Origin of the sequence: Micromonospora sp. NPDC053740 (genome assembly GCF_040677775.1) — a bacterium.
Taxonomy (GTDB): Bacteria; Actinomycetota; Actinomycetes; order Mycobacteriales; family Micromonosporaceae; genus Micromonospora; species Micromonospora alfalfae.
In genome coordinates this window covers 744,024-974,709 of record NZ_JBFASO010000001.1, presented here as the reverse complement: position 1 = coordinate 974,709, position 230,686 = coordinate 744,024, and the positions used below count along the sequence as shown (strand labels likewise).

The 230,686-nt window shown below is 69.5% G+C and carries 188 protein-coding genes, 3 pseudogenes and 1 riboswitch; of the genes and pseudogenes, 96 read left to right on the top strand and 95 right to left on the bottom strand.

Annotation, left to right across the window (positions count from 1 at the left end):
- Window positions 1-36: 36 nt before the first annotated feature.
- The gene (locus tag AB0K35_RS04280) at window positions 37-675 is read right to left on the bottom strand and encodes a class I SAM-dependent methyltransferase family protein (protein ID WP_238668123.1); all 639 of its coding nucleotides are present in this window, start codon (window positions 673-675) and stop codon (window positions 37-39) included.
- Between the two features lie 159 nt (window positions 676-834).
- On the opposite strand from AB0K35_RS04280, the gene AB0K35_RS04275 reads away from it, so the two are divergent.
- Entirely contained in the window at window positions 835-1,158 is a 324-nt protein-coding gene (locus AB0K35_RS04275; RefSeq protein ID WP_363883666.1) for a PadR family transcriptional regulator, read from the top strand.
- 3 nt (window positions 1,159-1,161) lie between these two features.
- Complete coding sequence (locus AB0K35_RS04270; protein ID WP_363883664.1) at window positions 1,162-1,689, top strand: PspC domain-containing protein; 528 nt, start codon at window positions 1,162-1,164, stop codon at window positions 1,687-1,689.
- A 308-nt stretch (window positions 1,690-1,997) separates the two neighbouring features.
- Here the strand turns inward: AB0K35_RS04270 and bluB are convergent, their stop codons facing one another.
- Window positions 1,998-2,627, bottom strand: coding sequence for a 5,6-dimethylbenzimidazole synthase (gene bluB / locus AB0K35_RS04265; protein ID WP_238668120.1), 630 nt, complete (start codon window positions 2,625-2,627; stop codon window positions 1,998-2,000).
- Between the two features lie 28 nt (window positions 2,628-2,655).
- A riboswitch (cobalamin riboswitch) is annotated at window positions 2,656-2,856 on the bottom strand.
- A gap of 264 nt (window positions 2,857-3,120) precedes the next feature.
- Between bluB and metH the strand changes: the two genes are divergently transcribed.
- Complete coding sequence (metH, locus tag AB0K35_RS04260) at window positions 3,121-6,735, top strand: methionine synthase (RefSeq protein WP_363883778.1); 3,615 nt, start codon at window positions 3,121-3,123, stop codon at window positions 6,733-6,735.
- 465 nt (window positions 6,736-7,200) lie between these two features.
- Window positions 7,201-7,374, top strand: a complete 174-nt coding sequence (locus AB0K35_RS04255) for a hypothetical protein (protein ID WP_238668119.1) — start codon at window positions 7,201-7,203, stop codon at window positions 7,372-7,374.
- A 510-nt stretch (window positions 7,375-7,884) separates the two neighbouring features.
- On the opposite strand, the gene AB0K35_RS04250 is transcribed toward AB0K35_RS04255, so the two are convergent.
- Together AB0K35_RS04250 and AB0K35_RS04245 are read right to left on the bottom strand one after the other, a co-directional pair.
- A complete protein-coding gene (locus AB0K35_RS04250) occupies window positions 7,885-10,875 on the bottom strand; it encodes a ricin-type beta-trefoil lectin domain protein (protein ID WP_238668118.1) in 2,991 nt (996 codons plus the stop codon).
- A gap of 271 nt (window positions 10,876-11,146) precedes the next feature.
- A complete protein-coding gene (locus AB0K35_RS04245) occupies window positions 11,147-12,079 on the bottom strand; it encodes an AEC family transporter (protein WP_363883661.1) in 933 nt (310 codons plus the stop codon).
- Between the two features lie 336 nt (window positions 12,080-12,415).
- On the opposite strand from AB0K35_RS04245, the gene AB0K35_RS04240 reads away from it, so the two are divergent.
- A complete protein-coding gene (locus tag AB0K35_RS04240) occupies window positions 12,416-12,808 on the top strand; it encodes a nuclear transport factor 2 family protein (protein WP_238668116.1) in 393 nt (130 codons plus the stop codon).
- Window positions 12,809-12,987: 179 nt separating this feature from the next.
- Here the strand turns inward: AB0K35_RS04240 and AB0K35_RS04235 are convergent, their stop codons facing one another.
- Window positions 12,988-13,635 (bottom strand): response regulator transcription factor, encoded by a 648-nt coding sequence (locus tag AB0K35_RS04235; RefSeq protein WP_363883659.1) that lies wholly within the window; start codon window positions 13,633-13,635, stop codon window positions 12,988-12,990.
- A complete protein-coding gene (locus AB0K35_RS04230; protein WP_363883657.1) occupies window positions 13,632-15,059 on the bottom strand; it encodes a sensor domain-containing protein in 1,428 nt (475 codons plus the stop codon). The genes AB0K35_RS04235 and AB0K35_RS04230 overlap by 4 nt, the downstream gene beginning before the upstream one ends.
- A gap of 281 nt (window positions 15,060-15,340) precedes the next feature.
- On the opposite strand from AB0K35_RS04230, the gene AB0K35_RS04225 reads away from it, so the two are divergent.
- From AB0K35_RS04225 to AB0K35_RS04205, 5 genes are all read left to right on the top strand, one after another.
- The gene (locus tag AB0K35_RS04225; RefSeq protein WP_363883655.1) at window positions 15,341-16,465 is read left to right on the top strand and encodes a serine hydrolase domain-containing protein; all 1,125 of its coding nucleotides are present in this window, start codon (window positions 15,341-15,343) and stop codon (window positions 16,463-16,465) included.
- Window positions 16,466-16,618: 153 nt separating this feature from the next.
- On the top strand, window positions 16,619-17,914 hold the full coding sequence (locus tag AB0K35_RS04220) for a low temperature requirement protein A (protein ID WP_363883653.1): 1,296 nt from the start codon (window positions 16,619-16,621) through the stop codon (window positions 17,912-17,914).
- Between the two features lie 203 nt (window positions 17,915-18,117).
- Window positions 18,118-18,282 (top strand): hypothetical protein, encoded by a 165-nt coding sequence (locus tag AB0K35_RS04215; RefSeq protein WP_357361568.1) that lies wholly within the window; start codon window positions 18,118-18,120, stop codon window positions 18,280-18,282.
- Entirely contained in the window at window positions 18,279-18,842 is a 564-nt protein-coding gene (locus AB0K35_RS04210; protein ID WP_363883651.1) for a hypothetical protein, read from the top strand. Before AB0K35_RS04215 ends, AB0K35_RS04210 begins: the two co-directional genes overlap by 4 nt.
- Before the next feature lie 122 nt (window positions 18,843-18,964).
- Window positions 18,965-21,814: a M48 family metalloprotease gene (locus tag AB0K35_RS04205; protein WP_363883649.1), complete on the top strand. Its 2,850-nt coding sequence runs from the start codon at window positions 18,965-18,967 to the stop codon at window positions 21,812-21,814.
- 89 nt (window positions 21,815-21,903) lie between these two features.
- On the opposite strand, the gene AB0K35_RS04200 is transcribed toward AB0K35_RS04205, so the two are convergent.
- The 3 genes from AB0K35_RS04200 to AB0K35_RS04190 all read right to left on the bottom strand — a co-directional run bounded on the left by AB0K35_RS04200 (window position 21,904) and on the right by AB0K35_RS04190 (window position 23,980).
- The gene (locus AB0K35_RS04200) at window positions 21,904-22,440 is read right to left on the bottom strand and encodes an ATP-binding protein (RefSeq protein ID WP_363883647.1); all 537 of its coding nucleotides are present in this window, start codon (window positions 22,438-22,440) and stop codon (window positions 21,904-21,906) included.
- A gap of 184 nt (window positions 22,441-22,624) precedes the next feature.
- On the bottom strand, window positions 22,625-23,107 hold the full coding sequence (coaD, locus tag AB0K35_RS04195) for a pantetheine-phosphate adenylyltransferase (RefSeq protein WP_363883645.1): 483 nt from the start codon (window positions 23,105-23,107) through the stop codon (window positions 22,625-22,627).
- A gap of 153 nt (window positions 23,108-23,260) precedes the next feature.
- A complete protein-coding gene (locus AB0K35_RS04190; RefSeq protein WP_238668106.1) occupies window positions 23,261-23,980 on the bottom strand; it encodes a VOC family protein in 720 nt (239 codons plus the stop codon).
- A gap of 401 nt (window positions 23,981-24,381) precedes the next feature.
- Here AB0K35_RS04190 and AB0K35_RS04185 point away from each other — a divergent pair, with 401 nt between their 5' ends.
- From AB0K35_RS04185 to AB0K35_RS04165, 5 genes are read left to right on the top strand one after another with little or no spacing between them, the layout of a single operon-like run.
- Window positions 24,382-24,780, top strand: coding sequence for a YbaB/EbfC family nucleoid-associated protein (locus AB0K35_RS04185; protein WP_363883642.1), 399 nt, complete (start codon window positions 24,382-24,384; stop codon window positions 24,778-24,780).
- Complete coding sequence (locus AB0K35_RS04180) at window positions 24,777-25,103, top strand: hypothetical protein (RefSeq protein ID WP_238668104.1); 327 nt, start codon at window positions 24,777-24,779, stop codon at window positions 25,101-25,103. Before AB0K35_RS04185 ends, AB0K35_RS04180 begins: the two co-directional genes overlap by 4 nt.
- Entirely contained in the window at window positions 25,100-25,801 is a 702-nt protein-coding gene (locus AB0K35_RS04175; protein ID WP_238668103.1) for a hypothetical protein, read from the top strand. Before AB0K35_RS04180 ends, AB0K35_RS04175 begins: the two co-directional genes overlap by 4 nt.
- 10 nt (window positions 25,802-25,811) lie before the next feature.
- Window positions 25,812-26,621, top strand: coding sequence for a hypothetical protein (locus AB0K35_RS04170; RefSeq protein WP_238668102.1), 810 nt, complete (start codon window positions 25,812-25,814; stop codon window positions 26,619-26,621).
- Window positions 26,622-26,654: 33 nt separating this feature from the next.
- Entirely contained in the window at window positions 26,655-27,344 is a 690-nt protein-coding gene (locus tag AB0K35_RS04165; protein WP_238668101.1) for a hypothetical protein, read from the top strand.
- A 61-nt stretch (window positions 27,345-27,405) separates the two neighbouring features.
- Here the strand turns inward: AB0K35_RS04165 and AB0K35_RS04160 are convergent, their stop codons facing one another.
- Window positions 27,406-28,296: a hypothetical protein gene (locus tag AB0K35_RS04160; protein ID WP_238668100.1), complete on the bottom strand. Its 891-nt coding sequence runs from the start codon at window positions 28,294-28,296 to the stop codon at window positions 27,406-27,408.
- 431 nt (window positions 28,297-28,727) lie between these two features.
- Between AB0K35_RS04160 and AB0K35_RS04155 the strand changes: the two genes are divergently transcribed.
- The 4 genes from AB0K35_RS04155 (at window position 28,728) to AB0K35_RS04140 (ending at window position 33,484) form a co-directional block, all read left to right on the top strand.
- A complete protein-coding gene (locus tag AB0K35_RS04155; protein WP_238668099.1) occupies window positions 28,728-29,519 on the top strand; it encodes an SCO2525 family SAM-dependent methyltransferase in 792 nt (263 codons plus the stop codon).
- A gap of 231 nt (window positions 29,520-29,750) precedes the next feature.
- Entirely contained in the window at window positions 29,751-31,592 is a 1,842-nt protein-coding gene (locus AB0K35_RS04150) for an SCO2524 family protein (protein ID WP_363883638.1), read from the top strand.
- On the top strand, window positions 31,593-32,522 hold the full coding sequence (locus tag AB0K35_RS04145) for an SCO2523 family variant P-loop protein (RefSeq protein ID WP_203120842.1): 930 nt from the start codon (window positions 31,593-31,595) through the stop codon (window positions 32,520-32,522).
- A complete protein-coding gene (locus AB0K35_RS04140; protein WP_274525405.1) occupies window positions 32,507-33,484 on the top strand; it encodes an SCO2522 family protein in 978 nt (325 codons plus the stop codon). The genes AB0K35_RS04145 and AB0K35_RS04140 overlap by 16 nt, the downstream gene beginning before the upstream one ends.
- A gap of 6 nt (window positions 33,485-33,490) precedes the next feature.
- Here AB0K35_RS04140 and AB0K35_RS04135 read toward each other — a convergent pair whose 3' ends face one another.
- Window positions 33,491-34,447, bottom strand: coding sequence for an SCO2521 family protein (locus tag AB0K35_RS04135; RefSeq protein ID WP_238668096.1), 957 nt, complete (start codon window positions 34,445-34,447; stop codon window positions 33,491-33,493).
- A 299-nt stretch (window positions 34,448-34,746) separates the two neighbouring features.
- Between AB0K35_RS04135 and AB0K35_RS04130 the strand changes: the two genes are divergently transcribed.
- The 6 genes from AB0K35_RS04130 (at window position 34,747) to AB0K35_RS04105 (ending at window position 49,139) form a co-directional block, all read left to right on the top strand.
- On the top strand, window positions 34,747-38,958 hold the full coding sequence (locus tag AB0K35_RS04130) for a HEAT repeat domain-containing protein (RefSeq protein ID WP_363883636.1): 4,212 nt from the start codon (window positions 34,747-34,749) through the stop codon (window positions 38,956-38,958).
- A gap of 66 nt (window positions 38,959-39,024) precedes the next feature.
- Window positions 39,025-40,824, top strand: coding sequence for a RyR domain-containing protein (locus AB0K35_RS04125; RefSeq protein ID WP_363883634.1), 1,800 nt, complete (start codon window positions 39,025-39,027; stop codon window positions 40,822-40,824).
- Complete coding sequence (locus AB0K35_RS04120) at window positions 40,814-41,326, top strand: hypothetical protein (protein ID WP_363883632.1); 513 nt, start codon at window positions 40,814-40,816, stop codon at window positions 41,324-41,326. Before AB0K35_RS04125 ends, AB0K35_RS04120 begins: the two co-directional genes overlap by 11 nt.
- A 217-nt stretch (window positions 41,327-41,543) precedes the next feature.
- Window positions 41,544-41,903, top strand: coding sequence for a hypothetical protein (locus AB0K35_RS04115; RefSeq protein ID WP_238668092.1), 360 nt, complete (start codon window positions 41,544-41,546; stop codon window positions 41,901-41,903).
- A gap of 106 nt (window positions 41,904-42,009) precedes the next feature.
- Complete coding sequence (locus tag AB0K35_RS04110) at window positions 42,010-45,558, top strand: hypothetical protein (RefSeq protein ID WP_363883629.1); 3,549 nt, start codon at window positions 42,010-42,012, stop codon at window positions 45,556-45,558.
- Between the two features lie 71 nt (window positions 45,559-45,629).
- Window positions 45,630-49,139 (top strand): hypothetical protein, encoded by a 3,510-nt coding sequence (locus AB0K35_RS04105; RefSeq protein WP_363883627.1) that lies wholly within the window; start codon window positions 45,630-45,632, stop codon window positions 49,137-49,139.
- Between the two features lie 179 nt (window positions 49,140-49,318).
- Here the strand turns inward: AB0K35_RS04105 and AB0K35_RS04100 are convergent, their stop codons facing one another.
- From AB0K35_RS04100 to AB0K35_RS04090, 3 genes are all read right to left on the bottom strand, one after another.
- Entirely contained in the window at window positions 49,319-49,522 is a 204-nt protein-coding gene (locus AB0K35_RS04100) for a cold-shock protein (RefSeq protein WP_043326981.1), read from the bottom strand.
- 357 nt (window positions 49,523-49,879) lie between these two features.
- A complete protein-coding gene (locus tag AB0K35_RS04095; protein ID WP_363883625.1) occupies window positions 49,880-50,428 on the bottom strand; it encodes a hypothetical protein in 549 nt (182 codons plus the stop codon).
- Window positions 50,421-51,788: a molybdopterin-dependent oxidoreductase gene (locus AB0K35_RS04090; RefSeq protein WP_363883623.1), complete on the bottom strand. Its 1,368-nt coding sequence runs from the start codon at window positions 51,786-51,788 to the stop codon at window positions 50,421-50,423. The genes AB0K35_RS04095 and AB0K35_RS04090 overlap by 8 nt, the downstream gene beginning before the upstream one ends.
- A 115-nt stretch (window positions 51,789-51,903) precedes the next feature.
- Here AB0K35_RS04090 and AB0K35_RS04085 point away from each other — a divergent pair, with 115 nt between their 5' ends.
- On the top strand, window positions 51,904-52,965 hold the full coding sequence (locus tag AB0K35_RS04085) for an NAD-dependent epimerase/dehydratase family protein (RefSeq protein WP_363883621.1): 1,062 nt from the start codon (window positions 51,904-51,906) through the stop codon (window positions 52,963-52,965).
- A 24-nt stretch (window positions 52,966-52,989) separates the two neighbouring features.
- Here AB0K35_RS04085 and AB0K35_RS04080 read toward each other — a convergent pair whose 3' ends face one another.
- Window positions 52,990-54,402 (bottom strand): hypothetical protein, encoded by a 1,413-nt coding sequence (locus tag AB0K35_RS04080; RefSeq protein WP_363883619.1) that lies wholly within the window; start codon window positions 54,400-54,402, stop codon window positions 52,990-52,992.
- Between the two features lie 145 nt (window positions 54,403-54,547).
- Between AB0K35_RS04080 and AB0K35_RS04075 the strand changes: the two genes are divergently transcribed.
- The 3 genes and pseudogenes from AB0K35_RS04075 to AB0K35_RS04065 all read left to right on the top strand — a co-directional run bounded on the left by AB0K35_RS04075 (window position 54,548) and on the right by AB0K35_RS04065 (window position 56,735).
- The gene (locus AB0K35_RS04075) at window positions 54,548-55,222 is read left to right on the top strand and encodes a glycosyltransferase family 2 protein (RefSeq protein ID WP_363883617.1); all 675 of its coding nucleotides are present in this window, start codon (window positions 54,548-54,550) and stop codon (window positions 55,220-55,222) included.
- A pseudogene (locus AB0K35_RS04070) lies at window positions 55,219-55,821 on the top strand (TIGR04282 family arsenosugar biosynthesis glycosyltransferase); the annotation flags it as partial. The gene AB0K35_RS04075 and the pseudogene AB0K35_RS04070, both read left to right, overlap by 4 nt.
- A gap of 275 nt (window positions 55,822-56,096) precedes the next feature.
- Entirely contained in the window at window positions 56,097-56,735 is a 639-nt protein-coding gene (locus tag AB0K35_RS04065; protein ID WP_363883776.1) for a class I SAM-dependent methyltransferase, read from the top strand.
- A gap of 176 nt (window positions 56,736-56,911) precedes the next feature.
- Here AB0K35_RS04065 and AB0K35_RS04060 read toward each other — a convergent pair.
- Window positions 56,912-57,058 (bottom strand): annotated as a pseudogene (locus AB0K35_RS04060) (IS630 family transposase); the annotation flags it as partial.
- Window positions 57,059-57,722: 664 nt separating this feature from the next.
- Between AB0K35_RS04060 and AB0K35_RS04055 the strand changes: the two are divergent.
- The 5 genes from AB0K35_RS04055 (at window position 57,723) to AB0K35_RS04035 (ending at window position 61,799) form a co-directional block, all read left to right on the top strand.
- Complete coding sequence (locus tag AB0K35_RS04055; RefSeq protein WP_363883615.1) at window positions 57,723-58,970, top strand: glycine betaine/L-proline ABC transporter ATP-binding protein; 1,248 nt, start codon at window positions 57,723-57,725, stop codon at window positions 58,968-58,970.
- Window positions 58,967-59,860, top strand: coding sequence for an ABC transporter permease subunit (locus AB0K35_RS04050; RefSeq protein WP_238668082.1), 894 nt, complete (start codon window positions 58,967-58,969; stop codon window positions 59,858-59,860). The genes AB0K35_RS04055 and AB0K35_RS04050 overlap by 4 nt, the downstream gene beginning before the upstream one ends.
- Before the next feature lie 80 nt (window positions 59,861-59,940).
- Window positions 59,941-60,825, top strand: coding sequence for a glycine betaine ABC transporter substrate-binding protein (locus AB0K35_RS04045; protein WP_238668081.1), 885 nt, complete (start codon window positions 59,941-59,943; stop codon window positions 60,823-60,825).
- 186 nt (window positions 60,826-61,011) lie between these two features.
- Complete coding sequence (locus tag AB0K35_RS04040; RefSeq protein WP_363883612.1) at window positions 61,012-61,440, top strand: PRC-barrel domain-containing protein; 429 nt, start codon at window positions 61,012-61,014, stop codon at window positions 61,438-61,440.
- Window positions 61,441-61,520: 80 nt separating this feature from the next.
- Window positions 61,521-61,799, top strand: a complete 279-nt coding sequence (locus tag AB0K35_RS04035; protein WP_363883610.1) for a BON domain-containing protein — start codon at window positions 61,521-61,523, stop codon at window positions 61,797-61,799.
- 176 nt (window positions 61,800-61,975) lie between these two features.
- Here the strand turns inward: AB0K35_RS04035 and AB0K35_RS04030 are convergent.
- The 5 genes and pseudogenes from AB0K35_RS04030 to AB0K35_RS04010 all read right to left on the bottom strand — a co-directional run.
- Window positions 61,976-62,416, bottom strand: a pseudogene (locus AB0K35_RS04030) (MarR family transcriptional regulator); the annotation flags it as partial.
- Between the two features lie 78 nt (window positions 62,417-62,494).
- Window positions 62,495-62,656 (bottom strand): hypothetical protein, encoded by a 162-nt coding sequence (locus AB0K35_RS04025; RefSeq protein WP_363883608.1) that lies wholly within the window; start codon window positions 62,654-62,656, stop codon window positions 62,495-62,497.
- Window positions 62,657-62,742: 86 nt separating this feature from the next.
- Complete coding sequence (locus AB0K35_RS04020) at window positions 62,743-64,722, bottom strand: acyl-CoA dehydrogenase (RefSeq protein ID WP_363883606.1); 1,980 nt, start codon at window positions 64,720-64,722, stop codon at window positions 62,743-62,745.
- Between the two features lie 172 nt (window positions 64,723-64,894).
- Window positions 64,895-66,484 (bottom strand): hypothetical protein, encoded by a 1,590-nt coding sequence (locus tag AB0K35_RS04015; protein ID WP_363883604.1) that lies wholly within the window; start codon window positions 66,482-66,484, stop codon window positions 64,895-64,897.
- Between the two features lie 8 nt (window positions 66,485-66,492).
- Window positions 66,493-67,383 carry an ABC transporter ATP-binding protein gene (locus AB0K35_RS04010; RefSeq protein WP_363883602.1) on the bottom strand — a complete coding sequence of 297 codons (891 nt, stop codon included), beginning with the start codon at window positions 67,381-67,383 and terminating at the stop codon, window positions 66,493-66,495.
- 208 nt (window positions 67,384-67,591) lie between these two features.
- Here AB0K35_RS04010 and AB0K35_RS04005 point away from each other — a divergent pair, with 208 nt between their 5' ends.
- Genes AB0K35_RS04005 through AB0K35_RS03995 form a run of 3 tightly spaced genes read left to right on the top strand, consistent with a single transcriptional unit; the run spans window position 67,592 to window position 70,394 of the window.
- Window positions 67,592-68,518: an ABC transporter ATP-binding protein gene (locus AB0K35_RS04005; RefSeq protein ID WP_363883600.1), complete on the top strand. Its 927-nt coding sequence runs from the start codon at window positions 67,592-67,594 to the stop codon at window positions 68,516-68,518.
- On the top strand, window positions 68,496-69,284 hold the full coding sequence (locus tag AB0K35_RS04000) for an ABC transporter permease subunit (protein WP_363883598.1): 789 nt from the start codon (window positions 68,496-68,498) through the stop codon (window positions 69,282-69,284). The genes AB0K35_RS04005 and AB0K35_RS04000 overlap by 23 nt, the downstream gene beginning before the upstream one ends.
- Window positions 69,285-69,344: 60 nt before the next feature.
- Window positions 69,345-70,394: a helix-turn-helix domain-containing protein gene (locus AB0K35_RS03995; RefSeq protein ID WP_238668073.1), complete on the top strand. Its 1,050-nt coding sequence runs from the start codon at window positions 69,345-69,347 to the stop codon at window positions 70,392-70,394.
- Window positions 70,395-70,409: 15 nt separating this feature from the next.
- Here AB0K35_RS03995 and AB0K35_RS03990 read toward each other — a convergent pair whose 3' ends face one another.
- The 5 genes from AB0K35_RS03990 to AB0K35_RS03970 all read right to left on the bottom strand — a co-directional run bounded on the left by AB0K35_RS03990 (window position 70,410) and on the right by AB0K35_RS03970 (window position 73,688).
- Entirely contained in the window at window positions 70,410-71,432 is a 1,023-nt protein-coding gene (locus tag AB0K35_RS03990; protein WP_363883596.1) for a Na+/H+ antiporter NhaA, read from the bottom strand.
- 126 nt (window positions 71,433-71,558) lie between these two features.
- Window positions 71,559-71,858: a BON domain-containing protein gene (locus AB0K35_RS03985; protein WP_238668071.1), complete on the bottom strand. Its 300-nt coding sequence runs from the start codon at window positions 71,856-71,858 to the stop codon at window positions 71,559-71,561.
- Between the two features lie 192 nt (window positions 71,859-72,050).
- Complete coding sequence (locus AB0K35_RS03980; protein WP_238668070.1) at window positions 72,051-72,326, bottom strand: GlsB/YeaQ/YmgE family stress response membrane protein; 276 nt, start codon at window positions 72,324-72,326, stop codon at window positions 72,051-72,053.
- A gap of 180 nt (window positions 72,327-72,506) precedes the next feature.
- Entirely contained in the window at window positions 72,507-73,124 is a 618-nt protein-coding gene (locus tag AB0K35_RS03975) for an STAS domain-containing protein (protein WP_238668069.1), read from the bottom strand.
- Window positions 73,125-73,274: 150 nt separating this feature from the next.
- Window positions 73,275-73,688: an STAS domain-containing protein gene (locus tag AB0K35_RS03970; RefSeq protein ID WP_238668068.1), complete on the bottom strand. Its 414-nt coding sequence runs from the start codon at window positions 73,686-73,688 to the stop codon at window positions 73,275-73,277.
- 154 nt (window positions 73,689-73,842) lie between these two features.
- Between AB0K35_RS03970 and AB0K35_RS03965 the strand changes: the two genes are divergently transcribed.
- The 3 genes from AB0K35_RS03965 to AB0K35_RS03955 are packed head-to-tail and all read left to right on the top strand — an operon-like array spanning window position 73,843 to window position 76,444.
- On the top strand, window positions 73,843-74,532 hold the full coding sequence (locus AB0K35_RS03965) for a response regulator transcription factor (protein ID WP_238668067.1): 690 nt from the start codon (window positions 73,843-73,845) through the stop codon (window positions 74,530-74,532).
- Window positions 74,529-75,884 (top strand): HAMP domain-containing sensor histidine kinase, encoded by a 1,356-nt coding sequence (locus AB0K35_RS03960; RefSeq protein WP_363883592.1) that lies wholly within the window; start codon window positions 74,529-74,531, stop codon window positions 75,882-75,884. Before AB0K35_RS03965 ends, AB0K35_RS03960 begins: the two co-directional genes overlap by 4 nt.
- Window positions 75,881-76,444, top strand: a complete 564-nt coding sequence (locus tag AB0K35_RS03955; protein WP_363883590.1) for a GerMN domain-containing protein — start codon at window positions 75,881-75,883, stop codon at window positions 76,442-76,444. Before AB0K35_RS03960 ends, AB0K35_RS03955 begins: the two co-directional genes overlap by 4 nt.
- Window positions 76,445-77,411: 967 nt before the next feature.
- On the opposite strand, the gene AB0K35_RS03950 is transcribed toward AB0K35_RS03955, so the two are convergent.
- A complete protein-coding gene (locus AB0K35_RS03950; protein WP_363883774.1) occupies window positions 77,412-77,498 on the bottom strand; it encodes a DUF2610 domain-containing protein in 87 nt (28 codons plus the stop codon).
- Window positions 77,499-77,920: 422 nt separating this feature from the next.
- Entirely contained in the window at window positions 77,921-78,382 is a 462-nt protein-coding gene (locus AB0K35_RS03945) for a nitroreductase/quinone reductase family protein (RefSeq protein ID WP_238668064.1), read from the bottom strand.
- Between the two features lie 319 nt (window positions 78,383-78,701).
- Here AB0K35_RS03945 and AB0K35_RS03940 point away from each other — a divergent pair, with 319 nt between their 5' ends.
- The 3 genes from AB0K35_RS03940 (at window position 78,702) to AB0K35_RS03930 (ending at window position 81,841) form a co-directional block, all read left to right on the top strand.
- Window positions 78,702-79,460, top strand: a complete 759-nt coding sequence (locus AB0K35_RS03940; protein ID WP_363883588.1) for an SDR family oxidoreductase — start codon at window positions 78,702-78,704, stop codon at window positions 79,458-79,460.
- Window positions 79,461-79,612: 152 nt separating this feature from the next.
- Window positions 79,613-80,512 (top strand): AraC family transcriptional regulator, encoded by a 900-nt coding sequence (locus tag AB0K35_RS03935; RefSeq protein WP_238668062.1) that lies wholly within the window; start codon window positions 79,613-79,615, stop codon window positions 80,510-80,512.
- A 291-nt stretch (window positions 80,513-80,803) separates the two neighbouring features.
- Window positions 80,804-81,841, top strand: a complete 1,038-nt coding sequence (locus tag AB0K35_RS03930; protein ID WP_238668061.1) for an acyl-CoA desaturase — start codon at window positions 80,804-80,806, stop codon at window positions 81,839-81,841.
- A gap of 49 nt (window positions 81,842-81,890) precedes the next feature.
- Here AB0K35_RS03930 and AB0K35_RS03925 read toward each other — a convergent pair whose 3' ends face one another.
- The 4 genes from AB0K35_RS03925 to AB0K35_RS03910 all read right to left on the bottom strand — a co-directional run bounded on the left by AB0K35_RS03925 (window position 81,891) and on the right by AB0K35_RS03910 (window position 87,918).
- On the bottom strand, window positions 81,891-83,390 hold the full coding sequence (locus AB0K35_RS03925) for a serine/threonine-protein kinase (RefSeq protein WP_238668150.1): 1,500 nt from the start codon (window positions 83,388-83,390) through the stop codon (window positions 81,891-81,893).
- A 238-nt stretch (window positions 83,391-83,628) separates the two neighbouring features.
- Window positions 83,629-84,246 carry an OmpA family protein gene (locus AB0K35_RS03920; RefSeq protein ID WP_238668060.1) on the bottom strand — a complete coding sequence of 206 codons (618 nt, stop codon included), beginning with the start codon at window positions 84,244-84,246 and terminating at the stop codon, window positions 83,629-83,631.
- Window positions 84,230-84,832 (bottom strand): hypothetical protein, encoded by a 603-nt coding sequence (locus tag AB0K35_RS03915; RefSeq protein ID WP_363883585.1) that lies wholly within the window; start codon window positions 84,830-84,832, stop codon window positions 84,230-84,232. Before AB0K35_RS03915 ends, AB0K35_RS03920 begins: the two co-directional genes overlap by 17 nt.
- A gap of 260 nt (window positions 84,833-85,092) precedes the next feature.
- Window positions 85,093-87,918 carry a tetratricopeptide repeat protein gene (locus AB0K35_RS03910; RefSeq protein WP_363883583.1) on the bottom strand — a complete coding sequence of 942 codons (2,826 nt, stop codon included), beginning with the start codon at window positions 87,916-87,918 and terminating at the stop codon, window positions 85,093-85,095.
- 270 nt (window positions 87,919-88,188) lie between these two features.
- Here AB0K35_RS03910 and AB0K35_RS03905 point away from each other — a divergent pair, with 270 nt between their 5' ends.
- Window positions 88,189-88,686 carry an LURP-one-related family protein gene (locus AB0K35_RS03905; RefSeq protein ID WP_363883581.1) on the top strand — a complete coding sequence of 166 codons (498 nt, stop codon included), beginning with the start codon at window positions 88,189-88,191 and terminating at the stop codon, window positions 88,684-88,686.
- 87 nt (window positions 88,687-88,773) lie between these two features.
- Here the strand turns inward: AB0K35_RS03905 and AB0K35_RS03900 are convergent, their stop codons facing one another.
- Window positions 88,774-90,126, bottom strand: coding sequence for an FAD-dependent oxidoreductase (locus AB0K35_RS03900; RefSeq protein ID WP_363883579.1), 1,353 nt, complete (start codon window positions 90,124-90,126; stop codon window positions 88,774-88,776).
- Between the two features lie 47 nt (window positions 90,127-90,173).
- Between AB0K35_RS03900 and AB0K35_RS03895 the strand changes: the two genes are divergently transcribed.
- On the top strand, window positions 90,174-91,598 hold the full coding sequence (locus tag AB0K35_RS03895; protein WP_363883577.1) for a PLP-dependent aminotransferase family protein: 1,425 nt from the start codon (window positions 90,174-90,176) through the stop codon (window positions 91,596-91,598).
- A 495-nt stretch (window positions 91,599-92,093) separates the two neighbouring features.
- Here AB0K35_RS03895 and AB0K35_RS03890 read toward each other — a convergent pair whose 3' ends face one another.
- From AB0K35_RS03890 to AB0K35_RS03865, 6 genes are all read right to left on the bottom strand, one after another.
- Window positions 92,094-93,479, bottom strand: coding sequence for an alpha/beta fold hydrolase (locus tag AB0K35_RS03890; RefSeq protein ID WP_363883575.1), 1,386 nt, complete (start codon window positions 93,477-93,479; stop codon window positions 92,094-92,096).
- 14 nt (window positions 93,480-93,493) lie between these two features.
- A complete protein-coding gene (locus AB0K35_RS03885) occupies window positions 93,494-93,847 on the bottom strand; it encodes a hypothetical protein (RefSeq protein ID WP_238668053.1) in 354 nt (117 codons plus the stop codon).
- Window positions 93,848-93,947: 100 nt separating this feature from the next.
- A complete protein-coding gene (locus tag AB0K35_RS03880; protein ID WP_357361615.1) occupies window positions 93,948-94,412 on the bottom strand; it encodes a helix-turn-helix domain-containing protein in 465 nt (154 codons plus the stop codon).
- A 134-nt stretch (window positions 94,413-94,546) separates the two neighbouring features.
- Entirely contained in the window at window positions 94,547-95,107 is a 561-nt protein-coding gene (locus tag AB0K35_RS03875; RefSeq protein WP_357285409.1) for a hypothetical protein, read from the bottom strand.
- A 28-nt stretch (window positions 95,108-95,135) separates the two neighbouring features.
- Window positions 95,136-96,383, bottom strand: coding sequence for a S1 family peptidase (locus tag AB0K35_RS03870; RefSeq protein WP_363883572.1), 1,248 nt, complete (start codon window positions 96,381-96,383; stop codon window positions 95,136-95,138).
- A 264-nt stretch (window positions 96,384-96,647) separates the two neighbouring features.
- Window positions 96,648-98,924: a glycoside hydrolase family 44 protein gene (locus AB0K35_RS03865; RefSeq protein WP_363883570.1), complete on the bottom strand. Its 2,277-nt coding sequence runs from the start codon at window positions 98,922-98,924 to the stop codon at window positions 96,648-96,650.
- A gap of 308 nt (window positions 98,925-99,232) precedes the next feature.
- On the opposite strand from AB0K35_RS03865, the gene AB0K35_RS03860 reads away from it, so the two are divergent.
- From AB0K35_RS03860 to AB0K35_RS03850, 3 genes are all read left to right on the top strand, one after another.
- The gene (locus AB0K35_RS03860; RefSeq protein WP_238668048.1) at window positions 99,233-100,006 is read left to right on the top strand and encodes a hypothetical protein; all 774 of its coding nucleotides are present in this window, start codon (window positions 99,233-99,235) and stop codon (window positions 100,004-100,006) included.
- A gap of 330 nt (window positions 100,007-100,336) precedes the next feature.
- Entirely contained in the window at window positions 100,337-101,566 is a 1,230-nt protein-coding gene (locus tag AB0K35_RS03855) for a cytochrome P450 (RefSeq protein ID WP_363883568.1), read from the top strand.
- The gene (locus AB0K35_RS03850; RefSeq protein WP_238668046.1) at window positions 101,563-101,790 is read left to right on the top strand and encodes a ferredoxin; all 228 of its coding nucleotides are present in this window, start codon (window positions 101,563-101,565) and stop codon (window positions 101,788-101,790) included. The genes AB0K35_RS03855 and AB0K35_RS03850 overlap by 4 nt, the downstream gene beginning before the upstream one ends.
- Window positions 101,791-102,027: 237 nt before the next feature.
- Here AB0K35_RS03850 and AB0K35_RS03845 read toward each other — a convergent pair whose 3' ends face one another.
- A complete protein-coding gene (locus AB0K35_RS03845) occupies window positions 102,028-103,203 on the bottom strand; it encodes a SpoIIE family protein phosphatase (protein ID WP_238668045.1) in 1,176 nt (391 codons plus the stop codon).
- Between the two features lie 62 nt (window positions 103,204-103,265).
- Window positions 103,266-104,069: an alpha/beta hydrolase gene (locus AB0K35_RS03840; RefSeq protein WP_363883565.1), complete on the bottom strand. Its 804-nt coding sequence runs from the start codon at window positions 104,067-104,069 to the stop codon at window positions 103,266-103,268.
- A 330-nt stretch (window positions 104,070-104,399) separates the two neighbouring features.
- Between AB0K35_RS03840 and AB0K35_RS03835 the strand changes: the two genes are divergently transcribed.
- From AB0K35_RS03835 to AB0K35_RS03820, 4 genes are all read left to right on the top strand, one after another.
- The gene (locus AB0K35_RS03835) at window positions 104,400-113,780 is read left to right on the top strand and encodes a neuraminidase-like domain-containing protein (RefSeq protein WP_363883563.1); all 9,381 of its coding nucleotides are present in this window, start codon (window positions 104,400-104,402) and stop codon (window positions 113,778-113,780) included.
- A 9-nt stretch (window positions 113,781-113,789) separates the two neighbouring features.
- A complete protein-coding gene (locus AB0K35_RS03830) occupies window positions 113,790-121,427 on the top strand; it encodes a SpvB/TcaC N-terminal domain-containing protein (protein ID WP_363883561.1) in 7,638 nt (2,545 codons plus the stop codon).
- Window positions 121,428-121,465: 38 nt separating this feature from the next.
- A complete protein-coding gene (locus tag AB0K35_RS03825; protein ID WP_363883559.1) occupies window positions 121,466-122,305 on the top strand; it encodes a helix-turn-helix domain-containing protein in 840 nt (279 codons plus the stop codon).
- A 66-nt stretch (window positions 122,306-122,371) separates the two neighbouring features.
- Window positions 122,372-122,953 (top strand): dihydrofolate reductase family protein, encoded by a 582-nt coding sequence (locus tag AB0K35_RS03820; RefSeq protein ID WP_363883557.1) that lies wholly within the window; start codon window positions 122,372-122,374, stop codon window positions 122,951-122,953.
- Window positions 122,954-122,969: 16 nt separating this feature from the next.
- Here the strand turns inward: AB0K35_RS03820 and AB0K35_RS03815 are convergent, their stop codons facing one another.
- The 8 genes from AB0K35_RS03815 to AB0K35_RS03780 all read right to left on the bottom strand — a co-directional run bounded on the left by AB0K35_RS03815 (window position 122,970) and on the right by AB0K35_RS03780 (window position 130,480).
- Window positions 122,970-124,202, bottom strand: coding sequence for an MFS transporter (locus tag AB0K35_RS03815; protein WP_238668039.1), 1,233 nt, complete (start codon window positions 124,200-124,202; stop codon window positions 122,970-122,972).
- A gap of 142 nt (window positions 124,203-124,344) precedes the next feature.
- Window positions 124,345-124,926 carry an NAD-dependent epimerase/dehydratase family protein gene (locus AB0K35_RS03810; protein ID WP_363883555.1) on the bottom strand — a complete coding sequence of 194 codons (582 nt, stop codon included), beginning with the start codon at window positions 124,924-124,926 and terminating at the stop codon, window positions 124,345-124,347.
- A 391-nt stretch (window positions 124,927-125,317) separates the two neighbouring features.
- Window positions 125,318-126,760 (bottom strand): PLP-dependent aminotransferase family protein, encoded by a 1,443-nt coding sequence (locus AB0K35_RS03805; protein WP_363883553.1) that lies wholly within the window; start codon window positions 126,758-126,760, stop codon window positions 125,318-125,320.
- A gap of 122 nt (window positions 126,761-126,882) precedes the next feature.
- Window positions 126,883-127,455, bottom strand: coding sequence for a CbrC family protein (locus tag AB0K35_RS03800; RefSeq protein ID WP_363883551.1), 573 nt, complete (start codon window positions 127,453-127,455; stop codon window positions 126,883-126,885).
- Window positions 127,456-127,629: 174 nt separating this feature from the next.
- A complete protein-coding gene (locus AB0K35_RS03795; protein ID WP_363883549.1) occupies window positions 127,630-128,271 on the bottom strand; it encodes a hypothetical protein in 642 nt (213 codons plus the stop codon).
- Window positions 128,272-128,335: 64 nt separating this feature from the next.
- On the bottom strand, window positions 128,336-129,631 hold the full coding sequence (locus tag AB0K35_RS03790) for a serpin family protein (RefSeq protein ID WP_363883547.1): 1,296 nt from the start codon (window positions 129,629-129,631) through the stop codon (window positions 128,336-128,338).
- A gap of 71 nt (window positions 129,632-129,702) precedes the next feature.
- A complete protein-coding gene (locus AB0K35_RS03785; protein ID WP_363883545.1) occupies window positions 129,703-129,918 on the bottom strand; it encodes a hypothetical protein in 216 nt (71 codons plus the stop codon).
- 175 nt (window positions 129,919-130,093) lie between these two features.
- Complete coding sequence (locus AB0K35_RS03780; protein ID WP_363883543.1) at window positions 130,094-130,480, bottom strand: DUF302 domain-containing protein; 387 nt, start codon at window positions 130,478-130,480, stop codon at window positions 130,094-130,096.
- A gap of 231 nt (window positions 130,481-130,711) precedes the next feature.
- On the opposite strand from AB0K35_RS03780, the gene AB0K35_RS03775 reads away from it, so the two are divergent.
- The 3 genes from AB0K35_RS03775 to AB0K35_RS03765 all read left to right on the top strand — a co-directional run bounded on the left by AB0K35_RS03775 (window position 130,712) and on the right by AB0K35_RS03765 (window position 135,930).
- Entirely contained in the window at window positions 130,712-131,959 is a 1,248-nt protein-coding gene (locus AB0K35_RS03775; RefSeq protein WP_363883541.1) for an NAD(P)/FAD-dependent oxidoreductase, read from the top strand.
- Window positions 131,960-131,967: 8 nt separating this feature from the next.
- On the top strand, window positions 131,968-132,456 hold the full coding sequence (locus tag AB0K35_RS03770) for a MarR family transcriptional regulator (protein WP_238668030.1): 489 nt from the start codon (window positions 131,968-131,970) through the stop codon (window positions 132,454-132,456).
- Window positions 132,457-132,744: 288 nt separating this feature from the next.
- Window positions 132,745-135,930 carry a penicillin acylase family protein gene (locus AB0K35_RS03765; protein ID WP_363883539.1) on the top strand — a complete coding sequence of 1,062 codons (3,186 nt, stop codon included), beginning with the start codon at window positions 132,745-132,747 and terminating at the stop codon, window positions 135,928-135,930.
- Window positions 135,931-136,013: 83 nt separating this feature from the next.
- Here the strand turns inward: AB0K35_RS03765 and AB0K35_RS03760 are convergent, their stop codons facing one another.
- The 6 genes from AB0K35_RS03760 to msrB all read right to left on the bottom strand — a co-directional run bounded on the left by AB0K35_RS03760 (window position 136,014) and on the right by msrB (window position 141,450).
- A complete protein-coding gene (locus tag AB0K35_RS03760) occupies window positions 136,014-136,526 on the bottom strand; it encodes a carboxymuconolactone decarboxylase family protein (protein WP_363883537.1) in 513 nt (170 codons plus the stop codon).
- Between the two features lie 96 nt (window positions 136,527-136,622).
- Window positions 136,623-138,446, bottom strand: coding sequence for a Na+/H+ antiporter NhaA (gene nhaA / locus AB0K35_RS03755; protein ID WP_238668027.1), 1,824 nt, complete (start codon window positions 138,444-138,446; stop codon window positions 136,623-136,625).
- A 150-nt stretch (window positions 138,447-138,596) separates the two neighbouring features.
- Entirely contained in the window at window positions 138,597-139,124 is a 528-nt protein-coding gene (locus AB0K35_RS03750) for an OsmC family protein (protein ID WP_363883534.1), read from the bottom strand.
- A 360-nt stretch (window positions 139,125-139,484) separates the two neighbouring features.
- On the bottom strand, window positions 139,485-140,141 hold the full coding sequence (locus AB0K35_RS03745; RefSeq protein ID WP_363883532.1) for a TetR/AcrR family transcriptional regulator: 657 nt from the start codon (window positions 140,139-140,141) through the stop codon (window positions 139,485-139,487).
- Between the two features lie 314 nt (window positions 140,142-140,455).
- Window positions 140,456-140,962, bottom strand: a complete 507-nt coding sequence (gene msrA / locus AB0K35_RS03740; RefSeq protein ID WP_238668024.1) for a peptide-methionine (S)-S-oxide reductase MsrA — start codon at window positions 140,960-140,962, stop codon at window positions 140,456-140,458.
- Window positions 140,959-141,450, bottom strand: a complete 492-nt coding sequence (msrB, locus tag AB0K35_RS03735) for a peptide-methionine (R)-S-oxide reductase MsrB (protein ID WP_363883530.1) — start codon at window positions 141,448-141,450, stop codon at window positions 140,959-140,961. Before msrB ends, msrA begins: the two co-directional genes overlap by 4 nt.
- Before the next feature lie 484 nt (window positions 141,451-141,934).
- On the opposite strand from msrB, the gene AB0K35_RS03730 reads away from it, so the two are divergent.
- Window positions 141,935-142,852 (top strand): NADP-dependent oxidoreductase, encoded by a 918-nt coding sequence (locus tag AB0K35_RS03730; protein ID WP_363883528.1) that lies wholly within the window; start codon window positions 141,935-141,937, stop codon window positions 142,850-142,852.
- Window positions 142,853-142,947: 95 nt separating this feature from the next.
- Here the strand turns inward: AB0K35_RS03730 and AB0K35_RS03725 are convergent, their stop codons facing one another.
- Genes AB0K35_RS03725 through AB0K35_RS03715 form a run of 3 tightly spaced genes read right to left on the bottom strand, consistent with a single transcriptional unit; the run spans window position 142,948 to window position 144,725 of the window.
- On the bottom strand, window positions 142,948-143,358 hold the full coding sequence (locus AB0K35_RS03725; RefSeq protein WP_363883526.1) for a GNAT family N-acetyltransferase: 411 nt from the start codon (window positions 143,356-143,358) through the stop codon (window positions 142,948-142,950).
- 60 nt (window positions 143,359-143,418) lie between these two features.
- Window positions 143,419-144,159: an FAD-binding oxidoreductase gene (locus tag AB0K35_RS03720; protein ID WP_238668020.1), complete on the bottom strand. Its 741-nt coding sequence runs from the start codon at window positions 144,157-144,159 to the stop codon at window positions 143,419-143,421.
- Complete coding sequence (locus AB0K35_RS03715) at window positions 144,129-144,725, bottom strand: sulfite oxidase-like oxidoreductase (RefSeq protein ID WP_238668019.1); 597 nt, start codon at window positions 144,723-144,725, stop codon at window positions 144,129-144,131. Before AB0K35_RS03715 ends, AB0K35_RS03720 begins: the two co-directional genes overlap by 31 nt.
- 293 nt (window positions 144,726-145,018) lie before the next feature.
- Between AB0K35_RS03715 and AB0K35_RS03710 the strand changes: the two genes are divergently transcribed.
- A complete protein-coding gene (locus AB0K35_RS03710; protein WP_363883523.1) occupies window positions 145,019-146,029 on the top strand; it encodes a mechanosensitive ion channel domain-containing protein in 1,011 nt (336 codons plus the stop codon).
- An 81-nt stretch (window positions 146,030-146,110) separates the two neighbouring features.
- Here the strand turns inward: AB0K35_RS03710 and AB0K35_RS03705 are convergent, their stop codons facing one another.
- Window positions 146,111-147,232, bottom strand: a complete 1,122-nt coding sequence (locus AB0K35_RS03705) for a hypothetical protein (RefSeq protein ID WP_363883521.1) — start codon at window positions 147,230-147,232, stop codon at window positions 146,111-146,113.
- Window positions 147,233-147,574: 342 nt separating this feature from the next.
- Between AB0K35_RS03705 and AB0K35_RS03700 the strand changes: the two genes are divergently transcribed.
- A complete protein-coding gene (locus AB0K35_RS03700; protein ID WP_238668016.1) occupies window positions 147,575-147,844 on the top strand; it encodes a hypothetical protein in 270 nt (89 codons plus the stop codon).
- 135 nt (window positions 147,845-147,979) lie between these two features.
- Here the strand turns inward: AB0K35_RS03700 and AB0K35_RS03695 are convergent, their stop codons facing one another.
- Window positions 147,980-149,320: a glycosyl hydrolase family 18 protein gene (locus AB0K35_RS03695; RefSeq protein WP_363883519.1), complete on the bottom strand. Its 1,341-nt coding sequence runs from the start codon at window positions 149,318-149,320 to the stop codon at window positions 147,980-147,982.
- Window positions 149,321-149,624: 304 nt separating this feature from the next.
- On the opposite strand from AB0K35_RS03695, the gene AB0K35_RS03690 reads away from it, so the two are divergent.
- Window positions 149,625-150,710: a branched-chain amino acid aminotransferase gene (locus AB0K35_RS03690; RefSeq protein WP_357361645.1), complete on the top strand. Its 1,086-nt coding sequence runs from the start codon at window positions 149,625-149,627 to the stop codon at window positions 150,708-150,710.
- Between the two features lie 79 nt (window positions 150,711-150,789).
- Here the strand turns inward: AB0K35_RS03690 and AB0K35_RS03685 are convergent, their stop codons facing one another.
- Complete coding sequence (locus AB0K35_RS03685; protein ID WP_357269856.1) at window positions 150,790-152,019, bottom strand: helix-turn-helix domain-containing protein; 1,230 nt, start codon at window positions 152,017-152,019, stop codon at window positions 150,790-150,792.
- 254 nt (window positions 152,020-152,273) lie between these two features.
- Between AB0K35_RS03685 and AB0K35_RS03680 the strand changes: the two genes are divergently transcribed.
- From AB0K35_RS03680 to AB0K35_RS03660, 5 genes are all read left to right on the top strand, one after another.
- Window positions 152,274-153,191, top strand: a complete 918-nt coding sequence (locus tag AB0K35_RS03680) for a dihydrodipicolinate synthase family protein (RefSeq protein WP_238668012.1) — start codon at window positions 152,274-152,276, stop codon at window positions 153,189-153,191.
- 178 nt (window positions 153,192-153,369) lie between these two features.
- Entirely contained in the window at window positions 153,370-155,415 is a 2,046-nt protein-coding gene (locus tag AB0K35_RS03675) for a M6 family metalloprotease domain-containing protein (RefSeq protein ID WP_363883516.1), read from the top strand.
- Between the two features lie 85 nt (window positions 155,416-155,500).
- Window positions 155,501-155,935 (top strand): hypothetical protein, encoded by a 435-nt coding sequence (locus AB0K35_RS03670; protein WP_112604180.1) that lies wholly within the window; start codon window positions 155,501-155,503, stop codon window positions 155,933-155,935.
- A complete protein-coding gene (locus AB0K35_RS03665; protein ID WP_238668010.1) occupies window positions 155,932-156,510 on the top strand; it encodes a TlpA disulfide reductase family protein in 579 nt (192 codons plus the stop codon). Before AB0K35_RS03670 ends, AB0K35_RS03665 begins: the two co-directional genes overlap by 4 nt.
- A gap of 206 nt (window positions 156,511-156,716) precedes the next feature.
- Window positions 156,717-158,612 (top strand): CocE/NonD family hydrolase, encoded by a 1,896-nt coding sequence (locus tag AB0K35_RS03660; protein WP_238668009.1) that lies wholly within the window; start codon window positions 156,717-156,719, stop codon window positions 158,610-158,612.
- A gap of 240 nt (window positions 158,613-158,852) precedes the next feature.
- Here AB0K35_RS03660 and AB0K35_RS03655 read toward each other — a convergent pair whose 3' ends face one another.
- Entirely contained in the window at window positions 158,853-160,046 is a 1,194-nt protein-coding gene (locus AB0K35_RS03655) for a DUF418 domain-containing protein (protein WP_363883513.1), read from the bottom strand.
- Window positions 160,043-160,246 carry a hypothetical protein gene (locus tag AB0K35_RS03650; RefSeq protein ID WP_363883511.1) on the bottom strand — a complete coding sequence of 68 codons (204 nt, stop codon included), beginning with the start codon at window positions 160,244-160,246 and terminating at the stop codon, window positions 160,043-160,045. Before AB0K35_RS03650 ends, AB0K35_RS03655 begins: the two co-directional genes overlap by 4 nt.
- Window positions 160,247-160,347: 101 nt before the next feature.
- Here AB0K35_RS03650 and AB0K35_RS03645 point away from each other — a divergent pair, with 101 nt between their 5' ends.
- The gene (locus AB0K35_RS03645; protein WP_363883509.1) at window positions 160,348-161,235 is read left to right on the top strand and encodes a TetR/AcrR family transcriptional regulator C-terminal domain-containing protein; all 888 of its coding nucleotides are present in this window, start codon (window positions 160,348-160,350) and stop codon (window positions 161,233-161,235) included.
- Between the two features lie 61 nt (window positions 161,236-161,296).
- On the opposite strand, the gene AB0K35_RS03640 is transcribed toward AB0K35_RS03645, so the two are convergent.
- Complete coding sequence (locus tag AB0K35_RS03640) at window positions 161,297-162,382, bottom strand: hypothetical protein (protein ID WP_357361654.1); 1,086 nt, start codon at window positions 162,380-162,382, stop codon at window positions 161,297-161,299.
- A gap of 247 nt (window positions 162,383-162,629) precedes the next feature.
- Window positions 162,630-164,792 carry a hypothetical protein gene (locus AB0K35_RS03635; protein ID WP_363883507.1) on the bottom strand — a complete coding sequence of 721 codons (2,163 nt, stop codon included), beginning with the start codon at window positions 164,790-164,792 and terminating at the stop codon, window positions 162,630-162,632.
- 311 nt (window positions 164,793-165,103) lie between these two features.
- Between AB0K35_RS03635 and AB0K35_RS03630 the strand changes: the two genes are divergently transcribed.
- A complete protein-coding gene (locus AB0K35_RS03630) occupies window positions 165,104-166,306 on the top strand; it encodes a low temperature requirement protein A (protein ID WP_363883505.1) in 1,203 nt (400 codons plus the stop codon).
- Between the two features lie 15 nt (window positions 166,307-166,321).
- Here AB0K35_RS03630 and AB0K35_RS03625 read toward each other — a convergent pair whose 3' ends face one another.
- Genes AB0K35_RS03625 through AB0K35_RS03615 form a run of 3 tightly spaced genes read right to left on the bottom strand, consistent with a single transcriptional unit; the run spans window position 166,322 to window position 168,626 of the window.
- Complete coding sequence (locus AB0K35_RS03625) at window positions 166,322-167,002, bottom strand: GPP34 family phosphoprotein (protein WP_363883503.1); 681 nt, start codon at window positions 167,000-167,002, stop codon at window positions 166,322-166,324.
- Window positions 166,999-167,718, bottom strand: a complete 720-nt coding sequence (locus AB0K35_RS03620; RefSeq protein WP_238668000.1) for a hypothetical protein — start codon at window positions 167,716-167,718, stop codon at window positions 166,999-167,001. Before AB0K35_RS03620 ends, AB0K35_RS03625 begins: the two co-directional genes overlap by 4 nt.
- Before the next feature lie 26 nt (window positions 167,719-167,744).
- Window positions 167,745-168,626 carry an ABC transporter ATP-binding protein gene (locus AB0K35_RS03615; RefSeq protein ID WP_238667999.1) on the bottom strand — a complete coding sequence of 294 codons (882 nt, stop codon included), beginning with the start codon at window positions 168,624-168,626 and terminating at the stop codon, window positions 167,745-167,747.
- 107 nt (window positions 168,627-168,733) lie between these two features.
- Between AB0K35_RS03615 and AB0K35_RS03610 the strand changes: the two genes are divergently transcribed.
- The gene (locus AB0K35_RS03610; RefSeq protein WP_238667998.1) at window positions 168,734-169,888 is read left to right on the top strand and encodes a histidine kinase; all 1,155 of its coding nucleotides are present in this window, start codon (window positions 168,734-168,736) and stop codon (window positions 169,886-169,888) included.
- On the top strand, window positions 169,885-170,487 hold the full coding sequence (locus tag AB0K35_RS03605) for a response regulator transcription factor (RefSeq protein WP_238667997.1): 603 nt from the start codon (window positions 169,885-169,887) through the stop codon (window positions 170,485-170,487). Before AB0K35_RS03610 ends, AB0K35_RS03605 begins: the two co-directional genes overlap by 4 nt.
- A gap of 199 nt (window positions 170,488-170,686) precedes the next feature.
- Here AB0K35_RS03605 and AB0K35_RS03600 read toward each other — a convergent pair whose 3' ends face one another.
- Complete coding sequence (locus AB0K35_RS03600; protein ID WP_363883499.1) at window positions 170,687-171,148, bottom strand: barstar family protein; 462 nt, start codon at window positions 171,146-171,148, stop codon at window positions 170,687-170,689.
- On the bottom strand, window positions 171,148-172,056 hold the full coding sequence (locus tag AB0K35_RS03595) for a GNAT family N-acetyltransferase (RefSeq protein ID WP_363883497.1): 909 nt from the start codon (window positions 172,054-172,056) through the stop codon (window positions 171,148-171,150). Before AB0K35_RS03595 ends, AB0K35_RS03600 begins: the two co-directional genes overlap by 1 nt.
- Window positions 172,057-172,279: 223 nt before the next feature.
- Here AB0K35_RS03595 and AB0K35_RS03590 point away from each other — a divergent pair, with 223 nt between their 5' ends.
- Together AB0K35_RS03590 and AB0K35_RS03585 are read left to right on the top strand one after the other, a co-directional pair.
- On the top strand, window positions 172,280-173,638 hold the full coding sequence (locus AB0K35_RS03590; protein WP_363883495.1) for a hypothetical protein: 1,359 nt from the start codon (window positions 172,280-172,282) through the stop codon (window positions 173,636-173,638).
- On the top strand, window positions 173,623-174,507 hold the full coding sequence (locus AB0K35_RS03585; protein WP_363883493.1) for a hypothetical protein: 885 nt from the start codon (window positions 173,623-173,625) through the stop codon (window positions 174,505-174,507). The genes AB0K35_RS03590 and AB0K35_RS03585 overlap by 16 nt, the downstream gene beginning before the upstream one ends.
- Here the strand turns inward: AB0K35_RS03585 and AB0K35_RS03580 are convergent.
- Genes AB0K35_RS03580 through AB0K35_RS03565 form a run of 4 tightly spaced genes read right to left on the bottom strand, consistent with a single transcriptional unit; the run spans window position 174,472 to window position 178,323 of the window.
- A complete protein-coding gene (locus AB0K35_RS03580; protein ID WP_363883491.1) occupies window positions 174,472-175,602 on the bottom strand; it encodes a hypothetical protein in 1,131 nt (376 codons plus the stop codon). The two genes, AB0K35_RS03585 and AB0K35_RS03580, sit on opposite strands and share 36 nt — an antisense overlap.
- Window positions 175,603-175,649: 47 nt before the next feature.
- Complete coding sequence (locus AB0K35_RS03575; protein WP_363883489.1) at window positions 175,650-176,465, bottom strand: NAD(P)-dependent oxidoreductase; 816 nt, start codon at window positions 176,463-176,465, stop codon at window positions 175,650-175,652.
- A 14-nt stretch (window positions 176,466-176,479) separates the two neighbouring features.
- Window positions 176,480-176,884, bottom strand: a complete 405-nt coding sequence (locus AB0K35_RS03570) for a cupin domain-containing protein (RefSeq protein WP_238667991.1) — start codon at window positions 176,882-176,884, stop codon at window positions 176,480-176,482.
- A complete protein-coding gene (locus AB0K35_RS03565; protein ID WP_238667990.1) occupies window positions 176,872-178,323 on the bottom strand; it encodes a PLP-dependent aminotransferase family protein in 1,452 nt (483 codons plus the stop codon). The genes AB0K35_RS03570 and AB0K35_RS03565 overlap by 13 nt, the downstream gene beginning before the upstream one ends.
- Window positions 178,324-178,582: 259 nt before the next feature.
- Between AB0K35_RS03565 and AB0K35_RS03560 the strand changes: the two genes are divergently transcribed.
- A complete protein-coding gene (locus AB0K35_RS03560; protein WP_363883486.1) occupies window positions 178,583-178,897 on the top strand; it encodes a hypothetical protein in 315 nt (104 codons plus the stop codon).
- On the top strand, window positions 178,894-179,379 hold the full coding sequence (locus AB0K35_RS03555) for a hypothetical protein (protein ID WP_363883484.1): 486 nt from the start codon (window positions 178,894-178,896) through the stop codon (window positions 179,377-179,379). Before AB0K35_RS03560 ends, AB0K35_RS03555 begins: the two co-directional genes overlap by 4 nt.
- A 114-nt stretch (window positions 179,380-179,493) precedes the next feature.
- Here the strand turns inward: AB0K35_RS03555 and AB0K35_RS03550 are convergent, their stop codons facing one another.
- The 3 genes from AB0K35_RS03550 to AB0K35_RS03540 form a co-directional block, all read right to left on the bottom strand.
- Window positions 179,494-180,897 carry a ricin-type beta-trefoil lectin domain protein gene (locus AB0K35_RS03550; RefSeq protein ID WP_238667987.1) on the bottom strand — a complete coding sequence of 468 codons (1,404 nt, stop codon included), beginning with the start codon at window positions 180,895-180,897 and terminating at the stop codon, window positions 179,494-179,496.
- A gap of 83 nt (window positions 180,898-180,980) precedes the next feature.
- Window positions 180,981-183,359 carry a non-reducing end alpha-L-arabinofuranosidase family hydrolase gene (locus tag AB0K35_RS03545; RefSeq protein ID WP_363883482.1) on the bottom strand — a complete coding sequence of 793 codons (2,379 nt, stop codon included), beginning with the start codon at window positions 183,357-183,359 and terminating at the stop codon, window positions 180,981-180,983.
- A gap of 695 nt (window positions 183,360-184,054) precedes the next feature.
- Window positions 184,055-185,038, bottom strand: a complete 984-nt coding sequence (locus AB0K35_RS03540) for a GNAT family N-acetyltransferase (RefSeq protein WP_238667985.1) — start codon at window positions 185,036-185,038, stop codon at window positions 184,055-184,057.
- A 314-nt stretch (window positions 185,039-185,352) separates the two neighbouring features.
- Here AB0K35_RS03540 and AB0K35_RS03535 point away from each other — a divergent pair, with 314 nt between their 5' ends.
- The 5 genes from AB0K35_RS03535 to AB0K35_RS03515 all read left to right on the top strand — a co-directional run bounded on the left by AB0K35_RS03535 (window position 185,353) and on the right by AB0K35_RS03515 (window position 189,023).
- The gene (locus tag AB0K35_RS03535) at window positions 185,353-186,231 is read left to right on the top strand and encodes a hypothetical protein (protein ID WP_363883480.1); all 879 of its coding nucleotides are present in this window, start codon (window positions 185,353-185,355) and stop codon (window positions 186,229-186,231) included.
- Window positions 186,224-186,724 (top strand): SigE family RNA polymerase sigma factor, encoded by a 501-nt coding sequence (locus AB0K35_RS03530; protein WP_363883478.1) that lies wholly within the window; start codon window positions 186,224-186,226, stop codon window positions 186,722-186,724. Before AB0K35_RS03535 ends, AB0K35_RS03530 begins: the two co-directional genes overlap by 8 nt.
- Window positions 186,725-186,955: 231 nt before the next feature.
- Complete coding sequence (locus AB0K35_RS03525) at window positions 186,956-187,570, top strand: hypothetical protein (protein WP_238667982.1); 615 nt, start codon at window positions 186,956-186,958, stop codon at window positions 187,568-187,570.
- Window positions 187,563-188,486, top strand: a complete 924-nt coding sequence (locus AB0K35_RS03520) for a serine hydrolase (protein ID WP_363883476.1) — start codon at window positions 187,563-187,565, stop codon at window positions 188,484-188,486. Before AB0K35_RS03525 ends, AB0K35_RS03520 begins: the two co-directional genes overlap by 8 nt.
- Window positions 188,487-188,822: 336 nt before the next feature.
- A complete protein-coding gene (locus AB0K35_RS03515; RefSeq protein WP_238667980.1) occupies window positions 188,823-189,023 on the top strand; it encodes a hypothetical protein in 201 nt (66 codons plus the stop codon).
- Between the two features lie 157 nt (window positions 189,024-189,180).
- On the opposite strand, the gene AB0K35_RS03510 is transcribed toward AB0K35_RS03515, so the two are convergent.
- The 3 genes from AB0K35_RS03510 to AB0K35_RS03500 form a co-directional block, all read right to left on the bottom strand.
- Entirely contained in the window at window positions 189,181-189,786 is a 606-nt protein-coding gene (locus AB0K35_RS03510; RefSeq protein ID WP_238667979.1) for a lytic polysaccharide monooxygenase, read from the bottom strand.
- Between the two features lie 268 nt (window positions 189,787-190,054).
- The gene (locus AB0K35_RS03505) at window positions 190,055-190,633 is read right to left on the bottom strand and encodes a hypothetical protein (RefSeq protein ID WP_363883473.1); all 579 of its coding nucleotides are present in this window, start codon (window positions 190,631-190,633) and stop codon (window positions 190,055-190,057) included.
- Between the two features lie 360 nt (window positions 190,634-190,993).
- A complete protein-coding gene (locus AB0K35_RS03500) occupies window positions 190,994-191,749 on the bottom strand; it encodes an alpha/beta fold hydrolase (RefSeq protein WP_357360511.1) in 756 nt (251 codons plus the stop codon).
- Window positions 191,750-191,811: 62 nt separating this feature from the next.
- On the opposite strand from AB0K35_RS03500, the gene AB0K35_RS03495 reads away from it, so the two are divergent.
- The 5 genes from AB0K35_RS03495 to AB0K35_RS03475 all read left to right on the top strand — a co-directional run bounded on the left by AB0K35_RS03495 (window position 191,812) and on the right by AB0K35_RS03475 (window position 198,964).
- Window positions 191,812-192,339: a PadR family transcriptional regulator gene (locus AB0K35_RS03495; RefSeq protein ID WP_357360509.1), complete on the top strand. Its 528-nt coding sequence runs from the start codon at window positions 191,812-191,814 to the stop codon at window positions 192,337-192,339.
- 327 nt (window positions 192,340-192,666) lie between these two features.
- A complete protein-coding gene (gene lanKC, locus AB0K35_RS03490; RefSeq protein WP_363883470.1) occupies window positions 192,667-195,264 on the top strand; it encodes a class III lanthionine synthetase LanKC in 2,598 nt (865 codons plus the stop codon).
- 5 nt (window positions 195,265-195,269) lie between these two features.
- Entirely contained in the window at window positions 195,270-195,389 is a 120-nt protein-coding gene (locus AB0K35_RS03485) for a SapB/AmfS family lanthipeptide (RefSeq protein ID WP_013734295.1), read from the top strand.
- A gap of 72 nt (window positions 195,390-195,461) precedes the next feature.
- Window positions 195,462-197,189 carry an ABC transporter ATP-binding protein gene (locus tag AB0K35_RS03480; protein WP_363883468.1) on the top strand — a complete coding sequence of 576 codons (1,728 nt, stop codon included), beginning with the start codon at window positions 195,462-195,464 and terminating at the stop codon, window positions 197,187-197,189.
- Window positions 197,186-198,964 carry an ATP-binding cassette domain-containing protein gene (locus AB0K35_RS03475; protein ID WP_363883466.1) on the top strand — a complete coding sequence of 593 codons (1,779 nt, stop codon included), beginning with the start codon at window positions 197,186-197,188 and terminating at the stop codon, window positions 198,962-198,964. Before AB0K35_RS03480 ends, AB0K35_RS03475 begins: the two co-directional genes overlap by 4 nt.
- Before the next feature lie 26 nt (window positions 198,965-198,990).
- Here AB0K35_RS03475 and AB0K35_RS03470 read toward each other — a convergent pair whose 3' ends face one another.
- The 4 genes from AB0K35_RS03470 to AB0K35_RS03455 form a co-directional block, all read right to left on the bottom strand.
- Window positions 198,991-199,575, bottom strand: coding sequence for a response regulator transcription factor (locus AB0K35_RS03470; RefSeq protein WP_238667972.1), 585 nt, complete (start codon window positions 199,573-199,575; stop codon window positions 198,991-198,993).
- Window positions 199,576-199,694: 119 nt separating this feature from the next.
- On the bottom strand, window positions 199,695-200,303 hold the full coding sequence (locus AB0K35_RS03465) for a response regulator transcription factor (protein WP_238667971.1): 609 nt from the start codon (window positions 200,301-200,303) through the stop codon (window positions 199,695-199,697).
- A gap of 197 nt (window positions 200,304-200,500) precedes the next feature.
- Window positions 200,501-200,926, bottom strand: a complete 426-nt coding sequence (locus AB0K35_RS03460) for a hypothetical protein (RefSeq protein ID WP_363883463.1) — start codon at window positions 200,924-200,926, stop codon at window positions 200,501-200,503.
- 1,045 nt (window positions 200,927-201,971) lie between these two features.
- A complete protein-coding gene (locus tag AB0K35_RS03455) occupies window positions 201,972-203,111 on the bottom strand; it encodes a substrate-binding domain-containing protein (RefSeq protein ID WP_363883461.1) in 1,140 nt (379 codons plus the stop codon).
- A gap of 467 nt (window positions 203,112-203,578) precedes the next feature.
- Here AB0K35_RS03455 and AB0K35_RS03450 point away from each other — a divergent pair, with 467 nt between their 5' ends.
- From AB0K35_RS03450 to iolB, 7 genes are all read left to right on the top strand, one after another.
- Window positions 203,579-205,624 (top strand): DUF2264 domain-containing protein, encoded by a 2,046-nt coding sequence (locus AB0K35_RS03450; protein ID WP_363883459.1) that lies wholly within the window; start codon window positions 203,579-203,581, stop codon window positions 205,622-205,624.
- Window positions 205,624-206,928 carry an extracellular solute-binding protein gene (locus tag AB0K35_RS03445; protein ID WP_363883457.1) on the top strand — a complete coding sequence of 435 codons (1,305 nt, stop codon included), beginning with the start codon at window positions 205,624-205,626 and terminating at the stop codon, window positions 206,926-206,928. Before AB0K35_RS03450 ends, AB0K35_RS03445 begins: the two co-directional genes overlap by 1 nt.
- 116 nt (window positions 206,929-207,044) lie before the next feature.
- Window positions 207,045-207,908, top strand: coding sequence for a sugar ABC transporter permease (locus AB0K35_RS03440; RefSeq protein ID WP_238667967.1), 864 nt, complete (start codon window positions 207,045-207,047; stop codon window positions 207,906-207,908).
- Entirely contained in the window at window positions 207,908-208,804 is an 897-nt protein-coding gene (locus AB0K35_RS03435; protein ID WP_363883455.1) for a carbohydrate ABC transporter permease, read from the top strand. Before AB0K35_RS03440 ends, AB0K35_RS03435 begins: the two co-directional genes overlap by 1 nt.
- A gap of 5 nt (window positions 208,805-208,809) precedes the next feature.
- Window positions 208,810-209,487, top strand: a complete 678-nt coding sequence (locus AB0K35_RS03430; RefSeq protein ID WP_238667965.1) for a hypothetical protein — start codon at window positions 208,810-208,812, stop codon at window positions 209,485-209,487.
- Between the two features lie 84 nt (window positions 209,488-209,571).
- Window positions 209,572-210,756: a glycoside hydrolase family 88 protein gene (locus tag AB0K35_RS03425; protein ID WP_363883453.1), complete on the top strand. Its 1,185-nt coding sequence runs from the start codon at window positions 209,572-209,574 to the stop codon at window positions 210,754-210,756.
- 45 nt (window positions 210,757-210,801) lie between these two features.
- Window positions 210,802-211,626, top strand: a complete 825-nt coding sequence (iolB, locus tag AB0K35_RS03420) for a 5-deoxy-glucuronate isomerase (RefSeq protein ID WP_363883451.1) — start codon at window positions 210,802-210,804, stop codon at window positions 211,624-211,626.
- 132 nt (window positions 211,627-211,758) lie between these two features.
- On the opposite strand, the gene AB0K35_RS03415 is transcribed toward iolB, so the two are convergent.
- The 4 genes from AB0K35_RS03415 to AB0K35_RS03400 all read right to left on the bottom strand — a co-directional run bounded on the left by AB0K35_RS03415 (window position 211,759) and on the right by AB0K35_RS03400 (window position 216,830).
- Window positions 211,759-213,534 carry an extracellular solute-binding protein gene (locus AB0K35_RS03415; RefSeq protein WP_363883449.1) on the bottom strand — a complete coding sequence of 592 codons (1,776 nt, stop codon included), beginning with the start codon at window positions 213,532-213,534 and terminating at the stop codon, window positions 211,759-211,761.
- 84 nt (window positions 213,535-213,618) lie between these two features.
- Window positions 213,619-214,866, bottom strand: a complete 1,248-nt coding sequence (locus tag AB0K35_RS03410; RefSeq protein ID WP_363883447.1) for a serine/threonine-protein kinase — start codon at window positions 214,864-214,866, stop codon at window positions 213,619-213,621.
- 257 nt (window positions 214,867-215,123) lie between these two features.
- Window positions 215,124-215,702, bottom strand: coding sequence for a hypothetical protein (locus AB0K35_RS03405; protein WP_238667960.1), 579 nt, complete (start codon window positions 215,700-215,702; stop codon window positions 215,124-215,126).
- 18 nt (window positions 215,703-215,720) lie between these two features.
- Window positions 215,721-216,830: a zinc-dependent alcohol dehydrogenase gene (locus AB0K35_RS03400; protein WP_363883444.1), complete on the bottom strand. Its 1,110-nt coding sequence runs from the start codon at window positions 216,828-216,830 to the stop codon at window positions 215,721-215,723.
- A gap of 504 nt (window positions 216,831-217,334) precedes the next feature.
- On the opposite strand from AB0K35_RS03400, the gene AB0K35_RS03395 reads away from it, so the two are divergent.
- Complete coding sequence (locus tag AB0K35_RS03395; RefSeq protein WP_238667958.1) at window positions 217,335-218,150, top strand: SigB/SigF/SigG family RNA polymerase sigma factor; 816 nt, start codon at window positions 217,335-217,337, stop codon at window positions 218,148-218,150.
- Between the two features lie 127 nt (window positions 218,151-218,277).
- Here AB0K35_RS03395 and AB0K35_RS03390 read toward each other — a convergent pair whose 3' ends face one another.
- Window positions 218,278-219,027: a GAF and ANTAR domain-containing protein gene (locus AB0K35_RS03390; RefSeq protein ID WP_363883442.1), complete on the bottom strand. Its 750-nt coding sequence runs from the start codon at window positions 219,025-219,027 to the stop codon at window positions 218,278-218,280.
- 228 nt (window positions 219,028-219,255) lie between these two features.
- A complete protein-coding gene (locus AB0K35_RS03385) occupies window positions 219,256-220,476 on the bottom strand; it encodes a GAF domain-containing SpoIIE family protein phosphatase (protein ID WP_363883440.1) in 1,221 nt (406 codons plus the stop codon).
- Between the two features lie 194 nt (window positions 220,477-220,670).
- Here AB0K35_RS03385 and AB0K35_RS03380 point away from each other — a divergent pair, with 194 nt between their 5' ends.
- From AB0K35_RS03380 to AB0K35_RS03355, 6 genes are all read left to right on the top strand, one after another.
- Complete coding sequence (locus AB0K35_RS03380) at window positions 220,671-221,108, top strand: ATP-binding protein (protein WP_363883438.1); 438 nt, start codon at window positions 220,671-220,673, stop codon at window positions 221,106-221,108.
- Between the two features lie 118 nt (window positions 221,109-221,226).
- Complete coding sequence (locus AB0K35_RS03375) at window positions 221,227-221,988, top strand: cyclase family protein (RefSeq protein WP_363883436.1); 762 nt, start codon at window positions 221,227-221,229, stop codon at window positions 221,986-221,988.
- A 12-nt stretch (window positions 221,989-222,000) separates the two neighbouring features.
- Window positions 222,001-223,659, top strand: coding sequence for a thiamine pyrophosphate-binding protein (locus tag AB0K35_RS03370; RefSeq protein WP_363883434.1), 1,659 nt, complete (start codon window positions 222,001-222,003; stop codon window positions 223,657-223,659).
- A gap of 108 nt (window positions 223,660-223,767) precedes the next feature.
- Window positions 223,768-224,151: a VOC family protein gene (locus AB0K35_RS03365; RefSeq protein ID WP_238667952.1), complete on the top strand. Its 384-nt coding sequence runs from the start codon at window positions 223,768-223,770 to the stop codon at window positions 224,149-224,151.
- 94 nt (window positions 224,152-224,245) lie between these two features.
- Entirely contained in the window at window positions 224,246-224,428 is a 183-nt protein-coding gene (locus tag AB0K35_RS03360) for a ribonuclease (RefSeq protein WP_112588640.1), read from the top strand.
- 71 nt (window positions 224,429-224,499) lie between these two features.
- Window positions 224,500-224,736, top strand: a complete 237-nt coding sequence (locus tag AB0K35_RS03355; RefSeq protein WP_238667951.1) for a hypothetical protein — start codon at window positions 224,500-224,502, stop codon at window positions 224,734-224,736.
- A 131-nt stretch (window positions 224,737-224,867) separates the two neighbouring features.
- On the opposite strand, the gene AB0K35_RS03350 is transcribed toward AB0K35_RS03355, so the two are convergent.
- The 5 genes from AB0K35_RS03350 to AB0K35_RS03330 all read right to left on the bottom strand — a co-directional run bounded on the left by AB0K35_RS03350 (window position 224,868) and on the right by AB0K35_RS03330 (window position 230,665).
- Complete coding sequence (locus AB0K35_RS03350) at window positions 224,868-226,166, bottom strand: NAD(P)/FAD-dependent oxidoreductase (RefSeq protein ID WP_363883431.1); 1,299 nt, start codon at window positions 226,164-226,166, stop codon at window positions 224,868-224,870.
- A gap of 182 nt (window positions 226,167-226,348) precedes the next feature.
- A complete protein-coding gene (locus tag AB0K35_RS03345) occupies window positions 226,349-226,753 on the bottom strand; it encodes a four-helix bundle copper-binding protein (RefSeq protein WP_238667949.1) in 405 nt (134 codons plus the stop codon).
- A 99-nt stretch (window positions 226,754-226,852) separates the two neighbouring features.
- A complete protein-coding gene (locus AB0K35_RS03340) occupies window positions 226,853-227,566 on the bottom strand; it encodes a GAF and ANTAR domain-containing protein (protein ID WP_238667948.1) in 714 nt (237 codons plus the stop codon).
- Between the two features lie 201 nt (window positions 227,567-227,767).
- Window positions 227,768-228,226 carry a hypothetical protein gene (locus AB0K35_RS03335; RefSeq protein ID WP_363883429.1) on the bottom strand — a complete coding sequence of 153 codons (459 nt, stop codon included), beginning with the start codon at window positions 228,224-228,226 and terminating at the stop codon, window positions 227,768-227,770.
- Between the two features lie 3 nt (window positions 228,227-228,229).
- On the bottom strand, window positions 228,230-230,665 hold the full coding sequence (locus AB0K35_RS03330) for a nitrate reductase (protein ID WP_363883427.1): 2,436 nt from the start codon (window positions 230,663-230,665) through the stop codon (window positions 228,230-228,232).
- Window positions 230,666-230,686 lie beyond the last annotated feature (21 nt).

Genomic DNA, 230,686 nt, shown 5'->3' with positions numbered 1-230,686 from the left:
ACCTCGCGGCGACATATAGCCATCGCGATCGGCCACTCACGCGGTGAAGGTGAAGATTCTGCCGGTGGGTCGCGCCTGCTGAGGTTGTCCGTGGAACCGATGAGCGCCGACAGAGAACAGCACGTCAGGTGGTGCGTGGAATGCCTCCTCGGCGAAGCCGGCGTCGGTGAACCAGCCGCGTATCGCCGGGGTGAGGTCGGGACTGCGGCGCGTCCTGGTCCAGATCACGGTTGCGTCGGCTGCGCACAGCCGCGGCAAGGCGTTGATCGTTGCTCGCACGTCGCCGTCGCTGATATTGCCCAGCACCCCGGCGAGAACGACCAAATCGGCAGGGGCGGCCCTGCGGTACGCGGCGAAGTCGCCAGCATCGGCTTGGGTGGCGGTGATCCCGTTGAGACCAGCGGCGGCGATGCCCATCCGGGCGGCGGCCACGTTGCGAGGGTCGTACTCGATCAGCTCTGCGCATACCCGGTCGGCGTCCGACCGCGACGCAAGGGCGCCGATGAGGTCATGCCCTTGTCCCGCGCACACGCTGACGATCCGGAGCGAGGAGTCCGGCCGGTGGTCAAGCCATTCGCTGATGTGCTGCTGAACGAGCCGAAGCCTCCGCGACAACGGCGATGTGTCGTCGTCGTAGGGCAGGTGCCAGTCGTGCCAGTCGATAGCGGCAGTCACCGAAGCCATGCTGCCACGACCGGCGGAGGCGGTAGGGCGGCGTCGGCTCCTGCCGAAGAGCCCCTGCCGATCCCGGCCAGAACTCACCCGCACAGCGCGGACCGGAGCCCGCAGGTGCTCCATCTTGCAACAGGTACCTTGCTCTGGCAAGGTAGCATCATGCAGACCGATCCAAAGCTCGTAGCCTTGCGGCGCGGCCTGCTCGAACCACTCGTACTGGCTGCGGTCGAGTCCCAGCAGCGGTACGCGGCGGAAATCCTCGCCGCGCTGCAGGAGGCAGGCTTCCCCGCGCAGGAAGGCACGCTGTACCCGCTGCTGAGCAAACTCCGGCGAGACGGGCTTGTGCACCACGAGTGGCGTGAGTCGCCGTCAGGACCGCCCCGGAAGTACTTCTCCTTGACGGATGCCGGCAGAGGCCAGCTTGCCGCGTTCCGCGAGTACTGGAACGAGCTGACCCACGTCATTGACTCGATTGGACGATGACCCATGACTGAGCCGATATCCATTCGCCTCACCGGGCATGTCGCGGCCTTCCCGGCCACCAGCGAAGCACGCGACGCCCTGCGGCGGTACCTCGACGATGCGCGGAGCGCGCTGCGCTCCGACCCAGACGCTGACGAGATCGTCCGAGATCTCGAGTGCGCGATCGGCGACCGGTTGAGCGCTTTCACAGGCTTGGGCGACGCTTCGGTGACCGGTGCCCAGATGACAGTGATCCTGGCTGAGCTCGGGCCGGTGAGCCCCGCACGCCCCTCGCCGCCTTCACCCGAGGGGAGGTCGCGTGGCCGGTTCTGGCGCCGGATCGATGAAGGCAAATGGTTTGGCGGCCTCTGCCTCGGGATCGCGGCGTACGGCGGGTTCCGCGTCGACTGGGTACGAACCGTCGTGCTGCTGTTGACCGTGCTCACCGGTGGACTACTGGCAGTGCCGTACCTGGTCCTGCTGCTCGTCCTGCCCGCCGTCCCGACGGTCGCCGACTATGAGCGTCAACGTGACGCACCGCGATACGCCTGAACCGAGCGAACGGAAAAGAGGGAGTCCGAAGCGCGCTGTTGTCGCTCAGCAATCCACCGTGCCACAGCCCGACCAGGCCCCCGCCGGATCCCACCACCTTCCGAACATGCGCGATCAACTGAGCTCTTCTGCCGCCGCTGACAAGGCGCGGCGATCGGGGGCGTGCTCCCCGATCGACCGCTGCCGGTGCCGCGTGGCGAGATGGTGCCGTGCCCCGGGTTATGGCTCACGGGTTGACTGGTGGCGTGGGTCCGCCTCGAACATGCACGCCGGTTGCCTGGCGCGGGAGCGCCGCCACAACCACTCGGTCACTCCGTCGTCCAACGATCGTGGTGGATCACCGATGACACCGGGCTTCGCTGGCGCCAGCCGTGCCGCTCCAGGTCCGGCGTCTGCTCCAGATGGGTGACCGGGCCGAGGCAGAGCCACGCCACCGGGCGGACGGTGGCCGGGATGCCGAGCAGGTCGCGTAGGAACGGCTCCCGGTAGAACGAGACCCAGCCGACCCCGAGTTGCTCGGCGGTTGCGGCCAGCCACAGGTTCTGGATCGCCAGACAGACCGAGTAGAGGCCGGCGTCGGCGATCGCGTGACGGCCGAGCACGGCCGGCCCGCCCCGCTCGGGGTCGTACGTGACGACGACTGACATCGTCGACTCCCGTACGCCATCGATCTTGATCCGGTTGAAGCGTTCCGCCGCCGCACCCTCGAGAGTGGCCGCGAAGGTGTCCCGTTCCCGCTCCACGTGCCGGTGGAACTCCTGCCGCAGCTCGGGATCGCGGACCAGGATGAAGTCCCAGGGCTGGGAGAGGCCGACGCTCGGCGCGGCGTGCGCCGCCGTGAGGACCCGGTTCAACGTCTCGTCGGGGATCGGCGCCCCGGTGAACTGGGCACGTACGTCCCGGCGGCGGTGGATGGTCTCGTAGAGGCCGGTGTCCAAGGCAGGCTCCCGCTGCGCTCGTGCCCCTGAGGGGGCGATGACGCGAGGCCGGTCTTCGGACTCCCGGATCTACGCTGGTCACCCGCCTTCCCAACCCCGCAGGGTCAGTGGCTGCGTCTGGTACGCGTGGGTGGCAGCTCCCCGGTCACCGCGGCGGGCCCGTGCCGGACTCACACCGGCTTCCCGATTCTCCCCACTCGCGCAGGGCACCTCGCAACGTTTGTGCCACCGCACACGATAACGGTCCCGACGAACATGGGAGGCCCCGGCGCCGCATCGCCAGTGATGGGCGTGGGCTCGTCACGATCGGGCATGGCGCGTGACCGTGGCGGCCAGACGCCGACGCCGTACGGGGACCTCCAGGCGGACGGGTCGGGTAGCATCTGCCTGTCGGGTCGAGAGGCGCTGCGACGGGCGGAGCCCGCCACGCTCGGCCCCCATCTCTTCGACAAGGGCGCCTCCGAGCTTCGGAGGCGACCGCTTGAGCGCGTTATTGAGCCAGAAAGACACCGCATCGTCGCTGCGGCAGCTGATGTCCCAGCGCGTTCTGGTGTTGGACGGCGCCTGGGGAACGATGTTGCAGGGCGCGCAGCTCACCGCCGCGGACTATCGGGGCGACCTGATTGTCGACCATCCGCAGGACGTCAGCGGTGATCCCGACCTGCTCAACCTCACCCGACCGGACGTCATTCTGGACGTACACCGGCGGTATCTGGCCGCCGGCGCCGACATCACCACCACCAATACGTTCACGGCGACGAGCATCGGCCAGGCCGACTACGGGCTCCAGTCACTGGTTCGTGAGATGAACGTTCAGGGCGCGCGGCTGGCCCGGCAGGCGGCGGACGAGTTCGGTGGCCGGTTCGTGGCCGGCTCGGTCGGGCCGCTGAACGTGACGCTGTCGCTGTCGCCGCGGGTGGAGGACCCGGCGTATCGTGCCGTCGACTTCGACGCAGTGCGCGCGGCGTACGCGGAGCAGATCTCGGCCCTGGCCGAGGGCGGTGTCGACCTGCTTCTGATCGAGACGATCTTCGACACGTTGAACGCGAAAGCCGCAATCGCCGCGGCCCGTGAGGTCGCGCCGCAGCTGCCGCTGTGGATCTCCGTGACCATCGTCGACCTGAGCGGCCGGACCCTGTCGGGGCAGACCGTGGAGGCTTTCTGGCGCTCGATAGAGCGGGCCGATCCGCTGGTCGTCGGCGTGAACTGCTCGCTGGGCGCGGCCGAGATGCGCCCGCACGTCGAGGAGCTTTCCAAGATCGCCGGCACCTACGTGGCGTGTCACCCCAACGCCGGTCTGCCGAACGCTTTTGGCGGCTACGACCAGACGCCGGAGGAGACCGCCGGCCTGCTCGGCGAGTTTGCCGCGTCCGGCTTGCTCAACATCGCCGGCGGTTGCTGCGGCACCTCACCGGAGCACATCGCCCGGATCGTCGCCGCCGTGGCCGGCACACCGCCACGGACGGTCGCCGCCCTGCCGCAGACCACCCGGTTCAGTGGGTTGGAACCGTTCGCGATCGGACCCGACACCGGGTTCGTGATGATCGGTGAGCGCACCAACGTCACCGGCTCGGCCAAGTTCCGCCGGCTCGTCGAGTCGGACAACTATCAGGGCGCGGTCGACGTGGCCCTGGAGCAGGTCCGCGGTGGCGCCAACCTGCTCGACGTCAACATGGACGCGGACCTGCTCGACAGCGAGCGCGCCATGACGACCTTCCTCAACCTCATCGCCACCGAGCCTGAGGTCGCCCGGATCCCAGTGATGATCGATAGTTCGAAGTGGTCGGTCCTCGAGGCCGGCCTCAAGTGCGTGCAGGGCAAGGGCGTGGTCAACTCGATCAGCCTCAAGGAGGGCACTGAGGCATTCCTGGCTCAGGCCCGCCGAATTCACGACTACGGCGCCGGCGTGGTGGTGATGGCCTTCGACGAACAGGGCCAGGCCGACACCACCGAACGCAAGGTGTCCATCTGCGGCCGGGCCTACGATCTGCTCGTCGAGCAGGTCGGGTTCGCGCCGGAGGACATCATCTTCGACCCGAACGTCCTCGCGGTCGCCACCGGGATCGCCGAGCACAACGGATACGCGAAGGCCTTCATCGACGCCCTCCCGCTGATCAAGGCGCGCTGCCCGGGTGCCCGCACCAGCGGAGGCATCTCCAACCTGTCATTCTCCTTCCGCGGCAACGACGTGGTTCGCGAGGCCATGCATTCCGCGTTCCTGTTGCACGCTGTCCGCGCCGGGTTGGACATGGGCATCGTCAACGCCGGCCAGCTCGCCGTGTACGCCGATATCCCCGCCGACCTCGTCGAACTCGTCGAGGACGTGATCTTCGACCGGCGCCCGGACGCCACCGACCGCCTGGTCGCCTTCGCGTCGACCGTTACCGGTTCCGGCACGAAGCGTGCGGTCGACCTGTCCTGGCGCGAGGCGCCGGTGCACGAGCGGCTGTCGTACGCGCTGGTCCACGGCATCGTCGACTTCATCGAACAGGACACGGAGGAGGCCCGACAGGGCCTCGCCCGACCCCTCGATGTCATCGAGGGTCCGCTGATGAACGGAATGAAGATCGTCGGCGACCTGTTCGGCGCCGGCAAGATGTTCCTGCCGCAGGTCGTCAAGAGCGCCCGGGTGATGAAGCGCTCAGTGGCCTACCTCGAACCGTTCATGGAAGCCGAGAAGGAGCAGGCCCGCCTCGAGGGCCGGATCGACCCGGGCCGCGGGCAGGGCAAGGTCGTGCTGGCGACCGTGAAGGGCGATGTGCACGACATCGGCAAGAACATCGTCGGCGTGGTCCTGGGCTGCAACAGCTACGAGGTCATCGACCTGGGCGTGATGGTTCCGGCCGGCCGGATTCTGGACACGGCCGTCGCCGAGGGAGCTGACGCCATCGGCCTGTCCGGCCTGATCACGCCATCGCTCGACGAGATGGTCGCAGTCGGCGCCGAGATGCAGCGCCGCGGCCTCAAGATGCCCCTGCTGATCGGCGGGGCCACGACATCGCGTCAACACACCGCCGTGCGCATCGCCCCCGCGTACGACGGCACAACAGTGCACGTGCTCGACGCGTCCCGGGTCGTCGGCGTGGTGTCCGACCTGCTCGACGATGGCCGGGCCCGCGAACTGGACCGCGCCAACCGCGTCGAGCAGGAGCAGTTGCGCGAGGCGCATGCCAACCGGCGCTCCCAGCCGATGCTCGCCCTGACTGAGGCTCGCGCCAACCGCGAGGAGGTCGACTTCACCGACCTGCCGACCCCGGACTTCACCGGCCGGCGGACGGTCCAGCCCACCCTTCCCGAGCTGCGCGAGATGATCGACTGGCAGTTCCTCTTTCTGGCCTGGGAACTCAAGGGCAAGTTCCCGGCGATCCTGGACCAGCCGGTCGCCCGCGAGCTCTACGACGACGCCAACACACTGTTGGACAAGATCACGAAGGACGACTCCTTCCAGGCCCGAGGCGTCTACGGCTTCTGGCCCGCGCGCTCCGAGGGCGACGACATCGTCCTCGGCAACGGGGTGCGCCTGCCGATGCTACGCCAGCAGACGGTCAAACCGGCCGGCCGCGACAACCGCTGCCTGGCCGACTACGTGGCCCCCGACGGCGACCACCTGGGCGGCTTCGCCGTGACCATCCACGGCGCCGACTCCCTGGCCGCCTACTACGAGGCCCAGCACGACGACTACCGCGCAATCATGGTCAAGGCGCTGGCCGACAGGCTCGCCGAAGCCTTCGCCGAGTACATCCACCTGAAGGCCCGCCGCGACTGGTTCGAACCAGACGCCATGCCGGACCTCGCCGACCTGCACGCCGAACGCTTCCGGGGCATCCGACCGGCGCTCGGCTATCCCGCAAGCCCAGACCACAGCGAGAAGCGGGAACTGTTCGACCTGCTGAAGGCCGACGAGCTCGGGATCAGCCTGACGGAGTCCTTCGCGATGACGCCGGCAGCCAGCGTCAGTGGGCTGATCTTCGCCAACCCGGCGGCGAAATACTTCACTGTGGGCCGCATCGGCAAGGACCAGATCGAAGACTACGCCGCCCGCCGCGCCACCAGCGTCGCCGACGTCGAACGATGGCTGCGACCCAATCTGGCCTATGAACCGTCCTGACTGGTGTGCCGGCTGGGAGGGAGCGCCCTGCCGTGCTGCGTGGCGGCGCCGCCGCGGCCTTACCCCGGCTCCCTCCCGCCGCCGCACACCGGCGGCCCGGACATCGTTCAGGCGGCCAGGCGATGAGGTTGCTACCACGAGACCGGCCGCCACTGTCGACTACCGCGCATTCGAGCAATGCGCAGGTCACCGGAGCCGGGTGCGGCTGGAAGCGTTCAGGTGACGAGTCGGCTGGTAGGTCTCAAGCGCGAGAGCAAGGCATTCATCTCGAATGGCAACCCACTGGGCCCGAAGCTCGGCAGGAAGGGGAACTGCCGCTGGTCCACGAACATGGGCAACCATGATGCACCAACGTCCGATGGTGTGGACCACCAGACGCCGCGCGGTCATGCTCGCCGCCCGGCCAGCGACCGGGTGACGCGGGCCCGACGAGCGGCAGACCCGAAGACGACGGATACTCGCCTGATGACTGGACCGGATCTCGACCCCGAACAGTATCCGCCCATCGACCCGCGTGAGCCGGTGCCCGACGACGCGAGCGTCCTCCTGCCCGGCACGCCGGACGAACTGCCAGAAGCCCCGGCCGAACCAATGCCGGACGATGGAGGCAACGCCGGCGGCGTACGCGAGCCGGCGTAGGCCCTCGACGGACGAGCGCGACCCCCCCGCCGCCGTGCTGACGGCGGCGCCGATGTCCACCGCACTGACCGGGACGGCCCTGCGCGAGCGGGGCCTGCGCGTCGAATCCCTACCCCTGCCTCAGGACGTCGATGAGTGGGCCGACCCGCTGGCGGTAGCCGCGTCGACGCCCGACGATGCATCGGGATGCTCGTCCCGAGGGATTGCCACCGGTTGTTCCGGGGTGGGCCGCGCCGGGCTTGCCCGGCCAGCCCGAGGGCCAGGAACCCGCCCATCTGGAGGCCCGCCCACCCGGGCAGGAGGTGTCCGCCGGGGCCTCCGGGTTCGGATCTTCACCGACCAGAGGATCCGCCGCGGTACCCACAAGTCCGTGCAGTCCCTCGCAGCCGACATCCGGTCGTGGATCGCTGACTGGAACAGCGACCCACGACCGTTCATCTGGACCAGGACCGCCGAAGAGATCCTCAAGTCACTCGCACAATTTTGTGGGCGAGCTTCCCGCACGAGGCACTAGCTCCGCTGACTCCACTGCTGGTTGCTGCCACCATGGCAGGTCCACAGGTGGATGAGGGTGCCGTTGACGGTGCCGGAGGCACTAGCGTCCAGGCACAGCCCCGACTGCACCCCGGTGATGGTGCCGTTGGAGTTCAGGTTCCACTGCTGGTTGGCCTGACCATTGCAGTCCCAGATGATTGCCTTCACGCCGTTGCTGGTACCTCCGCCACTGGCGTCCAGGCACTTGTTGCCGTAGACCATCAACTGCTTGCCCGAGGTGTAGGTCCAGCGCTGGTTGCCGCCCCCGTTGCAGTCCCACAGTCGTACCTGCGTGCCGTTGGTCGTGCTCGTACCAGGCGCGTCGACACATCGACCCGACGGACCGCCGACGATCTGGACGGTCGGCACATTCTGCGATCCGGAGATGCGCAGGTCGCTGACGACGTTGATGGCCCGCTGCGTGCGGTCGTGCGACGTGGTGAAAGTGCCGCCGTCCTGCGTGGCGCTGGCACCGGTCAGCGTTACGGATGAACCGATCTGGATGAAGTTGGCACCGTCGTAGGAGTAGTAGGCAGTGGCCTGGTTCCCACTTCGGGTGAGCTTGACCCAGACCGGGCGGTACGTGTCGACGCTCGCCTTGGATTCGCTGTCGACGTACCCATCGCCGTTGGAATCCCACTCGAAGAGGACCCCGTTCGTCCTCGTGACCGCGACCAGCGCATAGCCGTTGGAGGATCCCGGCCTCGTCATGTCGTTGCGGATCATCACGCCGGTCTTGGCGTAGGCATGGGAATCGTTCAGCGAGTCGACCTTGGCGCTCACGCTCGTGCCCGAGGTGACGGAGTTGTCCTGATAGATCGCCCCGAACTCGTCACCCGCGCCGCTCCAGACATCAGCGCCGGCGGCAGAGAGGGCGAAACGCGAACCTGACTGGGCGAAGAACGAACTGGCAGCGGATGTCGCAGTAGTGAGATAGGGGGCAGCAACGGGCGAACCAGTCTGACCGCAGGTGCCGTTGGGCGCGAACAGGTTCGCGTTGAGCTCCGTTCGGCGCTGCGCCGCGACGCCCGCCTCACAGATCACGGCCTGCGCGCCGGTCGGCCACGCCGTGCCGGAGACCTGAATGTTGCCGGTGACCTGATTGTTGTGCATGGCCGCGTCCGGAATCTGGGCACCACCGGAGTTGTACCAGTTACCGGTAATCATGTTGTCGCTTGTGTTGTGCGCCGTCCCGTAGGAGTTTGTGAACACCCATGGGCTGGAGCCCTGGAGGACGTTGTTCCGATAGTTTGTGTAACGCGTGCCCTCGTCGAGGTAGAGCCCGACGCCGGACACGTTGTAGAGGTAGTTCTCCTCAAGGACCGTGCCGGGACTGGCGGACAGGTTGTACACCGAGCCGCCGTCGTGGAACCTGGCCTTCGTGTTGTGCACCAGGTTGTTCGCTACGTAGTTGTCGCGCAACGTCGTTGGAGTCGTGTAACGCGTGCTGTAGTTGTAGTAACCGCGGTTGGCATACTCGTTCGAGCCACCGGGGTCATGGCTGCCCCATCCATACCCGGTGTCGATCGCGTCGTAGGCAACGTTCGCGACCTCGTTACGGACGATGCGCGCGTTGGTGACGTAGGTACTCAAGATGCCCGAGTTGTCCTTGTAATCGACGGCCACCCGATTGACGGTGTTGTCCTCGATGCGGACGTTCTTGTTGACCATGCGCTGATCGCTGGGGTGGTGAGCGTCGGGCTGGATTCCGCCGACGGCGATACCGTGACCGGAGACCTCCGTGAACTTGTTACCGATCACGTCGATGTCGCTCGCGCCCAGGCCGACCCCCGACACCATCGCGTTCGCGTCCTGACCGATACCGAGCGCCGACTGACCGAGGTTGGCAAAGGTGTTGTCGGTGAAGGCGATGTGGTTGGCCGCCGACACCTGAACGGCGGCGGGCTCCTGAAGCCACGTGTTCCTTGCCCGCTCGAACATCGTGCAGCCGCGTGCGCAGCTGGTGAAGGCGTCGCTCGGCCGATAGCTGTACGTACCCTTGAGGAAGGTGCCGTTCTGCTGGTTGGCGTAACCTTCTACTGAGGAGGGCCCCAGCCAGGACGTCCCCGAGAACTTGATACCCCGGAACGCGAGGTTCGAGACCGGATTGCTGTAGGTGCCGCCGATGCTCAGCAGGCTCTGCAGGCGGGGCAACTCGATGTCAAGTTGGTCGGGATGGACCCCCGGCGCAGGCTTGTAGTACAGCCTCCCCGCAGCGGGATCGATGTACCACTGCCCGACAGTGGTCAGGAAGCGCAGAGAATTCCCGAGGAAGTAGGTTGGCCCTCCGATCAGGGAACTCTGCACGGTGTCGTAGCCCCAGGTGTTGTTGTTCCATCCCGGCTGGGCCATCGTGATCACGTTTCCGCTGATGCTGGCGACCTGGGCATAGCGATTCGTGAATGCGGCGATGCTCTCGAACTCGATGCGGTTCTGCTGAGGCAGGGTGCTCAGGTAGTTCAGAGCTGAGTTGTTGACCCTCATCCCGGTCGCCGTCAGCGTGATGTCGGAGTTGTTGAGCTTGATTGCCGCGCGGGATGCGTTGACGCCGTTCACGTACAGCTGCCGCGTTTCGAGACCCACCGGGACGTTCGCGACGTAGATGTTCGACGCGGCGTCATGCAGCGACCATCCGGAGACGTCGAGCGCGCCGGTGATCAGCGGGTTGGCGCCGGGGGCTGCGGTCCACAGGACCGTTCCGCCGCGACCGCCATCCTCTGCGCGGAACTGGAGTGGGCTGGAGATCCGGTACGTCCCCGCGGCGAGCTGCACCGTGACGTCGCCAGCCGGCGCCGATCGAACCTGGGCCTGCGCTTGCCCGATGCTGCACGGCGCCGACGCCGAGCAGGCCGTTCCGGAGCCCGCTGGCGCCGCGTAGATAGCTGTCGCTGCGTACGCCGGCTGCGCCACGACGACTGCTGCAGTAGTCGCGACCGCTGTCGCAATCACGCCGGTCACGATCTTCACAATCTTGGGAGACGGTGTAGATCTTCGCGAAGTGCGGTTGAAAGCTGGAGCCACCGTGGTTCCTTCCATCCGAGATGGACGACGGGCAGGGGTGCAGCGGCGTTGGACCGTCATGCGGCGGAAACGCACGCGAAACTCATGACCAGGATCACATCACACGTATGACGTCCTAGCAATACTGGTCGTCTGGGCACCCGGCGGTACCCGACCTCAAGCCGCACATCGGCCAGCTCGCACTGACGTCGCTTGGGGTGCGTTACAGCTGACGGACCTACCCGAGCAGCGCCGCCGCCGCGGCCACTGTGGCCAGCGACAGCGTCGTGGTCACCAGCACCGCCCGGTTGGCCACCGTCTCGCCGACGCCGTACTCCTGGCCGTAGATGAACGTGTTCTGCGCTGTCGGCAGGCCCGCGCACACCACCACGGCGAGCAACTGCGGCGCGGACAGGTGCAGGGCCAGCCCGGCCGCGTACGCGATGACCGGCTGTGCGACGAGCTTCAGCGCGCTGATCACGGCCAGCTCGGCCAGCCTGGGCCGCTCTGCCGGCTCTGCCCGTGACGGCGCGGTGGGGTGCAGCGACGCACCGAGCGCGACCAGGGCGGTCGGAACCGCGGCGCCCGACAGCAGGGTGAGCGACGCGGCGGCCGCCGACGGCAACTGCAGGCCGGCAGCCGAGCACGCGACACCGAGCAGCGACGCCAGGATCACAGGGTTGCGGACCGGCAGAGAGGCGATACGGCGGACCCGTACCCGCCCGGCCGGGTCGCTGTGCCGGTCCAGGGCGACCAGGATCACGGGCGTCACCACCAGCACCTGCAGCAGCACCACCTCCGCCAGGAACGACACGTTGCCGAGAACCTGCGTTGCGATCGGGATGCCGAGGTTCGCCGAGTTCACGTACCCGGCGGCCATGCCCCAGATCGGCCGTTCGCCGGGCCCGCGACCGAACAGCCGGCTCGCGGCGACCCACCCGAACCCGACGACCGCGGCGGTGCTCACTCCAAAGGCGAGCAGCGAGCGGCCGGCGAACCCGGAGAGCGGCATTCGGGACAGCGTCAGGAACAGGGCGGACGGCATCGCAAGATGGAAGACGAACCGGCCGAGCACCGACGCCACCGCCTCGCCCAGCAGACCCCAACGACAGGCCGCGTAGCCGACCGCGGTAAGGAACCAGATCGGTACGAACGCCGACACCAGGCTCATCCGGGCGTCACCGGCGGGCGTCGCGTCGGCTCAGGGACTGGCGGGCGCCAGTGACGTACGAGTCTCGAAACCCAGCGACAATCTCCACCTGGGCGAGGATGCCGCCGGTCTGCCGCACTGGGAGCTCGGTTCCGTGACCCTCCACAGCGCTTTCGCCGGACTTCAGATACACCGACGCGTCCACGGTGGGTACCAAGCCGTCGGGCAGCCGAGACCTGTCCACGTGCACGTCGATCGGGAAGCCACGCGTTCAGCCTCCCATCCCGTTCGGAACGACCCACAGGACGGCCAAGCGCCGATCGACCGGCGGCCAGGAAAACCCCGTACGCTGACACAATGATCGACTTTCGCGCGGCGGTTGAAGCACGCGATGCGGACGCCATGGCGGCGGCCCTGGCCGACGATGTGGTCTTCCGCAGCCCGGTGGCGTTCAAGCCGTATCCGGGCAAGGCAATCACCGCGGCGATCCTGCGCGGTGTGCTGCGGGTGTTCGAGGACTTCCGGTACGTCAGCGAGCTGAGCGGTGACGGCGATCGCGATCACGCGCTGGTATTCGAGGCGCGGATAGGCGACGTCGCCGTCGAAGGTTGCGACTTCCTTCACCTGGACGAGAGCGGCCTGATCGATGAGCTCACGGTCATGATTCGCCCGCTGTCCGCCGCGCAGGCCCTGGCCGCCGCGATGGCCGCCCAGTTCGAGCAGATCCAGCGCGAGGCCATCGCCGGCTAGCACGTCCACAGCGCAGCTGGACCTGCGTGAGCCTGAGCGTTGCGCCACGCCTCATCGGTCGTGAGGCACCGGGTCGCGTCGCCTCGCGGACACCGACGATCCCCCCAGGGTGCGCGCTGAGATCGACCCTGTTGCGCCCCGTTCGCGTACCGGGCCGGTGATTTCCCCGGAGTGCCTGGTCAATTGAGGTAGCGCAGGACCGCGAGGACGCGACGGTTGTCGGCGTCCCCGGCGGCGAGGCCCAGCTTGCCAAAGATGCTGGTGACGTGTTTCTCCACGGTTCCGTCGCTCACCAGGAGCGTGCCGGCGATGCCTGCGTTCGACCGCCCCTCCGCCATGAGCGCGAGCACGTGGCGTTCGCGTGCGGTAAGTGTCGCTACGCCGTCGGCGCGGCGGCTGGCCCGCAGCAGTCGGCCGACGATCTCAGGGTCCAGCGCCGTGCCGCCCGTGGCGACCCGCTCCAGCGCGTCGGCGAACTCGGCGACGTCGGCCACCCGTTCCTTCAGCAGGTAGCCGGCACCTGCCGCATTGCCCTCCAACAGCCGGGAGGTGTACTTGGTCTCGATGTACTGCGACAGCATCAGCACACCGGTGCGGGGATGCTGGTGGCGGATCTCGAGCGCGGCGCGAACTCCCTCGTCGGTGTGCGTTGGTGGCATCCGGATGTCGACCACCACCACGTCGGGCTGATGCTCGGCCACGGCGGCCAGCAGCGCGTCGCCGTCGCCCACGGCAGCGCACACCTGGTGGCCGCGGTCCTCGATCAGCCGAGTGAGCCCCGCCCGGAACAAAGCCGCATCCTCGGCGATGACGACCCGCGCATTCATGCGCGGAACGGTAGCTCGACGGCGATCCTCGTTGGGCCGCCAGGTGGGCTCGTGATGGTGAGCCGGCCATCCACCACGGCGACCCGAGATGTCAGCCCGCGCAGGCCACTGCCCCGGCCCGAGTCGACACCACCCGTGCCGTCGTCGGTCACGCTGAGCAGCAGCACGTCCCGATGTTCGACGACCCGGACGTCGATCGCGTTGGCGAGGCTGTGTTTCGCCGCGTTGGCCAGCAGTTCGGCAGCGCAGAAATACGCGATGGTCTCGATCGCAGGAGCGGGCCGGACCGGGAGGTCGACCTGCAGCTCGACAGGAATCGCGCTGTCGGCGGCCAACGACGCGAGGGCGTCCGCCAGCCCGTTGTCGAGCACCGGCGGGTGGATCCCGCGGACCAGGCCGCGCAGCTCGCCGAGCGCGTCCTTGGCGCCCCGGATGGCGGCGTCGACCAGTTCGCGGGCAGCTGCGGCGTCGGGAACCTCGCCGCCGTCGCCGAGCTTCTCCCGGGCCATACCGAGGTTCATGGCCAAGGTGGCCAGCCTGATCTGCGCGCCGTCGTGCAGGTCCCGCTCGAGCCGCCGCAGCATCGCGGCGGAGTCGTCCACGGCCAGCGCCCGGGTCAGCTCCAGGTCGTGGACCCGCTGCGCCAGCCGCCCAGGCCCGAGCAAGCCTCGGATCAGCCAGTCGTCGACGGACGTGACGGCCCTGGTAACCCACGGGGCGACCAGCAGCATCGCCGCTCCCGCCGCGGCGGCGGCGAACGTGCCGCGGAAGGTCGCGACGCGGAACGTGCCGTCGCCGAACAACCCGAACGGCGTGAACACCGGCACCGGACTCAGCTGGACTCCCGGCGGATGGTTACGGAACGCCCCCCACAAGAGCGGGTAACTCAGGTTGACCAGCCCGCCGACCCAGAAGAACACGGCGTACAGCTCGACCAGGCCGACCGGCAGCTTGGCCAGCTGATAGGCCATGACCCGCCAGCCTGCCACGTCCCCGGGGCCCGGCCCGGACCAGGCCCGACCGCCGGGGCGCCGCCGCACCGGCGGCGGCTCCCCGACTCGCGTCCCGAGCAGCCGGGTCGCGAGCAGGCGCTGCAGTGAGCCGAGCCTCCGGGCCGCCGGTGTCGACACGAGCAGCACGAGCAGCAGTACCTGGCAGGCACAGGCGATGGCCATCTCGCCCGCCGACGGGTTACCCCGCCCGCCGTCGACCACGAACCAGATGATGTCCACGGTGAGAACGAAGAGCACCAGTGGATTGATGAGCGTGAACGGCAGCCCGGCCAGGCAGAATGACAGCTCGCGAAGCTGTCGTTGGGTGAACGGCGCTCCGACCGCCGCGCGGGCCACCGCCCACGGCCTCCTGCCCCGACCCTGGCCGCCGGACGATGCGTCCGCTGTCGGTGGCGTCACCGGAGGGTCCATGCCGCCATTGTCCTACCCTGCCCGGCCCTCATTCTGCTCACGAATCCCACCTGCCAGGCCCGGCTGGTCGCGCCCAGACCCAGACCGAACAGCCCGACCAGGCGGTGACCATCCCCGGTCACCACGACCGCGCGCAGCACGCCGGGCCGGCTGCGCGAGGGCCGGAGTGGGGGAAACCCCCCAGTAAAAAGACGGCTGTCAGCCGGGTCCCGCCCGGGCGGTCGCCTGCCTAGCGTGATCTTCGGTAAAAACCGACGAGCGGAATTGCTCAAGGAGGCCGAATGAAGCGTGTGCTCCGGTCCATGACGATCGCGACGACAGTGCTGGCGGTGATTGCCGTCCCGGCCGCTGCCACTGCTGTGCCAGCGGAGAGGGATCGCGTCGAACTGCAGCGTCGGCTGAACGACGTCGTAGCCGCTGGCACTGTGGGCGCGCTGGCGGAGGTGCGTGACCAGCACGGCATCTGGCAGGGCGCCAGCGGTGTGGCCGAACTGGGTACCACGAGGGCGGTCCCGGTTGACGGTCGAGTCCGGGTGGGCAGCATCACGAAGACGTTCATCGCCACCGTCGTCCTCCAGCTTGTCGGTGAGGGTCGGCTGCGGCTTGACGACACTGTCGAATCGCGGCTGCCCGGAGTCGTTCCCGACGGTCACCGCATTACCGTGCGCCATCTGCTCAACCACAGCAGCGGGTTGTTCGACTACGTCCAGACACTGCCGATGCCGCCCGAGCCTGAGTTCCTGAGCAACCGATGGCGGACCTGGACCCCGGCCGAACTCATTGGGCGGGCGGTGTCCAACCCTCCGACGTCTGACCAGCCGGGTGCGGCCTACGCGTACTCGAACACCAACTATCTTCTGCTCGGCCAGATCATCGAGAAGGTGACCGGCCGGCCATACCGCGAAGAGGTCGAACACCGGATCATCCAGCCGTTGCGGTTGCGCGACACCGCAGTGCCAGGGACGTCGCCGCAGATCCGCGGACCGCATCCACACGGCTACCTGCCGACACAGCAGGACGGCGAAATAGAGCTTCTCGACTACACCCGGATGAATCCCTCGGTGTTCGGCGCAGCTGGCGAGATGATCTCCACAACCACTGATCTGAACCGATTCTTCGCCGCACTGCTGGGCGGGCGTCTTCTGCCGCGTCGCCTCCTCGCCGAGATGAAGGCACCCGCTGTCAAGGGCGGTAGTTACGGGCTTGGACTGTCGTGGCGAGACACCACGTGCGGAATCCGGGTGTACGGCAACGACGGCGGCACCCTGACGTACCAATCCTGGTCATTTTCTAATGAGGACGGGCGCCACCAGGTGACCGTCGCGCTGACGCCCAACTTCCGCGGTGAGTACGCCGACGTCTTCGCCGCGGTCGACGCGCTCCTGAATGAGGCTCTCTGCGCCTGACCAGTCAGCATCTCTCGGCGAGACGACTCCCCGGGTCGATACGGTCGGCGGCCAGCCGCTGCCCGACGACCCGGGGAATCGAGCCGGCACGGCCCCCACCACGCCGCTATCCGCAAAGATGAAGCAATTTTCCGAGTTGGAGCCTCCTGGTCGTTGAGTGGGCATCTCATCCGTGAGCGGCGCGGTGACGTGGTACGACTGCTTCAGAAACAAGCCGACGAAGCGGGCGGACGGGTGACGACGAATAGAGTGGCCAGTCTGCTGCGCAGACGTGAGAGTCCGCAGCGGCCGACCTTTTTGGAACTGTTCTTCGACCTCGTGTTCGTCTTCGCCCTCACCCGGATCGTGCACGAGTTGGTGCTGGACTACACCAGGGGCCACGTCGCGGAGAGGCTGACCACGTCCCTCGCGGAGAACGGCGAGACGCTGCTGCTGTTCCTGGCGGTGTGGTGGATCTGGACCCAGACGGCATGGGTGACGAGCAGATTCGATCCGTTCCAGCCGGCAATCCAGTTCGTCGTCCTCGCGACGATGTACGGGAGCCTGCTCCTGGCGGTCGCGATTTCAGGGGCTCTCGCCGATACCGGCCTGCTCTTCGCGAGCACCTACGTCGCGATCCAGGTGGGCCGCACCCTCTTCTTCGCGCTCATTGTGCGGGGTCACAACCTTCGCCGCGTCAACACGCTGGCGCTCGTCTGGTTCGGCACGTCGGCCGTGCCGTGGCTCACCGGAGCTTTCGCGCCGGAGGCGACGCGCAATTCGCTGTGGACGCTGGCTTTGGCGATCGACTACCTCGGGGCCAGAATCGGCTGGCCGGTCCCGAGGCTTGGTCGCTCACGGGTGTCCCCGTGGTCCGGCGCAGGCGAGCACCTGGCCGAACGATACTGGCAGCTCGTCATCGTCGCGCTCGGGGAGACGATCCTGACCTCCGGATCGAGCCTTCTACGCGGCCCGATCGTGCCCGAACGGACAATGGCCCTCACCGTGTCGTTCCTCATCACGGTGTTGCTGTGGCGGATCTACTTCTACCGAGCCGGTCAGATCCTGGGCGAGGCCATCGCGGCATCCGCCGACCCCGGCCGGGTCGGCCGGTTGGCCGAGCTCGCCCACCTGCTCATGGTGGCGGGCATCCTCGCTGCCTCAGCCGGCTCCGAACTCACCCTCATAGATCCCACCGGAGACGCCAAGCCCGCCTGGGTCGGGGCCATCCTCGGCGGTCCCGCGCTCTTCCTCGCCGGGCGCTCACTGTTCGAGTACGTGGCCTTCGCCCGGGTGTCCCGGCCACGGCCGATCGGGATCTTCGTCCTCGTGGCCATGGCACCGGTGATGGTCGGCCGGCCGCCCCTCGTCGTCGCGCTGGCAGCTGTCGCCGTCCTGCTCGGCGTCGCCGTCTCGGACACGATCCGCGCTCACGGACGCCCCCTGGAGCAGCCCTCGCCGCCACGCTGACCTGTTCCCGTTGCCTCACCAATCAGAGTCGACGTAGACGAACAAATACCTCTGACGGCTCTGTTGCACTGCCGGCCCCATCGGATTGTTCGCAGATGCCCCCCCAGGTCATCGAAATGGGGATTGTCGGTGGGGTTGGCCACCGCGGGTTGATGATCACCGGCTGCCGTGCAGCCACGTCAATAAGACGACAGTGACTTTGAGTGACGATCGCGCGTCTCACCGTGCATCATCGTGGCGTGATGCAGCAGGACAGGCAGGTTCTGGTTATACGCCGGGCGATCGATCGGCCGGCGATCCGAGTACGTTACGTGTTCACCACGGGAGCCGGTGTCCAATTCGACGGCATCGCCGGTGATGCCGCGTGAGGACCACCCCAGCCGTTGACGAACAGATGGTGGCCGAGCTGGCTCGGATCATGCTGCAACGCGCCGCATCGGTCCGACCTGCTCAGGTCGCTGCGGAGCGGCGGGTCTTCGACCTGCTGCGTGACGCGTACATCGCTGATCCGAAACGCGCTCTTGCTGGTGGTGACCCGCGCAGCGGGCAACTCAAGTTGGGCCTGCCGGAAGTCGAGTACCTCCTCACCCCGGTGCTGCTGGACGCGTCGGCGCAGGTGCTGTCGTACGTCGTCAGCCTGGGTGTGGTGACTGCGGCCGTGTCGTGGACAAGGAGCGTCCGCCGGTTGCTGGGCCTGACACCGGTGACACACCAGGATGCCGACGGAGCCGATCACGGCGAGCCGGTGGCGGATGGGCCAGGAGTCGGCATGCCGGTGCTGACCTCGCACCAGTGGGCCGAGGTACGGGCACTCGTCGCCCGGTCCCTGATCCAGCACGGCCGGATGCCGACCCAGGAGGCCGACCTGCTGGCCGCCGCGATCGTGGGCGACTGGATCAGCCAGCCACGAACGGAACCACCGCAGTGACGGCTCGGGACGAGGGGGCCGAGCCGTTCCGACCCGTACCCGATCAACATGCTCTGCCACCCCCGGCGCACTCGTTGAGAGCGGCGCTGCGGGCCAGTACCGATATCCGTTTCGTGATGCTGGTGGCCGCCGTCCTGGCATCCAGCGTCGTCGCGTTCGGCTCGGTGTATAGCGCATCGCCCGGGGCCGGGCCGGTCAGCACCGCGCTGGACCAGTGCCTGGTCGACGTTCAGGAGGCGATCGCCTACACGCCACCGGATGACGCGGCCATCCACGGGGCCGCCCTGATGCGGCTCTGCATGCGTCCGTTCCTTCGGGAGCAGGCACTGTGGGTTGGGGCGGGAATCCTGGGAGAGCTGCTTGTCGCCGTACTGCTGTATCTGCTGCATCCGTGGTGGCTGTACCGGCGTCGGCGGATGCGTCCGATAGCAAGCGGCGCGGACGCCGAACTGCTGGATGAACTAGCCGATATGTCCCGGCAGGCGGGGCTGCGTCGGCCGCCGACGTGGCTCGTCGCGCCCTACTCGACCACGCACGGCGGCCAGGCGTTCGGGCTGCCGGGTAGGCGGCGGATCTGCCTCGACGTCGGTCTGCTGGTGCGTTACGACCTCGACCGGGCCGGCTTCCGTGCCGTGTTGCGGCACGAGTTGGCGCATCTGCACAACGGTGACGTCGACCGCACCTACCTCAGCATCGCGACCTGGTGGGCGTTTGTCGCCGTTGCCGTCGTCCCGTTCGTAGCCGTGTCACTGAAGCCCGATCTCTTTCGGGCCCGTGAGGCCTCGGACAGCGCGCACCCGGTAGCCGAAGTGTTGTTCCCGATCGTCGCGCTCGGGGTGCTGACCGCGGTCGTGTACCTCGCGCGCAACGCGATCCTCCGGGCCCGCGAGCTGCACGCGGATATCACCGCCGCTGGCTGGGACACGCCGGGCGGCGCACTCGGCAGGGTGGTGAACGCATTGCCCTGGCCGCCCGTGCGGACCGGACGGATCGGCCTGGGCGGCAGGTCGAGAGAGCTTCTGGCCCGGCTCGGTAGCCATCCGTCGCCGACACGTCGGGCACTGGCTGTTGCCGATCCAGGCGCGACGTTGCAGCCCGGTCTCGCCGAGACCGCCGGCTACGGCATCGTCCTCGGATTGGTGCTCTACAACGTCAGCCTCACCGTGGGCGGTCTGCTGGAGGAGTATCTCGTCGTCGGTTTGGCACTGATGTCACTCGGTGTCGGAGCGCTCCTGCTCCGCCTGCTCGCCCGCGCGGTGTTCCGAACCGGCACCGCCGACGTAGCCGGGGCACGACGCCGGCAGTTGCTGCTGCCCGTCGTCGCGGCGCTGGGATTCGCGCTCAGCGGTCCGTTGTCTCTGACGTACGCGGAGAACTTTGACCTGGGCGGAGCCGGACTCCTGCGCGTGACCGAGTTGCCCGTGGCGGCGGTGATCCTCGTCGCGGGTCTTTTCCTCTTCACCGTCTGGGTGCGATCCGTGGACACCGTGCTCGTCGAGTCCACCGGCCGGTCCGACAGGCGGCGGCGCCTCTGCGCCGCGACCGCGATCACGGTCGGGGCCCCGTTGTTCGCGATCTGGTACGCCACCGCCTTCGGCGGCAGCATCCTGCAGGGCGTCCAGTGGCACTCCACCCAGTCGGGGTGGGGGATCGGCTGGTACGTCCAGATGGCCGGCTGGACCAGCCTCGTCCACAGCTACTATCCGCGAGTCCTCGTCCAGTTCACTCCGCTCGCCACCGCCGGGCTCGTGCTGCTGTGGGCGGTGCCGGCGCTGCTGTTGGGCTGGTTCCGGCGCACTGGGCACCGCCCACCGGGGGTACGACGGGCGCTCCGCATCGGTGCCGTGGCCGGGCTCGGCGTGATCGCCGTCGGGCTGGCCCTGCCGTTCGCGGCCGACGCGGCGCTGCCCGCCGACGTCCGTCACCTTCCGGCGGACTTCAACGTGCAGGAGCTCACCGGCGGCGAGCCACTCTACTTCTACCTGGTGTACGGCAATACCTACGTGGCCGTAGCTGCCCTGCTGCAAGCCGCGGGTGCCGCTGTCGTCGCGGCCCGCTCGACGCGGCTGCGACCGGTACTGGTACCGCTTGCGGTGACCACCACCGTGGCGGTGGCCACGCTCGGCTTCTACCTGAGCCGGGGTATCTCAGACTGCCTGCGGCTCACCGGCCCCGGAGGACGCGGCTGTGAACTGCCGAGCTTCCTGCCCGACAGCTACATCACCTTCCACTTGGCGTTGATCGCGACAACTGGGGTACTGATTGCGGTGCCGGTCGCGCTGCTCGCGGCGGCGGCCGGAGGACTCTGGCGCCGCCGCACCCATATCTCCCGAACGCACGCGGGGGTCATCCCGACCGCCGTATCTACCGGCAGAGCGGACGCCACGCGGGGATCAGCCCGTCCAGTCCTGGCTGGCGGGCTCGCCGGACTGGCGCTGTTGGTACTGGCCGGTGCGGCCGTGGAGGTGCCGGGGAACTACGCATTCTTGAAACCGGATCCCGTGCCCATCGGCACACATCCCGTGCCACCGCCCGAGAGGGTCGAAGCGGTGGGGGATCCCTGCCTCGTGGGCACCTGGCGCGAGGTGTCACGGGAGTTCGACCTGGAACTGGCCGGCCGGACTCACCGGATCATCACCACCGGCACCACCCAGACCTTCCGGCCCGACGGCGTCGTCGTCGTGGACTACGGCAACGAAACCCGCTTCACGACCACAATCGAGCGCCAGCGCATCGACATCATCTGGTCCGGGCAGGCCGACGCCCGCTACGAGGTGCAAGACGGCGTGATCCGCTACGACGCCGAACGTTCCCAGGAGTCGTCGACCACCGTGCTCATCGACGGCAAGGTGCGGGCGAGGCTCCTCAGCGCCTCCTGGACGCCCGACCGATACAACTGCACCACCGACACCCTGATCGAGACCCCCACAGACGCGGGAGCCTGGTACCGGATCGAACTACGCCGAAGCTGACCTCGCTGATCCGTCGGTCGATGTCTACGGGACGTGCCGGGCGACAGCGACAACGCGACCTCGTCGACCTCCGACACGGGGGGCCGGCGTCAGGAGACCGACGGTGGCCAGCGGTGTGTGCGCCACTCGTTCCAGGTCGCGAAACCAGCCGGTGGGTCATCGATGGGTTCGGTGCCGTCGAGTTCGCCTGGGGTCGGGACGCTGATGGTGGCAGCCCAGTCGGCGAGTTCCTCGTCGGACATCGGCCACGTCGTGTGCGGCGCTTCGGCCTGGCGCCGATCGAGTCGCCGGCGCTGTTCGGCCGGGGTGAGCTCGAAGTAGCGGATCTCCACCAGCGCGCCGAGGTCTGCTGCTGCCTGTCGCAGAGCGGAGCGCTCGTCTCGACTCCAGAGGCCGTAGTCGATCACAACATTGTTGCCGAGTTCCAGGGCGCGCAGCCCGATCTCGATGAGCCGCCCTTCGATGACGTCCTGAGCCGATGGCGGATTCTCGTGCCCGTAGAGGGCCTTCACCCATTCGTCCTTCGTCAGACGAAGCGCTCTCCACTCGATTTCGATACGCCGAGCAGCAGTGGTCTTCCCGGTGCACGGGAGGCCGACCGTCAGGAACAGTGTTGGTCGCGTCATCAACATCCGCTTCCGATCGAACGCCCATCATGTGCCGGCCTTCGCGGCCAATCGGGCCCACGCTCCGGCTTCCTGCGGCGCTGTTGGGCACCCGGCCACCCGCACGCCGCCCTGGCGCTGGCCGAGGCCGCCCACCTGGCCGTGCCACATCGTCGTGTTGCCACCGTTTCGGTTGCCCCGCGCGTCACTCTCGGCCTCCCGGGAGCGGCGGGGCGGACTTCGCCATGCGGTATGCGCGTGTGGCAGTGGACGAGGTGGCCGCCAGGTGCGGACGGGGCGGCAACCAGACGGTCTGCATGCCGAGTTGCTCGTTCATCGCAGCGAGTTGGTACTCGTGGCGAAAGTCCGCTGCCGTGCGCACGCCGCGGACGATGACCGTGGCCCCCCGGCGCGCGCAGTAGGCAGTGGTCAGGCCGGTCCAGGTGTCCACCTCGACATTGCTCCAGGCGGCCGGCATGGCCTCGCGCACGCGTACGGCCCTGGCTGTGGCCTCGGCTGATGGTTGCTTGTCGGCGCTCACCGCCAGCAACACGATGACCCGGTCGAACATCACCCGAGCACGGGACACCAGGTCGCGGTGCCCGAGGGTGAACGGATCGAACGTACCCGGATAGACCGCCAGCGAACCGTGTGCCGGCAGCACTCCGCGATCCGACGTGTCCGTCACCGCCACTCCAACCGCATGGCCACGATCATCCCAGCCGGACAGGTGCCGAACCAACTGGTCAGTGTCGTCGCCACCTGCCACCGCCGACATCCGGGTCTGCCGCTGACAGGCGCGGCTATCGCCCGGTTGCCAGTCAGGCGTTGGTACGGTGATTCACCGTAGTGCTGCTGCGAGTTCGGCGGCGTTGTCGAACGCGGTTGCCGCCCTTTCGGATTCGTCTTCCGTGAGCGTGACGGTCTGGGCGCGGGCCAGCATCTCGGCTGCGGTCTTTGGGTCGTGCAGCACCATCGCGAGTTCGGCGCGGTATACCAGGACCTCCACCTGCTCGACCGGGTCGTCGTCGGCTTGCGGGCGGGCCAACGCGCTGTCGAGGATCCGAACGGCCTGTTCGACGTTTCCCCTGGAATCGGCCTGCACGACGGCATTCGCCAGGGCCTTGGCCAGCCGCCCGGCAGGTGTGACGGCCGGCGTGGGCGCGGTGGCGGCGTGCCGAAAGACGCGGATCCAGTTGCCGCCCGGGTCGATGACGCTGAATCCGCCCAACCCGTCGGCGTTCTTCCGCGCCCTGGGCCGGGTCATCCGCGGCGTTCCGGACACCAGTACCTTGCCGTACGCGGCGCGCATGCCGGCTGCGAATGCCCGATGGAGTCCCTCGATGTCCGCGGTGAGTACGAGGCAGGAGCCGTAGGACTGTTCCGGGTCGAATCCGGGGATCTCGAAGAACTGCAGCTGCAGGTCTTCACGCTGCACCCCTACACACGCGTTGGGCTTGCGCTGCTTGTACGTGGTGCGGAAACCGAGAACTCCGTAGAAGGTTTCGATGTCGTCGATGGATGCGCACGGCAGCAGTGGAACGGTCACCTCGTTGGTCATGCCTCCTTCCTAAGCGGCGCGCGGTGTCCATCGCACATGGAAATAGCCGATCATCGCCTCTGATCATCCGATCGGCTGATGACCCAGGACGCAACGCGGCCTAGTCGAGCCTGCGGATGCCGTGCCTGGGCGACGCTGCCGCGAACAGACCCATCGCCTCGTGCGGTCTCCTCGGCGACGCACCGATCAGTATCGACGTGGGACAGCGAATCCATTGACACCGTCACGCCAGTCACGGCCCGGACAGCGGGTCAGTCAGATCGTGAAAATGCTCTACAATCGACCCTGGCCTTAAGGGCGTGGGACGTTCGGCAATATCCCGCCGGATCCCGGGCTATTCGGGGAGGCGCATGGAAATCGGGGCTGTGGGCGGGGGCGGTGTCCTTGACCCGGATGGCGCGATGGATCAGCTACGGGCCTGGCACGGCCGCATCGACAAGCTCGCCACCGACACGAAGGTGATGAGTGATCGGCTGCGGGAGCTGCAGGTCACGGTCGCGGACGACAACGGCTTGGCTGAGGTCACTGTGGACTCCACGGGCGCACTGTTGGGCTTGCGCCTGGGTCGGCAGACTCAGCGGGTCTCGCCCGAGGTGGTGGCCCAGGCGGTCATGAACGCGCTCCGGCGGGCGAAGGAGCAGCTGGCCGAGCGGTCGCAGCAGATCATCGCGGAGACCGTCGGTACCGAGTCGACTGCCGCGCGGGCGATCGCCGATCGGGTGGGCAGGCAACTGCGACCCGATCCGGAACCCGGGTGGGGCGAGCCGGGCTCCCACGACGGCCAGGGCTGGCGACGATGAACAGCGCAGCAGGGTGGACGGCCGACACCGCGCAGATCCGCGCGCACAGCGCGTCGATCGAGGCGTTGCGCTCCCGGTTGGAGGCAGTCCGCGGCGCGAGCGCCCACATCGCGCAGAACGACCAGGCGTACGGGCTGCTCTGCGGCTGGATCTCGGCCATCCTGGAGGGCCGGCACACCCGCCAGGACGAGCTGGTCGCGTCCCTCGACGAGAACCTACGGTTGGTCGCGGACGGCCTGCGTCGCACCGCCGGCAGCTACGACGGCGTAGACAGCGACGGGGCGGCCTCGATGAGTGCGATCAGCAGACGGCTGAGCGCATGACCGACGTGTCGCTGGTTGCGGGCGTCCAGTCGACCCGTGAGGTGTGGACCGGCTCGTCGCTGGCCGACGGGGTCGAAGGCCTGGTGGACGCGATCCGCAGTGAGGGCTGGGTGGATGACCTGCTCGCCGGGGTGTCCCTCGGGCTGGACGTGGCCGCGACGGTGCTGGACCCGTTCAGCGCGTTGCTGGCCAACGGCCTCGGTTGGGCAATGGAGTACTTCGAACCGTTGCGGGAGGTGCTCGACTGGTTGACCGGCATGCCCGACGTGGTCGCGTCGCACGCGGCGACCTGGGACAACATGGCTGGCCATCTGCAGCAGATGGCAGTCGATCTACAGGCGCACCTGTCCGGGGACCTGCCGGACTGGCAGGGCCACGCCGCCGACGCGTACCAGTCGCTGATGAAGAACAACCTCGACGCTGTCGCGGGTCTGGGGGGTGCTGCCGCGGCGATGGCGGCCGCCACCCAGGCTGCGGGAGACCTGGTCTCCATGACCCGAGACATCGTCCGCGACCTCATCACGGACCTGGTCGCTCGCGTGATCGTCTGGGCAGTCGAGGCGATCTTCGTGGTCACCATCCCAGTGATCGCCGTGCAGATCACCGCCGCGGTGCTCAAGTGGGCGGGGCGGATCGTGGGCTACACCACCGCGCTCGTCAGCAGCCTTACCAACCTGTCAAAGCTCATCAACGGCTGACGGGGGGATCGTGGCGAAACCCAAAGGACCACACGGCCGCCCCGGTGATGGCAGCGAAGGCGGGGAGGACGGCGGCGACAACGGTGTGCCGCGGCAGCGCGGCGACGCCCCACATGGCAGACCCACCACCGTCGCCGAGACCCACCAGGCAGTCGCCGCAGCAATCGACCGTGGCCGCCCGGGCGGACCGGCCTCCGAGAACGGCAAGCCCGCCGGATCGAAGAGCGACGACCCGAAGAACAACCCGGAGCTGGACAAGCACGACCCGGAGACCCTAAAGGAAATCGCCAAGGCCCGTGATGCGGTCGCCGACAAACTCCAGAAAATGGCCGACGACGCGTGGGACCACGTCGACCAGAACCGGGATGAGATTCTTCAGCGGGAGGGATACCAGCGGCAGCGAGAGAAGCTCGTGGAGAGCGGCAAGCACGAGGACGTAGCGGACCTGATCGTGGAACGCACGGCGCTGGGCATTGAATCCCACCGCCACCTGACCGACGCGATCAACGCCGGAGACGGCACCATCATCGACCCTGCGACGGGCTTCCGGCTACGCCCCGAGATCGGCTACGACGCCCAGGGCATCGAGAGACGGAAGATAACGGACCAGGCATTCCGTCCGGATGTCATCCTCGAGCGGCAGCATAGGGACTCCGGCACCGGCAAGCTCGACTGGGAAGCCGTGCACGCCTACGACCTCAAGACCGGCCTGAAGACCGGCATCGCGCCGGGCTGGGCCGACACGGTGAAACAAGTGCTCGACCTGCCCGCCAAACCCGAGGAGCTACGGCCGACGCAGCGACCGCTGAGCGTAGACTGACCGGGCCCTGGCAACGATCTGCGGAAGGTGCGTATGTCCTCTGCTGACAAGGCCCGGCGGTGGCGGCAGATCCTGTCCGAGCTGCGCCCCGCACTGCCGGGAGAGTGGCGCCTGCGCGGCGTCGGCGTCGGTAGTGTGCTGGCACGCGAGCCGCTGGGCTGGTCCCTGGCCTGGATCGGATACTCCGGTTCGCCCACCCGGCCCGTGGGCTGGGTCGCCGCTGGCGTGCAGCCGCTCGTAACGCCCTACGCGAGTTGGATTATGACCTATGGCGTGCGGATGGACGAGGTGCAATCAGCGCCGCCGACGGTGGACCTGATGTCCGATGCGGCAGCCGGCCAGACCCGGCAGTTCGTGCTTGATACCGGCCTGAAGGAAATCGACAACTGGCCTCCTGCGCGCCTCGCCGACGTGGCCGAGCGGGACTTCGCCCACGACCCGCGCCAGCGCCGCACACACTGGCACCAGCTACCGGGTTGGCGGGTGGTCAACGGCACCGCTTCGCCAGTCGAGCCCGCGACACAACTCGCTCAGCTGTGCCGCGACCGGGCCGCCGGGATGTCCGGCAAGGCCGCCCGGCAACTGGCGGAGCAGGCCACGTTCTACGAACGGCTCATCCAGGCATGGCACGACGGAGAACGCGAGCAGGCTCTCCAGTTCCTGACCTCGCAACGGGACCAGGCGCTGGCCGCCCAGAAACTGGACAAGACGCTCACCCCGTAAGTCTCGCCTACCACCCGGTTCGCCCAGGGACACGATTGCGTTCTGGTCGGACCTGGCCCCCTCAGTGACCGCGGTCCAGCCTCTCCACCACCGGGGCCAACACTTCGGGCAACCGAACCTGCACGGTCCCTGCGGACTGCTCCACCACGATACGCACCGGGTGGAATTCCCCGCCGTGCCACCAGAAGATCTGGTCGGTGCAGGGATCAGTGGCCGCCACGAACATCGAGTTGGCCAAGCGGTGCAGCGCCACCGCGCTGTCGTGCAGGCGGCCCGACACGCTATGCAGCATCACCGCGCTGTACTGCGGCGCCGCGACCAGCGCGCCGTTGTCAGCGCCTTCGGGCAGGAACCGCTTGACGGACATGAGGGCGGTCGTGACGAACGGATTGCCGTCCGAGGCGAGCAGACGAACCGAACCACCGGTGGGCAGCTCATGATCCCGCACGTCGAGAGAGACCAGTTCACGCTCCACGGTCTGCCGCACGGCAGTGCGAACCAGCCCTTCGGGATCGGGGCCCAGTCGCGCCGCCTGAGCGAGGGTCAGCAGGTCCAGACGGCCGGGCCGGTTCACCACCACCACCGCAGTGAAATGCTCACCAAACGGCATGGCCAGATAGTTGTCCGACTCGGGGGTCTCGGCCGCCGGGATGAGCCGCAGCCGCAGTTGCTCGAGGTCGGCCGGCCCAAGGTCGGCGGAGACCTGGTCCGGCATCTCCCGGCGTATCGCTGCGACCCAGTCGGCCACCAGCTCGGGCCACGCCTGGTGGGGCTGATCCAGGCAGAGACGGAGCAACGGACCCAGGGACACCCGGGCCCGACCACCCGGCATGGCGATGATGACCTCATCGCTTTCCGCCGCGACGCGTGCGCCCGGCAGGGAGGCCGGTAACGCGTCTTCGACCAAGGCTCGGACGGTGCCCATCAGGTCTGGGTTCTGCGACGACGACACGCTGCATTCATACCATTGACCACCCGCGACAGCGAATCTTATCGGCGGGGTAACAGCAGCAGCGAAGTCTCAACCCCGTGCTGCGTCGACGCCTGGTGTGAGATCGACCGAATGGACGTGGTCCTCAAGGTGGAAGTGGCCTCCGCCCTGGTCAGGGTGAGCGGGATGATCGGGGCGATGCTCATGACGGAGAACCCACCGTCCGAGGGGCCCGGCGCGGCCAGGACCGGGGTGAGCGTGGACTGGGCCGGTCACCGGATGCGAACTGGTCGGGTTGTCGGCATCCGGCCGGCGTCCTGTCGTTGTCATTCCCGGCGCGTGGTGAAGTTCCTGCACTTGTGAGCGAACACCACCGTCGATACATAATGGGCAGTGCACTGAGCGCAGCTTCAGCGACCAATGTGATCCGCCGACCCGATGGAGGCCCGTCCATGGCGTTGACCCCGGCGACTGGGGGCGGTTGCGGCGAGTCGACGCCACGCTCGCCGATTCAGTCGCCGAGGCCCGTCAATTCCGACGTCGAGTGGGACAGCTTCGACCCGCAGGCATATGTCCGGCACAACTACGCGGATCTGCGGTCCGACGATCGGGAGATCCTCTGCCGCATCCGAGACTTCTTCGCCGAGGCGAAGCTCTCCGACGCGCGGTGCGTCGACGTGGGGTCGGGAGCGAACCTGTACCCGGCGCTGTCGCTTCTGCCGTTCGCAAAGGCCGTCGACCTGTGTGAATGGTCGACGGCGAACGTCAACTGGCTGCGCACGCAGGTCGACAGCTACGACGAGCTCTGGGACCCGTACTGGCAGGTGTGCGTGGAGCACCCCGCGTACGCCGCACTGGCGGACCCGCGCCGGCGCCTGGCGCAGGTGGGCCGGGTGGTGAGGGCCAGCGTCTTCACCCTTCCGAGGCACACCTGGAGCGCCGGCACGATGTTCTTCGTGGCCTGCTCCATCTCGGCCGACCGGGCCGAGGCCGAGCACGCGATCGGTCGGTTTCTGGACGCGCTGCGGCCCGGGTCGCCCTTCGCCGTGACGGTCATGCTCGGGTCCCTCGGCTACAGCGTCGGTCGGCGGATGTTCCCGGCTGTGGCACTGCAGCGCGCCGACGTGGTGGCCACTATCGCGGCGGGCGCGTACGACCTGGACGTCCACGAGGTGCGGCCCAAGCCGCCGCTGCGCGACGGGTATTTGAGCATGCTGCTGGCCACCGGCCGTACCCGCGGATAGCGCCGATGCGTGCCTGCGGGATGCGTCGACGCCATGCCTGTCGACGCAGCGTGGGGGCGTGGCATTGCATAGCGCGCCCGATTGGCCGGAGTGCCGACACGCGGCCATCGAAGCCTTTCAGGTGGCACTCGACTGGCCCGCTACCATGATGCTGAACGGCATAGTGGACCATCGTGGGCACGGCAATACCAGAGGTTTCGAGTCGACGACTACAACAGACGGCGGTGGGTCATGCGGATGCAGCCGCGCCAGGAGATCCTCGACATCTGGCGGGCTACGGTTCGCAGTTGCTGGGCGAACGGTGAATGGCACTGGGGTAGCCGAAGTGGTAGCAACTCGATCAGCGACGCCGAGCAACTGCTGACCCTGTTGCTCCCCGCGGCCAAGGTCCCCGTGTTGTCACTGGACGACCCGGACCGCGCCGACGAAGAGGTGATCGAGGCGCTCGGCCCGATCGGCGGCGCGATCGAGATTCCCCGCCGCCTGGTCAGCGTGATGATCGACTATTTCCGGCGGTACACCGACGACGCCGGCGCGCCGATCTTCGGCGGGGGCAGTTACCTCACCCCGCTGGAGGGCGGTCCGGAGCTCACCGACGAGCAGCGTTCCCTGGACATCGTCGACTCGTTCGCGGTGTCGGTCACACTCACACTGGCGACGATCGGTTTCGTCAAGGTCTACCGAGGCTCCACCCAGCGGCGCGACCTGTTGGCGCAACTGGACGAACTGGACGCGATGGCGGGCGCGCGCCTCACGGCGGCGATGGTCGGCCTGCTCCGCAGCTTCAGCACCTTCGTCTTCACCTCCACCGACGAGTACGGCATTCGTCTGTGCGACATGGTCAACCAGGACGAGCTGCCGCGCCGTGAGTTGGTGGCGGCGCTGCGCGAGCAGTTGCGGGACACGATGGCGAGCCTGCGTAGCGTGATCATCGGGTCGGGTCGGGTGACCGAGGACCTGGACAACAGCGAGATGCTGTTCGAGTGCGGCTGGTCGTGGGGGATCATCTCCGGTGCCGAGGAGGTCCCGACCACCGAGCCGATCGGCGCGCAACGTGAGGGCTCGGCGGAGAACGCCCCCTACCTGTACTTCACGGTTATCGCGATGGACGCCATCGAGGACCTGAACTCCGAACGCACCCGGCTGCTCGGGTTGCTCAACGAGGAGCAGCAGCGGCTGTCCCGGGCGCTGCAACTGCGCTGGGAGCTCACCCGGACGTACTGGGCGACGGTGGCGACCTTCGGCAACCGACGGCGGTGGCCCATCGAGGACATCCCCTGGCGGACGACCGACGGTGACCGGACCGACTACTACACCCTCCAGGCCACGTCGCTGGCGGTGAAGGGCCTGATCGCCGTCGGGCGCGGCGGTGACGAGGAGCTCGGGCGGATCGCCTCGGTGCTGGTGGAGCTGGCGCAGCGGGCGCGGATCACCCGGCGGGCGTCGCCCGGCGAGCCGGCGCTGTTCGTGCACGCGCCAGGCAAGCGGGTGACGCTGAACGACGACACGTCAAAGCCGATCATGACGTGGAACGTCAACGAGTTCTCCACGGTGCTGTTACAGCGGGCGACCACCGTCGCCGGTCTGCTGAGCAACGCCCGACGGCGCAGTGAACTGCTCGAGCTGGCCGACGAGGTGTGGGACCACCTGCTGCTGCGGCGCATCCCGGACGGCCGGCACCAGGGGCTGTGGGACCACGCCGGTGGTGCCTTTCCCGGCCTGGCGCCGAAGCCTGACGCACCCTCCTGGTATCTGACCGAGCGGGTGGTGCAGGCCCTGGTCACCTCCGGTCAACTGCTGTGGGAGCGGCCGTTCCCACGAGCCGGCCGGCTGGCCGACTACGCGCAGGATCTCATCGACGAGGCCGAATACCTGTTCGACCGTGAGTTGATGCGCGGCACCTTCGACGGTGAGGCGATGCAGCGCAGCATGCGCAGCATCCGAGCCAGCCTGGGCCGGGCGCAGCTGCTGGTCGACGAGCGTCCCGGCACGGCGGCCGCTCTGGTGAACACTCTCCTGTTGCTGCTCAACGACGTCGCCACCGGGCAGCAGAAGGCCAGCGAGGGGATCTGAATGCTGGTCTTCGTCACGTCGCACAAGGGCGGCACCGGGCGGTCGGTGACCGCGGCGAACATCGCCTACCGCAGCGCGTTGTCCGGTCGCCCCACCTGCTACCTGGATTACGACTTCGGCTCGCCGACCGCCGGCATCACGTTCCAGATTCCGCAGGCCGTCAATGGCGTGGAGGGCGCCGGGCCCAACGGTGGTGGCCTGCACCGATATTTGCGCGGGGAGATCCCGTCCCCGGAGCAGTTGGACGTGTGGGGCACCTCCGAACGTGCCAGCCTGCGGCAGAGGCCCATCGGGTCCGGTCCGCTGGTGCTCCTGCCGGGGCAACGCAACGGCAGCGAGTTCGGTTTCACAAACGACATCGCCAAGCGCTGCGCCGAACTCTTCCTCAGGCTGGAGGAGGAGTTCGACCTGACCCTTGTGGACCTCAGTGCCGGCCGGTCGTACGCCAGTCAGATCGCGCTGGCCGCCACCGCGACCTCGACCCTGCGCAAGGTCGCCGTGCGCTGGCTGGTCTTCCACCGGTGGACTCCCCAGCACGTCACCGCAGCGGCAGACCTGGCCTTCGAGGCGGGTGGGATCGTGGCCATGGGCAAGGAGTACGGCCACGAGCCGGACCGGCTACGGGAGTCGCTGCGCTTCATCCGTACGGCGGTGATCGACTCACGTGGCCCGGAGGTCGGCCACCTCGGCCTCGCCCAGCAGGCCTTCCTGCGCAAGTGCGACGCGGAGCTGTCGGAGCTGGCTCGACGACGCGGTGTCGGGCGGACGACGCTGCTCGGCGTGGTGCCGCTGGATCCTCTGCTGCAGTGGCGGGAGCAGCTGATCTCCGATCACGACGTGCAATCCAAAATTGCCAACGTCAAGACGGTGGACGCCTTCGTTGACCTGACCGAGAAGCTTTTCGACGAGACGGCATGGGACACCGCGTGATCGGCATGGATGTCAGGTTCCAGGAGGCAGCTGCGGTGCGTCGTACAGAGAGCGTGGCGTACTCGCATCTGTCGGTGGAGCTGGGGCACTTCTACGCGGAGGACTTCGGCGACGGGTGTGAGGAGCTGAGGCGCAAGTTCGAGCGGATCGCGGACTGGTCGGCCGCTATCCCGGCTCTGGCCCGACGAGGGCTGCCTGCACACCGGGAGCCGCGGATCAGCACCTGCTTCATGTTGGACGACTACTTCCACCGCTTCGGCACCCCCCGCGAGGTGATCCCGCAGGTGCAGAGCGCCGCGGCGGAGCACGGACTGGTCTTGGACTACGTGGCCCGGGAGTCCAGCTTCGCCCGGCACGACGGTGCCGAGCTGGCCCGGTTGGTGGTCGACACACTGGTGGTGGAACCCCCTCGGCACACCACCGGGAGTCGTCCACCGTTGAGCGAGTCGGGCTGGCTGTCCAACGGTAAGCGGTCACCCGGGCACGTCGACGCGCCGGCCATGACCCTGCCACGTCCGTGGTCTCCGCCGTTGCAGTCCGGCGATCCCCGGCACTCCATCTTCGTCGACATCGAGCTGTGGTCCGACGAGCCGGACGCCCGGGTATGGGCCTGCGCCCTGCTCGCCTCGGTCTGGCAGATGACCCGACTCGGCGTGCTACGGCATCGGGGCGAGACGATGACGCAGCCGTGCCGGCTCGCCGGCGAGCTGCCGACGGACTGGGACGAACTCCCGGCGATCGTGCAGCTGAACCCGGCGGCCGCGCCGTTCTGCGCGTATCGCACGCTGACTCTGATGGGCACCCAGTACCTGCCGGTGGAGCTGGCCGTACGGACCATCCTCGGCCAGGTGGCGGTGCCGCCGGCGGTCGCGCAGCAGGTCGCCAAGCGGGCCGGCGGCGAGGGCCTGCACCTGCCCAGCGAGCTGGTCGACCGGCTGAGCTACGTGTTCATCAGCGACTGAGCGTGCTCAGCGCCCGCACGGCTCGTCGATGGTCACCCGGCCGGCCAGGTCGCGCAGCAGGGCCATGTTGCTCACGCTGATCTGATCCCGGATCCAGTTGACCGACGAGTTCCACTGACGGCTGAACCCGGGTACCTGCTCCAACTGGTCCCAGATCGGCCGCAGCCGGGGGTGCACCCGCGCGCCGGGCAGCCACAGGTGCAGCAGGTGCTCCAGCACCGGCCGCAGCCGCTCGACGTGCTCCTGCCCGGAGGCCGATCGGGTGACAGCGGACTCCACCAGCGAGGACAGCACTGTCAGCAGCCAGTCGTGCAACGCGAGATCTTCGCAGAGCCCGGCCATGGCGGCCGGCACGTCCTGCGGGTCGAGCACGAGTTCGACCGTACGCAGGGTGGGCGAGTCCACGGTGACCACTGCCGAGACCCCCCGGTTCGGGCGCTTGTCGGTCTGCGCGGTCCAGCGCAGCCGTGTGCGGGCGGTGCGCAGTGGTGGGCGCCGGTCCAGCAGGTCGGACATCTGCACACCGTCGAGCACCCGGCCGGTGATCGCCTCCAGGTTCAGCACGTCGGCGTCGTTGCCGTGCAGGAAGCCCGCACTCAGGTCGGCGACGTCCAGCTTGCCGACCGTCTCCAGGACGCCGGGGTTGGCCAGATAGTGCGACCACGGCTGGCGGCGCTCGCCGGCGACGACGTGGATGACCGAGGATGCCTGCACGATCCGGCCGCCGGTGATGATGGCCCGGGTGACGACGGCTCCCACCCCACGTAACTGGCGCTTTCTGGCGCTCGGGAGCCAGCAGTCGACACCGGTGCGGACATCGGGTGACACCGCGTACAGCGATGGACGCCGGGAGGTCAGCACGGCCTCGCCCTCGATCAGGCTGAGCACTTCGGCGCTCTGCTCCTGGGCCAACGCCGTGCGGTGCTGCAGAAGGCTGGTGTGCACCTCACCGACAGTGAGCATGGCTTCCTCCGCAACGCTGCCACCGACCACCGCGCTCGTCGTGCGGTATGCGGCTCATGCTGATTGACGTACACCCCTCGCGACCGGCACTGACACGCATCCGCGTCGGACAACCGAAACTCCACGAGTACGAGATTCGACCGCCCGGATGCGTATCTGTTGATGGCCATCATAGGCCCGGGGTGGACGGGAATCCCATGTACGGCGGGCGTTCGGAGTGTTCGCGGGTCGGACGGACGTGACAGCGACTGATATTTTCAATGGTGCGGTCGCCAGCCACCCCCTGGAGTTTGCCGTTCATGAAGGTCTACATTTCGGCCACACAAAAGGACCTGCTGGAATACCGCGCTGCCGTGCACGCAGTGGCTCGCCGCCTGGAGATCGACGACGTGGCCATGGAGGCGTACGGCGCCGACATCCGGCCGCCGCTGGAACGCTGCCTCGCCGACGTGCGCCGGTGCGACCTCTACGTGGGGCTGTTCGCCTGGCGGTACGGGTTCCGGCCGCCCGGCCAGGAGTCCTCCATCACCGAGTTGGAATACCGGGAGGCGCTCGCGGCGGGAAAGCCCTGTCTGGTCTTCCTGCTCGCGGAGGACACGCCCTGGCCGGTCGACATGATCGACCGGGATGCCGACTGGCAGCAGATCGTCGCATTGCGCCGCGAGCTCAAGGAACGCCACCTCTGCGCCTTCTTCTCCGGCGTGGACGACCTCACCGCCAAGGTGACCGCCGCGCTGGCCGACGTGCGCAGTGGCAGGTCCCCGGCCCGCGAGCCCGCCGACCCGGACACCCACCTGCCGGCGGCCGTCCGCAACCAGTACTACAAGCAGTTGTCGCTGAGATACCAGGCCGTCTCGGTGGACGCGGTCTCACCGCGTCCCACCATCGGCTATCTCACCGTCGGGCTGCCCAAGGTGTTCGTGGAGCCCCGCGTCCACGAGGACGCGCGACCGGAGATGCCGCTGGCGTGGTGGCGTTGGGCCGGGTCCACGCCGGGTGACGACGTCGGCGGGCTGCCCGGGGTGGTCAACCCGGAGGAGGTGGAGCGGCTCTGGGAGGAGTACGCGGCCAAGGACGAGCTGTCGTTGTTCGACGTGGTGTCCGACCCGGGCCGGCGCACGATGGTGCTGCTCGGCGACCCCGGCTCGGGCAAGTCCGCGGCCGCGCGGTACCTGGCGCTGACGCTGGCCGAGGTCTGCGTCGAGCCTCGACTGAGTGCGCTGGACCGGTACCTGCCCGTCCTGATCGAGCTGCGCTCCTACGCCACCCATCACGGGGATGGCCGGTGCGACGGCCTGCTCGACTACGTCGGCCACCGCCACCAGCAGGGGCTGGCCGGTGTCGACCAGGAGGTGCTGGAGGCGTACCTGCGCCAGGGCGGCCAGGCGCTGTTCCTGTTCGACGGCCTGGACGAGGTGTTCGACCCGGCGCAGCGGGAAGAGGTGGCCGCGCAGATCGCCACGTTCGCCAACGAGTACCCGGGGGTGTTGACAGTGGTCACCTCGCGGGCGGCCGGCTATCAACGGCACACCTTTGCCAACGCAGGCTTCGACCACTTCACACTGGAGGATCTCGACGACGAGCAGATCGCGAGATTTCTCGGCAACTGGTACCGATACGTGATGCCCACGCCGGCTGCGGAGGCAGAGCGGCAGCGGCGGCAGATCCTCGACGTGGTGGGCAGTTCCCGGGCGATGCGCGAGATCGCCGGCAACCCCCTGCTGCTGATGCTCATGGCGATCGTCGGCCGGGGTCACCCGCTGCCCCGCAACCGACGCCGGCTGTACGCGCACGTGACCGACGTACTGATCTCCGAGTGGGATGTGACCAAGCAACTGCGCGAAAGCCACGGCGACGTGCCGTCGCTGGACCTGCAGGCGAAGCGCCGGCTGCTGCGTCACCTGGCGTACTGGATGCAGTTCCGCGAGTCCGGCCCCGCCGGCAACTACATTGAATCCGACGAATTGGCGCGCATCTTCCGGGACCACCTCGTCGCGTTCTACGGTTTTGAGAATGAGCGGGCCCTCGCCATGGCCTACTCGATGATCGACAAATTGCGGCAGCGAAGCTTCATCCTGGAACGTTACGGACTGCGACTGTTCGGGTTTGTGCACCGCGCGTTCCTGGAATTCTTCTGTGCCGAAGAGATCGTGGACAGATGCGAGCACGACCCGACCTGGGGCATCGATCGTCTGCGTTCGCTGTTTCGCGATCACTGGGCCGATCCGTCGTGGCGGGAGGTGCTCCGACTGGTCGCCAGCGCCCTGCCCGCCCAGACCGCCAACGAGCTGGTCACCCTGCTCGCCACCGAGGCCACCCAACAGTGGCCGCCGCTGAACCTGACCGGGCCGCCGTGGAACCTGGTGCTGGCGGCGCAGTGCGTGGCCGAGGCGCCGCAGCCCGCCGAACTGGCCGGCGCGGGCGACGCCGTGCTGCGCCAGGTCGTGCGTCTCATCGAGCATGGCATCTCCGCCGACGACCCGAACCTGGTGGATCTCACCGAGCAGGAGCTGCTGTCCTCGATCCGGGCGCTCGGCCCGAGTTGGCCCGGCCGGGAGATCTTCCTGCACTGGTACCGCCGCCGTGGGGTCCGGACCAGTTGGCGATCCGGCTCTGCCTTCGCCACCCGGATCGCTGCGGTGCTGTCCACCGCCGAGGAGCAGATGGAGGACCTGCTCGTGCGGGAGCTGGGGCAGGGCCGTGAGCGGCAGGCCCACCTCACCCTGGTCGCCGGGCTGGCCGAGGCAGCCGGCCGGCTGGAGGCCACCGGTTGCAGCAGTCGCCAATGCCGGGACATCCTGCTCGCCCAGGCGCACGCCGAGGTCTCCACAGCGGTGCGGCAGGCCGCCGTACGCGCACTGGTCGCCCACTTCGGCACCGACCTCGACCTCGTGGAAGTGCTGCGCGACCTCGCCAGCTCCCCCGACCTCGCGGTACGGGCGTTGGCCGTGCAGTCCCTCGGCACCCGGTCCGAACTCTCCGACGACGTCCGTCAGGTGTTGGCCAGGGCCACCGGAGACACCGCCGTCGCGGTGCGGCGAGCCGCCGCCGGAGTGCTCACCGCGCGTTGCGCCGACCTGCCGGACGCACCCGAGACGATGCAGCGACTGCTGGCCACCGACGCCGACCCCGGTGTGGTGCAGTGCGCGCTGAAGGGTCTGCTGGTCCTGCCGGAGTACGCCGAGACCGCACGAACCACGGCGTTGCGGCGGGTCACCGGCGATTCCCCGGACGAGGTCCGACGCTGCATTCTGACCGAGCTGCTGCGCGAGCGACCCAGCCCGGAAAGCATCGAGCTGTTGCTGAAGCTGGCCTGCTCGGACACGTCCGCGCGGGTCCGCGCGGTCGCCGTGCAGCGGTTGGCGCTCGTACCCGACCCGGAGGGGCGCTGCCGGGCCCGGCTGATCGATCAGATCGAGCAGGACGAGGACTCCTCCGTGCGAGCCGCCGCGGTCACCGCTCTGATCGACCGGGACCGCGCCGACGACATCAGCTGGACAGTGGTGGCCCGCTCGGCTCACGTCGACGAGGACGCGACGGTACGCCTCGCCGCGGTGCGCGCGCTGGCCGAGGCCTACCCCGACCACCGCACCGGGGAACTGCTGCTGGAGAGCGCTCGACGCGATCCGACAGCGAGCGTCCGGCTCGCCGCCGTCGACCTGCTCACCGGGCGACCGCTGTTCGGCCACGCGACCCGCGATCTGCTCATCAGCCGCGCCTCCCAGGAGCGGGACCCGATCGTCCGGCTGCGGGTCACCCGTAGCCTGGCCCGTCTCGCCGACCCACCGGACCTTGAGGTGCGGGAGTGCCTTGCCGAGCAGGTCAGTCGGGACCCCGACCCGAACGTGCTGTGCGCCGCCGCCCAGGCGCTCGCCCGCCACGGCGACGCCCCGGGCCTGATGGAGACACTGTGCCGGCGGGCACGTCGAGACAGCTACGTCGGCATCCGGTTGGCCGCCGTACAGACCCTCTGCGCGTACGGGAGTCCGGAACTGGTGACCGACGTGCTGCTGGAATGCGTCGAGTCCGACACCGACCCGACCGTGTTCGATGCGGCAGTGCGTTGTCTGACCAAGCAGGGCTCGGCGTCCATGGCGGTGACGCTGCGGCTCATGCGCCGCCTGTCGGACCAGGACCCGGCGATCCGCGCCCGCATCGCCGCCGCGCTCGGCGAGCACTTCGGCGCCGACCCGGAGGTTCAGGTGCTGCTGGTCGGGCTGGTCCGCGACGATCCGGCCCTGGAGGTTCGCCGCCGGGCCGTTGAGCAGCTGGGCGCAAGCCTGGCCGGCCGCACGGGGGTACGGGACCTGCTGCTGCGGCTGGCTGACGACGACGACTGGGAGATCCGCCGGACCGCGCTGCTCGCGTTGACCCGTCACTACGACACTGACACCCGGACCCGGGAGGTGCTCGTGCGGCTCGCGCATCAGGAGGATGACGGCGCGGTGCGGCGGCTGGCCGGGCAACTACTGGCCACGCTGCCCGACACCCGACCCGACGACTTTCCGTGATCGATCCGGAGCCGTCGGTGCGCGTCGAGCCACGATCCGATCGACCTCGTCAAATACCATGAGCTCATGACGGATCCGGTCGCCGGCTCGTCCCGCCCGGCCGGCTGGAGTCTGCGAGTCCTCTTCGGAGTGATCGGGCTGGCCGCTCTCGTCCTCGGCTATGTCGGCTTCGAGCGCCTGCTCCAGGCCCGGCCGGACGTCGCCTACGATCCGTACGACGTGCTCTACTACGACCTGCAACTCTTCGTCTTCGGCGCCGAACCCTTCCAGAACGCCGGCCCGTACCCGTGGCAACTGCAGGTGGCCCGGTTCGCCGCCCCGCTGTTCACGCTCCTCGCCGTGGCCGAGGCCAGCCGGCTGCTGCTGGCCGCCGAGAGTCGCCGCCTGCGCGCCCGGCGGGCCCGTGGTCACGTCCTGGTCTGCGGCGACTCCCAGTTCGCCCACATGCTCGCCGACCGGCTCTTCGCCGACGGTGAACGTGTGGTGGTGGTGCGTTCCGAACCGTTCGGGCCGCTGGAGTACCGGTGGCGCCGGTACCTCGGCGTGGTCGGCGACCCGACCAGCCCCGAGGTGTTGCGCGGCGCCGGCCTGTCCCGAGCCCACACCATCTACGCCTGCAGCGAGGACGACGACCGAAACCACGCGATCGCCAACACCGCCAACCGGCTCATCCAGGACCGACGGCAACCACCGCGGGTCTACATCCTGGTCCACGACTCGGAGATGTGTCTGTCCCTGCAGGCCCGACGACTCGGTGCCGCCGGGTCGAGCCGGCTGCGGCTGGACTACTTCCACGTCGACGACGTCGCCGCACGCGCCCTGCACCGGCACCACCCGCTGCCCAGCGGGGGAGACCAACCGACCAGGATCCTCATCGCGGGCAGCGGCGCCTTCCGCCGGGCACTCCTGGTGGAGACCGCCCGGCACTGGCGCGCATCCCGAGCCGACCCCCCGGGGGGCCACGCCGTGCCACCCCTGCGGGTGGACGTCGTGGCACCGGATGCCGGCACCGAGATCGCTCTAGCGTCGTCGCGTTACCCGTTCCTGGCCAGCGTCTGCCAGCTGACCGCGTACGACCTGGACCTCGACGGTGTCGTCGGTCTGGGCCGCGACCGCTACGACCGCATCTACGTCTGCGCACCGGACGAGATCAGCGGCCTGCAGTTCGTGCTGGACACGCCCGCCCTGTGGCAGGGCGCCGAGAGTGCCGTGTTCGTGCCGGTCTACCGGCAGGCGGCGCTCGCCGCGGCCTTTCACGGCGACTCCCGTCACGACCTGCTCGACGAGGTGCACGGCAAGCTCCGCCTCTATCCGGTGCTCACCCACGCCTGCGACGCCCGACTGATCGGCGAGGACCTCACCGAGCGGCTGGCCCGGCTGATTCACGAGCGGTACCTCCAGGCCCAGCAGCGCGCCGGGGTACGACTCGGCGGCGCCCCGGCGATGGTGGACTGGTCACTGCTACCCGAGTCGTTGCGGCGGGCCAACCGGGCCCACGTGCAGGACATCGCCGCCAAGCTGCTGGATCTCGGTTGCGTCGTGGCGCCCCGGCACGGTGGCACCGGTGACGCCTCGGCCGCCAGGCAGGCCATCGACGACCGGATCGAGGAACTCGCCCGACTGGAGCACGACCGGTGGTGCCGGGAACGGCGCGGGGACGGCTGGACGTACGGCGACCCGCGTGATGACGTCCAGCGGCGGCATCCCGCCCTGCGGCCGTGGGAGGAGCTGCCGTCCGACGTGCAGGAGCAGAATCGCGAGGAGATCCGAGCACTGCCCGACGTGCTGTCCGACAGCGGGTTCGAGCTGATCCGGCTGACACCCCCGGTGCCCGCGCAGCGGAGAGGCCCGAGGGATGCCGCCTGACCTCGGCCCGGTGCGCGTCGGCGTGACCGGGCACATCAACCTGACCCGCGACACCGAGCTGCTCGTCGCCGACGCTCTGCGCGTCGAGTTGGGCCGGATCAGCGACCGGCCCGTGCACGGCGTGACCTGCCTGGCGTCCGGCGCGGACCAGGTCTTCGCGCGCACGATCCTCGATCTGGATGGCACCTACGAGGTGATCCTGCCGGCCCGGGACTACCGGGTCGCGGTGATCAGGCCGGAGAATCGGCTGGCCTTCGACGAGCTGCTCGACCAGGCGACAGCGGTCGTCCACACCGGTTACGACCGTTCGGACACCGCGGCCTACGTGGTTGCCAACCGGGAGCTGGTCCGACGGGTGCAGCGACTCGTGGCGGTGTGGGACGGCAAACCTGGCCGTCACCCCGCGTCGACGGACCGGACCATCGACTGGGCACGGCACCACGGCGTCCCGACCACGATCCTCTGGCCCGTCGGTGCCCGCCGAACGTCCGTAGAGGGCTGACGGGCCGGGCCTGCTGCCGGTGGCGAAGCACCGGCGAGAACACCTGATGGCGTAGTCGGTCGGCTGATTTCCTCGGTCGGCGTGGGCCCTCGGCTGGTGGCGTGGTCGTGTGCGGTGAAGCGGCAGGTGCCGTGGGTGCAAAAGGGCGGCCGGTACAGGCCGAAGGACGGACCGTTAAGTCCTCCCGATGTGTGGGGGCTGCCGTGATGATGAAGGGATGAACACACGGCGGATCGTGCTGGCGCTGACCTGTTTCGCGGTAGCCGGCCTGGGCGCAGCCTTCCTCCTGCTCCGGGGAGACAAGGCGAGTCAGGTGGCCACTGTGGTGTCGGCGCTCGTGGCGGTGGCGGCGCTCGGCGTCGCCGTCTGGGCGGCTCTGCCCAGGCAGCGTCCACGTGGGCTGCGGGTGGCGGATACCGGTGACGCACGGGCCGGAGCCGGAGGTACCGCCGTTTCCGGTCTCACCGCTCCGGGCGCCGCAACGGGAGATGACCGGGGAACGGTCGAGGTGGAACGCACCGGCCCGGCCGATGCAACCGACGGCGGAGATGCCACCAGCGGTATCCGACTGACCTGACCGGTGCCCGACTGAGACGTCGTGTTCGGCCCATGGTGGCTGAGCGCGGAGCGCTGGGATGGTCCGGCCAGGAAGGACGCACCTACGTGGGACTAACGGAGCCCTGGTGACGGCGCGCGGATGGCGACAACCGCTGGCCGCCGTCACCAGCAGTGGGCAGGCGCACGCCGCGACTGGCGGGGTGGCGGTCAGCGGCGTCGTACGCGGTGACGTGGCAGTGCACGCGGCGCCTGCTGCCCGCAGCGGATACCGGCAGCAGGTTCTGCGCATTGCGCCCCCCGAACTAGTCGGTCGCCAGGCCGAACTGGACGAGCTGGCGGCGTTCTGCACCGCACCAGACCGGGGGCCCTACGTGTGGTGGCAGGCGCCCGCCTGGGCCGGGAAGACCGCGCTGATGTCCTGGTTCGCGCTCAACCCCCCGCAGTCAGCGAAGATCCTGCCCTTCTTCATCACCGCGCGCTTCGCCGGGCAGAGCGACCGTGCGGCCTTCACGGAGGTCGTCGCCGAACAGCTCGCCGCATCGCTGGGGCAGCCGGTACCGGCCCACCTCACCGAAGCCACCCGTGAAGGCCATCTGCTCACCCTGCTGGAGGACGCGGCTCACCAATGTCAGCGGCGGGGTGAGCGTCTGGTGCTGCTGGTCGACGGTCTGGACGAGGACCGCGGCGTGACCACCGGACCGGACGCCTACAGTATCGCCGCACTTCTGCCCGCTCGACCGCCTGCCGGGCTGCGGGTGATAGTGGCCGGCAGACCCCATCCACCAATACCTGCGGACGTACCGGCACACCATCCCCTGCGCGACCCCGACATCGTCCGCCCCCTGGACGGATCCCCGCACGCTGCGGCGGTCCGGGCCGACATGGAACGGGAATTGGTGCGGCTGCTGCGCGGCACATCGGAGGAACGGGCCCTGCTGGGTCTGGTGGCAGCGGCAGGGGGCGGCTTGAGCAGGTCTGATCTGGCCGAACTGACCAGCATCAATGCCTGGGAGGTTGCCCAGCACCTGCGAGCGGTCACCGGCCGGACGTTTGCCACCCGCACCGCCAGTAGGCAGCGAACGGCCGGGCCCGGAGAGGACGCCTGCGAGGTATACGTCCTGGCCCACGAGGAACTCCAGAAGACGGCACTCACGATGATCGGCCTGGACAGGTTGTCCAGGTACCGCGAGCGGCTGCACACCTGGGCGGAGATCTACCGCGATCAGGGCTGGCCGTTGGCCACCCCGGAGTATCTGCTGCGTGGCTATGCCCGGATGCTACGCGCGACCGCTGACCTGCCCCGTGCCGTCGCCTGCGCCACCGATTCCGCCCGCCACGACCGAATGCGCGAGCTGACCGGAGGGGACGCCGCGGCGCTCAACGAGATCGACGCCGCGGAAGCCCTGGTGCTGGCATGCGAGGTGCCTGACCTGGTGTCGACGGCCCTGATCGCCGTCCATCGCCGACGGCTTCTGGAACGCAACACCTATCCATTGAGTTTGCCGGTTGTGTGGGCCGCCGCCGGGCAGCCGGACCGCGCCGAGGCACTGGCCCGCGGAATGGACGATCCCGACGCGGTGGGTGCCGCGCTGGCGAAGATCGCCAAGGTTGCGGGTCTCGGGGGCGACCGGGCGCGAGCGGCCCAACTGGCTGACACCATCGAAGGTCTCGACGGGTTCGACTCGGCCTGCTGGCGGGCGCGCCGAATGGCCGCCGTGGCGGAGGCGGCGGGTGCCGCTGGCGATCACGACCGCGCCGCTGCTCTGGAACGCGCCATGGATGCCGTCCTAGCCGATGCCAGCGACGGCGAAAAGGCCGATGTGTTGGCGGCGGGTGCACGGGCGGCCGCCGCGAGCGGAAATCGCAGGCGGGCTGGCGAACTCGCCGATGCCATCGAAGAGTTGGCTCGGCGCAATGCCCATTCCTGGTGGCGAAGCGATGTCGAGTGGGCCGTTGATTCAAAGGAGCCGGAGCGTGTGACCATTGCGCTGCGACACCTGGGAGTCCTCGCCGGTACGGTGCGTTCCGCCCAACGGCGGGCCGAAATCGAGGCGAGGCTGGCGGTGGCTGCCGCTGCTGGCATCGGCCAACACGGCGTGGCGCTGCGCGAGGCGGCCGCGGAGTTGAGCCGGTGGGCCGAACCTCCCCTGTGGTTGTTGGAGGTCATTGAGCCGCTCACCCAGGCAGTGGCCGCCTCGGGCGACGCGCCGCGTGCCGCACGGCTGGTGGACCTGCTCGCGGAGGCGGCTGCGGTTCCTGCTCATCCATGCTGGCAGGATTCAGCGTCGAGCCGGTCCTTGGCCCGGGCGGCGGTAGAAGCGTTGACCACGTGCGCCGACCGGGAACGCGCGGCAGCGCTGTCCCAGTCGATGGAGACCGTGGCCCACGCCCCGGTGGTTGAGGAAACGGGCGTGCTGTTGGTGGCCGCGGCGGGAGCGGCGGCGTTGGCGGGCCAGGACGCACGCGCCGGGGCCCTGGCTGCTGCGATCACCGACCCGGAAGAACAATCCGAGGCGTTGGCCTTGCTGGCGACGGTATCGCTTGGCCGTGGGGATCATCATCGGGCAACTGCGCTCGTCACGGACGCCGAGCGCGTCTGCCGCGACAACGTCCGGCCCGTTCCCAGGGCCCGAGCGCTGGCCGCACTCGCCGGAGTGACAGACGCCGCTGGCAACGGGGAGAGAACCGGACGCCTGGCCGACGCCCTCGCCGCTCTCGCCGATGCCACCGCCTCGCCTTACTGGAAAGCAGAGGTACAGGTGGAGCAGGTGGGTGTACTGGCGTTGATGGGTCAGACCGATCGGGCCGAGGCGCTCGCACGCACTGTCACCCCGCTGTGGATGAGGAAGTATGTCGGCGCCCGACTGGTACGGACGCTTGCCGTCCGGAGGGAGTTCGACAGGGCCGAAGCCTTCATCCTCGGCCTCGTGGACCATGAGGAACTGTCCGAGGCCAGCGCGGCGCTGACGCAGGCGGCGATCAGGCACGGCGCGCTCGACCGGGCCGCGCGGCTGCTTGACGTGTTCCCGGGTTCGCCGAGAGATCAGGCCCAGCTGCTGGCCTCCTTCGCCCGGTCGGCTGCCGTCGGCGGGGCCCGGCACCGCGCCTCCGTACTCGCCGTCTCTCTGCAGGACCTCGCCCGCCGCTGTGCGGGCACCGAGTACCGAGAATCAGTGGCGTGCTACGCGGTGGAAGCCCTGGCCTGGAGCCGCTGCTTCGACGCGGCAGAGGAGCTTGCTCGCGGCATCACCGATCCATACTGGCGAGCGGCGGCGATGGGGGCCCGGGTGAAGGCGGCGGCGAGGTCGGGTGAGCCGGGACTGGCGGCGGTCTGGGCCCACCGGGCCGAGACGTCGATGCCAACCGATCGGTGGGGACGGTCCATGTGGCTGCATCACCTGGCGGAGGCGGCGACCATGACGGGGGAGATGGGCGCAGCCCTGGACCTGGCTGAGCGTATCCCGCTTCCCGCCTGGCGCGCCGACACCCTGGCGAAGCTGGCGCAGCTCGTCGAGCCCGCCCAGGGACGGCGGCTCATGGCACGCGCGCTCGCCCTGGGCGATTGGAGTGACCTGCTTGAGGGCCTTCTTCACTTCGCCCCTGCGGCGCTCCCGGCGCTCACCGACACACTTCTCGGCTGGGAGGAGACGAGCGACGGCTACGCCGCAGGTTAGCGGGCTACCAAGGTACTGGGCGCTGGCTCGGCGGATGGAGCAACGCCGTGACGCATCACAAGGAGCGAGGCATGCTGCCCCGAGACGAGCAGTCCGCGGCGGGTGGACGAAGAGGCCAGGCAGGGCCCGTGAAAGTGTCCGGCACCGGCGGGGCGCAGGCGCAGACCGGGGCGGTGGCCAACAGCGGCATCGTCTACGGGGACGTACAGGTCGGTATACAGCCGGTACCGCGTTCCGGGTACGGCGAGCAGATCAGGCGGATCGTCCCGGAGGTGCTGGTCGGCCGCGAGGCGGAACTCAGGGAACTGGCCGCGTTCTGCACCGCCGACGCAGGCGATCCCTACATCTGGTGGCAGGCCGGAGCGTGGGCGGGGAAGACCGCGCTGATGTCCTGGTTCGCTCTGCACCCACCCCCTGGAGTGCGGGTTGTCCCGTTCTTCGTCACGGCCCGGTTTGCCGCACAAAACGACAGGGTCGCCTTCACCGACGTCGTCCTGGAACAGCTTGGCGAACTGCTCCGCGAGGGTCCGGCCCCGTTCCTGACCGCCTCGACCCGCGAAACGCACCTCCTGCGGCTGCTGAACGACGCGGCTCACCGATGTCAGCGGCGGGGTGAGCGTCTGGTGCTGCTGGTCGACGGTCTGGACGAGGACCGCGGCGTGACCACCGGACCGGACGCCTACAGTATCGCCGCACTTCTGCCCGCCCGACCGCCTGCCGGGCTGCGGGTGATAGTGGCCGGCAGACCCCATCCACCAATACCTGCGGACGTACCGGCACACCATCCCCTGCGCGACCCCGACATCGTTCGCCCCCTGGACCGCTCTGCCTTCGCGCAGGTGATCCGGACGGAGGCACAGCGCGAACTGAAGCACCTCTTGGCGAGTTCGGGGCCTGAGCGTGAACTGCTCAGTCTGCTCACCGCCTCGGGCGGCGGCCTCGGCACCGCGGAGCTGGCCGAGCTCACGGACCTGAACCCTTACGAGGTGGAGGAGATACTGCGCAGCAGGGCCGGGCGCACCTTCCGCCCGCGGGAGAGCCACTCCCGGCCGGGCGAACTCCCTGTGGTCTTCGTCCTGGGACACGAGGAACTTCGCGAACACGCGGTCCGGATGCTCGGGCCGAAGATACTGAGCGTCTACCGGGATCGGATCCACACGTGGGCAGACGCATATGCTGCCGCGCGATGGGCGCCGGGAACCCCGGAATACCTCCTGCGTGGCTACTTCTCGCTGTTGCTCTCCACCGGGGATGTGTCCCGGATGGCCGTCCTTGCCGCCGATTCCGCTCGCCATGATCGGATGCGGGACCTGACTGGCGGCGACTCGGCGGCTCTGACCGAGATCCGCTCGGTCCAGCACACCCTGTCCGAGGCGAATACACCGGATCTCACGGCTCTGTTCCGATTGGCCGTACGGCGCGACGCGCTGCACGAACGCAACGAATGCGTCCCGGCCAGTCTGCCGGCGGTGTGGGTTGAGCTGGGGCAGCCTCGGCGGGCCGAGGCACTGGCCCGGAGCCTGTCTCAACCGCGCCAGCGCGCCGAGGCGCTCATTGCAGCGGCGCAGGCGCTGGCCGGTACTGGCGCACAGGAAGATGCCGAGGCTGTGCTCGCGGAAGCGGCCGAGAACGCACGTGCTGAACGCGACCCGCAGGATCGCGTTCGGGGCCTTGTCGACGTGGGACGGGCCTGGTGGCCGGTCGGACACCAGGGAGCTGAAGCCGCACTGCGGGAGGCGGAGGCCCAGGCGGCCGCCCTGGTCGTCCCCTCCGAACAGTCGGAGGCGCTGGTGACCGTGGCCGAGGGATGGCAGGAGACCGGCAACCTGGACCGAGCGGGGACGGCAGTGTGGGCGGCCATCGAGCTGGCCCGCAACGAGCTGTCGTTTGCCGAGGAATGGCGACGAGTCGACGTCCTCGCCCGCGCGGAACGGGTGCTCCACGCGCTGAAGGACACAGAGCACGCCCATCAGGGGTGGCCACAGACCCAGACCCGGACGTTGGTCGGGGACGGAGAGCTTCTCTCTGAGTCAGCCTTTCCTCTCCACGTCGCCTGGGTCCTGCGGGACCGCCCGGAGCAACGCGGACGAGTCGGCGACCTGCTCGCCAAAGCCGAAGCCGTCGCACGGTCGGCGGCGGCAGAGGAAGAGAGTGAGCCGGACTCCACCCTGCTGCGGATAGGGATTGTCCTGTCTGCCGCCGGTTTCACCGAGCGGGCCGAGGACATCGCCCGCGACATCAGAGAGAAGGACCAGCTACTCGCCTTCGTCAGTAAGGATCTAGCAAGACTCGGCAAGACAGCGCAAGCTGAAGCATTGGCCCGTTCCATCGGCGACGCCTACCACCGGGTGGCTGCTCTCGGCTCGGTGGCAAAGGCGCTGACCGTCGAAGGGCGACACCCCGAAGCGTTTTCCCTGGCCGTTGAGATTGAGGCGCTGGCGCACGACACGGTCGATCCGCTGCGCGATGCCTGGCAGCTGATCGACCTGGCAGACGCCCTGGCAAAGGCCGGACGGCGAGACCGGGCCCTTTCATTGCTCGGTCAGGCCGAAGTCCTCATTGGGGCACAGATTGCTAATCCTCACGCGGAACGAGCAGGGCACCGACTGGGCGGAGCACTGGTCAGCGCAGGGGCGCCGGGCCGAGCCGAGGCCGTGGCCCGCGGGCTGACCGATCCGCTGTGGCGCGTCCGGATTCTCACGGCAGTAGGGCAATCGGCGGCCACCGGCACCGACCGGTCACGCGCTCTTCCGGTCCTGCAGGAGGCGGCGGAGATAGCCGCCGCGCTCACCGACCCAACCCACCGCGCATACGAGCTCAACGACATCGCCGTCGCGCTGGCAACCGCTGGCGCGGGGAAGCAGGCCGAGTCGCTGGCACTGTCGATTGAGTTTCCGGGAGAGTACGGCAATCCAGCGCTCGACCGGGTGGGCAGGGAACTAGGCACCCAAGGGCAGCACACGCGTGGAACGTCCATCCTCGTCCAGTGCGAGACGGAGGCCCGGGGACTGAAGGACATCGGTCGCCGCGTCTGGCGACTGACGCTCGTCGCTGAGGGTTTCGCGGCCTGCGGGCACCCGGAACGGGCTGCCCTGCTGCTCGTCGAGGCCGAAGCCGAAGGCCGAAGGCTCTCCGACCCGAGGGATCGCGTCGACTGCCTCATTGAGGTCGGCGAGGCCTTCATGGCCTGCGGGGACCGCACTCGGGCGCGCCTCCTTCTCACCGAGGCTGCGGAGTCGGGCCGTGCCCTACCAAGCCGTCACAGTCGCAGTAGGGCACTCTTCCTGGCCGGAATGGCCTCGGTTTCCGCCGGTGCGCATCGGGAGGCCGAGGAACTGGTACCCGAGATCGACGGCCCCGCCCTCCAAGGGCGGGTGCTCACCGCACTGGCACAGGCGGTGCCTCCACAGTGGGCGCGTCGGCTGGTCGCGCAATGCCTGAGCTCCTCCCCGTGGCGACACGCGTTGGACGGCCTCGCCGCGACCAGCCCGTCAGCACTGGCAGCGGTAGCGGATGAGACATACGGAAGAGCAGAAGGCGACGCCGCGACACCAGAGGCGGGAAGGAAGGCTGGTGAGTAGCCGATCCATTTCGGCCACCGGCAGCGTCGGGGCTGCGGCGCTCGTTTGCGCCACCCACTCGCTACACCGGGATGGCCGGACGCCTGCCGATCAGCGATTCTGAGATGACGTGGCGAGCGCATGAAACGCCGAACGGCGGCCCAGCTGAATCAGCCGGGCCGCCGTTCGCGGAGCGTGGATCAGAGCGGGCGGATGTTCTCCGCCTGCGGGCCCTTCTGGCCCTGGGTGACGTCGAACTCCACCTTCTGGTTCTCGTCAAGGCTGCGGAAGCCGCTCGCCGAGATCGCGGAGAAGTGGGCGAAGACGTCGGCGCCGCCGTCGTCCGGGCTGATGAAGCCGAAGCCCTTGTCGGCGTTGAACCACTTCACGGTACCTGTAGTCATGTCTGCTCCTCGCAGGCTGTTGGAGACCGCACTGTGCGGACCCTCACGCCGCCGCGTTGATCACCCGCGTCGAAACGACACGAAAAACGAAAAGCGCCTGGGTGGGTTTCGGATACCCATCAGGCGCTGGAAAACGTCTACGGAAATCAAAACTGCAACCCGGATACCGTAGCAGATGATCCGTCGTCCGTCCCTGCGGGGGAGTGGGGACCTGGTCACTGACTTGGTGCGCCTGCCTGCGGTCTTCGGCCTCGACGCCAAGGCACTGCCACCGATCACCCCCACTTCGGCCCGGGACAGTTCCGCGGACCTCGTCATGCTCGTGCCTTCCTGGGTCAGCGACGGGGAGTCACCTGTTCAACGCGCCGAACCGTCGACCCGTCGCCAGCGGATCTGCCGCACGAGGTACCAGACGCCGCTGACCAGGAACAGCGTGGCGGTGATTGCCAGCCAGCGGGCCAGGTACGGATGCTGGTCCTGACCGGTGGCCGCGAGATAGGTCTCCCGGCCCCGCCGCAGGATGCCGGGAAGGTAGACCAGGAACAGCAGCCCGGTGGCGAGTGCCGGTACCCGGATGTGGTTCAGCGGGGATGGTCGGGATGGCGTGTGCCCGGCTCGGCGAGGCAGCGGGTGGTGTGCAGCGGGCGACTGACCGTCCGTAGCGGCGTGGCCGGAGCGCCGGAGCGCACCGCGCAGCACCCGGTCGGCCGACGCGTAGATCGGAAAGAGGATGAGGTCGTGGGCGACGGCCGCGCCGACGAACCAGAGCAGCATCCGGCCGGCCGTGGCCTCTTCGGCGATTCGCAGTGCTACCCAGCCGGTGAGGGTGAAGCAGGCGATCATGGCGACGAGGTGCTGTGGGGACGATCCGTAGGCCGCCCGGAATCGGGGGAGAGGCTCAGCCATCGGCGCCGGTCCGGAAGGTGATGTCGGCGACCCATTTCGTGCAGTGCACGCCGGGCAGAGCCGGAACGATCACCCGGGCGGGAAAGCCGTGGTCGGCCGAGAGATCGGCGCCGTTGACCCGCAGAGCGAGCAGAGAGTCGGCGTCGAGCACCTGGTTGGCCTGGAGGATCGCCTGGTTGAACAACCCGGCCTTCTCCAGCGACCGCACCTGCGCCGACGCCGGATCGTCCACACCGACCAGGGCGGCGAGGTCGCGCAGTCGTACACCTGACCAGGTTTGTCGCGTCGACCACCCCTCCACGCAGGCGATCGGCAGGCGGGCGGTGTGCTGGCCCATGGCCAGCAGGCGGAGACGGTCGAGGGTGACGAGACGGCCGCCGCCCCGCACCGTCAACCGCCACCGTTGCCCGGTCTCGTCTGGCCCAATACCTGCCGCGGCGGCGGTGCGGTTGATCGGAAAGCCGTTCGGTCCGGTGCCGGGCTCACGTCCGCGCGGTAGCAGCAGTGCGGTGCGACGCCAGCGACCGTCGAGGCTCTGCCCGATCGTGAGGGCGCCGAGCAGCAGCGACAAACCACCGACCAGGGCTATCGCGCCGCGTCGGCTCATTGTCGGTGCGCCGGGTGCGGTGGCCACCAGGTCGTCCGGATCGGGTGGCTCGGGCCGGGTCGCGGTCAGCGGGGTACGCAGCTCGGCCCGACGTGGCTCGCGCTGCCCCGATCGGCGGGGGTCCCGCAGGGCCGGCCGGGATCGGAGTGCGCTGACCAGCCGGGGCAGCTTCAGCGTCACATGTGCCACGAACGCTGCGATGAAGACCCAGGCGCCGAAGTAGTGCGCGGTGTAGAAGTCGAAGCCGAACAGGTACGCGTACTGGATGTTGAGCAGACCGGTTGCGATCTCGAAGAGGATCCCGCCGACCAGCAGCAGCAGGGACAGCCGCTCCAGCACCTGGGCCAGCGAGCGGGCCGGTGGCCAGATGAAGAGCTTCGGGATCACCGACCAGAGCTTCGCCAGCACCACGGGGATCAGGATGATGCCGAGCGTCACGTGCAGCCCCTGGGTGACCCGGAACAGCCAGGACGGCCGAGTCGGCCAGTCGAACGGTGGCAGCCGTAACCAGCCCACCTCGCGGGGTAGGGCCTGATCGAACTGGGGGCCGTAGGCGGCGTAGTCGAGCAGCCCGGTGATGATCACCAGCGGCAGCCCGACGAGGAGCACGGCGCCGTAGACGGCGGTCAGCCATGGACCCCGCAGCGGGCTGCGCCAGCGGTCTCCGCGCAGACCGGGGATCGGTGGGGGATGCCGCTCAAGGGCCCTCCACCACCGCTGGGGGAAACCCGTCTGCCGGTCCGTCACACCCATATCCCGCGACGCTAGACGCCGTGGGCGCCGAAGTTGGCGCATACCGGGATACCGATCGCCTGGCAGGGGGGTGATTCGACCCCACCCCGGCCGAGTGCGGTCTACGGTCACCGGGATGCGCGTACTGCTCACCGGCGCGGCCGGCTTCATCGGATCGCAGATCGCCGACCTGCTCGTCGCCGAGGGCCACGACCTGGTGGCGCTCGACGCGTTGCTGCCTCAGGCACACGGCCGGGAAATCCCCGAGTGGTCCCGGCGGCACGCCCCGGTGGTCGGTGACGTCCGGGACGCCCCGCTGCTGGACCGGCTTCTTCCCGGAGTGGACGTGGTGTGTCACCAGGCGGCGATGGTGGGACACGGACTGGATCCGTCCGACGCCCCCGACTACGTCAGCCACAACGACTACGCCACCGTGGTGCTGCTCGCCGCGATGCACCGGGCCGGTGTGACCCGGCTGGTGCTGGCCAGCTCGATGGTCGTCTACGGCGAGGGTCGGTACGTCTGCGCGGCGCACGGCACCGTGCGGCCCGCCTCCCGTAGCGTCGCCGATCTGGCCGCCGGCCGGTACGAGCCAACCTGCCCGGACTGTGCGGGCACCCTCTCGCCAGCTCTGGTGCCCGAGGACGCGCCCCTTGAGCCGCGAAGCACGTACGCGGCCACCAAGCTTGCCCAGGAACACCTGGCCGCCGCGTGGGCGCGACAGACCGGCGGGAGCGTCTGGGCGCTGCGCTACCACAACGTCTACGGCCCTCGGATGCCCCGGGACACCCCGTACGCGGGGGTGGCCTCGATCTTTCGGTCCGCACTGGCGGAGGGTCTGCCGCCGAGGGTGTTGGAGGACGGCCGGCAGCGCCGCGACTTCGTCCACGTCACCGACGTCGCCAGGGCCAACCTGCTGGCGTTGACCGCCTCGCCACCGCGGGGCCTCGTGCCGGTCAACGTCTGCTCAGGCGAGCCGCACACGGTGGGTGAGCTGGCTGTTGCCCTCGCTGAGGCGATGGCCGGGCCGGTGCCGCAGATCGTCGGTGGTGGCCGGGCGGCCGACGTCCGACACGTGGTCGCCGATCCCCGGCGGGCGGCGAAGCTGCTCGGCTACACCGCCCGGGTCGGGTTCGCCGAGGGGGTGGCCGCCTTCGCCACCGATCCGCTACGGGAACCGGCCACCCTCACCGCCTGAGATCGTCGCACTGCCGCCGGCGGATCAGGACACCGTCCACAGCAGGTGACTGACCGCCAGAGCGGTGACCACCTGCCCAGCCAGCCACAACCGTTGGGCAGCCGGCGGCAGGTGGGCGGCGGCCACCAGCAGCCAGACCACGAACGGTAACCAGATCCGTTCCACCTCCGCCTTGCTCAGCCCGGACAGATCAGCCGCGACGACCGCCAGCACGGCGGCCAGCGGCAGCAGCACCGTCGGCCCGGCTCCCCGCAGGGCGTCAAGCCAGGCACTCATCCCGGCTCGGTCCGGCCCACGCCATCGCATCGCTACGCTGCGCGCCGGACCGGCCGACGCGAGCGCGGTCCTGCGCAGTGCGGGCCCGAGCGCCGGGCCCGCACAGAGCAGAAGCGCCGACATGTTCGCCCACACCCAGTAGCCGTACGGGCGATCCGCCGCCCAGCCCTGGTGATACCGCTCAACCACCAGGTGGTAGCCGTCCAGCCACCAGAAACCGGCCAACGTGAAGGTGGCAACCACCGCACCGGCGCCGGCCAGTGCGGCGAGCATCGCCGGCCACCGGTCTCGCGGTCGCAGTGCCACCACCGCCAGGGCGAGGACGCCGACCAGTACGAGGCCGTACGACAGGTAGAGGGCGAAGCCGAGCAACAGGCCCCCGACCGCGGCGGCGGCCAGTCCCCGCACCACCAGCAGGGCCAGCCCTGCCGCGACCACACCGGCGAAGATGCCGTCGGCCGAGACTCCCACCCAGATCGCGCCGGGCAGCAACACCAGGAACGGCAGCACCTGGCGGGCGGCTTCTTCCGCGCCGAGGGCCCGCAGCGTCACCGGCACCGACACGGTCACCGTCGTCCCGACCAGCACGCATGCCAGGGCGGCGACGGTGGGGCCGCCGAGGCCGATCCGGTCCAATCCGACGAAGAGCAGCAGCGCACCCGGTGGATGGCCGGCGGTGTGGGTGGACCACGCGTTCGGCTGAAAATCGAGGATCCGGGCACTGAAGCCGGCCAGCATGGTCGTGATGTCGGCGACTCGGGGCACCTCGTGCAAATATTCGGCCTGCGGGGTGAGTCGCCGGGTGAAACCGGCCGACCAGCCGTCCACCAGCGCCAACGACATCGTCCACGCGACCGCCGCGAGGTAGGCGGCGACCAGCAGCCGGCCCCACCCGGCGGTCCGGGCCCACCGGATGCCCCAGCCGAGCACCACGGCGGCGACCAACAGCGCGGCCGGGGTACCCCAACCCAGGTGCGGACGCCAGGTGGCGTAGAGCGGCGCGGCGTCGGCGTGCAGACCGACTCCGCGCGCGTTGAGCAGCACGCCCACCGCCACCGCGGCGGCGACCAACGCCACCTCGACGCCGAGCACCACGAGGTCGGCGTCGACACGCCGGGCGGGCACGTCCGGTCCCCGGCGCAGGGGCGCGAGCACTCTCATGACGACCGGACGGTACGGCCATCACCGGCCCGGTGGTGCGGGAACGGGCCGGACATCACCGTTCGATGAGGGAGCGACGCTGGCATGGACGCTGATGGTCTGATTTCGCCCATCCAGGGCGGCTTGGCGTCCTAGCGTTTCCGGTATGCCATCACCGATCGACGTGGTACTGCCGTGTCTCGACGAAGCCGCGGCGCTACCCGGCGTCCTGACCGCCCTGCCACCCGGCTACCGGGCGATCGTGGTGGACAACGGCTCCCGGGACGGCTCAGCGGAGGTCGCGGCCCGGCACGGCGCCCGGGTCGTCCACGAAGCGCGTCGGGGCTACGGCGCGGCCGTACACACCGGCCTTGAGGCGGCGCAGGGCGCACTGGTCTGTGTGCTCGACGCCGACGGCTCCTTCGATCCCACCGAACTCCCGGCACTGGTCGCGCCGGTGGCCAACGGGTCGGCCGATCTGGTGGTCGGTCGTCGTCGGCCCGTCGCCGCCGGTGTCTGGCCGTGGCATGCCCGGGCCGGCACCGCGCTGGTCGCGGCGCTGCTGCGGCACCGGGGCATACCGCTGCGCGACCTCAGCCCGATTCGGGTGGCCCGCCGCGAAGCGCTGCTCGGCCTCGGAGTCACCGACCGCGCCTTCGGATACCCGTTGGAACTACTCATCCGCGCCGCCGCCGCAGGCTGGCGGATCCGGGAACTCGACGTGCGGTACTCGCACCGCGCCGCCGGCACCCGGTCGAAGGTCTCCGGCTCGGTACGCGGCACGCTCCGCGCGACCCGGGACTTCGCCGGGGTCCTGCGCACTGTGGAGCGATCGCGGTGACAGTCCTGCTGGTGATGGCGAAGGCACCCGTGCCCGGGGCGGTGAAGACCCGTCTCTGCCCACCGGCCAGCCACCTGCAGGCGGCCCGGATCGCCGCCGCGGCACTGCTGGACAGTCTGGACACCGTACGCGCCACGCCCGGCGTCACACCCGTCCTCGCCCTGCACGGTCGGCTGGCCGACGCCGAAGAATCCGCCGAGCTGACCGCGGCGATTGCCGGCTGGCAGATCCTGCCGCAGCGCGGCACCGACCTCGGCGATCGTCTCGCCAACGCCCACGCCGACGTGGCGGACGCCTACCCGGGTCGACCTGTGCTCCAGATCGGCATGGACACGCCACAGCTGACGTCGGCGCAGCTCGATGCGGCCGCCCACCGCCTCACCCTGACTGACGCCGTACTCGGCCCTGCCATCGACGGCGGGTGGTGGGCCCTGGGCCTGCACAACCCCCGGCACGCTGCCGTGCTTCGCGCCGTGCCGATGTCCACCGCACTGACCGGACACCACACCATCGTGGCCTTACGCAATGCGGGTTTGCGGGTAGATCCCTTACCCCTGCTTCAAGACGTCGACGAGTGGGCCGACGCACTGGCGGTGGCCGCGTCGACTTCCAGCGATGCGCCGACATGGTCGACCGACGTGATTGCCGACGGTCGTCCTGGGCTTGCCGACGGTCGTCCTGGTCGGGCCGTGACGGTCTTGCCCGGGCGGTCCGGGGGCCAGAAAGCGGCCCACCCGGAGGCCCGCCCGGCGCGGCACGGTACCGGCAGCCGCTTCGCCCGCCAGGTCGCGGCGGTTCAGCGCAGCCTGACGCCCGGGATCCCACGGTGAGCCGCAGCATCCGGGCCAGACCGACCGAGGCATTCGGCAGCGCGTTGCGGCGCCGCACCGACGACCACTGGCTGGTGCACTGCGACAACGGTTGGCGCAGCCGCCTGCCGGTACGCCGGTGGCACGGCCCGGCCGAACCGGCGGTGGCCGCACTCGTCGCCCGATGCATCGGCCCGACGCTCGACCTTGGCTGCGGTCCAGGCCGGCTCACACTGGCACTCACCCGGGCAGGACTGACCGCCGTCGGAGTCGACATCTCCGCGCAAGCGGTTCGGTTGACCCGGGCCCGAGGCGCAATCGCCCTCCAGAGAGACGTCTTCGCCCCACTGCCCGCAGAAGGGCGTTGGGCGCACGCGCTACTGATCGACGGGAACATCGGCATCGGCGGTGACCCCGTCACCCTCCTCGGCCGGTGCCACGACCTGCTGCGCCCCGGCGGCACCGTGCTCGTCGAACTCGAAGCACCAGGCCCGGGACTGTGGCGCGGTCAGGCCCAACTGGCCCTTCAGGCCGCCGGCGGTGGTTCTCGCCTCGGGCCACCGTTCCGGTGGGCCCGGCTCGACACCATGGCGGTCACCGGGGTGGCCTCTACCGCCGGGCTCACGGTCCGCGAGGTGTTCCGCCGCGATCGCCGTTGGTTCGCCGAGCTGGCCGAGGACAACTCTGGCGCGGTCACCCCATGAGGTGAGGTCATTGCCGGCTTGCATCTGCTCGGCGGCGCTGATGACGCGTGCGCATCCGGACCACGGTGACCAACTGCGGTGGAGCCGGCGCGGAGGGACCTGTCGACAGTACGAGCGGGGTCCCGCCGGTCAGATCCGCATCGCGGACGATGAACTCCGCAACCATCACCGGCCTGCGGCCGGATCACCAGGGGCCCGAACTCAACGAACGCGAACACTCGCTGCGGGAAGCGGCTGCTCACGTACTCAGTTCGGGCGAGCTTGGCGTCCCGGTCAGGGTCGGTGGACTCCCACGTCTTTGTCCGCTGGAAGATGATCTTGTTCTGGTGCAGTGCAGGTTCTGCCACCGCTACTGCCGGTCGCCCCTCAGTCGAGGGCAATGGACGCAGGCCGTGCGCGCAATACAAGAATACCGACGCCCCAGTAAGTCACCGAGGGAGACCGTGGTGAGAGGGCGCACCAACCACGTGATCCAACGTCTGCCCGTTCGCTCGGCCTGATGCGTTGGGCGTTGCCTGAATGAAGGCTATTTCTGCGAGCCTTGAGCCGCGAGCGGGAGCCGCAGCGCTATCCCGCAGATGAGACTACGCGATCGTACCGCGATGGAATATGACGGTTGTATGACAGTTCTTTGTCAACCTCGTCAAATTCTGGAACTGCTCTGCGATTAGGCGCCGAAACGCTGGTGAGGCGCGCTCCAGCAGGACGATCGGTGCAGGTCGGGTGGAAGCCGGGCGGTCCGCGGGTGTTGGGCGATGGATCGCGCAACATCTGCCGAGGGCCAATCAGGTGCCGGTGCGTGAAAATTTTTGTGTGCATATCCACAACCCGCGGTGCCGACTGGATTTGTCGCGATGACGTCGGTAGGTTTCGCCGCCGGGCCTATGTGACCCGCTGAATGTGATCGATGTTGATATCGACGATGAGACGCGAAGAGGGCGCCCATGGCGCGATACGCCAACCGGTTTCCGTCTCGAAAGGGGGGTCGTGTCCGCGCTCACAGTGCAGTCGCTCTACAAGATATTCGGCAGTCGAGCTGACGAAGCGGTAAGACGTCTGGGGGACGGGAGGCCCCGCGGCGAGGCACTGGCCGGGCTGTCGGCCACGGCCGCCGTGATCGACGCGAATTTCGAGGTACGCCCAGGCGAGATCTTCGTCGTCATGGGCCTCTCCGGTTCCGGAAAGTCGACCCTGATCCGGATGCTCAACGGCCTGCTGCAGCCCACCAGGGGCAGCGTGCGGGTCGATGGGGTCGAACTGACCACGCTCAAGCCGGCGGCGCTGCGCAAGCTGCGCCGCGAGAAGATCAGCATGGTGTTCCAGCACTTCGCGCTCATGCCGCACCGGACGGTGCTGGAGAACGCCGGGTACGCGCTGGAGGTCGCCGGGCTGCCCAAGGCCGAGCGACGTGAGCGGGCCATGGACGCGCTGCGCATGGTGGGCCTGACGGAGTGGGCGGACAACCTGCCGCACGACCTTTCCGGCGGCATGCGGCAGCGGGTCGGGCTGGCCCGCGCGCTCGCTGCCGGCACCGAGATCCTGCTGATGGACGAGGCATTCTCGGCACTGGACCCGCTCATCCGCCGGGAAATTCAGGACCAACTTCTGGACCTTCAGGCCGAACTGGGCAAGACGATCATCTTCATCACCCACGACCTCAACGAGGCCATGCGGCTCGGCGATCGGATCGCCGTGATGCGGGACGGGCGGATCGTCCAGATCGGCACCGCCGAGGAGATCCTCACCGACCCGGCCAACGACTACGTGGCGCAGTTCGTCGCCGACGTCGATCGGACCCGGATCCTCACCGCCGCGTCGGTCATGGAGAAGCCGCAGCAGGTGCTGGACGTCAACGCCGGTCCCCGGGTCGCCGCGAAGGCGCTGCGGGAAAGCCAAACCTCGGTGGTCTACGTGACCGGTCCGATGAAGCGGTTCCTCGGCACGGTCACCGAGGACGAGGTGTTGCGGGCGCTCCGCGAGGGCCGCCCCCACCTCGACGGTTACGTATCGACCCAGCGGGTCCGCACGGTCACCGCGGACACCTCGGTGGCCGACCTCTTCGGCGACTGCGCGGAGAGTCAACACCCGGTGGCCGTTCTCGACGAGCGCGACCGGCTGATCGGGGTGATCCCCCGGATCACCCTGCTCAGTGCGCTGGCCGCCGCGACCTCGAGCGAGCCGACGCAGGACCAGGACCAGGCGGAACTGGTCGCAACGGAGGGAGAGCCGACATGAGTCTGACGCAGTCGCCGCTCGACAGTTGGCTGCCCCGGGTGCCGTTGGGCACCTGGACCGAGTCCGCCGTCGACTGGGCAACCGGCGCCCTCGGCCCGTTCTTCGACGGTGTCGCCACCGTCGTCGAGGCGCTGGTGCGACCGCTCAACGACCTGCTCACCGGCGTACCGGCGGTGGTGGTCGTACTGGTGCTCGCCGGGCTCGGCTGGTGGCTGCGCGGTTGGAAGTTCGCCCTCGGCACCGCGATCGGCCTCGGCCTGGTGGCCGGAATGCCGTACTGGGAGGAGACCATGAGCACGCTCGCGCAGGTGCTCGTCGCCAGCACCCTGGCGTTGCTGATGGCCATCCCGCTGGGCGTGCTGGTCGCTGAGAACAAGCGGGCCTCAGCGGTGGCCCGGCCGGTGCTGGACCTGATGCAGACCATGCCCGCGTTCGTCTACCTCATTCCGGCGATCTTCTTCTTCGGCATCGGCACCGTGCCGGGCGTGCTGGCCACCCTGGTCTTCAGCATGCCGCCCGGCGTACGCCTGACCGAGCTCGGTCTGCGTCAGGTCGACAAGGAAATCGTCCAGGCCGCCGAGTCCTTCGGCGCGCCACCGTGGATGGTGCTGCTGCGGACGAAGCTGCCGCTGGCACTGCCCACGATCATGACCGGCGTCAACCAGGTCATCATGCTGGCCCTGTCCATGGTGGTGATCGCCGGCATGGTGGGCGCTGGTGGCCTCGGCGACGTGATCATGTTCGCGTTGTCGCAGGTCGAGGTGGGCAGCGGCTTCGAGGGTGGGATCGCCGTCGTGATCCTCGCCGTGGTACTCGACCGCCTCACCGACTCGGCGGGCGACCGTCTCCCGTCCGCCCGGGCGCAACGCCTCGCGCGGCAGGCCGCCTGACCCCTCGCTCTCCGCCGGCAATCCCTCTCCCGCGTACGCGGGAGCCCGCCGGCATACCCGAAAGAGGAAGGACAACCCTTTTGTTCACGACACTGAAGCGTGCCCTCGCGCTCACGGTGACCGCCGCCCTGGCCCTCGGCGCCGCTGCCGCCTGCGGCGACCAGGACGACGCGTCCGACAACGGCAAGAAGATCACCATCGGTTACATGGCCTGGGACGAGGCGATCGCCGCGTCCCACCTGTGGCAGGACATCCTGCAGGACAAGGGCTACGAGGTCGAACTCAAGAACCTGGAGGCCGGTCTCGTCTACGGCGGTCTCGCCAACGGCGACATCGACCTGTTCCTGGACAGCTGGCTACCCCAGACGCACGCCTCCTATCTGGAGAAGTACGGCGACAAGCTGGAAAAGCTCGGCGTCTGGTACGACGACGCCAGCCTGAGCATCGCGGTGCCGGCCTACGTCGAGGGTGTCGACTCGCTGGCCGACCTGGCCGACAAGGCCGGCAGCTTCGACGGGCAGCTGATCGGCATCGAGCCGGGCGCAGGTCTGACCAAGGCCACCCAGGAGAAGGTCATCCCCGAGTACGGCCTGGACGGCAAGCTGAAGCTGAAGACCTCATCCACGCCGGCGATGCTGGCGGCCTTGGACGGCGCGATCGCCGACAAGAAGCCGATCGTGGTGACCCTCTGGCATCCGCACTGGGCCTACGCCAAGTACGAGTTGAAGGACCTCGCCGATCCGAAGGGCACCCTCGGCCAGGCCGAGCAGATCAACACTCTCGCCCGCACCGGCTTCGGCGGCGACTTCCCCGAGGTCACCGCGATGCTGAAGAAGTTCAAGATGGACGGTGAGCAGCTCGCGTCCCTGGAAGACCTGATGTTCAACACCCACAAGGGCGACGAGGAGAAGGCCGTCGAGGAGTGGCTGAAGGCCAATCCCGACTACCTGAACACGCTTTCCTGACCCACCTGAGACGAGGAGGCCCCGCCGGATCGGTGGGGCCTCCTCGTCCTCTCCGCCCGACGGGTCAGTGACGGACGGGCATTCAGCCGTCACGAAAGTGGGCAGCAACCGTCATCGGTTCGTCGTCTAGTCCCGGCCGTGGTTTGGGTAGCGCATAAGGATCAGACGCTACGGAAGGAGCAGCTCGTGCCACGCGACACGACGGCGATTCTGGTCAAGCTCGGTGACTCCGGGCAGACGATCGCGGATGCCGAGCAGGACGTGCGCGGTCGGCGCGTCCTCGACGCCGACGGTGACGACCTGGGCAAGGTCGACGACCTGCTGATCGATCGCGAGGAGCACAAGGTGCGGTTCCTGCGTGTCGAGCACGGGGGAATTCTCGGCATCGGCGCCACTGCCACCTTCCTCCCCGTCGAGGCGGTCAGCGAGGTCACCGACGACACAGTGCGGGTCGATCTCACCCGGGAGAAGGTCGAGCAGGCCCCGACGTACGACCCGGAGGTTGTCGAGGAGACCGGCTACTACGAGGACGTGTACTGGTACTACGGCTACGCGCCGTTCTTCAGCCCGCGTGGGGTGGCTGCGCCGTACCCGGTGCCCCCGACCCGACGCTGAGTTGCGGCCACCCCCGAGCGGCCGGTATTTCAGCGGCCGAACACGTCCCGCCGAAACCGAGGCATCTGTGAGGGAACATCATGACCTACGTCCCCTGGTTCCTGCCCGACGACCTTCCACCGCTGGTCCAGTTCCAGCCAGCCTCCGAGGATGCCCGGTTGGCCTGCCGGCTGCTGGACAGCATGCAGCGGGATCCCCGGTTGCGTCACGAACGCATCTGCATCGAGGTGCAGAACCGCGTGGTCATCCTGGACGGCGTGGTTACGTGCGCCGACGTGCGCACGGAGGCCCACGCCCGCGCCTGGAGCGTTCCGGGAGTGCACGACGTCAACAACCGGCTGCGGCCGTTGGAGCGGTGAAGAGCCGGTCGGATGGATACCGCTGCCGGCGGGTTTCCGCGGCCCGGCACATGCCGGCGGCCGCTAATGAGGGTGGGCCGGTCTGATGACGGAAAGTCGGACCGGCTGCCCTCAGCCTTCCGGCTGCGGAGCGCCCTGAGGTCGGGCAGCGGCGGCAAGCCCTGAAGCGCCAGGAACTACCGAGTGATCTGTTCCCAATGGCGCCACCACTGTTCTTCCGTGGGCTCGCCGGCCGCGACCACCAACGAGTTGATCAGCTCGGCGGTCGTCCGGGGCTCCGTGCCGACAGTTCGCACCAGGCGCCGGATCTCCTGGGTTCGGTGCCGCATGACGTCGCCCACCAGCGCCTTGCCGGCCTCGGTGAGAGTCAGCAGGGCCACCCGCCGGTCCGACGACTGCTGCTGCCGGGCCACCAGGTCCCGGCGTACCAGGCGGTCACAGGTCCTCGTCGCCGTGGACGGGTGCACGTGCAGCGCGGCGGCCAGGTCCACCGTGCGTAGCGGACCACGGGAGGCGAGGATGACCAGTGTTCGGTACTGCGAGAGAGTGACCTCGACATCCAGAATCGCCAGGGTTCGAGCGGTGATCCCCACCAGGGCGCGGCTGAGGGCCGCGAGTCCGGCGAGGGCGACATACTCGTCTGTGGCGCGCCGAGACGAGAATCGCTCGGTACATCTCCGCCGACGAGGAGACCGTCAACGGCCCTTGGTCGGAACGGCCACGGTTCCCAACGGCTGCGGTGGGTGAATGGTGATGCTCTGCGTCACCGACGCCACCCTGATGCCGTTCTCCGCGAAGCGGTCCAGCACTCGTCGGGTGACCTGGTCCTTGACCTGTCGGGCGGCGCGTACCGGCACCACGAACCGCGCCGACAACCCGGGTGGGCCGTCACCAGCTTCTGAAAGCCTTCCGCCCAGACGTCAGCGCCGCAGGACTCTTCCTCCTACGCCGGTACCACCTGGGGATCGTCGGCGGCGTCGTGGGTGGCCATGCTCTCCTGCCGCTGGGGTTCCTCTCTGAGGATGGCGCAGTGCAGCCAGGCGTCCGGGATGGCGAAACCGTCCACGAGCGTGCGCAGGTGCGGGCGTAGCTCCTTGAGTAGACCGTTGACCACGGCCGTGATGGCCTTGGCGCGGGCCGGTGTGAGCCGGCCGTGCTCCAGGAACCACCCCTTGTTGGCCTCGATGACGCTGAGCGCGTACAGGTCACAGAGCCGCGAGAGCAGCGCCCGGACCGCCGGGTCGGGGGTGTCTTCGATGCCGGCGACGAACGCCTCCAGGGTGACCCGGTCGATGTGCGCGGCGGCGACGGTCAGGACGTGGTCCTGGACGTCGTTGAAGATGTCGAAGGGCCGGTCCTTCTTCGTGGCCGCGCCGTTGCGCAGGCGGCGGACCGCCCCGTCGAGAAGGTGCCTCTCGCGGTCCTCGAAAACCTTGAGCTGCCAACCGCGGTCGGTGACGGCGACCTCCTCGTCACGACCCGGCACGGCGCTGATCAGCCGCTCGATGAGCGACCGCGCCGCGGTGCGTTCGAGCACCATCTCGCGGACCTGCTCGGCGACGAAGGAAGCCCGGCCCCAGCCGTCCAGCGAGCCGAAAGCGTCCCGGTGGCCGGTGAGCAGCCCCTTGGCCACCAGTTGGAGCAGCACCGTGTTGTCGCCCTCGAAGGTGGTGAAGACGTCGGTATCGGCCTTGAGGCTGGGTAGGCGGTTCTCGGCCAGGTAACCGGCGCCGCCGCACGCCTCGCGGCACATCTGGATGGTGCGGGTCGCGTGCCAGGTCTGCGCGGCCTTGAGGCCGGCAGCCCGGGATTCCAGCTCCCGTTGCCGATGCTCGTCGACCGGCCCGTCGCCGCCCTGCACCTCGCTGAGCGCGGCGACCAGCTCGGTCTGGGCGAAGTGCAGCGCGTACGTGGTGGCCAGGGCTGGCAGCAGCTTGCGTTGGTGGGCCAGATAGTCGTTGAGCAGCACCTCCCGTTCCGCGTCGGGGGTGCCGAACTGACGGCGGATGTCGCCGTAGCGCACCGCGATGGTCAGCGCCGACTTCGTGGCCGCCGACGCCGCGCCACCCACGCTCACCCGGCCGCGGACCAGGGTGCCGAGCATGGTGAAGAAGCGCCGGGAGTCGTTCTCGATCGGGCTGGAGTACGTCCCGTCCTGAGCGACCTGACCGTAGCGGTCCAGAAGCATGTCCCTCGGCACCTGTACGTGCTCGAAGGTGAGCCGCCCGTTGTCAACGCCGAGCAGGCCGGCCTTGGCCCCGGCGTCGCCGATGCTCACGCCGGGCAGCGGGTTGCCCCGCTCGTCGCGGATCGGCACCAACCACGCGTGTACGCCGTGCCGCTGACCGTTCGTGATCAGCTGCGCGAAGACCACCGCCATCCGCCCGTCCCGGGCGGCGTTGCCGATGTAGTCCTTGCGGGCCGCCTCGTGCGGGGTGTGCAGGTCGAAAGTCTGCGTCCGCGGGTCGTACGTGCAGGTGGTGCGCAGCTGCTGCACGTCGGAGCCGTGCCCGGTCTCGGTCATCGCGAAGCAGCCGAAGACAGTGCCGGAGACAATGTCCCGCAGATAGGCGTCGTGGTGCCGCCGGGTGCCGAGGGCTTGGACAGCACCGCCGAACAGGCCCCACTGCACGCCCGCCTTGACCATCAGCGACAGGTCGACCTGCGCCAGCATCTCACTGGCGATGATCGAGCCGCCGACGTCGGAGCTGCCGCCGTACTCGGTGGGGAAGGCAGAGGCCATGCCCAGTTCGGCGGGGAGTTCGCCGAGCAGTCGGGTGATCCGCTCCCGTGCCTGGTCACCGGTCTCGCCGTACACCGGGAGGAAACGCGCGTCGAGGTGCTCCCGGTGCGCGTTGCGGACTGCGGCCCACGGTCCGTCGAGCACGTCCCGCAGGCGGGCGAGGTCGATCTGATCGGGCACGGTCCCTCCTCAGTTAGCGGACATATGCATACAGGTCGTACTCGATCAAGGATAGCCGCGCCAGTGAGCACTGACGGAGACCGTGCCGCCTTCGCCGCGCCACCACGGCGATTCTGGTCAAGCTCGGTGGCTCCCGGGCAGCCGATCGCGGCTGCTGCGACGGCTACCCCGCTCAGGCATAGAGGTCACGCCGACGGTAGCCGATCGTGCCGGCGACCACTCCTGCTGCGGCGATGCCGACCATCCCCAACGCTGACGGCCATGCCGGTGCGGTGGCCGGGACCGCGGCCAGGTGCGCGAACGGGGACAGCGCCCGGATCCAGGGGGGCGCGTCGATGCTGTCGGCGAGGACCTGCCACAGGAACCCGCCAGCGGCCGGGAGGGCGCCGATCGCCGCGACAGCGCGCGGTGTCCATCCGAGCGCCAGGACGGCAGCTCCCAGACAGAGCAGCACGACCGGCACGACGTTCCAGGCGCCGACGAGCGCGTCACCGGCCCCAAGGCCGGCATCGACAGTGGCCGTGCCGGCCCACATGGCGACGCCCGCCACAGTGATCAGGACCAGCGCGGCGCAACCAGCGACGGCCGCTTCGGCGGCCATCTGCCGTGCCCGGGTCACCGGTGCGGCCAGCAGCAGGGTGAGACGCCGGGCGTTCTCGTCTGCGGCGGTGGCGGCGAGCCGCACGGCGACGAACACCCCGGCCGGGACGGCCAGCAGCGCGTACAGGGTGGCCGCGTAGCCCTCGACCGTGCCGAGTGCCGGGAAGCCGGCCTGGGCCGCCATGGCCGCGAAATCGGGGTTGCCGGTAAGGAATTCGGTCATGGACCGGGCGATCAGGCCCAGGAGCAGGAAGTACGCGCAGGTCCCGGCTGACCATGCGGCCAGCGGTCGCATGGTGCGCCGTACTGCGAAGGCGGGCACCGAACCGAGCAACGCGGTACGCGCCGGCCGACTGCCGCGCGTCGCAAGAATCGCCGCGCCGACGTCACGCCGCGCCGCAAGCCGACCGGCGAACGCCAGCAGCAGCACCGCAGCGAACGCCAGCACCAACACCGGCAACCCTCGATTGCTGTCGAACGGGCGGGTCAACGCCAAGAGGCCGAACGGGGACAGCCACCGAAGCCAGGCCAGCGCGGGCACACCGTCGCCGACCATCCGCGTGAGGAGCCCCACGACCAGGACGGCGGCTGCGGCACCGTTGGCCGCCGAACGGCTGACGAACAGCTGCGCGCTGACGCCCCCGACGGCGACGAAGGAGAGCCCGACGGCGGCGAGGCCGGTGCCGTGCAACAACGAACCCGCGGTGTCCACGCCCGCAGCGATCATCGCCGCTGCGGTCGCCGCTCCAACGAGGACCGGAACGACGGCCAGCACACCGAGGTGCTGGCGGACCGCCTCGGCGAGGGTGATGCGGCCGGACAGCAACAGACTCCACCGGCCGGCGTCCTCCTCCCCGCGGGTGATCCGGGTGGCGGCCAGCATCGCCCACACTCCGAGCAGGACCGCCAGGACGGTGCCTGTACGCCACACCGTGAACCCGCCCGCATTGTCGAGCGCGACCGGTTCGCCGAACAGGGTGCGGATCGCCGGGTTGCGGGCCAGCGCCGCCACCGCCGCCGGATCCAGTGCCTCGCTGCGGTAGCCGACAACCACCAGGGCGGACATGCCCGCGCACACAGCGGTCACGACCAGGGCACCACGGCGCACCTGGCGCACCGCGAGCCCTCTCAGCACACGCTCCGGGCGGGCTGCTGCCGCCATGGTCGCGATCATCGGGCGTTCTGCCCGTAGTAGGCGAGGAAGATCTCCTCCAGGCTCTGCTCCCGGACGACGATCGTCGCCACATCGGCGTCGGCCAGGGCGCGCAGCGCCGCGGCGGGGGAGCCGTTCAAGGTGAACCGCACTGTTTCGGCGCCGTCTGTGTGCAGGCCGTGGACGCCGTGGACGCCGGTGAGGTTCGGTGGCGTGCCGGTGAATGTCGCGGCCACTTCGGTGTGGTGCAGTCGACGTAGCTGTGCGACGGACGCCACCTCCACCAGTTCACCGGCGCGCAGGATACCGACGCGGTCACAGACCGCCTCGACCTCGGCGAGCTGGTGGGAGCTGAGGAACACCGTCTGCCCGTTGTCACGGGCGACCCCGACCGCCTGCCGGAACTGCAGTTCCATGAGCGGGTCCAAGCCACTGGTCGGCTCGTCGAGCACCAGCAGAGGCGCCCGGGTGGCGAACGCCGCGATCAGGGCGATCTTCTGCCGGTTGCCCGTCGAGTAGGTGCCGGCCGGTTTGGACACGTCCAGCGCGAATCGTTGAATGAGCTCGTCGCGGTAGGCGGTGTCCGTGCCGGGGCCGATGCGGGCGAGCAGGTCCAGCACCTCGGCGCCGGTCATCCGTGGCCACAGCGCCACATCCGCCGGCACGTAGGCGAGCCTGCGGTGGGCCGCGGCGACATCGGCGGCATCGGTGTCGAAGACCCAGGCCCGTCCGGAGGTGGGTCGGGCAAGGCCGAGCAGCAGCCGGATCGTCGTTGACTTTCCGGCACCGTTGGGGCCGAGAAACCCGAACACCTCACCCGCCGCGACGTCGAGGGTGAGGTCATCGAGGGCGAGCAGCCGTCCGTACCGCTTGGACAGATGTTCGGTGCGCAGGGCAGAAACGCCCATCGGAGCCTCCAGAGCCGCAGCAGGACATGACCTGCCGACCAGACTTCCCGGCGCACCTGACGTGAGAATACTCCCGGCGGTCGCGGCGCGGAGGCCCCCCGGGCTGGTGATCGGACTACTGGCTTCCGATGTTCGGCAACAGCCTCTGTGTCATGTCGGCCGGATGCTGACCTGGATGCCGGGTAGCAAGGCCGGCGACGATGTGGGCATGACAAGCGACATCGCCCTGCTCACCGAGGACCTGACCAAGTTCTATGGTCAGCGACGCGGTATCGAGGGGCTCAACCTGGAGGTTCGCGCCGGGGAGGTGGTGGGGTTCCTGGGACCGAACGGAGCCGGGAAGACCACCACGATCCGGCTGCTGTTGGACTTCCTGCGCCCCACTCGTGGACACGCGACTGTGCTCGGGCTCGACCCGCGCAGGGACAGGACCGCACTGCACCGTCAGGTCGGCTACCTGCCCGGCGAGCTCGTGTTTCCCGGCCGGGACAAGGCGGAAGACCTGCTGCGCTTCTTCGCCGCGGCGCGCGGCGGCGTGGCCTGGTCGCAGGTGACCGAGTTCGCGGAGCGGCTCGACCTGGACCTCTCGCGCTCGGTACGGACGATGAGTAAGGGCAACAAGCAGAAGGTCGGGTTGGTGCAGGCGTTCATGCACCGGCCGGCGGTACTGGTCCTGGATGAGCCGACCAGTGGCCTGGATCCACTCATGCAGCAGGAGTTCCTGGCCATGGTCCGCGACGCCAGTGGTGCTGGGCAGACCGTCTTCATGTCCTCTCATGTCCTGGCCGAGGTGCAGCAGGCGGCCGACCGGGTCGCCATCGTCCGCGACGGCGAGTTGGCCGCGGTCGAGCGGGTTGAGTCACTGGGGAAGCGGGCGGTCCGCGCCGTCGAGATTCATTTCGACGATCCGGTGGACCCGGCAGAGTTCAGTGTCCTGCCCGGCGTGAGTGACGTGGTGGTGTCCGGCCCGGTGCTGAAATGCACTGTCGATGGCCGCATCGATCCGCTGATCAAGGCAGCGGCGCGTCATCAGGTGGTCGACATGTTGTCGGCCGAGCCTGACCTGGAAGAGACGTTCCTGTCGTTCTACTACCACGGGGAAGGAGCCGGCGATGCTTCCCGCGCTGGTGCGTAAGACCTGGCGTGACGACCGCCTGGCATTGATCGGGTGGGCCGGTGGCGTCGCCGCTTTCACCGCCATCTACACCTCGTTCTACAGCCAGTTCCAGGGCGCCGCGGAGCTGAAGCAGGACGCGCTGCCCCAGGGCATGCTGGACTTCCTCGGCATCGCCGACATGCTGTCGCCCGCCGGCTATCTGCAGGCGACCATCTTCAGCCTGGTCGGCCCACTGCTGGTCCTGATGTGCGCCATCACGCTGACTGCCCGCACGATCGCTCGGCCGGAGGAGGACGGCGGCATGGAGCTGATGCTGGCCAATCCGGTCTCGCGAGCCGCTTTCGCCTGGCAACGGGTGGCCGCCGCCGGCAGCGCGCTCACCGGGATCGCCGCCATCCCGGGGATCCTGCTGATGATCATTGTTCCCTGGATCGGCATGGACATCCCCCTGTCCAACGTCGCCGCCGCGTCCGCCGGCCTGGTCGCCCTGGTGTGGAGCTTCGCTGGCATCGCCTTCCTCGTTGGCGCCGCCACCGGAAAACGGGCTGTCGTCCTCGCGATCACCGGTGGCCTTGCCCTGGCCGCCTACATGGCCAACGCCATCGGCGGCATGCTCGACGGGTGGCACTGGGTGCGCTGGCTGTCACCGTTCCACTACTTCATCGGCACGGACCCGCTGCACACCGGCTGGCATCCGGTCGAGCTTCTCGCCCTCGTGCTCCTCGGGGCCGCAACCACGACCGCCGGAGTCATCGTGTTCGACCGTCGCGACATCGGTGTGTAAACCTGAGGCTGGTGGCCTCCGCTTACCGGCGGCCACCAGCACGCCGACAAGGAACAGCCCATGAGCGACGACAATTGGCTGGCGGCCAACTGCCAGGATCTGCTGTACGTCCCGGCCAGTGCCCGGCGTCAGGCAGCGGTCAACCTGGGTGCCCGCGCAGCGGATGAGGGGCTGACGCTGCCCGATCTTCTTACCGGTCTGCTGGATGCCACCACTGCCCACTGGAACGCCACACCGGTCGCATCGACCGACACCGCCGCCGCCGTGCATTCCCGCGCCGAGACACTGCTCGACACCGCCCGTGTCCTGCTCACCGATGCCGTGGACGGGTACACCCGGCAGAACCGCGCCGAGCTGGATCGCCACGACAACGAACGTGCCGCATTCGTCAACGACCTGCTCACCGGCCGTGCCGACCCAGGAGGTCTGGCCGAGCGCGCACACCGGTACGGCATCCGCCTGTCGGCCACCCACACCGTCCTCATCGCCCGTGCGGCCGGCCTGACTCCCGGCATCACGCACCGCATCGATGCCGCACTGGCCTCCAGGTTCGGCGAAGGCAACACCCTCACCACCCTCCGCGACGGCGACGTGGTCTGCATCAGCGCCGGCGGCCTACGCGGCATCGCGGCCGAACTCGCCCACCTGCTCCTCACCGAACTCGGCGCGGGCAACTGGCAGATCGCCGTCGGCCGTACCCAAGCCGGGGTGCAGGGCCTGGCCACGTCGCTCGACGAGGCCCGCCACACACTCGACTACGCCGTCAGGCTCGGCTTCACCACGCCCGTCCTCAATGCCGCCGATCTGCTGGTGTTCCCCGTGCTGCTGCGTGACCGAGACGCCATCACCGACCTGGTCACCACGGTCCTCGGGCCACTGACCACGGCGCGCGGCGGTGCCGAGCCGTACCTGGAGACCCTGACCGTGCTCTTCGACAACCAGGGCAACCACACCGCAACCGCCCGGCAGATGCACCTGTCCGTCCGCGCGATCACCTACCGACTCGACCGCATCCGAGACCTGACCGGCTACCACCCCGGCGAGCCGACCCAACGGTTCACGCTGCAGACAGCCGTACTCGGCGCTCGACTGCTCGGCTGGCCGCCGTAGCCCAGGAGTGCCAGATCAGGACGGCGTCGTCCTGGTCGGCTGCTCCTCATAGACGTCGGGCACCCCGTCGGCGTCGCTGTCACGCTCCTCCAGCGCGCAGACCCCCTGGTAATGCCGATTACGAGCGCGGAGAACGACGGTTGCCAGCACCGCCGACAGCAGCGACCCCAGCAGAACGCCGATCTTGGAATGGTCGTCGCGTTCGCTGCCGGCGCCGAACGCCAATTCACCGATCAGTAGCGACACGGTGAAACCGACCCCGGCCAGCAGCGCCAACCCCACCATGTCCCACCAGGCCAGCCCTTCCGCGAGCCGGGCCCGGGTGAACCGCTGCACGAGCCAGGTCGCACCGAGAACGCCCGCCGCCTTACCCACCACCAATCCCATGATCACGCCCAGGGCGACCGAGTCGGTCAGGGTTGCGCCGAGGCCACCCGCCCCGGCAACCGAGACTCCGGCGGCGAAGAACGCGAACACCGGCACCGCGACCCCGGCGGACAGGGGCCGGATTCGGTGTTCGAAGTGCTCCGCCAGGCCAGGCCCAGGTCCCGGCTTGCGGCGTAGCACCGGCACGGTGAAGGCCAGCGCGACCCCGGCGACGGTGGCATGCACCCCGGAAGCGTGCACCAGTGCCCACGCCGTGGCGGCCAGCGGCAGCAGCAGCCACCAGGACCGCACCCGGCGCTGCACCAGCAGACCGAACAGCGCCATCGGGGCCAGCGCGAGCAGCAGCAGCCCGAAGTGCAGGGTACTGGTGTAGAAGACCGCGATGATCACAATGGCCAGCAGGCCATCGGCGGCCCACTGCGCCAACGAGAGGTCCAGATGCAGCGCCGCAGGGCCCACTGTGACGTCGGCGAGCGACCGGTACGCGGCGGACCAGGGCGAATTCGCCCAGGCGAGGGCAAGCACGGCGGCGATCAGCAGCAGCACCCCACCGACCGTTTCGGTCCGGAGAATGTCCCCGATCCGGCGTACCTCAGGCCAACTCCTGCGGCTGAGCAGGAGCGGCGTGCGGTTCGCCGGTGGGCGGCTCATCGTGGTCCTCCGTGGGGTCGGTGACGAAGTCGCCGACCAGTCTTCCCAGCACACCGGCTACTACGTTAGCCAAGCGACGACCATCAGCCTGTCACCGCCCCTGAAAGCGTCACCGGTGATCGTCGGTCACCGGTGACCACGCCGTGGGCCGCTGAGCCGCAGTGTGTTGCAGAGGTCGAAGACGCCCGGCACGTCGTAGGCGAGGTCCGCTGCGACCTGCCGCGCGTTCGCGTCACTCACCACGCCAGCGAGGATGACGACCCGGTTCTGCACGGAGACGGTGATCTGCTGACGCCGCGTGGTCCAGTCGATGCTCAATCGCTGCGCAACCAGCGCCTCAAGTCTCAGGTCCTCGTGGTCCGGTGCGGCCTGGTGCGAGGTGTCGGCGGACCAGTTCTCATCGGGCAACGGCCATGGCATGTGCATGGTCAGCTCCTTGATTGTGACGAGGTCGGGAGGGATGGCGGACGGCGAGCCGGTGGCGTCCTCACGCCGGTCAGGAACGCGACCGGGTGGGACTCAAGAAATGTCACTCCTGCTCCTCGTCCACCTTGAGCGGAATCCGGCCTGACCGTGCTTGTGGTTCACCTCTGGTGCTGGCGCTGCGTCGTCTCCGGTTCAGGGGGAGTCGGATGGGTCGGGCCTGGCGGTGGCCACGACGAGCACGACGCCAATGCCGGCGAGACCGACCTGGATGACCAGGGTCAGGAGGTTGAGGGTGCTGGTATCGACGCCCGCGAGACGGGCGACGATGCTGCCCGCCAGCGCGGCGACCACCGCGACGGAGACGGTCAGCCAGATCGGAGCCTCCTGGCGGCCTGGAATGACGAGCCTGCCGAGCAGGCCGATAGCGACGCCGACGAGGAGCGCGATGACGAGACCAGCGATACTCATGGGCTGCCTCGGATCTCCTTCGAGTACGGGTGCTACCACAAGGTGGGGATCGGTTCCCGAAAGCCGCCGCGGCACCAGCGGCCGCGTTCGAACGCCCCCTGGCTCCTAACGATCCGATCCCATGGGTGTCAGATGTCGCTGCCGGCGACGAAGATGCCCTCGCTTCGGGACCGAGTTCGATTAGGAACGAGTGGCCTTGGCGGCGGCTGCGGTTGGTTGCGCCACAGCCGACCCCTTCGACAGTTGGGCGAGGGCTTCTTCGGGGCTGTCGAAGATGGGGAAGGCACCGTCCAGGCGCATGGTGTGCAGGACGGTACGGATGAACCGCGACGGCGCGGCCAGGCAGAGGGTGGCCCCACGGTCTCGGGCCTCGCGGTGGGCGCGGACGAGGTGACCGAGGCCGGTGGAGTCGATGAGGTGTACTCGGCTCAGATCAACCACCACGTGCCCGCCCATGTCGGCTGCGTGACGCAGGGCGGTGCGCAGGGTGTCCCCGGTATCGAGATCGACGTCACCGGCGGCGGCGACAACGGTCACGTCGTCGAGGTGGTCGATGCCGAGGATGCCACCAGGACCGTGGTCGACGCACGACGCATGGCCGCCACCAGGGAGCGGCAGGAGGCTGCAGTGCGGGCAGCGGTGCGGGCCGGTGGCGAACGGTGAACCGCTCCAGCCCTGTTCGGACACCAGGGTCCAGACGACCTCCGCGTCGGGGAGCACGCACGCGGTGGCCTTGACGGTGTCGCCGCAGGTGTCGCAGATCAGGGTCATCAGGTGGTCGTCTGGGACAACTGTCATTGTGCTGGTCCTTCCTGGGGCCGTGTCTTGCGGTGCTGTGTGACACGGCATTCGTGCAGTGCCGAAGCGGAGATGGCTCCCGAATCTGGTGTTTCCCTGCCGGGTGGCGGTCGAGCCCGATGGTGGGAAAGGTGAGACCACTGGCGATCGTCAGTGCGGGGCTCTTACCGCGGCGCGGCCATGAGCGATCAACGCCGGTGGGGTGGAGGTGGGTTCCTGTCCCGTCGTGGGCGTGCAGGACGACGACGAGGCAGTGTCGACGACTGGCAGAATCTGGTCCAGACGGGCCGTGTGCAGGATGCGTCGGATGCGCGGGTTCGGATTGCGGACGGTGAGGACGCCGTCGGCGCGGGCCAGCCGCCGGTGCACATCCAGCAGGAGGCCGATGGCAGCGGCGTCGATGTGCCGGCACCCGGACAGGTCGACCACGACCTGTGCGGGATGCAGGGTCAGCAGTCGGTCGAACACTGCTCCGGTCGCCGGCAGGCAGGCCAGGTCGAACTCGGTGATGCACACCTCGACGAGCGGCAGCGTGCACGGCGTGGTTGCCAGAGGTCCTGTCACGGGCACACCCCTCTCCTTCACGGACGCGGTCGTCTAGGACCCTGCCGTGCCGGCTTGGCGGTCACCACGCGGATCTGTGACAGTTCCGTGACAAATCTGCCAACCGGCCGCCACGGTTGGCCGCCGAGCTGGTCGTGTGGGGATGATTCCCGGTATGACGGCCGTGCTGGTGATCGAGGACGACGACCGAATCCGTCTGGCGTTGTTGCTCGCGCTCGAGGACGAGGGCTACGACGCTCTCGGCGCGGCCACGGCCGAGGAGGGCCTGCGCGTGCAGCGCCGCGACCCGGCCGACTACGTGCTGGTCGACTTGATGCTGCCCGGCCTCGACGGCTTCGAGTGCATCAGGCAGCTGCGCCGTGACGACGACGTGCCGATCGTGGTGGTCAGCGCCCGCGACGACACGCACGACATCGTCGCCGCTCTTGAAGCCGGCGCCGACGACTATGTCGTCAAACCGGTGGCGATCAAGGAATTGACCGCGCGGCTGCGCGCCCTGCGCCGCCGCGCCCGTGCCGGCGTCGCGGGGCAGTCGCCGGAGCCCGTGCCCGTGCTCGTGGTCGGCGAGCTGGAGATCAGCCCGGACGGGGGAGAGGTGCGCCGAGCCGGACAACCCGTACCGGTCACCCGCACCGAATTCCGGCTGCTGTGCGAGCTGGCCGAGCACGCCGGCCGGGTGCTGTCCCGCCAGCAACTGCTCGAACGGGTCTGGGGGTACGACAGCGGCGACGAACGGCTCGTCGATGTGCACGTCGGCCGCCTGCGGCAGAAGATCGAGTCAGACCCGGCGAACCCGCGGCACCTGGTCACCCTGCGGGGCCTGGGCTACAAGCTGCAACGATGAGACGCCTCGGACTGCGTACCCGGGTCACTGTCGCGTTCGCCGTCGGCGCGCTCCTGCTCTCAGCGTCGATGGCCCTGGTCTCCTACGAGTTGACCCGCCGGTCCCTACTCGACGAGCGGGAACGCACCGCCCTGCGCGCCGCCTACTTCGACGCTACCGTCGTTCGTGCCGGGCTCGACACCGACACCCCCGATGTGGTGGAGGTGCTTCGGTCGCTGGACACGGGCGGGAGTCGGCGGCCGGTGCTGCACCTGAACGGCGAGTGGTATGCCCGTACCGCCGACCCCACCACCACCGCTGCCATCCCGGTTGAGCTGCGTCGGGTCGTCGGGGCCGGTGAGCCCGCAGTGCAGCGGGTACGTGTCGACGGCCAATCTGTCCTGGTCGTCGGAGTGCCCCTGTCGGCGTCGGCGACGTACTTCGAGGTCAACTCGCTCCGGGAGCTGGAACAGACGTTCCAGGTTCTGGCGCTCGCGCTGACCACCGTCGCGATCATGGTCGCCGGCTCCGGCGCGGCGCTCGGCTGGTATGCCACCCGGCACGGGCTACGGCCGCTGACGGCGGTCGCCGACGCGGCCGAAAAGATCGCCGCCGGTGACTTCACCGCCCGCCTCGACAAGACCACCGACCCCGACCTGACCCGGTTGTCCTCGTCGTTCAACCAGATGGTCGACCGGCTAGCGCACCGCATCGAGCGGGACCGGCGCTTCGCCGCCGACGTCAGCCACGAGCTGCGCTCACCACTGCAGACCCTCGCCGCGGCGGCCAGCGTGCTGGCACGTCGTCGGGAACACCAGGACGAACGAACCGCCATCGCGGCCGGGCTCGTCGCCGACGAGATCGACCGTTTCCAGCGGCTCGTCAACGACCTGATCGACCTGGCCCGCAGTGACCAGCCCGCCCACCGGGCCTCCGTGGACGTCGTCGCGCTGGCCCGCGATGCCTGTCGCGCCCTCGACCTGCCCACGGCGCTCGTCCACCTCGCACCCGACGTGCCGGCGACGTGGCTGGTTGAGCGACGCCGTGTCGCACAGGTCCTGGCGAATCTGCTCGACAACGCGGTGACCTACGGAGGCGGTCCTGCAGGCGTCCGGCTGGGCCGCGACGGTAGCGCCGGCATCATCGAAGTCGACGACGACGGACCCGGTGTGCCCGTCGAGGACCGCGAGGCGATCTTCGACCGTTTCGTCCGGGGACGAGCAGCTCACACCCGCGGCACAAACGACGGCACAGGGCTCGGACTCGCGTTGGTCGCACAGCACGCCGCAGCACACGCGGGAAACGTCACCGTCGGTGACCGACCCGGCGGAGGCGCCTGCTTCCGTGTCACCCTGCCGGAGAGCCTGCCATGAACCATCGTTATTTCGTCGTGCTGGCGCTTGCCGTGCTGCTGACCGGCTGCAGCATTCCCACCGATGATGCCCCCCGGGTGGTGCAGGCACCGCAAGGACCATTCCAGAGCTCCGCGCCCGCCGACACCAGCGCACCAGTCGGCCCTGCCACCGAGACGCTCTGCTTCGTCCGCGACAACCGCATCATCTCTTTTGTCCGGCGCGTCGACCGACCGCCAACGATCGAGGATCAACTGCGGCATCTGCTGGTCGGACCCACAGCAGCCGAACGCGACACCGACTTGACCAGCGCGCTGCCGGGAGCGGTCAACGCCGCTGGTGTCACACTGACCGGCACCCAGGCCCGCATTGTGGTCGACAAACCCGGCGACGACGCCGGCCGCAGCGACGAGGTCCTCGCCTTCGGGCAGATCGTTTGCACTCTTACCAGCCGCGACGACGTCACCACCGTCACGTTCTCCCGTGATGGCCGACCTCTCAGAGTGCCTCGCGCCGACGGTTCGCTGTCCGACCAGCCCCTCACTCGCGCCGATTTCGCACCACTGATCACCCCTCGTTGACCTTCGTCTCCACTACGCCTGGACCAGCACCAGGCCGAGCATCGTGACCGCTACCGCCGCCAGCAGCGGTGCCGCTGTCCCGCCCAACCCATCAGGAGCCCGGTAGGTGCCGTAGGGATTCGAAGGAGCCGCACCGTAGCTGGCGATACGCCCAGCAGCGATACCAATCGAGCGGTGATCGAGCAGGAGCCGCCGCCCGCCTGGGTCGTCTCGGCGGCTGTCAGCGACGCCTACGCCGATTGCTGCGCCGCACGCTCCGTCTTCGCCACCCACGTGCCGCTGAGTACGACCGCGAACACGAGAGTGCCAAGCATCCAGGCGAGCCAGGAAGGGCCGTCAGGGCGTACTACGGTCCATACAACGATCAGGGACCCGATCAACACGACGGCGAGGGCGACCAGATAACCAACGCCGGCGGCGCTGGCCGGAATAGGCAGACGAGTTCCCGAGACTTTCGCCGCGATACGGCTAGTCACTGCCACGGATAGGGCCGCGATGACGAGAAAGGGGCCCGCGATCTGCTGCGACAGAAGACCGCTTGCCGCAGTTGCGGCACCTGCGATTACTCCGATTACCGCGTAGTACCACCGTGGAGCGACAATCTTTCGGTCAGCTACACTCGCCCGGACAGACGATTCTTGGCCTTCAGCTGATGCCGGGTCCATAGCCGCAAGTCAACCCCTGGCCCCCTGCGGTGTCAAGCCCGTCGCGAATGGGGCGGGAGGTGGGGCGAGTCCGGTTGTCGACCAGGGTCGAGGCTTTCGAAAATGGTGGTTCCTGCACCTTCCGTCCGAAGACCTCGGCGTTCTCCACGGTACTTCCAGGCTCCTGACCTGACCGCTCTGCCGTCCGGAGGACCCTGATCTGACGTCGCCCAGGTGTCGGTGGTAACGGTATCCGCTGATCCGTCCACCGGGACGGGTGGCACCGGATTGTCATCAGCGCCGGCGAGGGCCATGTCCCTGGCCTAGGTGCAGAGCTCTGTGTAGGAGACATTGTTTTCGTTGGCGATGCTCAACAACTTCGCGAACGAGTCCATCACTTCCAACGGAATTGACCTGCCGTATCACTGGCCGCATCTCGTCACGCCTTGTCGGACCAGGCTGGGTCGCCTGCTGGTCGACAGGGGCAGGAGCTGACCGGTCCATCCGCCAGCGGTTTCGCTTCCAGGGGAGTGGAGTGCGTCGATACTGGGCGGCGGCCGACATGTAGCGTCCGGACGCCAGCGGCGTCATCTACCTGTCCATTACACGGCCGACACGGGTTGGCGATTCCACGACCAGGGCACCCGATGGGACTGCAAGGGCATCGGCCTGACCGAGCCGGCGTCGTTCCGCACTTCCTGACCGTCTGCCTGGAAATCCCCCGGCTGAGGACAGCCGTCAGGGCCCAGAGCCCTCGGGTGTCGTGGCGCAGGCGAGGGTGGCGGCGGCCAGCAGTAGCGCGCAGACTGCCGCTCCATGTCGTCCGGTGTGGTCAACTCAGCGGCTGGCGCAGCCGTTCGTCGTCGAAGACGATCTCTATCAGCGGGCTGTGCTCGAGCCAGTCTTCCAAGCGCTGGCGTTGGGTGACGCGCATGCGCAAACCGGGCTCGTCCTGCAGTGCGACGACCGCGGACAGTACGCGATGGCGCACCGCGGGATCCTCGACCGGCACTGCGGTGGCCGGCAGGTCCGCCCGGACGCCGTTCTTGAGGTGGACGGTGAAGTGCGGGTGCGCGGACAGGTTGGCGTTCCAGCTTCGGGGCACCGGCATCCCGCTGAGGTACCAGCGGCCGTCGACGTGGTGGAACCAGATCTCGATGCGCCTCGGGCGGCCGGTGCGCCGGCCCAGGGTCGTGATGTCGATGGTGCGGGCCTCGCGCGGCGAGCCCGGGCCGATGGCCAGAGCGCGCCTGACCGCGCCCACGTCGTAGCTTCTGTCCGTGGTGTCGGTCATGGTCGGCTGCCTCACTCGTCCTGACGGAATGGCTTTTGGGGCAAGTCAAACCTCACGCCGGGAGGGCTGCTAGGGGCATCCTGGCGGATCCTTGCACGATCCTGCTCACGCGTAGCACAACGACGGGCCGGGCACCTCCGGCAAGGGCCGACGCTCCTTGCGCGGCGGGCAGGAGCGGGGTCGGCTGACGCGGCCCATCCGAGAGGATTGGGCAAGAGACGAAGAGGATCACTCTTTTCGCGGGTCCGGCACAGCGGTCTCCTGGAAGGGACACATTCCCCACGGATTCCGACGAATCCTCAGGCCCAGGAGGCACACAATGAAGGTAGCCGTCGTCACCGGTGCCAGCTCCGGCATCGGCCAGAGCGCCGCCCTGCAGATCGCCCGGCGCGGTACCGGCGTCATCCTGACCTACAGCTCCAACGAACAGGGCGCCAAGGACACCGTCGCGCGGATCGAGCAGCAGGGCGGCACTGCCGTGGCGCTGCACCTGGATATCGCCGATACGGCGGGATTCGCCACCTTCCGGGAGACCGTTGCCGAGGTGCTGCGCGAAACCTTCCAGCGGCACTCCTTCGACCACCTGGTCAACAACGCCGGATTCGCCGGGATGGCGATGATCGAGGACACCCGCGAGGAGGAATTCGACCGGCTCACGGACGGCCTGTTCAAGGGGCCCTTCTTCCTCACCCAGGCCCTGCTGCCGCTCCTCGCCGACGGCGGCGCCATCGTCAACCTGACCAGCAACTCCACGTTGCCCCAGGTGACCGCGCCGGGATACTCCGTCTACGCCGCTCTCAAGGGCGCCGTGGCGGTGATCACCCGCTACATGGCCAAGGAGTTCGGTCCCCGCGGCATCCGCGTGAACTCGGTCGCACCGGGAGCCACCGTCACCCGCTTCGCCGACGATGCGTTCAGCAGGAACCCGGAGATCATCCCGGAACTGGCGAAGACCTTCACTCTCGGCCGCGTCGGGGAGCCCGACGACATCGGCATGGTCATCGCCGTGTTGGTCTCCGAGGAGGGCCGGTGGATCACCGCCCAGGACATCGAAGTTTCCGGAGGCCAGAACCTCTGAACCAACTCCTGCTGTGAGCGACGCTGCCCACGGCTCGTTGCGCGACGAGCCAGGACAGCCGCCCACGAGCCGCCTTGCCTGGCGGGGACATCCGTGTGCTCAATCCTGCCAGGTCAACGCCACGGTGTGGAGGTTTGTGCATGAATAGACTCATGTCTGCCCTGGACGAAATGCGTGAGCTTCTCAACCGGCATGCGCGGCCCGACATGAGTACGTCGATCGAGGGCATCAGGGTATGCAAGTTCAACCATCCGAACGCGTCGGCGGCCGGGATGTCCGGGACCGTGCTCGCAGTCATCGCCCAGGGCGGCAAACGCCTCGCCCTGGGCGAGCACCTCTACGAGTATGGGCCCGGTGAGTATCTGATCGCCTCTGCCGACCTCCCCGTCACCGGCCATGTCCTGGACACCGGGCAGCCCACCCTCGGCTTCGGCATGACTCTCGCTCCCTCAGCGCTTGCTGAACTCCTCCTGGAAGCCGACCCCCGAGACCTGCCGGCCACCCCACGCACGGCATCGCCAGGCATTGCCGTCTCCACGGCCTCGCCCACACTGCTGGACGCCATCGTGCGCCTCCTGCGACTGCTGGAGCAGCCCGCGGACCGCAAGATCCTCGCTCCCATGGTCAAGCGGGAAATCCTCTGGCATCTCCTGCGAGGTGAGCAGGGAGCCGCCATCCGCCAGCTCGGTCTCGCCGACAGCGGACTGGCCCACATCAACCGCGCCGTACGTCAGATCCGGGAGAACTACGCCACCGCCTTCCGGGTGGAGGACCTGGCGGAAATCGCCGGCATGAGCGTGTCCGCGTTCCACCGCAACTTCCAGACAGTCACCGGAATGAGCCCCATCCAGTTCCAAAAACGCATCCGCCTGCAAGAAGCCCGGCTCCTGCTCGCCAGCCACCCCTCAGACATCACCGGTGTGGGCCTCAGCGTCGGCTACGACAGCCCCTCCCAGTTCAGCCGTGAATACCGCCGCATGTTCGGCACACCGCCCAGCAAGGACACCCAACTCCGCACTCCGCCAGCAGAACTCGTCACTGCGCTGCCCTGAGCCTGATCCTGATCCTGATCCTGATCCTGTCGGGATCGTGGTGTTCCCGCTGTGCGCAGTCACGTACGGGCTGCGACTGGTCGTCAGGCATCCATGAAGCGAGTCGCACTCACGTGCGGCGCATGGTGGGATGGTTTCGGCGTGCGAGAGGCGGCTTTGCGAAAGACTGAAGCCATCAGCGGCGGTTCGTTCATCGATTTCTGCAGGACCACGCATGCACTACGTGCCCCGGTCACGACTGACGGCGGGGTCAGTGGAGCTGATTGGCGTGGCTGACGAGGAGTGGCGACGGTGAGTGAAACAGATCTTGGTGCTCGCAGTGACCGGGGCAGTGATTACGCCGACCTGTCCCGCCTGGTCCGAGGCGCGGGTCTCCTCGACCGGCACCCCCGCCGCTACGCGGCGCGGGTGACAGTGGTGTTTGTCGGTCTCGCGTTGATGGGCGTCGTGTTCGTCCGCCTCGGGTCCTCGTGGTGGCAGACGGCGACCGCCGCTGGCGTCGCAATGCTGTTCGGGCAGCTGGCCTTTCTCGGACACGACGCCGGGCATCGGCAGATCCTTCGATCCCGCCGGGCGAACGACGTGATCGGCTATGTCTGTGCAAACCTGGTGAACGGGATCAGTTACGGCTGGTGGGTCGACAAGCACAATCGCCACCACGCACATCCCAACACCGAGGGCCGCGACCCCGACCTCGTGGTGGCGCCGCTGTCCTTCACCCCCGGTCAGGCCGCGACGCAGCGCGGCCTGCGCGCGCTGTTCGTTCGGCATCAAGCGGCGCTGTTCTTCCCCCTGCTGATGGTGGAGGGTCTGCATCTGCACGCCGCCAGCGTCCGGGCGGTCCTCTTCCGCAGCGGTCTCCGACGCCGACGAGCGGAGGCCGGACTGCTCCTCCTGCACTCCGCCGGCTACCTCACTGTCGTGTTCCTGGTCCTGAGCGTTCCGCAGGCGATCGTGTTCATCCTGGTCAATCAGGCACTCTTCGGCCTCTACCTGGGCAGCTCCTTCGCCCCGAACCACAAGGGGATGCCGATCCTGACCGGGACCGATGACATCGACTACCTACGCCGTCAGGTCCTCACCTCTCGCAATGTGCGCGGGGGTCGCCTCCTCGACGCACTGCTCGGTGGGCTCAACTACCAGATCGAACATCACCTTTTTCCCAGCATGCCCCGGCCGAACCTGCGCCACGCCCAGCCACTGGTCCGCCAGTTCTGCGCCGAACATGGCATCGCGTACCACGAAACCACCCTGATCCAGTCCTGGGCCCAGGGGCTGGCACACCTGCGGACAGTGGGGGCCGGATCGGGCCGACCCGACAACGACTGAAACCGGCCGCACGCACTCTGGATCATGACGATCTGCGTACGTCATCCGCTCACTGGCGGCTCTCCCTTATCTTCGGCAATGGCGTGCCGTCCTCGCACCGCGCCTTGATCTCGCTCTTGTTGCCTGCGGACAGCAGCACCACCTGGATCTCCTTGACGGGCCCGGAGTTGTAGTCCTTGAGGCGGTAGCCGGTGGCAGGAGCGACGTCCAGAACGCGAATCTGATCGCCGGTGCAGAGCACGGTCACCACACCACCGAGTGCCCGAAGGGGCGTACCTGGCTTCGGGGAGGTCGGCGCCGGCGCGGCACTGGACGGTCCCGTCAGATCCTCGGCACTGGGTGACGTTGCAGGGCCAGGGCCAGCCGAGGAACCGGCTCGAGCGGTCGCTTCAGCCGGCCCAGCCGGAACGATCACCGTGCGGCTCGGTAGTGAGACCGGTGCGGGCCGCCCGGACGTCTGCCGGGGAGCAGGCACCTCAGTGACAGTCACATCGAAGGCGGCGTCGGGCGGGGTGGCACCGTCACGTGTGGCGACTTCGCCCGATCTGCCATCGGCAGGTACGAACTGGGGGAGCACAAGCGAAATGATCCCTGCCGTCGCCAGGAGAACGGGGATCAACACCGCGTTCGGGATGCGGCGACGCCGACCGGGAGAGGGACCGGCGGTAGTCGGGGCAGACACGGGCGAGACGGATGCCGGCTGGGCCGCCTGTTTCACCCGCCGCTCGGCGTCCTCGGTCAGACCGTGCAGGGCCGTGGCCACCTCCGCCGCGTCCGGCCGATCCGCGGGATCCCTGGCGAGGCAACGGTCGAGGAGGCGGTGAACCTCCGGCGACACTCCCTCGATATCAGGCAGCGGTGCCGGATCGACGTACACGTGAGCAGTCAACATCTGCGTGGGAGTCTCCGCCGACCAAGGCAGCTCATTGGTCAGCGTTCGGTACAGCAAGAGTCCGAGCGCGTAGACGTCGGAGGCAGGCAGGACGGTGCCACCGGCGAGCCGTTCGGGCGCGAGGTAGGCCGCGGTACCCAACAGCTGTCCGTCCGCCTCCAGCTCCGGCCGACCGACAGTGGTGGCGATACCGAAATCGACCACCTTCACACCGGCCGGCGTCAGCATCACGTTGGACGGCTTGATGTCGCGGTGCACCAGCTGACGTTCGTGCGCGGCGGCGAGCGCCTCGGCGACCTGCGCGCACGTCCGCATCGCGGTGGCCGGCGGCAGCGGACCGGCGGCAAGTCGTTGGGACAGGGTCTGGCCGGGCAGCAGTTCCATCACCACATACGACACCTGGCGGCCGGCGGCATCGGTGTGCTCGCCATAGTCGTACACACTCGTCACGTGCGGATGCCAGAGGCCCGCTGCGGACCTGGCCTCTGCCTGGACGCGTTGCCGTGCGCCTCGGGCGCCGGCCTGCGCGCCGGCCAGGACCTTGACTGCCACCCCACGTTCGAGGACGCGGTCCCACGCCCGCCAGACGACCGACATGCCCCCAGCGCCGAGACGGCTCTCGACCTGATACCTGTCGCCCAAGAGATCACCGACCATCACTGGGACAGCTTGCCAGAGTGGACGCGCGGTGGCATGACGACCGAATTCGACACTGGTCAGATGCCGTCACGGACAGAGCGTTTGTCGCTTGACGGCATTGGACGCTCACGGACGTCGACCTTCGGTCGACGGATCGCAGCAGTCCGATGCGTATCAACAATTGGTGCGTGGCCGCCGGGCGATCAGCGGGCAATCCCCGGAGAGGTTCTGACACCGTGAACTCTCTCCGGGGCCGTCATTTGTCGAACCGGATTTCGACACGTCGATTGCTGGCTCTGCCCTTCGGGTTGTCCTTGCCGTCGACGGTGTTCGGCGCGACGGGCCTGGTCTCCCCGAAGCCGTTGATCTCGTAGGTGACACCGCCGTCGACGAGTGCCGCGGTCAGCGCGTCGCGCACTGCCTGGGCCCGTCGGCGGGACAACGTCAGGTTCTGCGCGTCGTCACCGACCGAGTCGGTGTGACCGTCGATCTGAACCGTGCCCTTGGCCTGGGTACGAAGCCGTTCGGCTATCTCGTCCAGCCGGGCGCGGGTAGCCGGCGACAGATCGGCCTTACCGAAGGCGAAGAGCACATCCGCCGCGAGTGTCAGCTCGATCCGACTGCTGGACTCGGCCTGCAGGCTGGTGCCGTCGGCGTCCCCGGTGAGCAGGAAAATATCCTGCACCGGGCCCTGAATGTCCACTATCGGCGCGCTCACCTGCTCGCCGGACGTGGCCTGTGGCCCAGGTACGGTGCCGGTCGGCGGGGTTGGGGTCGGTATCGGTGCGGACCAGGCGATCGCCGGTTCGCTGACCAGTAGGCAGATGGTCAGCGTGGCGGCCAGCGCTGTCCGCCGGCTAACCGAGCGGCACATTCTCGAAGACCGGCACGCGGGGGATGACGACATCAACGGCGGTGACGTCATCCGGTGGGGCTCCGAACATGGCGTACAGCTCGACCGACTGGCCGGCCTGCACGAACACCGAGGCGAGGCCCGACGAAGCGAGATACTTCACCTGGCCGGGCTTCGCGTCCTGGTCCCCGCTCCGGGCGACCAGGTGCCGCTTGCGGTTCTTCCGGTCGACCAACGTCACGCCCGAGAAGGCCAGGGCGATCGTGTCACCCTCGAACGCGCTTGCGATCTGCCAACGGTCCGGGTTGTCGCCGGCATCCGTGCGGGTCAAACGGACGTTGACTGTGACAAAACCCTTGTCGCGACGGAGTGGGTACAGCTCGACCTTGACCAGGAAGAGCTTGCCGCTGTCGCTGATCTGAATGTCCTGGCTTCCGATCGGTGCCCCGAGTTTCTCGGGCGTGCCCGCCGCGACACCAACGGTCTCCTTCGACTCGCTCGTGCCACCTCCGGGGTCGTGCGATCTGCCGAGGCTGCCGCACCCAGTGAGGGCCATTGTCACCGCGATCGCGAGCGAGCCGGCGGTGATCGTGATGCGTGAACCCACGAATAACTCCGTTTACTGGTCGCGGTCTGCCGAACACTTCGCGCCGCCTGGCGGCCACATCTACCTTCGGCAGACCGGTAAACAGTCTTGGGCCAGAACGGCTGGCCGTCCGCCCAGCGGGAACCGACTGACCGATTGTCGGCGGGGCGGCTTGCAATTCGCCTGCAGCAGGCTTGCAGCGGACACATCAACGCGAGAGCTGGTAGCGGCCACTTTGGTGTCGCACCAGTGCTGGCACCGGTCGTGTCGGGGGAATCAAGTCAACCGTCGGTCGTCGCCGGCTCGCCCAGCAGCGCCCGGATTTCGTCCGCCTCCGGGTCTCCGAGCTCGTTGAAGACGGCGAGCGCCTGTCGCCAGCAGGATCGGGCCTCGTCGTCGCCCCGCTCGCTCAGGGACCGTCCCAGGGCCAGCAGTGTCCGGGCCCTGCCGTGCTCGTTGCCGGTGGACAGGTGCAGCCGCACTGCCTCGCGGAAGCGTCGGATCGCCCGTTCGTGATCGCCCAGTTCGGCGTGCGCCTCGCCGAGATTGGCGATGCAGATGGCCTCCGCGTACCGGTCACCCGCGTCACGCATCGCGGTCAGTGCCTCCTCGTGGCGGTCGATCGCCTCGCCGGGTTGGCCCAGCAGCACATGGCACTGGGCCATGTTCTGCAGTGCCACACCCTCACCCCGTCGGTTACCCCGCAGCCTGTGTTCCTCGCGGGCGAGGGCGAACGTCGCCAGCGCCTCGTCGGGGCGGCCCGCCTCCGCGTGCGCGACGGCGAGGCTGTTCAGGCTGGTGGCTCGCCAGTCCCAGTCGCCGCTGGCCTCGTGCAATCGCAGCGACTTCTGGTACAGGTCGATGGCCTCGGTATAACGTCGGCTCTCGCACAGCGCGGTCGCGAGGCTGGCCAGCAGGGCACCCTCAGCCCGTCGGTCACCGACGGCACGGGTGGCGGCGACCCCGATGCGGGTCGCGATCCGCCAGTCTTCCCTGCGTTTGGTGATGTACCAGTACGCCGACGCGGCCAGGGCGATCTGCCATGCGTACGTGGGCGCGCCACGCGACGCCGCTGCGCGAACCATCGGAACCAGGTTCGTCCGTTCGCTTTCGCACCAGCCCAGAGCGGCCTGGTAGGTCTCGACGCGCATTGCCTCGACCGGGGCTGGCGGGGCTGGGCTGACGTGCGGCCGGTGCGGTTGCAGCACCCGTCCCGCGGCGCTGACCGTGTGCAGGTAACAGTTCAGCAGGCTGTCGAACACCGGTCGCGACTGCGCCGCGTTCTCCGGCGCCTCGGCCAACTCCCTGGCGTAGGCGCCCACCAGGTCGTGGAACTGGTAGCGGTCCGGCGCTGGAAGCTGAAGGAGGTTGGCCCGGTGCAGCTCGGCGGTCAGCTCCCGGGCCCGCAGCACGCTGACGCCCGCGAGGGCCGCCGCGGCGTGGACGCCGACACTCTCGCCCGGGTGCAGTGCCATCCGCCAGAACAGCTCGGCGGCGGGGGGTGACAGGCCACGGTACGACCAGGAGAAGACAGCACGGAGGTTGGTGTCGGGGCCGTCAGGCCCGACGAACGCGTCAAGCCGGCTTCCCTCGCGTAGTTCGTCGAGCAGGTCGCCGAGCGGACGTTCCGGCAGGTCCAACGCGCGGGCGGCGACGATACGGATCGCCAGCGGCACATGGCCGCAATACTCGGCGAGTGCCGTGCGCTCGTCAGGCCGGGACCGACGTAGGCACCCGGCGACCAGGTCCACCGACTCGACCGGGCGCAGCGGAGCGAGACTCAGCGGCAGTGCCTGCTCGCGGACGACGAGCCCCGGAAGGCGGCGTCGGCTGGTCACCACGACGAGGCCGGCCAGATTCCCCGGCAGCAGCGGTCGGACCTGTGCGGCGTCGTAGGCGTTGTCCAACACGATCAGCAGCCGCCGGCCATCGGTCAGGCTGCGCATCCGCCCGCTCTGAGAGTCGACAGTGGGTGGGATGTCCGATGGTGGCACGCCAAGCGAGAGCAGCAGTCGGGGCAGCGCCTCCACTGGCGGCATCGGGGTGTCGCCCGGGCTGAACCCCCGTAGGTCGAGGTAGACCTGACCGTCCGGGAAGTCGTTGCGGTGCAGATGACCCCAGTGCAGGGCGAGTGCCGTCTTACCGATCCCGCCCATCCCGTCGATGACGACGATGCCGGGCCCGCCGCCGTGACGCACGGCGTCGAGTTGGGCGTCGAGCGCTGTCAGTTCGGCCCGCCGGCCGACGAAACCACCGGGTGCGTGGGGGAGCTCCGCAGGCCGCGCGGGTGGATCACCGGAGCCTCGCCGTACCAGGTCCCCGGGTGGCGGCGAATCCGGTGGGACGTCGAGGGTGGGGTCGGCCCGCAGGATCGCGGCTTCCATCTGTCGCAGTTCCGGCGTGGGATCGAGGCCGAATTCGGTAACCAGCCGGGCTCGCAGCTCGCGGTAGGTCGCGAGGGCCTCGTCGGTGCGTCCCGCCCGGTGCAGGACCAGCATGAGCTGACCGACCAGCCGCTGCCGGAAGGGATGCTCGGCGAGTAGCTTGCCCAGCTCGTCCAGCGCGTCGCGTGACCGGCCCAACCGGACCAGTGCCTCCAGGCGGTCCTCAACCGCGGTCCACATCATCTCTCGCAGGCCGACGCAGAGCCGGTCTCGTACAACTGTCGGGGCGACGTCGGCCAGCGGATCGCCGCGCCAGAGCGTGAGCGCCAGGTCGAACAGCTTGACTGCCCGTTCGTCATCGGCCTGCCGGGCTCGGGCGACCAGGCCGGTGAAGCGATGTACGTCGACCGAGCCCGGATCCACCCGCAGGAGGTAGCCCGCGCCCGTGTGCAGGATCTCGATGACCTCGGGCGGAACGGCGTCCATCGGGTTGCCGGCGCGGCGCAGGCAGGCGCGCAGTCGGGAGACGAGCGCCTGAAGTGTGCTTCGGGCGGAGGCGGGCGGGTCGGACCCCCAGACGAGCTCGACAAGTCGGTCCACCGCCAGCGCGCGACCGGGCTCCAGCAGGAGCAGCCCCAGCACCAGACGCTGCTGGCGGGAGCCGAGGTCGACGGGCACACCGGCGGTGTACGCCTCGACCGCGCCAAGGACCCGGAATTCCACCTGGCCACCCCCCGGTCGTCCATTATGGCGGCGCGCCGGCAAGCGGTCTGCCGTGTCCCGTGATCATTTGCCTGTGTGCGGCGTCTTCCGTTCCGGGGTCGTGGCGAAGCAGCAGCTCAGGGGTGCCGCAGTGGGCCCGCTGCCGCGCATGCACTGCTCGCAGGTCAGTTCCGCGCAGCGATGCCTCGTGGCTTTTCGGCCGGGGTGACCGAGGACGAGCAGGCAGTGCTCGGCCGGCACTTTGGTGTGCGGTGGGGGAGAATCGAAATCATGTTTGTCATCAAGGAGCGGTTCTTCTCGATCGGCGACGACTTCGACGTGCTCGACGAGCACGGCACCAAGGTCTTCCATGTCGACGGCAAGGTGCTTAGCGTCCGCGACAAGGTCCTCATCGAGGACGCCGCCGGCCGTGAGGTCGCCACGCTGCACCGGCACCTGGTGGCACTGCGCCCCACGTACGAGATCCGCATCGGCGGCGAGAAGGCCGCAGAGGTCCGTAAGAAGCTGCTCACGCCGTTCCGCGACAAGTTCACCATCGACGTGCCGGGGCCTGATGACCTGGAGATGAAGGGTGACCTGCTCGACCACGAGTACGTGATCGAACGCGGCGGCACCGAGGTGGCCTCGGTCTCCAAGCGGTGGCTGACCATCCGGGACACCTACGCCGTGCAGGTCGCTGCCGGCGTCGACCCACTGCTCATCATCGGTAGCGTCCTCGCGCTCGACCTGGCCATGAACCGCGACAAGAAGAAGAACGACGACGACTGACCCCCTGCCGCAGCCGCATTGCTGAGGCTCGTGGCTGGGACGGTCTGACGCGTTCCTACGCCGCGAACAGCCCGTAACCAGGCTGGGCTACTGGCTGTGGGGCCGGATGTTGTGGTTGAGGTGGAACACGTTGTGCGGGTCCCAGATCGTCTTGAGTGCGGTGAGCCTGGCGAGCTTGGCGGCCGGGTACGCGCGGCGTACCCCACGTTGCCCCTCGTCGGCGGCGAGCGAGTTGACGTAGACGCCGTCGGCGTACGGGTCGAGCGTCGCTCCGGCACTGCGAGCCGCTGCCATCCGAATGTCGTCCTCGGATGGTTCGGTCCAGCGGGAGCCGGCGCCGAACTCGAACATGGTGCCGCGGTGGCTGAACGCCGCGTCGACGTCCGCGACGTCGGCGATGGCACCGCCGTGCGCCTGCAGGCCGACGCCGGCCAGGTCGGTGCCGTTGTGCAGGTCCGACGCGCCGCGCAGCAGGAACGCCTCGATCGCGGCAGTGGGGAACTGCCGCAGGTAGTGCGCACTGGAGTACCGGCGGTAGGCGTGGGCACCAACGGTGTCGTCGCGTTGCTGCAATTGAAGGTATGAGGGGGTGGTGACCCGCTCGGCGAGCGGGCGCCCGAGCGCGCGCATCGCCGGCAGCAGCCGGTGACCCTGTGCCGGGTCGCCGACCCACACGAAGCCGACGGTGGCGATAGGGCCGGTGGGCGTGCTCTGGACGTCGGCGGTGAAGGTCGCCTGCCGCGGCGCGTCGGTGTTGAGGTCCCGCCAGCCTTCGAGCACCGGTACGGCGTCCTCGGCGCGGAAGTCGAACTCGGCGACCAGGGTCTGCGTTCCGGTGTGGTGCAGGTGAAATTCGAAGTCGGTGACGATGCCGAAGTTGCCGCCCCCGCCGCGTAGGCCCCAGTAGAGGTCGGGGTTCTCGGTTCGGCTCGCTGTCACCACCTCCCCGTCCGCGGTGACCATCGTGTAGGAGACGACGTTGTCGCAGGCCAACCCGTGTTGGCGGGCGAGCCAGCCCATGCCGCCGCCGAGGGTCAGGCCGCCGACTCCGGTGTGCGAGACGTTACCGGCAGTCGTGGCGAGGCCGTATGGCTGTGACGCCCGATCGAGTACGCCGAGCAGCGCGCCGCCCTGGACCCGGGCGCGTCGCCGGATCGGGTCGACCCGAACGCCGTTCAACGGGGTCAGGTCGATCATCAGGCCGTTCGCGGGGACGGCGTGGCCGGCCACGTTGTGCCCACCGCAGCGCACCCCGATCTCCAGGTCGAGTTCGCGGGCCAGGCGCACCGCGGCCACCACGTCGGCGACGCCGGCGGCCTGCACGATCATCCGCGGACGACGGTCAATCATGGCGTTCCAGACGGTGCGGGCCGCGTCGTAACCCGGATCGCCAGGGGTGAGGAGGCGGCCGTCGAAGCGGGGACTGGTCGTTGTCGGCATACGTCTGAGCCTGACGGAAATCGGTACACTCGGTAAGGTCCGATTCCATGGCCCGAACCAGAACCAATTCGAGCACGGCGGAGGACCTGCTCATCCATGTCGACCGGTCCGCGGCCGAACCGCTGCACCGGCAGATCGCCGCCTCGATCCGGGGCAGCATCCGGTCCGGTCGGTTGCGTCTCGGAACGTCCCTGCCGCCCACCCGCACCGTCGCAACCGATCTGGGAGTCTCCCGCGGCGTCGTGGTCGAGGCCTACCAGCAACTCCTCGCCGAGGGCTACCTCACCAGCCGGGCGGGCGGCTACACCCAGGTCGCCGTCGAGCCGGCTCCTCCGTCGGCGGGTCGGCGCGGCGGGGATCGGCCAGCGGCCCGGATCGACTTCGGGTACGGCCGGACCGACGTGTCGTCATTCCCCCGGGCCGCCTGGCTGCGCTCGGTGCGAACGGTCCTCACCACCACGCCGAACGAACGCTTCGCCTACCTCGACGGGCGCGGCGTACCCGAACTGCACGCAGCCCTGATCGACTATCTCAACCGGGTCCGCGGCACATCGGCCGGCCCGGAGAACGTCGTGATCTGCAGTGGCTACGGCCAAGGCGTCGCGCTGATACTCCAGGTGCTCGCGGCGCGCGGCGCCCGCAGGGTGGCAGTCGAGGACCCATCCGCTGACGACGACGCCCGCCTCGCCGCGGCCGCCCTCGGTGTGGACGTGATCGGCGTCCCGGTCGGGCCGGACGGCATCCTCGTCGAGGAACTCGAACGGACCGACGCGGACGCCGTCGTGCTGACGCCCTCGCACCAGTGGCCCACCGGCGGCGTCCTGTCGGCCACCGCACGGGCCCGGGTCATCGGCTGGGCGCAGCGCCGCGGCGCCGTGGTCATCGAGGACGACTACGACGCGGAGTACCGCTACGACCGCTCGCCCGTCGGCGCCATGCAGGGGCTGGCACCCGACTCCGTCGTCTACTGCGGAACCGCGAGCAAGACCCTGGCACCAGGGCTGCGTCTCGGGTGGCTGCTGGCACCGTCCCACCTGGTCGACGACATCACGGCGGCCAAGGTACGAGCCGACCGCGGCTCGCCCGTCATCGACCAACTGACCTTCGCCGACTTCCTCACCCGCGGCGAATTCGACAGGCACCTACGGCGCATGCGCCCGGTCTACCGCCGTCGCCGCGACGCACTCCTGGCCGCCTTGCGCGCACGGCTGCCCGAGTTGGAACCAGTCGGTGTCGCGGCGGGCCAACACGTCGTCACCTGGCTCCCGCACGACCTCGACGAGGCCCCGATTGTGGCTGCCGCCGCCCGGCGCGGACTGGTAGTGCAGGGCGTCTCCCGGTACCGACTGAGCCCCGCCGGACCCGGCGGGCTGATCTTCGGCTACGCGACCCTCACCGAACGCTCCATCGCCGACGGAGTGGAAGCCCTTGCCGAAGCGGTCGCAGAGGTCCGTGCAGACACCAGCCGCTGATGGGCCCGCGAACGAGGGAGCATCCGGCAGCACACCCGCCATACGTATGGCCGCTCACGAGCCTGACGGCCGTCGGCGGATAGCGACAGCGCGGCGCGGGATGGCGCTGATCGGCGCGCGACCACCTGATCTTGGCGTGGGGTCAGGCCGACGAAAAAGGGCTGGTCCCGGCACAATGACAGCGATGATCTCGCGGCGTGATGGGTTGTGGTGGGTGGTGGTCGGTCCGGCCGCCGGGGTGGCGCTCGGTGCGTTCGACTCGATCGTCAACCATGTGCCGGTCCTGCTGGGCGAGGTCGGCACCGCGCGTGCTGAGCGGGGCGGCTGGTCGCAGGCCGCGGAGTTCGCCAGTCTCATCCTCGACGCCGGATGGGCCTGGGCGGCGATGGCCGTGCTGGCGGGCTGGCTGGTGAGCCGGAGCGTGCCGCTGGTGGCGGGGATGCTGCGCGGCGCCCTGGCAGGTGGCTGCACGCTGGTCTGCGCCACCATCGCGTACTACTGCGTGGACGTGATTTTCGACGGCGACGTCTGGTGGGGCAGGGCGACCCAGTACTGGCTGATCGCCGGCGTGTGTTTCGGCCCTGTGCTCGGGGCTGTCGGGGCGTTGACCCAGCGTTCTGGTCCGGTCGGAACGCTCGCTGTCCTGGTCGTTCCCGCCGGTGGGGCGCTGCAGATGGTGTTGCTGCCACCACCGGCGGAGAGTGCGATGGCCTGGCCGGTGCGGTTGAGCGTCTGGGCCGCGGCCGCGGTCGCCGCCGGGCTGATCGCTCGTCGGACGTTCCGACCCACTGGCACTCCCTGATGATTTCGCGGTGCGATGCAGGTGCGCGCCCCGTACCTCATGAATCGACCCAGTGCGTCGAGTGTGGCCGGGGCGAGGACGTCCGGATTCGCGGGGTCGGTCAGATCGTGGGCAACGCCGGACAGCACGATTCGGCCAGGCCCCCTGGTGTGCGCCTGTTCCAGCGCTACTGCCAGCGGCGTGGTCATGTGGCATGGGACCTGTGGGTCGATGGTTCCGCAGGTGAGCAGGACAGGAGTCCGACGGGGTAGCTGGTACGCGACAGCAACAGGGTCGATGGCGTCGATGGTCTCCACGTAGCGCCGGCTGGGGCCGTCGAGGGCACGGAAGAGATCGGCGAGCGCGGGCGGCATGGCGCTGGTGTCGGGTGGGCGGTGCGCTCGGAAATCGGCAACGGCCCGGTCGACAGCGCGCCCGAGGGTGAGTTGCTCCTGCCGGCTCATCTGGCCCGCGGCGACGGCAGCGGCGAGCTGGTCGTGCAACTGCTGCGCGAGCACGTCGAGGAACCGTTTCGCCAGGGGTTGCAACAGCCCGACTCCGGCCGTACGAGGTTCGGCGGCGACCGCGACCCGCAGTGCCGTCAGCGCACCTTCGCTGTGCCCGATCAGGCGTACCGCTCGCCGGTTGACCTCGGGTTGGCCGGCGAGCAGCCGGTACGCGGTAGCGGCCTGGCGGACGAAGGCGGGATGGTCGAGCGTCTCGGGCCTTCCGGCGTAGGCGCCCAGCCCGGTCCGGCCCGTGCCGTACTTGTCGAAGCGCAGGCTGACGACTCCGTCGTGCGCCAGCGCTCCGGCGAGTTTGGCGAGGGTGTGTGGGGTGAGCGCGGGCGGCTGGTCGCCGTTGCGGTCGGTCGGACCGCTGCCGGGCAGCAACAACACGGCAGGCATCTTCTGCCCCCGGCGGTGGGCGGGGATGTGCAGGGTGCCGTATGTGGTGGTCCCGTCCACAGTGAAGGTGATCTCGCGGTCCGTGGCAGGCGTGGTCGGCATGGCCTGCACGGCGGTGGCGGGAAGAGTCCCTGCGGCGATGGTTCCCAGCATGACGGTGCCGACAGTGATCCGGCGGACGGTTCGTGGCATCCGGCCGAAGGAGATCATCGCGGGACCGCCTGCTCGATCAGGGCGACAGTGGCGGCTGGGTCAGCGACCTCCACGACCAGGCGGGCATAGCGCTCGTCGGCGAGTTCGATGACGACGGCGCGGGCACCGTCACGAATGTTCCAGAAGACGCGCTCACCGTCCTGATGGAAGGTGCCGGCCGTGATCACCCCGGGCACACTCGTCCCCGGTGCGCGCAGGCCCTTCGGTTCGGCGGCGATACCCGGGTCGGCGGTGGCGCCGCGGACGTTGGCCAACGGGATCACCAGACGGCTCTTGAGCGACCACAACCTGTCCATACCTTCGATCTCCACGACGAGATCGTCGCCGTCGACGCGCACAGTGGCCATGACAACCGTCCTTTCGTCAGCCCGGCGGCACCGGCCGTCGGGCATGGTGGGGCACCGGCGCGAGCGGCGGCGGGCGAGGTGGTCGGGTACGGGAGTGGGGTTACGAAGGGCCGGCCGACGCCGTAGCGGCACGGGCCCGCAGCCGCTCGCCCAGCAGCGCGTTCAACGCAGTCGAGGCAGGGGGGTCGGCGGGGGTCGCCGGTGCTCGCTGCAGGGCCTGGTCAAGCGTCTGCCACGCCTTGGCCACCAGGGCTGCCACCTCGACGTCACTGGGGGCGCGTTCGACAGCGGCCAACAACAGCAGATCGAGGGCGGGGTCGTCGGCGACCGCCGCGCCAGCGGCGAGTTGCTCGGTCAGCGACGGCAGCCGGTGCTCGAGGTGCCACCGCAGAGCGGCGAGATAGAGACCCCGCTTGCTGCCGAAGGTCTTGTAGAGACTGTTGCGGTGCACCCCCAGTTGTTGGACGAGATCGTCGACGGACACCCCGTCGTAGGCCCTGCCGGCGAACAACTCCGCTGCCGCTGCGGTCACGGCTTGCTCGTCGAAACCCCGCGGGCGACCCATGTCCAGAACACTACTGATTAAGGAATGATCAGTCAAGAACGATCGTTCCTAATCTCGCTGGACCGAGCCGTCCGAGGTCGCCACCGACTGCGGGGCCGGCGCTCGTGGCGCCGGCCCCGCAGTGGTCTACCCGCTCAGGCGCGGAAGTAGCTGCACTGGAAGGCGAAGTCGTCCACCCGCACGGCACCGCTGCCACCGAGCAGGGAGACCCGGACGAACACCTGGTTCGGACCGTTCGCGTAGCTGGCCAGGTCATGCCGTCGCCACGTGGTGTCGGTGATCCGGACGGTGCGCAGCGCGAGGTAGGTCCAGCTCGCCGGATCGATCACCTCGACGTTGAGCACCGCCGGCCCGCTGACTGCCCGGACGAAGAACCCGCCGCCACAGGTGGTGGAGTGCCCGGCGGTACGCGGCGCCACCGTGAGCAGCTTGCCCACCCCGGACCAGCCACCGGTCGAGGTGGTGAGAATGGCGTTGTTCGAACCGGACCGGGCCGTTCCGGTACCCAGCTCGAAGGCTCCGCTCCCAGCCCCGGAGCGGTGGAACTCCCACACCGCTGCCGGGTTCCCCTCGAACCCGTCGGTGTGCTGCCAGAGGTCCGCCTGAGCGGGGCCGACGGCCACTGTCAGGGCCACCGCCGTGGCCGTGACGGCCGCGGCGGTGAGGCGTACGGCTCTGGTGAATGCGGTTCTCATCCCTGTCTCCTTCGTTGGTCGACGCTCGTCACGGCGCTCCGTAGATGACGACCTGATACGCGGTGATCGCCTCTCCCACCGGCTGGTGCCAGGTGCGGGGCGAGGAGTTGCACTGGGTGCCGACCCGGTTGGCGTGTGAGTTCAGCCCGTACGCGGTGTTGCTGGCGAAGAGCGGCCCACCGCTGTCACCGCCGAGGGTGCAGATGTTGGTCTCGACCATCTGGCGTACGGTGCCGCCGGCGCCGTTGACAGTCACGTTGGTCTTGAGCACGGTGCCGCACCTGAACCCGGTGGTCTTGCCCGAGTTGCAGACCGACAGCCCGCTCACGGCCGTCGCCCAGCCGTGGATGCTCCGGCTTGTGTTGTTCCACAGGTTGATGACGCCGGTCGCCCAGACCGACGGACCGTTCATCCAGATGAGGCCGTAGTCGTCCTCCGGATAGTTGCTCTCCAGCGACGGCCCGACGTCCTGCCCGTTGGGCAGTGTCCAGTGCGGGTAACCCTGGGTGCAGTGGCCGGCAGTGATGATGTAGTTGAAGGTGTAGTCGGTGGCGGTGAACCCGGCTGAGCAGCCGCCCAACGAGTCCCCGCTGGAGATCCCGACGTTCGGCTGGATCTGGCCGGCGCTGGTCTCGAACCGCACCGCCGCGCCGAACTTGCGCGCCGCCGAGCGTTGGCCGGCGTTCTTCGCCCCGGACGCCGGCAGGCTCACCACCACCTGGTTGGTCGCCGGGTCCACCGCCCAGGTGGTGTTCGGTTCACTCGGCGTGGCCTCCAGCGCCCGCTGGATGGACTGGAGTTGCCGTTCGCCACGCGCGACGATGCGCGCCTTCGCGCCGGCGGCGGTCACCTTCGCGGCAGCCGCGGCGTCGGTGACAGTGACGACGAGGTTGCCGTCGGACAGGTACGCGCCGCCCGAGCTGGCGCCCAGCTCGGTGGTCAACTGATTGGCGAGTCGCACATCGGCGTTCTCGGCACTGAGCAGCTTCTCGGCGGCCTCGCGGCTGATGCCCCGCTGTCCGGCGATCGCCTCGGCCATGTCCGACGCCCCGCCCGCCCGGTCCCTGTCGACGCTGCCCGGGGAAGCCAGGGCTGCCCGGCCGTCGGTGCGGGCCCGATCCGCCGCGCCTCCGGGCTGGGCCGGTCGGTCGACCGGCCCGGCCGCCGCGGCCGTCGGAACGAAGGCCACCGATGCCACGACGGCGAGTGCCATCGCGAGCAGGGACCTGCGGCTGGGTCTTTTCGTACGCGGGTGGCTGACGACAGGTTCTGACATTCACCGCTCCCATCACGAGGGGACTGGTCGGCCGGGTCAGGAGTCGGACGGCCCGGACGGACGGCAAGTCTCGCAATCGGGAGAGGGCGGCGAGTGCGATGTTGGACGCGGCTGGACACGGTTGGACACCTGGTTCCTGAGGCCCCTTTCGCAGTGCACGCCGACGTCGGGCAGCGAGGCGGCGCTCGGAGGGGCCGGGGCGCTGGTGCGCCCCGGCCCCTCCGGTCTGCTCCGCCGGTGTGGTGCGGAGCTGGGTCTCTCAGGTCACCCGCAGCGTTGCGAGTTGAGGGTGAAGGCGGTTGGTGCCGGATTGGTGCCGCTCCACGTGCCGTTGAAGCCAATGCTGGTGGACGCGCCGGGGGCGAGCTTGCCGTTCCAACTCATGCTGTCCGCTGTGACGCTCGTTCCGTTCTGTTTCCAGGTGGCCGACCAGCCCTGGTCGACCTTCTGGCCGGTGGTGGGGAAGTCGAAGGCGAGTTTCCAGCCGTCGATCGCAGTGGCGCCGGTGTTCTTGATCGTCACGGTCGCGGTGAAGCCGCCCGGCCAACTGTTCGCCGTGTAGCCGACAGCGCAGCCGGCGGTCGGGGCGGTGGGCGCGGTCCGTACGGTCAGGCCGGGGGAGGCCGCCGAGACGTTGCCCGCCGCGTCGCGGGCGGTCACCACGAAGGTGTACGGGGTGTCCGGCGTCAGCCCGGTCACTGTGTACGTCGTTCCGGTGGCGCTGCCCACCTTCACGGTGCCGGCGGTGTCGACCCGATGCACGTCGTAGCCGGCGACGGCGGTGTCGTCGGTGGACGGTGCCCAGGCCAGTGAGACGCTGTCGCCGGTGATCGTGCCGGCGGTCGGCTTGCCCGGGGCGGTCGGCGCCTGGGTGTCGCCGGGCGTGGTGTCACGCGGCAGCACCAGGTGGGTGATCGAGTTGGCCGGGAAGGTGGCCGTGAGGCCGTCGGCGGTCACCGGCTGGTCGGCCTCCCGGACGACGCCGGCGAGGTTCGCCCCGCTGTACCGGTAGACCTGAGCGGTGCTGGCGGAGGCGCCGGTGAGGGCGACCGGGCTGGTCAGGTCGTCGCCGGTCTTGTTGATGACGACGAGGGTGAGGGCCTTGTCGGCGCTCCGCTCGGCGGCGTACACGGCCAGCCTGCCCTGGTCGGTGCTTGTCGCCTGGACCGAGGTCTCGCCGAACGCGCCGCCCTTGCCGTCGTAGTTGCGGTAGACGCGGAAGGCGTTGGCCACCGGCTGGTCGGCCTGGGGTGCGGTCCAGAGGGTAGCCAGGTCGAGTCCTTCGCGGCCGAAGATGCCGAGGACGTCAGCCTGGGCGAGCGCGCCGTTGAGCGACCCGAAGGCGCCCCAGTTGTACTCGGTCATCGCGATCTTCGTGCCCGGGTAGTGCTGGTCGACCAGTTCGCGTAGGCGCGGGATGTACCGGACCGGACTGTTGATCCAGCTCTCGTCCACGTATGTCGGGTCCCAGAGTTGGCGGGTCGAGCGCAGTCGCAGCGCCTGGGTGTTGGCATCGCCGGCCGCGTCGCCGAGCACGCCGGACTGCTGCGGGTAGAGGTGGACGTCGAAGTAGTCGAGGATGCGGGTGCCGTGCTGCTGCTCGTACTCGCGCATCCGGTCCAGGTACCACGGGCCGAGGTCCTGGCCGCCGTGCGCGGCCTTGTCCGGCGGGTTCGACCAGCAGCCGGTGCGCGAGCAGGTGTCCTGGTCGAGGCCCGAGTAGAGGATCGAGTTCAGGCCCCAGCCGACGGGACCGAGCGTCTTCGCGCCGGGGTCGGCGGCCTTGATCGCGGCGGCGTACTCGTAGGTTCTGTCGCGTAGCTCGTCGTAGCCCAGCCCGGCCGGGCGGACGTCGCGGTGGGTGGAGTGCCACAGGTCCGGCTCGTTGTCCAGGTTGTAGAACTGGACCCCGCCGTCGGCGGCGGCGCCAAACTGCCCCTTGAGGTGGTTGACGAAGTCGGCGGCGTACTCCGGACCCACCGCGACGCTGGTGTCCTCGGGATCGTTGCCGGTGACCGGTGACCCGTCCGGCTTCAGGCCGTTGCCGCAGTCCGGTGCCCAGGTGTCAGTGGACTGCTGCGGGCCGTACTTGGCGACGCTGAAGCCACACGCCCGTGCCCGGTCCTTGGCGATCCAGCCGAGCATCGGCACTGTCATGACCGTGGCGGCGCCGGTGGCCTTGTTCTCCTGCACGAACCGGTCGGTCTCCGAGCCCTCCGGGAGGTTGGCCGGGTTCGGGTTGTCGTTGGGGATGTTCTCGAAGTACCAGTCCGACGCACGGTTGGTGGTGTCGGCACGGAAGTTGTAGCGGGTGGTGGCGTTGCCGCCGTAGCGGTGCACAGGTAGCCGCAGGTCGCGGGCGAGGGCCTGGTCGGCGAAGTTCATGCCGTAGACGTACGGGCTGATCTGGTGCCGGGCGGCAGTGGTGTCCACTGTCAGCGCCGGGCCGGCTGCGGCCAGGGCGGGCCCCGGCAGGGCCACACCGCCGAGGGCCGTGGCGAGCACGACCGGAAGTAGAGCTGTGGTGGGACGCACGAGCATTCCTTTCGCAGAGGAGCTCGACGATGGGAGCGCTTCCACAGCGTTCCGCTTTCCCGGCTCCGAGTCAACGCCCAGCGGACCCGTGCAGCACTAGCGGCCGGCCGACCGGAGTCAGTCTCTTCACATATAATGACGGCTGTCAATGTGGCTGTGGCTGATGCGGTGATGCCGGAATAGCTCGGATCACCGCAGCGCGGAGGCAACCGCGCCGCAGCGGTGCGAGCGGGAGCACCTCAGCGTCGCATGGCCGGAAGGTTCCTGCTGGCCCCGCCCCTGTGGTGGGGAGCCAGCCGTCTTGGAGGATGACAATGCGGAGTTTTCTCGCGGTGTTCAGCGCCGCCCTGATCCTCGGGGCCGCAGTCGGCAGCGTCCCGGCCGGCGCATCGGCGGCCTCCCCGCCCTCGTGCCCCCGTGGCCTGCTCTTCTGTGAGGACTTCGAGCGGCTGCCCGCCGGGGGGCCCAGCACGTTGAACTGGGGCGTCGACACCCGCAACGGCACGCTCACCGTCGAACGTGCCCGTCGCGGCAACCAGGTGCTGCACGTCCACACCGTCGACAACGGGCGCGCCTTCCTGCGCGTCGACGACTTCGCTGCGCCCGGCAACCGCTTCTACGGCCGGATGCGTCTGCGCGTCGACGCCTTCCCGACGGCCCCGGACTGGGCGCACTTCACGCTGGTGGAAGCAACCGGCACCGGCAGCGCGGAGGTCGTCCGTCCGGTCGGTGGGCAGTACGCGCCAACGGTCCCCGGAACCTTCTGGGGGGTCGGCGCCGACGGCGGTCCGACCGGCGACTGGACCAACTGGCGGGAGTCCGCCCCGGTCGTAGAGGACACCTGGCAATGCTTCGAATGGAAGATCGACGCGGCGGACAACCGCGTCGCGGTGTGGATCGACGGCGTGGCGAACCCGGAGCTGACGGCCTCCACGAGCGACCACGGTGGCAACGATGTTCCCTTCGTCCTGCCGACTGTCGACACTGTGAAGATCGGCTGGCAGCTCTACCAGGGCGGCACGACGCCGGGCGATTTCGACCTCTGGATCGACGACATCGCCCTGTCGAGCAAGCGGCTCGGTTGCTGATCTGGAGCCGAGGAGTCTCGCGACACCTGTGGTCGTGATGTCAGTCCCGATGGGTGTCCCTGCCGGGGTGCGGCTCTACTGCCGCACCCCGGCGGAGTGGCTGGTCGTCGAGAGCGAGGCCCGGCGAGCGGTTGGCCGCGAGACCGTTTTCGCGTGCGGACGGGACCAGCCTCCATGGCGATCATCGGCATCTCCCGCTACGATCCGACATCGACAGATTACTAAGCGTTGATGTGTGCTGCCCGCAAGCCCTGGACGCTGGCAATCCGGCGCCGCTACGAACGTGGTGCCCGACCTGAGGATCACGCCGTCTCGACGAAGGGAATCCGGATGACGGAGAGCGCGCAGACCACCGAGAGTCGAAGCGTTCCGCCCGCGCGGCCGTATCCGTTCAGTGTGCCCGACCGCCTCGTCGTCGATCCGACCTACGGCGAGCTGCGCGAGAACGAGCCGATGACCCGCGTGAAGCTCCCCTACGGCGAGGAGGCCTGGCTCGCCACCCGGTACGAGGACGTCCGTACGGTCCTCGGCGACGTGCGGTTCGGCCGCGCCCCGGCCGTCCAGCGCGACGAGCCCCGACTCACCCCGCGCCAGCAGTACAGCGGCATGCTGACCCTGGACCCGCCCGATCACACCCGGCTGCGCCGGTTGGTGGCGAAGGCGTTCACGGCACGTCGGGTGGAGGCGCTGCGCCCCCGAACCCAGGAGATCGCCGACGCGCTCGTCGACAACCTGGTCCGGCTCGGTCCTCCGGCCGACCTGGTGGAGCACGTCGCCACGCCGCTGCCGATCCAGGTGATCTGCGAGCTGCTCGGGGTGCCGTACGCCGACCGCGACCGCTTCCACATCTGGTCCGAGGCGATCGTCTCGACCACCTCCCTGCCGATGGAGACGATCCAGGAGTACCTGAACAATCTCTGGGGCTACATCGGTGATCTGGTTGCCGAGCGCCGCCGCGAGCCGGGGATCGACGACCTGCTCGGCGCGTTGGTGCGGGCCCGCGACGAGAATCAGGATCGACTCAGCGAGACCGAGTTGGTGGAGCTGGCCGGAGGGCTGCTCGCGGCCGGCCACGAGACCACTGTGACCCAGATCCCCAACTTCGTCTACGTCCTGCTGCACAATCCGGACCAGCTCGCTCAGCTGCGGGCCGACCCGTCGCTGGTGCCGGCCGCGGTGGAGGAACTGTTGCGGTACGTGCCGCTCGGCGTCGGCTCCTCCTTCGCCCGGTACGCCAAGGAGGATGTCGAGGTCGGCGGGGTGCTGGTCCGGGCAGGTGAGCCGGTTCTCGGCTCACTGTCATCGGCGAATCGGGACGGTACCGTCTTCGCCGACCCGGACCGGCTGGATCTGACCCGCGAGCAGAACCCGCACCTGGGCTTCGGGCACGGTGTGCACCACTGCGTCGGCGCGCAGCTGGCCCGCATGGAGTTGCAGGTCGCCGTCGCCACCCTCGTGACCCGCCTGCCCGGATTGCGGCTCGCCGTGCCGGAAGCCGAGCTGGAGTGGAAGCGTGGCATGTTGGTGCGGGGCCTGCTCGGCATGCCGGTGGCCTGGTGAGCGCCGCCTGGCGGATCGGGGTGGACTCACGCCGCTGCATCGGCACGAGCATCTGCGCCGGTACCGCGCCCGAGTACTTCCACCTGGTAGGCGGTCTGTCCGCGCCGCTGGCCGACGTGGTCGCCCCGGCCGAGGTCGTCCTCGACGCCGCCGACTCGTGCCCGGTGGAAGCGATCACGGTCCACGACACCACCGACGACAGGCTGATCGCGCCGCAGGAGTGACCCGAGATCGACCCCGGCTCCAGGGCGCACAGCGACCCCTGGAGGGCTGGCATGGACGGCGTATCAGCTCGCGTCAGCTTCAACTTCCGGCTGGCGATCCGGGGCAGAAGCGTCGCCTGGCGCCCGGCACCGAGTTGCTCGTGGGCTTCGACGCCGGGGGCATGCCTTCGGCCGACACCTTCACCGGTGCTCCTGGCCGGTCGGATCGGCCCCGACGGAGGGGCACTGTGCGTACGACTAGGCGCGAGTGTGAGCAGGCGGGCCTGCATCGAGCGACACTGCCATGAGGGCCACGTCGTCGTCGAGCCGTTGGAAGGTGGCGAGGAGTTCGGTAAGCGCACTGACTGCCGCGGGCGCGGTGGTGGGCGCCAGCCGGGCCAGGAATTCCTGCAGCGACTCTTCGCCGAACTGCTCCGCGCCGAGACCGGAACGGGCTTCGAGAAGGCCGTCGCTGTAGAGGATCAGCGTGTCGCCGGGCTCCAGGGGGAAGGTCCGGGTCGCGATGCGTGGTGTGCGGAGGCCGCCGATGATGGTGCCGCCGGTGGTGGGTCGCGGCTCGACGGTGCCGTCGGCGCGCAGCAGCATGGGGGCGGGGTGGCCACCACCGGCGAGGGTGATCGAGTAGCCGGTTGGCGTTGGGGTGAGGATGCCGAGGATGACCGTGCAGTGGCGGTGTGACCGGCTGCGGTGATCCTGGTAGAGAACGGTGTTGAGGTGGGCGAGCGCGGCGGCGGGATCCGGGTCGTAGGCGGTAGCGGTGCGCAGGGTGTGTCGGGCGGCTGCGGTCGTGGCGGCAGCGGCGAGGCCCTTGCCGCACACGTCGCCGAGGAAGAACCCCCACCGGCTCGCGTCGAGCGGGTACAGGTCGTAGAAGTCTCCGCCGATCCGGTCGGCGGAGGCCATGTGGTAATAGGCGCTGGTCTGTGTACGCGGCGGGGCCGGCAACGTGTCCGGCAGCAGACTGTGTTGCAGTCCGGCGATCAATCCCCGCAGGCGTTCCCGTTCGGCGTCGGCTTCCTGGCGGGCATGTAGGAGCTCGTTTTCGTATGCGCGACGTTCGCGGGCGTCGAAGACTGTCGTACGGATCAGCAGGGGTTGGCCGTCACTGCCCGTCTTGACCACGGAGGTGACAAGCACTGGTAACCGGGATCCGTCCGCGCGCCTGAGTTCGAGGGCGACACCGTTGATCTCGCCCTGCATCTGTAGCGTCGGGGCGAAATGTGTCTCGTGATACAGCCTCCCGCCTACGGTGAGCAGGTCACTGAAGCGTTTGCGCCCGATGACGTCCTCGCGGGTGTAGCCGAGCCAGCCGAGCAACGTCGCATTGATCTTGGCAATGGTGCCGTCCAGTAACGTGGAGACGTTCCCGCACGGCGAACCGTCGTAGAGATCGTCGATGTTGTCCTCCAGCATGGCGGGAAACTCTGCGGCGTCCCGCAGCCCGCAGCGCGACCCCGTGCGGGGCACCGGTTCACTCACCGGCGTTCGGCCACGAACGCCGCGATGGCCTGCGCCGTGGCCTGCGGTGCGCTCAGTTGTGGGCAGTGCCCGGTGGCGTCGAGCGTGACCAGGCGACTGCCCGTTATCTGGTCGTTGACATAGGCGCCCACCTCGGGGGGCGCGATCGCGTCGATCGCCGACTGGATCACCAACGTGGGCACTCGTACCCTGGCCAGGTCGGCACGATGGTCGGACAGGAAGGTGACCCTCGCGAACGCCTTCGCGATGGTCGGGTCGGCGCGGCAGAAACTGGCAGTCAGTTCTTCGCCCAGTTCGGGCCGGTCGGGATTTCTCATAATCATCGGCGCCATGCTGGCCGACCATCCGAGATAGTTGCTGTCCAGCGAATCCAGCAGCTCGTCGATGTCGTCACGGGTGAACCCGCCCCGGTAGCCCTCCTCGTCGATGTAGCAGGGTGAGGGAGTCAGCAGGACCAGGCCGGCGAAGCGGTCAGGCTGCTCGTTGACAGCCAACACGCCGATCATGGCGCTCACGGAGTGCCCCACGAAGATCACGTCGCGAAGGTCCAGATCACGGCAGATCTCCAGGACGTCGCGGGCGTAGCCGTCGAGAGTCGCGTGCCGATCCGAGTCCCACGCCGTGACGTCGGAGCGCCCCGCACCGACGTGGTCGAAGAGCAGCACGCGAGACTGCTCGCCGAGCGTCGCCGTGATGTGCCGCCACATGTTCTGGTCACATCCGAAGCCGTGGGCGAGCATCACCATCGGGCCACCTTCCCGACCCGTGACGGTGACGTTGCTGCGCTCCCGAACGTTCATGCCCGCATTGTTGCACCCGTGCGAGCCGATCTGGAATGACCGGTAATCCACCTCAAATGCCGCCGGCTGCTGGCCGAGACGATGTCGCTCACCGTTTGGGTCGCTGCTCAGCCGGTGCAGGCTCACTGAGGCTGAGGGGGCTGCCCGGGAAGTACCGGCTCTGCCACCGGCCGTCCCGGCAGTGCCCGCTGCCGTTCAGCCAAACGGGAAGGCGGATCTTGGACAATGTGATGCTGCGTGCTCCTCCGATCCGCAGGATGCCAGGTAGCCCCCGGTCGTACCGGCGTCAGACAGCCGCCGTCGCCGGCTGGCGGACGATCGGAGATGCTCATGACCACCCCGATGGGCTCGCGCCGCCACCGCCCCAGCGACGACGTCCGGCGGCTGCACACCGCGCTGCTGCGGATGCCCGCTGACATCGCCACCGACGAACTGGTCGACGCCCGGTACGGGCCGACCACCCGCCGTGGAGTGGCCGAGTTCCAACGGACGCACAAGCTGCCGGTCACCGGCACTGTGGACGGGGCGACCCGGGACGCGGTGCAGATGGTGCTGGCCGAGCCGCCGTCCCGGTTCGTCGTGGTGGGTCGGGTGCGCTGGGCCGACGGGCAGCCTGCAAACGCTCTGACGATCGGAGCGTTCGACCGGGACCTGCGGCACTCCGAGCAGCTCGGCGAGGCGATCACCGGGGATGACGGACTGTATCGCATCGACTACTCGCGGGACCGGTTCACCCGCTCCGAGAAGCAGTCCGCCGACCTGTTCGTCCGCGTGTCCGCTGGTGATCGCCTTCTGTCCGATCCGCCGCTGAGCGCTGTGTTGTTCAACGCTCCCGAGCTTGCCGCGCTCACAGTGGATCTGTCCGGTGGCGGGGACCGGGAACGCAGTGAGTACGAGCGGATCCTCGCCACGATCGTCCCGCTGCTCGGCGAGGTCGCGCTGTACGAGCTGCGGCAGGACGACGAGGTCGAGGACGTGACGTTCCTGGCCGCCGAGACCGGACTGCCCGCGACGGCGCTGGCGCACTTCGGTGTGGCGCAGAAACTGGCCGCGTCCTACAAGCTGCCGGCGGTGTTCGGTTACGCGCTGTTCGCCGAGCGGACGCTGTTGACAGCGAGTCGCACCGGCGCCGCGCTCGCCCGGTTCGACGTCGATCTGAACACCGAGCTGCGGCCGCTGTACTACGACATGGCCCTGCTCGACGAGCACACCGTCCGGAACGCCGTCGCCGAGGCCGTGCGCCATCGCTACGTTCCCGAGGACCTGCTCGGTGAGCTGGACCGGATCCTCGACATGCTGGCCCGGGTACGGCCGGAGGCCAAGGAGTACGTCGCGCAGGAACGGCCGAAGGTGTTGTACGGGCGGGTGGAGCGGTTCCTCGCCGACGGCGCGCACGAGCGGGTCCAGACTCTTCTCGCCGCCGACGCCGCCGGTGACCTGCCCGGGCTGATCGCCCGGCTTGCTGACGCGGCGGCGTTTCCCGACCGGTCGGCCGCCGAGGCGGCCGGCGCGGCGAGCGTGTTGGCCGACGTGCTGGGCTACGACGAGACGATCGTCGACCGGGTCCGCGATCGCGAGGGAATCGAGCGGCCGGCCGACGTTCGCCGGCTGGCCCGGCTGGCCCCGGCGGACTGGCGGCGGGTGTTGCGGGACAGCACAACGGATGTCCGGGTCGCTGGTCAGCCGGTCCGGCCGGAGCTGATCGACCTGCACGCCGGCGCGCTGGCCCGCAAGCTGGAGAGGCGCTATCCCACCACTGCCTTCACCGCGCAACTCGAACGCGACGCGGGCGCCGTGGCCGACACCACAGCGACCGCCGCAGCCGAACGACCCGACGGCAACGGCGATCGGCCCGGCCCCGGTCAACAGCCCGGCACCGAAGAACAGCCCGGCACCGACGAGCGGGCCAGGGCCGCCGAACGCGCCTTCGGTGGGCACCGGGACGCGGTGCTCGAACTGCTCACCGCGAATCCGGACTTCGACCTCGCGACAGGCAACGTGGAACGGCTGCTGCGCGACCACCCGGAGCGGCTGCGGACCGGGCGGCCGGCGCTCAAGGCCACGCAGCGGATCTTCAAGCTGGCGCCGACCTATCGGCAGACCACGGCGTTGCTGGCGGCCAACGTGCCGTCGGCGGCCCGGATCCACGCCCTCGGCGAGACGCGGTTCGTGGCCACCGCCGTGAACACCGGCCGGTTCACCGACGAGCAGGCCCGGTCGGTGTATCGCCGGGCCGTGGACGTGCACGTGGCGAGCGGGCTGCTGGCCGGCGAACTCCAGAGCGCGGCGCGGGCGCTGCCGGTCCGGGCCCTGGGCGGCTCGGTGGCCCCGGACCTCACCCCCGTCAGCGCCGACTTTCCCAACCTGAGCAGCCTGTTCCAGCTCGCCGACTCCAGCTACTGCGAGCCGTGCCGCAGCGTGCACAGCGCCGCCGCGTACCTGGTGGACGCCCTTCAGTTCCTCGGTAACCGGCTGGTCACCGACGCCGACACGCCGGGTCCGGCCACCAAGGTCGCCCGGGACGTGCTGTACGGTCGCCGGCCGGACCTCGGTGACCTGGATCTGAGCTGCGAGAACACCGACCTTCCGCTGCCCTACCTGGACCTGGTGTGTGAGCTGCTGGAGGAGGCGGTGGCACCGGACGCGGGCCTGGCGTTCGGGGGCCCGCTGAGCGGCGGCGTCGACCCGGTGGAGGCGCCGTCGGCCGGGCTGCTGAGCCTGTTGCAGGGCCAGGGCTGGCCGTTCACCGACCGTTCCCTCGTGTACGAGCCGGACCTGGCCGGGGCTCGCGTCGTCCGGGACGTCGGCGTGGTGGCCAAGGCGAGCCCGGATGGGGCCGGCGGGTGGTTCGTGCGCCGACTGCGCCAGACCACCGGCACCGCGCTGGAGTTGGCGGCCGCGCCGCAGTACGTGAATGCCGCCGCGTACGCCCTGCTGGCGGGCAGCCGGTACGCGTTCGCCCTGCCGTTCGACCTGGCGCACGAGGAGACCCGCAGCTACTTCGCCCAGTTCGACATCGCCCGGGCCGACGTGATGCGGGCGCTGCGCCGGTCGGCGGGCCCGAGCGACGAGGCCATCGCGGCCGAGGAACTGGGGATCAGCGACGCGCAGCGGCAGTTGGTGGTCACAGCCGACCCGGCCGCTCAGGACGACATCTGGAACACCGCGCCGCTCGGCGCTCTGGGCGGCATCGCCCGGGTGGACAACTTCCTCGCTCGGGCGCGCCTGGACTATCGGGAGTTGACCGAGCTGCTGGCGCTGGCCTGGGTCAATCCCGGGAACGCCATGTTCGTCAAGCACATGGACACCGGGTCCGACCTCAGCGCAAGGCGGATCCAGCAGCTCACCGACGCGCGCCTGGACCGGATCCACAGGTTCCTGCGTCTGCTGCGCGCGCCGGCCTGCACCGGTTGGACGCCGCCGTTGCTGGACCGGGCGATCCGGGCGGACGCGCTGGGCGGTGGCGCCCTGGACGACGACCTCCTGGTCACGGTGGCGGCGCTGCACCGACTGGCCGCGCGGCTCGGGCTGCCGTTGCCCGAGGTGGTCGACCTGTTCGCGCCGCTGGACGAGTCGCGGTACGCCGAGGTGTTCCGCAACACGGCGAACGGCCCGGTCCTCGACGCGTTCGAGCCGGCAAACGTGCTCGCCAACGAGCAGGCGGAGCTGACCACACCCGGCTCCGGTGCTCCGCTGTCGGCGCACGAGGCGTACCTGGCGACCTGCCTGGGGGCCACCACGGCGGACACCGCTCTGCTGGTGGCCGACCTTCCGGCCCCGGCGATCGTCAGCAACGTCGGCCTGCACACGGTGTACGCCGGAACACTGCTGGCCCGGGCGCTCGGGCTCAGCGTCAGCGAGTACCTGACCATGAAGGATCTGATCGGGCCGGATCCGCTCACCACACCGGCCGCCGCGCTGGCCTTCGTCGCGCTGCTCGACGCCGCCCGGGCCGGCACCGGCATCAGCCCGGCCGACCTGCGCTACCTGCTCCGACACGAAGCCGACGACCTGGCCGCGCGGGACCTGCCGGACGAGACGCTGACCGCGGTGCTCACCGGGTTGCAGGCCGGTTACCAGAGCGGCTACGCGGCGACCCGACCCGCTGTCGACCCGGCGGCGCCCCCCGAGGAGAACCTACCGGGCCTGCGTGCCCTGCTGGCCGTGGTGCCCGGGATGACCGAGGCGGACCTGGCCGGCTTCACCTCGATAGTGGACGGTGGCTGGACCGATGCGGTGACCACCCCGGCGCAGTTCGTCGACGCGAAGCTCGCCGCCCTCGTGGACACCACACCGATAACGGCAGCGATCGTGGCCAGCCCCACCGAGGCCCAGCAGACCACGCTGCTGCTGGCCATCACCACGACCCTGTCCAGCTACGCGTACACCCGTACCAAGCAGGAGCTGGCGGTGGCGGCGGTGGCCGACACCTTCGGGTTCTCGGCGGACGCCGCCGCGACAGTGCTGGCCGGCGCGGAGCTGACCCGGCCGCTGCTCGCGGTGCTCACCGACGACGCGCTGGTGGACCTTGTGAACGAGCCGCCGACGCCGCCGGCGGTCACCCCGGCCGGGTTCGACGAGCAGTACCGGGCACTGCGCCTGCTGCACGTGCTGAGCCGGCTCGTCGACCACCTGAGGGTGCCCGACGCGGACCTCGGCTGGCTGCTGGCGAACGCCCTGTCGCTCGGCTGGCAGCCCCCGGACCGGGTGCCGTACCAGACCGGCCGGCCGCCGGTCCCGTTGACCGACTGGATCCGGTTGGCCGCCGGGGTCGAGCTGGCCCGCACCTACCCGCCGGTGGCGAACCCGCTGGACGCAGCCGCGCCGTGGACGGTGTACGGGCTGTTCGACCTGGTCCTGGCGGCCGGGACCACCGCCACGCAGGTCCACACCCATCTGGCGCAGCTCGGTGGCTGGGACGCCACAGTGCTGACCGACCTCGACACCCACCTCGAACTGTCGGCGGTGGACCTCACCGCGTACCGGTCACCGGCGACGATCCAGCGACTGGCCCAGGCGCTCACAGTGCTGCGCCGGCTGGGCCTACCGGTGGCGGCGGCGGTGCCGCTGGGCCAGCCGGTCACCACGGCGGCGGGGGCGGCCACCATGCGGCAGGCCCTGAAGGCGCGCTACGCCGAGGCCGAGTGGTTCGGGGTGCTCCAAGGGGTGCAGGACCGGCTGCGGGTGGCCAAACGGGACGCGCTGGTCGCGTACCTGTTGGCCGAGAACCCGGGGCTGCGCGACACCAACGACCTGTACGACCACTTCCTCATCGATGTCGAGATGGGCGCCTGCATGGCGACGTCGCGCATCGTGCAGGCGCACGCCACAGTTCAGTTGTTCGTGCAGCGCTGCCTGCTGGGCCTGGAGCCGGACAGCGTCGCGGCGGTCACCGAGGATCCGGGTTGGGACCAGTGGAACTGGATGGCCAACTATCGGGTGTGGGAGGCCAACCGGAAGATCTTCCTGTATCCGGAGAACTGGATCCTGCCGGAGTTGCGGGACGACAAGTCGGAGCTGTTCACCGAGCTGGACGACCAGTTGCAGCAGGACGAGCTGACCGACCTGGCGGTGGAGAACGCCACCATCGCGTACCTGGAGAAGCTGGACGACCTGGCACACCTGGACGTGATGGCCTGCTACTACCAGCACGACAGGCATCTCATGCACGTGTTCGCCCGCACCCGGGGCGGCGACCCGACCGTGTACTACCACAGGCAGTTCGAGCGGGAGCGGTACTGGACGCCGTGGCGGCGGGTGCCGCTGGACATCGCTGGCGACCACCTGCTCGCCTTCGACCGCAACAGCCGGCTCACAGTGGCCTGGCCGGTCTTCACGCAGGAGACCGACACGGCGCAGACCTCCCAGATTCCGGACCCGGACGGCATCCCGCCAGGCGGCACCGAGACGGAGCGGCCGCGTCGGCGGTGGCGGATCCAGCTGGCCATCGGCGAGCGGACGCAGGACCGCTGGCAGCCGAAGAAGATCTCCAAGGACGCGCTGTACTACCCCACCAGCGGCTACCGGGAGGACCTCCCCGCCGCGGACGAGTTCACCTGCTTCGCGTACGCGGCCGGAGCGGCCGGTCAGGCGATCAGCGTGCTCACCGGCTCCGAGTTCGTCGGCTCGTTCGCATTGACCGGTTGCCGAGGCTATCCGGAGCCGATGCCGGGCGGCGGCTCCGGCAACCTGCAGCTGTCGCCGGTGTTCAAGGACACCGAACTGTTGGCCGAACGGTTCACCGAACTGGTCTTCCGGACGCAGAACGACCTGGCGATCAGCACTCCGCTGATGGGCGCGTTCCAGACGCTGGTGGCGCAGACGCCCGGCCGGTTCCGGGTGACGTACCCCATGCAGATGTCGTTGCTCGACTGGATCGTCATGCTGCTGGGGCTGGCGCAGAGCATCCGAGGCACCCACGACCGCCGGCCGGTGCTGCCACTGGGCACCCTGATGCCGTACTTCTACGGCGACTACGACCGTGGTTACGTGATCATCCCGGGCTTCTACGACCGGCGCGCCGAGGACCCGGCGGACCGGATCGAGAAGACGTACAGCGACGTGGACGAGTTCGCCCGTGACGTGTTGGCTCTGCTCACCGAGTACCTACGCCGATACGCCGAGGACCCGGCGCACGACCTCGCGGCCGCCGTGCAGGCGATGACCGAGGACGCGGAGTACCACAGGCTGGTGGCCGAGTTCGAGGTCTACGGCACCCTGTCGTACGGGGTGCGGTTCGCGAACTTCTACCACCCGCTGCTGTGTTTCCTGCGGGCCACCGTCCACCGGTCGGGCGTGCCGGCGTTGCTGAGCCGGACCACCCAGCTCACCAACACGGGGTTCGACTTCGTTGACACCTACCAGCCGGCGCCGGTGGTCGTGTCGCCGTACCCGGTGGAGGACCTGGACTTCGCCGCGGACGGCGCGTACGCGGGCTACAACTGGGAGCTGTTCTACCACCTTCCGTTCGACATCGCGCTGCGGCTCAACCGGGACCAGCGGTTCGCCGAGGCGCGGAACTGGTTCCACCACATCTTCAACCCGGTCGGCACCGCCGACGGCGCCGCTGCCCCGCAGAAGTACTGGGTCACCAAGCCGTTCTTCCAGACCGGAGTGCCCGAGCTGCTCAACCAGCGGATCGGCGACATTCTCACGGCGATCGCGGCCGACCCGTCGGGGGCCAGCATCACCGACCTGAAGTTCGCTGTGGAGCAGTGGCGGGCGAAGCCGTTCAACCCGCACGTGGTGGCCCGCAGCCGGCCGGTCGCCTACCAGCTCGCCGTGGTGGTCAGCTACATCAAGAACCTTGTCGACTGGGGTGACCAGTTGTTCCGGCAGTTCACCAGGGAGTCCGTCACCCAGGCCACTCAGCTCTACATTCTGGCCGACAAACTGCTCGGGCCGAAGCCGAGCGTGGTGCCGCCGCTGGTCAGCCCGGCTCCGGCCACCGTGAACCAGCTCCAGGCCACCGTGGACCTGTTCGGCAACGCGCTGCTGGACCTGGAGAACCTGATCCCCGACCTGGACCTGCTGCCGCACGGCGGTGCGGAACTGCCCAGCCCGCTGAGCTACTCCGCGTTGTACTTCTGCGTCCCGCCCAACGAGGAGATGCTCCGGCTGTGGGACCTGATCGGCGATCGGCTGTTCAAGATCCGCAACTGCCAGAACATCGACGGGGTGGAGAGCATGCTCGCCCTGTTCTCGCCGCCGATCGACCCGGGGGCACTGGTCCGGGCCGCCGCCGCCGGCATGTCCGTCTCGTCGTTCCTGGCCGGGCTCGGCGCACCGCTGCCGAACTACCGGTTCCGGGTGCTGGCCCAGAAGGCCACCGAACTCGTCGGGTACGTCGGTGAGCTGGGCGGCGGGCTGCTCGCGGCAATGGAGAAGCGGGACGCCGAGCAACTCGCCCGGCTGCGCGCCGGCCAGGAGATCGCCCTGCTCGACGCGGTGCGGGCGGTCAAGCTCGCCACCATCGCGGAGGCCGAGGGCAACGTCGCGGCGCTGGAACTGAGCCGCAAGGTGGTGGAGGAGCGGCAACGCTACTACGCCGGCCGGCCGTACATGAACGCCTGGGAGATCACCGCCACCGCGTTGTCAGGGGTGTCGCTGCTCGGCGAGACCGCGATCGCCGTGGGCTACATCCTGTCCGGCGGGCTGAAGCTGATACCCAACTTCACTGCTGGTGGCGCCGGCTTCGGTGGCTCACCCACGGTGACCCTCACCCTCGGCGGGGACAAGGCCGGTGCCGCCGCCGACTCGGCGGTGATGACCCTGGAAGCGATCGCCCGGGCCCTGGACAAGGCCGCCGGGATGGCCGCCAACCAGGGCGGCTACCGCCGCCGGATGGACGACTGGGAACACCAGGCGGCGCTGGCCGGTCTCGAACTGACCCAGCTCGACCAGCAGCTCCTCACCGGGCGGCTGCACGTGGCCATGCTCACCGACGAGCTGGCGGCGCACGACCAGGAGGCCGACAACGCCCGGGCCACCGAGGAGTACCTGCGCGGCAAGTACACAAACACCGAGCTGTACCAGTGGATGGTGAGCCGGGCCAGCTCCGTCTACTTCGGGGCCTACCAGCTCGCCTTCGACGTGGCGAAGAAGGCCGAGCGGTGCTTCGCCCACGAGCTGGGCAGCGAGGCCACGTTCCTGCAACCCGGCTACTGGGACAGCCTGCGCAAGGGGCTGACAGTGGCGGACGCGCTGCGCCACGACCTGAAGCGGATGGAGGTGGCCTACCTCGACCAGCACAGCCGCGAACGCGAGCTGACCCGGCACGTCTCGCTGGCGCAGCTCGACCCGGCGGCGTTGATCGAACTGCGGGCCACCGGCAGTTGCGTCGTCAACGTGCCGGAGGCGCTGTTCGACCTGGACCACCCCGGGCACTACTTCCGCCGGCTCCGCACTGTCAGCCTGTCCATCCCGTGCGTGGCCGGCCCGTACACCCCGGTGACCGCGAAGCTCTCCCTGATCGGCAACAGGTACCGGAGCTCCACCGCGGCCCGGCAGGGCGGCACCAGCGCCAAGGACAAGTACACAGAGGTGCCCGGTGACGAGCGCTTCGCGTACAACGTGGGCGGGATCGAGTCGATCGCGACCAGCAGCGGCCTCAGCGACAGCGGCATGTTCGAGCTGAACTTCGCCGACGACCGCTACCTGCCGTTCGAGGGCAAGGGCGCGATCGGCACCTGGCGGCTGGAACTGCCGACGGCGGTCCGCCAGTTCGACTACGACAGCATCAGCGACATCATCCTGCACCTGCGCTACACGGCCCGCGACGGCGGCTCGACGCTGCGCGGCCTGGTCGAGGACTCCCTACGGGAGGTGCTCAACGAGATGCTCGTCGACGCCGGACGGACGGGGCTGTACCAGGCATACAGCCTGCGCCACCACTTCCCGGACGAGTGGTGGCAGCTCACCCAGCAGCAGAGCACCGAGTTGACCATCGGGCCGGAGCACCTGCCGTACCTCGCCCGCGACCACCAGCCGGTGGTGGACCAGGTGACCTGGTACGCCCGGGTGGACGGTGATCCCGGGACGTACGACCTCACGGTGGCCGGTGACCCGGTGACGTTGAACCGGGACGCCGACCTGCGGCAGTGCGTGGGTCAGTCCGATCCGCTGGTTCTCGGCACCCCGGTCACGCTGGCGGCCGACCCGGACGGCCTGAGCGACCTGGTAGTCCTGCTGCACTACCGGCTCGACGGCTGAGGGGGAGCGGTGACGACCAGCTACCCGGTCGGCGGCGGATCGCCGGGGCCTGGCTCCCGGTGGCGCGGCTCCGCCGACCCGACCGGCGCCGGCGCTCCCGGCGGGGCATTCGGCCCGAGCGGGCCGCCGACCGACGCGACCGGCACCGGGCCGCCAGCCGGTCGGGCCGCGACCGGACCGGGACTCGGTGGACCGGCGATCAGCCTGCCCACCGGCGGCGGCGCGATCCGGGCCATCGGCGAGACGTTCGCCGCCCACCCCGTCACCGGGACCGGCGGCATGTCCGTTCCCATCCCGGTCAGCGGCGGCCGGTCCGGGTTCCAACCCGACCTGACACTCAGCTACGACTCGGGCGCCGGGAACGGCCCGTTCGGCCTCGGCTGGCAGTTGCCCGTGCCGGCCATCAGCCGGCGCACCGACCGCGGCCTGCCCCGCTACGACGACACCGACACCTTCCTGCTGTCCGGGGAGGACGACCTGATTCCGGTGCCCGGCGGCACTCCGGTCGCCGGGCACACGGTGCAGCGGTTCCGGCCACGGACCGAGGGGGCGTTCGCCCGCATCGAGCGGTGGACCCGGGACTCCGACGGTGACGTGCACTGGCGCACCCTGTCCGGGTCGAACCTGCTGGCGGTGTACGGCCGCGACGGCGGCTCCCGCATCGGCCTGGGCCGGCGGGTGCACACCTGGCTGCTCTGCGAGACCCGCGACGACCGGGGCAACGCTGTCGTCTACGCCTACAAGCCCGAGGACACCGCCGGCCTGGACCTGGACCGGCCGCACGAACGGCACCGCACCGACCGGAACGCGAACCGCTACCTCAAGTCGGTGCGGTACGGCAACACCGTGCCGCTGCTCGACCCCGACGGCCGGCGCCCGGTGGACCTGACGCCGGCCCGGATCGCCGACGCCGGCTGGCTGTTCGAGGTCGTGCTCGACTACGGCGAGCACCACCCGGACACCCCGCTGCCCGCTGACACCGGGGACTGGACCTGCCGGCCGGACCCGTTCTCCACCTACCGTGCTGGCTTCGAGGTCCGCACCTACCGGCTGTGCCGCAGGATCCTGATGTTCCACCACTTCCCTGACGAGCCCGAGGTGGGCGCGGACTGCCTGGTCCGCGCGGTGGAGCTGGAATACGCCAGCGGGCCGGTGCTGTCCACACTGGTCGAGGTGACCCAGCGCGGCTACGCCCCGGCCGCAGGCGGCGGGCACACCAGCGCCGCACTGCCCCCGGTGACCTTCGAATACACACCGGCCACCATCGCGGCGACCACCAGGGAACTGGAGCGCGGCAGCCTGGAGAACCTGCCGGCCGGCGTGGACGGGCGGACCGAGCTGTGGGTGGACCTGGACGGGGAAGGAATCGCCGGGGTGCTGACCGGGCACGAGGGTGCCCTCTACTACCGGCCGAACCTCGGCGCCGGCCGGATCGGCCCGGTCACCGCGCTGCCCACAGTGCCGTCGCTGACCGACCTGGCCGGCGGACGCCAGCAACTGGTCGACGTGAACGGTGACGGGCGGATCGAGCTGGTCCAGCTCGGCACCGTACCGGCCGGTTTCGTCCGCCGCACCGACGACGCCGGCTGGTCCGGCTTCCAGCCGTTCCGCGAGCTGCCCGCCGTCGACTGGGCCAGCCCCGACCTGCTGCTGCTGGACCTCACCGGGGACGGCCGGGCCGACCTGCTGATCGCCGGTGACACAGTGCTGGCCTGGCACGAGTCGCTGGCCGAGGTGGGGTACGGCCCGGCGCGACCCGCGCTCTGGCCCGCCGACGAGGACCGTGGGCCGCGGCTGCTGCGCTCCGACGACCGGCAGAGCATCTTCCTCGCCGACATGTCCGGCGACGGGCTCACCGACCTGGTCCGGGTCCGCGACGGGTCCGTCTGCTACTGGCCCAACGTCGGTTACGGACGATTCGGCGCCAAGGTCGAGATGGACGACGCGCCGTGGTTCACCGGGCTGGACGAGTTCGACCCAGCCCGGGTGCTCCTCACCGACGTGGACGGCACCGGCGTGATGGACCTGTGCTACCTGGGCCGGCGCGAGATCCGGCTCTGGTACAACCAGTCCGGCAACGGCTGGTCGGCCCCCGCCGACCTGCCCGACCTGCCGCACGTCACGCCCGATTCGACTGTGACAGTGACCGACCTGCTGGGTACCGGCACCGGCTGCCTGGTGTGGTCGTCGCCGCTGCCCGGCGACGCGGCCGGCCCGGTGCGCTACCTGAATCTGGCCGCCGACGGCAAGCCACACCTGCTCACCCGGGTGGTGAACAACCTGGGCGGCGAGACCACCATCCAGTACGCCGCATCGACCGCCTTCCAGTTGGCCGACCGGCGAGCCGGCCAGCCGTGGGTGACCGGACTGCCGTTCCCGGTGCAGGTCGTCGAGCGGGTGGAGCAGGTGGACCGGATCACCGGGACCCGGCTGGTCACCGGCTACCGCTACCACCACGGGCACTACGACGGCGTCGAGCGGGAGTTCGCCGGCTTCGGGATGGTCGAGCAGATCGACGGCGAGTCGTTCGTGGACCACGTGTTGGGCGTCGAGGCGGTCGACGGCAACCAGGACACCTCGCCCGAGCTGTTCCAGCCACCGGTCACCACGAAGACCTGGTACCACACCGGCGCCCCGGTCGACCTGTCCGCCGAGTGGTACGCCGGCCGGCACCTACCCACCGCGGAGCTGCCGGCCGGGGTCTCCGCCGCGGAGCTGCGGGAGAGCCGGCGGGCGTTGCGCGGCCTGCCGCTTCGGCAGGAGGTGTACTCGTACGACGGCAGTTCCGCGCAGGAGCACCCGTACGGGGTGGTCGAGCAGACGTACCAGGTGCAGCGGCTGGACGCGCGGGTGTTCGTCGCCGTCGAACGGGAGGCGGTCAGCCTCTCCTACGACCGGCAGCCGGACGAGCCCCGGATCAGCCACCGGCTCAACCTGGTCCTCGGCCCCTACGGCACCGTCGTCCAGGCCGCCGCCGTGGTCTACGGTCGCACCACGCCCGACCCGGAGCTGCCCGCCGAGGTGACCGCCGAACAGCGACGCCGTCACGTCACGTACGGCGAGCAGCGGTACACCCCGGACATCGACGAGACACTGCCGGTGCCGGCGTACCGGATCCGCGCCGCGTACGAGGCGGTCGGGCACGAGCTGACCGGGCTGGCCCCGGCCGGCCCGCTGTTCACCCGCGCCGAACTGCTCGCCGGGTTCGCCGCGGCCACCCCGATCGGGTACGAGGTGGTGGCGGACGAGGTCAGCGCGCAGCGGCGGTTGCTGTCCCGGTCACAGGTGCGCTTCCGGGACAACGCGCTGACGCCGCTGCCGGCCGGTCAGTGGGACAGCCTGGGGTTGGGGCACCAGACGTACCAACTCGCCTTCACCCCGGCCGCGCTGGCCGCGGGTTACGGCACTGCGGTGACCGGCGCGGACCTGACCGCCGCCGGCTACGTGCACCTCGACGGCGGCCCGGACTGGTGGATCCCCTCCGGCGAGCTGCGCTATCCCGCCGATCCGGCCGCGCACTTCTACCTGTCCAACGGGGCCCTGGACGCGCTGGGCCTGGCGACGGCTGTCACCTTCGACGACTACCACCTGCTCACCGAGCGGGTGACCATCGACCAGGCGTCCTGGTCGGTCACCACCGCTGTGAACAACTACCTTGTGCTCGGCCCGAGCCTCGTCACCGACCCGAACGGGCAGCGCCGCGCGGTGCGCTACGACGAGTTGGGCCGGGTGGTGGCCTCGGCGCTGCTCGGCCGGCCCGGCGCCGGGGACGGCGACACCCTCGACGATCCGACGTTGACGTTCACCTACGACCCGTTCAACTGGGTGGTCAACGGCCAGCCCGCGTACAGCCGGGGCCGGCACCGGGAACGCCACGGCCCGACCAACACGCGCTGGCTGGAGAGTTACGAGTACAGCACCGGCACCGGTGGGGTGGCGATCACCAAGTCGCGGGTGCATCCCGGCAGGGCCCTGGAGGTGGGGGAGGACGGGGTGGCCGTCGAGGTGGACGCCGACCCGCGCTGGGTCGGCACCGGCCGCACGGTTGTCAACAACAAGGGCAACCCGGTGAAGCGGTACCAGCCCTACTTCAGCACCACCCACGAGTACGAGGACGCCGCGGCGCTGCGCGAGATCGGCGCCACAGCGATCCGCTACTACGACCCGCTGGGCCGGGCCGTGCTGACCCGGTATCCGGACGGCACCCTCAGCCGGGTCGAGTCCAATGCCTGGTCGCACCGGCTGTTCGACGCCAACGACACGGTGCTCGACAGCCAGTGGTACGCCGAGCGGGGCAGCCCCGCCGTGTCCGACCCGGAACCGGCCGACCCGGCCACCCGCGCCGCGTGGCTCGCCGCCACGCACGCCGACACACCCTCCGTGATCCATTTCGACAGCCTCGGCCGGGCCGTCTACACGGTGGCCGACCGGGGCGCCGGCCAGCGGTTCGGCGTACGCACCACCGGAGACCTCACCGGCCGGTCCTCCGACGGGTACGACGCGCTGGGCCGGCACATCGCCACCGCGGCCACCGCCATGCACGGCGCGGGAGTGCGGTCGTGGAGCGCGGAGAAGGGCGAGCGGTGGGTGTTCCAGGACGTTCTCGGTGGGGTGTGCCGGATCTGGGACGAACACGGCCGGACCTTCCGCACGACGTACGACGCCCTGCACCGGCCCGTCGGCCTGTACGTCAGCGAGTCCGCCGGCGCGGAGCGTTGTGTGCAGTACGTGGTCTTCGGCGACCGGCATCCGGACGCGGCGACGCTGGGCCTGCACGGCGTGCCGTACCTGGTGTTCGACCCGGCGGGCCAGGTGCGGGTGCCCGAGGTGGACTTCAAGGGCAACCCGCACCGCGCCGAACGGAGACTCGCCACCGACCACGTCGACGGCCCGGACTGGTCACCGGTGTCCGCCGCGTCCGACCACGCCGCGCTGCTGGCCGCAGCGGCGCCACTGCTGGAGAGCGAGGTCTTCGGCACCGCCGCCGAGTACGACGCGGTGAACCGTCCAACACTGGTCACCCTGCCCGACGCCACCGAGCTGCGACCGACCTACCTTGAGGGCGGCATGCTGGGCCGGCTCACCGCGCGGCTGCGCGGCCAGGGCGCTGAGGTGGAGTTCCTGTCCGAGCAGGACTACGACGCGCTGGGTCGGCGGCGGTTCGCACGGCACGGCAACGGCCTGGTCACCGAGTACTTCTACGACCCGATGACGTTCCGGTTGGAACGTCTGCTCACCGCCGGGGTGCGCGACCTGCGCTACACCTACGACCCGGTGGGCAACCTGACCCGGGTGGCCGAGCCGGGCGCGCCCACCTTCTTCGGCAACGCGGCGGTGCCGGCGGCCAGCGACTACGCGTACGACCCGCTCTACCAGTTGATCAGGGCGAGCGGGCGGGAGTTGGCCGGGGCGCCGAACGACGCGATCCGCGACCAGACCGACGTGCCGCCCGCCGGTAGCCTCACCGATGCCGGCGCGGTACGTGCCTACACCGAGGAGTACGAGTACGACCCGCTGGGCAACCTCACGGTGCTCCGGCACCGGTTCCGGACGCAGGCCGGGGTGGGTGCCGGCTGGACCCGGCACTACCGGTACGCGTACCAGGACGACCCGGCCGACGCCACGAACCGGCTGGCCGCCACGAGCCTGCCCGGCGACGCCGACGGCGGCCCCTACTCGGCCCTGTACGCGCACGACGCCGTCGGCAACCTGACCGTCATGCCGCACCTGCCGGCCCTGGAGTGGAACGTCCACGACCAGCTCCGCCGGGTCGACCTCGGTGGCGGTGGCGAAGCCCGGTTCGTCTACGCCGCGAGCGGGCAGCGGCTGCGCAAGGTCGTGGACCGGCCGGGCAGCGTCCAACTTGAATGGATCTTCCTGGGTGCGGTCACAGTGTTCCGGCGGCGCAACCGGGTCACCGGCACCCTCCAGCACGAACGATGGACCACCACCATCGCCGACGACACCGGCCCGGTCGCCCAGGTGGACGTCAAGACCGTCGACGTCGGCGGCTTCGACCCGGCCAACCCGCTCGGCGTTCCGCTGATCCGTTACCAACTCAGCAACCACCTCGGTTCGGCCGTGCTGGAGACCGACGCGGCAGGGGCGCTCATCTCCTACGAGGAGTACCACCCGTACGGCACCACCGCGTACCGGTACGGCCGGCCGGGCGCCGACCTCAGCCTGAAGCGGTACCGCTTCGGCGGGCACGAGGTCGACGACGAGACGGGTTTCTGCTACGCCGGCGCTCGGTACTACGTGCCGTGGCTGGGCAGGTGGGCGAGCAGCGATCCGGGCGGCTTCGCCGACGGGGGCAACCTGTTCCGGTACTGCCGCAACAATCCGGTCGGAATGGCCGATCCGGCCGGGTTCAAGCCCACCACTGTCAAGGGGCCGGAAACCCACGACATCTCCATCACGGAGTCCCACTTCACCGGGTCCGAGAACCCCACTGTGGAGGACTTCCGCCGCTATCTCAACAGTCACGGCGCAACCCTCGACCCACGGATCAACAACAAGAACTCGGTCATCTACTACCAGGCCAACGTCACCCTCAACCTGGAGGGAGGCAACTGGTCCGAGCATCCGGGCGGCACCTGGGTGCTGCACGCCGTGCTGCCGCCTCCCGCACCGCCGAAACCGAAGCCGGCGCCACCTCCGCCGCCACCGGAGCCGCCACCTGCCGAGCCGCCACCACCCACGCCGGCCCCACCACCCGAACCGCCCCCGGCCGCGCCGCCGGCCGACTCCGCCGGCAAGACGCCGGCCGCACCCGGCGTCACCGGTGGCGCTGCCGCGCACACCGCGCCCGCCGCCGAGAAGTTCATCTGGAACTTCAAGTTCAAGGGCGGCCGGGGGACGTTCCGCGGCAACATCCTCGAATGGCTGTACGGCGTGCCGTGGCGCGACAACACGGCGGACTTCGATCTGGAGACCAGCACCGCGGTCAAGCAGGTCAGGTCGACCGACCGGTACGGCAAGGCCGGTGACATCGCCCGGGAGGCGACCCGGGACGCGGACGCCGCGATCCAGGCCAACCCGAGCACTATGGCCGGCAAGCGGTCCCAGGCCGTCATCATCACCGAGACCGACGCGCCGGCCAGCGCCGGAAACGCGATCCGCACGGCGACCAACCCGGGACGCGGGCGGGACATCCCGGCCAGTGCCACGGCCCCGGAGCACGTGCGCGGACTGCCGGGCCGGACCGGGATGCTCGGCAAGGGGCTCAGCGTCGTCGGGTTCGGTCTGTCGGCGTTCGCCCTGTGGGGCGACTACCAGCACGGCGACTGGGAGATGGGCGTCGGTGACGCGCTCGGCGCGGTCGGCGGTGGCCTGGAGCTGTACGCCATCGCCGTGCCCGGTGCCACTGTCGCCACGGTCAGCGCGATGACCGCCGGACTGGTGATCGGTGGCATCGGTCTGGCCGCCGTCTCGTACGTCAGCATGAACCGGGCCGCCGAGGCCGGCGACACGCCAGGGGTGGTGGCCGGCGGCGTCGGCATCGGGGCGGGTCTGGCCATCGCCGCTGGCGCTATCGGCATCGCGGCCGGCAGCGTGGTGATCGCTCCGGTCGTGCTCGTGGTCGGCGTCGTCGCCGCCATCGGCGTGGGGATCTTTCACGCGGGCCGCTACTTCGACTGGTGGTGACCCACGTTCCCCGCTGTCACGTCGGCGATACTGTGGGCGTGGAGTACGTGTCCAGAGTGCCTCGACCGCCGCTGGACGGGCTGATCGACGACCTCTACTACCTGGAGGGTGCGCCGCCGTACGCCCGGCTGACGCTGCCGGCAAGTCCGGCGGCGTTCCTCATCGTCAACCTCGGGGCACCGTTTCGCATTCGGGCCGGCACCGAGATCGAGACGGCCGAGTACGCCGACGGCTGCGTGGTCACCACGCCCAGCCGCGCGTTCGAGTTCGGCTATCCACCCCGGACCCGGTCCATCGGCGTGCACTTCAAGCCGTGGGGGCTGGCGCCGTTCCTGCCGATGCCCGCAGTGCAGCTGTGCGACCGGCCGGTGACGGTGGAGCAGGTGTGGGGCCGACCCGCCACTGCTGAGCTGCGCGACCGGCTGGCCACGGCCGAGGGACCCCACGAGATGTTGACGCTGCTTGAGGAGGAGCTGATGCGACGGCTGGGCGACGCGGCCGGCCTGGGGCTGGTCCGCCGTACGAGCCGCATCATCGCCGCGACCAGCGGGGCGGTGGCGATCGATGACCTGAGGGTTTCCGCCGGTGTCAGCAGCACGCACCTGGCGCAGCGGTTCAAGGAGCTCATCGGCGTCACGCCGAAGCGGTTGGCCCGCAGCTACCGCTTCGCCGCCACAGTGCTGTCGATCAACCCCGCCGAACCGGTCGACTGGGCCGACCTCGCCGGTGGTGCAGGCTACTTCGACCAGGCCCACTTCGGCCACGAGTTTCGGGCCTTCACCGGGCTCACACCGACCCGGTACGTCGAAGTCAGGCGGCGGTTCCTGCGCGAACATCCCGGCCACGTGCTGGACGGCTGGCCGCTACCGACCGATTGATTCCTTACAAGAGCGACAGCCCACGAAACTCTAACCTCGGGGCATTCCAAGCAGAGGAGCTTGCCCATGGGCGAAGTAGTCATGTACAGCTCGGTGTCGGTGGATGGCTTCATCGCCGACGAGAACGACCAGCCCGGACCGCTGTTCGACTGGTTGACCAGCGGTGACGTCCCGTTGGACGAGAGCGGCGTGTTGAAGGTGTCACAGGCGTCCTTCGACTACATCCGACCGTACTGGAACCAGATCGGGGTGACGATCGCCGGCCGCCATGTCTTCGACATGACGGACGGCTGGGACGGGAAGCCTCCGAGCGGGATCGACCACGTGGTCGTCGTGACGCACCGGCCGAAGCCCGAGGGGTGGGACCCCGAGGCGCCGTTTCACTTCGTCGACGGCGTCAAGGCAGCCGTGGCCAGGGCGCAGGAGCTCGCGGGGGACCGCATCGTCGAGGTCGCCGCTGGTGACGTCGGCGGCCAGGTGCTTGCCGCGGGCCTGGTCGACGAGGTGCGCATGGACGTCGTACCTGTCGTGTTCGGGTCCGGCAAGCGCTACTTCGGGTCGGTCCACGCGCAGCACCTGTTGGACGATCCTGACGTGGTGATTCAGGGCAACCGGGTGCTTCACCTGCGCTGTCGGGTGCGCCGTTGACCGATCCGAGCGTCCGTCAGCCGCGGGTGCGCCCTCTGATCCGGGTCTGGCCGGCGAGGCTGATGAGCGTCAGGAGGACGGTCAACGCGGTGTAGCAGACGACTGCCGGCACCTCGCCGAGAGGGCCGACGAGCTGCCCCTCGATGACGATGGGTAGCCCGAAGGCGAGGTAGGAGACGACGTAGATTCCGCCGACGACTCCCGCGCGCTGGTGCGCTGCCGCGAGCGGGAAGATGAGGCGTAGCGCGGCGGTGAAGGACGCACCGAAGCCGACACCGGCGACAGCCTGCCCGATGATCATGACGGCCAGGCTTCCGGCGAACACTCCACCGATGATGCCGATGGCCCCGGCGAGGGACGCGTAGATTCCGATGATCATCGCTCGCCGCGGGTCGATGCGGGCGAAGGCAAGTCCGACGATTGCCGAAACCGCCGGCGCGATGAACCCGGCCACGCCGTTGAGCAGGCCACTGTCCAGATGGAAGACGCTGCGGACCATGCTCGGGGCCAGCCCGCCGGAGAGACCTGCGAGCATCCAGACGGCGGCGACCACCGGCGCCGCGGCGGCGAACTCCGCTCGGGCGGCGGGCGGGATGGCGACGCGCGGAACCATCGAGCGGAGCGCACCCGCGGTACGGGGCATGGTCTCCGGAGACAGGGCGATGACGACGGCACCGAGAATCGTGAGGACGATGAGGACGGCGAAGACGATCGAGTTCGCCCTGGGCGTGAGCTGGATGGCGAGACCGGCCAGCAGGGAGCCGGCACTCAGCCCACCGGTCAGGCCGACACTGCCCAGGACCGTACCCAGTCTCTTTCTGTTCGGTGGAGCGAGTTCGACGAGCGCTGCGGTGAAGGCTGCCGTCGCCGCGCCGCTGGCGACACCTTGCACGATGCGCCCGGCGATCACCCAGCTCACGTCGGGGGCGACGAGGAACAGGGCGTTCGACGCGAGTTGGATCACCAGCGCGCCGATCAGCACCGGGCGCCGGCCGACATGGTCGGACAGCGACCCCAGGGTGAGGACGGCGGCGAGGAAGCCGATCGCGTAGACAGCGAACGCCAGCGTGAGTAGCGACGGCGCGAAGTTCCACTGCTGGCGGTAGAGCACCAGCAGGGGCGTCAGCACACCCGCCGCGAGATAAAGGCTGGTGAACGCGAGCGCCGCACCTGTCAACGCCAGGCCGGCGGGGAGGGTGCGCCGCCGACGGGTCGAGGGCGCGTCGATGGTTCCCGGAATCGAGGACATGACAGCTCCATGGGGTGGCCGCAGCGATGGGCCGAAGAATTGGTGACGGTGGGAAGGGGATTCGGCCGCCGGGCCACTGCCGTCGGGCCCGGGTCTGGCCCACGGCCGGGTGCGGTGCGGCGCGGCGGCCGGATCGTGATCGTTAGTCGGTGATGACGACGACGCCCGACGCCGAATCCAGCAGTTGCACAGTGCGCTCGGCGGCCCGATCGATCTGGACCCGAGGCTCGTCCGGGATTCGCTGCTCGTTGTAGGTGCCGGGCCCGTAGAACTGTCCGTAGCTCAGCACCACGCCACCCTCGGCGAGGACGGCGCGCTCCAACTCGGTGACAGCCCGGGCGTCGGGCCCGTCCGGAAGCTGCCAGGCGACGCTCTGGGCCAGGATCTTCGGCGATCCGCTCTGCCGCGCCGCATCGATGAGGTTCTGGTTGCCCTCGGTCCTGATGCGAGCGTTCAGCTCCGCATGATCACCGATCCTCTCCACCTCATCCGGTAGATCAGTCAGTTCGTTCAGGATGATGTCCGGTGCGAAGTCTCGAACCGCCTGGATCACCGCGTCCCGGTCGAAGACGTCGCACAGGATCGGCTCGGCGCCAAGTTGCGCCAGCAGCTCCGTCTTGTTGGCCGATCGCGTCATGCCACCGACCACGTGCCCCAGCTGCACCAGTCGGGGGATCAGCCGCTGTCCGATGACGCCGGACGCACCGGCAAGAAATACCCGCATCATGTCTCCCAATCGTTTGTGGTTCGGTAGGTCGAGCTGTGTGCGCTGCCGCCGCAGGACCCCACCGGTCCGCGCGACGACTGGCCCGCCACGGCAGTGCCGGTGACGCCCTGTCGTTCAGCGGGAGAGAGGGATGTCCAGCCATCCGCCGCCGCGATCGCCCACGGGGCGGAGCGAGACGCGCCGGCCTGTCACGGCAGCCATGCTTGGTAGGCATCAGCCCAGTTCAGGCGCGCTGCGCGCTCCGGGGCTCTTGTCCGTTTACTGGTGCTTGGTTCGTGGTCACGGCCGCAAAGTTACGCGCCGAGTGGCACCGTTCGCTGGTCCAATTCGGTGGCGAATCCATGGGCCAATCCGGCCTTGATCCAGACGCTGTCGACCTGACGACGCACTACTGGGGCATGACCCTGCACAAGGCGTCCAGCGCTCCCGCCCACGCGCTGTCCGAGGGAGCCGCGAAGTTGACCACCAGGGCGTCCCGCTCGGCCAACTGCCAACCCGAGTCGGCCAGCTCGTGGCGGAAGTCGGCCATCCGGGCCACCGCCAGACCCTGGCGGTCGGCCGCCTGAACGATCGAACCCTCGGTGCCGGGCGGAAGTTCGAGGACCGCTTGCAGCCCGGCGGCCAACCCGGTCACGCGGACACCGGGCGCCCGCTGAGCCAGCGCCGCGACCAGCTCGTCGCGGCGGCGCCGGTAGCGCACACGCATCGAGCGCACCTGACGGTCGTACGCGCCCGAGGCGATGAACTCCGCGAGGGTCAGCTGCTCCAGCGCACTCGACATGTAGTCGATGTCCCCCTTGGCCGCCACGACCTCCGGGACCAGTTCCTTCGGCAGCACCATCCAACCGAGCCGCAGCCCGGGCGCCAGCGACTTGCTCGCCGTGCCGAAGTACACCACCCGCTCCGGGTCGAGGCCCTGCAGCGCGCCCACCGGCTGGCGGTCGTATCTGAACTCCCCGTCGTAGTCGTCCTCCAAGATCAGCCCGCTGGTGGCGCGGGCCCAGTCCACCGCCGCCGTACGCCGCTGCGGGGTCAACGCGACCCCCGTCGGGTACTGATGCGCCGGTGTCAACAGTGCCGCCCCCACCCCGTCCAACCCCGCCAGGTCGTCGGTGCGCGCGCCGTGCTCGTCGACGTAGAGGGGCGGAATACGCAGGCCAGCGCTGGTCAGCAGATCGCGATACACGTCGAGGCCGTACGACTCGACAGCCAGCGCCGTGACCCGCCGCGCCCGCAGGACCTGCGCCATCAGCGTCAGGCCATGGTGGAAGCCGGCGCAGATCACGATCCGGTCCGGCTCGGCGTACACCCCGCGAGCCCGCGCCAGATAGTCCGCGAGGGCGGTACGCAGTTCCACCCGGCCGAGAGCGTCGCCGTAGCCGAAGGCATCGTTCGGGGCCGTCGACAGAGCCCGCCGAGCTGCGGCGAGCCACTGCGTACGGGGAAACTCCGCGAGGGTCGGTGCACCCGGCAGCAGCCCGTACGTGGGACGGCGCTGAGCGGGCCTTGGGCGAGCTACGGTCTGTGCCGCGCCGCGCGGTTCGGCCCGCTTCGCCACCCGCGTTCCGGAGCCCTGTCGGGCGGTGATCCAGCCCTCGGCGACCAGTTCGGCGTAGGTGTCGGCAACGGTGTTGCGGGCCACGCCAAGATCGGCCGCGAGCGAGCGGGACGACGGTAGCCGCGTGCCGGGCACCAGACGTCCGGTCCGGATGGCCTCCCGCAGGGCGTCGGTGAGCCCGGCGCGCAGGCCGGGGCCGGTCAGGTCCAGATGTAGGTCGACGCCGAACACCGACGCTGTTCTGGCCCCCGAATTGGCCCGCGAATCTGCCACGAAAACAGACCATATAGCAGTCCAACCGACCACGTGTCGGTGCTGGGCGAGCTTCGCGTCACGGCCCGCGATCGTGGTCTGTGCTGTAGAGAGTGCGGCTGCGTCTCGGCAATGAGGTGGGGTTAACCGATATCCCAGGACGCGAGGTGAGTTCCGCAATGCAGGCATTGGAACAGGTACGCGGTGGGCTCACCGTTGCGGTCGAGCCGGTGCAGGAACTCTTCGGTTTCCTCGGGTGACCAGCCGAGTTGCCGGTGGCTCGCGCGAAGCATGTTCAGGGCGTCCGGATGAGGCTCGACATCGCGGTAGCCGGCCGGGCCGAGAAAAGCCGCGCCATCGCCGCAGTGGTAGAGCCATGACTCGTCCTGCCAACCGGTGAAGCCGGGGGTCCGGCGAGTGATTTCCTCGACGACGTGATGCGGCACGTCATCAGGCACGTCGACAGCGTCGCTGAACTCGGCAGGCATCTGCAGGATTCCGCTGCCATCCGTGGCGGCGGCATCGACGCCGAGTGCCCTGGAAGCCGCCCCGGAGTAGATACAGCGCAAGCAGAGACTCTCGGGTTGTCTGCCGTAGATCGGTCCCCGGTAGCGAATTTGCCGAAGTTGACCGCAGACGCTGCAGTCGTGCTGGGCCCGCACCGCCGAGCCCGTGGCCAAGGGATCAGGGTGGTAACGAAACACCGGCTCGGTCACCAGCCCATCATTGCAACCGCATCCGTGTGGCCAGTCGGGACAGTTGGGCCGGCTTCGACGATGGCTGGGGCGCGTTGGTGCGGTACGCGTTCCCCAAGCCAGCCGCCTCGCCGGGTGAGCACCGTTCGAGATCAGAGATCCGGATCTGCCACTGTCGGTGCGTGATCGGCCGTGCTACAGGCTCCCGGACTCGGGCCAGTTGGACCAGTGCGTGTTGGGCCGCATGTCTGGTGCGTATCGTCCCACGTCTCCTGTCGTCAGCACGTCGGCGAGCTGGCGGAAGGTCTCTGCCTGACTGGGAGGCGTGTCCTGGAGAACGTATGGATGATGCCACTGATCCAGGCGAATGATCTCTGGGATGTCGACCGGGATGCGCCGCCGTAGCTCGACTTCGTCGGCCAGCAGCAGCTCCCGGTGGTCCGGGACGAGCCGGCGAAGCACGTCGACCAGTTCCTCGCCCCGCTCGGCGGCGACCGCGATCCGCCGCCCTCGTACCACGATCGACCCTCCGTCATAGATCTCCGGCTGGTCGACGTCCTCGATCTCGTCCCAGTTGTCGACCCGGTCGAGGAAGTCCTTGCTGCTGTAGCCGGATTCGCCCTCGGTCAGACAGTTACCGAAGACGTGAAGGACGTCGGTGAGGTTGCCGGCCCGGGGCGAGTATCCCAACACCTCGACGATGAGCGCCCACCGCTGCGCGTCACGGTAGGCGTGAAGTCGGGCATCGACCGCGTAGTAGTAGCCGTTGCCCAGGTCCGGAAACCTGAAGTCTGCGGCCGCGGTGTCGAGCTGGTCGAGGATCTCGGCGGAGCGCATGGACGTGCAGTGTAGCCACGGCTGGTCCACCAGGTCCGGTGCGCGTCTGCCGCGTCCCGTACCGTCAGGCTGGGCCGTCGACCAGCGGGTCGTGGACCCGGCCGAGGAACAGCGGTACGCCGGTGAGCCGGTCGTGGATGACGTACAGGAATGGCCGGTTGACGAAGAACTGCGGCCCTTGCGGGATCGACGGCGGCCGGACGATGACTGCCGACGCGGCTGCGGCCTCGGTACCCTTCTCGTCCACCGCGATGAACGTCTCGTGCACCACGTTGTCGATGCACAGGGCCGGGTCGGTGCTCATGCCTGTGAAATCGGCCTGTGACGTGAATGCCGTGGGCATGCCGAGGCTGGCCAGCGCGGCGCCCAGTTCGGCCGGCAGGCGGAACGTCCACCGGGGCAGGCGCAGTTCGACGTCGGTGATCTGGAACTCGGTCAGCAACGCGCCCAGCCACGTGGCATCGAGGCTCGCCTCGATCGCGGCGAGATCGTCCTGGGTCGGCATGACGATGGCCATGGCAAGCCCGTCGCCCGCGTACGGCACGTCGACTGCGCGCCACCCGTCTCCCTCGAGGTAGCCCATTCTGTCGAACGGCCCGCGCATGACCGGGACGTCGACGACGGTCCCGTCATCCCTTGTGAACGGTCCCAGCGACGTGGCCGCGGCGGTGAACGGGTACTTCCAGGCAGCCTTGAGGTAGATCGCGTTGGTAAGGATCAGGCTGGTGGCGGGGTTCACGGCGTCGGACTGCAGCAGCTCCGGGATCTTCGCGTTGGTCCGATCGGACACCCAGGTGTTGATCTCCTGGCGGGCAGCCTCCGGCGCGCCACGGAAGTCGACAGGTCGCGGCGCGGCACCGTAGTAGCCGGTCAGGATGTCGCGGAACCCGGGGCGCAGGCCCAGATCGAGTCGTGTCCACAGCGCGTTGGCGGTGGTCAGCCGAGGCTGCTTGACTCCGTCGCCGTCCTGGTACCGACCGGCGAGCGTCTGCTCGACGGTGTTGAGCCCGCTGTCGAGCGCGCCGGGGCGCGGATGCGGCGCGTGGAGCACCGTGTCCATCTCGTCTGCCGTGGTCGAGCCGGCGCCCGCCCTGGTCATCGCGAGCGCGAGCCCGACCGAGTACGGCGCGCACACCACATTGCCGCCAGCCTGGGTTGCGGCCACAGTGCGGTAGAGGTCGGCCGTGAAGCCGCGAACGGCGGAGGCGGCAGCCTGCACAGTGGTCGGATCGGGTGGTACGCGGACCGCATCCGTCGCGGTGGACGACGGGCCGCCGGACCAACGGGGATCACCTGGGGCGGTGGTGAGGGCAGCGGCCGCAAGCGGGACCGCCCGCAGAAGGGATCGACGCGAGACCATGTATCGAGGTTAGAGCAGTCCCACGGACGCCCACCAGACACGAGCCTGAATTCATCGAAACTCAGCGATATCTATCGCTCGTTCGCTGAAGAAGCGTGAGGCACCACGACGACCGCTGTGCGGATTGCTACTCGTGCCGGTGCGTCCAGGACGGCGACGAAGGCGGCAGGGCCGCGCGGGGAGACGTCGCAGTTGCCCTTGGCGTCCACGCTGGCGACCAGGACCAGCGACGAGCAGCCGATCAACCGCCGGGTCTGTTCGGTGAGCTCGGTCATCTGCTTTCGCACGGCCGCGTCACTGGGGAGTTCGTAGGCCGGCGCAGCGCCTCCTGGTCGTGCGCGGCGTCGAGGCGCAGCGAGTCGAAGGCACTGGCGGCAAGGACTGGCGTCTGCATCGACACTAATCGAGAAATCTGACCAATTCGGCCGTCGTCACGTGTGTATCCGCCGATTCAAGCCGTGCTCACCGGCCGTCGACCGCGGAGGCGATCTTGGCTGGGGCGTTCAGGGGTGCAAGCTGGTCCTCGCCCAGTCCGTAGCGCTGGGCGAGGTACGCGGGGTCCTGCCAGGTGATCAGCGAACCGGGCTGGCCGTCGTCTCGCACCATGACCCGCATCGGCAGGTCGATCGCGATCTCGGGACGGGCCTGCATGAGCGGAGTGCCCGCCTGCGGGTTCCCAAAGATGATCACCTGGGTGTCGGGCATGCTCAGCCCGGCCTTGCCGGCGGCCGCCGCATGGTCGACCACCGCCACCACCGCAGCGCCTACGCGTTCCGCCTCAGCCCTCAGCGCGGAGATCGTCTCTCCGACATCCCGGGCGCTGCGCCTGGTCACCAGTCCGTCGTTCACGATCGACCCCCGCTCACCGTGTCCCTGGGCGAATACGACTCATCCTCCCCAGAGGCGAGACCGGTCCGGGGAGGTTCGCCGTAAAACGACACCCGACAGGCGACTCGCCAAGGTCACCTCCGAGGCGGCGGCGCTGTCAGCCTTCGCGACGCTCAGAGAGAAGATCGGCATCCTCCCGGGATCGGATTCTGTGGGCCTTGCCCAAATCACCTTAGTCATTAAGATAATCCCGTGAGCATATCGACGGGCTTCTCGGTGGCGATCGCTGGCGCTGGCCTCTCCGGCCTCTGTCTCGCCCAGTACCTGATGCGCGCCGGCATCGACGTGCACGTCTACGAGCGGGACCCGGGCCCCTTCGTCCGGCGGCAGGGCTACCGGATCATTCTCGACCGGTACGGCCTGGAGGCGCTGCGCGAGAGCCTGCCGCGCTCGCTCCACAACCTGGCGCTCGCCACCGGGGACGAGCCCGGGGGGCACCTGCGCTTCACCGACAGCCGGCTGCGGGACGCATTCACCATCACCTTCAAGGACGAGCCGCACGCGACCCGCCAGGTCGACCGGCTGACCCTGCGGTCGATCCTGCAGTCCGGGCTTCACGGGCGCATCCACTACGGCAAGGACGCCGTCGCGGTGGACGGCGGCGACCCGACACGGCCGCGGCTGCTGTTCTCCGACGGCGGGGCCGCCGCGGCAAGCGTCGTCGTGGGCGCGGACGGCGTCGGATCGGCGCTGCGCGCGCAGATCATGCCGGACGCGGACCCGACGAAGACCACGATGGCGGGCATCTACGGCCGGTCGCCGCTGCGGCGCAACGGCGAGAGCATCATCCCGGACGCGCTGCGTACCAGCGGGGTCCTGGCCATCGCCGACCGGCCGGGCCGCGCCTTCTTCTTCACCTCCATGCGGTTCGGCGAGAGCCCACCGGAGGCGTTCGCGCGCCTGGCCCCGGGCAGCTATGCGCCCACCGGCGACGACTACGTCATGTGGGGGCTGCTGCTCCGACAGGAGGAGGTGCCCATCGGCATCCGGGGCGACCTGCTGGCGCTGTGGAGACTGGCTTCCGGGATGAGCATGGACTTCCACCCGGTCGTCCGGCGGCTGGTCGGCACGGCCGAACTGGACGCCACTGTGCTCAACCTCTTCGCCACCGGCCAGCGCCCGCGCCGGTGGGCGGTGCCCCGGGCGACGATGATGGGCGACGCCGTGCACGTCATGCCGCCGTTCGGCGCGCACGGCGGCAACACCGCGCTGCGTGACGCCGCCCTGCTCGGCCACAAGCTGGTCGAGGCCCGGGCCACCGGCGCGCCGGTGGAGGAGGCGATCGCCAACTACCAGGACGAGATGGTGTCCTACGCCTTCCGGGCCGTCGACACCGCCGACAGGCTGATGCGCCGCCTCACCGGGGGAGCGGCCGCACCCCACTGGGTGCTGACCCGCGTGCTGCCTCGGCTGCACCGGGTCACAGTGCCGGAGGCATGATTGCGGGCATGTCCCACGCTCCGGCCCGTGCGTCCGCGATCGCCGACCTCATGCGCGCCGGGCGGGAGATGTCGCGGCTGTCCATGGTGTTCCGGTACGCCATCGCGGAGCGGCTGGGCCTCGCCGTGAGCGATCTGGAATGCCTGGACTACCTGGCGGACGTCGGATCCGCCACCGCAGGGCAGGTCGCCGAGCGGACCAACCTCACCACCGGGGCGGTGACCAGCATGCTCCGCCGGCTCCAGCAGGCGGGCTACGTGACGGCCGAGCGCGATCCGGCGGACCGGCGGCGGGTGATCGTCGCCCTGCGGCCGGAGCGGGTCGCCGATTTGGAGCGACCGTACGAGCGGTTCGCCGAGCGGGCGGAACGGCTCATCGAGGGCTACAGCGTCGAGGAGGTCATGCTGCTGGCCCGGCACTACGACCGCATGCAGGCGATGTACCTCGCCGAGTTGGACCGCCTCCGCAGCGGCGACACCGCGCAGCGGTCAGCCTGAGGCGGCGTCGCGGCTGATCCGCCGTCGGCGACGCTGGCTGCATCGGACCGCTGTCGCGTCGGGAACCACGGGGTGACCCTGTCGCTGGCGAAAGGCGGCGAAACGTCGGCATTGGCGCGTGGTGAACGACGGGTATCCCGGGCGGGGGTCCTGCGTCGATCATTGCCCGAAGATAGATGCGAGTCACTCTCACCTCCTGGCGGAGCGCCCGGGCGCGGAGGGCGAGACGTCGGCACCGGAAGCCGGGCGTGACCGAACGGCCCGACTCCGCGTCCCCGGAGGATCGCCATGCCCCGTCCCGCTTCCCGTACCCGGCTCGCGGCGTTCACCGCCGCCGTCCTGACCGCGAGCGTCCTGACGGTGACCCCGCCGTCACCGGCGCTGGCCGCGACGACATTCGCCGCCAACGACTACTGCCTCGGCCAGTGCGCCGACATCCTGCCCCCCGGGCAGAACGGCAACGCCACGCTCGTCGCCATCCTGGCGCACCAGGCGCTCGGCACCCGCCCGGCGCACTCCAGCGACCAGCTCGACGAGTACGCGAACCTGGTCTACAACTACGCCGGGCTGACCGACGAGCAGATCGCCCACTTCTACAACGACGCCTCGTTCGGGGTGCCGGCCGCGCAGGTCGAGAGCATCGTCTCGCCGCGATCGGACGTCACCATCGTGCGGGACAAGGCCACCGGCGTCCCGCACATCACCGGCACCACCCGCGCCGGCACCATGTTCGGCGCCGGCTTCGCCGGGGCCCAGGACCGGCTCTGGGTGATGGACCTGCTGCGACACGTCGGTCGTGGCAGCGTCACCTCGTTCGCTGGCGGCGCGCCGGGCAACCGGGAACTGGAGCAGAGCGTCTGGGCCAACTCGCCCTACACCGAGGCGGACCTCCAGGCCCAGGTGGACGCGCTGCGCACCAAGGGCGCCCGGGGCCAGCAGCTCTACACCGACGTGGTCGACTACATCGCCGGCATCAACGCCTACATCGACAAGTCGATCGCCGAGGACAACTACCCCGGCGAGTACGTGCTCGCGGGCGCCAGCAAGCCGAAGCACTTCACCATGACCGACCTCATCGCCACCGCCGGAGTCGTCGGCGGGCTCTTCGGCGGGGGCGGCGGAAGCGAGATCCAGTCCGCGCTGGTCCGGGTGGCCGCCCGCGCCAAATACGGGGCCACCGAGGGCGACCGGGTGTGGGCGGCGTTCCGCTCGCAGAACGACCCGGAGACCGTGCTCACACTGCACGACGGGCAGAGCTTCCCGTACGGGGCGACGCCGCCCGGCGCGACGAGCGCGGTGCTCCCCGACGCCGGCTCGGTGGTCGCCGAACCCCTCGCCTACGACGCCACCGGCGGGGCCGCCGCCCGCACCGGCGCCAGCACCGCCACGAAGGAGCTGCTCGGCGGCCTGTCCAATCTGCGCGCGCACGGCATGTCCAACGCGGTAGTGGTCTCCGGGCGGCACACCACCACCGGCAACCCGGTTGCCGTGTTCGGGCCGCAGACCGGCTACTTCGCCCCGCAGTTGCTGATGCTCCAGGAGTTGCAGGGGCCGGGAATCAGCGCGCGCGGCGCCGCGTTCGCCGGGCTCAACCTCTACGTGCTGCTCGGCCGGGGCCAGGACTACGCGTGGAGCGCGACCTCCGCCTCCCAGGACCTCACCGACACGTACGCGGTGCCGCTGTGCACCACCGACGGCAGCGTCCCCACGCTGCGCACCAACAGCTACCTCTACCACGGGCAGTGCCTCGCCATGGAGGCGCTGGAGCAGCGCAACTCCTGGTCCCCGACGCTCGCCGATTCCACCCCGGCCGGCTCGTACACGTTGCGCGCGCTGCGCACGAAGTACGGGCTGGTGTCCTACCGAGGGCTGGTGAACGGGCAGCCGACCGCGTTCACCAAACTGCGTTCGACCTACCGGCACGAGGCTGACTCGGCGATCGGCTTCCAGGCCTACAACGACCCGGCGGCGATGGGCAGCGCAGCGGCCTTCCAGGCGTCCGCGGCCACCGTCGGGTACGCGTTCAACTGGTTCTACGTCAACTCGACCGAGGCGGCGTACTTCAACTCCGGCTCGAACCCGGTCCGTCCGGCCACCGCCGACCCGAACCTGCCCACGAAGGCCGAACCGGCGTACGAGTGGGCCGGCTGGAACCCGGACACCAACGACGCCACCTACACCCCGGCGTCGGCGCATCCACAGTCGGTCAACCAGGACTACTACGTCAGCTGGAACAACAAGCAGGCGCGGGACTTCGGGGCCGCGGACGGCAACTTCAGCTTCGGGTCCGTACACCGGGCTCAGCTGCTCGACGGCCCGGTGCGCGCGGCGATCGCCCAGCGCAAGCTCGGCCGCGCCGACGTCGTCAAGATCATGGCGGATGCGGCGGTGACCGACCTGCGCGGCCAGCAGGTCCTCGGCGACCTGTTGCGGGTGCTGGACAGCACGCCGGTCACCGATCCGGCGCTGGCCGACGCGGTGGGCAAGCTGCGCGCCTGGCAGCAGGCCGGGACCCGTCGGGTGGAGACGTCCCCCGGCTCGAAGGTCTACCAGCACGCCGACGCCATCCGGATCTTCGACGCCTGGTGGCCGCTGCTGGCCTCGGCGCAGTTCCGCCCCGGCCTCGGGCCGGACCTCTACGCCGCGCTGGTCGACGCCATCGAGGTGAACGAGGCGCCGTCCGGCGGCCAGAACGGCGGACGCGACGGCGCCGCGAGCTGGGCGTTGCAGGGCCAGGCGCACAAGGGCTCGTCGTTCCAGTACGGCTGGTGGGGCTACGTCGACAAGGACCTGCGCACAGTCCTCGGCGATCCGGTGGCCGGTGGGCTGGGCCGCGCGTACTGCGGCAACGGCAACCTCGGCGCATGCCGGCAGGCCCTGCTCGCCGCGCTCGGCCAGGCCGCCGTGGTGCCGGCCACCACTGTCTACCCCGGAGACAAGTCGTGCGGGGCCGGCGACCAGTGGTGTGCCGACTCGATCGCCCAGTCCGGGCTCGGCGGCATCACCCACCCGGTGATCGCCTGGCAGAACCGCCCCACCTACCAGCAGGTCGTCTCGTTCCCGGCGCGGCGGGGCGACGACGTCACCAACCTGGCGCAGGGCCGTCCGGCCACCGCGTCGAGCACCCAGTTCCTGACCGGCCACACGCCGGACAAGGCGATCGACGGCAGCCTCGGCAGCCGGTGGGCCAGCAGCTACAACGACAACCAGTGGCTCCGGGTCGACCTCGGCGCGGCCCGCACGGTGAGCCGGGCGGTACTGCGCTGGGAAGCCGCGTACGGCACCTCGTACCGGATCGAGGTCTCCGGCGACGGCAACTCCTGGACGCCGGTGTTCGCCACCACGACCGGCAACGGCGGCGTCGACAACGCCACCTTCGCCCCGGTCACCGCCCGCTACGTGCGGGTGTACGGGGTCAGGCGAGCCACCTCGTACGGGTTCTCGCTCTACGAAGTCGAGGTGTACGGGAAGTGATCTCGCCCCGGAGGGGCGGCGGGAATCGTCCACCGCCCCTCCGGAGGTGCGCGGCCTCTCCCATCACGGCGTCGGGTATCACCTCACCCGGGAGGCGCCGCCGCGGGCATGGCACCCTCGGCGAGCTTGAGTCGCGTCCAGATGTTCATGTTGATGACAATCGCGGCGATTTCCAGGATCTCGTCGTCAGTGAAGTGCGCAGCCATCCTGTCGTGTGCCTCCTGGAACCGGGTGTTGATGGTGGCGTCGGCGGCCCGGGTCAACGCCTCGGCATAGGCCAGCGCGGCTTGCTCCTCTTCGGTGAACAGGTGCGTCTCCCACCACGCGGTGAGGGTCTCGACCTTGGCCGGCGGGATGTCGGCGGCGCGGGCGCCGGCGTGGTGCACCAGAAGGCAGTAGCTGCAATTGTTGATCTGCGCGACGCGTAACCGGAGAAGCTGGGCCAGGGCGCGGTCCACCTGGAGTGTGGCGGTATGGCCGAAGGCTGCGGCCCCGGCATTTGCCAGCGCCATGAGGTGTTCGTTTGTGACGTTCAGTCGGACGTTCTGAATTTTGGCATCCAAGAGGTGACCTCCTACAAGTGACAACGACAGCACCAGTGGTGGGGACGTCCACATCGGTGCGGCAGACCCGTCGCACGGTCTGGGTCGTACCTCTGCTTCCGTGGTGCGCGCGCCTCGCGGTGCCACGCCTCACGTGCGGGTCGGCTCCGCGTCGCGGCCGAGGCGGGCGCGGGCCCGAGCCATACGAATGGCCGCGGTCAAGGCCGTGATGTCGTAGGCGCCGTAGTGGCGGCGGCCGTTGATGAAGAACGTCGGGGTGCCGGACACTCCGCTGTGGTCGGCGGAGTCGATGTCGCTGTCGATGCGGTCGGCGTGCGCCTGGCTGGCCAGATCGTCGCTGAACCGTCTCTGATCCAGGCCGAGGTCGCCGGCGTACCTGATCAGAGCAGTGCTGTCCAACTCGTCCTGGTGGCCGAGCAACAGGTCATGCATCTGCCAGAACTTGCCCTGGGCGGCGGCTGCCTCGGCGGCCTCTGCTGCCAGTCGGGCTTGCGGATGCACGTCTGACAGGGGCAGGTGACGCCACACGAAACGCAGGTCGGCGTCGCCCAGCAGTTGTCGGACGACCGGTTCGGCCGTCCCGCAGTACGGGCACTGGAAGTCGCCGTACTGCACCAGCGTTACCGACGCGCCGGCTGGGCCACGAACGTGGTCCTGCTTCTCGTCCACCGCCGGGGTGAGATCGATCAGTTCCGTCATGTCGCCGAAGAGCGCCGGGATGCGTTTGTCCTGGGGCAACGCGTTGGTGACGCGGAACGTGATCCAGGTCAGTGCCGAGGACACGATCGCGGCACCGAGCACCCCGACTTTGGCCTCGGCCAGTTGGTCGCCGGTGAAGGCAAGGCTGGCGACCAGCAGTGACACGGTGAAGCTGACACCGGCGATCGTGCCGCTGCCGAGCACGCCCGCCCAGCCCACCGCCGGACGGATGCGCCCGCGGGAGAGCCAGGTGAGCCCGGCCGAGGTGCCGATCACGGCGAGCGGCTTGCCGACCACATACCCGAGCAGCACGCCCCAGGTGACAGGCGACGCGAGCGCCTGGGTCAGGAACGGACCGTCGATGCTGATGCCGGCGTTGGCCAGGCCGAACAGCGGCACGATGACGTAGCTGGACCATGGGTGGTAGATGCGCTGGAGGCGGTCGTTGGGCGACAGCGTGTTCGCCAGGCCGATCGAAGCCGTACGCGCGAGCGTGGGCGTCGGCTGCTCACGGAACGACCGGAACAGCCCGCTGACCTTTTCGAGCTCAGTTCGGCCGGGAGGGTAGGCAATGGCGGTCAAGCCGATGGCCAGTCCGGCCACCACAGGGTCGACTCCGCTGACCAGCAGCGCGCCCCACATCACGACGGCGACCGGCACGTACGCCCAGCCCCGTCGGACGCCGCCCGCGCGGATGGCCAACATCACCGCGAACGCCGCCACGGCCACCACGATGGGCATCACGGTGATGTCGTCGCTGTAGACCAGGGCGATCACGATGAGTGCGATCAAGTCGTCGACCACGAACACGGTGAGCAGGAAGATTCGGACCTGGTCGGGCACACCCCGGCCGAGCAGTGCCAGCAGACCCAACGCGAGGGCGGTGTCGGTCGACATGGCCACGCCCCAACCGTGCGCGCCCGGCCCGCCACGGTTGATCGCCAGGAAGATCAGTACCGGGATCAGCATGCCCATCAGGCCGGCCACGCAGGGCAGCACGAAACGTCGCCGGTCGCGGAGGTCGCCGAGGTCGAACTCGCGCCGCGCCTCAAGGCCGACGACGAGGAAGAACAGCGTCATCAGGCCGCTGTTGATCCAGGTCTGCAGGTCGCGGGAGACTTCGAGGTGCCCGATGCGCACTGACAACGGGGTGCGCCACACGGCTTCGTAGGAACCGAGGTCGATGTTGGCCCAGAACAGTGCGGCGACGATGGCGGCCACGAGCACGCCGGCGCTGCCGGACTCGATTCGCAAGAATGCTCGCAGCGGTGACGCTTGGTTCGGCTTCCAGGTCGTCCGGCCGGTCTTGGTTTCGGTCACACGTCACCTTCCGAGGCGCGCTTGGGGCGCAACGGCAACCGCCCGCTGCGCGGCTGTGATCGCCGAGCAGCGAGCGGCATGTCCTCAGCGCGGCCCGACGAAGTCGGTCCGCACGCTCCACGCGAACTGGATCAGCAGGGTCACCGGTGACCTCTCGGCAATGTCGTGCATCACCTTCAGGTCGTCGGGGTCGGGTTCCTCGCTCAGCGTGATCGTGCGCTGCAGGTAACGCTCCGCGCCTTCCTGCTCGGGCTCGTGGTAGTCGATCTCGACGGTGATGTCGCCGGCGGTGTCGTACTTGTAGTCGACGTACTGCCGCAGCGTCTGAGCAGTGCACGACGCGAGCGCCATCAACAGGTACTCCGTCGGCGTCGGGCCTTCACCGAGTGCGCCGTTGTGTGGTTCATCGGCGACGAACGTGAAGCCGCGGGTCGTCATGTCCGTGCGCCGACGCTCAGTGGCCGGAAGGACAACTCGGGCCGATGCGACGACATGATCATGATCGGTTTCCATCAGCCGCGCCTTCCTGTAGATCCAGTGGTGAGGTCCAGCGATACGGAACCAGCAGTGGCCGAGCCGCAGTCTCAGCGCGGCTGCGGCCGGGCGTGTCACCCCATGTGCCGGGTGCCTCGGAAGATTAGCTTCACCGGACTGAATAGTCCAACCGGCCGTTCGCTGACAGGAGCGTCCGCCCAGGCGCACCTGGGGGAGCGGTGGCTCAAACTGCCGCGATGGGATGACCAGGGCCACACCTGCCCGACCTGGAGTCGATCGGACCCCGATCCGAAAATGGACCAACTAGTCCTTTGCCGTGCAGTGGCTGGGGAAGTCGGTGCATGCTCTCAAGCCAGCATTGCTCGACCAGTTGGGCCACGTGCCGGCACTGGTACGCGCGCCCGGTAGGGGTGGACGGGCGACGACGGCATCAGTTGACCAGGGTCTCTAGGTCTTGAGGGTGGCGCATGGGCCCAATTAGCGGGCAGGCTCACCGGCCGGCTGCACGAGGAGCGATCTGATGTGTTCCAGCGCCATGTCCAGAGCGACTTCCATGGGTGCGACGTCGTGCGCGGCGTTTGCCAGCAGGTAGCCGCCCTGCAAGGCGGCCATCAACCCCGTCGCCAACTTCTCCGGGTCGGCGTCCTGGCGGAGAAGGCCGCTGTCCCGCATCCGGTGCAGGCCATCGCTGATCAATTTTTCCCATGCCGCGAACGTCTCCGACAGAGATGAACGAGCCTGCTCATCTTGATCGGACAGCTCGAGAGCCATTGACCCGAGGCCGCAGCCGTATTTGCCGTTGTTCAGCGAGTTGGCCTGGACCAGCGCGTTACGCCATCGGACCAGCCCTGAGAACGATCTCAGTCGTTCGAGGCCTGCGCGCTCACGCTGAAGCACGAGCGCGCCTCGATAGTTGACCAAGGCGCGCACGAGTTCCTGCTTGTCGGCAAAGTGGTGGTAGAGCTGAGACTTGCTCGTCTGGCTCGCCTCGCGGATGTCGTCAAGGGTCGTCGCGTTCACTCCGCGCACGAGCATCAGCCGGTTCGCCGCCTCGAGAATCCGCTCTCGGGTCGCGATGCCCCGCTGACTGATCCTCCGCCTATTCGTCGGCGCAGTCACCTGCTCGTCGCTCATCTGTCAAGTGTATCCAGCGCACCAGATAATCTACTGGGATTGGGACCCTGGAGTCCATTAGGTGCCGTGTTGAAGCCACGTGATGAAGAAGGGCGAACATGGCGTCAGCACGCTGAATGAACGGTGCGCTAGGCGGCTAGAGCATTTCTCGTGAGAGATTTCCTGGACTATATGGTCCATTCATTGGACGTGTCCACCGCTGCCGCGCCGGGCGGCCCCGGCGGAGCCCGCACCCATCCGGCGGACTCCTTGTCCGGGGCCGATCACCTCGGCCGGGGCCGGCGCGCGGGCCCGGGGCCCGCGCGCCGGAGGTGTCAGGCAGTCGCCCGCTTCGGAAGCTTCCACCCGGGGCGGGGGAAGTGGCAGGTGTATCCGTCGGGGTAGGTCTGCAGGTAGTTCTGGTGCTCAGGCTCGGCCTCCCAGAAGTCGCCTGCCGCGGTGACCTCGGTGACGACCTTGCCGGGCCACAGTCCCGAGGCGTCGACATCGGCGATCGTGTCCTCGGCAACCCGCTTCTGCTCGTCGTTCGTGTAGAAGATCGCCGAGCGGTAGCTGACGCCGATGTCGTTACCCTGGCGGTTCTTCGTCGACGGGTCGTGGATCTGGAAGAAGAACTCGAGCAGCGCGCGGAAGTCGGTCTTGTCGGTGTCGTAGACGACCTCGATGGACTCCGCGTGTGTGCCGTGGTTGCGGTAGGTGGCGTTCGGGACATCGCCGCCGCTGTAGCCGACGCGCGTGGAAACAACGCCGGGCTCGCGGCGGAACAACTCCTCCATGCCCCAGAAGCAGCCGCCGGCGAGGATTGCCTTTTCGGTGGTCATGTCGTCTCCATGCCTGTGGTCGCGCCAGTGTTGGTGTCACTCGTGAACAGGGTGCGGTATTCGCCGTACCCTGCGTTCTCCAGGTCGTCGAGGTGGATGAACCGCAGCGACGCGGAGTTGATGCAGTAGCGCAGTCCACCCTTCTCGGTGGGGCCGTCGTTGAAGACGTGGCCGAGGTGGCTGTCCCCGTGCAGCGAGCGGGCCTCAGTCCGGATCATCCCGTGACTGGAGTCTGCGCGCTCGACGACGTTCGTCTTCGCGAGTGGCTTGGTGAAGCTCGGCCAGCCGGAGTTGCTGTCGTACTTGTCGACCGATGCGAACAGCGGCTCGCCGGACACGACATCGACGTAGATGCCGGGCTCATGGTTGTCCCAGTAGGCGTTGGCGAACGGTCGCTCGGTGCCGTCCTGCTGGGTCACGTGGTACTGCTCCGGGTTGAGCCCCGAAACGGCCTCCGGGTTCTTGTGGTACTGGGTCTGCTGAGGCACAGCTCTCCCTTCCCGGCCTTGCGGCGCATAGCTGCGGAGCCAGGTGCAGGCTCCTGGGCACGCAGGTACAGACGCTCTCCGGGGCGATGGTATTCCCGCAGCCTGCATCTATCCTGGACTGTAAAGTCCGGAAACGGATTCCCGTCGATGGCAGGCCGTTGGCTCGCTCACGCGTTTGAACTGGCAACTCCTGCAACTGCAACAGCATTCCGGCGAACGAAAAGTGGACTTGACAGACCAGTTCCGGCGCGACTAGCTTCGGGACGTCCGACGGGCGCAGCCGGTAGCTACGGGCTGCCCGACCTGCCCGTCGGCGTCGAGTCCGACAAACGTCCCCGCCAGTCCCGGCAGCATCCCCGCGGCCCGACCGCCACCGATCAGCGTGGTGAGCTCCGGCCCCGAGGCTTGGCGCCGCCGATGCGGGGAAACGGAGACGTGCTCCTCGTGCCAGTGCGGACGAGGGCTGGATACGAGGAGGTGTCTGATGAAGGCGATTGTGGTGACGGACGAGGCTGCGGGAACGGCCGGGATGAGGCTGGCGGAGCGGCCTGACCCGGAACCGGCCCTCAACGACGTCGTCGTCCAGGTTCACGCCTCGGGGTTCGTCCCGACCGAGTTGGCGTGGCCCTCGACCTGGACCGATCGCCTCGGCCGTGACCGGACGCCGTCGATACCCGGGCACGAGTTGGCCGGAGTGGTCACCGCCCTCGGGTACGGCACGACGGGACTGTCGGTGGGACAGCGGGTGTTCGGCCTCACGGACTGGACCCGCGACGGCACCCTGGCGGAGTATGTGGCAGTCGAGGCACGCAACCTCGCGCCGCTGCCCGGCGACGTCGACTTCATCGTGGGCGCGAGCCTGCCGATCTCTGGCCTGACCGCCTGGCAGGGGCTGTTCGAGCACGGCCGCCTTCAAACCGGGCAGAGCGTCCTCGTGCACGGCGCGGCCGGCGCGGTCGGTTCGATGGTGACGCAGCTCGCCCGTGAGTTCGGCGCCTACGTCATCGGCACCGGACGCGCTGCCGACCGTCAGAAGGCGCTCGACTTCGGCGCGCAGGAGTTCGTCGACCTCGAGAACGACGCGCTCGAAGCCGTCGGCGGAGTTGATCTCGTCTTCGACGTCATCGGCGGCGTCATCGGGAAGCGCTCGGCCGGCTTGATTCGCGCCGGAGGAGTCCTGGTCTCCGTCGTCGGGCCGCCCGAGGTGCGGCCTGCGGACGGCCTGGCGATCGATTTCGTGGTGATGCCTGATCGTGCCCAACTGGGGGAAATCGTCCGGCAGGTACGGGACGGGCGACTGCGGACGCACATCGGCACCGTCGCGGACCTCGACGACGCCGTCTCCGCTCTCAACCCGACTGAGCGGATCACCGGGAAGACGATCATCCGCGCTCACTCGTAAGGATTCGGGGAGAACGACCGGTCCCGCGCTCCGCTCAGCGAACACACCACGCCGGCCAATTCAGCAAGGCCGACCTCAGCCGCGACCGCGCGTGTTCAATGCCCCCGCTCGGCGGAGTGCGACCGAGGAAATGCCGGGTCCAGAACGTCGGCATACTCCGGATGAGCATTGACGAATGCTGTCGCGAACGGGCAGGTCACGGCAACGGTCTTTCCTTGCCTGCGCAGGTCGTCGAGGACGCTGCCGATGAGTCTGCTCGCTACGCCCTTACCCCGGAACTCGGGGAACACGGACGTCGCCGACAGTATGACGCGGCTTCCCACCTCGCTGTAGACGAGCCCTGCGGCTGTCTGGCCCCCTACGGCGGCCTCGTAGATGCCGTGCGCGCTGTCGTTGGTGATGACGATGTCTTCCGCGTCGGGCGGGGTGGTTGCCGGCAGTTTCGAGCCACCCGAGTCCTGCTCGGTGCTGGTCAACGTGACCATGTCCTCAGCGTTGTTCGCCATCGTCGCTCCTGACTCTCGCTCCGCCGTGCTTGTTCGGATTCTCGGTGGTGCTCGACGTGGTCATCCTCCGCTGGGTCCGAAGCGTTCGGTGCGGATGTTCCCGGGGTTGTGGCCGGTGGCCACGAGAAGGTCGGCCACGGTCTCGACGAATCCGGTAGGCCCGCAGACGAAGGCGACAACATCGGCGGCACCGGGCCAGGTGACGCGGGCGAGCGTGTCCGCGTCGAGTCGTCGAGGTGGGGTCGGCCAGCCGGGGGGCGCGATCCTGGTGTAGACGTGGGTGACGGCGACAGGAGAATCGCCTGCGGCCTCTGCTGTCGCAAGCTCCGCCGTGAACAGGGCATCCGACGGGGATCGGGTCGAGTAGATCAGCCTGGTGGGAGCCGTCGCCGCACGGACCATCGACATCAGGGGCGCCACGCCGGATCCGCCGCCGATCAGCAACGCCGGGCGCGGATCACCCGGTCGGCGTACGAACCAACCGCCGAGCGGCCCACGGATCTCGAGCTGGTCACCCGGCTCCGCAACGTCGACGAGATACGGCGAGACCTCACCGTCGGGCACCGTCTGGACGGTCACCTCGAGGCGGTCGGGCCCCGGGGCGGACGAGATCGAGTAGCTGCGGTACGCCGTGTAGCCGTCGGGAGCGGTCAACCGGACGTCGACGTGCTGGCCCGGCACGTGACGTGTCCAGCCGTCGACGTCGAGGACCAGGGTCCGCGCCGTCGCAGTCTCCGCGCGGGTGGCCGCGACAGTCGCCGGCAGCCAGGTCAGTCTGCCAGGTATCGCTGCTCGCGCCATGGGTCCCCGTAGTTGTGGTAGCCGGCCGTCTCCCAGAACCCGGGTTCGTCGTCCAGACGCAGTTCCAGAGCGCGCAGCCATTTCGCGCTCTTCCAGAAGTACAGGTGAGGAACGAGCAGACGAGCTGGCCCGCCGTGCACCGGAACCAGCGGCTCACCGTCGAACTCGTACGCCACCCAGGCCTGGCCGTCGACAAGGTCCTCAAGCGGGATGTTCGTGGTGTAGCCGCCGTAGGAGTGGGCGACGACGTACTCGGCGGCCGTCTCGACGTCGGCCAGCAAGGTGTCTATGGAGACGCCTCGCCAGCGCGTGCCGAATTTCGACCAGTGCGTGACGCAATGGATGTCCACTGTCGGTTCGTCGGCGGGAAGGGCGGTGAACTCCGCCCATGACCACGTGCTCCGCTCGCCGGTCTCGGTGACGACGGCGAGCTCCCAGGCGTCGAGCCCGATGCGCGGTGTGGGTCCCGCCGACAGCACCGGGAAGTCGTCAGTGCGGTACTGGCCGGGTGGGAGGTCGGTGTCGTCGCGTCTGCGGCCACCGAAGCCACGTGTGATCACCGCCATGCGCCTCTCCCCGAGTGGCGGCCGCGTGGCCGCGACCCCGCTGCCGCCCGTGCTATGAACTGGACCATGCCGTCCAGACTAAGCTGATGTGGTGCCTGCCGGCAAACTACGCCAGCTATGGGTTGGACTGGATCGTCCGTGGAGTCTCGGCGGCGACGGAAAGCCATCGATGCCAGCCGGCGGTTGTTCGTCGATGTTGGCCGCCCGCCCCTGGCCGGGGTGGCACCCTGAGCACGTGGACTGGGCAGTGAGCTGGGGGAAGCTGGCGTCGGGATTACGGTGACCGGCCTCTGATGCGTACCGCGTTGATCGTAGTGACCGCGCTGGCGACGGCGGTGGTCGTGGACCTGATCTCCGGCCTGGTCGTCCGCCGGGTAGCCCGTGGTCGTTACCGGTGGCTGCTGGAGCCGCTGCGGCATGCCTGCCGCCGCCCGGCAGCGACGCTGTTGCTGGTTGGGGCGTTGTACTACGCGCTGCCGTCGAGCCCGGTCGGGTGGCAGCGTCATCTGCGGCACGTCGTCCTGGTGGCTCTGGTGCTGTCCGGAGCATGGTTGGTTATCAAGGCGTTGCATGTCGCCGAGGCGGTCGCATTCAGTCGGCTCCCGGGCGGCGCGGTCGCCAGCCGGCGGGTCCGGCGGGCCCGGACGCAGATCCGCCCAGTGCGGCGGCTCACCGTCGCCGTGGTGACGATCATCGCGATCGGCCTGATCCTGATCACCTTTCGGCCGGTGCGTCTCTTCGGCGTCTCCGTGTTGACGTCGGCGGGGGTGGTCGGCGCATTGATCGGCCTGTCGGCCCGTACCGCGCTCGGCAACGCGTTCGCCGGTGTCCAGGTCGCCTTCGCCGACGGTCTGCACGTCGGCGACGTACTGGTCGTCGACGGCGAATGGGGCCGGGTTGAGGAGGTGAAGCTGACCAACGTGGTGATCCGGCTCTGGGACGAGCGGATGCTCATCCTGCCGACCACGTACTTCACCGAGCGGCCGTTTCAGAACTGGACCCGGAACGAGTCTCGGGTCATCGGCAAAGTCCAGATCCATGTCGACCACACCGCGGACCTGGACGACCTACGCCAGGAAGCGCGCCGGCTGGTCGAGTCCTCACCGCTGTGGGATCGCGACCAGTGGGTGCTCCAGATGGTCGACTCCACCGCGCAGACAGCGGTCATCCAGGTGCAGGCCTCGGCCGCCGACGGCGCCAGCGCCTGGGACCTGCGCTGCGACCTGCGCGAGGGAATGGTTCGCTACCTTCGCGACCGCCATCCCCAGTGGCTGCCCCGCACCCGTGGTCAGTATCAGCCTTGAACGGAGGGCCCGACGGGGCCACCAGCGGTTCTCGGAAGGACTGCGCCTGGCCGAAACCGATCGCCGGTTCCGGCTGCCGAACTACTCTGCCGGCAGCCCGCTCTTTTCGTCCCGCCAGCCATCGGGTTGTGGATGGTAGCCGTAGGCGGCAGCCCGAACCGTGTCCTCGTTCTCCAGCCCGGAGCCGATCGCGCCGCCGACGGTGGCCAGCGAGCTGGTGATCCAGGCGAGCGCCAGATAGTCGGTGACGTCGACTGGGCGCTGCAACGTCTGTTCGAGCACTGACGTGTCGATCAGCAGTGCCCCGACCAGCACCGTTCCCACGAGCAACACCACGTAGGACAGCACCGTGGCCAGAGCGAGGGTGAGCATCGTACCCAGGTTGAACAGCCGTGCCAGCTCGGCCGGCGTCTCGCGGCTCGGCTTCTCCCACAAGTCGTGGGCGACGATCAGCCAGGCCACCAACGCTGCTAGCCCGAGCAGCATGATCACGGCGAGCCGGAGTCCGCCGAGCGCATCGCCCATCTGCCAGATGGTGTCCGTGGTGAGCGCGAACGCGGCCGTACCGAACGCGCCGACCAGCAGCTTCGACAGGCCCAGCAGGGCACGACCAGGACGGTTGGCTCGAACCATGCCGATCACCAGCCGTAACCGGCCGATGAGCCGCGAGGCAACGTAGCGTTGCTCACCGGTGTCGGCCTCGCCGACCACCCGGTGGACGGCGGTAACCCGGCCTGCCGTCTCAGCCGGCGCCCAGCCGGCCGGCGGCACCCGCTGGTCGGAAGCCTCGGTCAGCAGCCGGCTCACCAGCTCCGGAACGGCCGCGCGGGCCGCCCGCAGCTGGTGCAGTCCCAGCGCGGGCAGGGACAGCACCGCGACTCGACGCCGAGCGGAGGCCTGCGCGACCAGCGGCACCCGCTCGGCATGCAGCGGCAGGTCGGTCAGACAGATGGCGACGTCCCACTGGGCGTCGGCACGCCGCTGAGCGAGATCATCGAGTAGCGCCTCAACGCCGCCGTCGCGGCGCGGCGCCACTTCGCCCCAGCCTTCCCGGACGATCCACCGCACGTCCGCGTCCACCCGCTCGGCGAGCCCGCTGGCCAGCTCCGTCGTCAGCCGCGCTGCCACCCGAGCCGGGTGATCCGGCGGGGTTGCCACCAGTCCGACGACGATTTCCGGGCGGTCCTGTTGCCGCTGCGTCATCGGTGCTCCTCACCGGTAGCCGGGGTCGGCCGCTGACGGCGAACAGACCGGCGCCTCAGGCACCATCGCGCCAGCTCCCCGTGCCGAGTGAGGCAGTGGTACCGCCAAGCCGCCGAGAGGAGCACCCCGACCAGCACGTACGGCGCCACCGCGACGCACTCGTCGAACCGGGCGTCCCGCCCACGCAGCCTAAGAGACCACCCCGACCGGTGCAGCGGTTTCAGCGCAAGGGGCTCTTGAGCACGTCGTCGCCCGGGCGGCCCGTCGTGCACCAGGCAGGACCGCCGACAGGGTCAGCGCTGACATTCGGCACCCAGCCGGCGGTACGCGGACAATGGGGCGATGAAGCGAAACGTGAGCCTGATGCGGTTGACCGGGACGCGCGCCGACGGCGCGGTGGCGACGGGCGCGGCGGCTACCGGCGCGAGGGCTGCTGGGGCAGCGTCGCTCGGTGCCCTCGCCGTGGGGGCGCTGGCCGTCGGGGCCGTGGCCGTCGGGGCGCTGGTCATCGGGCGGCTGGCGATCCGTCGGGCGGTAGTGCGGGAGTTGCGCGTCGGCCGGCTGGAGATCGACGAGTTGGTGGTGCACAGTCGAGCCACTGCTGAGAAATGACCCACGACGGGCGCCCGGAAGCGGGGCCCGCAGAGTGCGAACAGCGCGTGCCGGCGGTGGAACGGTTCGGTGCCGACCTTTCGACAGCGAAGCGCCGGGCCCACCGGCTGGCGGTGGGCCTGGCGTCAGGACCCGTCAGCGGCCCTGCAGGCGCTTCACGTTGTCGCCGAAGGTCCAGCCCTTCGACCCGTCCCAGTTCGCCGACCAGGTCATCAGGCCCTTCAGGCCGGGCACGGAGTTCCAGGCCTGCGTGACCAACGACGTGGACATGTAGCCGCCGCCCGCCCCGTTCTGCGCCGGCAGGCCCGGGACCTGCTTGTCGTACGGCACCCGGATGGTGGTGCCCTGGATGGTGAGCCCGTTGTTGAGGCACTGCGTCTGCACTGTGAAGCCCTGCACGGTGCCCGCCGGGTACGAGTCGCCGGCGCAGCCGTACATGCTGCCGTTGTAGTACTGCATGTTCAGCCACCAGAGCCGGCCGTTGTCCACGTACTTCTTGATGATCGGCAGGTACGAGCCCCAGATCGAGCCGTAGACCACGCTGCCGCCGGTGACGTACGCCGTCTCCGGTGCCATGGTCAGGCCGAAGTTCGACGGCATCCGGGCCAGCACGCCGTCGATGATCCGGATCAGGTTGGCCTGCGACGTGGACAGGGTGTTGATGTTGCCGCTGCCGGTCAGGCCGGTCTCGATGTCGATGTCGATGCCGTCGAAGTGGTAGGCAGTCAGGATCGGCACGATCGTCGCGACGAACCGGTCGGCGACAGCGGCGGAGCTCAGGTCGATGCCGGCGGCGGCCCCGCCGATCGACATCAGGATGGTGGCGCCGGCCGCCTTGGCCTGGCACATCTCGGCCGGGGTGGCCACCTTCACGCCGGCGTCCATGCCGTTCTCCCAGAGGACCGTGCCGTCCGAGCGGATGACCGGGAACGCCGCGTTGATCACGTTGTAGCCGTGCTGGGTGAGCCGGCTGTCGGTGATCGGGATCCAGCCGAGGCCGGGGTGGACGCCGTTGGAGGCCCCGTCCCAGTTCTCCCAGTAACCCTGCAACACCTTGCCGGTGGGCCGCGACTTCACGGCGCAGGTCCCACCGGTTGGCGGCGGTGTGGTGGGGGGAGGCGTGGTCGGTGGTGGCGTGGTGGGGGGCGGGGTCGTGGGTGGCGGCGTGGTGGGCGGCGGCGTGGTTCCCGAGCACGCGCCGAGGTCACGCCAGAGCGATGGGGTCGCTGCGGGGTTCCACCCGGCGCCGGGGTGCGCGGTGTGGGTGACCAGCGCCTGGTAGAGCCGGCCGCCGTAGGTGACCTGGGCGCCCGCCTGGTAGGTGGGTCCTTCGGCCCAGGTGGGGGCGGTGCACGCGACCAACGGGACGGCGTTGGCCGAGGGCACGGCCGCCATGCTGCTGGGGACGAAGGCGACGGCGGCCGTGACGGTCATCGCCGCCCCGGCTACCACTGCGAAAATTCGACGGCTTCTCATGGCTCGCTCCCCAGGCTTCGACGACCCGCGACCTCCACATATTGACGTTCGTGACCTTTAATATCAAGGGTTGTTTACAGATCCCGGAAAGTTGGGGGATCGACCGGCTGCGGGAGGGTGGCCAGGTCGATGGCGTAACGACCCGGTGGGGTGGCCGCACCGTCCCTCCGAGTCGCCGCAGTCTGTCTACTGTCGGCGACGACACGGTCGGTATTCTGCACCCTGTCACCCGACAATCGTCCCCTGCGTGATCGTTCTCGGTGACCTGAGCGCCCAGGGATGCGGCCATGGAGAGGACCCGGCGATGAGCCTGTCGTTCCCGTTGCACCAGAATCCGAGCCCGGCGAGCGCGCAGCGGCGAGCCGAGATCATGGCGAATCCGGGGTTCGGCAGGTACTTCACCGACCACATGGCACGGGCGGTGTGGAGGCCGGACGGCGGCTGGCAGGACTCCGAGATCATCCCCTTCGGTCCGATCCTCATGCACCCGGCGGCGGCCGTACTGCACTACGCCCAGGAGATCTTCGAGGGGATGAAGGCGTACCGGCACCGCGACGGCTCGATCTGGTCGTTCCGACCGCAAGCCAACGGCGAGCGCTTCGCCCGGTCCGCCCGGCGGCTGGCACTGCCCGAACTGCCGGTTCCGGACTTCATGGCCTCGGTCGAAGGGCTGGTCCGTGCCGATCAGGTGTGGGTGCCGGACGAGGACGAATACAGCGTCTACCTGCGGCCGTTCATGTTCGCGTCCGAGCCGTTCCTGGGGGTCCGCCCGGCGCAGGAGATCACCTACATGGTGATCGCCTGCCCGGTCGGCGCGTACTTCTCCGGTGGCGTCAAGCCGGTCTCCATCTGGCTCTCCACCGAGTACACCCGGGCGGCCCGCGGCGGCACTGGCGAGGCGAAGTGCGGCGGCAACTACGCCTCCAGCCTGGCGCCGATGGTCGAGGCCGCCGAGCACGGCTGTGAGCAGGTCTGTTTCCTGGACGCCGCCGAGGGCCGCTACGTGGAGGAGCTCGGTGGCATGAACCTCTACTTCATCACGGCCGACGGCCGGATCATCACCCCGGAACTCGGCACGATCCTCGAGGGCGTCACCCGGGGGTCGATCCTCGTCCTCGCCAAGGGTCTGGGCCTGGAGGTCGAGGAGCGCCCGGTGGAGATCCGGGAATGGCAGGAGGGCGTGGCCTCCGGCGCGATCACCGAGGTGTTCGCCTGTGGCACCGGCGCCGTTGTCACGCCGGTCGGGCGCCTGGTCTGGGAGGGCGGCGAGGTGACGGCCCCGAAGGCCGGCGCGGAGGACTCGGTGACCATGCGGCTGCGCCGCCACCTGCTCGACATCCAGTACGGCCGGGCCGCCGACCCGTACGGCTGGATGACCCGCCTCGTGTGACGAGGAACGTCGAAGACCTCCCCACGGGCGCCCGGATGCCGCTGCCGTCCACAGTGGCAGCCGGGGCCGAGCGGCGACGTCACGACGTGCGGTAATGGCCGGTGAGCCGACCGAGCTTCATGGCCAGGTGCAGGCACAGCCGTTCGTTGCCGTCCTTGAGGTCGGTCCCGGCGAGCTGCTCCACCCGTTGCAACCGGTAGTAGAGGGTCGTCCGGTGCAGTCGGAGCTTCTCGGCGGTGGCGTGCGCGTTGCCCGCCAGGTCGAGGTAGGCCTCCAGGGTCTCCAGCAACACCTGGTGGGCGTCGTCGCGCAGCAGCCGCTCCAGCCCGGGATGGACGCCAGCGACGTCGAGGTGCTGGCTGTCCAGTTGGGACAGCACCCGGTAGATGCCCAGGCCGGCCCAGGAGACCACCCCGCCCAGCGCGGGCAGTTGCGTACCGACCCGGGCGGCGTGTGCGGCCTCCTGATAGGACTCCACGGCGCTGGCCAGCCCGGCGCGCGGCTGACCGATCCCGGTGACCGTCCGCTCCACCGAGGCCAGGCCCCGGGTCGCGGTGCGCAACGCGTCGCTGAGGTGCCCCGCGGAGGCCTCCGGTGAGGGGCGGCCGGCGATCCGGTCGCCGCAGACCAGCAGCACCCCGTGGTCGTGCCAGACCAGGTGCAGCGTCTCCCGCACCCCGATCCACCGGCGGGTGGTGACCAGGGCCTGTTCCAGGGCGATCCGGGCCACCTCGTCGGGCTGCCGTCCGGCGGCTGGCACGAGCTGGGCGACGAGCGCGACTGTCAGCCCGTCGGCGACCACCACGCCCTCCTCCAGCAGCGCCCGCGCCGCGTGCTCGCGCGCCTGCCGGCTCTCCACCAGCAGGGTGCGGGTGGCCTCGGTCTCCCGCTGCGCGGCGAGCTCACCGAGCAGGTTCTCCCGGTACAGGGCCAGCGACAGGTCGGTGAAGGGGCCGGTCGCGGTGGCGATGTCGGCGTCGGTCATCGAACCGTCGGCATCGATGAACCAGACGAACCCGAGCAGCAGGTCGTCGTGTCGGATCGGCACGCAGACCCTCGCCAGCAGGTCCAGCTCGGCGCACGCGGGGGTGCGGACCGGCGCGTGCGCCGTGAGCACTCCCATGCCCCGGAACCAGGCGATCACCTCCGGCGTCGTCTGCCGGCGCAGGATCGACGTCCGGCGGACGTCGTCCATCGGGCCGTCGTGCTCGCTGTAGGCGACCACCCGCTGTCGCCGGTCCTCGATGAGGGCGGGTCGTCCCACCCGGGCGGCGACGGCGTCGACGATTCGCTGGAGCTCACCGTGCATGTAACTCCCCAGGTTGCGCTGCGTGACAGGGATCGCGCGACCGCCAGTCCTTACCCTCCGGTGCGGGTGGGTCATCGCGCAAGGTCCACTGTCGAAGTCACGACAAAAAGACGGCCGGTATCGCGACGGTTCCGGCATCTGTCCGAAGACCGGGGACGACAGACGTTCCTAGGGTTCCGGTACGGATCGCACCAGCGCCGCCGCGCACGGTGCGGGTGGGATGACGGGCGGCGCCGGTGGGGAGGGATTGCCGAGTGGGATCTGGTAGGCCCTGGCAGGGCGTGCTGGTCGCCATCACCACGCCGTTTCGCGCCGACCTGTCGGTCGACTTCGACAAGCTCCAGGAACACGTCCGTTGGCTCGCCGCCGAGGGGTGCCACGGGGTCGCGCCGTGCGCGTCGATGGGGGAGTACCGGGCCCTCTCCGACGACGAGAGGGCCGCCGTGGTGAGGGCCACGGTGCAGGCCGCACCACCCGGCTGCGTGGTGGTGCCCGGCGTCGGTGGCTACGGCAGCAGGCAGGCCCGTCGCTGGGCGGAGCAGGCCGCCACGGTCGGCGCCCACGGCGTGCTCGCGCTGCCGCCCGACGCACCCGCCGCTCGCGCCGCCGACGTGGTCGCCCACTACCGGGAGGTGGCGGCGGTCGGCCTGCCGGTGGTCGCCCACAACGACCCGTACGACACCGGGTTGGACCTCACACCGGACCTGCTGGCGACCGTCGCCGAGATCGACGGGATCGTCGCGGTGAAGGAGGTCACCGGCGACGTACGCAGGTTGCATCGCCTGCGGGACCTCTGCCCGCACATCGACGTGCTGGTCGGCGCCGACGACGTGGTGCTCGAACTGGTGCTGTGTGGTGCCACCGGATGGGTCGCCACCCTGCCCAACGCGCTGCCCCGCCAGGCCGTGCGCCTGTACGAGCTGTGCGTCGCCCGCGACCTGGGCCGGGCGCTGCCGCTCTACGCCGAGCTGCACCCGATCCTCGGTTGGGCCTCTCGACCGGAAGCCGTGCAGGCCGTCAAGCTCGCCATGGAGTGCGCCGGACGGTTCGGTGGGCGGTGCCGCCCACCGCGCGGACCGCTGTCCGGGTCTGCCGTCGACCGGGTGCGCCGTGACGTGCTGCGGGCCCTCGCGACAGCGGCCGATCCGACTTCCGGGGCCGGCAGTGACTGATCTGCGGGTGGGCGCCGGTCATTCAGGTGTCGGAAGTCGTAGGCCCACCTGCCGACATCTGCACAGTGACCGGCACCGGCCCGTACTCCTAGATTCGCTGCGCGGCCTGCTGACAGATGTTCCACGGCACCCCCACCGGGACGCCAGCGCCGCGTTCCCTCCGACGAGAGGTGGTTCCGTGCACCGTGCTACCCCCCACCGCACCCGGCTGAGGCGGGCCGTGCTGGCCGCAGCCGTGGTGACCACGCTCGTGGCGACCGGCGCGGCGCAGGCCGCCGCGGCCCCGGCCAACCCGGCCGGCGGCACCGCGCCGTTCCAGGTCCTCGACCCGCAGGCCTGGCAGAACCCGGACACGATGACCTGGAATGACTACAAGGCCGTGCCCGGCAAGAACTGGGCCGACCCGAGCGTGTCCGGCTCGGTCCGCAACTTCAAGATCGCCCTGGTGGCGCTCGACTATCCGGACGAGACGTTCGCGGTCTCCCAGCGGGCCCGCTCGACGGTCTTCGGCAACCCGCAGTCCGTCGCGACGAACATTCCCCGGGCGGACGTGCCGAAGTTCTACCAGGACTTCCTGAACACTCCGAACACCCTCAACAAGGGCCACACGCTGCACGAGTACTGGATGCAGGACTCCAACGGCCGCTACGGCGTCGACCTCACCGGGTTCGGGCCGTACCAGATGCCGGCCAAGTCCTACCAGTACGGGCTGGACAACGGTTTCAACCCGGGTGCCTGCCCGAGCGGGGACGTGTGCGGCAAGAACATCCGCACCGACGGGCTGGGCGCCTGGCGGGCGGCCGTTGGCGAGGAGGTCGCCAACCAGTACGAGCTGGTGTTCATCCTCAGCGCCGGCCAGGACGAGTCGTCGACCTGGCAGGAGTTCGGGCAGATGATCTTCCAGAACAAGGAGGACGTGCCGGACGCCTGGGGCCCGCCGGACCCCAACCTGCCGAACTGGGCGAAGACCCGCTACGTGGACTGGACCTCGTGGAAGGCGGCGGCGACTCTGTGGCCGAACGCCGGCGGCGGTTCCTCGACGCAGGGGGAGAGCTCCGGCATGGGCGTCTACGCCCACGAGTTGACCCACCTGCTGGGCATCGGCGACAACTACAACAACCCGTACGGCGAGCCGCTGCGCAGGGCGTACACCGGGATCTGGAGCATGATGTCGCGCGGGTCGTTCAACGGCCCGGGCGGTCCGCACACCCGCTGGCAGATCCCGCCGACCAACGGCGGCTCGATGGGCTCGCTGCACACAGTGCGGGACAAGCTCAAGATCGGCCTGCTCGGTGAGGAGCACGTGCTGCGGCTGTCGCGGGAGTCGCTGGCTTCCTCGGGCCTGGTGGTCGCGCAGGTCACGGCCCGGGCGGTCGACGCCGGCCCGAAGGGTCTGAGTGGCGTGAACATCGCGCTGAACAAGGACCTGTCGCCGACCTGTGGGGTCAGCACCGACCCGTTGTGCGACGGTGGCAACTTCAACAACTACACGGTCGAGGTCGTCGACCGGATGGGCGCGGACTCCTTCACCCCGGACAGCGGCGTGCTGGTGAGCAAGACGAAGAACGCCGACAGCGCGCCGTTCCAGTGGGTGGTGGACGCCAACCCGCAGGACATCGACATGATCGACTTCTATCGGCCCGATGGCACCCCGCAGAAGATCACCATGGGCGACTACCGGCAGCTCTCCGACGCGCTGTTCCACGCCGGCGCGGACACCGGTAGCCAGTACGAGTACGTCGACGAGGCCAACCGACTGCACTTCTACATCATCGACCTCAAGCGGGACTCGTCCGGCTCGCTCTCCTACACCGTCGCGGTGCGTTCGCTGGACGGCACCGGTGGGCCGAGCAGTCACGGCGTGCTGCTGGGCAAGGGCGAGGTGAGCAGCGGCGGCAAGCCGACCAACCGCGGGGTGACCTGCTCGTTCGAGCTGACCAACACCGGTACCTACTCGGCCGGCGGGCAGCAGCACCCGGAGAACGTCAGCGCGTACCTGAAGTCGGACGTCTACCGCCTGTCGGCGGAGGTGGCCGGCAAGGGCTGGCGGACCTGGCTGCCCAACCAGCTCGCCACCGCGCAGTTCGGCAAGGCCACCACTGTCACCGTGTCGGTGGGTGCCACCGCCGCCGCCGCGAACACCGGTTTCGTGAAGCTCACCGCGACCTCGGAGAGCGACCCGACGAAGACGGTGACCAAGCAGTGCCGGGTCGAGAAGTCCTGACCGGCGCCCGAGGTTGACCCCGTTCCTGCCGGGTCCGCGGCGGTAGACCGCCACGGACCCGGCAGGCGGACGGAAGGAGGATGACGTGCGGCGAAGCATCACGACTCTGCTGCCCCTGCTGCTGGCCGGCGCGACCGGCTGCGGCACCGTCGGCGCCGCCCAGGAGGCTGTCGATCCGACGACCGTCCGGGTCCTGGTTCGCGACATCAACATCCGGGCCGCTGGCGTGGACTGCGCCGGCACCGGTCCGTACCAGCACTTTCACAACCGGGCGCCGTTCCGTGTGCTCGACCCGGACGGAGCGGCGCTGGCCAGCGGGCAGCTGCCGGCGGGGACCGCGGTGGCCGCCTTCGCCGAGGACCTGGGGGTCGAACGCCTGCCCACCTACTGCGAGTTCGCCGTCGGTGTGCGCGTGCCGCAGCGAACCTCCTACCGGCTGGAGGTGGACGGCCGGCCGGCGCTCGACCTGACGCCGGACAGCAGTGAGGGCCCGGCGCTGGTCGCGGTGGTCCCGTCATGAGGCGGGCACTTCTGCCACTGTTGCTGGCGGCGGCGCTGCTGGGCGGATGCAGCACACCAGAGCCAGCTCCCGCGCCGACGCCCGCCGGAGGGGCGGCGGCGCTGCCCGGGCCGGTCCCCGCCGACCTGGCGTTGCGTCCGGCGCCCGGCACCGCCCCGGCCGCCCCGGCGTTCACCGGCGCGCTGACCGACGGCACACCGTTCGTCGCCGCCGAGCTGTGGGCGCAGCGTCCCGTCGTGCTCACCTTCTTCAGCTCCTGGTGCACCACCTGCGCCAGCAACCAGGCCGCCCTCAGTGAGCTGGCCCGCAGCTACCGGGACCGGGTGGTCTTCGTCGGCGTGACCGGCGCGGACCAGGCCGACGAGGTCCAGGACTACCTCCGCGACCACCGGGTGGAGTACCCGGTCGTCCTGGACGACCAGCAGACGATCTGGCGTTCGTACGCCGTGCGGGAGCCGCCGGCCGTCGTGCTGGTGGCCAAGGGTGGCGCCCTGCTCCGCGGCTGGCCGGGCGGCCTGGACGCCCCGACACTCGACCGGCGGCTGCGGGAGCTGGTGCTGGCCGGCCAGCCGTAGTCCCGTCACCCAGACACCTCGGTGCGACGCCGACCCGGCACCGGTCGGCGTCGCACCGAGGTCTTCCCGTGCCCGGCGCGCGCCTGCCCGCCGGGCGAGAGACGCAGCCCGTCGAACCACACCCGGCGAAGTTCCTACACGTGCAGGTGGTGGCACAGACAACCGGCTCGTAGCGTACGCAGCCTCGGACACATCAAGGAGACTGCATGCCTACAGTGGGAACGCGCTGGCGCACAGGCGTGGCCGTACTGTCCGCGACTGTGCTCGCCGCCCTCGGCGCGGCGCCGCAGGCGCTGGCGGCGGACGGCCCGCCGTCGATAGTCGTCCAGGACGGCGTCACCCAGCCGGTGTTCGGCTACGCCGACGCCATCCGGGAACGCCTGTTCATCGACTCCACCTTCGACAGCGACAACGACGGTCTGCGCGACATCATCGCGTTCGACCTGATGCGGCCGGCGGCCACCGCGCAGGGGCTCAAGGCCCCCGTGGTGATGGACGCGAGCCCCTACTACTCGACCGTCTGCCGAGGCAACGAGTCCGAATGCAAGGCGGACCTCGACGGCGACGGGCTGCTCGACAAGTGGCCGCTGTTCTACGACAACTACTTCGTGCCGCGCGGCTACGCGGTCATCCTGCTGGACATGGTCGGCACCAACAACTCCACCGGCTGCCCCACCACCAACGCCAACCAGGACAACCTGAGCGCCAAGCAGGCCATCAACTGGCTCAACGGCCGGGCCACCGCCCGTAACGCCGCCGGCGAGGTCGTCAAGGCGGACTGGCACAACGGCAAGACGGGGATGATCGGCAAGTCGTACGACGGCTCGCTGGCCATGGCCACGGCGGTGACCGGCGTGAAGGGCCTGACCACTGTCGTGCCCATCAGCGGGCCGACCGAGTACTACGACTACGTGCGCAGCAACGGCGTGGTCACCCGTGGCAACAGCTACGTGTCGTCGCTGGCCAACACGGTCACCAACCCGGAGCGCCGGGACTACTGCAAGCCGGTACGCGACGCCATAGGTGCCGCCGACGGCGACGAGCACGGCGACTACACGTCCTTCTGGAACGAGCGCAGCTACGTCAAGAAGGTCCCCAACGTCACCGCCAGCGTCCTGCTCTACCACGGCCTCAACGACGACAACGTCCGGCCGGACCACTTCAGCAAGTTCTGGTACGCCCTGGCGGAGAACAACGTGCCGCGCAAGCTGTGGCTGTCGCAGGAGGGCCACGTCGACCCGTTCGACTCGCGCCGCGCGGTGTGGGTGTCGACGCTGCACCGGTGGTTCGACTTCTGGCTGCAGGGCGTCGCCAACGGCATCATGGACGAGCCCCGGGTGGACCTGGAGCGTGCCGCCGACGTGTGGGAGACCCACGCCGACTGGCCGATCCCCGGCAAGGCCGACACCGAGGTGTTCCTGCAGCCCGGCACCACCGGCGCGGGCGGTCTCGGGCTGGTGCCCACCGCGAAGCCGGCGACCGGGGCGTTCCAGGACAGCCGCACGCAGAGCCAGAACACCATGATCCTTAACCCGGACGTGGTGCAGCCCAACCGGCTGGCCTTCCTCTCCGCGCCGCTCACCGCGCCGCTGCACATCTCCGGCACACCCACAGTGCAACTGCGGGCCTCCGCCGACCAGACCGACACCAACCTCGGGGCGATACTGGTCGACTACGGCACCGACGAGCGGGTCGCGCACCGGGCCTCCGGCGAGGGGATCATCACCCTGGACACGTCGGACTGCTGGGGCGAGAGCAGCCCGACCGACGACGGCTGCTACAAGCAGACGGCGAAGCGGGTGGCCACCGCCGACTACGAGCTGGTCACCAAGGGCATCATGGACGCCCAGAACCGGCAGTCGATCCGCGTCGCCGTGCCGCTGGTGCCGGGGGAGTCGTACAACTTCAGCTTCCCGCTGCTGCCGGAGGACTACGTCTTCAAGCCCGGCCACCGGATCGGCGTGATCATCGTGGCCAGCTACCCGCAGTACTCCAGCCAGGCGGACACCACCGCCGCGAACCTTCAGGTCGCGCTGAAGAGCAGCAACATCGTCCTACCTGTGGTCGGCGGCACCGCCGCCGCGCACGCCGCAGGCCTCTGACCGGCTGACCAGCGGGCCGCCGCGAGCGGCTCGTCACCGGGGCGGCCCGGCGATCAACCCTCCCGCGGAGGGTTGACCGCCGGGCCGTTCGGCCGTCATCGGCTCTCGGCCGCCAGTGCTGCACACCGGCCCTCCGGCGGCTGACTGCCGCCGTCTCGTACTCGCCGCGTCGGCGGCGTCTTCGTGATGCTGGTGCGGATCGCCGTCCGGCTGCGCGCAGCCGGTTGAGAGCTGTCGGGCCTACCGTCGCATGGCGGGTCGCCTGCCGCGGGTCCAGGCGCGCAGCGCCCATTCGAACGGGCCGTACCGGAACCGTCGCATCCACCACCAACTGGCAGCCACCTGTACCACAAAGATGGTCAGGGCGATGAGCAGCGTCTGCGCTGGCGAGGTGCGGCCGGCCAGCCCCAGCCCCACGCCGGTGAAGACGAGCACGCAGATGAGCGACTGGCCCAGGTAGTTCGTCAACGCCATGCGTCCCGCAGGTGCCAACGCGTCCGCGACGCGCGGACGCCGCGTGAACAGACGCAGCAGAGTCGCGGCGTAGGCCGCCGCGAGGAACGGCGCGGTGACGATGCTGACCAGCAGTCCCGTCATGTTCGCCGTGCCGCCGCCGATCGCGAACACGGTGGCGCCGGCCAGGCCAACCGGATAGCCGACCCGCTCGCATCGGCGCAGCAGGTTCTCCCGGGTGTGCGCGGCGGCGAGCAACCGGTGCCTGCCAGCAGCCAGTCCGACGAGGAACGCGGCGAAGGCCAAGGGCCCTTGCACGGCAAGTGCGCCGAGCATCGCCGGCAACGAGCGCAGGTGCTCCAGGACGACATCATCGAACCCGCCGCGTAGGGCCTCCGTCGAACGCGCACCGGCGACGACCGCTGCGGCCTGATCCGGGACCACCGCGGCACCAAGAGCCGCGGCCAGACCTACCACGAACGCGAGAACACCCACGATGATCGCCGCCGCACGCAAGGCGGAGCGCGGCTCGATCCGCCGAACGGCGAGCAGCACGAGACCGAGCAACGCGTACGTGGTGAGGATGTCGCCGTGGAACAGCAGCACCGCGTGTAGCGCCCCGAGCACGAACAACCCGGACAGCCGACGCAGGAACGACCGGCCGAAGGCGGCCCCACGCCGGGCCGCCGAGTCGAGTTGCAGGGTGAAGCTGTAGCCGAACAGGAATGAGAACAGCAGGTACGCCTTCATCGCGAGCAGCAGTTCGACCCCACCTGCGACAAGCCGGTCGAGCGCACCGTACGCCGGATCGCTGACCAGTTGGAAGGCGTATCCGGAGCTGAAGTACGACACGTTGACCAGCAGGATGAGCAGCAGCGCAATCCCGCGCAACGCGTCAATGACGTTGATCCGGGCGTCGTCGGTGTTCTCCGCAGCCACATCCAGGCCATGGCCCTGCTGCCCACGTCTGAGCAGACTCATGACATCACTCCTCGAAAGACGACGGTGTTGGCGTACGAGGCAGCGACCATCTCCCGGGCGCTGCTGCTCCCACCCGGACCTCCGGGGCCCAGGAAGGCAGTGCAACTGCCCGCGGCGATGCCGATGGTGACGCCGTCCAGCGCGGTCGCCGGGCCATCGTGGGTCCTGCGAAGCGACGTCAGAAGAGCGAAATCAGTCATGTCGTACAGCGTATGAGTGCACTAGCAACCGGTAACAGTGAGGCTGGCCCCCGTATTCGTCTACCGGGTACCGTGACTGCACTAGTGCACGGGAGGCTGCTGTGGAGGAACCGCCGTACCGCCGGATCGCCGCCGGTCTCGCGGACCGGATCGCGTCGGGCGAGCTTGCGCCCGGGGCGAGGATCCCGTCGACCCGGCAGCTCATGGCCGAGTACGGGATCGCGATGGCGACCGCGACGAAGGTCCTGGCAACCCTGCGCGAACGGGGTCTCGTTGAGCCCATGCGGGGCGTCGGCACCGTGGTCGCCGCGGCCGGCGCGGGTAGAGCACCCGACCCCGACCGAGAGCAGGTGGTCGCCGCCGCCGTGGCCATCGCCGACGCCGAAGGGCTGCACGGCCTGTCGATGCGCCGGCTCGCCGGACAGCTCGGCATTCCGACAATGGCGATCTACCGGTACGTGGCCGACCGCGAAGAGCTGGTGCTGTTCATGATCGACGAGGTCATGGCCGACAACCCGCCGCCGGCCCTCACCCCGGACCGCGACGGCTGGCGGGCCTGCCTGGAGGCCTTCGCCCGGTTGCAGTGGGCGATGTACCGGCGGCACGCCTGGCTGGCCCAGGCACTCTCCTTTACCCGGCCACTTCCGGCCCCGCACGCCATGGCCCACACCGAGTTCGCGATGCGGGCCCTGGACGGGCGCGGGCTCGACCTGAACGCACAGTTCACGGCGGCGGTGACGGTGGCCAACTACGTGCGCGGCACGGCGGTGAACCTGGCCGAGGAGGCGCAGGCCGAGCAGGACAGCGGCCTGACCGACACCCAGTGGATGGCGGCCCACGGAGAACGGATCGGCACGGTCCTGGCCGACGGGCGGCTCCCGCTGATGGCCCGCTTCATCACCGCCGACGACATGGTCTGGAGCCTGGACACGCTCTTCGAGTTCGGCCTCCAACGCCTCCTCGATGGCCTCGCCCCGCTCCTGCGATGACGTCCGGGGGCCTTTACCGCGCCGGCAGCAACGGGTCCGCCACCGCCGGCGCGGCCCGACGTCAGAGCCGGGAGGTGAAGGTGGCCAGGAAGCGGTGCGGGGTGACTGCGCCGGTGTTGTCGAAGCAGATGACGTCGACGTCGGCGTTGGTGGTGTACGTCCAGGGTTGGGTGAGGTGGCAGTAGTTGCTGCCAGCGCCCTGCGCCACCACCTGGGCGTGCGTCTCCTTGATGCCGACCTGCGGGAAGGTCGCCAGGTAGCGGCCGGCGGGCGCCAACGGTGCCACCGTGTTCGCACCGACACCGAGCACCGAGTTGTCGTTTGTCGGCCCGCCGACGGCGGTACCCAGGTAGCCGAAGTACGAGGGCGGGCCGAGGGAGCCGATCACCGGCCGCCGACGGTGGTACGAGAGGACGAAGTCGGTGTTGATGAACGCGCCGGCCTGGTCGTAGCAGAAGACGTACACCTGCACGCCGGTGCCGACAGCGCTCCAGGAGTAGACCTTGCAGCGGCGGGGACCGGCGTTCGGCTGCACGGCGGTGACCTGCACGTTGCCGGCGAGCACCCCGGCCAGTCCCACCCCGGGCAGCCGCACCAGGTACTGCCCGACGCCCACCGGCCCGACCGTGTTCACGACACCGGTGGAGTTGTACGACTGCGCCACCAGGCCGCTGGTCCACTGCACGTACGCGTGGGAGGTGCCGGCCGGCAGCACGCCCGAGCTGGTCGTCCAGAGCACTGTGAACGGGGTGTCGTCGCGCGTGCCGCCCGGCTTGTGGCACTGCACGTCGACGATCTCGTCGGCGCCGGACTGGAACCAGCGGACCACCTCGCAGTAGTGACCGGTCCGGTTCACCGGGGTCACGTGCGGCACGCCCCGTGAGCTGGCACCTATCTGCGGGAAGCGGACCTGGAACCGGCCGGGCGCGAGCTTGATGCCGTCGGCCCAGGCGGCCGGGAACGCGGTCTTCCAGCTACCCCACTGCCGGCTGGTGTCCAGCACGGTCCAGGCCGGAACTGTGGGGTCCTTGACGTACGCGAAGCCCCAGCGGTCGGCGGTGGCCGCCACGGCCGGTGCGGGCGGCGTGAGCGCGCCGGCGGCCAGGACGGCGGCCAGTGTTGCGGTGACGAACGATCGGAGACGCATCTGTCCTCCAGTCGACGGGAACATGTCGGAGAGGAGTGTGCGCGCAGTGATTTCATGGTCGCAGTCAGCTACCTTGTGTGCTGGTGTCGGCTGTCCGCTACCCGTAACGGAGCTTCTGAGCAGTGCAGGCGCACGGGGGCGCTTCGGGTCTGGACCGCACCAGCCGAGGCCTCAGGCACCCTGGGATCGATGCCCTGGACGGCGGATCCGGTGAACGACGCCGAGCAGCCGGCGCGCGAGCGTCTGCTCAGCGGAGGCGGTCGGCCAGGTCACGCACCGCCTCAGTGAACGCCTCATCAGATTCGCAGGGGCGGTGTCCCTTGATCGGTGGCGGAAAGATGTCGCCGGACGGAGGTGTGACGCCGTACGGGTCGCGAAGCCGTCGGTCCACAGTCGCCTCTCGGTCGGATACGCCGGGTGCCTCGTCGGGTCGTTGCGGCGCGAAGACGCGACCCCCGATGGGGTCGGTGTCCCGCCACAGATTCACCCACCGCCAGTCCACCCGCTTGGCGATCTCGTGGATCACCTCGTCGCTGACGTACGCGGGAAAGAGTCGGGCGTACAACCGTCGGAGGGGCGAACCGTGGGTCAGCAGCGCGACCCGGTCGGTGACCCGTGGCGGCAGTTGGAGCACCGTCGCGGCGAGCAGGACGGAGCCGTGGCTGTGTCCGGTGAGCACCACCGCGTTGCCGGAGTCGACGAGGTGGGTGATCCGGCAGGTCAGTTCGGGAACGGCCCGTTCGGCGTAGCACGGGGGCGCGAACGGGTGCGCGGCTCTGGGCCAGAAGGTGCCCAGGTCCCACAGCACGCCGACGTACCGGCGGAATCCAGGGGTGCGATAGGCGAAGATTCCGCCGAGGACCAGGCCGATGATGAGGGCGGCGATCAGATAGCTGCCGACACCGATGCTGAAGTCGACGAAGCCGACCGGCAGCCCGACGTAGCGCTGGACCAGTTCGCTGGGAGGCGTCGGCAGCAGGCCGAGCGCGACCGCCGCCAAGCCGATCCCGGCAAGGCAGGCGTAGACAACCGCGAGCGGCACCAGCCGCTCGGTGAACTGGGCGCGGGCCAGGGTTCTGCGCACCTGCCGCAGCCGCGGCGTGGCATTGGTCGGCGCGTCTGGGAAGTCACGAGCGACGATCGCGGACGCGGCCCGGATCCGGCCCGGTCGTGACGCCACCGACACCACGCCGGCAATGGCCAGCGTCGCCAGCACCGCCACCGAGAAGCCGAGGATCGCCCAGATGCAGGCCTGTGGTGGGCTGGTGATCAACGCCTCCGCGGTCGGCGCGCCCCGGTTCAGGACGTCGGACACCCGATAGAGCAGTTCAGCCGAGAACGTGAGCGCCAGACTGATCGCGGCCACGGAGGTCGCGAGGGCGCCGAACCCGAGCGCGGGCGGGACATCCGTCTTACCCCGGTGCCAGAACCGCGCCGCCCCCAGGGCAGCCAGCAGCACCGCCTGACCGATGAACAGCCCGACGACGGTCAGGTTGTAACCGGGCAGCCCGTTCCGCTCCGGCCAGGAGGCCGAACTGGTCAGGACGTGGATCCAGACCAGCACGGTCAGGCCGAGGGCGATCGTTCGCAGCACGCTGACCAACCGGTCGAGCCGCCACTCCGTGGGCGTGGTCAGGGGTGGGGTGCAGAGCAGAACCGCACACATGATCAGCAGGAGTCCGGCAGTTGCCGCCAGCGCGACGGTGCCGACCGACAGGTTCTGTGCGGCCCGGGCACCGAGCAGACTGAGGTCCAGCGTGGCAAACGCCGCCGCGACGTGAATCGAACGCAGTCGACCGACCAGCGGCTCATTGTCCCACCGGCCGACGGCGGTGAGCCGGTTCGCCGCAAGAGGCTGGCCTGCCGCGCGAAAGACGTGAGACGGGAGCGCCGGGCGAGCGCTGAGCCCCCACACCAGGCTGATGGCCGCAGCCGGCACCAGCGCGAGTACCGCCAGACGCAGTCCGGCAGGACGCCCGCCGAGCCAGGAGAGCCAACTGCGTCCGGCCAGGCACTCCGGTGAGGACATGCACTTCCACGCAATCACATCCAGTGCGATCCCCACGATGCTCAGGACGTACATCGTGGTCAGGGTGAGCGCCAACAACCGGCACAGGGCCTTGATCACCGGGTCGGAGCCGGCTCCGGCCGGACGCATCCAGATGGCGAGGTTGATCAGCATGAAGGGCAACAGGATCACCATCGACAGCGTTCGCACCGCGTTGCCAGCAGGCAGGTTGTTCCAGCGGTAGGCCTCCAGCGTCACCCCGCCGGCCTCGCCGCCCCCGTGGTTTCCCGGCCGCGGCCGGTAGAAGCCGCCCCGATGGTCGCCCGCCACCTGCTGCACGTGCGGTCGATCCAGCAGGTCATCCGGGCCGGTGGCGGAAACCCCGTGCACTCGCAGTTCCACGACGCTGTCAGCCCCAGAGCGCCCGCCCCCGTGTCGCTGATCCATCCGGTACCGGCCCCCGGCGTGTACGAGGCGCACACCGACCCGCTCGGCTGATCCGACGGCGCCCGCGTGGCGCAACGGGCGTACCCCGCGAAGGGAGATGCAACCCCGTGCTCGTAGCGCGCCGCTTCGTGCCGATCACCCGTGGCGGACCGACCCGACTACCAAGAGGTGTCTGGTCCGCCGGCATTCTTCGGGTATCGACTCGACGACCTGTCCGGCGTGGTACCAATACCCGGATAGGCCAAGCCGGCAGGAATGGGCGGCCCATGTCGACAAGGGCAGCAGCGCTGCTGCGGAAACCCGGGCAACCGCAGCGACCGAGCCTTCTGGAACTCTTCTTCGACCTGGTCTTCATCTTTGCCCTCAATCGGGTCTCGCAGCGGCTGGTCGAGGAGTTCACCGAGCAGCGAATCGTCCTCATCGAGGCTGGCGAGGCGCTGGTGTTGCTGCTGGCCTTCATGGTGCTGTGGTTCGTCACAGCATGGGTCACCGACCTCTACGATCCGCAGCGGCCGCAGCTTCAGGTGCTGGTCTACACGGCAATGCTCGGCGCGCTGGTGATGGCGGTCGCGGTGCCGCAGGCGTTCGGTGACAGAAGTCTGGCCTTCGCCGGTGCGTACGTCGCCGTCCACATCATTCGTGGGCTGGTCATCGTGCCGCTGCTGCGCGGCCACGAAGCTCAGCGCCGAGCGGCTGGAGTGTTCCTCTGGTTCACGCTGTCGGCGGTGCCGTGGATCGCCGGCGCGATAGTGACGGATCTGGCCCGCAGCCTGCTGTGGACGATCGCGATCGCCATCGACGGCGCGGCACTGCTGCTGTTCTATCCCGCGCCGTGGTCCCGCCTCACCCAACGGCAGTGGCCCGTCCTTGCCGAATACCTGTCCGAACGCTACCGACAATTCTTCATCATTGCTCTGGGCGAACTGATTCTGACGACCGGCTCGGCCTACAGCGACACATCGTTCCGGCGCGGCGGAGCCGCGGCAGCCTTCGCGGTTTCTTTCATCACCACTGTTCTGCTGTTTCGCGTCTACGTCTTCCGGGCGGGCCAGTTGTTGCCCGAAGCCATCAGAGCCGCCGCTGAGCCCGCGCACCTCATCCGGGAGGCTTTCCTCGCGCACGTACTCATGGTGGCCGGGATCGTCGCCGTTGCCGTCGGATACGAAATCGTGATCGAACATCCGTTCGGGCACACCAACGCGGCGTGGATCCTCGTCGTCCTCGGCGGACCGATGCTGTTCCTGATCGGGCGAGCCCTGGTGGAACATGCCGTATTCGCCCGGGTGTCCCGTTCTCGGATCGTCGGCGCTCTGGCGCTTGCCGGCGCCTCGCCGTTCATGACCCTGCTGCCGCCGCTGGCCGTGGCCGTCACCGCCGTCATCGTCCTCGCCGGCATCGCCGCCTCCGACGCCGTCCACGCCAGGGGTAAGCCTCCCGAACGGCCGCACCCGGCCAACGCCAGGCAGTGAACGGCGGCCGCGCCTCTAGCTTCGAGGTAGCACGGTGATGGACACGACGGCGCTGTTGACGACAGTGGCCGTCACGGTGCGGGTAACGGCTGCCGCCGCGGCGTCGGCACCCCAGTCGCCCCGCTCGAGTTCCTTGGCTCGGCTGATCACCGATGACGTCCACGGGATCTCGCTGTCGAACTGCGGGAGCGTCCCGCTCGCCGAGAGCAGCGCCGCGAGCGCGGCGATCCGGGCTTGCGGCTCCGCGCCGTCCACGAGGACCCGCCGTACGTCGGCGAGCAGGCGGGGCCGTCGTTCGGTTCGGCCCTCCCGCAGGGCTGTCGTCCGGAACAGGCCGAGTACTTTACGCGGCTCCTGGTCGATGTCGCCCCGTGTGATGAGCCGCTGCAACACCGGCGCCCGCAGGGCGGGACCGATCGCCGCCAGTGCCGTCTGCACCCCTCGGGGTTTCTCGGCGAGGTAGTCCCACGCCGGCCGCAGCAGGCCGTCCGACGGCGGGTGACCCGCCACGCTGCTGACCCGTCCCCGGTCCGTCGTGGTCAGGTGGTCGCCGAGGGCGAGGTCAGCGAGGACGGCTCCGCCGAGGACGTAGAAGAGGGTGTTCTCTCCAGCTATGGTCCCGGACCTGGGTTGGAACAGGAGCAGCAGGAGATCTTCCACAAGGGTCGGGGCGTCCGACCGGGGATCGGTGGTCATCGGCGGGGCTCCCAGCGGAAGAGTCGGGTGGCCAGAGCGACGGCGACGACGACCCAGCCGAGCGTGGGCGCGAGCAGGAGCAGGGAGTCGGTCACGGCGACGCCGCCGTTCCAGGCGTTCATGGTCAGTTCGGTGGCCGCGCCGCCGGGCAGCAGCCGCTTGAGCCAGGCGAGGTTCTCGGTGCCGGTGATGCCGACCCAGCTGGCCATGGCGATCACCCCGAGGGTAACGGGCAGGGTGGTGACCTGGGCGTGTTCCGGGGAGTTCGTGAGGCCGGCCGTGGCCAGCGCCAGCCCGATCATCATGGCCACTGTCGCGAGGACCGCCACCACCAGCAGGGCGACGTTCGCCGGTGCGCCGGCGACCACGGCCAGGGCGGTCAGGATCGCTGTCACCTGCACCACGGTGAGGACGACCACGGGCAGCAGTAGGCCGGCGAGGATACCGGCGTCGCCTTCGGCGGTGGAGCGCAGTCGCTTGAGGAAGAGGTTCTGGCGTCGGGAGGCCAGGGTGGTGACGGCCGTGGCGTAGAGCCCGAACGCGGCCACTGTGAACAGCACGATCGCGGCGATGTAGCCGAGGCTCCCGAGGTCGGCGTAGGTCTCGTGCTGACGGACGAAGAACGCGGAGACCGCGGCCGGGATGATGAGGCTGGTGATCAGCACCAGCCGGTTGCGGAAGATCTGGATCAGTTCGCTGGACGCGATGGAAAACACGGTGAGGGACCTCTCGGAAGAACGAATCAACTGTTGATGGCGCGGAAGACGTCGTCGAGCCGGGTCGGGCCCGCCGCCAGGTCCCGCAGCTCCACGGCGTGGTCCTGCGCCCAGCCGAGCAGGAGGTGCAGGTCCTTCTGCAACTCGAAGGACTCGACCACCACCTTCCCGTCGGCGTCGACGACCGCGTGCAGCGGTAGCGGCGGCACAGGCGTGGCAAGGGCGAAGCGGATCACGCCGGGGAGAGTGTGGGTCAGCTCGGAGACGGTGCCCTCGCGGTGCAGGGTGCCCTGGTGCATGAGCCCGATCCGGTCGGCGCGCTGCTGCGCCTCCTCCAGGTAGTGGGTGGTGAGCACGATGGTGGCACCGTTCTCCCGCAACCGGTCCACTGTCGCCCACACGGCGTCGCGGGACTGGATGTCGAGGCCGGTGGTCGGCTCGTCCAGGAAGAGCAGCTCCGGGGTGCCGTAGACCGCTGTGGCGAAGTCCAGCCGCCGCTTCTCCCCGCCGGACAGCTGGGACACCTTGCGGCCGGCTCGACCGGTCAGGTCGACCACGTCGAGCACGCGGTCGACGTCGTCGGTACGCCGGGTGAGCCGGCCGATCAGGCCGACCGACTCACGGACGGTGAGGTCGGGGGAGAAACCACTCTCCTGGAGCATGACTCCCATTCGGGGACGTACCGCTCTCCGGTCGTCGGGGCTGTGCCCGAAGACGCGTACGGTGCCCGAGGTTGGCCTCCGGTGTCCCTCGACTACCTCCAGGGTCGAGGTCTTTCCAGCTCCGTTGGTGCCCAGCAGCGCGTACAGCTCTCCGGGTCGTACCTCGAAGGAGAGGTCCTTGACGGCGTGGAAGTCGCCGTAGGTGAGGTTCAGCCGTTCGACTTCGATGACTGGTGTGGTGGACATGTACCCATGACAGCGCGGGCGCGGCCGACCCGGCAGTGGCACCACGTCATCACCGCATGTGACGTGGTGTCACTGGTCAGGGCCCCTGACTGCCGGATACTGGCGTGGTGACCGCGAGATCGCCGCGCTTCACCGAGTCGACGCAGGGAAGGCTGCGCCGGCTCAACCTCGCGACGTCACTGCCGCCGGTGGTGTTCGCCGCGGCGGTCCTGCTCTACACCGACGCGCGTACCTGGTGGCACATCGTCGTCCTGGCGCCCGGGGCCGTGGCGGGCGTCGTGGCCTTCGAACGGTGGACGGCGAACGACCTCGCCAGGGTCGCGCTGCCCTGCCTGGTCGTAGCGGCAGCGGTCTGGCCGCTCGGGGTCCTGGTGACAGGCAGCCCGAACGCCTACTGGGGCTTCTGCGCAGTAGGTTCGCTTGCCCTGCGCGAGGTGCGACGACGCCGGAAGCTGGTGATGGCCGGGCTGTTCGCCTACGTCGCCGCCGTCGGCGCGGCGCGGCTGCTGGTGCAGCCTGACGACATCGGTCACGTTCTGGTCACCTACGTTCTCATCCCGACCGCCCTCACCATCATCGTGACGGTCTTCACCGTGGTGGGCGAGCGGTTCTACGACCTCATCCGGGAACTCGAACAGACGCGGGAACGCGAGGCGGAGCTGGCAGTGGTCCGGGAGCGCGTACGGTTCGCCAGCGACCTGCACGACATCCAGGGCCACACCCTGCACGTGGTCAAGCTGAAGATAGCCCTGGCCCAGCGACTGCTGCTCCGCGACGCCGCTCGCGCGGAGAAGGAGCTGCGGGAGACGTACACGCTGGTCAGCGACACCATCGCGCAGACCAAGGAGCTCGCCTACGCGCAACGGCGACTCAACCTCACCGCCGAGATCGAGAACGCGAAGAACCTGTTCGAGGCTGCCGGCATCCGGGTCCGGGTGACCCGGGAGGCCGAGGTAGATGCCCGCGCCAACGAACTGCTCGGGCAGGTGCTGCGGGAGACGACCACCAACATCCTGCGGCATGCGCAGGCCACCCAGGTGCAGATCACGCTCACCGCGTCGGGCATCACCATCGTCAACGACGGCGTGACCGCCACCACGGCCCCTGAGCTCAGGGGACTGGCGGCGCTGAGGCAACGGGTGGCGGTCGACGGAGGTGAGCTGACCGTGGAACAGAAGGACGGGCGGTTCCTGACCGCCGCGGTCTTCCCACCCATTCGGGCCGACGCGGCCCCGACGGTAAGCGGGAAGGACGGCCGATGACCACCATCGTGCTCGCCGACGACGAGGCGCTGCTGCGCACGGCCCTGGCCGCGCTGCTGCCGATGGAGGGCGACATCACCGTTCTCGCCGAGGCGCAGGACGGTCGGACGGCGATCGCCGCCACCCTGCGGCACCGGCCCGACGTGCTCGTCATCGACCTGGAGATGCCGGGCGTGGACGGCCTGGGCGCGGTCGCCGAGATCCGCCGCGAGCGACCGGAGCAGGTGATCCTCATGCTCACCCGGCATGCCCGCCCCGGCGTGCTGCGCAAGGCGCTGAAGCTCGGCGTCCAGGGCTTCGTCAGCAAGTCCGCCGAGCCAGCCCACATCACCTCGGTCATCGCCACCCTGCACTCGGGGAAACGCTGGATCGACCCGGACGTGTCAGTGCTCGCCGTCACCGAGGACAGCCCTCTCACCGACCGTGAAGCCGACGTCCTGCGGGTCACCGGCGAGGGTTACTCGGTCGCCGACATCGCCGCTCGGCTCCACCTCGCACCGGGCACTGTCCGCAACTACCTCTCCAACGCGATGCGCAAGACCCAGACCCGGACCCGCCACGAAGCGGCCCGCTACGCCCGCGAACACGACTGGCTGTAGACGCGTCCACCGTCGCCGACCGTCAGTTCCGGCTGTTGACGGAGAGGTCCGACGCGCGGTTGGTGACCTTCGCTGTCGACGCCGAAGCGGGCCGGACGGTTCGATCTGATGGTGATCAGCGAACCCGTCTCGGTGAGGCGTACCGTCGTTCGCGCGTTCGATGAGCGGATGACGGGCGACGTCGCGGGTATCGACGATCTCACCGCATCTTGTGGACCGCACGGGCGATCTCCTGCCGCAACAGAGTCGCCTCGTTGTCGCTGTCACAGAGCAGCAGCACCGCGAACTCTGGCTGGCCGAACGGGCTGGCCCAGTGATGAACGGCCTGCACCAGGATCTGGAACAGCGTGTGTCGATCCTCGGCACTGCTCGACAGCACCCGGGGCGCGTTCTCGACAACGATGAGATACCCGTCCGCGGGCAACCAGTTCAGATCGCGGAGACAGTCGGACAGCGCGGCCCAGTTCCAGCCGAAGTAGCTCGGAAAGAACAGCGCGTCGGAGAACTCGTAGAAGGCGTGGTCCGCATCCGTCATCCTCGTTCCGTCGAGCCGGGCGACGACGAACCTGCCCGCTGCCGGTAACACCGCCGCCAGCTCGACCAGGGCACTGCGCGAGCAGACCACGACCTGATCGGTGGAGCCGTTCCCCCACCTGCTCATCACACGATGACCAGGTTGGCCATGTCGACGACCGGCCGGTAGCCGAGGGCGGCGTAGATCTTGTTCGACGTCGGGTTGGCCTGGTCGGTGAACAGGCAGACCCGCGCACCCTCGGCCTGGATTCGGCGGGAAACCTCCGCGACCGCGTTGCTGGCCCAACCGCGTCCCCGCTGGGCCGGCGGTGTGTACACCGGGCCCACGCGGGCCACCCCGAACGACGGTGGGTTGGCACCGGTGAGGTGCACCGGCTCTCCGGTCTCGTCGACCCAGAACCACAGCCGTCCGGCGTGGAGCCGACGCAGCACCTCAGCGTGGTCGAGCGCTTCGTGCGCACTCGTACCGCGTGGGCGGCCCGCCTGTTCGTCGGCGTCGCCGATGAACGCGGCGAGCCACTCCGTGACCAGTCCCGCGTCGTTCTCGGTCGCGGCCACCAAGCCGCCAGGCACCGGCGGCGGCCATGTCAGCTCGCCGAGCGCGTGCAGCCGTGTGTGCCGGGAGACCTGGACCTCACCCCCACCGAGCCGGGCCAGCGCGGTGGCGCACAGGTGGACCGTGGGCAGAGCCCCGTTGACCGCGAGGACCTCCTCCCCGCGATCGTGCAACGCGTGGGCCAGCGCAACGGCCGCCTCGTCGGGCATGGGCAGCAGGAATGGAGGATAGGGGGCATACGGCGCCGAGCGCATCCCGGCACCGACAACGGTGCCGGAGTCGTCGCTGACCACCAGCCACCAGTTGCGGTCGGGCTGCGGGATCCCCTCGGCCCGCTGTGACAACAGCCGGTGCGCGATGGTGGTCACGACCGTGCTGACGACCGGATCGGCGCCCAGGTAGCCGCCCGCAGTGGCCAGGAACTCACCCGGATCGCTGAGGAACCGCAGCCGCAGTCCGGTCCTCGGGACAATGCTCATCCGCGTACGCTAGCCACCGCCCACCACATCGACACGGGAATTTCGTACGGCCCGAGGACCTGCGAACGCTGAGCCAACCGTGATGGCGGGCCCACGGTTGGTCCCGGTCGGGCGGGGTACACCGCCGCGAGTGGCGCGGGGACTGGGTTCACCCGGCTGGGCCACCGAAGGCGCTTCGGAGGGGCCGATGTCGGGTGCGTCAGCGCGGTCAAGCGGGCCCGGGATGTCCGATGACGTGGTGGAGCTGCGGGTACACGGGGCCGCCAGCGCGAGCGCCGCCCAGGTGTTGAACGTGGCGCAGGTCGAGCAGGTCGCGGGCGACCGCAGTGGGGGCTTCTACCGACCCCACCGCCCATGTTCGTGCGGCAACGGCGAACGGGTGACGGAGGCGTACCGCTGGGGTGACCTGCCCGCCGGAAGCGTGGTCCGAACACTGACGTTGGTGTTCCTCCTGCCGTTCATGCTGGCCAACCTGGCGATCTGGATGCGACCGGCGAGCCCTGGCTCCGACGCGATGGTCAGGTCCCTGTGCCGGTTGCTGGCGCTCACCCTCACCGCGCTGTATGTGCTTGCCTTCGTCGGCGTCACGCTGGACGTGATCGCGTGGAAGTGCATGGGCTCGCCACGATGCCTGGCCGGGCGCACCTGGATGTCCTGGTTGGGTGGGCAACCCGTGGGCCTGCGCCTCGCGGTCCTCGCTGTGGTTCCGGCCGCCGCTATCGGCGTGCTCTGGCGGGCCGGCACCCGGCCGGGAAGGATGTTCGACGCGTTCCGTGCTCCCGCGGACGAGGTCTCCGAGCATCGACTCGGCGGGATCGGTCAATGGGACGCGGGGCCGCTGGTGGGTCGGCTGCGCTCGGTTCACGTCGCGGCGGCGTTCGCGACACTGGACGTCGCTCTGCTCGCCGCCCGAGCCGCGAACGGCGCCTCGGCCAGCACGATCGGGTTGGCCGTGGCCACCGGGACGGTGCTGGCCAGTTGCCTGGTCCTGCTCTGCATGCCTGCGCTGCTCGACCGGGCCGCCTCGGATCGGCGACTGGACCGAATCACGCGCACGGTGCGGACGGTAGCCGTGGCCCTGACCATCGTGGTGACGGCCCACGTCCTCGTCAGCCCAGCGCCGTGGCACGAGGGGGGCGGGCTACCCGGCTACGGCGCAATTCTCACCTCGCTGTTCGTTGCCCAGACGGCCCTGCTGGCCGCCCTCGGCGCTGTGCTGCTCTGGCGCCGGGTTCGGCGGCGCGACGCCATCCCGCTGCTCGGGCTTGGGGCCCTGGTGATGGCGGCCAGCGCGGTGAGTCTGGCGGTGGCGGTGTCCGCAGAGTTGGTCTACCGGGTGCGGATTTCCTGGACCGTGATGCGCCGACCGGAGAGGGCCTGGCCTCCGGTCTGCCGCCGGCGTTCACCTGGGCGATCTTCGGCTTTCTCCGGACAGTGCTGTTCACGCTGGTGGTTGCGGTTCCGGTCGTCCTCATCTCGCGACGCCGTCGACTTCGTGCCGCTGCGGCGATTGTCGCCTGCGACTACCCGGACCGCCCGCCCGCAGCCGCGACCCGACTGCGGCAGGTGCAGAAGGCGATAGCCAGGGCCCGCTTCACCGAGAGACTGGTTCCGTTGGCGGTGGTCTACGCCTGCCTGGCCGGGATCGGCACGGCCACCACCACCCTCGGTCTGCTGGACTTGCTGCCGAGCGAGTCCGTGCAGCGGTACGCACGGGTGCCCGGCGACCTGATCACCTTCTCCATCGCGTTCGGCAGTTGGGGGATCGCCGCGATCATCCTCGGCCTGACCATCGGTGGAATCTTCGCCTACCGGACAGTCGAATTCAGGCGCCACGTTGGTGTCCTGTGGGACCTGGGCACGTTCTGGCCCCGGGCCGCCCACCCGTTCGCGCCACCCTGCTACGCCGAACGAGCCGTGCCGGAGTTGACCCGACGAATCACGTACCTGGTCGGACGCGGCAACCTCGTGCTGCTCACCGCACACAGCCACGGCTCGGTCCTGGCCGCCGCGACAGTGCTCCAGTTACCGCCCCAGGTCAGTAGTCGAGTCGCTCTGCTCACCCATGGGTCACCACTGAGCCGACTCTACGCGCGACTGTTCCCCGCCTTCGTCGACGACGAGGTGCTGCACGAGATCGGCGCTCGCGTGGACTGGCGGTGGGTGAATCTGTGGCGCGACACCGACTCGATCGGCGGCTGGATATTCACCGCCCACCGGGCGACCACGTCGGTAACCGTCGGCAGGACGGCGGCAACGGTGGACCGCCGGTTACGGGATCCCGCCGACGTGGTGCCGCTACCTGGCGACAGCGTCCCGCCGCCGATCCAGGGACACCGGCCCCGCGGATCGGAGCAGCGGTACGCCGAGGCGGCCCAAGAGTTGATCGAGCGCCTCCGCCAGCCGGTGGACCCACTACCGCTTCCGGGCGACCCGGCGACCGGGCACTGACGGATCCGCGGCGGTGACGCGGGCGCGCCCGAAGTACATGAGCTCCCAGATCGCGTCCTCGGTGAACTCCTCAACCAGGTGTCCGCCCTTGTGGTGCTCGATCGTGAGCAGGCCGGCGAAGCGGAGGTAGGCGCCGTCGAACCGGATCAACCGGGCCGCTGCCCGCTTCAACCAGGGCAGGTCCCTGGTGAGGGGGTTGCGGACCAGGTCGCGCTTGCGGTCGAAGGTCACCACGTACGTGTCGTCGTCGTCCACGTACGTGTAGCGGACGATCCCCGCGACCGGCTTGCCGGTCTTCGCGTCGGTGTAGACCCCGTCCCGCTCGAACGTCATTTTCGCTGGATCGTCGCCGATGATCCGGCCGTCGCGGGCCAGCATGAAGATGGGGATCTCGGCGAAGCCGTACTTCTCGGCAGCGGTGATGAACGACGCGATGACCGTGTACGGCCCGGCCTGCCCCCGCCCCCAGTACCAGTCATTGAGGATTTTCGGCAGCCCGACGTTGCCCCAGTTGTGGTCGTGGTAGCCGACGCCGGTCGTCTCATGCCGCGCCCCGTCGATCGTGTACGAACCCCGCACTGTTCCTTGGGGCACCGAGGGCAGCCAGTTGAACTGGAGGTCGCGCTCCGGGCCGAACAGCATGTGCCCGGTGGCCGGACGCCAGGCCGGGACGTCGGTCGTCAGCGTGAAGTCGACCCGCAGCCCTCCGGCGGTCGCCTGGATCCGGTACTCGCGCAGGTTCTCGCCCTGGAAGCGGTTGCCCGGCCCCATCCGGACGTCAGTACGCCCGCTCGCCGCCGACCACTCGGCCGCGGGGATCGCGATCGTGTTGTTGGACATCGTCCCGTCCGGCAGTTCCAGGTTGACCCGGAGTTGCGGCGACAGCGGGCTTCCCGCCGCGCCGAGGTCCTTGTTCATGAACACCACTACCACCTTCGCGCCGTCGTCGAGGTGGGCGTCGAAGTACCACCACTCGTACGACCCGGCGCGATTGTCGGTGCGGGCGCCGTCCTCCCATTCGCGTACGACATCGCGCTCCAGCCCGAAGCGGGCATGGTCGTCGCTCAGCGCGGCCAGTTTGGAGTGATCCGACATAACTCTTCGTCTCCGTTGCCTCTACAGGATCAAGATGTGCGGACGGCTCACACCGTGGCGAATCCCTGCCGCCAGGACGGATAGGCCGGGGTCCAGCCAAGGTGCGTGCGGGCGTGGTTGTTGTTCGCTCCCCGCGCCCAGCCGTGCCGCTCGCCCCCGGTCACCGCTGGCGCTGGCACGTCGGCGGCCACGCAGAACGCGGGCACCCACTGCGCGGCGGCGGCTGGCTCGTCGTCGCAGACGTTGACGACGCCGACGGGCCACTCCAGAGCCGCGACCGCGGCGGCGACGGCGTCGTCGATGTGCAGCAGGCTACTCACGTCCGCGTCGGCGGGGACCTTGCCGGCGGCGGCGAACTGGGCCATCAGACCGTCGCGGGCGTACCAGGTGCTCGGACCGTAGAGGGTGCCGTATCTCAGCACGACCCACTCGGGCGCCTCCTGGACGGCGGATTCGAGCGCCGCGGCACCTGCCACACTGGTCTGGCGTGGCTCTGGGGCGCTGAGGTCGAGCGGGGTCTCCTCGGTCGCCGGCTCGGCGCCCGGCTCGTACGCCCAGGAGATGCTCTGTGCCACGATCCGGCGTACCCCGACGGCGAGCGCCGCGTCGACCAGGTTGCGGGTCCCGGTCCGACGCAGCCGCGAATTGGCGGCGAAGTCGCCGGTGCTCAGGCTGGTCAGCTGGTGCATGACCACATCGGGCCGGGCCTCGCGGACGGCGGCCGCCACCGCGTCCCGGTCGAGCACGTCGACGGCGACCGGGCCGTTGCGAGCCAGCCCGATGACCTCGTGCCCCTGGGCGGTCAGGATCGGTTCGAGACGGCGGCCGATGACGCCCGTCGAACCGGCGAGAACGATACGCATGACGTGCCTCTCCGTCAGTTCGGCCGGGTTGAGCGGCGGTCCTTACGCTGTTCGAGCTCCTCGGGGCTCACCAGCACCAGCATTTCCTGACCGGGCGCGCACACCATCACGACCAGGAATTTGGTCACCCGATCGGACAGGTTGTTGGCGGACCGGTAGTGGATGACGTCGCCGCCGGGCTCCCAGAACGCCTCACCGGCCTTGATCACCCGTTCGGGCTCACCCTCCAGCTCAAAGATCATCTCGCCCTCGAGCAGGTAGCCGAAGACCGGGCCGGAGTGCCGGTGTGGCGGCGTGCCCGGGTCGCCCGGTGGCAGTTCGATGGTCGCTGTCATCACATGGGAGCCCTCCGGCAACTCCGGCGGCATGGCCGTGCCCAGCAGCACGATCTCGTTGTTTCCGATCTTCATGGTCTGCATGAATCGAACGTATCCCCGACCGGACCAACAGGATGGACCAGTTGGCGGCGGGTCTGATGGACCAGTTGGCAGAGTCCGGACAGCGCCTCCTGCCAGGCATGAGCCGGCGGCGCCGCGTATCCGAGGACCAGGGCGGCCGCCTGCCGCTCATCCGCGGGATCGTGCCAGTAGCCGTTGCTGTGCAGGCCGATCAGGTGCAGCCCTTCGCGGCGTCCGGCCTGGATCAGCCAGCGCTCCTCCGCCACCGAGGCCAGCGGTAGCAGCGCGTGCACGCCGGCAGCGACGCCCTCCAGCGCAGTGGTGGTCACCTCGGCCAGGCGGCCGGCCAGCTCGGTCCGGCGACGCCGGTAGGTCAGGCGCATGCGGCGGATGTGCCTGTCGTAGTCGCCGTGCGTGAGCAGGTCGGCCATGGTGAGCTGGTCGATCGCGGAGACTGCGGCACCGGCCTCCACGATCGTCGTCGTCAGTTCACGACGCAGTGGCTCGGGGACGACGAACCAGCCCAGGCGGACGCCCGGCGCCAGCGACTTGCTCGTGCTGCCGGCGTACACGATCCGCTCGGGCGCCAGCGCCTGCATGGCGCCCACCGGCCGCTGGTCGTAGCGGAACTCGCCGTCGTAGTCGTCCTCGATCAGGAACGCGTCGTGCTTCCGGGCCCATGCGATGAGCCGGTAACGGTGGCGTGGGGCGAGCACGACTCCGGTCGGATGCTGGTGCGCCGGGGTGAGCAGCGCGGCCTGGCCCGCCGCGTCGTCCGGGTCGGCCCCGCCGGGGCCGACGGTGAGCGGGGTGACTGTCAGGCCCGCGGCGCGCAGCACCATGCGGTGATGGGCCAGACCGGGGTTCTCGGTGGCGATGGCGCGTACGCCGCGCCGGTGCAGCGTTCGCGCCAGGAGGGAGAGGCCCTGGGTGAAGCCCGCCGTGATCACCACCGCGTCCGGGTCGCAGAGCACTCCGCGAGTGCGCGCGAGATATCCGGCCACCGCCGCCCGCAATGCGGGTAGCCCGGTCGGCTCGGAGTAGTCCAGCGTGCCGCGCGAAGCCGTTGTCAGCGCCCGGCGGACACTGTCCGCCCAGGCCGTCCGGGGGAACGACGCGAGGTCGGGAATCCCCGGCCGCAACTCGATCAATGGCCCGGCCGGGGGCGACGGCCGCGGTTGCCTGCGCGAGTCGGGCGGATCATGGAGTACGTCCGCGACCCTGGTTCCCGAGCCCGGTGCCGTCAGCAGCCATCCTTCCGCCACCAGTTGCGCGTACGCCTGCACCACAGTGCCCCGGGCCAGGCCCAGGTCGGCGGCCAGGCTCCGGCTCCCAGGTAGGCGCGACCCGGCCCGCAGCCGGCCTGTCCGAATGCTCTCCCGTAACGCGCTCTCCAGCGAGCGACCCGGGAAACCCGCACTCCGATCGAACTCCAGATGCAGGTCAAGCGACTTCGTCACTCGGTAACGATCCCATCCGTGCGAGCAGCGCCGGCAGGTTCGGCGACGACTCACGTGCCGGCCGCCGCCGGTCACCGCAGCGACAGTTGCGGGCTCCACCCGCTCGGGCGGTCTGAGCGGTTTTCGCCGAGCTGAGGAGTCTCGGAGAGGTAGAACCAACAGTGACATCACCGCGGTTGACCTCTCTTTCACCCCGGCGCCCGGTCAGGGCGCCGCACCCCCGCGGCGTCTCGGGGAAGGCGGATCGGGAGGTGACTCAGTGCGTATCGGGGTAGCTGGCGGGACCGGCGGCGTCGGACGCCTCGTCGTCCACGCCGTAGGGGCTGCCGGCCACGAGCCGGTCATCCTCGCCCGCTCCGCAGGCGTGGACCTGATCCGCGGTTCCGGGCTGGACGAGGCGCTGACCGGCGTGAATTGGGGTTACTACCTGCCCGTCCGACTTCCGGGAGCGACCGGTCGAGCCATGGCCGGACACGGCCTGCTGCCCACCGGCCCGGGCCCGCGCGGCAGACAGACCCTGGGCCAGTGGCTGGCCAGCCCGGCAGCGCAGCACGACGCCCGGCGGGCCCGATGAACGACGGCCGGTCACTCAGCCCCGCCGCGCCGCAGGCAGCGTCAGCAGACGGGCGGGACACCGCGCTGACCGCGTTGATCCGGATCGCCCTGGCCGTCCTCTTCCTCGACGAACTCGTTGTCGGGTTCTGGAACCAGGCCTTCCCCGAAAGCTTCTACAACAACTTCCCGACCGTCTCCCTCACCCCGCCGTTCAGCGAGCACTACGCGCGAGACTTCGGCGGAGCTACCCTCGGCCTGGCCGTCGTCCTCGGCATAGCGTTTGTCGCACCTCGAGCCGCTTTCACCATCCCCGCCGCGGCGGCCTTCTCCACCTTCGCCATACCCCACTTCTTCTTCCACCTGACCCACCTCCACCACGCCACCCTTGGCGAGAAGGTGTTCCTGACAACCGCCAATGCCGTCGTCGCCCTGCTCGGCCTTCTCGTCATTGCCCTGACGCTCGTCCGAGACACCAGGCGTCGCCGCTCCCCGGCCACGTGATGCGGGCGGGCCCGGCGCGATGCCGGGCCCGCCCGTTTCAGGTGTGCTGGATCCCGCCCTGCCGCTGGTCGATCCGCACAGCATCGAGGAGGTGCCGAGCGGAGGCGGCCGTGATCAACCTGCGAGGGCGGCGAGCCGGAACTGCTGGTTGGTTTGTCCGTGGCAGTCGTAGAGCTGGATCTGGGCGCCGTTGGCGGTGCTCCAGGCGTCCAGGCATCGTCCGGATTGGACGTTGCTGATGGTGCCGTTGGAGTTGACGTTCCACTGTTGGTTGGTCTGGCTGTGGCAGCTGTAGATCTGCACTGCTGCGCCGTTGCCGGTGCCGGCCGCGTCGAGGCACATGCTGCCGTACACCTGTAGTTGTTTGCCTGAGGTGTAGGTCCAGGCCTGGTTGGTCTGCTTGTTGCAGTTGTAGAGCTGGACCCGGGTGCCGTTGTTACGCGAGGCGTTGGGTACGTCGATGCACCGGCCGGACTGCGTGCCGACGATCTCGCTGGCGGAGCCAGGTGGGACGGTCGGTGGATCGGTGGGGGTCGGCGGATCCGTGGGGGTCGGTGGATCGGTGGGGGTCGGCGTGGAGGGCAGCAACGGGCAGGTGCTGCGGTAGGTGACCACGCCGCTGGAGTCCAGCAGTGGGCAGAGGAACTGGCTGTACCGGGCGTCATTGTCGATGAACATCTTGACGAACGGCAGCATGGTCCGGACCATCACCGGGTTCGACCGTCCGACCATGAAGCCATGATCCGCGCCGGCGACCTCCAGGTAGACGCTCTCCGTCGTGGCCGGGAGGCTGTTGTACAGGCCGGTGGCGTAGGACGGGGTGACCACCGTGTCCGCCTGCCCAGCGAAAATCATTGTGGGCACCCGGTCGTTGGCCAGGTTCGACGACGGCGAGTAGGGCGCGATGCCGACCACTGCCTTCAACGACGGGCGTCGGGTGGCCGCGCTCAGCGCGCCACCGCCGCCCATCGAGTGACCGGCGACAGCCAACCGGTTGGGGTCGACCCGGTCGCGGACGGGGCTCTGCTGTGTGAGGTAGTCCAGTGCGGCGAGCAACTGGGTGCCGCGGGCCGTGTCGAAGTCGTTGCGGCTGTTGGTCTCGATGCCGATCACGACGAAGCCATGGGACGCCAGCCACGGCCCCATCCAGGCCAGTTCGGCGGAGAACAACGCGGTGTAACCCGGCGAGATCGCGATGGCACCGAAGGTGCCCTGGCTGGTGTCGGTCGGGTAGTAGATCCGGCCGCCGTTGAAGCCGTACCCGGTCGGGACGCTGACCGAGGTGTTGGCGAAGGGGCCGTTCACCGCGGTGACGCTGGTCCGGGTGGGGTCCGGGCCGCGCTGGTAGGGGTTGTCGGCGGCCGACGCCGACCCGGTGGCCAGGGTGACGGTCAGTAGGCCGACCGCTGCGGCGATCCCGGCCGCAGCGAGTTTGACCAGCCGGCCACGGATGCGGGGCGCCACGTGGTCGGCGGGGGTGTTCCCCGAGGGCGGGGGGTGGTGCGCGGGTCCTTGCACTGTCGGTACCTCCTGGTGGTGGAGCGGGGGGGCGGGTGGGCTCGTCGTGTGCCGAGCCCACCCGCCCCGGTGTCGTCCGATGGTCAGCGTTGCAGGGTCAGCAGACCCGGCCGGTACGGCAGGAGGCCGTAGTCGCCGCCGGAGCTGGGGGAACGACCCTGGTAGAGCAGTTGCAGGTTGCAGGCGTTGACGGTCATCGTCTGGTCCGCGTTGGTCCGCAGCAGCTCACCGTGGCTGATGTCGTTGGTCCAGGTCGCGCCGCTGTTGGCCTTGCCCGCGAACGGGTTGCTCTCGGACGTGGCCTGCGGCGTCCACGAACCACCCAGACTGGTGGCCGTGAACGAGCGGAAGTAACGCCCGTTCGCGCCGATCGCTTCGACGATCATGAGGTACTTGTTCAGGCCCTGGAGCTTGTAGACCTGAACGGCCTCGAACAGGTTGTTCGTCGTGTCGGTCATGATCGTGGTGTAGTTGGAGCCGAAGCTGCCCGGGAAGTTACCGATCGGCATGCTCGCCCGGTAGATCCGACCGTTGTCGCCGGCGAAGAACAGGTACATGTTCTGGTCGTCGCCGATGATCGCCTGGTCGATCGGACCGGTCGAGGAGTTGGAGATGCTGCCGGTGAACAGCGTCTGGGCCGACGACCACCCGTTCGGGTTGGTCGGGTCACTCGAGGTCCGGTACGAGAAGGCCGTGCCGCCCCACTGATAGGCCAGGACCCAGATGTTGCGCGGGGCGAAGTAGAACAGCGACGGCGCGACGGTCGCCGAGTTCATCGCGTTCTGGCTGGCCGAGCCCATCTGCGAGTAGTTGCTGAAGAGACCGAAGTTCATCGAGCCCCACGTGGTGCCGGTGTCGTGCGTGGTGGCGTAGACAAGCTGCTGGCCGTTGTACGGGGCGACGGTGAAGTCCTTCAGCGACACCCACCCCGACCTCGGCTGCGCCAGCGCGCCGGTCGACGACCAGCGGTACGACGAGGGAAGGTCACACGTGTCGCCGGTCGGCGGGGGCGTGGTGGGCGTCGGCGTGGGCGTCTGGGTGCCGCCGCCGACGGCGGCGAGCCGGAACTGCTGGTTGGTTTGTCCGTGGCAGTCGTAGAGCTGGATCTGGGCGCCGTTGGCGGTGCTCCAGGCGTCCAGGCATCGTCCGGACTGGACGTTGCTGATGGTGCCGTTGGAGTTGACGTTCCACTGTTGGTTGGTCTGGCTGTGGCAGCTGTAGATCTGCACTGCCGCGCCGTTGCCGGTGCCGGCCGCGTCGAGGCACATGCTGCCGTACACCTGCAGTTGTTTGCCCGAGGTGTAGGTCCAGGCCTGGTTGGTCTGCTTGTTGCAGTCGTAGAGCTGGACCCGGGTGCCGTTGGTGGTCGAGGCGTTGGGTACGTCGATACACCTGCCAGACTGCGTGCCGACGATCTCACTGGCGGAGCCCGGCGGCACGGTGGGAGTCGGACCCGGCGTGGTGGGCGTGGGGGTGGTCCCGGGGCCCGCGCTGTTCAGCGCTTCGAGGGCGGCCGTGTAGGCGGCCTTCTTGTTGCCGTTGCAGTCGAAGAGCAGCGGAGTGCCGCTGGAGCGCCACGAGTCGCAGTCGCGCACACCCCACACGGTGAGCCCGTTGCAGCGAGCCACGGCAAGGCAGTCGTTGACCACGCTGCGGTAGGTGTTGGCCTGCGTCGTGCCGGAGCCCTCGATGTCCAGTTCGGTGATCTGCACGTCCACGCCGAGGGCGGCGAAGCTGGACAGCGTCGTGCGGTAGTTGCTGTTGTAGGGCGAGTTGGCGTTGAAGTGCGACTGGAACCCGACGCAGTCGATCGGCACGCCACGGGACTTGAAGTCGCGCACCATGTTGTACACGGCCTGGGTCTTGGCCCAGGTCCAGTTGTCGGTGTTGTAGTCGTTGTAGCAGAGCTTCGCGTCCGGGTCTGCCGTGTCGGCGGCGCGGAACGCCGCCTCGATCCAGTCGTTGCCGGTGCGCTGCAGGTTCGAGTTACGACGGGCGCCGCTGTTGCCGTCCTCGAACGCCTCGTTCACCACGTCCCACGAGTAGATCTTGCCCTTGTAGTAGCCCGCCACCCGGTTGATGTGGTTGAGCATCGCGTTGCGCAGCGCGGTGCCCTCCATGCTCTGCATCCAGCCCGGCTGCTGTGAGTACCAGGCCAGGGTGTGCCCCCGGACCTTCCAACCCCGGGAGATGGCGTGGTTCACGATCCGGTCCGCGTTGCCGAAGGTGAAGTTGTTCTGCTGCGGCTCGGTCGCGTCGATCTTCATTTCGTTTTCGGGAGTGACGGCGTTGAACTCGCGGTTCAGGATCGTCGTGTATGCGCTGTCGCCGAGCTTGTTCGCGGCGACGGCGGCACCGAAGTACCTGCCGGACTGGGCCGCGGCGGCACCGAGGGTCGTTTCGGCGGCCTGGGCCAGGTTGGGCAGCAGCGACACGATCAGGGCCAGAATTATCGCGGCCATTCCGGAAAGAGTGAGTGTTCGTAGTCGGGTGCGCCCGAGGGGACGGGTCCGGGAAACCATGCTGATCCTCCAGTGGTGGGGTAGGGGATTCCTGTCGCTGTTCCATTGGGAGGCCCCGCTCGGATGGCGGCGGCCGCGATGGTGAGTGCGCCCGAGCGGGGGCGGGACTCATGTCAGGCGTCCGCCCGGATGCGAGTCGGCTCGGGCTACCTGGCCAGCGGATATAGGGGTGGTGACAGGCATGCCCGGTCGCCCGTGGGGGAGTGGTTGCGGGCGCTGGGCTCGTTCGGTGGTGGACGTGGTCACCTGGTAGGTGGGTGGGCCCGACGGTCGCGTGGAGCGCCTCCAGTGCTAACGGATCTTGTTAACGTTCACACTTGTCGATGGCTCTCAGGCTGGCAGAAAATTCCAGAGTTTTCAACCGGTAGTTTCGGGCCTGTTACGGATCAGGCGGAAGGATTGGAGCCTTGCCGCACCGTGGCTGGTCGACGCGCGTTACGCGGTGGTGCCTGGCATCGCGCCGTTGCCTGCGCGGACGGCGCTGTGGGACTGGCGGAAGGCGCTGCTCCAGGCGGTCGCCGGCCTGGTGGTGTTCCGTGGCGCGTAACGCCCGGAACATCTCGCGTGCGCCCAGCGCCTCGTGGCAGGACGCGGCGTGGCCGCGGCGCCGAGCGCGAGTCGACGAAACGTCGGGTCTACGGCTGCTCGTCGGCCTCGGGGGTGAGCTGCCGCATCAGCACCGCGAACCCTTGCCCCGACTCCACAAAACCCAGTTTCCGGTAGAGCGCCAGAGCGGGGTGGTTGCTGTCGGTGACCTTGAGTCGTAGGTGTGTGATGCCGGCTGAGTGCGCACGGTGCAGGACCCGCGAGATCATCGCCGTGGCCACGCCACTGCGGCGCCAGGCTGCTCGGGTGCCCAGACAGTGCAGAAGCGCTGTCGGCGTGTCAGTGCTGCCGTCGGCGAGCGCGAAGAGGAAGCCGGCCACCGGGTTGTCGCTTCGGTCGGCCTCGGCGAGCACCAGACAGGAGAGGTCGGGCAGGAACCGCGGATGTCCGGTCGCGTGCTGGGGCCAGGTGCGCTGGTCTGGTCGAACCGCTGCCGGGCTGTCGGCGTAGGCCTCATTGTGGGCCAGCCGGGCCAGTTCGTCGTAGCGCTCCTCGACAGGCGTCAGCACCAGACCGGGCGGCAGCGCGGGAGCCGGCGGCTCATCAGGCACCGCCAGGACGAGGTCCCGTTCGTGCCGGACCAGCGCGAAGCCGCCACCGATCAGCAGCTCGCGGCCAGCCCGATCGTTCTCGGCACACCGGATGCCGAGGACGGCCTGTGCTGATCCTCGGTTGTCGCGTAACTGCTTCGCCTGGTCGATGAGCCAGCGGTGCAGCTCGGCGCGGACGTCGTCCGCGATGTCGGGATGGAACACGTTGGTCAGGCGAATGCGGAGCACGTCGTCCGCTGTTCCCATGTCGGCGACCTCGCCGTATGCGGCGACGCTGCCGGTCTCATCGCGGCCAACTCGGGTGCGTCCGGCACTGTCCGGCCCGAGAGTGGCCAGTCGATTCCGGACGTCCTCAGCGCGCTGCTCCATGCCGACGGGGGCGACCGCCTCGGCGCGCTGAAAGAGCGCCGCCAGCGCTGCTGCCTCGGCTGATGTGGCGCGACTCCAACCTGCGATCCTCATCGATGGTCATCCTAATGGAACTGGTTCGATGAAGGGGAACCCCAGCACCCTAACCTCCTAGGACGCTCTACGGGTTGTGTCTCAACCGTGCGCCAGCCAGCAGCTTCAGCTGCTCGAACCGTCCGCAGCAACGCCTTTGGCCTGCGGATCGTGACGCTACGGAGGGTGCCGCACACGTACTGAAAACACCATGTTCCGCGGACGCGGGTGATTGGAAGTTCGCGCCAAAACTCGGTAACCAAATCGGCTGGCCAACCCGTCAGGTCAATGACGGATCACCACTGCGGGCGGTCGGCCGAGGAGGAACAAGGGACATGGGCGATGTGCGTGGGCGTTTCACTGACGAACTGGCCCAACATCCCGCCCCGCCACTGGGTGACCTGGTCCAACAGTCGGTGGTGCAGGGCCGCCGACTTCGTCACCGACGCCGCCTGGCGCAGTTCGGCGCCGGCGGATCGGCGTTGGCGATGCTGCTCGTGATCGGCCTGGCCGCCGGGCCGCTCGGCGTCGGTGCGGATGATGCCGGTCAGCCCGCGGGGCCGAACCTGGGTCTGCCGGGCGGGTCGGTCGACACCACCTCGCCGTCCCCGGCCGCGCCCTCGGCTGGCGCCCCGGTCCGGTTCGAGGAGGGCGCCGACGAAGAACCGGGAGGGCTGGTCCCGCCGACTCCCTCGACCACCGTGATCGACACCGTGAGGATGGGGCCGGGGCCGGACGGCGAGCTGCTGACGACCACGCCGCAGGGCGCCTTGGAACTGCTGACCCGGCTGCTGCCCCAGGGGAAGACCGGCGGCTATGCAAGTCTGCCGAGCCGGGGGGCCGGCTCCGGCATGCCGTACGTCCAGCTCTACCTGGACCGAGGCGATGGAGCGGGAATGGTGGGGCTCTCCATCTACCGGGACCGCCTCGGCGGCGATCCTGTCCCGGGGACGGTGGAGCTGACCGAAGTACCCGGCAACTGCCTGGAGAGCCAGACGGTCACCGTGCACCACAGCGCTGGCCTCCAGGTCGATCTGATGATCGCTACCTGTCTGGCCTGGGACCCCAAGGGAACCTCGCCGGCATCGCCCGTCCTCTCCGTGAAGGAGGCGACCGCGATCGCCGCCAACCCGATGTGGGGGACGAAACTGCCGGCCGAGTACGTCCGCAACGGTGCCAAGAGGTTCCCGAAGCTGGCCCGGTCGAATGGCTGACGAGGACTTCGTGGAGTTCGCGCAGGCGACCGCCGGCCGGTTGCGCGACGCGGCGTTCCTGATGTGCCGCGACTGGCATCTCGCCCAGGACCTCACGCAGACGACGCTGGCCAAGGTGTACGCCAACTGGAGGCGGGTCCGCCGGGCCGACGACCCCCACGCGTACGCCCGCAAGATACTGCTGCGGTGCATGATCGACCAGCAGCGGCGTCGCTCCAGCCGTGAGTTGGCGATGTCGGCGCCGCCGGAGCGGAGCGAGGAACATCCGGCCGAGCTGCGCATGACGTTGCTGGACGCGGTCGCCACCCTGCCGTTGCGGGACCGGGCGATCATCGTCCTGCGCTACTGGGACGACCTGAGCGTGGAGACAACCGCCGAGGTTGTGGGCGTCTCCACAGCCGTCGTCAAGAGCCAGAGCATGCGCTCCCTCAACCGCCTGCGTGAGTTGCTCGGCGCGACCCGTTCCGAGCTGTTCGCCGAGGAACGCCATTGACCGGTTCCGTCCGCCGCCAGGGTGTGGCGGGTCCCGATGGTGTCGGACCGGCGGCCGGCAACCGCAGCGTCGGTGCTGCGGCAGCGACGAACGTGCCGCCAGGCGTCGTCGCCTGAAGCGCCACCTGCGGTGGCAAGTACCTGTGTTTGGGGAGGTTTTTCGGTGTCCGTATCGAGCAGCAGGACGAGCCGAGGCCGGGTTCGCGGCAGAGGCCGACGTTCGGTCGCGGTCGTGCCGGTGGTCGTGTCGGCGTTGATGGTGATGGCCGCGGGGTGCCAACGGGGGGAGTCCGCTGTCGGCCCCGACGAGCCGCACACCGTGAACGCGGAACGGGGCGATCCGAGCCCGCTGCTGGGGGCGGGCGAGCTGGGAGCGGAGTGGCATGAGGACGACGCGCGAACCGGTCTGGCGTCCTGGCCGTGGGAGCAGGACAGCTGCCCCAACTATCGGAGCAAAGACTACCTGGCCAAGTCGCATCGGCGCGCCGCCGTGGAGCGCTACTACCGGCTGTCTGACGGCTCCTCGCCGGCCCACCACGTCGTGGAGACGTACGAACCTGGTTGGGCCGAGCGGAACGTCGATGACGTCCGTCGGGTCCTTCTGCGGTGCGCGAGCTACCCGGTCCTCGGATCGCATGTCTCGTTCGACGTCGTCGACCCGCATTATCTGGAGGGCACCGGGATGCTCGTTCGAGGTCGTATCGCGCATGCGGACACCCCGAACACCATCACGTACTTCGTGATGGTGAAGCGAGGCGAGACGGTCTCTACGGTCCGCCTGCCCGATCCGGGCAGCCGGGCCGTGGTGGACTCGATCGCCGCGAGGGCGGTGGCCCGCCTTGGCTGAGCGGAAAGGGCGGCAGCTGCCGCGACGCTGGGTCATCTCCGCGGTCACGATGTCGCTGGCCGGCGCTGCGACGGCCGCCTTCGGTGCCACCCGCGACGGCGACGGAGGGGGAGGCGGGCCATCGCTCGGTTCCTCCCCTGCCAGTCCGATCCCCACGACGCCGGCCATCGACTGGATCGGCCAGGCGAGAACGCGCATCACTGCCTACGTGGAGCGGTACGACGGCCATCTGGCGGTCGCGGCTGTGGACCGACTGGGAACGGCTGAGGTGACTGTCGGTGCCAAACGGTTCGAGACCGCGAGCATCGTCAAGGTCAACATCCTCGCGGCTCTGCTGCTGCGCCAGAACCCGCCGGGCAAGGCCCTGGGAACTGACACCCGGCGGTTGGCCGAGGCCATGATCGTGTCCAGTGACAACGATGCGGCCGTCGCCCTGTGGCAGCGGATCGGGGGCTCGCGCGGCCTCAACGCCGCGAACCGCGCGCTCGGTCTGCGCGAGACCAAGCCCAACTCGCACTGGGGACTCACCACCACCACTGTCGCCGACCAGCTTCGCCTGCTGACGGCGGTGACGTCACCGACGGGACCGCTGACCCCGCAGGACCGTACCTTCATCATGGGCCTGATGAAGAAGGTGATCCCCGAGCAGCGATGGGGGGTCCCCGCCGCACGGGAGCCGGGCAGTCGTTCCGACTACGTCAAGAACGGCTGGGACACCGCCGATGTCGACGGCGGCCGCTGGCTGGTCAACAGCATCGGACGGATCGCCGAGGCCCGTCATGACTGGCTGATCGCCGTGCTCTCCGACCATCACGTGAGCCGGAAAGAGGGCATCCGCGTCGTCGAGAGGGCCGCCACGTACGTACTGACGGAGCTGCGCGCCGCCACTGCGCACGACGGGCTGTCGCAGGGGTAGGCCCCGCGTCCGCTGAGGCCCACAGTGGGTCGGTCGACTTGCCCGGCCGGGCGCTCGTCATCGTCGGCGACAAACAATTCCCGATCTTGTACCCATCCGTCTGCGGGTCGGCCTCGAATGCCTCATGACAGCAGCAATCGAGTACAAGCATCTGAGGAGTTCGTATGAAGCGGCGCCTGTCTGCCACGGTCGGCGTGATCGCCGTGCTGGCCCTTTCCGCCTGCGGCGGTACTGACGGCGAGGACACCGCCAGTGGCACGCCGAGTACGTCGGCGAGCGCGCCGATGGCCTCTGCCTCGCCGTCGATGATGATGTCGGGTCAGTTCGGCTCAGGCTGTGCGGCCGTGCCGACCGATCCGTCCAACCCGGGAGTACACCTGCGACCAGGCCGGCGGTGTGCGGCTGCACGCCCGCCGGCTGCTGGTCAACGAGCGCAGGACCCGCGCTTACAGCCTGTCCCGGATCACTCAGGACAGCCAGTGGCACCAGACCGAACCTCTCCAACGACTGGCCCTCGCGAGCATCCGCCTCGACTGACGCGGCGGTGGCCGGTCACACCGGTCGACATCGCGGCGGAAACCGGAGGGTGGACGAGTGCGCGGGGGTGCGGATGAGGCCAGGACCGGCACAGCGATCCGGCTCAGGGCGCCAACGCCCTGAGCCGGATCGATTCTCTAGCTGTCGGTCGTACGGATCAGGTGACGTTGATGTCGCTGCACCACATGTAGGTCTGGTCCAGGTGCGACGCCCTCCAGAGCACGAACAGGATGTGGTTCCCGCTGCGCGACGGAAGCGAGACGTTGAACGAGATGTTCTGCGCCGGCGCGTAGCGCCCCGTCGTCGTGATCAGGTCGAGGTTGCCCCACCCGAGTTTCTGGGTGGATGGGTTGAACCCCTGCTTGGTGACGTAGACCTGGAAGTAGTCAGCGCCGTGGCTGGCCTGGTCGTACAGCTGGACCGTGAGGTTGCGGCTGACGGTGGTCGTCTTCCACGCCCCGGGCTGGTTCACGCTGTCGTTCCTGGACAGGGCGTTGCTGCACAGCTGCCCGTCCGGGGTACGAGCCTGGTACTGACCGCCGAGGCCGTCGCGCAGCTGGCTCATCCAGTTCCACATGGTGTCGGGGTTGGCCTGGAACGCCTGCCAACACATGGGGTCCTGCGTCTGCATGGCGGGGTTCATGTGCTGGTTGCCCCAGGTCTTCCAGCACTGATAGGCGCGACTCATCGGGTTGATGATGGTGCCATGGGCCTGGGCTGCCCCGGTGAAGGGCAGCATGCCGGCCACGATGGCGAACACCATGACGAATGCTCGCAGCGACCGACGGACTGGTGACCGGGATCGTCCGCCGGATCGATCGGACTTGAGTGAACGCACTGTTCATCCTCCGCTCATCGGGACTACAGATCAGAATGGGAACGCTCCCAAACCAACTGTTGCATCTATCGGTGTAAATATCAACCGTTATCTATCTATGGTCGGATGTGGATCGAGCTGACCGGGCTGTCCGCAGCCGCCCCGGTTCGGATCAGGGTGGGGCGATGACCACGCCACCGGCTGCCCGGCATGGTCACAGGCCGGCTGCGGCGTCGTATCGGCGGCGCTGGTCGGCCATCTCCGACTCGGACAGCGCCTCCTTGAGCGCCAGATCCGCGTACTTGGGCGGGAGCATCTGCCGCACCCGGTCGGTGAACATGACCTCGGCGGTCGCCTCGACCACCTGGATGCCCGGAGGCTCGGTGGACATGTCCATGATCACGGGACCGGCCAGTTTGACCGCCACGTCCCAGGGGCGCTTCTGTTCGGCCACCCCGCAGAGGTGGAAGCCGTAGGCCGTCTGCACGTCGGCGAGCGCCGTGGCCTCGGTCGGCTCGTAGCCGTAGACGCGGACCCCGCAGATCACCGCCGGCTTCGCCGTGCTGGCCGCCTGCTGGGCACCGTGTCCGGCGTGGTTGTGCTGCCCCGGGTCCGCCTGTTCGAGCGTGGTACGCATCCGGGCGATGATCTGCGACTGCAGATCCGCCGGCTTCGCCTCCGGGCCGGCCCGGTTGACCAGTACGACAGTGCCGGCCGACACCACCAGCAAAATCACCGCTACCCACACGAAGCGGTTCCGGTACCAACCCGCGAAAGTCTCTCGGGAAATCATTGTTGCTTCTCACCTCGTCGCCGGTTCTGGTGCTGGCAGGCCGAATCGGACGCCCCCGGCGGGTCAGGCGTCGAGCGCGTCAGCCGTCGGGGACACGTGCCGGGGGTTACCTACGGCGGGCGAGAATGATTGCCCGGCAAGGTGCCCGCCGTCGTGGAGATGGCCCGGCGATTCGCCAGGCGCGCGTCCGCCAGGGCGGCGCGCTGCCGGCGCTGCGATGCTCCCGTGCTGGCCGTTCCCAGCGCGGTTGCCCCCGCGCTGCGGCGATATGAGCCATTCCAGCACGTCTGGATCGGCTTTGGCAACATCGACGGGCATCAGCGTGAATTCGGCCCGGTCACCCGCTCCAGTGGTTGAGGATCACCGCCCCCGCAATGCCGCCTCTGTGGCCGCGACGAAGCCATCGGGGTTGTCCAGCATGATGTTGTGGCCAGCCTCTGGTACGGCGACCACCCGGACGCCGGCATCGGTCAGGGCGCGCGCGCCTCTCGGCTCGTTGTCGGCCGGATGGAGGTATGTGCGCGGTACGGGCAGGTCGACCAGCAGCTCACGCATGGTGGGGGTGGTGGCGCGGCCGAGGTGGACCGCAGTGCGGTAAAGCGCCTCCGGGCCGGTGAGCCGCATCGTCGCCGCCCAGGCCGGGCCGACCCGGGTGAGGGTCTCGGACCGGCCGCCGCCGTGGACGAACTGCTCCTCCGTGTAGCGGGCGCCGATGCCCTCGCCCGGCGGCTGCGGGTCGAGGGTGGCGTCGACGAGGACCAGTGCGGAGACAAGGTGCGGATGGCGCGACGCCAGGACGATGGCGACGGCGCCGCCCATGCTGTGTGCGATCACCTGCGCGGCGCTGACCTTGGCTGCTGTCAACGCGGTAGCGAGGAGGTCGGCGTGCTCCTCAAGGGTGTACGAGGCGTCGACCGGCCGGTCGCTGATGCCGTGCCCGAGCAGATCCATCAGCAGGCTGCGTCGTCCGGCGAGGGTGGGGTTCGTGGCCACCGCCGCGTAGTACGCCGGTGAGGAGGCGCCGAGCCCGTGCAGGTAGACCCGGGTGGGTTCGGTGCCGGGGAGTTCCACCCAGCGGATCGTCGTGCCATCTGGTCGAACCTGGGCGCCGCGCATCACATACCTCCTGACCCATACCTCGTGTTCGAGGTATCTCTTGGCCGAGGTAAGCTAACACGGTGTTGGAGTTCGCGATAATGGGCTTCCTGGCCGACGCCCCGCTGCACGGCTACGAGCTGCGCAGGCGCGTGGCCGCACTCACCGGCCACGTCCGGCCGATCGCGGACGGGACGCTGTATCCGACGATCAAGCGCATGGAACGTGCGGGCCTGCTGCGCCGTGACGTGCAGGCTGGACAGATGGCGGCACCACGGCACGTGCTGACCCTGAGCCCGGCCGGGCAGGCGGAGTTGCTGCGTCAGCTCCGCGCACCCGACGAGCTGTTCATCACCGACGAGAACCGCTGGTTCACGCTGCTGGCCTTCCTGCGCCACCTCGACGACCCGGCGGCCCAGGGGGCCGTGCTGCGCCGGCGGCTGACTTTCCTCACCCAGCCGGCAAGCTTCTTCTGGGACGGCGACCGGCCACTACGCGCCAACGACTTCCCCGACGACCCCTTTCGCCGAGGACTGTTCCGCATCGCCACCGCCACCAGCCGCACGGAGATTGCCTGGCTGCGGGAAATGCTGACATCGCTCGCCCGATGACCACCGCCATCGCTCAAGGACCTGGCCCTCGACCCACTGCTCCGCGAAATCGCGATCCTGCGAGTTGCCCAGTTGAGCGACGTGACATACGAGTGGGCTCAGCACGAGCCCATCGCCCGCTCCGTCGGCGACGTCCGCCCGCCCGACGAGTCGACAAGCCGATGGGCGCCGCCGTTTACGGTGCGCGGCCCTGACTAATGTCATGAGTACCTGTGCGCCTCGCATCGAAGGTGATGACTAAGCGCACTGGAGCCCACCACGTCCCGTCGATGAGACTCGATTCAACGCCGGAACAACAGCCGGCCGAGTTCGAGGGGCGGCGAGACGGTGGACGAACGCTACGACAGCTACTGCGCCGCGGATCGGCTGTTCTACGACTCGCTCGGCAGCGCCGTCGCCCAGCCCGTCTTCCCGGCCGCCGAACGGCCGACGCCGACCGGCTGGCGCCGCGAGCCCCTCGACGACTGGCTGATCTACGGCCCCGACGGCGGTTCGCTGCCGCAGCAGGGCTGGAAGATCCACGTGTCGGCCGGTCTGGCGAACGCCGAGCGGGTGCTGGACGCGGTCTGGAACTACTGCGTCCCCCGCGGCCTGTCCTTCAAGTTCCTGCGCGGGCCACGCACGCTGCTGCTGCGCAATTCCAAGTACGCCGCCCGGGCCGCCAGCGGCAAGTTCATCACTGTCTATCCGCGCGACGACGCGGAGCTGGAGCTGGCCTGCAAGGAACTCGACGAACTGCTCACCGGCGAGACCGGGCCGTACATCCTCAGTGATCTCCGCTACGGCACCGGCCCGGTCTACGTGCGCTACGGCGGCTTCGCCGCCCGCTACTGCCACTCAGCCGACGGCCAGGTGGTGCCGGCGATCGAGGACGACTCCGGCACGCTGGTGCCGGACCGCCGGGAGCCCGTCTTCCACGTGCCGTCCTGGGTCACCCTGCCCGACTTCCTCGGCCCGCACCTCGCCGCCCGCAACGACACCAGCACCAACGAGGTGCCGTACCGGATCGAGCGGGTGATCCACTTCTCGAACGGCGGCGGCCTGTACGTGGGCAGGGACCTGCGTACCGACACCGAGGTGGTGCTGAAGGAGGCCCGACCGCACGCCGGCCTGGACGCCGACGGCACCGACGCCGTCGCCCGGCTGGCCCGCGAGGCGCAGGCCCTACGGCAACTCGCCGACCTTCCGCAGGTGCCCCGGGTACACGACGAGTTCGCCCTCGGCGAGCACCGGTTCCTCGCGCTCGAGTTCATCGAGGGCCGACCGCTGAACAAGGTGCTGGTCGACAGGTACCCGCTGATCGACGCCGACGCGACAGACGACGACCGGGCGGCGTACGCCCAGTGGGCCCGCCAGACCTACGAGCAGGTCGAATCCGTCGTGACGGCGATCCACGACCGCGGCCTGGTCTACGGGGACCTGCACCTGTTCAACATCATGATCCGGCCGGACGACCGGGTCGCCCTGGTGGACTTCGAGGTGGCCGCCCCGATCGCCGGGCACCGCCGACCCGGGCTGCGCAACCAGGGCTTCGCGGCACCGAGGGACCGCAGCGGGCCGGCGGTCGACCGGTACGCCCTGGCGTGCCTGCGGCTGGCGCTGTTCCTGCCACTGACCCAGCTGGTCCGGCTCGCCCCGGCGAAGGTCACTCACCTGGCCGACATCATCGCCGCGAACTTCCCGGTGCCGAGGTCCTTCCTCGATCCGGCGGTCGAGGAGATCACCGGTGAGCCGCGCGTCGCCGCGGACCCGCAAAGGGCTCTCGACGCGGATGACTGGCGCACCACGCGGGACCGACTGACGACGGCGATCGTGGCCAGCGCCACCCCCGAGCGCGACGACCGGCTCTTTCCCGGTGACATCGAGCAGTTCCGCAGCGGCGGCCTCAACCTCGCCCACGGGGCGGCGGGAGTGCTGTACGCGCTCGACAAGAGCGGCGCCGGACGGTGGCCCGACCACGAGGACTGGCTGGTGCGGCGGGCGACAGCGCCCCCGTCCGGCACCCGCTGCGGCTTCTACGACGGGCTGCACGGTGTCGCGTACGCACTCGAGCACCTCGGACGCCGGCAGGACGCGCTGGACGTTCTCGACATCTGCCTGCGGGAACCCCTGGACGGGCTCGACCACAGCCTGGCCAGCGGACTGTCCGGGATCGCGCTCAACCTGGCCGAGCTGGCCGCACGCACCGGGGAGGTGTCGCTGCGCGAGGCCGCGTGGCGGGCCGCCGAACGGGTGATCGGGCAGCTCGCCGACGACCCGGGCCCGGACGTCAGCGGCGGACGTAACCCGTACGCCGGGCTGTTGCGCGGCCGGACCGGACCGGCGCTGATGCTGTTGCGGCTCTACGAGCTCAGCGGCGACGCCGAACTGTTGGGGCACGCCGCCACGGCGCTGCGTCAGGATCTGCGCCGCTGTGTGCTGCGTCCGGACGGTGCCCTGGAGGTCAATGAGGGCTGGCGCACCATGCCCTATCTGGCCCACGGCAGTGTCGGTATCGGGCTGGTCCTCGACCAGTACCTGCGCCACCGTGCCGACGAACGGTTCGCCGAGGCGAGCGCGGGGGTCCGCCGCGCGGCGCGCTCACCGTTCTACGCACAGTCCGGGCTCTTCACCGGCCGGGCCGGCATCATCGCCTACCTCGCCGCCTCGACCGACGACGCCGACCGCAGCGAACTCCGCGCGCAGGTGGACCGGCTGGCCTGGCACGCGCTGCCGTACCGGGAGGGGACCGCATTCCCCGGTGAGCAGTTGCTGCGGCTCTCCATGGACTTCGGCACCGGCACCGCCGGCGTGCTGTACGCGCTGGCCAGCGCGCAGCACGACCAGCCGCCGGCGCTGCCCTTCCTCGCGCCCCTGCCGGGCGCGAACAGACTCCCTCGCGACAGCGGGGGCGACCAGTTCGGCGAACGGATGGAAGGGAGGTGAACGACATGGCACTTCTGGACCTCCAGGGCCTGGAGATGGCTCCGGCCGACCGCACCGGTGGCGGTAGCCGGGCGAGCCTGCTGCTCTGCGGCGACAGCTCGCTCTCCGTCACGACCTGCAACTGATCCACGCACACGTGGGGCCCTGGGTGGGTAGACGTGCCCACCCAGGGCAACCGCGTACCAACGGGAGGACCGATGCCGACGTTCGCCGTGGGGGACAGGCTGCTGCGGCAGACGGTCCTGGCGGGCGGCGGCTGGACCGCCGGACTCGCAGCGGTCGCGTTGCTCGGCGCGGCCGCCGAACTGTTGCTACCCGCGGCCCTCGGCCGCGCCGTCGACGCCGCCCTCGCCGGTGGCTCCGGCTGGTGGGCGGTGTCCGCCTGCGCCCTTGTCGTCGTCCTCATCTGCGTCGACACCCTGACGGACCTGGCCAGCGGGTTCGGTGCGGCGCGTGCCACCGCCGGACTGCGCCGGCGCCTACTGCGTCACCTGTTCGCCATGGACGTCCGCGCCACCCGCCGGCACCCGGTGGGTGATCTCGTCGGCCGGTTGGTCGGCCAGGCTGCCGACGCGGGACAGGCCGGCAACGCCATGGTCCTGACCATCGTGGCGGTGCTTCCGCCGCTCGGCAGCGTCGTCGCGCTCACCATCATGGAACCGGTCCTCGGGGTCACAGTGCTCGCCGGTCTCGGCCTGCTCGCCGTCCTCATGCGCGCCTTCGTGGCCGACGCCTCGGCCGCGACCGCCGGCTACCAACGGGTGCTCGGCAGCATCGCCGGCCGACTGCTGGAGTCGTTGACCGGTGCCCGGACCATCGCCGCCGCCGGCACCACCCGTCGCGAGGAGGACCGGGTGCTGGCGGCCCTACCGGAGCTGGACCGGCACGGCCGGCGTACCTGGGCACTGCTGGCCCGGGCGAGTGCGCGCACCTCGGCCGTGGCGCCGCTGCTGAACCTGAGCGTCATCGCGGTCGGCGGGTACGCCTTGACCGCAGGCTGGCTCACACCGGGTGAACTGGTTGCGGCAGTCCGGTACGCGGCAATGGGCGCCGGGCTCGGTGCAGTGCTCGCCACCCTGAACCACCTGGTCCGCAGCCGCGCGGGAGCACACCGGGTCGCCGAGGTGCTGACGCAGCCCGCCACGCCGGCAGGTGATCGGCCCCTTCCACCCGGCGGCGGCGCCCTGCGACTGCGCGGGGTGTGCGTGTACGCCGACGACGGCCGGCCCATCCTGGACGGCGTCGACCTGGACGTGCCGGCCGGCGCCACAGTGGCCGTGGTCGGAGCGTCCGGTGCCGGCAAGTCGACGGTGGCGGCCGTGGCGGGACGGTTGTACGACCCCGACAGCGGTGACGTGCGACTGGACGGGGTGCCGCTGCGGGACCTCGACGCGGTGGAGCTGCGCCGGGCCGTCGGCTACGCCTTCGACCGGCCGGTGCTGATCGGCGCCACCGTCCACGACGCGATCGGCCTGGCACTGCCTGACGACTCGGCGGCGCCGCCGGCCGATCGGAGCCCGGCCACACCGGCCGTTCTGCGGGCGGCCCGGATGGCGGCGGTCGCCGACGTGATCGACCGGCTGCCCGGCGGTTACCGCACCCCGCTGGTGGACACACCGCTCTCCGGGGGCGAGACCCAACGCCTCGGCCTGGCCCGCGCGTTCGCCGCCGAACGGCTGCTCATCCTGGACGACGCGACGTCCAGCCTCGACACCGCCACCGAACATCGGATCACCGAGGCTGTTCTCGGGCACGCCGGGGGGCGTACCCGACTGGTGGTCACCCACCGGAGCGCGGCGGCCGCGGCGGCCGATCTCGTCGCCTGGCTGGACGGCGGCCGGGTGCGCGGCCTGGCGCCGCACCGGCACCTGTGGGCCGACCCGGACTACCGTGCCGTCTTCCAGCCGGCCGGCGGTGGGTCGTGAGCCGTGCCGGCGTACGCCGGGTGACCTGGCGGGCGCTGCGGGCCAGGCGGCGTGAGCTCGCCGGGCTCGGCGGCTGGTCGCTTGTCGAGTCGCTGCCCGCGCTGCTCGCCGGCTACCTGGTGGCCCGTGCCGTCGACGAGGGTTTTCTGGCCGGACGTCTCCTCAACGGCCTGGCCTGGTTGGGGGTCCTCGCGGTGGCCGTACTGGTCGGCGCGGCGGCCACCGGTCGGACGTACCGGAGCCTCGGCGCCGTGGTCGAGCCGTTCCGCGACGAGGTGGCCGCTCAGGTGATCAGGGGCGCGCTACGCGACGCCACCAGTGCGGGTGGCCGTCCGGACAGCGCCGCCGTGACCCGGCTGACCCACCAGATGGAGATCATCCGCGACACCTTCGCCGGTCTGCTGATGGTGACCCGCGGGTTCCTCTTCTCCGCTGGCGCGGCAGTGCTCGGCCTGCTCGCCCTGGCGCCGGTGGTGGCGGCGCTGGCGGTCGCGCCGCTGGTCGCCGGTCTGGCCGTGTTTCTCGCCGCGCTGCCGGCGATGGTCACGCACCAGCGCGCCTACGTCCGGGCCGGTGAACAGCTCGGCCAGTCGGCGGCGACCGCGCTGGCCGGTCACCGCGACGTGCTGGCGTGCGGCGCACAGACACGCGTGACGGCGGAGGTGGCACGGTGGGTGTCGGAGCAGGCCGCCGCCGAACGCATGCTCGCCCGGATGGCGGCGATCCGCAGCCTCAGCCTCGGCATCGGCGGCTGGCTGCCACTGCTGGTGCTGATGGTGACCGCCCCGTGGCTGGTCGAGCGTGGTCTCACCGCCGGCGCGGTGCTGGGGGCGCTGATCTACGTCTCCACCGGGCTGCAGCCCGCGCTGCACACATTGGTGCAGGGCCTCGGCGGCGGCGGGCTCCGTTACGCGGTGACCCTGGAGAACATCCTGCGCACCTGTCCGGTCTCCGACGACCAGTGCCCGCCAGCCCTCGCCGCCGGGACGCCCCACCGTCGACCACCCGCCGGTCCGGCCGATCGTCCACCAGCCGTCGAGGTACGGGGACTGACCTTCGGCTACGGCCCGCGCGCCCGGCCCGTCCTGCTGAACTTCTCGCTGACGCTGGCCGACCGGGGCCATCTCGCCGTGGTGGGCCCGAGCGGTGCGGGCAAGTCCACACTGGCCGCCCTGATGGCCGGTCTGGTGCCGCCGCAGGCAGGCACGGTCCACCTGGCCGGCATGCCGGTCGCCGAGGCTGAGCCGGCCGTTCTCGCCCGGATGCGAGTGCTGGTGCCCCAGGAGGCGTACGTCTTCACCGGCAGTCTCGCCGACAACCTCCGCTACCTCCGGCCGGACGCCGACGATGACACGCTGGAGGTCGCCCTGGACGCGCTCGGTGCGCGTCCCCTGGCGTCCCGCCTGGGCGGCCTGGGCGCGCAGGTCGCGCCGGCCCTGCTCTCCGCCGGCGAGCGGCAGCTCATCGCGGCGGTTCGGGCCTGGCTGGCACCCGCCCCGTTGGTGGTCCTCGACGAGGCGACCTGTCACCTGGACCCGGTGCTGGAAGCGACGGTCGAGGCCGCCTTCGCCCGGCGGCCCGGCAGCCTGGTGGTGATCGCGCACCGGATCAGTTCCGCGCTGCGGGCCGGTCGGGTGCTGGTCCTCGACGGCGACGAGCCCGTGGTGGGGACGCACGAACAGTTGTTGGCCCGCTCGGCCACCTACCGGGCGCTCGTCGGCTGCTGGGACGACTCGATGGTGCCGTCCCCGGCGGCGTCGACGCGGCGGAGCTGACAGCGCAGCCGCGCCGACGGCGCGGCTCAGATCCAGCCCGCCTCGCCGGCCATCCGCACGGCCTCCACCCGGGTACGCGCGCCCACCTTGCGGGCGATCCGTCCGAGGTGATTGCGGACGGTGCCACGGGTGAGCCCGAGCGACACCGCCACCTCCGCGACCGGCGCCCCTGCGGCCGTCAGCCTCAACACCTCCGTCTCGCGGCTGGTCAGTGGGCCGTCCGAGTGCAGCGCCGCGACGACGAGATCCGCGTCGAGCACTGGCTCCCGGCGGGCGAGCCGGCGGATCCCGTCGATGACCCGCTGGGGGGCGGCGTCACTGCGCAGGATGCCGACCGCCCTGGTCGGACACAGCATGCCTCGCAGCCGCCGGGCCCGATGAGGGTGGGCCAGCACCAGGACGGGGCACTTGCCGAGGCGGTCGGGATCGACCTGCTCGACGAGATCGAGGTCGGCCACCACGACGTCGGGGCATTGAGCGTGGACGGCCGCGGAGACCGCGTCGCCGCTATCCACCTCCGCCACGACGCGGATGTCCTCCTCGGCGGCGAGGACGAACGACAGCGCGCCCAGAACCAGGGCACCGTCCAAGGCGAGCAAGGTACGGATCACGATGAACCTTCCCGCACTCCGATGGTGATCACACAACGTCAACATTCAAACACGCATCCGGTGGGGCCGCACGGCGACGAGGGCGGGTCGGTCATCTTCACCGGACCCGCCCTCGACGGTCACAGCCAGCCGTTACGCCGCGCGCGTGACACCGCCTCCAACCGGTTGCGGGCCCCGGTCTTGCGCAGAATCACCGACAGGTGATTGCGCACCGTTCCGTGTGCCAGGTAGAGGCGGACGGCGATCTCCTTCAGTGGCAGCCCTTCGGCTGCCATTCGCAGCACGTCCATCTCCCGAGGCGTCAACGGCATCTCCGGGGGACTCAGCACCGCGATCGCCGCGGCCGGGTCGATCGCCCGTTCCCCGGCCGCGAGCGCGCGGATCGCGCGCACCAGCTCGGCCAGCGAACAGTCCTTCCCGACCAGGCCGCGCGCGCCGGCTGCCAGCGCCGCCTCCACCAACGCCGGACTCCACCGAGGGCTCATCGCCAACACGGCGGCGTGCGGCGCCTCGACGTCGATCCGGGCGACCACCTCCACCGGGTCGGGCAGCTCCGGTGTCAGTGCCAGCACCACCACCTGTGGTCGGCACCGCCGGACCACAGTCAACAGTTCACCGACACCATCGACGTCGGCGACCACCTCCATGTCCTCCTCGCGTGACAGCGCGGCGCAGAGCGCCCCGCGGAGCAAACCCATGTCCTCGGCGACAACAACGTGGATCACCACGTTTTCTCCGATCTCCGGTATGCGCCACGACGGCCACCGATCCCGGAACGTCCACGGGTTGGTCCGGGCGTCGTGCGCTACAGACGTGTGGGCATCGGCCCGCGGCATCGTCGCGGCGGACGGGCGCGGGCACTGATCGACCGATCAGTGGGTGGAGCAGGCCGCTCGGGCCAGCAACCGCTGTCGGTCGACAGGCCTCAGCCTGGGCGGGCGATCGCCGACGGAGTTCGGCTCTCGACCAGAAGCGGCACGAGATCGCAGGATTGCCCGGCATCGCGGGGCGACTGCCGGTCGAGCGGTCGGACCAGCCCCGGTGCAGGCGTCGATCCGTTGTCAATGCCGGCGGCGTCCTGGTCGGCGGGTGCGACGGGCTCACCGGGAAGCACTGCCGGCGCGGCCACCGGTGCCGGGCGGGCGGCGAGGTGCCCCGTCGGGGCCGTGGCCCACGCGGGGCCGACGACGGACATCGGCGGTGGCGCGGCCGGGGCCGGCGGCGCTGCGACGCGTACGGGGGTCAGCGCCGGACCTGCCGGTGGCGTCGGAACTGTCAGCACGGGAGCTGGCTCGGTCACCGGCACGGCGGTCGGCCCGAGCGCTGGAGGAGCGGGCAGCGCAGGTGTCACCGCCGGAACGATCACCGGGCAGAGAGGGGGTGGTAGAACGGCATCGGCGACCCGGAGGAGCCCCAAGACGACGGGCCTGATCGGCACCGCGCTCACGATGTCGACGACGTGCGGCAGGGGAGCGGTGATCAGGCCCAACACTGGTAGATCGCCTGGTCCGCGCGGCGCGGGTGGCCTGGGTGCGACGGTGGCTGGCTTACGTGGTGGATCGGCGGGCGGCTGCGTCAGCCCGACACGATGAGCCGCACGGGCTACGGAGGTCGGCCGGAGCTTTTCGCGCTCCGTCGCCGAGCCGGGTGAAACGGGTGCGCCGAGCCTCGACGCAGCCGTCGACAGTCGAGGCTCCGTCGAGGGTGGCTTGTCGCGGGGGCCGGTGGCTGCACCGGTCGGCCCTGCCAGCGGGGTACGGGGCCCGGGGCGGCGACTGTCGTCGGCAGTCGCGGCTCGTTGGCGGTCCTGGTTGGGGCGCTCGGCGATCGTGAGCCGCGCGACCGACTCGACCAGAGCGCCGATCCTCCGATGAGGCTCGTCACCGGACCCGCTGCGCATCCCGTCGGCGGCGGCCGGCCCCTGAAACAGGGTAGCCACGACGAAACCCGCCCCGACGGCGGCCGCGATCAGCACCAGCCGCCGGGCGAGCCTACGCAGCCGGCCGGCCGCAAGCGGCGCGGATCGGCCCGGCGCAGACGCCGACGCGGTCTCGGTGACGGGACTTCGCACGCGAGCACGACCCCTTCCCTCTGGATTGCTGACCCATCGTAGCGATGTGCTCACGTAATCGCATCCGGTGATGGGAGCGCTCCTAGGCGGGATGTCACCGCACCACGTCTGCTGTGGAGGCTGGCTGGCCGCCACCCGGCTGCTCAGTGATCGGCGAACCGGTCATGTCGCTGTGCGGGCCGGGTGGGCGCATCCGCCGGTCCGTCCGGCACCGGCCCGTCCGCGGCCACGACTGCAGGGTCACGGCCGACCCGCCTGGGTCAGGTGAACGGCCCGGATCACCCCGGCCTGCCCGGCCCGAACGTTTCGGGCCGGGGGAGACCGCCTACGCGGGTGGCGGCGCGGTCGACCCTCGGACCCGCAGCGATGGGCTGATGACGATCCGGTGGGTGGGACGCTCGGGGTCGGCGAGCCGGTCGGCGACGAGACGCACGGCGGCTCGTCCGATCGAGCGTCGCGGCGGTCGGACCGCCGTCAGCGGCGGGCTGAAGAGCCCGGCGACCTCGTCGTCGTACGCCACGATGGAGAGGTCGCCGGGAACGGACAGGTGTCGCTCCTCGCAGTGCTGCACCAGCGCTATCGCCTCGGCGTCAGCGTGCACCAGCAGCGCCGTCGTCCCGGTCGCCTGGCACTGGTCGAGGATGCCGTTGAGTACCGTGTCTCGCTCGGACGACCGTGCGCCGGGTACAACAGCCATCACCGCGGCGTCCGGGTCGAGGCCGCACTCGGTAGCGGCGTCGAGCCAGCCGCGCCGCACGTGCTGGCTGGTGGGGCTGTTGGCGTCGAGCACCAGGCCGACCTTGCGGTGTCCGAGCGAGGTGAGGTGACGCACCGCCATTGCCGCACCGAGCGCGTGGTCGGTGACCACCGACTCCAGGACCGCGTGGTGGCTGCCTACCGTGGCGGTGCGTTCCAGCAGGACAACCGGGACGCCGACCTGGTCGAGCCACTCGATGGTGCGCTCGGCGGTCGGTGCGGCCATGCTCGGCGCGATGATCAGCGCGTCGACGCCCATCCGCCCCACCATGCGGGCCAGTTGCGGCTGGTCGTCCTCACTGTCGTAGGAGGAGCCGCGCAGAACCACCCGCATGTCGAGCTCGCGGGCGGCCCCCTCGACGCCGCGAGCCACGTCCGGCCAGTAGTAGTCCAAGGAGGGTACGAGCATGCCGAGGGCGCGCCCGACCAACGGGTCCGGGCCTGCGGCGGATGGCTCGTCGGCTGCCGGGACGTCGTCCGGCAGGATCAGGGCGACCCCACCGTGGACCCGGCGAACCAACCCTTCGGCGGCGAGATCGGCAATGTCGCGCCGGATGGTGACCGGCGCGGCACCGAGCACCTGGGACAGGTCAGAGATGCGCATCGAGCCGTCGCGTTGCAGGGCTGCCAACAGTTGCTGGCGGCGGGCGACCTGAAGCGGCCCTCGGGAGGCCTCCGCCGTGACGACGACGGGGCTGTCCTTGGTCATGGGGACCTCCGAGGAACGCTTCGTGCGGCGAAAGCTCTTGCATGGTGCGGGCCACCTCGCCGGCCGGGCCGAACGCGGTGATGTCGATCGTGAGCCGGATCACGAGCCCGCCCCGGCCGCGTCGCGGCCAGAGGGCCTGCGAAGCGGTCTGCGCCGGTCATGGCTCCTCGGACTGATAGAGCGGCTGTGAACGATTCTGATCGTATCAGAGCGATTGTGGCTGTCGAGGTGCAGGCGGGAGCGCAGCAAGTGCCGTCGGCCGGACAGCAGGCGGGGCCGGGCCGACTTCGAGGCGCATCGTGCGTTCTTTTGATCGAGTGTGTTCACATCGGTTTGGGAAGGGCATTGACTTGCTCCTTTGTGAGCGTTTTACTTCGGAAACCCTGCGGATGCCTGCACGTCACATTCATGGGCAACCCCCCGCTCGCCACAGTCGACGGAGACCGATCGATGCGACAGGACCACGGATGACGTTCGGGACGACCGGCCAGGTGGCACCGGCGACGGACTCGGATGTCGCCACCGCCGCGACCTGGAGCCGGGATGACTGGTTGGCCCTCGCCGACCGGATGCTCGCCGCCGCCCGACCGTTCGCCTCACCCGGACACTCCCTCGTCACCTTCCCCGGGCCGGAGGGCGGTTACGGGCGGGCCGTCGACGGACTGGAGGGCTTCGCCCGCACCTTCCTGCTGGCTGGGTTCCGCATCGCAGGTGCCCGGGGAGTGGGCTTGGACGAGCTCGTGGCCCGGTACACGGCAGGCATCACCGCCGGCACCGACCCGAGCTCTCCAGACCGTTGGGTGCGCTTGGACGAGCACCCCCAGGCGAAGGTGGAGGCCGCCTCCATCGCGCTGGTCCTGGACATGACCCGCCCGTGGATCTGGGATCGACTGCCGTCCGTGGTGCGCGAGCGGGTAGTGGACTATCTGCGCCCGGCAGTCGGCGACGACACGTACCCACGGATCAACTGGGTCTGGTTCCGGCTGGTCGTACAGACGTTTCTGCGTTCGGTGGGCGGGCCGCACTCGCTCGACGAGATGAACCAGGACCTGACCACCCATGACGGGTTCGTCCGCGGGGACGGCTGGATGTCCGACGGGCCGGACCGCGCCTACGACCACTACGTGGGCTGGGCCCTGCACCTCTACCCGACGCTGTGGGCCCGGATGGCCGGCGCGGCGGACCTGGCCGAGCAGCGCCGCGAACGGGACCTGGCCGGCCTCGACCGCTTCCTGAGCGACGCGGTCGCGCTCGTGGGCGCCGACGGATCACCGTTGATCCAGGGGCGCAGCCTGACCTACCGCTTCGCCGCGGCGGCGCCGTTCTGGGTCGGTGCCATCGCCGGTGTGTCCTCGGTCAGCATCGGCCGGTTGCGTGGCGCGGCCACCCGCATCGTGCGTCACTTCGTCGCCAACGGCGCCCTGGACGAACGAGGCCTGCTCACCCTCGGCTGGCACAGGCCGTGGCCGCGACTGGCGCAGTCGTACTCCGGGCCGGGCTCGCCGTACTGGGCCAGCAAGGGCCTGCTCGGCATCGCGCTACCCGCCGACCATCCGGTCTGGACGACTCCCCAGGAGCCGCTACCGGTGGAGGAGCGGGACACGGTGCGGGCGATACGCGCGCCAGGCTGGCTGATCTCTGGCACCCGTGCCGACGGCATCGTCCGCGTCGTCAACCACGGCACCGACCACGCCGTCGAGGGTGCCACCGTCTCAGATTCCCCGCTCTACGCCCGACTGGGCTACTCCACGGCCACCACCCCGGTTCTCGACGACAGTGGCTGGGCCACTCCGCTCGACCAGTCCGTCACTCTCGTCGACGACGCGGGCCGGGTCACCCACCGCGCCGGCATGCGCCTGCTCACCGTCCACGCCGACACCGACGGCGTGGGCGTGGCCGGGTCACGTGCCCTCGCCCACTGGGTCGACCCGGATCCAGGTCAGCGCGACCACGGCGGCGGCCGCGTGGGCCGGTCCCGGCCGGCCGGGCACCTCACTGTGTATTCGCTGGTCCGCGGCCCCTGGGAACTACGTCTGACCCGCGTCGACGACCTCGCCGACGGCGTCGAGGCAGCTGCGCTGAGGCTACGGATCGGCGGCTGGGCCATTGCCGGGGATGCGACGGTCACCGTCGACGGCGGCGTGGCGGTCGTGACCCACGCCGACCTGACCAGCCGGCTCGACAGCATTCACGGCGGCGGCACGGCCGGCGTCACCGCCGTTGCGCACGGCGGGCCCTTGGCCGACGGGCTGGTCGTGCCATGGCTGGACCACCCCGTTCGGCCGGGCGCATGGGCCGCCGCCTTGACCGAGCTGTCCAGGGTGCCGGTGGCCACGGCCGGGCAGGCATGCCGGGCCGTGCTCGACGAGGACGGCCGCGGCCTCCACCTGGCGGTCGACTGGCCCGACGGGATCAGCACGTCGACCCGTCTGGACACGGAGCATGCCAGGCCCACCAGGCGTCCTGGTAGCAGTGCGGGCCCGTTCGGGCCCCTTGACCCAAGGAGAGAGTGATGAAGCGTGCCATACCAGCCGTCATCAGCGCTGCGACGGCCCTGACGCTTGTTCTCGCCGGTTGCGGCGGCGGAGACGAGCCAGTCGACCCCAACGCCCCGGTGACGATCACCCTGGCTGGCTGGAGTCTGTCGTCCACGCCCGAGTTCAAGACGCTCGCCGACGGCTTCAAGGCGACCCACCCGAACATGACGGTGGAGCTCAAGGAGTACGCCCCAGGCAACGACTACGACACCCAGATGATCACGGACCTGGCCGCCGGCACCGCCCCGGACGTCTACGTCATGAAGAACCTCAAGAACTTCTACACGTACCAGAGCGGTGGTCAGCTGCTCGACGTCTCCGACATCACCTCCGGTCTCGGCTCGAGCCCGGCGCTCGCGTCGTACCAGGTGGATGGCAAGGCGTACGCGGTGCCGTACCGGCAGGACTCGTGGGTGTTGTTCTACAACAAGGACCTGTTCGCGAAGGCGAAGGTGGCACCGCCGGACGGCAGTTGGACCTGGGACGACTACACCGCCGCGACGAAGCGACTGCACACCGGGCTGAAGGGGGCCGGCTCGAACGCGACCGGCGCGTACCAGCACACCTTCCAGTCGACAGTGCAGGGATTCGCGCTCGCCCAGACCCCCAACGCGGACCTGCTCTCCGGGGACTACGGCTACCTGAAGCCGTACTACGAGCGGTCACTTGACCTGCAGGCGGCCGGCGCGCAGCCGACCTTCGGCACCGCGAAAACCAACAAACTCACCTACCAGGCGCAGTTCGGCAAGCAGCAGTCGGCGATGCTGCTGATGGGCACCTGGTACGTGGCCACGCTGCTCAACCAGCGACAGAGCGGTGACGCCGACAAGTTCCAGTGGGGGATCGCCCCGGCGCCGCAGTTCGACAAGTCCACCACCGGCACCTCCGCCACGCCTGTCACCTTCGGTGATCCGACCGGCCTGGGGATCAACCCGAAGATCAGCAAGTCCAAGACCGCCGCGGCCAAGGCATTCCTCCAGTACGCGGCCGGCCCGGAAGCCGGCAAGGCGCTGGCCGGGATCGGCATCACCCCGGCCCAGGTCACCGACGCGGTCACCGCGACGCTGTTCGGGCTGGACGGCGTACCGCAGGACGACCTGTCGAAGTTCGCCTACGCCAAGCACACCATCAAGCCGGAGAACCCGGTGTCGAAGCACACCGCCGGCCTGCAGAACCTCCTCAACGAGACACACTCGGCGATCCTCTCCGACAGCAAGGGCGTCGACGCGGAGCTGAGCAAGGCGCAGACCCGCGCCAAGAACGAGGTCCTCAACCAGTGAGCTGATGGCGGGTCCGGCGCGCCTTCGTCGCACGCCGGTCCCGCCACCATGCCGAACGCTTCCGGAGACTCCCTATGGCAACATTGCCGCGCACGAGACCCAGGAACCGGCGGCTGGTGTCGCGTAACACGGTCGCCGGCTGGTCGTTCATCCTGCCCAACTTCGTCGGCTTCGCCGTGCTCACCCTGCTACCCGTCGTCGTGCTGTTCTACGTGGCATTCACCAACTGGAACGTCTTCGGGGTGGCCGAGTGGACCGGCACCGCCAACTTCCGGCGCATGTGGAGCGACGCGAGCTTCTGGACCGCTCTGCGCAACACCGTCTACTACACCGTCTTCCACATCCCGCTGACCCTCGGGGCGTCACTCGGGCTGGCGCTGCTGCTCAACCGCAAACTGCGCGGCGTACGGTTTTTCCGCACCGTCGCCTTCTTCCCCTACATCACCTCGATCGTGGCGATCGCGATCGTCTGGAACCAGCTGTTCAGCCCGGAGTACGGCCCGATCAACGCTCTCCTCGGTGCCGTCGGGGTGGACAACGCCCCGGGCTGGACCACGTCGTCGACCTGGTCGATGCCGGCGGTCATCATCGTCGGCACCTGGCGGTACATGGGTTACTACATGCTGCTGTTCCTGGCCGGCCTGCAGACCATCCCGGCCCAGCTCTACGAGGCGGCCGAGACCGACGGCGCCTCACCGTGGCAGCGGTTCGTGCACGTGACCCTCCCCGGGTTACGCCACACCACCTTCTTCGTCACAGTGCTGCTCACCATCGAAAGCTTCAAGGTCTTCGACCTCATCCTCGTGATGACCGGCGGCGGACCGGGCCAGTCGACACTCGTGCTCTCGCAGTACATCTACCAGAAGGGCTTCGAGGAGAACCAGTTCGGCTACGCCTCGGCGGTCTCCATCGTCCTGTTCGCCATCTGCTTCAGCATCACGGTCATTCAGTTCATGGTCAACAAGCGGAGGAACAGCTGATGACCGCTACCGACCTCTCCCTGCCCACCCCGGCCGTCGCCGCGCCCGGCAACCGCAACGCGCCCCGCCGATCGGTCCAGTCCCGGGGCTGGCGGCTCGTCGGGTACGCCGCCCTCGTGCTCGCGGCGGCCGGGCTGCTACTGCCGTTCTACTGGATGGTGGTGGCGTCGTTGAAGACCAACAGCGACGTCTTCACCATCCCGATCACCTGGCTCCCCGATCCCGTGGTGTGGCGAAACTACCTCGACATCTGGCAGCGCTCGGACATGACGACCTGGTTGGGAAACACGCTGCTGCTGTCGGTGGTCGTCAGCCTCCTACAGGTGGTGACCGGCAGTTTCGCCGCCTACGGCTTCGCCCGGGTGCGCTTTCCCGGCCGCAACGCGCTCTTCCTGGCGTACGTCGGGACGATCGCGGTGCCCTGGCAGTCGTACATGATTCCGCAGTTCATCCTCATGTCGAAGTTGCAGTTGTCGAACACGCTGTGGTCGATCGTCGCGCTACAGGCGTTCGGCGCGTTCGGCGTGTTCCTGATGAAGCAGTTCTACGAGACGATCCCCGAGGAGCTGAGCGAGTCGGCGCGGGTGGACGGGCTCAGCGAGTTCGGCATCTACCGACGGATCATGCTGCCGCTGTCCCGACCGGCGCTGGCCAGCCTGGCCCTGCTGACGTTCGTGACCACCTGGAACGACTACCTCGGCCCGCTGATCTACCTGCGCAGTCCGGAGCTGCGCACCATCCAACTGGGGCTCAACACCTTCATCTCCCAGTACAACGCCGAGTACGCGCTGATCATGACGGGCTCCGTGCTGTCCGTGCTGCCCGTCGCTGTCATCTTCCTGCTCGGCCAGCGCTACTTCATCGAGGGCATCGCCACGACCGGACTGAAGGGTTGAGGCCCATGCGTTCGCGCCACAACACCATTGCCGCCGTCTTCGACGGGTTCTATGTCGCGCTCGTCAGCAACCTGCTGCTGGTGCTCGGTTGCCTGCCACTGGTGACGCTCGCGTTCACCACCGAGGCGGCGCGCTCCTGGCCGCTGTACGCGCTGACCGCCCCGCTCTGCGCGCCGGGGCTCTGTGCGGTGTTCGCGGTCATGTCCGCCTATTCGGCCGGCGACACCGGCGGCGTGCTGCGCACCTTCGGCCGCGCCTGGCGAGCCACCGCCCGGCCGGCGATGCTCTGGACGGCGGCAGCCATGGCTGCCCTGGTGGTGCTCGCCGTCGACGCGCGCGCCGCGTGGGGCCACCGGGTCGGGGCACTCGCCCTTCCGGTGCTGGCGACCCTCATCGTCCTCACCGTCGCTACCACGTTGCTGGGGCTGGTGACCGTCGCCGAGCGACCCACCGCGCGGTTGCGTGAGGTGGCCCGCGCCTGCCTGTATCTGGCGGTGCGCCGGTGGTACCTCAGCGCCGTGTCTCTCCTCGTCCTCGTGCTGCTCGCACAGATCCTGGCGGCCCGCCCCGCGATCGCGCTCGGCCTCGCCGCCGCGCCACTGCTCTACGTCGTGTGGGCCAACAGCCGCTTCACCCTGCGCGCCGCCCTCGACCCACCGACGCCCGCACCGCAGAGCGCCTGAGCACCACGTTCCGGCCAACGAGCCGGGACGCCGATGAGACACCTGCCCGGCACCGGACCGGACCCACGAGGGAGAACAGCATCCATGACGGCGACCGACGTCCGTCCCAGCTCCGACGCAGAGGCCACGGCGGCCGCGGTGGCCGCCGCGCTACGTACCGTCGACGCGAACATCACCACCTTCGGCGACCGGTACCCCGCGGACACCACCGACGCCAACCGCTACCCGCTGCGGCCACCGAGCGGAGGCCAGCCCGAGGGCGCCAACGTCGGCTGGACCACCAGCTTCTGGCCCGGCATGCTCTGGCTGGCACACGACCTGACCGGCGACGAACGCCACCTGCGGGCCGCGCTCTCCCACGTGGACAGCTTCGCGGCCCGGATGACCCACGGCATCGACCTGGACACCCACGACCTCGGGTTCCTCTACACGCTCGCCTGCGTCACCCCGGCCCGCCGTACCGGTGACCCGCAGGCCCGAGACGCGGCCCTCGCCGCCGCCGACCACCTGATGACGCGCGTCCTCGAACCCGCCGGAATCATTCAGGCCTGGGGCGATCTGAACGACCCACGCCAACGCGGGCGCACGATCATCGACAGCCTCATGAACACGCCGCTGCTCTTCTGGGCCAGCCAGACCACCGGTGACGACCGCTACGCCGCCGCGGCCCGCCGGCACACCGCTCAGCTGCGCCAGCACATCCTGCGTCCGGACGGCACCACCTTCCACACCTTCTACTGGGACGCGGACAGCGGTGCGCCGCTACGCGGCGAAACCGAACAGGGCCACTCCGACCACTCCTGCTGGGCGCGCGGGCAGGCATGGGGCATCTACGGGTTCAGCCTCAACCACCGGCACATCGGCGACCCGGCGCTGCTCGCCGCCGCGAGGACCTGCGCCGACCGCTTCCTCGCCCACCTGCCCGACGACCACGTCGCGTACTGGGATCTGGAGTTCGGTGACGGCAGCGGTCAGGAGCGGGACAGCTCGGCCGCGGCCATCGCCGCCTGCGGCCTGGTCGAACTGGCAGACGGCCTTACCGACACGGCCAGCGCCGACCGGTACCGGAAGGCCGCCGCCGAGATCCTGGGCTCGCTCATCGGCCACTACTCCACCGACGGTCATCAGGTCTCGAACGCGCTGATCCTGCACGGCGTCTACGACAAGCCCAAGGGCATCGGCGTCGACGAGGGAACCCTCTGGGGCGACTACTTCTACCTGGAAGCCCTCACCCGGGCCACCGTCGCGGGCTGGACCAGCCCCTGGTGACGACCCTGCACCGACCCGCTCCACCCCGCATCCCGAAAGGTGACCATGGACTACCGCTACCACTGCGCCATTCCCGCCCTCGACGGCCGGAACACGCTGCCCTTCAATCCCTGCCGGCTGCTGGACTTCACACTGCTGCGGCTGTCGGCCGGCGAGTCCTGGACCGGCGAGTCCGGTGACCGGGAGATCCTGGCCGTCGTCCTCGGTGGCACGGCCAGCTTCACCGTCGCCGGCCACCATTTCCCACAGGTCGGCCAACGACCGGACGTCTTCTCCGGCAAGCCGCACTCGGTCTACATCCCGGCCGGCTCCCCGGTGACCGTCGAGGCGGTCACCGCCGTGGAGATAGCCCTACCCAGCGCGCCCAGCGAACTGGCCACAGACCCCTACGTCATCGCACCGGAGCAGGTAGCGACCGGCCGCTGGGGAGCGGCCAACTTCGGCCGTACCTACCACCAGATCCTCACCGAGATCTCCCAGCCGGACCTGCCCGCCCGCCGGCTCATCGTCGGCGAGACCTACACGCCCTCGGGCAACTGGAGCACCTACCCGCCTCATCGGCACAAGGTCGACGACCTGCCCGCCGAGGCCGCACACGAGGAGATGTACTACTACCGCGTCAACCCGGCGAACGGGTTCGGCATCAGCCGGGTCTACACCGACGACGGGTACGAGGAGAACGTCACCATCCGTGACCATGTGATGCAGATGATGCCCGAGGGTTACCACACAGTGGTCAGCGCACCCGGCTACACCACCTATTTCCTGTGGTTCCTGGCCGGCACGCAACGCACCCAGGGCGCTCGCGAGGACGTCGACCTCGCCTGGGTGGGCCAGACCGTACCGACCCTGCGGGGCCTGGGCCTGTAGCGACGTCGGTGAGACCCATCGCCAAGTCGTCGTCCGGGGCCTTGACGTGGCTCGACGAGAGCAGCAGGGCGCTCGCCACCCACCCGCCTGGTCGGGCGGCGGCGCGACGCCGAACTGACGCCAGGGAGAGTGTCAGAAGCTGCTGACCAGCTTCACGAACGCCTCGTCGATCTTGGCGGGATCGGTGGCGTCGAAGGCCTTGCCCGACGACGCCTTGGCGATCCGATCCAGGGTGGCGAAGTCCGACTCCCTGTCGAAGGCGATGCAGAACACCTTCACCGGACGCTGCGGGTCCAGGGCAACCTCGGCGAGCAACCGGGCCAGGTCGTTGTCCCTGCTGTACTCGTTCTTGCCGTCGGTCAGCACCACTATCGCGTTGATCCGCTCCGGGTCGTACCGGTCGAGTAGTTCTCGATGTGCGGCCCGGACCGTCGCGTAGAGCGCGGTACCGCCCTCGACCGGCAATCCGGCGATCTTGCTGTTGATCCGCTTCTGGTCGAACCCGCCGAGCGGGACCTCCTCCCGATAGGGGCTCTTCGGCCGCTGCTGCGTCTCCGAGGAGAACGACCAGAGCCCCACCCGGTCTTCGGTGTTGAGCAGCGCGAGGCCCTTGCCCGCCGCCGCCGAGGCCACCTGGAAACGGGTACGGGTGCCGACCTTCGCCAGCATGGACCCGGAGGTGTCCAGGGCGATCAGGATGTTGGCCTTCTTGCGGAGCGTGCGCCAGCCGTCCAGCATCGCGCCGACCACCTCCGGGTCCGGCGGCTCGAAGTAGCTCAACCCACCGCTGGGTTCGGCGCCGACGCTGGCGAGCAACTCCGCCGAGGCGCGGCGCTCATGGTCCCGGAAGCCGAGGCGGGCAAACCTCTCCTGCTGGGTGTCCTCGGTCAGGAACTTCTGGAAGTCGGTTGCCGCCGCGCGCTGCCGCTCGTCGGCGGACGGCAGCACGACGAACGGGTGGTCCAGGTTGAACGTGCCCTCCTTCGGATGCACGGCGACCAGCGGGACGTTCGGCCGGCGGCCCCGCTCCTGCCCTTCCTGCCGAGGGCTCAGCGCACCCGTGTTGTAGAGGTCCACGAGCTCCTCCTGCAGGACGATGGCACTCATGTCGTCGGTGCTGCCCGCCCCGCCGGCCAGGTCCGCCTCGGCGAGGCTGCGCAGCAGGTCCACCGAGTCGTCGCTGTAGTGCGACACGTTGGCTTCGGTCCGGCGGACGAACTGGGTGACCGCCGGGTCGGCCAGGTCGGACCGGGTCAGGTCGCTGGCCCGTTGCACCGCCGCGTAGTAGGTGGCGATGGTCGCCGCCAACCCGGAAGTGGACAGGTTCGGGTTGTCCTTGCCGAACGTGAAGCGGCCCCACTCCGGCTTGCCGAAGTCCGCCCACCCGTCCCGCCCGGACAGGCCCAGGATCTCTCCCCAGCCCAGCGACCCGCGCTTGCGGAGCAGCTCGGCCTTGGGCTGCGGCATCGCGATCACCAGCGGGCTGTTGGCGATCGACGGGTAGCGGTCCGGAGTCTGCAACTCCCGGCCGGCGGCCTCGTCGAGCAGCCGGAGCTGGCCGGTCCACAGGCTCGACGTCGGCAGCCAGACCTGTGGTTGCGGCAGACCGGTGTGCGTCCAGCCGCTGGCCAGCGCCTCGGTTGCCTTGCCCGAGTTCAACGCGCTGACGTGCACCCGGGCGCAGCCGCCACCCTCGATCGACCGGTCGCCGCGGTTGTACGCCTCGGCCAGGTCGACCAGCAGCGCCGCCTTCTCCGTCGAGGAGTTGACCTGGAGGATGACGGCGCAGTCGTTGCCCGCTTCGCGCTGTCGGACGAACACGAACGCCCCGGCGATGACCAGCAGCCCGGCGGTGACGGCGGCGGTGTACGGCAACCACTGCCGGGCACGCGTAGCGGGTGGGGCCATCGGGACGTCCTCCTCGGCGGGCGGCTGGTGGCAGTCAACCTATCGATGCGGCGCCAGTCGGCGAGCCCGACCCCGGCGCACCGGTCACCCGTGCTCGGACCGGCTCCCGAGGGCCGTCGCGACCAGCAACCGAACCAGGTAGACCACGACGAAGGCGGCCCCACCGACAGCGGCGGACGGACCGAGCGCGCTCGACGCGACGTAGCCGGCGGCGGCGCCGACCGAACCGAGGAAGAGCGCTGTCGAGATGCCCCAGGCGTCGACGGCCTCACGACGCAGCCGCCGCAACGCGCCGCCGCCTCCCGTACCGACGCCGGGCTCGGACACCGGCAGGTGCGCCGGCTGGGTCGGCCGGGCCTGGGTCGGCACCTGCGGCTGCGTCCCGCCCGGTTGGGGCGCCGTCGGCGTGACCTGGGGGAGCGGATGGTCCGGTGTGGGCGCGCCAGCGGTCTCGTTGCCGACCTCCAGCAGGCTCTCCCGACGTAGCGGCTCGGTGACCCTGCCGTCCTGCCGAAGCAGCCGCACCAAGACGCGCTCGGCAGCCGGCCGGTCCGCCGGATCCTTGGCCAGGCACTCCCGGATCAGCTCGTCCAGGACGGGGGGCATCGCCGGCAGGTCAGGCGGATCGTGCAGCACCCGGTGCATCACGGCGAAGAGTGAATCGGTGCCGAAGGGCGGCCGACCACCGGCGGCGAAGGCGATCGTGGCCGCCCAGGCGAAGACGTCACAGGGTGGACCGATCGCGTCGTCGCGGAACCGCTCCGGTGCCATGTACGCGGTGGTCCCCATGACCCGGCTGGACGCCGTCTCGGTGTTGCCCAACGCCCGGGCGATACCGAAGTCGATCACCCGAGGACCGTCCTCGCCCAACACCACGTTGTCCGGCTTCAGATCGCAGTGCACCACCCCGGCACTGTGGATCGCCGCGAGCGCCGTGACGGTGCCGACCGCGAGCCGGTGCAGGGCGTTACCGGTCACCGGACCACGCTCGCGGACGTGCCGGTGCAGGGTCAGGCCCTCGATGAACTCACTGACCACGTAGGGCCGCTCGCCGTCCACCTCCGCGAAGAGCACCTGCGCGGTGCAGAACGGAGCGACCCGCCGGGCGGCGGCGATCTCCTTCACGAACTGCGACCGCGCCCGTGGATCACTCAGATCGACGTTGACCATCTTGACGGCGACCCGGTCACCGGCGTCGTCCTCACCGAGATAGACGACGCCCTGCCCACCCGCGCCCAACCGCCCGACCAGGCGATACGGGCCGGCGGTGACCGGATCGTGCGTCCACAGTTTCGCCAACCCTGGCACCGGCGGGCCGGCCAGCTCCGACATCCCGACTCCATCAGTGTCGTTCCCGGCCACTGGCGGCGCAGGACACAGCCATCGTGCCATGTCGGCCGTCGGCGACCGAGGACGTTCCACCATGGTTTGAGGCCGACGAAACCCTTTCGCAGGGGACGTGAGACCCGCGTCGTCGCCGGTGCGGCTCGGCGGCCCAGCCCCGCTGGGCGTGTACCCGCCTGCGCTGTCACCACACAGGAGTCGATGCCCCACCCGACCTCGACCCGGCTCTGCCCGAAGCAGCCGACCTAGTCCTGCGTGCTGCGGCCGGCGACCCGGCGGAGGGCCAGGTAGGCGACCCCCGCGGCCAGCACCCAGGGTGCGGCGACGAGGACCGGGTCGAGCGGGTGGTGTAAGCGGTCGACCCGCTTGCCGCCCAGCCGTGACGGGAGCCCGTGGTGGGTGAATTCGCTCAGGACGCCGGTCTCGGTGATCGGGTTGTCAGGATGGCGGGTCAGGAACGAAGCGAAGGTGCTCTCGACCGCGTCCACCCGGTCGGCGGCGAGCAGGAGCAGCCAGTGGGCGGCACGTCCCTCGCTGTACCTGCGGTAGGAGTACCGGCGGATCATCCCGGACAGGCCCTTGGGTGGGCACGAGGTACCGAAGACCGGGGTGAGGAACTTGTGCTCGATTGACCTCTCCCTCGGCCACTTCTCCGGTTGCCGCTCGGGGAACTCCCAGTGTGCACCGTTGAGGGTCGGGTCGAACCGCTCCTGCGGCACCGAAGGCCGGTCCTTCGGGTCGAGGTCGACACCCCAGCCGGGGATTCGGGCACGCAGCTCGTCGCTGGACTCAGCCAGTTTCGGCTTGTCTGCTGTGTAGGCCATGTCGGGCTCCCGATCGGGTCAGGCGGGGTTCGGAACGATCAGCGGCTTGATGCAGCCGTCGAGCTTCGCGGAGAAGATGTGGTAGGCCTCGGCGATGTGCTCCAGCGGAATCCGGTGGGTCACGATGTCGCTGGGCTTGAGGTAGCCGTTGCGGATGTGCTCGAACAGGCGCGACCACTGCCGCTTCACCGGGCACTGGTTCATCCGCAGGGTCAGGCCCTTGTTCAGCGCGTCACCGAACTTGACCGCGCTGAACATCGGCCCGTACGCGCCCATCACCGATACGTTGCCGCCCTTGCGTACCGAGTCGATCGCCCAGTTGAGGGCGACCGGGGAGCCACCCTGCAACTTCAGCTTCGCGGCAGTGACGTGCTGGAGGAGGTTGCCGTCCGCCTCCGCGCCGACGGCGTCGATGGCCACGTCGGCGCCCAGGTGGTCGGTGATCTTTTTCAGGTGTACGACGATGTCGTCGTACACCCCGAAGTTGTAGGTCTCGGCGTGGGCGAACGCCGCCGCCTTCTCCAGCCGGTAGTCGAGGTGGTCGATGACGATGACCCGACCGGCGCCCATCAGCCAGGCCGACTTCGCGGCGTACAGGCCGACGGGTCCGGCACCGAAGACCACGACCACGTCACCCTCGACGATGTCACCGAGCTGGGCGCCGAAATAACCGGTGGCGAGCGCGTCGGTGAGCAGGACGGCGTCGTCGTCGTCCATCCACTCGGGGATCTGACTTGGGCCGATGTCGGCGAACGGCACCCGGACGTACTCGGCCTGACCGCCGTCGTAGCCGCCGCAGGTGTGTGAGTAACCGTAGATGCCGCCGACGGCTGTGGCGTTGGGGTTGACGTTGTGGCAGTTGCTGAACAGCCCCCGGGCGCAGAAGAAGCACGACCCGCAGTAGACGTTGAAGGGAACCATGACCCGGTCACCCGGCTGGACGTTTCGCACCGACGGACCGACCTCGTCGACCACACCGACGAACTCGTGACCGAAGGTCATCCCGACCCGGGTGTCGGGCATCATTCCGTGATAAAGGTGCAGGTCGGACCCACAGATCGCCGCACGGGTCACTTTGATGATCGCGTCGTTGGGATGCTCGATGGCGGGACGGTCCTTCTCCTCCACCCGCAGACGGTACGGACCGCGGTAGACCATTGCTCGCATTGACTGCCTCCCGGAGCAGAGGGCTAGCGGATGGGCCGCTCCGGATCCCGTCCGAAGCGCCGCGAAACTGGTACCCCTGTCTTTTGTCGACAAACCGGGAGCTGGGTTGAGCGGTGACTCAGTCTGCCGCTGCCGGAGCGACACCCACCGCAGCCTGCGTGCCGGTGCCGCTGCCTCTCGTCCGCTCCTTGCGGCCGGCTCGGGCCGGTGCGGCTGCTGACGAGTGGCAGAACCTCGCCGACCGTTCTAGGCTCATCTCTGGGTCAAGCCACGTGCCCGACACGATCCCGAGTCTCGGGAGGTCCGCACGTGACCGACGAGCCAGCAACCGCAACGGCCGTGAAGGCCACCTGATGTCCATCGATACAGGTTTGCGAACGGCTGGCGACCCGCCCGGTCTGAGCACGACGCGGCCTCCCCACGCGGGGGTCGCGACGACGCCCACACCGGACAGCGGAGGAACCGATGACCATCACTTCGACAGGTCGGCCCGCACCGACGAACAACCTGGCTGATCGCAGCACCACGCCTGAGTCGCCGGCCAGCCACCTCCTCGCCGTGATGGTCGCGCTGCCGGCTGGCCATCCGTCCAGGCCCGCTGCCCGGGCCCGGGCCATCGAGGCCTGGCTGCCGCTGGCCCATCACCTTGCCCGGCGGTACAACGGCCGCGGCGAGCCGAACGAGGACCTGACCCAGACGGCGGCACTGGGGCTGATCAACGCGATCGACAGGTTCGACCCGTCGCGTGGGATCGAATTCGTCAGCTACGCGGTCCCCACGATCGTGGGGGAGATCAAGCGCCACTTCCGTGACCGCACCTGGGACGTCCGTGTTCCCCGGCGGCTGCAGGAGCGGCGGATGGCCATCGGTGAGGCCAACAACAGCCTCACCCAGCTGCTCGGTCGCTCGCCGACCGTCGCCGACATCGCCCGACATCTGGACCTCACGGAGGAGGAGATCCTCGAAGGGCTGGAAGGCGCCCGCGCCTACAACGCGGTCTCACTGTCCACCCCGTTCGGCGATGGCACCACTTCCAGGGAGTTGGGCGACACGCTCGGCGGCGAAGACAACGAACTCGCCCTCGCCGAGCTGAGGGTGGCTCTCGTATCGGCGCTCGCGTGTCTTGACGACCGGGAGCGGAGGGTCATCGCACTGCGCTTTCACGCCAACTTGACGCAGCAGGGCATCGCCGAGCAGGTCGGGGTGTCACAGATGCACGTCTCCCGGCTGCTTGCCCGCGCGCTGGCCAAGCTGAGGGTGCAGCTCACTGCCATCGCTTGAGGGGCAGGCCGGTGCCCCTGCGGCGGTCGGTGGATCCGGCCGCCGCAGGGTCGACGGTCCCGTCGCCGTACCGGCATCGGTAGGGCGGCGCCGATCTGTGTGCGATCTCGGCAGCTGGTCCAGCGCCCTAGGTTGCGGGTTTTTCGTGATGTCCGGTGAAGGTCGCGGCCTCGATGAGCGATCTGCCGGTCTCGGCCGCCTTCACCCGCAGGATCAGGTAGGCCTCCTCGGCCGTGCTGCGCCGCCGGTGCATGATTATGCCGAGGGCCTGCTGGATAACGGCACGCACGGCGAAGGCCTCGACGAGCCCGCTGACGAGTTCCTCGGTGCCCGGGTCCGACGACGGTGGGTCCGAGGCTCGGGCGTGGGTGCGCTCCGGGTCGTACACCGTCGAGACTCGGGCGATCAGCGGTGCCATCGCGTCGGGATCATGACCGTAGAGGTTGAGCGCGGCGACGGACACGCCGGCACCGGCGAACAGCGGGATCGACAGCGATGCTCGCAGACCCAGGTTCAGCGCCGCCTCGCGGAACCCGGGCCAGGCCATGGTCGCCGCGATGTCCGGCACGGCGATGGGCACACCGGCGTCGAGCGTGTCCAGGCACGGCCCGGTCTGGTCGGCGTACTGGGCAAGGTCGACAGCGAGTGCGATCTCGCTGCTCATGGCGACCGTTGTTGGCGCGTCGTCGCACGTCCGGGTGACCGACGCATAGCTAGCCGGGGCGACGAGGTCAGCGGTCAGCTGCACGATCCGTTGCAACAGTTCATCGGTCAACGACGCGTCGCTCGGGGTCTCGGCGAGACTGACCAGAGCCTCCGCGAGCGAGCCGCGTACTTCCCGTCGGGATCCAGGCGGTGAATACGGTGGCTTCGCCATCAAGAAATCTCCTTCGGTGGTCGTTGGTCCAGTGCCCCGAGGAGGTCAATTTACGCATCATCGGAGCAGCCAGCTGAGCCCAGTGATCCGCAGGAGTCGCCGGACGGTGCCGTTCGCGCCCAGCACAGCCAGCTGGCACCCGTGGGCGTCGACCCGGTAGGCGTTGACCTCTCCGACAACGGTTGCCAGCGGTTCTCGTAGTAGATCCGGATCAGCGGCCCGATTGGCCTAATCCGATGGTGGTTGGCGGCCGATGACCAGTAGGGCGATGTCGTCGTTGGGGTGCTCCTCCGCGGTGGTGGCCATGATGTGGTCGCACAACGCCTCGGCTGGCCCCGACCGCACGGCGTCGGCGAGGCGCTCGATGCCGGTGTCGATCAGCTCGCTGCGGCGTTCAACCAGTCCGTCGGTGTAGAAGACGAGCGCCGCGCCCGGCGGTAGGTCCAGAACGGTGGTGCGGCGATTGGTTGATGGTCGGCCCACACCGAGTGGCCGGTCCACCGTCAGGTTGACGGGCTGGGTGGGATGGCCGGGGACAGCCAGCAGCGGTGGTAGATGGCCTGCGGAGGAGAGGTGCACCCTCGTGCGGTCGGGGGTGATCAGGGCGTAGACGGCGGTGGTGAGGGTGCCCGCTTCGAAATGGTGGATCTTGCGGTCGAGGGAGGTCAGCGCCACAGCGGGATCGACGGAATCGAGAGCGTAGGCGCGTAGCGCGCTGCGGATCCGCCCCATGACGACGGCGGATGGCAGCCCGTGGCCGGAGACATCACCGATGACGGCACCGAGCCAGCCCGAGGGCAACGTGAACACGTCGTACCAGTCGCCGCCGATGCCCAGGTCGTGGCCGGGCACGTACCGGGCGGCCAGGTCCAGGCCGGGGATGTCGGGTAGCCGGCCGGGTAGCAGACTGTGTTGCAGAGCCAGCGCTGCCTGCCGGTCGAGGACCTGTGCGCGGGCCTGACCTGCCAAGCTGGCACGGTCGGCAACGAGCTGTAACAGCTGGACGTCGTCGGGGCCGAACCGACGCAGGGCCAGGGACCCGACGTGCAGCACGCCGACGAGGTTGCCGTTGACGAGCATGGGCACGCCCAGGAGGGCACGGATCCCGGTGGCGAGCAGGACGGGATTGACCACGTCGTCGGGCCTGACGTTGTAGATCGTGACAGGCGCGCGGGTGGCTGCCACCCGTCCGGCGAACCCACGTCCGACCCGGATGCGGAACCCGCGGCGTACCTCCTCCTCCAGGCCCTTGGCCGCTGTCGCGACAAGCTCGCCGGTGTGGTCGTCCAGCAGCAGGATGGTGGCGGTATCGACCTTGAGTAGGTCCCGGACCCGTTCAAGCAGCTCGTCGAGCAACTCGGCGATGTTCAGCCCCGACAGGGCGGCATCGGTGATCGCCTCGATACGTCGCAGCCGTTCCTCGTTCGTCACCACCTCGGCATCGGCCACCCAGGCAGCCTAGACGCCGGCACGCCGCCGACGTCACATCAGGCGCGAGATCAACGGTGTCGTGCCTCCGACGTGGGGTACCTTCCCCTGTCACATTGCTGCAATGGTCGCCTGGTGAACCCGTTCCGGGAAGCTACCCATCCCCATGCCACCAGCAAGGTCACCGGCTCCACGTCCGGCAGGGAGGGGAACCGATGGTGAACCCACCGCTCGACCACCATGCCCCCACCGCCAGGAGGCCCCTGCTCTCGACGTCGTTCACCCTCGCCGACCTCAATCGCGTCCGACACGAGGTCGAGGCACTCAGTCGCGGGTGCGGCCTCGACCCCGACGAGGTGCAGAACTGGATCATCGCCGTCAACGAACTGATGATCAACGTGATTCGGCACGGGGGCGGCGGAGGTGGCCTGCGCCTGCTCCTGGACGGTCAGCTCACCTGTGAGGTCACCGACCAGGGTCGGGGCTTCAACACCGCTCGCTACTTCCCGTGCGCCGAGCGACCGCCCCTGTCCGACACCGGAGGAATGGGCCTGTGGGTGGTCGGGCAGATGGCCGACTACCTCCTCGTCGACAGCGGATCCGCGGGTACCACCATCCGCATCGCGGCACGCACCGGCGGTACTCCCGGATAGCAGCCGCCGGCACGGCCCCGGATTGACCGGGATGGGGCGGCACGCCGTGTTTGACAGGGCGCCAAATGGCACCGATCGGTGCTCCATCGTGGAACATGAGCGGGTGTACCGTCGCCGCATGACGGTGCTGCAGGAGTTTGTCGCCGCTCTTTCCAGCGGCCGGATCCAGGTTGTCGACCTCACCGCCCCGCTCTCGGACCAGACCCCGATCCTGGGTCTGCCCGAACAGTTCGGCCAGACCTGGCCGTTTCAGCTCAGCGAGATCAGCCGGTACGACGACAGAGGTCCGGCCTGGTACTGGAACAACTTCTCCACCGGCGAGCACACCGGCACCCACTTCGACGCCCCGGTGCACTGGGTCACCGGTCAGCAGGGCGTGGACGTGTCGCAGGTCCCGGTGAGCCAGTTGATCGCCCTGGCGGTGGTGATCGACCACGCGGCCGACGCCGCCGGCAACCCTGACTTCCTGCTCGAGGTCGACCACGTCAAGGCGTGGGAGGCGGAACACGGCCCCCTGCCCACTGGGGGCTGGTTGCTCTACCGCACCGGCTGGGACGCTTACGGTGACGACCCGGAACGGTACGCCAACGCCGGGCGCACGCCGGGCATCTCCGTGGAGTGCGCCCGCTGGCTGGCCGAGGAGTCGCCGATCCAGGGCGTCGGGGTGGAGACGGTCGGGACCGACGCGGGCGCCGCGCATTCGTTCGACCCGCCGTTCCCGTGCCACTCGTTCCTGCTCGGCCAGGACAAGTACGGCCTGACCCAGCTCCGCAACCTGGCGCAGCTGCCGGCGACCGGCGCGGTGGTGATCGCCGGACCGCTGCCGATCGTCTCCGGGTCGGGCAGCCCGTGCCGGGTCCTCGCGCTTGTCGAACGGTAGGCCGGGCCACCGATGCGGGTAGCCGAGGTGGTCGGGCGGGTCCTGTACGGACACGGCGCCCGGCACGTCTTCGGGGTGGTCGGCAGTGGCAACTTCCATGTCACGAACGCGCTTGTCGCGGCCGGCGCCCGGTTCGTGGCGGCGGCCCACGAGGGCGGCGCGGCGAGCATGGCCGACGGATACGCCCGCACCCGCGGGACGGTGGGACTGCTCTCGGTGCACCAGGGGCCGGGTGTCACCAACGCGCTGACCGGCCTCACCGAGGCCGCGAAGAGCCGTACCCCGATGGTGGTCCTGGCCCCGGAGGCGACCGCGCCGCGGTCGAACTTCTTCATCGACCTGCCGGCGCTCGCCGCCGCGGTCGGGGCCGACTTCCATCGGGTACGCGCGACGCACGCGGCCGAGGACGCGGGCGCGGCGTACCGGGCCGCCGCCCGGGGCGCGACTGTGGTGCTGGGCCTCCCGTTGGAGGTGCAGGATGCCGTGACCGAAGCGTGGTCCGGCCCGGTCCCGACGGTCGCGTCGACCCCGGTCACCGCCCCGCACATCGAGCCGTTGCTGGCCGCGATCCAGGCCGCCCGTCGTCCGGTCTTCATCGCCGGTCGGGGCGCCCGGGCGGCCCGGGAACCGCTGACCCGGCTCGCCGACGCGTGCGGCGCGCTGCTCGCGGTCTCGGCCGCCGCGAAGGGGCTGTTCGCCGGGAACCCCTGGAACCTCGACGTGGCCGGCGGCTTCGCCACCCCGCTCGCCGCCGAGCTGATCGGCGCGGCGGACCTGGTCGTCGCGTGGGGCAGCACGCTGAACATGTGGACCACCCGGCACGGCGAACTGATCCCGCCCGCCGCCGTCGTCGTGCAGGTCGACCACGACTCGGCCGTGTTCGGGGTGAACCGCCCGGTCGACCTGACGGTGGCCGGCGAGGTATCGGCGGTCGCCGACGCGGTGCTCACTCGGCTGGGCGTCGGCTCCACCGGACCCGGGAACGCCACCACCGGCCTGTGGCGTACGCCGGAGCTGGCACAACGGATCCGCGACCACGGCCGGTGGCGGACTGTCCCCTACCGGGACGAGAGCACGTCGGCGCGGGCCGGCGTCCCGGCGACGATCGACCCGAGAACGTTCTCGACCGTACTGGACGACCTGCTGCCGTCCAACCGGACGGTGGTGGTCGACTCCGGCAACTTCATGGGCTACCCGTCGATGTGGCTCGACGTGCCGGACGTGGCCGGATTCTGTTTCACCCAGGCGTTCCAGTCCGTCGGGCTCGGTCTGGCCAGCGCGCTCGGCGCGGCGGTCGCCCGACCGGACCGGCTCACCGTCGCCGCGGTCGGCGATGGTGGCTTTGTCATGTCCGCGACCGAACTGGTCACCGCCGTCCGGCTGGCGCTACCCCTGCTCGTGGTGATCTACGACGACGCGGCGTACGGGGCCGAGGTGCACCACTTCGGCCCGGACGGGTACCCGTTGGAGACGGTCACCTTTCCCGAGACCGACCTGGCGGCGATCGCCCGTGGTTACGGCTGCGACGGGTTGACGGTCCGGACCGCCGACGACTTCGGGCCGGTACGCCACTGGCTCGCTGGTCCCCGTACCCGGCCGCTCGTGGTCGACGCCAAGGTCTGCGCCGCGCGGGGCTCTTGGTGGTTGGAGGAGGCGTTCCGTGGCCACTAGGCCACCGCCTTACCTAGGGGCGGGCCAGCCCCCGCGCTTCCGGGCGGCAGCCGGGCAACGCCCGGTCAGGTCGGTGACAGGGTTTCATAGCTGACGTACGTTGGCGCGGTGGCCACTCCTTGGACCCTGGGATGCGATGCCGACGACCCCCAGCGGATCGCCGCTTTCTGGGCGTTGGCCCTCGGCTACGTCAAGGAACCCGGTTTCGACGAGCCCGACAACGCGTCCATCGTCGATCCGGACGGTCGGGGTCCTGCCATCAGCTTCCTGAAGGTCCCCGAGGGAAAGTCCGCCAAGAACCGTGTGCACATCGATATCCGGGTGGCCAGTCCGGGCTCCGGGGATCTGGCCGAGCGCGCCCGATTGATCCGGCAGAAGGTGCCCGATCTGGTTGCCGCCGGCGCGACGGTTGTCCGCGAGGAGTGGTACGGCGATGTCCTCGGGCACGTCGTCATGCTTGACCCCGAGGGCAACGAGTTCTGCGTCGCGTGATGCATGATCACTGTCGCGGCAGCGCTGCGGCCGGCCGATCGGGCAGCACCGGCGGGACCGTTTGCTGGTGGAGCCGGAGGGTAGGTGAGGATTCATGACTACGCCTGAGCAGAGTCAGCAGGAGAGAGCCCTCGAGACCGGCGCGGTGTATCAGGACGCCGAGGGGCGCCGAACGACGGATCCCGGCTCCGGGGCCGCGAACGCCGACAGCGAGGCCGACCGCAACGCGGAGCACCTGAGGCGGGGCGAGGTCGGGCCGCGCGTCCCGGAGGAGTAGCGGGCCGGGGTGTGTGGGAAGTACCTCGGGGTAGCGGTAGGGGGCGAGCAAAAACCCCCGAGGAGGACGAGATGACCGATCCCAGGTACGTACCGATCGGACTGGCAGCCGCCGGACGGCTGATCGACGATGACGGCGCGGACGCCGGCCCTGCCGGGGAGATCATCGGCGCGGACGACGCGAAGGCGGACGCCGCCCGGACCGGTGCCGACGTGGACCTGTCCCACGTGGCCCGCGACGGCGACGGCGTGCCGACCGGCGCGGCGGACGCGCAGGCCGACCGTGACCGCGCCGCCGACGGCGGGTGACCCGACGAGGTGCCAGACCGGCCCGCCCCGCCACCCCTCCGGGCGGCGGGGCGGCTTCCCTCTCCATGCGGACCGACTGGCACCTCTCGCCGTGGGCACCAGCTGGCGGTACGCACCGGCCCCCTGGCAGGTCAGCGGCGGGCGAGTTCCGGGGCGGCGGTGTCCAGGGGCACTGCGGCGTCGGGGACGAGGCCGAGTTGCACGCTCGGTCGGGATCCGATCGCGGCGAAGAGCCAGTCGGCGGCGGTGCGGGCGCGGTTGGCGGGCAGGGACAGCAGGTGGTAGCCGCGGGCCACGGCGCGGGCCGGTAGCCCGGACAGGGGTATGTGCAGGGGGTTCGCGGTGGCCTGCCACCCGCCAAGGTCCACCACGAAGCCCAGGTCACGGTGCCGGTACGGGCGGCGTCGACCGACCCCGTAGGAGGCGGCGATGTTGTCGGCGGCCAGCCGGCCCTGTCGCACGGCGTGCTGGGCGGTCATCGGGGTGATCTCACCGGGTCGGGCCGGGTCGGGTACGGCGGCGGCGTCGCCGCAGGCCAGGATCTCCGGGTGGCCGGGCACGGTCAGGTACTCGTCGACGGTGACCCGCCCGCGGGTCGTCTGCAGTCCGGTGGCCTCGACGAGCGGGTCGGGTCGTACCCCGACGCACCACACCAGGGTCCGGGACGGCAGGAAGCGGCCGTCGGAGAGCTGAACCCCGTCGGCGGTGGCCTCGGTGACCGACGTGCCCAGGCAGACCTCGATCCCGCGCTCGCGCAGCACCCGCTCGGCTGCCCGCGACATCCGGGCGGCGAGGCCGGGCAGGACCCGGTCGGCGGTGTCCAGCAGTAACCAGCGTGGACGGATCCCGTCCAGCCGCGGGTGGTGGCGGACGATCTCGTCGGTGAACAGCTGCCCCTGGGCGGCGACCTCGGTGCCGGTATAGCCGGCGCCGACCACGACGAACGTGCAGCGTGCCTCCCGTTCGGTCGGGTCGTCGGTGGCGTCGGCCAGTTCGATCTGCTGGATCAGCCGCTCCCGCAGGTATACCGCCTCCGGGATGCCGCGGAAGCCGTGCGCGTGGTCGGCGACTCCGGGAATCGGCAGCAGTTTGTTGACGCTGCCGGCGGCCAGGACGAGGCGGTGGTACGACAACCGGCTGGTGCGGCCTTCCGGGTCCACGTAGGAGATGGTCCGGCCGTCGACGTCGATGCCGTCGACCTCACCGAGGACCACTTGCACCCCGGGCAGGGTGTCGGCCAGTGACACGGTGACCCGGCGTGGGTCGAGCACGCCGCCGGAAACCTCCGGCAGCAGCGGCAGATACAGGAAGTAGTCGGTCGGGTTGACCAGCACCACGTCGGCGGCCCCGCGCGAGACGCCGGCCAGCCGGCGGGCGGCGTGGAAGCCGGCGAATCCAGCGCCGACGATGACGATCCTGGGTCGGGCCATGACGGTTCCCCTCAACGGTCGACTGTCGTTCCTCGTCTCGTTCAGGTGGTAACCCCACGCTGGAGGCGGAAACGTCCGAATCCTGGAACCGGGTGCCGGCGGGCGTCGTTTGCGCCTCCCGTCGTCGGGAAGGCGGTCGGTGCCGGCGGCTCTCGGGTGCCGGCACGGCCCCCGCCTGTTGCTCAGCTCATGGTGGCCAACAGGTCCCGGCAGGCCCGCTCGCACGCCCGGCACGCGTCGGCGCAGACCCGGCAGTGCTCGTGCTTGTCGGCGTGAGCGGCGCACTCGTCCCCACACGCCTTGCACGCCACGGCGCACGCCTCCAGCAGACTGCGGCTGATATTCGCGTCGTAGCCGGTGTGTCGGGACAGCACCCGAGCGGTGGTGGTGCAGATGTCGGCGCAGTCCAGGTTCGTGCGGATGCACTTGGTCAGCTCGGCGACCATGTCCTCGCTCAGGCAGGCGTCCGCGCACGCTGTGCAGGCCTGGGCGCAGTCGTTGAGTGCGTCGATCGCCGCCGCCAGCTTCGCCCGATCCAGGTTGATCGATTTGGGGTACGTCTCCAGCATTGCCATGGTGGTGCTCATCGGGAACCCCTCTCTCGGTTCCTGATGCCCTACCCGAAGAGCACCCGGACACACCGGGTAGACGCAAGGCCAGCGGACCGAAGCGGCCGCGCGCCCTGGTCAGCGCCCAGCTTTTCCAGCCGCCCGGTCCACCAGGGTCTGCGCCACGTCGCGGAGCTTGCGGTTGGAGTCCTGCGACACCTTGGCCAGGATGTTGAACGCTTCGGTGGCGGTGCACCGGCGCTCCGCCATGATGATGCCCTTCGCCTGCTCGATGACCGCGCGGCTGGCCATCGCGTCCTGCATCTGGCGGGCGAGGTTCGCGGTGCTCTCGTAGAGCTGGGCGTTGGCCAGGGCGACTGCGGCGTACGCGGCGAAGGTCTCCAGCACGGCGACCGTGTCGTCGTCGAAGGCGTGCGGGGTGCGGGCGTAGACGTTGAGCGCGCCGACGACCGCCTCCTGGATCGGCATGCCGATCGACACGGAACTGCCGACTCCCGCCTTGCGGCCGCGTTCGGCCCAGTCGGGCCAGCGGTCCTCTGCGCTGAGGTCGGGCACGGAGAGGATGTCGCCGACGGTGGCGGCGGCCAGACACGGACCGCTTCCCTGGGCGTACTGCCGTTCGTCCATGTCGAGAGCCAGTTCGTCGGTGAACGCCGCGGTGTGCCCGGTCCCGCCGCGAACCAGCGTGACCGACACCTCGACCGGCACGGGCAGCACCCGTTTGGCCAGCTCCGCGACGCGCTGCAGAACGATGTCGAGGCTGGTCTCACCGAGCTTGATGCGGCCGAGTTCGGCGAAGGCGTCGGCGGGGTCCGTAGGCGATTCGGTCACGGCACCAGGTCCTCACGGCTGGCGCGCCCGTGTGGCGATCAAAGATCTAGGTGGCGTGGGCGCGCGATGGCAGCCCGCGTGTCGCGGACCGCTGCACGGGCCCCAATGGGGCGGAACCGGGACCAACGTCGGTTGCTCGACGCCGATTCGTCACATCCGGTATGCGGATGTGAGCTACAGGCCGCCAGAATACCTCGGTCGTCACTCGGCGACGACGAGCGCCTGGGGTGCGGCGGCCTTCATTCGGGTCCGCAACCATTTGAGCTGGATCGCGGTTTCTCCTTCGCAGCGTCGTACGACAGCGAGCAGGTCCTGGTCGCGAGCACCGTAGGCGGCCTGGCCGACGACGGTCCAGGTGATGTCGCACTCGGCGGCCATCAGGTAGAGGTCCTGGAGGTCCCGGAGGAGGCCGATGCCGCCGGTGCGGGTGCCGGTGAACAGTTGCGAGTACAGCCGGTCGGGTTCGTCGGGGGCGTCCTCGGAGTAGCGAACCACGAACGGGTGCAGCTGTTCGGCGTGTGCGTCGCAGCGCTTCGCCTGCTGCTGGCAGAGGTGCTCGATGTCGGGTTCCTCGGCGTGCGCGTCGGCGACCTGCCGGAACGCGTCGGCGAGGTTGACCTGCGCGCGGTGCAGGAGGCCGAGGTAGTGGGCGAGGTGCACAGCTCACTCCTTCCCGCTGGTGGCTTCGGCTGTCGGCCCGCCAACGGTGGGCGGCACGTTCGCGCCCGGCGGTGGGGCGCTGCCGCCGACGGTCGGCGCTGGCGAGGGTACGCCCCGCCCGTCGGCGAGTTTCGTCACCGCGACGGCGGCGACCTTGAAGAGGGGCTGCTTGGACACCGGGTCCCAGGCGGTGATGGTCAGTTCGTTCGCCGCTCGCGGGGTGCGGTCGGCGGGGTCCTGGTCGAAGTAGCCGTAGTGGAACGGCAGGAAGACGACGCCGGGGCGGATGCCGCAGAGCCGGGCGCGGGCCTGGATGGCGCCGCGCGCCGAGGAGACGCCGACCAGGTCGCCCTCGACGATGCCGAGCCGGGCCGCGTCGGCGGGGTTGAGCTCCACCCACACGTCCGGTGCCGCCTGGTTGAGCTGTGGGGCACGGCCGGTCTTGGTGCGGGTGTGGAAGTGGTAGACGGTGCGGCCGGTGGTGAGGAGCAGCGGATGCTCGTCGTCGGGCACCTCGGGTGAGGGTTGGTAGTCGACGGTGTGCAGGAAGGCCCGGCCGTCCGGTTCCTTGGCCCGGTACTCCGCCTCGGTGAACTCCGCACCGGTGGCGAGGTCGTGGCCGTACGTCTCGCAGTAGTCGGGGTCGGTGTGGAACTGTCCATCGGTGTAGAGGCGCTCCGTGCCGTCGGGGTGTTCGTCATTGCAGGGCCACTGGATGCCGGAGCCGCCGCGCAGCTTCTCGTAGGTGATGCCTGTGTAGTCGCACGGCCGACCCCGCGAACACTCCTTCCACGCCTCGAACACCTCCTCCGGCCCGCTCCAGTCGATCAGCGGCTGGCCGTCGCGGTCGCGGAAGTCCATCCGGTGGGCGAAGTCGAGAAAGATGTCCAGGTCCGGACGGGCCTCCCCAGGCGGGTCGACTGCCTTGTCGGAGATGTGCACGGTCCGGTCGACGCTGGTGAACGTGCCGGTCTTCTCGCCCCAGGTGGCGGCGGGCAGCACGACATCGGCCAACTCGGCGGTCTCGGTGAGGAAGAGGTCCTGGACCACCACGAACAGCTCCGGCCTGGTCAGGATCTGCCGGATCCGGTGCAGCTCCGGCAGCGAGACGGCCGGGTTCGTGGCGGAGATCCAGAGCAGTTTGATCGAGCCCTGCTCGGCGTACCGGAAGATCTGCATGGCATGCGTCGGCGGCGCCCAGTGCGGAATGGTGTCGACGTCCACGTTCCACAGCCGGGCCAACTCCTCGACGTGCCGCTCGTTGTCCCAGTTACGCAGGCCGGGCAGGTCGCCGTCGGCGCCGGTCTCCCGGTTGTTCTGGGCGGTGGGCTGGCCGTTCATCTGGTAGATCCCGGCGCCGGGCCGACCGATCATGCCGCGAACCAGGTGCAGGTTGTTGACGGCGCAGGCGGCGGCGGTGGCCTGGTTCGACTGGTAGAAGCCTTGCAACACGGTCGACAGCAACCGCTGCGAGGTGCCGAGCAGTTCGGCGGCGCGCTCCACATCGGCGGCCGGCACGTCGCAGATGTCAGCGACCCGCGACGGCGGGTAGCCGTCGACGATCCGACGCAGCTCCTCGAAACCCACCGTGTGGGCGTCGACGTAGTCGTGGTCGTACCAGCCGCGTCGGATGATCTCCCGGAGCAGGCCGTTCATCAGGGCCACGTTGGTGCCGTTACGCACCGCCAGGTGCAGATCGGCCTCCCTGGCGACCGGGGTGGCGCGCGGGTCCACCGCCAGCATCGCCGGGGGGTTGGGGCCACGGCGTCGGTCCAGCATCCGCATCCACAGCACCGTCTGCGTCTCGGCGACGTTGTGACCCCACAGCGCGATCGCGTCGCAGTGGTCCACATCGGTGTACGAGCCGGGCTGCCCGTCGGTGCCGAAGCTCGCCTTCATCGACGCCGCCGCGGTGGCGGTGCACAGCCGGGTGTTGCCGTCCATGTGCGGCGTGCCCAGACCGGCCTTACCGATCACACCAAGCGTGTAGTACTCCTCCAGGAACAGTTGCCCACTGGTGTAGAAGCCGAAGTGCCCCCACCCACCCGGCCCGTCGAGGAGTTCCTTCGACCGGGCCACGATCCGGCCCATCGCCGTGTCCCAGTCCGTCTCGACCAGGCGGCCGCCGTCGCGGACCAGCGGTCGGGTCAACCGGTCCGGGCTATGGTTGGCCTGCCAGCCGTACAGGTCCTTCGGGTCGACCCGACCCCGGTTGATCCGGTCCACGGCCCGTCCGCGTACCCCGACGATCCGCCCGTCGGCGACGCCGATGTCCAGCGCGTCGCCGTTGGAGTGCAGCACCGAGGCCGACTGCACCCACCGGTCCACGTCGGCATCGGCCCGGCCGTCAGCCAGGTACCGGTCCACCCGCACCGGCCACTGCTGCCCCGGCCCGTACGGGGTCCGCTCACCCCACGGGTCGGCGATCCGGTCCACCACGATGTTCTCCTTCCGGGCTCA

What these genes read in the sequence shown, in the direction of transcription:
- AB0K35_RS03415 (WP_363883449.1), bottom strand. Translation starts at nt 213,534, where the DNA reads ATGGCCCCACCCGCTACGCGTGCCCGGCAGTGGTTGCCGTACACCGCC.
- AB0K35_RS04000 (WP_363883598.1), top strand. Translation starts at nt 68,496, where the DNA reads ATGCTTCCCGCGCTGGTGCGTAAGACCTGGCGTGACGACCGCCTGGCA.
- AB0K35_RS04270 (WP_363883664.1), top strand. Translation starts at nt 1,162, where the DNA reads ATGACTGAGCCGATATCCATTCGCCTCACCGGGCATGTCGCGGCCTTC.
- AB0K35_RS03860 (WP_238668048.1), top strand. Translation starts at nt 99,233, where the DNA reads ATGCGGAGTTTTCTCGCGGTGTTCAGCGCCGCCCTGATCCTCGGGGCC.
- AB0K35_RS04075 (WP_363883617.1), top strand. Translation starts at nt 54,548, where the DNA reads ATGCCATCACCGATCGACGTGGTACTGCCGTGTCTCGACGAAGCCGCG.
- AB0K35_RS03905 (WP_363883581.1), top strand. Translation starts at nt 88,189, where the DNA reads ATGTTTGTCATCAAGGAGCGGTTCTTCTCGATCGGCGACGACTTCGAC.
- AB0K35_RS03790 (WP_363883547.1), bottom strand. Translation starts at nt 129,631, where the DNA reads ATGGTCTCGCGTCGATCCCTTCTGCGGGCGGTCCCGCTTGCGGCCGCT.
- AB0K35_RS03815 (WP_238668039.1), bottom strand. Translation starts at nt 124,202, where the DNA reads ATGTCCTCGATTCCGGGAACCATCGACGCGCCCTCGACCCGTCGGCGG.
- AB0K35_RS03535 (WP_363883480.1), top strand. Translation starts at nt 185,353, where the DNA reads ATGGGCGATGTGCGTGGGCGTTTCACTGACGAACTGGCCCAACATCCC.
- AB0K35_RS04125 (WP_363883634.1), top strand. Translation starts at nt 39,025, where the DNA reads ATGACGGATCCGGTCGCCGGCTCGTCCCGCCCGGCCGGCTGGAGTCTG.
- AB0K35_RS03600 (WP_363883499.1), bottom strand. Translation starts at nt 171,148, where the DNA reads ATGAGCAGGTGGGGGAACGGCTCCACCGATCAGGTCGTGGTCTGCTCG.
- AB0K35_RS03390 (WP_363883442.1), bottom strand. Translation starts at nt 219,027, where the DNA reads ATGGCGAAGCCACCGTATTCACCGCCTGGATCCCGACGGGAAGTACGC.
- AB0K35_RS03530 (WP_363883478.1), top strand. Translation starts at nt 186,224, where the DNA reads ATGGCTGACGAGGACTTCGTGGAGTTCGCGCAGGCGACCGCCGGCCGG.
- AB0K35_RS03370 (WP_363883434.1), top strand. Translation starts at nt 222,001, where the DNA reads ATGCGGGTAGCCGAGGTGGTCGGGCGGGTCCTGTACGGACACGGCGCC.
- AB0K35_RS03590 (WP_363883495.1), top strand. Translation starts at nt 172,280, where the DNA reads ATGTCCGATGACGTGGTGGAGCTGCGGGTACACGGGGCCGCCAGCGCG.
- AB0K35_RS03665 (WP_238668010.1), top strand. Translation starts at nt 155,932, where the DNA reads ATGAGGCGGGCACTTCTGCCACTGTTGCTGGCGGCGGCGCTGCTGGGC.
- AB0K35_RS03685 (WP_357269856.1), bottom strand. Translation starts at nt 152,019, where the DNA reads ATGCACGGTGAGCTCCAGCGAATCGTCGACGCCGTCGCCGCCCGGGTG.
- AB0K35_RS04135 (WP_238668096.1), bottom strand. Translation starts at nt 34,447, where the DNA reads ATGCTCACTGTCGGTGAGGTGCACACCAGCCTTCTGCAGCACCGCACG.
- AB0K35_RS04035 (WP_363883610.1), top strand. Translation starts at nt 61,521, where the DNA reads ATGACCTACGTCCCCTGGTTCCTGCCCGACGACCTTCCACCGCTGGTC.
- AB0K35_RS03410 (WP_363883447.1), bottom strand. Translation starts at nt 214,866, where the DNA reads ATGTCGGAGCTGGCCGGCCCGCCGGTGCCAGGGTTGGCGAAACTGTGG.
- AB0K35_RS03425 (WP_363883453.1), top strand. Translation starts at nt 209,572, where the DNA reads ATGACGGCGACCGACGTCCGTCCCAGCTCCGACGCAGAGGCCACGGCG.
- AB0K35_RS03445 (WP_363883457.1), top strand. Translation starts at nt 205,624, where the DNA reads ATGAAGCGTGCCATACCAGCCGTCATCAGCGCTGCGACGGCCCTGACG.
- AB0K35_RS03845 (WP_238668045.1), bottom strand. Translation starts at nt 103,203, where the DNA reads ATGCTGGAGGACAACATCGACGATCTCTACGACGGTTCGCCGTGCGGG.
- AB0K35_RS04145 (WP_203120842.1), top strand. Translation starts at nt 31,593, where the DNA reads ATGCTGGTCTTCGTCACGTCGCACAAGGGCGGCACCGGGCGGTCGGTG.
- AB0K35_RS04240 (WP_238668116.1), top strand. Translation starts at nt 12,416, where the DNA reads ATGATCGACTTTCGCGCGGCGGTTGAAGCACGCGATGCGGACGCCATG.
- AB0K35_RS03865 (WP_363883570.1), bottom strand. Translation starts at nt 98,924, where the DNA reads ATGCTCGTGCGTCCCACCACAGCTCTACTTCCGGTCGTGCTCGCCACG.
- AB0K35_RS04085 (WP_363883621.1), top strand. Translation starts at nt 51,904, where the DNA reads ATGCGCGTACTGCTCACCGGCGCGGCCGGCTTCATCGGATCGCAGATC.
- AB0K35_RS04230 (WP_363883657.1), bottom strand. Translation starts at nt 15,059, where the DNA reads ATGGACCCTCCGGTGACGCCACCGACAGCGGACGCATCGTCCGGCGGC.
- AB0K35_RS03455 (WP_363883461.1), bottom strand. Translation starts at nt 203,111, where the DNA reads ATGACCAAGGACAGCCCCGTCGTCGTCACGGCGGAGGCCTCCCGAGGG.
- AB0K35_RS04120 (WP_363883632.1), top strand. Translation starts at nt 40,814, where the DNA reads ATGCCGCCTGACCTCGGCCCGGTGCGCGTCGGCGTGACCGGGCACATC.
- AB0K35_RS03630 (WP_363883505.1), top strand. Translation starts at nt 165,104, where the DNA reads ATGTCGACAAGGGCAGCAGCGCTGCTGCGGAAACCCGGGCAACCGCAG.
- AB0K35_RS04080 (WP_363883619.1), bottom strand. Translation starts at nt 54,402, where the DNA reads ATGAGAGTGCTCGCGCCCCTGCGCCGGGGACCGGACGTGCCCGCCCGG.
- AB0K35_RS03935 (WP_238668062.1), top strand. Translation starts at nt 79,613, where the DNA reads ATGTCTGCCCTGGACGAAATGCGTGAGCTTCTCAACCGGCATGCGCGG.
- AB0K35_RS03715 (WP_238668019.1), bottom strand. Translation starts at nt 144,725, where the DNA reads ATGGCGGTGATCACACGTGGCTTCGGTGGCCGCAGACGCGACGACACC.
- AB0K35_RS03350 (WP_363883431.1), bottom strand. Translation starts at nt 226,166, where the DNA reads ATGGCCCGACCCAGGATCGTCATCGTCGGCGCTGGATTCGCCGGCTTC.
- AB0K35_RS04235 (WP_363883659.1), bottom strand. Translation starts at nt 13,635, where the DNA reads ATGAATGCGCGGGTCGTCATCGCCGAGGATGCGGCTTTGTTCCGGGCG.
- AB0K35_RS03955 (WP_363883590.1), top strand. Translation starts at nt 75,881, where the DNA reads ATGAACCATCGTTATTTCGTCGTGCTGGCGCTTGCCGTGCTGCTGACC.
- AB0K35_RS04155 (WP_238668099.1), top strand. Translation starts at nt 28,728, where the DNA reads ATGGCGTTGACCCCGGCGACTGGGGGCGGTTGCGGCGAGTCGACGCCA.
- AB0K35_RS04190 (WP_238668106.1), bottom strand. Translation starts at nt 23,980, where the DNA reads ATGACCAACGAGGTGACCGTTCCACTGCTGCCGTGCGCATCCATCGAC.
- AB0K35_RS03480 (WP_363883468.1), top strand. Translation starts at nt 195,462, where the DNA reads ATGCCGACGTTCGCCGTGGGGGACAGGCTGCTGCGGCAGACGGTCCTG.
- AB0K35_RS03695 (WP_363883519.1), bottom strand. Translation starts at nt 149,320, where the DNA reads ATGAGAAGCCGTCGAATTTTCGCAGTGGTAGCCGGGGCGGCGATGACC.
- AB0K35_RS03690 (WP_357361645.1), top strand. Translation starts at nt 149,625, where the DNA reads ATGAGCCTGTCGTTCCCGTTGCACCAGAATCCGAGCCCGGCGAGCGCG.
- AB0K35_RS04180 (WP_238668104.1), top strand. Translation starts at nt 24,777, where the DNA reads ATGAACAGCGCAGCAGGGTGGACGGCCGACACCGCGCAGATCCGCGCG.
- AB0K35_RS04140 (WP_274525405.1), top strand. Translation starts at nt 32,507, where the DNA reads ATGGGACACCGCGTGATCGGCATGGATGTCAGGTTCCAGGAGGCAGCT.
- AB0K35_RS03895 (WP_363883577.1), top strand. Translation starts at nt 90,174, where the DNA reads ATGGCCCGAACCAGAACCAATTCGAGCACGGCGGAGGACCTGCTCATC.
- AB0K35_RS04130 (WP_363883636.1), top strand. Translation starts at nt 34,747, where the DNA reads ATGAAGGTCTACATTTCGGCCACACAAAAGGACCTGCTGGAATACCGC.
- AB0K35_RS03505 (WP_363883473.1), bottom strand. Translation starts at nt 190,633, where the DNA reads ATGATTTCCCGAGAGACTTTCGCGGGTTGGTACCGGAACCGCTTCGTG.
- AB0K35_RS03885 (WP_238668053.1), bottom strand. Translation starts at nt 93,847, where the DNA reads ATGGCCACTGTGCGCGTCGACGGCGACGATCTCGTCGTGGAGATCGAA.
- AB0K35_RS03965 (WP_238668067.1), top strand. Translation starts at nt 73,843, where the DNA reads ATGACGGCCGTGCTGGTGATCGAGGACGACGACCGAATCCGTCTGGCG.
- AB0K35_RS04050 (WP_238668082.1), top strand. Translation starts at nt 58,967, where the DNA reads ATGAGTCTGACGCAGTCGCCGCTCGACAGTTGGCTGCCCCGGGTGCCG.
- AB0K35_RS03705 (WP_363883521.1), bottom strand. Translation starts at nt 147,232, where the DNA reads ATGACGCAGCGGCAACAGGACCGCCCGGAAATCGTCGTCGGACTGGTG.
- iolB (WP_363883451.1), top strand. Translation starts at nt 210,802, where the DNA reads ATGGACTACCGCTACCACTGCGCCATTCCCGCCCTCGACGGCCGGAAC.
- AB0K35_RS03575 (WP_363883489.1), bottom strand. Translation starts at nt 176,465, where the DNA reads ATGCGTATCGTTCTCGCCGGTTCGACGGGCGTCATCGGCCGCCGTCTC.
- AB0K35_RS04010 (WP_363883602.1), bottom strand. Translation starts at nt 67,383, where the DNA reads ATGGGCGTTTCTGCCCTGCGCACCGAACATCTGTCCAAGCGGTACGGA.
- AB0K35_RS04100 (WP_043326981.1), bottom strand. Translation starts at nt 49,522, where the DNA reads ATGACTACAGGTACCGTGAAGTGGTTCAACGCCGACAAGGGCTTCGGC.
- AB0K35_RS03840 (WP_363883565.1), bottom strand. Translation starts at nt 104,069, where the DNA reads ATGAACGTTCGGGAGCGCAGCAACGTCACCGTCACGGGTCGGGAAGGT.
- AB0K35_RS04105 (WP_363883627.1), top strand. Translation starts at nt 45,630, where the DNA reads ATGCTGCCCCGAGACGAGCAGTCCGCGGCGGGTGGACGAAGAGGCCAG.
- AB0K35_RS03545 (WP_363883482.1), bottom strand. Translation starts at nt 183,359, where the DNA reads ATGGCCGCGATAATTCTGGCCCTGATCGTGTCGCTGCTGCCCAACCTG.
- AB0K35_RS03960 (WP_363883592.1), top strand. Translation starts at nt 74,529, where the DNA reads ATGAGACGCCTCGGACTGCGTACCCGGGTCACTGTCGCGTTCGCCGTC.
- AB0K35_RS03405 (WP_238667960.1), bottom strand. Translation starts at nt 215,702, where the DNA reads ATGGCCTACACAGCAGACAAGCCGAAACTGGCTGAGTCCAGCGACGAG.
- AB0K35_RS03625 (WP_363883503.1), bottom strand. Translation starts at nt 167,002, where the DNA reads ATGACCACCGATCCCCGGTCGGACGCCCCGACCCTTGTGGAAGATCTC.
- AB0K35_RS03655 (WP_363883513.1), bottom strand. Translation starts at nt 160,046, where the DNA reads ATGAGTCTGCTCAGACGTGGGCAGCAGGGCCATGGCCTGGATGTGGCT.
- AB0K35_RS03920 (WP_238668060.1), bottom strand. Translation starts at nt 84,246, where the DNA reads ATGTGCCGCTCGGTTAGCCGGCGGACAGCGCTGGCCGCCACGCTGACC.
- AB0K35_RS03720 (WP_238668020.1), bottom strand. Translation starts at nt 144,159, where the DNA reads ATGGCGCGAGCAGCGATACCTGGCAGACTGACCTGGCTGCCGGCGACT.
- AB0K35_RS03770 (WP_238668030.1), top strand. Translation starts at nt 131,968, where the DNA reads ATGTCCCACGCTCCGGCCCGTGCGTCCGCGATCGCCGACCTCATGCGC.
- AB0K35_RS03700 (WP_238668016.1), top strand. Translation starts at nt 147,575, where the DNA reads ATGAAGCGAAACGTGAGCCTGATGCGGTTGACCGGGACGCGCGCCGAC.
- AB0K35_RS03430 (WP_238667965.1), top strand. Translation starts at nt 208,810, where the DNA reads ATGCGTTCGCGCCACAACACCATTGCCGCCGTCTTCGACGGGTTCTAT.
- AB0K35_RS03730 (WP_363883528.1), top strand. Translation starts at nt 141,935, where the DNA reads ATGAAGGCGATTGTGGTGACGGACGAGGCTGCGGGAACGGCCGGGATG.
- AB0K35_RS04115 (WP_238668092.1), top strand. Translation starts at nt 41,544, where the DNA reads ATGAACACACGGCGGATCGTGCTGGCGCTGACCTGTTTCGCGGTAGCC.
- AB0K35_RS03395 (WP_238667958.1), top strand. Translation starts at nt 217,335, where the DNA reads ATGACCATCACTTCGACAGGTCGGCCCGCACCGACGAACAACCTGGCT.
- AB0K35_RS03870 (WP_363883572.1), bottom strand. Translation starts at nt 96,383, where the DNA reads ATGTCAGAACCTGTCGTCAGCCACCCGCGTACGAAAAGACCCAGCCGC.
- AB0K35_RS04150 (WP_363883638.1), top strand. Translation starts at nt 29,751, where the DNA reads ATGCGGATGCAGCCGCGCCAGGAGATCCTCGACATCTGGCGGGCTACG.
- AB0K35_RS03580 (WP_363883491.1), bottom strand. Translation starts at nt 175,602, where the DNA reads ATGTCGGATCACTCCAAACTGGCCGCGCTGAGCGACGACCATGCCCGC.
- AB0K35_RS03450 (WP_363883459.1), top strand. Translation starts at nt 203,579, where the DNA reads ATGACGTTCGGGACGACCGGCCAGGTGGCACCGGCGACGGACTCGGAT.
- AB0K35_RS03650 (WP_363883511.1), bottom strand. Translation starts at nt 160,246, where the DNA reads ATGACTGATTTCGCTCTTCTGACGTCGCTTCGCAGGACCCACGATGGC.
- AB0K35_RS03500 (WP_357360511.1), bottom strand. Translation starts at nt 191,749, where the DNA reads ATGCGCGGCGCCCAGGTTCGACCAGATGGCACGACGATCCGCTGGGTG.
- AB0K35_RS03355 (WP_238667951.1), top strand. Translation starts at nt 224,500, where the DNA reads ATGACCGATCCCAGGTACGTACCGATCGGACTGGCAGCCGCCGGACGG.
- AB0K35_RS03435 (WP_363883455.1), top strand. Translation starts at nt 207,908, where the DNA reads ATGACCGCTACCGACCTCTCCCTGCCCACCCCGGCCGTCGCCGCGCCC.
- AB0K35_RS03975 (WP_238668069.1), bottom strand. Translation starts at nt 73,124, where the DNA reads ATGACAGTTGTCCCAGACGACCACCTGATGACCCTGATCTGCGACACC.
- AB0K35_RS03595 (WP_363883497.1), bottom strand. Translation starts at nt 172,056, where the DNA reads ATGAGCATTGTCCCGAGGACCGGACTGCGGCTGCGGTTCCTCAGCGAT.
- AB0K35_RS03555 (WP_363883484.1), top strand. Translation starts at nt 178,894, where the DNA reads ATGAACGACGGCCGGTCACTCAGCCCCGCCGCGCCGCAGGCAGCGTCA.
- AB0K35_RS04185 (WP_363883642.1), top strand. Translation starts at nt 24,382, where the DNA reads ATGGATCAGCTACGGGCCTGGCACGGCCGCATCGACAAGCTCGCCACC.
- AB0K35_RS04225 (WP_363883655.1), top strand. Translation starts at nt 15,341, where the DNA reads ATGAAGCGTGTGCTCCGGTCCATGACGATCGCGACGACAGTGCTGGCG.
- AB0K35_RS03485 (WP_013734295.1), top strand. Translation starts at nt 195,270, where the DNA reads ATGGCACTTCTGGACCTCCAGGGCCTGGAGATGGCTCCGGCCGACCGC.
- AB0K35_RS03925 (WP_238668150.1), bottom strand. Translation starts at nt 83,390, where the DNA reads ATGGTCGGTGATCTCTTGGGCGACAGGTATCAGGTCGAGAGCCGTCTC.
- AB0K35_RS03875 (WP_357285409.1), bottom strand. Translation starts at nt 95,107, where the DNA reads ATGAGAACCGCATTCACCAGAGCCGTACGCCTCACCGCCGCGGCCGTC.
- AB0K35_RS03360 (WP_112588640.1), top strand. Translation starts at nt 224,246, where the DNA reads ATGACTACGCCTGAGCAGAGTCAGCAGGAGAGAGCCCTCGAGACCGGC.
- AB0K35_RS04175 (WP_238668103.1), top strand. Translation starts at nt 25,100, where the DNA reads ATGACCGACGTGTCGCTGGTTGCGGGCGTCCAGTCGACCCGTGAGGTG.
- AB0K35_RS03990 (WP_363883596.1), bottom strand. Translation starts at nt 71,432, where the DNA reads ATGAGCCGCCCACCGGCGAACCGCACGCCGCTCCTGCTCAGCCGCAGG.
- AB0K35_RS03835 (WP_363883563.1), top strand. Translation starts at nt 104,400, where the DNA reads ATGACCACCCCGATGGGCTCGCGCCGCCACCGCCCCAGCGACGACGTC.
- msrA (WP_238668024.1), bottom strand. Translation starts at nt 140,962, where the DNA reads ATGACCACCGAAAAGGCAATCCTCGCCGGCGGCTGCTTCTGGGGCATG.
- AB0K35_RS03345 (WP_238667949.1), bottom strand. Translation starts at nt 226,753, where the DNA reads ATGAGCACCACCATGGCAATGCTGGAGACGTACCCCAAATCGATCAAC.
- AB0K35_RS03880 (WP_357361615.1), bottom strand. Translation starts at nt 94,412, where the DNA reads ATGGGTCGCCCGCGGGGTTTCGACGAGCAAGCCGTGACCGCAGCGGCA.
- AB0K35_RS04165 (WP_238668101.1), top strand. Translation starts at nt 26,655, where the DNA reads ATGTCCTCTGCTGACAAGGCCCGGCGGTGGCGGCAGATCCTGTCCGAG.
- AB0K35_RS03900 (WP_363883579.1), bottom strand. Translation starts at nt 90,126, where the DNA reads ATGCCGACAACGACCAGTCCCCGCTTCGACGGCCGCCTCCTCACCCCT.
- AB0K35_RS03725 (WP_363883526.1), bottom strand. Translation starts at nt 143,358, where the DNA reads ATGGCGAACAACGCTGAGGACATGGTCACGTTGACCAGCACCGAGCAG.
- AB0K35_RS04275 (WP_363883666.1), top strand. Translation starts at nt 835, where the DNA reads ATGCAGACCGATCCAAAGCTCGTAGCCTTGCGGCGCGGCCTGCTCGAA.
- AB0K35_RS03855 (WP_363883568.1), top strand. Translation starts at nt 100,337, where the DNA reads ATGACGGAGAGCGCGCAGACCACCGAGAGTCGAAGCGTTCCGCCCGCG.
- AB0K35_RS03745 (WP_363883532.1), bottom strand. Translation starts at nt 140,141, where the DNA reads ATGAGCGACGAGCAGGTGACTGCGCCGACGAATAGGCGGAGGATCAGT.
- AB0K35_RS03765 (WP_363883539.1), top strand. Translation starts at nt 132,745, where the DNA reads ATGCCCCGTCCCGCTTCCCGTACCCGGCTCGCGGCGTTCACCGCCGCC.
- AB0K35_RS03890 (WP_363883575.1), bottom strand. Translation starts at nt 93,479, where the DNA reads ATGCCACGAACCGTCCGCCGGATCACTGTCGGCACCGTCATGCTGGGA.
- AB0K35_RS03540 (WP_238667985.1), bottom strand. Translation starts at nt 185,038, where the DNA reads ATGAGGATCGCAGGTTGGAGTCGCGCCACATCAGCCGAGGCAGCAGCG.
- AB0K35_RS04245 (WP_363883661.1), bottom strand. Translation starts at nt 12,079, where the DNA reads ATGAGCCTGGTGTCGGCGTTCGTACCGATCTGGTTCCTTACCGCGGTC.
- AB0K35_RS03995 (WP_238668073.1), top strand. Translation starts at nt 69,345, where the DNA reads ATGAGCGACGACAATTGGCTGGCGGCCAACTGCCAGGATCTGCTGTAC.
- AB0K35_RS03810 (WP_363883555.1), bottom strand. Translation starts at nt 124,926, where the DNA reads ATGCGGGTATTTCTTGCCGGTGCGTCCGGCGTCATCGGACAGCGGCTG.
- AB0K35_RS03795 (WP_363883549.1), bottom strand. Translation starts at nt 128,271, where the DNA reads ATGCGCTCCGCCGAGATCCTCGACCAGCTCGACACCGCGGCCGCAGAC.
- AB0K35_RS03570 (WP_238667991.1), bottom strand. Translation starts at nt 176,884, where the DNA reads ATGCAGACCATGAAGATCGGAAACAACGAGATCGTGCTGCTGGGCACG.
- AB0K35_RS04015 (WP_363883604.1), bottom strand. Translation starts at nt 66,484, where the DNA reads ATGGCGGCAGCAGCCCGCCCGGAGCGTGTGCTGAGAGGGCTCGCGGTG.
- AB0K35_RS03380 (WP_363883438.1), top strand. Translation starts at nt 220,671, where the DNA reads ATGGTGAACCCACCGCTCGACCACCATGCCCCCACCGCCAGGAGGCCC.
- AB0K35_RS03640 (WP_357361654.1), bottom strand. Translation starts at nt 162,382, where the DNA reads ATGCGTCTCCGATCGTTCGTCACCGCAACACTGGCCGCCGTCCTGGCC.
- AB0K35_RS03980 (WP_238668070.1), bottom strand. Translation starts at nt 72,326, where the DNA reads ATGAGTATCGCTGGTCTCGTCATCGCGCTCCTCGTCGGCGTCGCTATC.
- AB0K35_RS03660 (WP_238668009.1), top strand. Translation starts at nt 156,717, where the DNA reads ATGCCTACAGTGGGAACGCGCTGGCGCACAGGCGTGGCCGTACTGTCC.
- AB0K35_RS03820 (WP_363883557.1), top strand. Translation starts at nt 122,372, where the DNA reads ATGGGCGAAGTAGTCATGTACAGCTCGGTGTCGGTGGATGGCTTCATC.
- AB0K35_RS03985 (WP_238668071.1), bottom strand. Translation starts at nt 71,858, where the DNA reads ATGCACATGCCATGGCCGTTGCCCGATGAGAACTGGTCCGCCGACACC.
- AB0K35_RS03710 (WP_363883523.1), top strand. Translation starts at nt 145,019, where the DNA reads ATGCGTACCGCGTTGATCGTAGTGACCGCGCTGGCGACGGCGGTGGTC.
- AB0K35_RS04005 (WP_363883600.1), top strand. Translation starts at nt 67,592, where the DNA reads ATGACAAGCGACATCGCCCTGCTCACCGAGGACCTGACCAAGTTCTAT.
- AB0K35_RS03945 (WP_238668064.1), bottom strand. Translation starts at nt 78,382, where the DNA reads ATGACCGACACCACGGACAGAAGCTACGACGTGGGCGCGGTCAGGCGC.
- AB0K35_RS04200 (WP_363883647.1), bottom strand. Translation starts at nt 22,440, where the DNA reads ATGACGCGACCAACACTGTTCCTGACGGTCGGCCTCCCGTGCACCGGG.
- AB0K35_RS04095 (WP_363883625.1), bottom strand. Translation starts at nt 50,428, where the DNA reads ATGGCTGAGCCTCTCCCCCGATTCCGGGCGGCCTACGGATCGTCCCCA.
- AB0K35_RS04090 (WP_363883623.1), bottom strand. Translation starts at nt 51,788, where the DNA reads ATGGGTGTGACGGACCGGCAGACGGGTTTCCCCCAGCGGTGGTGGAGG.
- AB0K35_RS03375 (WP_363883436.1), top strand. Translation starts at nt 221,227, where the DNA reads ATGACGGTGCTGCAGGAGTTTGTCGCCGCTCTTTCCAGCGGCCGGATC.
- AB0K35_RS04255 (WP_238668119.1), top strand. Translation starts at nt 7,201, where the DNA reads ATGACTGGACCGGATCTCGACCCCGAACAGTATCCGCCCATCGACCCG.
- AB0K35_RS03615 (WP_238667999.1), bottom strand. Translation starts at nt 168,626, where the DNA reads ATGTCCACCACACCAGTCATCGAAGTCGAACGGCTGAACCTCACCTAC.
- AB0K35_RS03605 (WP_238667997.1), top strand. Translation starts at nt 169,885, where the DNA reads ATGACCACCATCGTGCTCGCCGACGACGAGGCGCTGCTGCGCACGGCC.
- AB0K35_RS03940 (WP_363883588.1), top strand. Translation starts at nt 78,702, where the DNA reads ATGAAGGTAGCCGTCGTCACCGGTGCCAGCTCCGGCATCGGCCAGAGC.
- AB0K35_RS03510 (WP_238667979.1), bottom strand. Translation starts at nt 189,786, where the DNA reads ATGGTGTTCGCCATCGTGGCCGGCATGCTGCCCTTCACCGGGGCAGCC.